The 230,686-nt window shown below is 62.2% G+C and carries 197 protein-coding genes and 9 pseudogenes (1 of these 206 cut by a window edge); 89 read left to right on the plus strand and 117 right to left on the minus strand.

Annotated features, from left to right (window positions below):
- Together OS035_RS10945 and OS035_RS10950 are read left to right on the plus strand one after the other, a co-directional pair.
- A partial coding sequence (locus OS035_RS10945; protein ID WP_331813673.1) for a hypothetical protein occupies positions 1-229 on the plus strand: 229 nt, incomplete at its 5' end.
- Positions 213-3,515 carry a cellobiose phosphorylase gene (locus OS035_RS10950; RefSeq protein WP_331813674.1) on the plus strand — a complete coding sequence of 1,101 codons (3,303 nt, stop codon included), beginning with the start codon at positions 213-215 and terminating at the stop codon, positions 3,513-3,515. The genes OS035_RS10945 and OS035_RS10950, both read left to right, overlap by 17 nt.
- 4 nt (positions 3,516-3,519) lie before the next feature.
- Here OS035_RS10950 and OS035_RS10955 read toward each other — a convergent pair whose 3' ends face one another.
- From OS035_RS10955 to OS035_RS10980, 6 genes are all read right to left on the minus strand, one after another.
- On the minus strand, positions 3,520-4,266 hold the full coding sequence (locus OS035_RS10955; RefSeq protein WP_131710792.1) for a FadR/GntR family transcriptional regulator: 747 nt from the start codon (positions 4,264-4,266) through the stop codon (positions 3,520-3,522).
- A 178-nt stretch (positions 4,267-4,444) separates the two neighbouring features.
- Positions 4,445-5,209 carry a 2-dehydro-3-deoxy-D-gluconate 5-dehydrogenase KduD gene (kduD, locus tag OS035_RS10960; protein ID WP_331813675.1) on the minus strand — a complete coding sequence of 255 codons (765 nt, stop codon included), beginning with the start codon at positions 5,207-5,209 and terminating at the stop codon, positions 4,445-4,447.
- Entirely contained in the window at positions 5,206-6,042 is an 837-nt protein-coding gene (kduI, locus tag OS035_RS10965) for a 5-dehydro-4-deoxy-D-glucuronate isomerase (protein WP_331813676.1), read from the minus strand. Before kduI ends, kduD begins: the two co-directional genes overlap by 4 nt.
- Before the next feature lie 123 nt (positions 6,043-6,165).
- Entirely contained in the window at positions 6,166-6,471 is a 306-nt protein-coding gene (locus OS035_RS10970) for a hypothetical protein (RefSeq protein WP_131710791.1), read from the minus strand.
- Positions 6,472-6,646: 175 nt separating this feature from the next.
- Positions 6,647-6,793 carry a DUF1127 domain-containing protein gene (locus OS035_RS10975; protein ID WP_011428254.1) on the minus strand — a complete coding sequence of 49 codons (147 nt, stop codon included), beginning with the start codon at positions 6,791-6,793 and terminating at the stop codon, positions 6,647-6,649.
- 189 nt (positions 6,794-6,982) lie between these two features.
- Complete coding sequence (locus OS035_RS10980; RefSeq protein WP_131710790.1) at positions 6,983-7,963, minus strand: 3'-5' exonuclease; 981 nt, start codon at positions 7,961-7,963, stop codon at positions 6,983-6,985.
- Positions 7,964-8,078: 115 nt separating this feature from the next.
- On the opposite strand from OS035_RS10980, the gene OS035_RS10985 reads away from it, so the two are divergent.
- Both OS035_RS10985 and OS035_RS10990 read left to right on the plus strand, forming a co-directional pair.
- A complete protein-coding gene (locus OS035_RS10985; protein ID WP_131710789.1) occupies positions 8,079-9,347 on the plus strand; it encodes a flavin monoamine oxidase family protein in 1,269 nt (422 codons plus the stop codon).
- Between the two features lie 227 nt (positions 9,348-9,574).
- Positions 9,575-10,606 (plus strand): aldo/keto reductase, encoded by a 1,032-nt coding sequence (locus OS035_RS10990; RefSeq protein ID WP_097629720.1) that lies wholly within the window; start codon positions 9,575-9,577, stop codon positions 10,604-10,606.
- Positions 10,607-10,704: 98 nt separating this feature from the next.
- Here OS035_RS10990 and OS035_RS10995 read toward each other — a convergent pair whose 3' ends face one another.
- Positions 10,705-12,489, minus strand: a complete 1,785-nt coding sequence (locus OS035_RS10995) for an APC family permease (protein ID WP_097629719.1) — start codon at positions 12,487-12,489, stop codon at positions 10,705-10,707.
- 252 nt (positions 12,490-12,741) lie between these two features.
- Between OS035_RS10995 and OS035_RS11000 the strand changes: the two genes are divergently transcribed.
- From OS035_RS11000 to OS035_RS11015, 4 genes are all read left to right on the plus strand, one after another.
- Positions 12,742-15,111, plus strand: coding sequence for a DUF1989 domain-containing protein (locus OS035_RS11000; protein ID WP_331813677.1), 2,370 nt, complete (start codon positions 12,742-12,744; stop codon positions 15,109-15,111).
- Positions 15,112-15,405: 294 nt separating this feature from the next.
- Positions 15,406-15,615, plus strand: a complete 210-nt coding sequence (locus OS035_RS11005; protein WP_003548109.1) for a cold-shock protein — start codon at positions 15,406-15,408, stop codon at positions 15,613-15,615.
- Positions 15,616-15,840: 225 nt separating this feature from the next.
- The gene (locus OS035_RS11010; RefSeq protein ID WP_097629716.1) at positions 15,841-16,065 is read left to right on the plus strand and encodes a hypothetical protein; all 225 of its coding nucleotides are present in this window, start codon (positions 15,841-15,843) and stop codon (positions 16,063-16,065) included.
- 144 nt (positions 16,066-16,209) lie between these two features.
- The gene (locus OS035_RS11015; RefSeq protein ID WP_097629715.1) at positions 16,210-16,590 is read left to right on the plus strand and encodes a DUF6481 family protein; all 381 of its coding nucleotides are present in this window, start codon (positions 16,210-16,212) and stop codon (positions 16,588-16,590) included.
- Positions 16,591-16,631: 41 nt separating this feature from the next.
- Here OS035_RS11015 and minE read toward each other — a convergent pair whose 3' ends face one another.
- The 12 genes and pseudogenes from minE to OS035_RS11075 all read right to left on the minus strand — a co-directional run bounded on the left by minE (position 16,632) and on the right by OS035_RS11075 (position 26,483).
- Positions 16,632-16,892: a cell division topological specificity factor MinE gene (gene minE / locus OS035_RS11020; protein WP_097629714.1), complete on the minus strand. Its 261-nt coding sequence runs from the start codon at positions 16,890-16,892 to the stop codon at positions 16,632-16,634.
- Positions 16,889-17,704 (minus strand): septum site-determining protein MinD, encoded by an 816-nt coding sequence (minD, locus tag OS035_RS11025; RefSeq protein ID WP_003594851.1) that lies wholly within the window; start codon positions 17,702-17,704, stop codon positions 16,889-16,891. Before minD ends, minE begins: the two co-directional genes overlap by 4 nt.
- A 77-nt stretch (positions 17,705-17,781) precedes the next feature.
- Positions 17,782-18,504, minus strand: a complete 723-nt coding sequence (minC, locus tag OS035_RS11030; protein WP_310805710.1) for a septum site-determining protein MinC — start codon at positions 18,502-18,504, stop codon at positions 17,782-17,784.
- A gap of 210 nt (positions 18,505-18,714) precedes the next feature.
- Entirely contained in the window at positions 18,715-19,317 is a 603-nt protein-coding gene (locus tag OS035_RS11035) for a methyl-accepting chemotaxis protein (protein ID WP_097629712.1), read from the minus strand.
- A 126-nt stretch (positions 19,318-19,443) separates the two neighbouring features.
- Complete coding sequence (locus tag OS035_RS11040; RefSeq protein ID WP_183778277.1) at positions 19,444-20,781, minus strand: NAD(P)-binding domain-containing protein; 1,338 nt, start codon at positions 20,779-20,781, stop codon at positions 19,444-19,446.
- 50 nt (positions 20,782-20,831) lie between these two features.
- On the minus strand, positions 20,832-21,872 hold the full coding sequence (locus tag OS035_RS11045) for a heme-dependent oxidative N-demethylase family protein (RefSeq protein WP_018448675.1): 1,041 nt from the start codon (positions 21,870-21,872) through the stop codon (positions 20,832-20,834).
- Positions 21,873-21,903: 31 nt separating this feature from the next.
- On the minus strand, positions 21,904-22,869 hold the full coding sequence (locus tag OS035_RS11050; RefSeq protein ID WP_183778279.1) for a PDR/VanB family oxidoreductase: 966 nt from the start codon (positions 22,867-22,869) through the stop codon (positions 21,904-21,906).
- Positions 22,866-23,471: a dimethylamine monooxygenase subunit DmmA family protein gene (locus tag OS035_RS11055; RefSeq protein WP_183778281.1), complete on the minus strand. Its 606-nt coding sequence runs from the start codon at positions 23,469-23,471 to the stop codon at positions 22,866-22,868. Before OS035_RS11055 ends, OS035_RS11050 begins: the two co-directional genes overlap by 4 nt.
- An 11-nt stretch (positions 23,472-23,482) precedes the next feature.
- Entirely contained in the window at positions 23,483-24,616 is a 1,134-nt protein-coding gene (locus tag OS035_RS11060; protein WP_097629708.1) for an aminomethyltransferase family protein, read from the minus strand.
- Between the two features lie 114 nt (positions 24,617-24,730).
- A pseudogene (gene purU, locus OS035_RS33560) lies at positions 24,731-24,817 on the minus strand (formyltetrahydrofolate deformylase); the annotation flags it as partial.
- A 55-nt stretch (positions 24,818-24,872) separates the two neighbouring features.
- Positions 24,873-25,796, minus strand: coding sequence for a helix-turn-helix domain-containing protein (locus tag OS035_RS11070; protein WP_246699254.1), 924 nt, complete (start codon positions 25,794-25,796; stop codon positions 24,873-24,875).
- Positions 25,797-25,895: 99 nt separating this feature from the next.
- Positions 25,896-26,483: a TetR/AcrR family transcriptional regulator gene (locus OS035_RS11075; RefSeq protein ID WP_097629706.1), complete on the minus strand. Its 588-nt coding sequence runs from the start codon at positions 26,481-26,483 to the stop codon at positions 25,896-25,898.
- A 98-nt stretch (positions 26,484-26,581) separates the two neighbouring features.
- On the opposite strand from OS035_RS11075, the gene OS035_RS11080 reads away from it, so the two are divergent.
- The 4 genes from OS035_RS11080 (at position 26,582) to OS035_RS11095 (ending at position 32,646) form a co-directional block, all read left to right on the plus strand.
- Positions 26,582-27,697, plus strand: a complete 1,116-nt coding sequence (locus OS035_RS11080) for an efflux RND transporter periplasmic adaptor subunit (protein WP_183778283.1) — start codon at positions 26,582-26,584, stop codon at positions 27,695-27,697.
- Positions 27,697-30,807, plus strand: a complete 3,111-nt coding sequence (locus OS035_RS11085) for an efflux RND transporter permease subunit (protein ID WP_183854416.1) — start codon at positions 27,697-27,699, stop codon at positions 30,805-30,807. The genes OS035_RS11080 and OS035_RS11085 overlap by 1 nt, the downstream gene beginning before the upstream one ends.
- 18 nt (positions 30,808-30,825) lie before the next feature.
- Positions 30,826-31,461, plus strand: a complete 636-nt coding sequence (locus OS035_RS11090) for a TetR/AcrR family transcriptional regulator (protein ID WP_183778287.1) — start codon at positions 30,826-30,828, stop codon at positions 31,459-31,461.
- 363 nt (positions 31,462-31,824) lie between these two features.
- Complete coding sequence (locus OS035_RS11095) at positions 31,825-32,646, plus strand: oxidoreductase (RefSeq protein WP_097629702.1); 822 nt, start codon at positions 31,825-31,827, stop codon at positions 32,644-32,646.
- 118 nt (positions 32,647-32,764) lie between these two features.
- Here OS035_RS11095 and purU (OS035_RS11100) read toward each other — a convergent pair whose 3' ends face one another.
- The 7 genes from purU (OS035_RS11100) to OS035_RS11130 form a co-directional block, all read right to left on the minus strand.
- Positions 32,765-33,649, minus strand: a complete 885-nt coding sequence (gene purU / locus OS035_RS11100; RefSeq protein ID WP_131710783.1) for a formyltetrahydrofolate deformylase — start codon at positions 33,647-33,649, stop codon at positions 32,765-32,767.
- Positions 33,650-33,745: 96 nt separating this feature from the next.
- Positions 33,746-35,053: a type III glutamate--ammonia ligase gene (gene glnT / locus OS035_RS11105; protein WP_183777795.1), complete on the minus strand. Its 1,308-nt coding sequence runs from the start codon at positions 35,051-35,053 to the stop codon at positions 33,746-33,748.
- An 80-nt stretch (positions 35,054-35,133) separates the two neighbouring features.
- Positions 35,134-36,462: an FMN-binding glutamate synthase family protein gene (locus tag OS035_RS11110; RefSeq protein WP_097625746.1), complete on the minus strand. Its 1,329-nt coding sequence runs from the start codon at positions 36,460-36,462 to the stop codon at positions 35,134-35,136.
- A 14-nt stretch (positions 36,463-36,476) separates the two neighbouring features.
- Entirely contained in the window at positions 36,477-37,163 is a 687-nt protein-coding gene (locus OS035_RS11115) for a GXGXG domain-containing protein (RefSeq protein WP_054184585.1), read from the minus strand.
- A 68-nt stretch (positions 37,164-37,231) separates the two neighbouring features.
- Positions 37,232-38,137 carry a class II glutamine amidotransferase gene (locus OS035_RS11120; RefSeq protein ID WP_331813678.1) on the minus strand — a complete coding sequence of 302 codons (906 nt, stop codon included), beginning with the start codon at positions 38,135-38,137 and terminating at the stop codon, positions 37,232-37,234.
- A gap of 89 nt (positions 38,138-38,226) precedes the next feature.
- Positions 38,227-38,952 (minus strand): helix-turn-helix domain-containing protein, encoded by a 726-nt coding sequence (locus tag OS035_RS11125; protein WP_245500015.1) that lies wholly within the window; start codon positions 38,950-38,952, stop codon positions 38,227-38,229.
- A gap of 29 nt (positions 38,953-38,981) precedes the next feature.
- Positions 38,982-39,941 carry a GlxA family transcriptional regulator gene (locus OS035_RS11130; protein ID WP_183777796.1) on the minus strand — a complete coding sequence of 320 codons (960 nt, stop codon included), beginning with the start codon at positions 39,939-39,941 and terminating at the stop codon, positions 38,982-38,984.
- 87 nt (positions 39,942-40,028) lie between these two features.
- Here OS035_RS11130 and OS035_RS11135 point away from each other — a divergent pair, with 87 nt between their 5' ends.
- The 5 genes from OS035_RS11135 (at position 40,029) to OS035_RS11155 (ending at position 46,659) form a co-directional block, all read left to right on the plus strand.
- Positions 40,029-41,279 carry a sarcosine oxidase subunit beta family protein gene (locus OS035_RS11135; protein ID WP_222148649.1) on the plus strand — a complete coding sequence of 417 codons (1,251 nt, stop codon included), beginning with the start codon at positions 40,029-40,031 and terminating at the stop codon, positions 41,277-41,279.
- Positions 41,280-41,291: 12 nt separating this feature from the next.
- The gene (locus tag OS035_RS11140) at positions 41,292-41,573 is read left to right on the plus strand and encodes a sarcosine oxidase subunit delta (RefSeq protein ID WP_131710777.1); all 282 of its coding nucleotides are present in this window, start codon (positions 41,292-41,294) and stop codon (positions 41,571-41,573) included.
- The gene (locus OS035_RS11145) at positions 41,570-44,527 is read left to right on the plus strand and encodes a sarcosine oxidase subunit alpha family protein (protein ID WP_183777798.1); all 2,958 of its coding nucleotides are present in this window, start codon (positions 41,570-41,572) and stop codon (positions 44,525-44,527) included. Before OS035_RS11140 ends, OS035_RS11145 begins: the two co-directional genes overlap by 4 nt.
- Positions 44,520-45,065: a sarcosine oxidase subunit gamma gene (locus tag OS035_RS11150; RefSeq protein ID WP_183777799.1), complete on the plus strand. Its 546-nt coding sequence runs from the start codon at positions 44,520-44,522 to the stop codon at positions 45,063-45,065. Before OS035_RS11145 ends, OS035_RS11150 begins: the two co-directional genes overlap by 8 nt.
- Before the next feature lie 463 nt (positions 45,066-45,528).
- Positions 45,529-46,659 (plus strand): RNA ligase, encoded by a 1,131-nt coding sequence (locus OS035_RS11155; RefSeq protein WP_331813679.1) that lies wholly within the window; start codon positions 45,529-45,531, stop codon positions 46,657-46,659.
- 294 nt (positions 46,660-46,953) lie between these two features.
- On the opposite strand, the pseudogene OS035_RS11160 reads toward OS035_RS11155, so the two are convergent.
- Positions 46,954-47,487: pseudogene (locus tag OS035_RS11160) on the minus strand (sigma 54-dependent transcriptional regulator); the annotation flags it as partial.
- Here OS035_RS11160 and OS035_RS11165 point away from each other — a divergent pair.
- Positions 47,478-47,651 (plus strand): annotated as a pseudogene (locus tag OS035_RS11165) (RtcB family protein); the annotation flags it as partial. The pseudogenes OS035_RS11160 and OS035_RS11165 sit on opposite strands and share 10 nt — an antisense overlap.
- Before the next feature lie 75 nt (positions 47,652-47,726).
- Here OS035_RS11165 and OS035_RS11170 read toward each other — a convergent pair.
- Positions 47,727-49,038: pseudogene (locus tag OS035_RS11170) on the minus strand (CpaF family protein).
- A gap of 472 nt (positions 49,039-49,510) precedes the next feature.
- Here OS035_RS11170 and OS035_RS11175 point away from each other — a divergent pair.
- The 11 genes from OS035_RS11175 to OS035_RS11225 are packed head-to-tail and all read left to right on the plus strand — an operon-like array spanning position 49,511 to position 59,816.
- Positions 49,511-49,714, plus strand: a complete 204-nt coding sequence (locus OS035_RS11175) for a hypothetical protein (protein WP_003563674.1) — start codon at positions 49,511-49,513, stop codon at positions 49,712-49,714.
- A 13-nt stretch (positions 49,715-49,727) separates the two neighbouring features.
- Positions 49,728-50,291 (plus strand): A24 family peptidase, encoded by a 564-nt coding sequence (locus tag OS035_RS11180; protein ID WP_097625736.1) that lies wholly within the window; start codon positions 49,728-49,730, stop codon positions 50,289-50,291.
- A gap of 5 nt (positions 50,292-50,296) precedes the next feature.
- On the plus strand, positions 50,297-51,094 hold the full coding sequence (locus tag OS035_RS11185; RefSeq protein WP_097625735.1) for a TadE/TadG family type IV pilus assembly protein: 798 nt from the start codon (positions 50,297-50,299) through the stop codon (positions 51,092-51,094).
- A complete protein-coding gene (locus tag OS035_RS11190) occupies positions 51,091-52,734 on the plus strand; it encodes a TadE/TadG family type IV pilus assembly protein (RefSeq protein WP_131710773.1) in 1,644 nt (547 codons plus the stop codon). Before OS035_RS11185 ends, OS035_RS11190 begins: the two co-directional genes overlap by 4 nt.
- The gene (locus tag OS035_RS11195) at positions 52,706-53,386 is read left to right on the plus strand and encodes a TadE/TadG family type IV pilus assembly protein (protein ID WP_331813680.1); all 681 of its coding nucleotides are present in this window, start codon (positions 52,706-52,708) and stop codon (positions 53,384-53,386) included. The genes OS035_RS11190 and OS035_RS11195 overlap by 29 nt, the downstream gene beginning before the upstream one ends.
- A 1-nt stretch (position 53,387) precedes the next feature.
- Entirely contained in the window at positions 53,388-54,305 is a 918-nt protein-coding gene (locus OS035_RS11200) for a hypothetical protein (RefSeq protein ID WP_183777802.1), read from the plus strand.
- Positions 54,302-55,243, plus strand: coding sequence for a Flp pilus assembly protein CpaB (locus OS035_RS11205; RefSeq protein WP_183777803.1), 942 nt, complete (start codon positions 54,302-54,304; stop codon positions 55,241-55,243). Before OS035_RS11200 ends, OS035_RS11205 begins: the two co-directional genes overlap by 4 nt.
- A gap of 20 nt (positions 55,244-55,263) precedes the next feature.
- Positions 55,264-57,162 carry an ATPase, T2SS/T4P/T4SS family gene (locus tag OS035_RS11210; protein ID WP_097625730.1) on the plus strand — a complete coding sequence of 633 codons (1,899 nt, stop codon included), beginning with the start codon at positions 55,264-55,266 and terminating at the stop codon, positions 57,160-57,162.
- 10 nt (positions 57,163-57,172) lie between these two features.
- On the plus strand, positions 57,173-58,036 hold the full coding sequence (locus OS035_RS11215) for a type II secretion system F family protein (protein ID WP_049735009.1): 864 nt from the start codon (positions 57,173-57,175) through the stop codon (positions 58,034-58,036).
- Positions 58,036-58,938 (plus strand): type II secretion system F family protein, encoded by a 903-nt coding sequence (locus tag OS035_RS11220; RefSeq protein WP_183777804.1) that lies wholly within the window; start codon positions 58,036-58,038, stop codon positions 58,936-58,938. Before OS035_RS11215 ends, OS035_RS11220 begins: the two co-directional genes overlap by 1 nt.
- Positions 58,939-58,940: 2 nt before the next feature.
- Positions 58,941-59,816 carry an FHA domain-containing protein gene (locus tag OS035_RS11225; protein WP_183777805.1) on the plus strand — a complete coding sequence of 292 codons (876 nt, stop codon included), beginning with the start codon at positions 58,941-58,943 and terminating at the stop codon, positions 59,814-59,816.
- Positions 59,817-59,999: 183 nt separating this feature from the next.
- On the opposite strand, the gene arsK is transcribed toward OS035_RS11225, so the two are convergent.
- Genes arsK through OS035_RS11260 form a run of 7 tightly spaced genes read right to left on the minus strand, consistent with a single transcriptional unit; the run spans position 60,000 to position 64,698 of the window.
- Positions 60,000-61,205, minus strand: coding sequence for an arsenite efflux MFS transporter ArsK (gene arsK / locus OS035_RS11230; RefSeq protein ID WP_183777806.1), 1,206 nt, complete (start codon positions 61,203-61,205; stop codon positions 60,000-60,002).
- Complete coding sequence (arsH, locus tag OS035_RS11235; protein WP_331813785.1) at positions 61,202-61,927, minus strand: arsenical resistance protein ArsH; 726 nt, start codon at positions 61,925-61,927, stop codon at positions 61,202-61,204. Before arsH ends, arsK begins: the two co-directional genes overlap by 4 nt.
- Entirely contained in the window at positions 61,902-62,324 is a 423-nt protein-coding gene (gene arsC, locus OS035_RS11240; RefSeq protein ID WP_097625723.1) for an arsenate reductase (glutaredoxin), read from the minus strand. Before arsC ends, arsH begins: the two co-directional genes overlap by 26 nt.
- A gap of 4 nt (positions 62,325-62,328) precedes the next feature.
- Positions 62,329-63,369 carry an ACR3 family arsenite efflux transporter gene (gene arsB, locus OS035_RS11245; RefSeq protein WP_131710762.1) on the minus strand — a complete coding sequence of 347 codons (1,041 nt, stop codon included), beginning with the start codon at positions 63,367-63,369 and terminating at the stop codon, positions 62,329-62,331.
- A gap of 5 nt (positions 63,370-63,374) precedes the next feature.
- Positions 63,375-63,818, minus strand: coding sequence for an arsenic resistance N-acetyltransferase ArsN2 (arsN2, locus tag OS035_RS11250; RefSeq protein ID WP_131710761.1), 444 nt, complete (start codon positions 63,816-63,818; stop codon positions 63,375-63,377).
- The gene (locus OS035_RS11255; RefSeq protein ID WP_183777808.1) at positions 63,815-64,345 is read right to left on the minus strand and encodes an arsenate reductase ArsC; all 531 of its coding nucleotides are present in this window, start codon (positions 64,343-64,345) and stop codon (positions 63,815-63,817) included. The genes arsN2 and OS035_RS11255 overlap by 4 nt, the downstream gene beginning before the upstream one ends.
- Entirely contained in the window at positions 64,342-64,698 is a 357-nt protein-coding gene (locus OS035_RS11260; protein ID WP_097625719.1) for an ArsR/SmtB family transcription factor, read from the minus strand. The genes OS035_RS11255 and OS035_RS11260 overlap by 4 nt, the downstream gene beginning before the upstream one ends.
- Positions 64,699-64,739: 41 nt before the next feature.
- On the opposite strand from OS035_RS11260, the gene OS035_RS11265 reads away from it, so the two are divergent.
- The 3 genes and pseudogenes from OS035_RS11265 to OS035_RS11275 all read left to right on the plus strand — a co-directional run bounded on the left by OS035_RS11265 (position 64,740) and on the right by OS035_RS11275 (position 67,688).
- The gene (locus tag OS035_RS11265) at positions 64,740-65,261 is read left to right on the plus strand and encodes a DUF6428 family protein (protein WP_331813681.1); all 522 of its coding nucleotides are present in this window, start codon (positions 64,740-64,742) and stop codon (positions 65,259-65,261) included.
- Positions 65,262-65,499: 238 nt separating this feature from the next.
- Positions 65,500-65,758: pseudogene (locus OS035_RS11270) on the plus strand (FHA domain-containing protein); the annotation flags it as partial.
- Between the two features lie 175 nt (positions 65,759-65,933).
- Complete coding sequence (locus tag OS035_RS11275) at positions 65,934-67,688, plus strand: adenylate/guanylate cyclase domain-containing protein (protein WP_331813682.1); 1,755 nt, start codon at positions 65,934-65,936, stop codon at positions 67,686-67,688.
- 212 nt (positions 67,689-67,900) lie between these two features.
- Here OS035_RS11275 and OS035_RS11280 read toward each other — a convergent pair.
- Positions 67,901-68,239 (minus strand): annotated as a pseudogene (locus tag OS035_RS11280) (IS110 family transposase); the annotation flags it as partial.
- Between the two features lie 270 nt (positions 68,240-68,509).
- On the opposite strand from OS035_RS11280, the gene OS035_RS11285 reads away from it, so the two are divergent.
- Positions 68,510-69,280 carry an SDR family NAD(P)-dependent oxidoreductase gene (locus OS035_RS11285; protein WP_183854768.1) on the plus strand — a complete coding sequence of 257 codons (771 nt, stop codon included), beginning with the start codon at positions 68,510-68,512 and terminating at the stop codon, positions 69,278-69,280.
- Positions 69,281-69,632: 352 nt separating this feature from the next.
- On the opposite strand, the gene OS035_RS11290 is transcribed toward OS035_RS11285, so the two are convergent.
- The 3 genes from OS035_RS11290 to OS035_RS11300 all read right to left on the minus strand — a co-directional run bounded on the left by OS035_RS11290 (position 69,633) and on the right by OS035_RS11300 (position 72,572).
- Positions 69,633-70,799 (minus strand): sulfite oxidase, encoded by a 1,167-nt coding sequence (locus OS035_RS11290; protein ID WP_064246706.1) that lies wholly within the window; start codon positions 70,797-70,799, stop codon positions 69,633-69,635.
- A 502-nt stretch (positions 70,800-71,301) separates the two neighbouring features.
- Positions 71,302-71,445, minus strand: a complete 144-nt coding sequence (locus OS035_RS11295; RefSeq protein ID WP_183777812.1) for a hypothetical protein — start codon at positions 71,443-71,445, stop codon at positions 71,302-71,304.
- Between the two features lie 242 nt (positions 71,446-71,687).
- Entirely contained in the window at positions 71,688-72,572 is an 885-nt protein-coding gene (locus tag OS035_RS11300) for a LysR family transcriptional regulator (RefSeq protein ID WP_310807778.1), read from the minus strand.
- A 125-nt stretch (positions 72,573-72,697) separates the two neighbouring features.
- On the opposite strand from OS035_RS11300, the gene OS035_RS11305 reads away from it, so the two are divergent.
- The gene (locus OS035_RS11305; RefSeq protein ID WP_003594927.1) at positions 72,698-72,883 is read left to right on the plus strand and encodes a 4-oxalocrotonate tautomerase; all 186 of its coding nucleotides are present in this window, start codon (positions 72,698-72,700) and stop codon (positions 72,881-72,883) included.
- Between the two features lie 218 nt (positions 72,884-73,101).
- Here OS035_RS11305 and OS035_RS11310 read toward each other — a convergent pair whose 3' ends face one another.
- Entirely contained in the window at positions 73,102-74,010 is a 909-nt protein-coding gene (locus tag OS035_RS11310; RefSeq protein WP_331813683.1) for a LysR family transcriptional regulator, read from the minus strand.
- A gap of 151 nt (positions 74,011-74,161) precedes the next feature.
- Here OS035_RS11310 and OS035_RS11315 point away from each other — a divergent pair, with 151 nt between their 5' ends.
- Both OS035_RS11315 and OS035_RS33565 read left to right on the plus strand, forming a co-directional pair.
- The gene (locus tag OS035_RS11315) at positions 74,162-75,841 is read left to right on the plus strand and encodes a GMC family oxidoreductase (RefSeq protein ID WP_331813684.1); all 1,680 of its coding nucleotides are present in this window, start codon (positions 74,162-74,164) and stop codon (positions 75,839-75,841) included.
- Positions 75,842-75,861: 20 nt separating this feature from the next.
- A pseudogene (locus OS035_RS33565) lies at positions 75,862-78,385 on the plus strand (CoA transferase).
- Positions 78,386-78,552: 167 nt separating this feature from the next.
- Here the strand turns inward: OS035_RS33565 and OS035_RS11330 are convergent.
- Positions 78,553-78,744, minus strand: coding sequence for a DUF6494 family protein (locus tag OS035_RS11330; protein ID WP_097625710.1), 192 nt, complete (start codon positions 78,742-78,744; stop codon positions 78,553-78,555).
- 331 nt (positions 78,745-79,075) lie between these two features.
- Here OS035_RS11330 and OS035_RS11335 point away from each other — a divergent pair, with 331 nt between their 5' ends.
- Positions 79,076-80,848 (plus strand): adenylate/guanylate cyclase domain-containing protein, encoded by a 1,773-nt coding sequence (locus OS035_RS11335; protein ID WP_183777818.1) that lies wholly within the window; start codon positions 79,076-79,078, stop codon positions 80,846-80,848.
- A gap of 76 nt (positions 80,849-80,924) precedes the next feature.
- Here OS035_RS11335 and OS035_RS11340 read toward each other — a convergent pair whose 3' ends face one another.
- On the minus strand, positions 80,925-82,628 hold the full coding sequence (locus OS035_RS11340) for an adenylate/guanylate cyclase domain-containing protein (protein ID WP_331813687.1): 1,704 nt from the start codon (positions 82,626-82,628) through the stop codon (positions 80,925-80,927).
- 489 nt (positions 82,629-83,117) lie between these two features.
- Between OS035_RS11340 and OS035_RS11345 the strand changes: the two genes are divergently transcribed.
- From OS035_RS11345 to OS035_RS11355, 3 genes are read left to right on the plus strand one after another with little or no spacing between them, the layout of a single operon-like run.
- Entirely contained in the window at positions 83,118-83,432 is a 315-nt protein-coding gene (locus tag OS035_RS11345) for an ArsR/SmtB family transcription factor (protein ID WP_012555415.1), read from the plus strand.
- Entirely contained in the window at positions 83,429-83,788 is a 360-nt protein-coding gene (locus OS035_RS11350; RefSeq protein WP_331813688.1) for an SRPBCC family protein, read from the plus strand. Before OS035_RS11345 ends, OS035_RS11350 begins: the two co-directional genes overlap by 4 nt.
- Before the next feature lie 43 nt (positions 83,789-83,831).
- Positions 83,832-84,443: an ATP-dependent Clp protease proteolytic subunit gene (locus OS035_RS11355; protein ID WP_088940766.1), complete on the plus strand. Its 612-nt coding sequence runs from the start codon at positions 83,832-83,834 to the stop codon at positions 84,441-84,443.
- Between the two features lie 150 nt (positions 84,444-84,593).
- Here OS035_RS11355 and OS035_RS11360 read toward each other — a convergent pair whose 3' ends face one another.
- The 7 genes from OS035_RS11360 to OS035_RS11390 form a co-directional block, all read right to left on the minus strand.
- Positions 84,594-84,905, minus strand: coding sequence for a DUF982 domain-containing protein (locus OS035_RS11360; protein WP_183778300.1), 312 nt, complete (start codon positions 84,903-84,905; stop codon positions 84,594-84,596).
- Positions 84,906-85,133: 228 nt separating this feature from the next.
- Positions 85,134-87,539 carry a protein kinase domain-containing protein gene (locus OS035_RS11365; protein ID WP_331813689.1) on the minus strand — a complete coding sequence of 802 codons (2,406 nt, stop codon included), beginning with the start codon at positions 87,537-87,539 and terminating at the stop codon, positions 85,134-85,136.
- A 44-nt stretch (positions 87,540-87,583) separates the two neighbouring features.
- A complete protein-coding gene (locus tag OS035_RS11370; RefSeq protein ID WP_331813690.1) occupies positions 87,584-88,765 on the minus strand; it encodes a serpin family protein in 1,182 nt (393 codons plus the stop codon).
- A gap of 14 nt (positions 88,766-88,779) precedes the next feature.
- A complete protein-coding gene (locus OS035_RS11375; RefSeq protein WP_183777823.1) occupies positions 88,780-91,308 on the minus strand; it encodes a trypsin-like serine protease in 2,529 nt (842 codons plus the stop codon).
- The gene (locus OS035_RS11380) at positions 91,305-92,921 is read right to left on the minus strand and encodes a caspase family protein (RefSeq protein WP_183777824.1); all 1,617 of its coding nucleotides are present in this window, start codon (positions 92,919-92,921) and stop codon (positions 91,305-91,307) included. Before OS035_RS11380 ends, OS035_RS11375 begins: the two co-directional genes overlap by 4 nt.
- Before the next feature lie 22 nt (positions 92,922-92,943).
- Entirely contained in the window at positions 92,944-94,875 is a 1,932-nt protein-coding gene (locus tag OS035_RS11385; RefSeq protein WP_183777825.1) for a DUF4384 domain-containing protein, read from the minus strand.
- A gap of 211 nt (positions 94,876-95,086) precedes the next feature.
- Positions 95,087-95,464 carry a hypothetical protein gene (locus OS035_RS11390; protein WP_097625702.1) on the minus strand — a complete coding sequence of 126 codons (378 nt, stop codon included), beginning with the start codon at positions 95,462-95,464 and terminating at the stop codon, positions 95,087-95,089.
- A gap of 497 nt (positions 95,465-95,961) precedes the next feature.
- Here OS035_RS11390 and OS035_RS11395 point away from each other — a divergent pair, with 497 nt between their 5' ends.
- The 3 genes from OS035_RS11395 to OS035_RS11405 are packed head-to-tail and all read left to right on the plus strand — an operon-like array spanning position 95,962 to position 99,743.
- Positions 95,962-97,887 carry a DUF3604 domain-containing protein gene (locus OS035_RS11395; protein ID WP_442967699.1) on the plus strand — a complete coding sequence of 642 codons (1,926 nt, stop codon included), beginning with the start codon at positions 95,962-95,964 and terminating at the stop codon, positions 97,885-97,887.
- 15 nt (positions 97,888-97,902) lie between these two features.
- Positions 97,903-98,751 carry a peptidyl-prolyl cis-trans isomerase gene (locus OS035_RS11400; protein WP_183777827.1) on the plus strand — a complete coding sequence of 283 codons (849 nt, stop codon included), beginning with the start codon at positions 97,903-97,905 and terminating at the stop codon, positions 98,749-98,751.
- Entirely contained in the window at positions 98,748-99,743 is a 996-nt protein-coding gene (locus OS035_RS11405) for a HupE/UreJ family protein (RefSeq protein ID WP_442967688.1), read from the plus strand. Before OS035_RS11400 ends, OS035_RS11405 begins: the two co-directional genes overlap by 4 nt.
- Before the next feature lie 106 nt (positions 99,744-99,849).
- Here the strand turns inward: OS035_RS11405 and OS035_RS11410 are convergent.
- Both OS035_RS11410 and OS035_RS11415 read right to left on the minus strand, forming a co-directional pair.
- Positions 99,850-100,355 (minus strand): annotated as a pseudogene (locus tag OS035_RS11410) (hypothetical protein); the annotation flags it as partial.
- 196 nt (positions 100,356-100,551) lie between these two features.
- A complete protein-coding gene (locus tag OS035_RS11415) occupies positions 100,552-101,142 on the minus strand; it encodes a hypothetical protein (protein ID WP_054183992.1) in 591 nt (196 codons plus the stop codon).
- Positions 101,143-101,322: 180 nt separating this feature from the next.
- Here OS035_RS11415 and OS035_RS11420 point away from each other — a divergent pair, with 180 nt between their 5' ends.
- Positions 101,323-102,927, plus strand: a complete 1,605-nt coding sequence (locus tag OS035_RS11420) for a hypothetical protein (protein WP_331813692.1) — start codon at positions 101,323-101,325, stop codon at positions 102,925-102,927.
- Between the two features lie 34 nt (positions 102,928-102,961).
- Here OS035_RS11420 and OS035_RS11425 read toward each other — a convergent pair whose 3' ends face one another.
- The 5 genes from OS035_RS11425 to OS035_RS11445 form a co-directional block, all read right to left on the minus strand.
- A complete protein-coding gene (locus tag OS035_RS11425; protein WP_331813693.1) occupies positions 102,962-104,224 on the minus strand; it encodes a methyltransferase family protein in 1,263 nt (420 codons plus the stop codon).
- A gap of 17 nt (positions 104,225-104,241) precedes the next feature.
- A complete protein-coding gene (locus OS035_RS11430; protein WP_331813694.1) occupies positions 104,242-104,886 on the minus strand; it encodes a tail fiber domain-containing protein in 645 nt (214 codons plus the stop codon).
- A gap of 23 nt (positions 104,887-104,909) precedes the next feature.
- The gene (locus OS035_RS11435; protein WP_331813695.1) at positions 104,910-107,492 is read right to left on the minus strand and encodes a caspase family protein; all 2,583 of its coding nucleotides are present in this window, start codon (positions 107,490-107,492) and stop codon (positions 104,910-104,912) included.
- Positions 107,493-107,737: 245 nt separating this feature from the next.
- On the minus strand, positions 107,738-109,015 hold the full coding sequence (locus tag OS035_RS11440) for an L-fuconate dehydratase (protein ID WP_183777831.1): 1,278 nt from the start codon (positions 109,013-109,015) through the stop codon (positions 107,738-107,740).
- 80 nt (positions 109,016-109,095) lie between these two features.
- Positions 109,096-109,830 (minus strand): SDR family oxidoreductase, encoded by a 735-nt coding sequence (locus tag OS035_RS11445; RefSeq protein WP_097625697.1) that lies wholly within the window; start codon positions 109,828-109,830, stop codon positions 109,096-109,098.
- 303 nt (positions 109,831-110,133) lie between these two features.
- On the opposite strand from OS035_RS11445, the gene OS035_RS11450 reads away from it, so the two are divergent.
- The 3 genes from OS035_RS11450 (at position 110,134) to OS035_RS11460 (ending at position 112,601) form a co-directional block, all read left to right on the plus strand.
- On the plus strand, positions 110,134-110,919 hold the full coding sequence (locus tag OS035_RS11450; RefSeq protein ID WP_097625696.1) for an IclR family transcriptional regulator: 786 nt from the start codon (positions 110,134-110,136) through the stop codon (positions 110,917-110,919).
- A gap of 238 nt (positions 110,920-111,157) precedes the next feature.
- Complete coding sequence (locus tag OS035_RS11455) at positions 111,158-111,994, plus strand: amidohydrolase family protein (protein WP_097625695.1); 837 nt, start codon at positions 111,158-111,160, stop codon at positions 111,992-111,994.
- 202 nt (positions 111,995-112,196) lie between these two features.
- Complete coding sequence (locus OS035_RS11460; protein ID WP_097625694.1) at positions 112,197-112,601, plus strand: helix-turn-helix domain-containing protein; 405 nt, start codon at positions 112,197-112,199, stop codon at positions 112,599-112,601.
- Positions 112,602-112,713: 112 nt separating this feature from the next.
- Here the strand turns inward: OS035_RS11460 and OS035_RS11465 are convergent, their stop codons facing one another.
- The 13 genes from OS035_RS11465 to OS035_RS11525 form a co-directional block, all read right to left on the minus strand.
- Positions 112,714-112,980 carry a hypothetical protein gene (locus OS035_RS11465; RefSeq protein WP_003594963.1) on the minus strand — a complete coding sequence of 89 codons (267 nt, stop codon included), beginning with the start codon at positions 112,978-112,980 and terminating at the stop codon, positions 112,714-112,716.
- A 65-nt stretch (positions 112,981-113,045) separates the two neighbouring features.
- Positions 113,046-113,789 carry a TfuA-like protein gene (locus OS035_RS11470; protein WP_131710748.1) on the minus strand — a complete coding sequence of 248 codons (744 nt, stop codon included), beginning with the start codon at positions 113,787-113,789 and terminating at the stop codon, positions 113,046-113,048.
- Positions 113,786-115,048: a YcaO-like family protein gene (locus tag OS035_RS11475; RefSeq protein WP_097625692.1), complete on the minus strand. Its 1,263-nt coding sequence runs from the start codon at positions 115,046-115,048 to the stop codon at positions 113,786-113,788. Before OS035_RS11475 ends, OS035_RS11470 begins: the two co-directional genes overlap by 4 nt.
- A 13-nt stretch (positions 115,049-115,061) precedes the next feature.
- On the minus strand, positions 115,062-115,205 hold the full coding sequence (locus tag OS035_RS11480) for a hypothetical protein (RefSeq protein WP_164918697.1): 144 nt from the start codon (positions 115,203-115,205) through the stop codon (positions 115,062-115,064).
- Between the two features lie 104 nt (positions 115,206-115,309).
- On the minus strand, positions 115,310-117,262 hold the full coding sequence (locus OS035_RS11485; RefSeq protein WP_331813696.1) for a BTAD domain-containing putative transcriptional regulator: 1,953 nt from the start codon (positions 117,260-117,262) through the stop codon (positions 115,310-115,312).
- 246 nt (positions 117,263-117,508) lie between these two features.
- Positions 117,509-118,405 carry a carboxylating nicotinate-nucleotide diphosphorylase gene (nadC, locus tag OS035_RS11490; protein ID WP_331813697.1) on the minus strand — a complete coding sequence of 299 codons (897 nt, stop codon included), beginning with the start codon at positions 118,403-118,405 and terminating at the stop codon, positions 117,509-117,511.
- Position 118,406: 1 nt separating this feature from the next.
- On the minus strand, positions 118,407-119,966 hold the full coding sequence (locus OS035_RS11495) for an L-aspartate oxidase (protein WP_331813698.1): 1,560 nt from the start codon (positions 119,964-119,966) through the stop codon (positions 118,407-118,409).
- Entirely contained in the window at positions 119,963-120,934 is a 972-nt protein-coding gene (gene nadA, locus OS035_RS11500; protein WP_331813699.1) for a quinolinate synthase NadA, read from the minus strand. Before nadA ends, OS035_RS11495 begins: the two co-directional genes overlap by 4 nt.
- Positions 120,935-121,003: 69 nt before the next feature.
- The gene (locus OS035_RS11505; RefSeq protein ID WP_210298596.1) at positions 121,004-121,933 is read right to left on the minus strand and encodes an NUDIX hydrolase; all 930 of its coding nucleotides are present in this window, start codon (positions 121,931-121,933) and stop codon (positions 121,004-121,006) included.
- A gap of 366 nt (positions 121,934-122,299) precedes the next feature.
- On the minus strand, positions 122,300-123,112 hold the full coding sequence (locus tag OS035_RS11510) for a 3-methyl-2-oxobutanoate hydroxymethyltransferase (RefSeq protein WP_331813700.1): 813 nt from the start codon (positions 123,110-123,112) through the stop codon (positions 122,300-122,302).
- A gap of 42 nt (positions 123,113-123,154) precedes the next feature.
- Positions 123,155-124,378 (minus strand): NAD(P)/FAD-dependent oxidoreductase, encoded by a 1,224-nt coding sequence (locus OS035_RS11515; RefSeq protein WP_331813701.1) that lies wholly within the window; start codon positions 124,376-124,378, stop codon positions 123,155-123,157.
- Between the two features lie 11 nt (positions 124,379-124,389).
- The gene (locus OS035_RS11520; RefSeq protein ID WP_183777839.1) at positions 124,390-124,704 is read right to left on the minus strand and encodes a MocE family 2Fe-2S type ferredoxin; all 315 of its coding nucleotides are present in this window, start codon (positions 124,702-124,704) and stop codon (positions 124,390-124,392) included.
- Positions 124,705-124,725: 21 nt separating this feature from the next.
- Positions 124,726-125,814 (minus strand): fatty acid desaturase family protein, encoded by a 1,089-nt coding sequence (locus OS035_RS11525; RefSeq protein ID WP_331813702.1) that lies wholly within the window; start codon positions 125,812-125,814, stop codon positions 124,726-124,728.
- 132 nt (positions 125,815-125,946) lie between these two features.
- On the opposite strand from OS035_RS11525, the gene OS035_RS11530 reads away from it, so the two are divergent.
- Both OS035_RS11530 and OS035_RS11535 read left to right on the plus strand, forming a co-directional pair.
- On the plus strand, positions 125,947-126,975 hold the full coding sequence (locus OS035_RS11530; RefSeq protein ID WP_183777841.1) for a LacI family DNA-binding transcriptional regulator: 1,029 nt from the start codon (positions 125,947-125,949) through the stop codon (positions 126,973-126,975).
- Positions 126,976-127,139: 164 nt separating this feature from the next.
- Entirely contained in the window at positions 127,140-127,952 is an 813-nt protein-coding gene (locus OS035_RS11535; protein ID WP_183854744.1) for a TIM barrel protein, read from the plus strand.
- 58 nt (positions 127,953-128,010) lie between these two features.
- Here OS035_RS11535 and cobM read toward each other — a convergent pair whose 3' ends face one another.
- Positions 128,011-128,769, minus strand: coding sequence for a precorrin-4 C(11)-methyltransferase (cobM, locus tag OS035_RS11540; RefSeq protein WP_183854742.1), 759 nt, complete (start codon positions 128,767-128,769; stop codon positions 128,011-128,013).
- A gap of 4 nt (positions 128,770-128,773) precedes the next feature.
- Entirely contained in the window at positions 128,774-130,006 is a 1,233-nt protein-coding gene (cbiE, locus tag OS035_RS11545; protein WP_331813703.1) for a precorrin-6y C5,15-methyltransferase (decarboxylating) subunit CbiE, read from the minus strand.
- On the opposite strand from cbiE, the gene OS035_RS11550 reads away from it, so the two are divergent.
- The gene (locus OS035_RS11550; protein ID WP_331813704.1) at positions 130,005-130,775 is read left to right on the plus strand and encodes a cobalt-precorrin-6A reductase; all 771 of its coding nucleotides are present in this window, start codon (positions 130,005-130,007) and stop codon (positions 130,773-130,775) included. The two genes, cbiE and OS035_RS11550, sit on opposite strands and share 2 nt — an antisense overlap.
- On the opposite strand, the gene OS035_RS11555 is transcribed toward OS035_RS11550, so the two are convergent.
- The 5 genes from OS035_RS11555 to cobF form a co-directional block, all read right to left on the minus strand.
- Positions 130,739-131,503, minus strand: coding sequence for a precorrin-3B C(17)-methyltransferase (locus OS035_RS11555; protein WP_331813705.1), 765 nt, complete (start codon positions 131,501-131,503; stop codon positions 130,739-130,741). The two genes, OS035_RS11550 and OS035_RS11555, sit on opposite strands and share 37 nt — an antisense overlap.
- Complete coding sequence (locus OS035_RS11560) at positions 131,500-132,231, minus strand: precorrin-2 C(20)-methyltransferase (RefSeq protein ID WP_097625678.1); 732 nt, start codon at positions 132,229-132,231, stop codon at positions 131,500-131,502. Before OS035_RS11560 ends, OS035_RS11555 begins: the two co-directional genes overlap by 4 nt.
- The gene (locus tag OS035_RS11565; protein ID WP_097625677.1) at positions 132,228-132,860 is read right to left on the minus strand and encodes a precorrin-8X methylmutase; all 633 of its coding nucleotides are present in this window, start codon (positions 132,858-132,860) and stop codon (positions 132,228-132,230) included. Before OS035_RS11565 ends, OS035_RS11560 begins: the two co-directional genes overlap by 4 nt.
- A gap of 2 nt (positions 132,861-132,862) precedes the next feature.
- Positions 132,863-134,245 (minus strand): precorrin-3B synthase, encoded by a 1,383-nt coding sequence (gene cobG, locus OS035_RS11570; RefSeq protein WP_331813706.1) that lies wholly within the window; start codon positions 134,243-134,245, stop codon positions 132,863-132,865.
- Positions 134,246-134,318: 73 nt separating this feature from the next.
- Positions 134,319-135,083: a precorrin-6A synthase (deacetylating) gene (cobF, locus tag OS035_RS11575; RefSeq protein ID WP_331813707.1), complete on the minus strand. Its 765-nt coding sequence runs from the start codon at positions 135,081-135,083 to the stop codon at positions 134,319-134,321.
- 201 nt (positions 135,084-135,284) lie between these two features.
- Here cobF and repA point away from each other — a divergent pair, with 201 nt between their 5' ends.
- The 4 genes from repA (at position 135,285) to OS035_RS11595 (ending at position 140,157) form a co-directional block, all read left to right on the plus strand.
- Positions 135,285-136,481, plus strand: coding sequence for a plasmid partitioning protein RepA (repA, locus tag OS035_RS11580; RefSeq protein ID WP_183777850.1), 1,197 nt, complete (start codon positions 135,285-135,287; stop codon positions 136,479-136,481).
- Positions 136,478-137,473, plus strand: a complete 996-nt coding sequence (repB, locus tag OS035_RS11585; RefSeq protein WP_183777851.1) for a plasmid partitioning protein RepB — start codon at positions 136,478-136,480, stop codon at positions 137,471-137,473. Before repA ends, repB begins: the two co-directional genes overlap by 4 nt.
- Before the next feature lie 154 nt (positions 137,474-137,627).
- On the plus strand, positions 137,628-138,842 hold the full coding sequence (repC, locus tag OS035_RS11590) for a plasmid replication protein RepC (RefSeq protein WP_331813708.1): 1,215 nt from the start codon (positions 137,628-137,630) through the stop codon (positions 138,840-138,842).
- Positions 138,843-139,023: 181 nt separating this feature from the next.
- A complete protein-coding gene (locus OS035_RS11595; RefSeq protein ID WP_331813709.1) occupies positions 139,024-140,157 on the plus strand; it encodes an RHE_PE00001 family protein in 1,134 nt (377 codons plus the stop codon).
- 141 nt (positions 140,158-140,298) lie between these two features.
- Here OS035_RS11595 and OS035_RS11600 read toward each other — a convergent pair whose 3' ends face one another.
- The 3 genes from OS035_RS11600 to OS035_RS11610 are packed head-to-tail and all read right to left on the minus strand — an operon-like array spanning position 140,299 to position 142,323.
- Entirely contained in the window at positions 140,299-141,009 is a 711-nt protein-coding gene (locus tag OS035_RS11600) for a Bax inhibitor-1/YccA family protein (RefSeq protein ID WP_331813710.1), read from the minus strand.
- Between the two features lie 20 nt (positions 141,010-141,029).
- Positions 141,030-141,797, minus strand: a complete 768-nt coding sequence (locus tag OS035_RS11605) for an anti-sigma factor family protein (protein WP_097625670.1) — start codon at positions 141,795-141,797, stop codon at positions 141,030-141,032.
- A complete protein-coding gene (locus OS035_RS11610; RefSeq protein ID WP_183777854.1) occupies positions 141,784-142,323 on the minus strand; it encodes a sigma-70 family RNA polymerase sigma factor in 540 nt (179 codons plus the stop codon). Before OS035_RS11610 ends, OS035_RS11605 begins: the two co-directional genes overlap by 14 nt.
- Positions 142,324-142,477: 154 nt before the next feature.
- On the opposite strand from OS035_RS11610, the gene OS035_RS11615 reads away from it, so the two are divergent.
- Positions 142,478-142,759, plus strand: coding sequence for a hypothetical protein (locus OS035_RS11615; RefSeq protein ID WP_183777855.1), 282 nt, complete (start codon positions 142,478-142,480; stop codon positions 142,757-142,759).
- A gap of 28 nt (positions 142,760-142,787) precedes the next feature.
- Here the strand turns inward: OS035_RS11615 and cueR are convergent, their stop codons facing one another.
- From cueR to OS035_RS11640, 5 genes are all read right to left on the minus strand, one after another.
- Positions 142,788-143,177, minus strand: coding sequence for a Cu(I)-responsive transcriptional regulator (cueR, locus tag OS035_RS11620; protein WP_097625667.1), 390 nt, complete (start codon positions 143,175-143,177; stop codon positions 142,788-142,790).
- Positions 143,178-143,186: 9 nt separating this feature from the next.
- Positions 143,187-145,712, minus strand: a complete 2,526-nt coding sequence (locus OS035_RS11625) for a heavy metal translocating P-type ATPase (RefSeq protein WP_331813711.1) — start codon at positions 145,710-145,712, stop codon at positions 143,187-143,189.
- A 119-nt stretch (positions 145,713-145,831) separates the two neighbouring features.
- Positions 145,832-148,441: a malto-oligosyltrehalose synthase gene (gene treY, locus OS035_RS11630; protein WP_331813712.1), complete on the minus strand. Its 2,610-nt coding sequence runs from the start codon at positions 148,439-148,441 to the stop codon at positions 145,832-145,834.
- A 163-nt stretch (positions 148,442-148,604) separates the two neighbouring features.
- Positions 148,605-150,686: a penicillin-binding protein 1C gene (pbpC, locus tag OS035_RS11635; protein WP_183777858.1), complete on the minus strand. Its 2,082-nt coding sequence runs from the start codon at positions 150,684-150,686 to the stop codon at positions 148,605-148,607.
- Positions 150,683-156,151 (minus strand): alpha-2-macroglobulin family protein, encoded by a 5,469-nt coding sequence (locus OS035_RS11640; RefSeq protein ID WP_331813713.1) that lies wholly within the window; start codon positions 156,149-156,151, stop codon positions 150,683-150,685. Before OS035_RS11640 ends, pbpC begins: the two co-directional genes overlap by 4 nt.
- Before the next feature lie 199 nt (positions 156,152-156,350).
- Here OS035_RS11640 and msrA point away from each other — a divergent pair, with 199 nt between their 5' ends.
- From msrA to OS035_RS11660, 4 genes are all read left to right on the plus strand, one after another.
- Positions 156,351-157,052 carry a peptide-methionine (S)-S-oxide reductase MsrA gene (gene msrA, locus OS035_RS11645; RefSeq protein WP_222148618.1) on the plus strand — a complete coding sequence of 234 codons (702 nt, stop codon included), beginning with the start codon at positions 156,351-156,353 and terminating at the stop codon, positions 157,050-157,052.
- A gap of 668 nt (positions 157,053-157,720) precedes the next feature.
- A complete protein-coding gene (locus OS035_RS11650; protein WP_097625660.1) occupies positions 157,721-158,167 on the plus strand; it encodes a hypothetical protein in 447 nt (148 codons plus the stop codon).
- The gene (locus OS035_RS11655) at positions 158,168-159,394 is read left to right on the plus strand and encodes an HlyD family secretion protein (RefSeq protein ID WP_183777861.1); all 1,227 of its coding nucleotides are present in this window, start codon (positions 158,168-158,170) and stop codon (positions 159,392-159,394) included.
- 660 nt (positions 159,395-160,054) lie between these two features.
- Positions 160,055-160,495, plus strand: coding sequence for a response regulator (locus OS035_RS11660; protein ID WP_183777862.1), 441 nt, complete (start codon positions 160,055-160,057; stop codon positions 160,493-160,495).
- A gap of 23 nt (positions 160,496-160,518) precedes the next feature.
- Here the strand turns inward: OS035_RS11660 and OS035_RS11665 are convergent, their stop codons facing one another.
- The gene (locus tag OS035_RS11665; protein ID WP_183777863.1) at positions 160,519-161,256 is read right to left on the minus strand and encodes a TetR/AcrR family transcriptional regulator; all 738 of its coding nucleotides are present in this window, start codon (positions 161,254-161,256) and stop codon (positions 160,519-160,521) included.
- 170 nt (positions 161,257-161,426) lie between these two features.
- On the opposite strand from OS035_RS11665, the gene OS035_RS11670 reads away from it, so the two are divergent.
- A complete protein-coding gene (locus OS035_RS11670) occupies positions 161,427-162,626 on the plus strand; it encodes a multidrug effflux MFS transporter (RefSeq protein ID WP_183777864.1) in 1,200 nt (399 codons plus the stop codon).
- A gap of 140 nt (positions 162,627-162,766) precedes the next feature.
- Positions 162,767-164,059, plus strand: a complete 1,293-nt coding sequence (locus tag OS035_RS11675; RefSeq protein ID WP_097625655.1) for an MFS transporter — start codon at positions 162,767-162,769, stop codon at positions 164,057-164,059.
- Positions 164,060-164,065: 6 nt separating this feature from the next.
- Here OS035_RS11675 and OS035_RS11680 read toward each other — a convergent pair whose 3' ends face one another.
- The 5 genes from OS035_RS11680 to OS035_RS11700 all read right to left on the minus strand — a co-directional run bounded on the left by OS035_RS11680 (position 164,066) and on the right by OS035_RS11700 (position 170,987).
- The gene (locus tag OS035_RS11680; protein ID WP_183777865.1) at positions 164,066-165,103 is read right to left on the minus strand and encodes a LacI family DNA-binding transcriptional regulator; all 1,038 of its coding nucleotides are present in this window, start codon (positions 165,101-165,103) and stop codon (positions 164,066-164,068) included.
- A gap of 202 nt (positions 165,104-165,305) precedes the next feature.
- Positions 165,306-166,346 carry a LacI family DNA-binding transcriptional regulator gene (locus tag OS035_RS11685; protein ID WP_183777866.1) on the minus strand — a complete coding sequence of 347 codons (1,041 nt, stop codon included), beginning with the start codon at positions 166,344-166,346 and terminating at the stop codon, positions 165,306-165,308.
- Positions 166,347-166,496: 150 nt separating this feature from the next.
- Positions 166,497-166,814: a hypothetical protein gene (locus OS035_RS11690; protein ID WP_097625652.1), complete on the minus strand. Its 318-nt coding sequence runs from the start codon at positions 166,812-166,814 to the stop codon at positions 166,497-166,499.
- 95 nt (positions 166,815-166,909) lie between these two features.
- Complete coding sequence (locus OS035_RS11695; RefSeq protein ID WP_331813714.1) at positions 166,910-168,808, minus strand: ABC transporter ATP-binding protein; 1,899 nt, start codon at positions 168,806-168,808, stop codon at positions 166,910-166,912.
- Between the two features lie 217 nt (positions 168,809-169,025).
- On the minus strand, positions 169,026-170,987 hold the full coding sequence (locus OS035_RS11700; RefSeq protein WP_183777868.1) for an ABC transporter ATP-binding protein: 1,962 nt from the start codon (positions 170,985-170,987) through the stop codon (positions 169,026-169,028).
- A gap of 122 nt (positions 170,988-171,109) precedes the next feature.
- Between OS035_RS11700 and OS035_RS11705 the strand changes: the two genes are divergently transcribed.
- The 3 genes from OS035_RS11705 (at position 171,110) to OS035_RS11715 (ending at position 175,429) form a co-directional block, all read left to right on the plus strand.
- A complete protein-coding gene (locus OS035_RS11705) occupies positions 171,110-171,727 on the plus strand; it encodes a flavodoxin family protein (protein ID WP_183777869.1) in 618 nt (205 codons plus the stop codon).
- 297 nt (positions 171,728-172,024) lie between these two features.
- Complete coding sequence (locus OS035_RS11710; RefSeq protein WP_183777870.1) at positions 172,025-173,431, plus strand: FAD/NAD(P)-binding protein; 1,407 nt, start codon at positions 172,025-172,027, stop codon at positions 173,429-173,431.
- A 69-nt stretch (positions 173,432-173,500) separates the two neighbouring features.
- Positions 173,501-175,429 (plus strand): hybrid sensor histidine kinase/response regulator, encoded by a 1,929-nt coding sequence (locus tag OS035_RS11715; protein WP_183777871.1) that lies wholly within the window; start codon positions 173,501-173,503, stop codon positions 175,427-175,429.
- Between the two features lie 72 nt (positions 175,430-175,501).
- On the opposite strand, the gene OS035_RS11720 is transcribed toward OS035_RS11715, so the two are convergent.
- The 6 genes from OS035_RS11720 to cyoA all read right to left on the minus strand — a co-directional run bounded on the left by OS035_RS11720 (position 175,502) and on the right by cyoA (position 181,849).
- On the minus strand, positions 175,502-176,671 hold the full coding sequence (locus OS035_RS11720; protein ID WP_183777872.1) for an acyltransferase family protein: 1,170 nt from the start codon (positions 176,669-176,671) through the stop codon (positions 175,502-175,504).
- Positions 176,672-176,780: 109 nt separating this feature from the next.
- Positions 176,781-177,539 (minus strand): SURF1 family protein, encoded by a 759-nt coding sequence (locus OS035_RS11725; protein ID WP_183777873.1) that lies wholly within the window; start codon positions 177,537-177,539, stop codon positions 176,781-176,783.
- A 46-nt stretch (positions 177,540-177,585) separates the two neighbouring features.
- Positions 177,586-177,987, minus strand: a complete 402-nt coding sequence (gene cyoD, locus OS035_RS11730; protein ID WP_183777874.1) for a cytochrome o ubiquinol oxidase subunit IV — start codon at positions 177,985-177,987, stop codon at positions 177,586-177,588.
- Positions 177,984-178,604, minus strand: a complete 621-nt coding sequence (gene cyoC / locus OS035_RS11735) for a cytochrome o ubiquinol oxidase subunit III (protein WP_097625753.1) — start codon at positions 178,602-178,604, stop codon at positions 177,984-177,986. The genes cyoD and cyoC overlap by 4 nt, the downstream gene beginning before the upstream one ends.
- A gap of 5 nt (positions 178,605-178,609) precedes the next feature.
- On the minus strand, positions 178,610-180,613 hold the full coding sequence (gene cyoB / locus OS035_RS11740) for a cytochrome o ubiquinol oxidase subunit I (protein ID WP_183777875.1): 2,004 nt from the start codon (positions 180,611-180,613) through the stop codon (positions 178,610-178,612).
- A 42-nt stretch (positions 180,614-180,655) separates the two neighbouring features.
- On the minus strand, positions 180,656-181,849 hold the full coding sequence (gene cyoA / locus OS035_RS11745) for a ubiquinol oxidase subunit II (RefSeq protein WP_183777876.1): 1,194 nt from the start codon (positions 181,847-181,849) through the stop codon (positions 180,656-180,658).
- Positions 181,850-182,227: 378 nt separating this feature from the next.
- On the opposite strand from cyoA, the gene OS035_RS11750 reads away from it, so the two are divergent.
- Both OS035_RS11750 and OS035_RS11755 read left to right on the plus strand, forming a co-directional pair.
- Positions 182,228-183,559, plus strand: a complete 1,332-nt coding sequence (locus OS035_RS11750) for an MFS transporter (protein WP_183777877.1) — start codon at positions 182,228-182,230, stop codon at positions 183,557-183,559.
- A 248-nt stretch (positions 183,560-183,807) separates the two neighbouring features.
- Positions 183,808-184,167, plus strand: a complete 360-nt coding sequence (locus OS035_RS11755) for a hypothetical protein (protein ID WP_331813715.1) — start codon at positions 183,808-183,810, stop codon at positions 184,165-184,167.
- 615 nt (positions 184,168-184,782) lie between these two features.
- Here OS035_RS11755 and OS035_RS11760 read toward each other — a convergent pair.
- The 13 genes from OS035_RS11760 to OS035_RS11820 form a co-directional block, all read right to left on the minus strand.
- Complete coding sequence (locus tag OS035_RS11760; protein ID WP_003563501.1) at positions 184,783-185,250, minus strand: cyclic nucleotide-binding domain-containing protein; 468 nt, start codon at positions 185,248-185,250, stop codon at positions 184,783-184,785.
- Positions 185,251-185,348: 98 nt separating this feature from the next.
- The gene (locus OS035_RS11765) at positions 185,349-188,063 is read right to left on the minus strand and encodes an ABC transporter ATP-binding protein (RefSeq protein ID WP_183777879.1); all 2,715 of its coding nucleotides are present in this window, start codon (positions 188,061-188,063) and stop codon (positions 185,349-185,351) included.
- A 378-nt stretch (positions 188,064-188,441) separates the two neighbouring features.
- Positions 188,442-188,894, minus strand: a complete 453-nt coding sequence (locus tag OS035_RS11770) for an EVE domain-containing protein (protein WP_222148612.1) — start codon at positions 188,892-188,894, stop codon at positions 188,442-188,444.
- Between the two features lie 3 nt (positions 188,895-188,897).
- Complete coding sequence (locus OS035_RS11775) at positions 188,898-189,272, minus strand: VOC family protein (RefSeq protein ID WP_183777881.1); 375 nt, start codon at positions 189,270-189,272, stop codon at positions 188,898-188,900.
- Between the two features lie 66 nt (positions 189,273-189,338).
- On the minus strand, positions 189,339-190,034 hold the full coding sequence (locus OS035_RS11780; protein WP_222148611.1) for a helix-turn-helix transcriptional regulator: 696 nt from the start codon (positions 190,032-190,034) through the stop codon (positions 189,339-189,341).
- Positions 190,035-190,145: 111 nt separating this feature from the next.
- A complete protein-coding gene (locus OS035_RS11785) occupies positions 190,146-191,294 on the minus strand; it encodes a glycosyltransferase family protein (RefSeq protein ID WP_097625637.1) in 1,149 nt (382 codons plus the stop codon).
- Positions 191,291-192,535 (minus strand): glycosyltransferase, encoded by a 1,245-nt coding sequence (locus tag OS035_RS11790; RefSeq protein ID WP_331813716.1) that lies wholly within the window; start codon positions 192,533-192,535, stop codon positions 191,291-191,293. The genes OS035_RS11785 and OS035_RS11790 overlap by 4 nt, the downstream gene beginning before the upstream one ends.
- Positions 192,536-192,544: 9 nt before the next feature.
- Positions 192,545-193,750 (minus strand): glycosyltransferase family protein, encoded by a 1,206-nt coding sequence (locus tag OS035_RS11795; protein ID WP_331813717.1) that lies wholly within the window; start codon positions 193,748-193,750, stop codon positions 192,545-192,547.
- A 97-nt stretch (positions 193,751-193,847) separates the two neighbouring features.
- A complete protein-coding gene (locus OS035_RS11800; protein WP_165503876.1) occupies positions 193,848-195,020 on the minus strand; it encodes an ABC transporter permease in 1,173 nt (390 codons plus the stop codon).
- A complete protein-coding gene (locus OS035_RS11805) occupies positions 195,020-196,018 on the minus strand; it encodes an ABC transporter permease (protein WP_088940698.1) in 999 nt (332 codons plus the stop codon). The genes OS035_RS11800 and OS035_RS11805 overlap by 1 nt, the downstream gene beginning before the upstream one ends.
- A gap of 3 nt (positions 196,019-196,021) precedes the next feature.
- Positions 196,022-197,929 carry an ABC transporter substrate-binding protein gene (locus OS035_RS11810; RefSeq protein ID WP_331813718.1) on the minus strand — a complete coding sequence of 636 codons (1,908 nt, stop codon included), beginning with the start codon at positions 197,927-197,929 and terminating at the stop codon, positions 196,022-196,024.
- On the minus strand, positions 197,923-199,818 hold the full coding sequence (locus OS035_RS11815) for an ABC transporter ATP-binding protein (RefSeq protein ID WP_183854701.1): 1,896 nt from the start codon (positions 199,816-199,818) through the stop codon (positions 197,923-197,925). The genes OS035_RS11810 and OS035_RS11815 overlap by 7 nt, the downstream gene beginning before the upstream one ends.
- A gap of 154 nt (positions 199,819-199,972) precedes the next feature.
- Positions 199,973-201,316, minus strand: coding sequence for an adenylate/guanylate cyclase domain-containing protein (locus tag OS035_RS11820; RefSeq protein WP_331813719.1), 1,344 nt, complete (start codon positions 201,314-201,316; stop codon positions 199,973-199,975).
- 579 nt (positions 201,317-201,895) lie between these two features.
- Between OS035_RS11820 and OS035_RS11825 the strand changes: the two genes are divergently transcribed.
- Positions 201,896-203,233, plus strand: coding sequence for a nucleotide sugar dehydrogenase (locus OS035_RS11825; protein WP_331813720.1), 1,338 nt, complete (start codon positions 201,896-201,898; stop codon positions 203,231-203,233).
- Here OS035_RS11825 and OS035_RS11830 read toward each other — a convergent pair.
- A complete protein-coding gene (locus OS035_RS11830) occupies positions 203,223-204,398 on the minus strand; it encodes a DUF3095 domain-containing protein (protein WP_331813721.1) in 1,176 nt (391 codons plus the stop codon). The two genes, OS035_RS11825 and OS035_RS11830, sit on opposite strands and share 11 nt — an antisense overlap.
- Before the next feature lie 124 nt (positions 204,399-204,522).
- Here OS035_RS11830 and OS035_RS11835 point away from each other — a divergent pair, with 124 nt between their 5' ends.
- From OS035_RS11835 to OS035_RS11885, 11 genes and pseudogenes are all read left to right on the plus strand, one after another.
- Positions 204,523-205,002: a class I SAM-dependent methyltransferase gene (locus OS035_RS11835; RefSeq protein ID WP_131710721.1), complete on the plus strand. Its 480-nt coding sequence runs from the start codon at positions 204,523-204,525 to the stop codon at positions 205,000-205,002.
- 288 nt (positions 205,003-205,290) lie between these two features.
- Complete coding sequence (locus OS035_RS11840; protein WP_131710720.1) at positions 205,291-205,737, plus strand: DUF805 domain-containing protein; 447 nt, start codon at positions 205,291-205,293, stop codon at positions 205,735-205,737.
- Positions 205,738-205,894: 157 nt separating this feature from the next.
- Positions 205,895-206,032, plus strand: a pseudogene (locus OS035_RS11845) (DUF805 domain-containing protein); the annotation flags it as partial.
- Positions 206,033-206,132: 100 nt separating this feature from the next.
- On the plus strand, positions 206,133-206,576 hold the full coding sequence (locus OS035_RS11850; RefSeq protein WP_183777893.1) for a DUF805 domain-containing protein: 444 nt from the start codon (positions 206,133-206,135) through the stop codon (positions 206,574-206,576).
- A gap of 3 nt (positions 206,577-206,579) precedes the next feature.
- Positions 206,580-207,335, plus strand: a complete 756-nt coding sequence (locus OS035_RS11855) for a hypothetical protein (RefSeq protein ID WP_183777894.1) — start codon at positions 206,580-206,582, stop codon at positions 207,333-207,335.
- Positions 207,328-208,593, plus strand: coding sequence for a hypothetical protein (locus OS035_RS11860; protein WP_183777895.1), 1,266 nt, complete (start codon positions 207,328-207,330; stop codon positions 208,591-208,593). Before OS035_RS11855 ends, OS035_RS11860 begins: the two co-directional genes overlap by 8 nt.
- Entirely contained in the window at positions 208,580-209,536 is a 957-nt protein-coding gene (locus OS035_RS11865) for an AAA family ATPase (RefSeq protein WP_183777896.1), read from the plus strand. Before OS035_RS11860 ends, OS035_RS11865 begins: the two co-directional genes overlap by 14 nt.
- Positions 209,537-210,856 carry a DUF58 domain-containing protein gene (locus tag OS035_RS11870; protein ID WP_183777897.1) on the plus strand — a complete coding sequence of 440 codons (1,320 nt, stop codon included), beginning with the start codon at positions 209,537-209,539 and terminating at the stop codon, positions 210,854-210,856.
- On the plus strand, positions 210,856-211,932 hold the full coding sequence (locus OS035_RS11875; RefSeq protein ID WP_331813722.1) for a stage II sporulation protein M: 1,077 nt from the start codon (positions 210,856-210,858) through the stop codon (positions 211,930-211,932). The genes OS035_RS11870 and OS035_RS11875 overlap by 1 nt, the downstream gene beginning before the upstream one ends.
- Positions 211,929-212,825 carry an RDD family protein gene (locus OS035_RS11880; RefSeq protein ID WP_331813723.1) on the plus strand — a complete coding sequence of 299 codons (897 nt, stop codon included), beginning with the start codon at positions 211,929-211,931 and terminating at the stop codon, positions 212,823-212,825. Before OS035_RS11875 ends, OS035_RS11880 begins: the two co-directional genes overlap by 4 nt.
- Before the next feature lie 213 nt (positions 212,826-213,038).
- Positions 213,039-213,359 carry a hypothetical protein gene (locus OS035_RS11885; RefSeq protein WP_131710714.1) on the plus strand — a complete coding sequence of 107 codons (321 nt, stop codon included), beginning with the start codon at positions 213,039-213,041 and terminating at the stop codon, positions 213,357-213,359.
- 112 nt (positions 213,360-213,471) lie between these two features.
- Here OS035_RS11885 and OS035_RS11890 read toward each other — a convergent pair whose 3' ends face one another.
- Positions 213,472-214,365: a LysR family transcriptional regulator gene (locus OS035_RS11890; protein ID WP_331813724.1), complete on the minus strand. Its 894-nt coding sequence runs from the start codon at positions 214,363-214,365 to the stop codon at positions 213,472-213,474.
- A gap of 69 nt (positions 214,366-214,434) precedes the next feature.
- On the opposite strand from OS035_RS11890, the gene OS035_RS11895 reads away from it, so the two are divergent.
- Entirely contained in the window at positions 214,435-215,406 is a 972-nt protein-coding gene (locus OS035_RS11895) for a quinone oxidoreductase family protein (RefSeq protein ID WP_222134868.1), read from the plus strand.
- 35 nt (positions 215,407-215,441) lie between these two features.
- On the opposite strand, the gene OS035_RS11900 is transcribed toward OS035_RS11895, so the two are convergent.
- The gene (locus tag OS035_RS11900; RefSeq protein WP_310805636.1) at positions 215,442-216,320 is read right to left on the minus strand and encodes an FkbM family methyltransferase; all 879 of its coding nucleotides are present in this window, start codon (positions 216,318-216,320) and stop codon (positions 215,442-215,444) included.
- Positions 216,320-218,038, minus strand: coding sequence for an adenylate/guanylate cyclase domain-containing protein (locus OS035_RS11905; RefSeq protein WP_331813725.1), 1,719 nt, complete (start codon positions 218,036-218,038; stop codon positions 216,320-216,322). Before OS035_RS11905 ends, OS035_RS11900 begins: the two co-directional genes overlap by 1 nt.
- A gap of 180 nt (positions 218,039-218,218) precedes the next feature.
- Between OS035_RS11905 and OS035_RS11910 the strand changes: the two genes are divergently transcribed.
- Positions 218,219-219,313, plus strand: a complete 1,095-nt coding sequence (locus tag OS035_RS11910; RefSeq protein WP_331813726.1) for a glycosyltransferase family 4 protein — start codon at positions 218,219-218,221, stop codon at positions 219,311-219,313.
- On the plus strand, positions 219,310-220,062 hold the full coding sequence (locus OS035_RS11915; RefSeq protein ID WP_183854684.1) for a polysaccharide deacetylase family protein: 753 nt from the start codon (positions 219,310-219,312) through the stop codon (positions 220,060-220,062). Before OS035_RS11910 ends, OS035_RS11915 begins: the two co-directional genes overlap by 4 nt.
- Positions 220,063-220,095: 33 nt before the next feature.
- Here OS035_RS11915 and OS035_RS11920 read toward each other — a convergent pair whose 3' ends face one another.
- The 3 genes from OS035_RS11920 to OS035_RS11930 all read right to left on the minus strand — a co-directional run bounded on the left by OS035_RS11920 (position 220,096) and on the right by OS035_RS11930 (position 222,307).
- Complete coding sequence (locus OS035_RS11920; protein WP_183854682.1) at positions 220,096-220,989, minus strand: alpha/beta fold hydrolase; 894 nt, start codon at positions 220,987-220,989, stop codon at positions 220,096-220,098.
- Positions 220,986-221,360 carry a GFA family protein gene (locus OS035_RS11925; protein WP_183777907.1) on the minus strand — a complete coding sequence of 125 codons (375 nt, stop codon included), beginning with the start codon at positions 221,358-221,360 and terminating at the stop codon, positions 220,986-220,988. Before OS035_RS11925 ends, OS035_RS11920 begins: the two co-directional genes overlap by 4 nt.
- 116 nt (positions 221,361-221,476) lie before the next feature.
- A complete protein-coding gene (locus OS035_RS11930; protein WP_183777908.1) occupies positions 221,477-222,307 on the minus strand; it encodes an MBL fold metallo-hydrolase in 831 nt (276 codons plus the stop codon).
- Positions 222,308-222,804: 497 nt separating this feature from the next.
- Here OS035_RS11930 and OS035_RS11935 point away from each other — a divergent pair, with 497 nt between their 5' ends.
- Positions 222,805-223,473 carry a GntR family transcriptional regulator gene (locus tag OS035_RS11935; RefSeq protein WP_054184068.1) on the plus strand — a complete coding sequence of 223 codons (669 nt, stop codon included), beginning with the start codon at positions 222,805-222,807 and terminating at the stop codon, positions 223,471-223,473.
- A gap of 38 nt (positions 223,474-223,511) precedes the next feature.
- A complete protein-coding gene (locus OS035_RS11940) occupies positions 223,512-224,186 on the plus strand; it encodes a GntR family transcriptional regulator (RefSeq protein ID WP_012555316.1) in 675 nt (224 codons plus the stop codon).
- Positions 224,187-224,211: 25 nt separating this feature from the next.
- Here OS035_RS11940 and OS035_RS11945 read toward each other — a convergent pair whose 3' ends face one another.
- Positions 224,212-226,107, minus strand: coding sequence for a bifunctional sugar phosphate isomerase/epimerase/4-hydroxyphenylpyruvate dioxygenase family protein (locus OS035_RS11945; RefSeq protein ID WP_331813727.1), 1,896 nt, complete (start codon positions 226,105-226,107; stop codon positions 224,212-224,214).
- Positions 226,108-226,327: 220 nt separating this feature from the next.
- Here OS035_RS11945 and OS035_RS11950 point away from each other — a divergent pair, with 220 nt between their 5' ends.
- The 6 genes from OS035_RS11950 to OS035_RS11975 all read left to right on the plus strand — a co-directional run.
- Positions 226,328-227,158, plus strand: coding sequence for a transporter substrate-binding domain-containing protein (locus tag OS035_RS11950; RefSeq protein ID WP_183777912.1), 831 nt, complete (start codon positions 226,328-226,330; stop codon positions 227,156-227,158).
- 307 nt (positions 227,159-227,465) lie between these two features.
- Positions 227,466-227,915 carry a type II 3-dehydroquinate dehydratase gene (locus tag OS035_RS11955; RefSeq protein WP_097625750.1) on the plus strand — a complete coding sequence of 150 codons (450 nt, stop codon included), beginning with the start codon at positions 227,466-227,468 and terminating at the stop codon, positions 227,913-227,915.
- Positions 227,912-228,580, plus strand: a complete 669-nt coding sequence (locus OS035_RS11960) for an amino acid ABC transporter permease (RefSeq protein WP_012555312.1) — start codon at positions 227,912-227,914, stop codon at positions 228,578-228,580. The genes OS035_RS11955 and OS035_RS11960 overlap by 4 nt, the downstream gene beginning before the upstream one ends.
- Positions 228,581-228,589: 9 nt before the next feature.
- On the plus strand, positions 228,590-229,231 hold the full coding sequence (locus OS035_RS11965; protein ID WP_097625615.1) for an amino acid ABC transporter permease: 642 nt from the start codon (positions 228,590-228,592) through the stop codon (positions 229,229-229,231).
- 56 nt (positions 229,232-229,287) lie between these two features.
- The gene (locus tag OS035_RS11970; protein WP_281424295.1) at positions 229,288-230,052 is read left to right on the plus strand and encodes an amino acid ABC transporter ATP-binding protein; all 765 of its coding nucleotides are present in this window, start codon (positions 229,288-229,290) and stop codon (positions 230,050-230,052) included.
- Positions 230,053-230,094: 42 nt separating this feature from the next.
- Positions 230,095-230,686, plus strand: the 5' portion of a protein-coding gene (locus OS035_RS11975) for a Gfo/Idh/MocA family protein (protein WP_331813728.1). Its footprint extends 476 nt past the window's final position; only the first 592 of its 1,068 coding nucleotides appear in the window; it begins with the start codon at positions 230,095-230,097; its stop codon lies off the right edge, out of view.

Here is a 230,686-nt window from a genome sequence, read left to right on the forward strand (position 1 = left end):
TCCCATCGGGGATCATAAGTGGAAAATTCCAGTTCCAAATGGCCTAAATTATTGGGGGCACGTCAACCGCCACCGAGATCGAACATCAATCCTCCTCGATCTGCTCGTTTGGTGCCGGTATACAGAGACAGTCGATCCGATCGCCGGTAAGATTTCTCTCAATCTTTTTGCGTCATCCTTCGATTCCTCTCTGATCAATCGACGAGATCTCAATGGCCCCGAACCTTGACCGCAACTTTCAAATGCCCCGACGCGACGATCTCGGCCTGTTTACGATCAGCAACGGCTCCGGCCTGTCGATATCGGCGCTGCCGAACGGCACGCTGTTTGCCATCGAATATGCCGACGACAAGGGCTCGGTGCAGATCAATCAGATCCAGGGTTCGCCGCTCATCGGCGGCATCGGCCGCCTTTATCTGCGCATCGGCGGCGCTCGGCCTGATGTCGTCGAGATTGTCGGCCCGCGTGCCAATGGCAGCTTCGGATACGATGCGACGAGCTTCTCTTGGAACGGCAGGACAGGCGATATCGGTTATGACGTCCGGCTCGAACTCCATCCCTCCGAAACGGCATGGTTCTGGCGCACCTCCCTCCGGCATCCGGAAAAGAAAACCCTGCCGGCGGATCTGGTGCTGATCCAGGATGTCGGCCTTGGTGATCGCGGCTTCCTGATGAACAGCGAAGCCTATGCCTCGCAATATGTCGATCATCATATCGCCGATCATCCGGCATTCGGGCCCGTGGTGATGAACCGGCAAAATCTCCAACAGGGTGGCGCCCGCAGTCCCTGGCTCGCCCAGGGCTGCCTCGACGGGACGGCGGCCTATGCCACGGATGCAATCCAGCTGGTGCAGGCGAAAGACCGCCTCGGCGATCGGCTGGTCGGCCCCTTCGGCGCCAGCCTGCCGAGCGAACGGCGGCAGCAGGAAACGGCCTGCCCGGCCATTCAATCGAAACCGCTCGCCATTTCCGCAAGCGGTGCTGGTGCGACGTTCTTTGCGGTGTTTGCCGCCGATCATCCCGAGGCGTCGAGCGATGCCGATCTTGCGCGGCTCGACGGGCTTGCAGCTGCGGAAAGAGTTGCCGCCGGTCTCGAAGAGGTGACGCCGGTCCGCAGCCTGTTGCAGGACGCGTCGCTGTTGGAGGTCGAAGCGCTCGACAAAAAGGCGATCGGCCGGCTCTATCCAGAGCGGAGCCTGGAAGAGCGCGCCGGCGGAAAGCTGCTGTCGTTCTTCACGCGGGACGGCGTCCTTAACCGCCACGTCGTGCTGCGCGAGAAAGAGCTTTTGGTGGCCCGCCGTCACGGCGCGATCGTCCGAAGCGGTGAGAATATGCTGCTCGACGATTCCACCCTTGCCGCCACCTGCTGGATGCAGGGCATTTTCGCCGCGCAGCTGACGATCGGCAATACCTCGTTCCACAAGCTCTTTTCTGTCTCCCGCGACCCCTATAACCTCACGCGCGCCAGCGGGCTGCGCATCATGGCGGATATCGGGGCGGGTTGGCAGTTGCTTGCGGTGCCGTCCGCATTCGAAATGGGGCTCAACGACTGCCGCTGGATCTACCAATGTTCGGAACGCACGATCACCGTTGCGGCGGTCGCCTCCGGCGAGGATGCGGCCATGCAATGGACCGTCTCCGTTGAGGGCAAGCCGTGCCGCTTCCTGGTGTTCGGTCATGTCGTCCTCGGCGAGCGCGAATATGACGCGGGCGGGCAGATCGCGGTCGATGCCGCACGCAAACGCATCGCCTTCCGGCCGGATCCGGCCTGGCTCTGGGGCGAGCGTTATCCCGATGCTGGCTATTGGCTGGTGAGTTCGACGCCAGATGCCATCGAGGAGATCGGCGGCGACGAACTGCTCTATACCGATGGCATTGCACGCCACGGCGCCTTCGTCGCTCTGCGCTCCCGGCCGACCCAGGCATTCTCGTTCGCGGTGGTCGGCTCGATGACGAATGCTGAACAAGCCGAGCGGCTGGCGCAGCGTTATGAGGCTGGCGTCACCGATGCAGCCATGCTCGCGCCGGCCTCGAAATTCTGGCGGAACGCCGTTCGTGGTTTGACGATCGATAGCCCTTCGCCGGACCTGGCCGCGCAGACGACGCTGCTGCCCTGGCTCGCGCATGACGCCATCGTGCATCTGAGCGTTCCGCACGGCCTCGAGCAATATACCGGTGCCGCCTGGGGCACACGCGACGCCTGTCAGGGGCCGATCGAATTCCTGCTCGCCTATGAGCATGACCGCGAAGCCAAGGAGGTGGTGAAAACGGTCTTCAGCGAGCAGTACCTTGAGAAGGGCGACTGGCCGCAATGGTTCATGCTGGAGCCCTATGCCAATATCCGGGCGGGCGACAGCCATGGCGACGTGATCGTCTGGCCGTTGAAGGCGCTCTGCGACTATATCGAAGCGACCGGCGATCTCGCCATTCTTGGCGAGAAGGTCTCCTGGCGCGACGAAAAGACCATGCAGAAGGCGCCGAAGGCCGACAGCATCGCGATCCATGTCGACAAGCTGCTCGATACCGTCCGCGGCCAGTTCATCCCGGGAACGCATCTGATCCGTTATGGCGAGGGGGACTGGAACGATTCCCTGCAGCCGGCCGATCCGCATCTGCGCGACTGGATGGTCAGCAGCTGGACCGTCGCCCTGCTTTACGAACAGATCGTCCGTTATTCCGCGATCCTGCGCCGACTCGGCCATGGGAAAAAGGCCAGAAATAACAAGGCAAAATCGCTGAGGAAAATCGCAACGGCGATGCGGCGGGATTTCAACCGCCATCTCGTGCGAGACGGTATCGTTGCCGGTTACGGCATTTTCGATCCCGCCCATGATGGGGTCGAATTGCTGCTGCACCCGAGCGACCGGCGCACCGGTCTCTCCTACTCGCTGATTGCGATGACGCAGGCGATGCTCGGCGGGCTGTTTTCGCCGGATCAGCGACACGATCATATGAAGCTGATCGAAGAGCATCTGCTCTTCCCAGACGGCGTGCGGCTGATGGAGAAGCCGGCGACCTATGCCGGCGGTCCTGAGACGCTGTTTCGCCGGGCGGAATCCTCGTCCTTCTTCGGCCGCGAGATCGGGCTGATGTATGTGCATGCGCATCTGCGCTATTGCGAGACGCTTGCTTTGGACGGCGAGGCGGATGAACTCTGGAAGGCGATTTCCGTCGTCAACCCTATCGCGGTCACCACGGCCCTGCCGCAGGCGTCGTTGCGCCAGCGCAATACCTATTTCAGCAGCAGCGACGCGGCCTTCCATGACCGCTATGAGGCGGCGGCGCAATGGGCGCGGGTCAAGGCCGGAAAGGTCGCGGTCGACGGCGGCTGGCGCATCTATTCGAGCGGCCCCGGGCTCTATGCCAGGAGCTTCGTCGAAAATATCCTCGGCTTCAAACGACGCTTCGGCCGGCGCAGACGCAAACCGTTGCTGCCCGAGGCTCACGCTTCCGTCGAGCTGCGGACGGATCACGCAGGCTGGCGGCGGCTGATGAAGGCGAATCCAAAGGTCTAATACTTCAAGAGGAAGTGCTGGCGTCGCGCAGTTCTTCGAAGCGGGCGGCGCTCTTCGACAGGTGAGTTCGAATAGCGCGGCGGGCGGCGGCTTCCTCGCCGTCGCGGATCGCCGCGAATATCGCATGGTGCTCCCGGCGCATGCGGGCCGCATGGCGCTTGCGCTCGGCCGCCGTCATCTTGTCCAAGCGCGCCCATTGCCGCGGCACCATGAGGTCGCCGAATGTATCGAAGAGGCGGCCGTAATAGGAGTTCTGCGTCGCGACCAGGATCGACCGGTGGAAGGCGTAATCCTCCTGCGCGCCGTATCCGCCCTCCTCCAGCGCCTTGTCGAGCGCATCGAGCCGAGCCTGCATACGGGCGAGATCTTCAGGCGTGCGCCGCAGCGCGGCAAGACCGGCGGCTTCGTATTCGACCCCCATGCGCAGCTCCAGCACGCGAAGGATCTCGTCGATCGACTGCAGGTCGTTGGGAATGATCGAGAAGGATCGCGGGTTGGGATCGTTCGAAACGAAAGCTCCAAGCCCCTGCCGCGTGGTGATCAGGCCCTTGGCGCGCAGCGTAGCGAGCGCCTCGCGGACGATCGTCCGGCTCACGCCGGTCGTCCTCATGATCGCCTGTTCGGTCGGCAGACGCTGGCCGGGCTTCAGATCGCCGGACTCGATCTGCGCCATCAACGTATCGGCAAGGCCGCTGCGCAGGTTCGACGGCTGGCGAATGGTGTTGAAGACCGCGTTGTCCCTGTCCGTCATTTGTGTCGAATCCTGCCCTCGATGCGGCTGCGCTGGCCTCATGTCCTTTTGCTAACGCATGCCGGCAGGAAAGGCAAAACGACCTCGATGACGGCAGCTCTATGCGACCGCGCCGCGCGTCTCTTCAGGCGCGCGGCGCTTAGTACTTTGAATTATGCAGTCATCGTTCTGGGACAGATCACCGCGCCAGCCAGCCGCCATCGACGGGCAGCACCGTTCCATGCACATAATCGGAGGCCGATGATGCCAGGAACACGGCAGCCCCTCCAAGTTCGGCAGGCGTTCCCCAGCGCCCGGCCGGAATGCGCGAAAGAATCGCGGCGTTGCGGTCGGCATCCTCGCGCAGCGCCGTCGTGTTGTTGGTGACGAAGTAACCGGGGGCGATGGCGTTGACGTTGACGCCCTTGCCGGCCCATTCGCAGGCAAGCAGCTTGGTCAGGCCGGCAAGGCCGCTTTTCGAGGCGGTATAGGACGGGATGCGGATGCCGCCCTGGAAGGAGAGCAGCGAGGCGATATTGATGATCTTGCCCCTGCCCTTCTCGACCATGTGGCGGCCGGCCGCCTGCGACAGGAAGAAGGCCGTCTTCAGGTTGACGTCGATTACCGCGTCCCAGTCTTCCTCGGTGAAGTCGAGCGCATCGGCGCGTCGGATGATGCCGGCATTGTTGACGAGGATGTCGAGGTCGCCGAAGGTCTGGATGGCCTCGGCGACGATACCCTTGACCGGTTCGATGGTGCCGAGATCGGCCTTGACGACATGAAAGCGGCTTCCCGCCTGCTTCACCAGCGCCTCGGTTTCCTCCATCGAGGATCGCCCGACCGCGACGATCGAGGCGCCGGCCTCGGCCAACGCTGCCGCGATGGCCTGGCCGATGCCGGTATTGGCGCCGGTGACGACGGCAGTCCTGCCTGTGAGGTCGAAGGGATTTGCCACGGCGCTCACCTCAGATCCGCAATAGCGATGTGATCCATGTCGGTGAAGCTCTTATTGTCGCCTGCCATTGCCCAGATGAAGCTGTAATTCTTGGTGCCGGCGCCGGAATGGATCGACCAGGGCGGCGAGATGACCGCCTGCTCGTTGGCGACCAGCATATGCCGGGTCTGCTGCGGCTCGCCCATGAAATGGAAAACGCGCTGCTCGGCTTCCAGATCGAAATAGAGATAGGCTTCCATGCGGCGGTCATGCGTATGGGCCGGCATGGTGTTCCAGACGCTTCCGGCTTCGATCATGGTGAAGCCGAGGGTGAGCTGGCAGGACTGGCAAACCTCGGGATGGATGAACTGGTAGATCGACCGCTTGTTGGCCGTCGCGGCGTCGCCGGGTGTCAGGTGGCGGGCCTTTTCGCGGGTGAGCAATACCGTCGGATGTGTCTGATGAGCCGGCGTCGAGACCAGATAGAAATTGGCCGGATTGGCGGCATCCACGCTCTCGAACCGCACGTCCTTGGCGCCCTTGCCGGCATAGAGGCAATCATATTTGGCAAGATCGTAGCTCGTGCCGTCGACGATGATGCGGCCGGCGCCGCCGATGTTCAGCGCGCCGAGTTCACGCTCGGCGAGAAAGGTTTCCTGGCCGATCGCCGTCGGCGCCGTCAGCGGCAATCCATCCGCCAGCGGTGTGGCGCCGCCGATGACCATGCGGTCGTAATGGGAATAAGTCAGCCGGATCTCGCCGCCCGCAAAGACGGTTTCCACCAGAAAGTGGCGCCGCAGCGTCTCGGTGTCGTAATTGCGCACGGCCTCGGGATGGGAGGCGTGCCTCACGTCGATCTGCATGTCAAAATTCCTTCAGTTTCGTTGTCGTCAAGCGTCGTGCTCCAGCGAAGCCGGATCCGTTCGGCGATCCGTTTCGCTCGGAAGTGAACCGAATGGTTACATAGTTGTACGACAAATTCGGAGTCAATATGTTTCTGCAGCACGCAGCCACAACCGGCGGCGATCTCGGAAATCACCAGCAAAATCAGGGATAAACAGGAAAGAGCCACCATCGCCCGATAACGGATGGCGAGCCGCGGTTTTCGGCGCTTTTGACCAAAAACGAAAAAGCCTGCCGCGGGAGGAGGTGCGGCAGGCTTTCGAAAAAAACCGAACGACAGCTGGGAGGAGGAGTGCTGCCGTTCCCGCAGACACCCTGGGAGGAGGATGGGGCGCCTGCATCTCGAAGGGATGCGGGAGGAGGTGCATCGCTTCGATAGAAATAATCATACTTATTTCTTGCTCAGTTGGTAGGCATTTCTTTGCAGGGCAGCTATGCGTTATGCGAAAAGCGGGCGGCTTGATCACGCGGTCCAGGCCCGACTGAAGCACAAAAGCAAAGCGCCCGCTTCTGAAGAAAGCAGGCGCCGGCCAAACTCTTAATAAATGCTCAGTCTACAGGCCGTTAGCGGGCGATGGCAGCGCGCGCGACGTTGCGGATGTCGCCGCGGCCGATGCCGAGGTCGTCCAGTTCGCGCGTGGACATACGGCCCAGTTCAGCGACCGTCTGACGGTACTTGCGCCAGTTATTGAAAGAGCGTGCTACGTTCATGATGATCCCCTTTCCGTGGGCTTTCGAAGCCTAGCTGCCAGTCCTTGGCGCTTCGTTCGCTTCGATGAGAGGTATATAGTACGAGCCCTTCGATAGTTGCAGCGCCAATGCATCACTGCACCTATGCGACATTTGCATGGGTCGGCATATTTGGGTGTATTTTCGATCAGGGTCCGAACCGCTTCGCGGTCAGAGTTTGAAGCGGTCGAAGGCCGTCAGCCGCACGACTGGCGGCTCCGCCTCTTTCCACCGGTAAATTTCCGAGCGCAGATAGGAAAGCTCGTCGTCGAGATCGTCTTCGCCGACTTCGATCCACCAGGACTTCAGCCGGCCGTCGCTGCCATCCGACCAGCGATAACCCCTCGCCTTCAGATGGTCCTTCATCTCGAACGGGCTGTGTTCGGCGAAGATGCGAATACGCGAGCGCTGGCTGGCGCGGTAAAGCTCGGCGAACGGGCTTTCACCGTCGCCCTGCTCCCGATCGAGGATTTCCAGCAGCGCGTGACAGTCGTCCACTGCGCGATGGCCGTCATGAAAATAACCGGCCTGGCCGACGAGATAGCCGAGCTTGGTGCCTTCGAAGCCGCGGGCGCTCCAGTCGATCTCCGACACCGAGCACGCCCAGGCCTTGCCGGCGAAAATCCTTGAGAAGGCCTCGCAGAACGGCCGGTCGAAACCGGCATTGTGGGCGATGATCAGATCGGCCGGCTCGATCAGGGCGCTCAACGGCCTTATATCGATGACCTGGCCTTCGACCATCGCATCGGTGATCCCCGTCAGCCGGGTAACCTCCGGCGGTATCGGCCGCGACGGCTGTTGCAGGCCGCCATAAATGCCGACGATATCGCCGATCGCGCCGTCATCGTCGAATGTGAAGGCGACGGCGCCGATTTCGATGATCTCGTCGTTGCGGTGGTTGAGACCTGTTGTTTCCGTATCGAGAATGACGCCAAGCCGCGAAAATTCCGGCCGTCTGACCGTTGCGATCGGCCGGGCTGTTAGTTTCCGCAGGACGCGGTAGTTGCCGCTTTCTTCAAGCGTACGCGCCATGTCCTCATCGGAACTGGCGGCCGGCTGCGACGTCGGCCGGCGCGAGGGAGCGCGCGCCCTGGCGACTGCCGGCGACGGCTTGGCAAACATGTCGAGTTGCGAATCTCTCTGCACGCTCATCGAACCTGTATGTCACGCAGACGCGGTTTAATCCATCGCGCGCGGCTCTATCCCCAGCCCTTGCCTTTCCTGGACATGCAAGCTTAGCTGAGCGCGAGCAGCCAAAGGAAAAGCCATGCCCGGTGACAATGGCACGAGTGTCGAACAGGACGTCGTCATCATCGGCGCCGGCGCCGGCGGCGTTGCCGCCGCCCGGCGTCTGCAGGCGATCCGTCCGGATCTGTCGATCCTGCTTCTGGAGGCCGGCGACCGTCTCGGCGGCAGGGCCTGGTCGGTCGGACTGCCGGGAGCATCCGACATCGCGCTCGATCTCGGCTGCGGCTGGCTGCACGGCGCGCGAACCAATGCCTGGACCGGTATTGCCGACGAGGTCGGATTGAGGGTCGACCGCACACCGGCGCCCTGGAACGGCGGCCGGCGGCTGCAGCGCGACGATGCGGTAACCCAGGCCGCGCAACAGGCGATCGGCGCCTATTTCGACCGGCTCGACAGTCATGAAGGCGATGACACAAATCTGGCCGCGATGCTCGAACCCGGCAATTCCTGGAACGGCCAGATCCGGGCGATCGGCACCTATATCACCGGCGCCGAGCTGGAACGCTCGTCGGTCGTCGACTACACGAGATACGACCCCGGCCCTGGCCCCGATTGGCGGGTGCGCGAGGGCTATGGAACATTGATCTCCCGTTACGGCAGGCCGGTGCCGGTAAGGCTTGGCGTCGAGGTCACGCGCATCGACCACCGCCATGCCCACCGTATCGACATGGAGACGAGCCAGGGTGGGCTCAGCGCCCGTGCGGTGCTGGTGACTGTTTCCACTAATGTCCTTGCCGCCGGCAAGATCGCCTTCGACCCTCCCTTGCCTGAGAAGATCGAGGCGGCGGCGCGCCTGCCGCTCGGGCTCGCCGACAAGCTCTTCCTCGGGCTTGCAACACCGGAGGCGCTGCCGGCCGATACCCATATGCTCGGCTCTATCAGCCGTGCTGCCACCGGCACCTATCAACTCCGGCCGCTCGGCGCTCCTGTCGTCGAGGCTTATTTTGCCGGCGACCTCGCCCATGATCTCGAGCGTGAGGGCAGCGAGGCCGCCTTTTCCTTCGCCGGGGATGAACTGGCGGCACAATTCGGCGCAGATATCCGCAAGCAATTGTCGGTGGCGGCGATCTCGGCCTGGGCCGCGGCACCCCATATCGGCGGCTCCTATTCCTATGCCGAGCCGGGCGCCTCCGATCTGCGCGGGGTCCTCGCAGCACCGCATGATGAACGGATCTTCTTTGCCGGCGAAGCCTGTTCGCGTTCGCGTTATTCGACGGCGCACGGCGCCTACGAGACCGGCGTTGCCGCAGCCGATTTGATCGCCGGTTCGTTTTCGACAAAAGCGTAAGCCGCAGTCCGCGACGGCCTGCGGGAATATCTTTTCCCACTTGTGGCACGGGCGGGATTGGTTATGCTGCCCTCGCCCCTGCGCCAGATTGAGCCCAGGGCGCCAGACGTCATCCGGCGGCACGCGGCCGCCTCAAGCTCGATATTGTCATTAGATTGCGGAAGCCCCGGCTTCTACCCAAGGCGATTTTGCGCGTCGGCTGCGGGCATCCGCATGAGGAGGAAGAAATGGATTATCGCAAGCTCGGTCCCAGCGGGACCGTCGTCACCGCCTATTGCCTGGGCACCATGACCTTCGGCGCGGAGGCCGACGAAGCGTCCTCGCACAAGCTGCTCGACGATTATTTCGCCTGGGGCGGCAATTTCATCGATACCGCCGATGTCTATAGTGCCGGCAAGTCGGAAGAGATCATCGGACGCTGGTTGAAGGCCCGACCGACCGAAGCCCGCCAGGCGCTCGTCGCCACTAAGGGCCGCTTTCCGATGGGCGACGGACCGAACGATATCGGCCTGTCTCGCCGGCATCTCGGCCAGGCGCTCGACGATTCTCTGCGCCGCCTCGGCCTCGAGCAGATCGATCTCTACCAGATGCATGCCTGGGACGCGCTGACGCCGATCGAGGAGACGCTGCGCTTCCTTGACGATGCGGTTTCCTCAGGCAAGATCGGCTATTACGGCTTTTCCAACTATGTCGGCTGGCATATCGCCAAGGCCTCGGAGATCGCCAAGGCGCGCGGTTATACGCGCCCGGTGACGCTGCAGCCGCAATATAACCTGCTGGTGCGCGACATCGAGCTTGAAATCGTCGCCGCCTGCCAGGACGCCGGCATGGGGCTGTTGCCCTGGTCGCCGCTTGGCGGCGGCTGGCTGACCGGCAAATACAAGCGCGACGAGATGCCGACCGGCGCCACCCGTCTCGGCGAAAATCCCAATCGTGGCGGCGAATCCTATGCGCCGCGCAATGCGATGGAACGAACCTGGGCGATCATCGCCGTTGTCGAGGAAATCGCTAAGGCGCACGGCGTCAGCATGGCGCAGGTGGCGCTCGCCTGGACGGCGGCACAGCCGGCAATCACCTCGGTGATCCTCGGCGCCCGCACGCCGGAGCAACTGGCCGACAATCTCGGCGCCATGAAGCTCAAGCTCTCCGATGATGACATGACGAGGCTCAACGAGGTCAGCGCCCCGCGGCCCTTCGACTATCCCTATGGCAAGGGCGGCATCAACCAGCGCCATCGCAAAATCGAAGGCGGCCGCTGAGCTTCGGTCCATAAGCAACAAGCTGTCTCAGATCTGCAGCCACCAACGCAAAAAGCCGCCATGTTTTTTCATGGCGGCTTTTCTGCTTGGGAGACGATTTAGGCCGGAAGCTGGAAGATCACGTTGGCGATCAGGACGATTGCCAGGCCGCCGGCGAGTGCCAGATAGGGCAGCATGCCGGCTTTCTTGACGCCGAGATCCTGGCCGACGAGGCCGAGATCCTCCATTGCGCCTGCCGGGAATTTGCCGCCGTCGCGCACATAGTGGCGATAGGCGAAGACCGGCAGGATCAAGGCGGCGAAGATGAAGCCGACCCAGAGTGCGTTGGAATAACCCCAGACCTTGGCGCCGGCGCCGAGGAACAGCGCGTTGACGAAGGCAAGCACGGTGTTGAGGCCGATCAGCCAGGTCGGCGCCTTCCATGGGCGTTCGATATGGCCGGAATCCATCCGGTGGATCCAGCCGGAATTGAGGTTCAGGAAGTTGAAGATGATGTAGCCGACATTCGAGACGGCGAGCACGAAGAAGTAACCGCCGGTATCCGAGGCGATGGCCAGCAGGAAGAGGTTGAAGGCGAAATCGGTCCACATCGCCCGTGTCGGCGCACCGTTTTCGTTGACGTGGTCGAGATATTTCGGCAGCCACCCGTCCTTCGAGCCCTGGTAGAGCGTGCGCGAGGAACCGGCCATCGCCGTCATGATGGCGAGGAAGAGCGCCATGATCATCAGCACGACGAGCAGCTGGGTGATCACCCGGCCGGCGCCGATCAGGCCGCCGAGCGCTTCGGCAACGCCGGTGCCGTCGACGATGCCGGGCGCGAGCATGCCCGCATGACCGAGAACGCCCTGGAAGGCGAAGGGCACGAGGAAGAAGAACAGGCAGCAGGCAAGGCCGGAATAGAAGATCGCCTTGAAAGTGTCGGTCTTCGGGTTTTTGAGTTCGCGGGTGTAGCAGACGGCGGTCTCGAAGCCGTAGGTCGACCAGGCGGCGATATAGAGGCCGCCGAGGAAGAGCGTCCAGCCGCCGTTGCTCCAGCTGCCGTCGGCGCCGGAATAGGCGGCCGTCGGCGGCACGAGGCCGGTGACGTTGGCGGCAAGGATATGGCCGCTGACGATCGGGTAGAGGCCGATGATGAGCAGCGGCACCAGCACGATGATCGCCAGCCACTTCTGCACGCTGGCGGTTTCGGAGATGCCACGATGCTGGATCGCGAAGATGATCAGCATCAGGATGCCGCCGATGAAGAAGGTGGCATTGACGTTGGCGGTGGCGAGGAAGGGAATGCTGAAGCTGACGAGCGACCAGCTGCGGATCCACGGCGTCAGCGCGGCGACGCCGTCGGTGCTCAGCAACGCCTTGACGGCGTCATCGGGCGTCGTGCCGGCATGGGCAGCAATATATTCGGCGACGCGGGGGCTATCGGCCGTGATGGACGCGGCATGCGCGGAGATCCAGTCGAGGACCATCTGCGAATCTGCCGCCGGAATTGGGAAGAATGCATTGAGAATATAACCGGCGGCGATGGCGCAGCCGAGCGACAGCACGGGCGACCAGGCAAACCAGTTGCACCAGACCGACAGCGGCGCGATGAACTTCGAATAACGCAGCCATGCGGTGGCGCCATAGACCGAGGCGCCGCCGGATTTGTTGGCGAACATGCCGGCGATTTCGGCGTAGGTGAAGGATTGCAGGAAACCCATCACCATCGAAATGATCCAGACGACGAAGGCGAGCTTGCCCGTCGTGCCTGCAATGCCGCCGATGGAGAAGAGAACGAGCGGTGGCACGCCCGCCGCCACCCAGAATGCGCCCTTCCAGTCGAGCGCGCGTACAAGCTTACCTTCGGTGCCGGATGGAATCCCGGCCTCCACAACGTCTGTCATCGGTGAAATTCCCCATTCGATTTGTTCCCGGACGTATCTTTGTACGTCTCCCTGAACGTGTCTCCCTGACAGTCTCAAGCCCGCCCGGATGATTTTGGCGATCCGTGTCCCGACGGATTCCCGAGTCTCGACCCTTTATGCATAGTGAAGATATTTTCTTTTTAGTCAACTCGACTTTACTTTCCCTCGCCATTTTGTAACCTGTATGGGTGGGCGCCGAGGGGCATCCCGATCCTCCCCAATGAGGGCAGAATGCGAGAACTTCATCCTGTTATGACGGGCCTGCGGCCCGCGGCTCCGAGCCTCGTGCGTTATCCCGGCATCCCTGCCCTGCCGGAGGGGACGGAACGCTACAGAGCAAAGGGCGGCGGATCGGTCGTCGTGCGTGTCGAGTCCGGAGATGGCGTCAGCGTTATCGACAGCGAGGGCGGACAGGTTTGCGAGATCTCCTTCCTCGATGAGAAAGGCCGTTTCCTGGCGGCAGGCCTCGGAACAACATTCAGCAATTCAGCCGACGGGTTAAAGGCCATTCTTCAAGAAGAGGATGAAAGTGCCGCCCGCACGCGCGCAGCGCTTGAGCGGCGCGGCGCCGATCTTGCGGCGGCTGGAGCGCTCAGCATTTTCGGGACGGGATCGAGCCCGGGCAACCGGGCTGAATTCACTGTTGCCATGAAGGGACTGCTGATCGTCGCAGCACCCGCCGGTGCGATGTCTCCGGAGGCGCAGGATACGGCGACGCCGATCGAGGTGAGGATCAAGCGCAGCCTGCTGATCCGCGATTATGCCTCCGCCCTGCCGGAACCGGCCGCCGACCCCATCGAGGATATCCGCATCCGGGCGGCGACCGCCGCAGCCTATTTCGTGCGTGCCGGCGAATTCATCCAGATCATTGATGTTTATGGACGCCAATGCACCGATTTCCAGGCTTTCGCCGCCCGCAAGGTCGACAAGGGCCTCGATCTCGCGCTGGATTCCACGGTGACCCGCACGCTGCTCAGCCGCAGCTATCCGATGCCCGGCCTGCCCTCCAAGGCCTTCGACCGCGACTTTGAGCCGCTGGTTGAGATCGTCCAGGATACGGTCGGGCGCCACGATGCCTTCGCGACCGCCTGCAATTCGCGCTATTACGATGACATGGGGTATCCCGGCCACGTCAACTGCACGGACAATTTCAACGCGGTGCTGGCGCCTTACGGCATTGCCGGCCGCAAGGGCTGGGAAGCGCTGAATTATTTCTACAACACCAATATCGACCACAACAACCAGCTCTACCTCGACGAGCCCTGGTCGCGCCCAGGCGATTACGTGCTGATGCGGGCGCTGACTGATCTCGTCTGCGTCTCTTCGTCCTGCCCCGACGATATCGACGCGGCGAACGGCTGGGACCCGACGGATATCCACGTCCGCACTTTTTCCGGAAAAGAGAAATTCTCACGAGCGGTGGCCTATCGCATGACCCCAGATGCCGACGCCGAATTGACGCGCGAAACCGCCTTCCATCCCCGTCTCTCCGCCTTGACGCGGGACTATGCTGAATATCGCGGCTACTGGCTGCCGAACCGCTTTTCCGCCGAAGGGCCGGTCGAGGAGTATTGGGCCTGCCGTGAGCGCGCCGCCGTCATCGACCTCTCGCCCTTGCGGAAGTTCGAGGTGACGGGGCCGGATGCAGAGGAGCTCTTGCAGTACTGCCTGACGCGCGACGTGCGCAAACTGTCGACCGGCCAGGTCGTCTATTCCGCCATGTGCTATGAAAACGGCGGCATGATCGATGACGGCACGCTTTTCCGGCTCGGCGATAAGAATTTCCGCTGGATCGGCGGCGATGATTTCAGCGGCGTATGGCTGCGTCAGCAGGCCGAGAAAAAGGGCTTCAAGGCCTGGGTCCGCTCGTCGACCGATCAGATGCACAATATTGCCCTGCAGGGCCCGAAGAGCCGCGATATCCTGGAGGACATGATCTGGACGGCGCCGCGCCAACCGACGATCGGCGAACTCGAATGGTTCCGCTTCACCGTCGGCCGCATCGGCGGTTTCGAGGGCGCCCCGGTCGTCGTCTCGCGCACGGGTTATACAGGCGAGCTCGGCTACGAAATCTTCTGTCATCCGAAGGATGCGCTGACGGTGTTCGACGCCGTCTGGGAAGCAGGGCAGCCGCACGGGTTGAAGCCGATGGGCTTGGAGGCGCTCGACATGGTCCGCATCGAGGCGGGCCTGATTTTTGCCCATCACGAATTCACCGACCAGACGGACCCGTTCGAGGCCGGCATCGGCTTCACCGTGCCGCTGAAATCCAAGCAGGATGATTTCATCGGCCGCGAAGCGCTGATCCGGCGCAAGGAGCATCCGCGCCATCTGCTCGTCGGCCTCGACATTAAGGCCAACGAGGCCGTCGGCCATGGCGATTGCATCCATATCGGTCGGGCCCAGATAGGCGTCGTCACCAGCGCCACCCGCTCGCCGATCCTAGGCAAGACGATCGCGCTCGCCCGCATCGACGTGATGCATGCAAACCCCGGCACCGAGGTCGAAATCGGCAAGCTCGACGGTCACCAGAAGCGCCTGCCGGCGACGATCGTGCCGTTGTCGCATTATGATCCGCAGAAGACGCGCCCGCGCTCGTAACGCATGCATTGGTGACGCCGATCCGTTCCGGGCCTTGCCGATGACGCGTCACGCACCGGCGACAATGTAAAGCGGCGGCGATGCAACCTTATAGAGAATATAGAGTTTCAAAAAACTGAAAGTTGACAAATTCGGGTTGAGTGATTATATCGGCATTGTCGATATTGCTTGTTTGACTTTTGTTATCGCACGCCGACAACGTGCCCTGGACGAACTTCCCTCTTCAAAATCGAGATTATCATCCGTCGTGCATTCCGCACGTGCGGCCTGTCAATTGCTATGAAAGGGTTTGTTATGACCACTGGCACAGTTAAATGGTTCAATTCCACCAAGGGCTTCGGCTTCATCCAGCCTGATGACGGCGGCGCTGACGCCTTCGTTCACATCTCTGCCGTCGAGCGCGCCGGCATGCGTGAAATCGTCGAAGGCCAGAAGATCGGCTACGAGCTTGAGCGCGATAACAAGTCGGGCAAAATGTCCGCTTGCAATCTTCAAGCTGCCTGAAATTGATATCGGCTTTCCTTTGACCACGGATGTACTGGCACTGTTGAAAGCGTGATACCGGCGAGGTCAGGCACATTGCCTGGCCTTTTTGCTGCGCTCGGGCGGGCCACTGCACCATTCCTTAAATCGGAATCGATCTAAGGAATTATGCAGCAAGTCAAAGTGTTCCAGCGTCCTTTGCACGTCTTGAGACGGGCGGCGCTGTCACGAAAATCCAGGACTGATATGACAGACACACACAGCAAATCGCGCCAGCGGGCGGAGATCGCCTTTGGAAACGTACAGTCGCAATTCCTGGCGCGCAGCCGCGCGGTCGAAGAGATCGATCAGACCGTGCGCGCCCGCGAGGAAAAGACCTTGAGATTGCGCGAAGCCCGTGAGGCCAAGGAATTGCAGGATCGCTTGATGGCGGCCGCCGGCACAGCGGTGAAGCGAAAAAAGAAAAAGTGATTCAAGATCTAGATGATTTCAAGCCGGATTGGCATAATAGCATTCGGATCCCAATCGAATACATAGAGCATAGGGTCATGCGAAAGCCGCACAGTTTTCGGCAATCATGCTCTAACGTCGCAGCCAAACAGTCAGGTAACAGAATTGAAAAACGCCAGAAACAATGAGCTTTCCGATCGTCGCAGCGCCGCTGCCGAAGCAAAGGCCGCTCTCCTCAATGCGTATCGTGACGCCAAGGATAAGGCTGAGCCGACTCGGCTGGCAAAGCAAGCGGAGCGTCAGGCCGTCGCTGCCGCCAGGGAAGAACGCCGCGCCGAGCGCGAACGGGTAAAGCGTGAGGAACTGGAGCAGGCGAAAGCCGCGGAAGCAGAACGCCAAGCCGCCGCGGAGGCTGCAGCACGCGCCGACGCCGACGCGCGCGAAGCAGCTGACAAGGACCGGATCGCTCGCGTCATTGCCGACGAAGCCGCCCGGAAGGCCGCACGCGACCTGCGTTACGCCAATCGGAAAGCCAGAAAGTCGTGACTGTCAGCGCTGCCTGTCGTCACAACAGGCAGCGCCCTCTTTCAAGCGGCCTGCACGGCTGCGTTCAGGGGGATTTCGACATCGATCTCGAGCGTCGAGACGAATTCGTTGCGATCGATCGTCACCTGCACCTTGTCATGATCGAGTTCGACATGCTTGGCGATCACCGCAAGGATTTCTTCGCGCAGCAGCGTGACCAGGTCCGACCCGGCCGAGGAACGTTCGTGGGCAAGAAGCACCTGCAGGCGTTCGCGAGCGGCCGGGGCGGTTCTCTGCTTGTTGAAAAGACGGAAAATACTCATGCCGCCCTCCGTCCGAAGATTTTGCCGAAAATGTTGCGCTTTTCCTCAGGGATCGCCATCGGCACCAACTCGCCGGCGAGCCGGCGGGCGGCATCGAAATAGGCCATCGCAGCCGGGCTGCGGCTTTCTGCCAGCGTGACCGGCGCACCGATATTGGAGGCGCGCAGGACGTCCATGCTTTCAGGCACGATGCCGAGCAGCGGGATGGACAGGATTTCCAGCACGTCATCCACCTTGAGCATGTCGCCGCGCTCGGCGCGGTTGGCGTCGTAACGGGTGAGAAGCAGGTGCTTTTCCATCCGCTCGCCGCGTTCGGCCTTGGCGGTCTTGGCATCGAGCAGGCCGATGATGCGATCGGAATCGCGCACCGACGAGACTTCGGGATTGGTGACGACCACGGCAACATCGGCATGGCGCATGGCAAGCGTTGCGCCGCGCTCGATCCCGGCCGGGCTGTCGCAGATGATCCAGTCGAAATAGCGCTTCAGGTCGTTGATGACCCGTTCCACGCCCTCGGCCGTGAGATTGTCCTTGTCGCGCGTCTGCGAGGCCGGCAGCAGGAACAGCGTCTCCAGCCGCTTGTCGCGGATCAGCGCCTGGGTGAGCTTGGCGTCGCCCTGGATGACATTGATCAGGTCGTAGACGACCCGGCGCTCGGCGCCCATGACCAGGTCGAGATTGCGCAAGCCGACGTCGAAATCGACGACGACGACTTTTTCATTGCGTTGCGCCAGCGCCGCTCCCAATGCGGCGGTCGAGGTCGTCTTTCCGACCCCGCCCTTCCCTGACGTGACGACGATCACTTTCCCCATGTCTCTCTCCTTTGCCGCAGTAATTCGAAGTGTCTCAGCATCCTTCACGCGTTTCTCAAAGCCGCGCGGCGCTGTCGTCAGGTCATTTTTTCCGCCATGATCGCATCTTCTTCGAGCCAGAGCTGAACAGCCTGTCCACGAAGATTGGCGGCCATGTCTTCCGCCATTTTGTAAACGCCGTCGATTGCGACCAGCTCGGCTTCCAGCTTGCGGCAAAAGATCCGCGCCGATGCGTTGCCGATGGACCCCGCCATGGCGCGGCCACGTAGCGCCCCATAGATATGGATCGACCCGCCGGCTATGACCTCGGCGCCGGAGGCGACCGATCCGATGACCGTGACGTCGCCTTCCGGGAAGATCACCGATTGCCCGGAGCGCACCGGCTCCCTGATGACGATCGATTGCGTCGTTGCCGGGCGGATCGCGGCGACTTCAGGTTTCACCGGCGAACCGGCAGGCTCATTGGCCTGAACCTCGATGTCTGAAGCGGAGCGGCCGCCTTTGAGCGCCGGCGGCATGCCCGCGCCGAGAATGGAAGGCCGTGCGCCCTCGATGCCCATGATGCTGACATTGCGCTTGGCCAGTTCGGCAATCAGCTCTTTCAGCTGCGGCCGGTCGATTTGCAGGTCCGTCAGATCGAGCACGACAGGCCGTCCGAGGAAGAAGCCGGCCGAACGCGCGGCCAGATCGTCGAGCCTCGCCAACCAATCATCGAAAGGAAGGTCCGGAGACAACATGACGGCCAGAAAGGAGCGGCCCTTGATGCGGATAGAGCGAGCGTCTGTTAGCACTTTGGTCATCTATGTGAAGAAATCGTTGACCATATCTACCGCTGCTATGGTTAACAAAAAGTTAACGCGGCCTTAATATTAGCGGCAATGACAAGCGTTTTTTCAACCGCGAAATTGAAGCAAGTCATTGAAAATACGTGGTCATATTTGATATGGCCGCACGGTTAACAACTGCGTTTTCGACCTGAGCCGTAAATATTTCCTTGCTAGCGGAAACGCTCAGCCTTCGGCCTTGCGTTGCGCCTCGGAAATGGCGCGCGCGGCCTCTTCGGAGGAGTTGGCAAGCATGCGCATCTCGGCGGCAAGCACGGCAAAGCCCGATCCGGCGGTGCCGGCGCGGGCTGCTTCGATGCCGGCATTGACGGCAAGCAGCTTCAGGTAGCGCAGCGATTGCAGGATCTCGTTGGTCTTCGAAGCGGTGACGCGCATGTCGGCGGTCCGCTCGTCGATTCGCTGATAGAGCGATTCGATGTTGATGATGCTGCCTTCGAGGTAGAGAAGCTCGCCCTTCGGGTCCCATATGCCGCCGCCGGTCTCCGTCACCCAGATCAGATGGCCCATCGCATGGCGGATGCGGTATTCCATCGTCCAGTCCGCGCGCTTCTCCAGCGCCCGGCCGACGATTTCGTCCATCAAGGGAACGTCTTCCTCGTACATGATCGAGGTGAAGGTCCGCGCACGGTTGCCGATGATGTCGTCGGCGGGGTAGCCGAAAATGCGCTCGATGCCGTTGGTCATCTCAAGCATCGTATAGTTTTCATCGGCACGGCAGCGATAGAGAAAACCGCTCATGCGTCCGAGGATGCTCGTTTGAAAATCCATGAGGGCCACGTTCGAAGAGAAGAGTTGCGGATGGATTTATGTCGGCTCGTTTAAAAAGGCGCCGGCCATACTATGCCGGACGAAAATGTACGAACACCTTCGTCCGGCCAAGCACTCGCCGTCCGATCAGTTGCGCAGATATTCCTCCTTGGAATCGTCTAGCGCCTCGACCCAGGGCGTGTGGTGCGTCGGCGACATGTTGCCGGTCATCAGCGATCGATAGGCGTGGTCGCGGAAGCCCATGATATTGTCCGCCTTGTGGTGTTCCCACTCCATGAAGGTCCGGTTGGTGCCTTCGATGTCGAAGGAGGGATAATCGGTCTCGGCAAGCAGTTCCTTCACATAGTCGCCCTGATACCAGATCATCTGCTCGGCATCCTCAAGCGTCTCTTCGCGGGCCCGCCACATGTCGAAATTGGCCTTCAGCTCCTCTTCCGGCGGCAGGGTGATGCGGCCCATCATCACGTCGCGTGCCCACCAGGCCTGTACGTCGAACATGTTGAAGGTATAGAATTGGTCCTGCATGCCGATATAGAAGAGCTGCGGGTTCTTATCGAAGATCACCCCCTTGTAGAGGCTGTCGGCCCAGAGGCGGTTGGCGGTCTTCAGCCGGAGATCGTCGGGCAGGAAGGGGAAATGGTGCTGGTAGCCGGTGCAGAGGATCAGCGCGTCGACCTCCTTGCTCGATCCGTCGAGGAAATACGCCGTGCGGTTTTCAAGCCGGGTCAGCAGCGGCCGTTCCTCGAAATTCTCAGGCCATTTGAAGCCCATCGGCTTCGAGCGGTAGCTCGTCGTCACCGACTTTGCGCCGTATTTCCAGCATTGCGAGCCGATGTCTTCGGCCGAATAGCTGCGGCCGACGATGAGGATATCCTTGCCCTTGAACTCCAGCGCGTCGCGGAAATCATGGGCATGCAGGACGCGGCCGTTGAAGGTCTTCACGCCCTCGAAATAGGGCACGTTCGGCGTCGAGAAGTGGCCTGATGCCACGACGACATAGTCGAATTCCTCGTCATACATCCGGTCCTCGACGCGGTTATGCGCCGTCACCGTGAATTTCTCCGTCTGATCGTCGAAGCGAACCATGCGCACCGGCGTGCTGAAGCGCACCCAATGGCGGACATTGGCCTTTTCGACGCGGCCCTTGATATAATCCCAGAGCACGGCGCGCGGCGGATAGGAAGCGATCGGCTTGCCGAAATGCTCCTCGAAGGAATAATCGGCGAATTCGAGGCATTCCTTCGGGCCGTTCGACCAGAGATAACGATACATGCTGCCATGCACCGGCTCGCCATATTCGTCGAGCCCGGTGCGCCAGGTATAGTTCCAGAGCCCGCCCCAGTCCGACTGCTTTTCGAAGCAGACGATCTCCGGGATCTCGGCGCCCTTCTGGGCAGCCGATTGAAAGGCGCGCAGCTGCGCCAGCCCGGAAGGACCGGCACCGATGACGGCTACTCTTGTCATGAAGCATTCCCCTCTTGATTATATCGTTTTATCTCGCACATCGCTGCGCCTCAGTCCGGATAGATGCCGGGGCTGGTCGGCGCCCCGTCGTCATATTTGGAAAGCCAGTCGATCGTCGTCTCGCGGAAGCGGGTGAGGCCCTTGTAGTCGATGAGCTCGGGCGGCAGCGTCTTCAGCACGCGCGGAAAGCGGCGCGCCCATTTCGGCACGGTGACGAGCTCTTCCATGTTCATCAGGTAGCAGCGGATGACGAAGAGGATGGCGTTCGAGCGCGGCAGGCGCCAGAGGCTTTGCAGCTCGACGCGAAGATGCACCTTCTCGCCGACATTCTCCGGCGTCACCGTCGTGCGGTCCGGACCCCATTTGTGATAATTCTCCGGGCTGGTGTCGAGCCGCGGATTGATCGTCATCGTCCAGTTGAAGCGTCGTGTCGGCTTGCCCTGCTGCAGGTTCAGCAGGAATTTCAGCGCACGGTCGAAGACGCCGATCTGGTGGGCGAGCGGCACCGGCCCGTGCCATTCCATGAAGTTCATGCCGATATCGAAATCGAGCGACCAGTCGGCCTGCGTCGTCACCATGCCGGCGTCCATCCAGAGATTGCTGTCGCGCTGGTCGACGATGCAGAAGTCGCCCTGGGCCTGGCGGGTGATATATTCGAAGGGCTCATAGGGCAGCGTCGAGGCATCGCCGAAGGTGAAGCTGTCGTCGATGCCGAGCGGGCGGTTGATCCAGCGCCACTGGTCGCCGTTGCGGATCAGCGTGAAATGATCGGGATACCCTGCCGCCTGCTCTTCCATCAGCAATTCGAGCGTGTCCCACTGCGCGCTCATCATATGAGGCAGCGCCTGGTAGCGCAGCGGATCTTCCTTCAGGACCAGGGCCCGGTCGTGCATCTCGGCGACATAATGCTCGTCGACGTCGATCAGGCTTTCGTAGACGGTTCCCGCCCGGCCGTGCACATGCGGCTCCATGTTGACCGAATACATGTATTCGTCGCGGTCGAAGGGAAACGGGAAACGCCGGATGTTTTCGGGGCTGTTCCGGTAGCTGAAATCGTTCCGGAAGGTTTCCTGCTTGAAGACGATTGCCATGTCCGGTCTCCTTGTTCCGCTTCCGATGCCGCTAAAGATCAAGATGCAGCGTGTTTCCCTCGAAGCGGGAAACGCAGATCATCACCTTGCGGCCGGATGCTTTTTCTTCGCTCGTCAAATAGACGTCATGGTGCAGCAGCTTGCCGTCGCAAGTGACGACCCCGGTCTCGCATTGACCGCAGGCGCCGCCGCGACAGAGGAAGGGCGCGTCGACGCCCGCCGCCTCGATCGCCTCCAGCATGCTTTCGTGATGGCCGACCTTCACGGTCTTGCCGGACCGCAGGAGCTCGATCGCGAAAGGCTTGCCGGGCAGTGACGACAGGAACCGTTCCGAATGCAGGTTCTGTTCCGGCCAGCCGGCGTTGAGGCCGGTTTTCAGCACGCCGTCGATCATGCCGGACGGGCCGCAGACATAAAGATGCGTGCCGAGCGGCTGGGTGCCCAGCAGGCGCGTCAGGGGGATGGCGTCGCCTTCGGCGTCGCAATAGATCTTGATCCGATGTCCGCCATAGCGCTCGACAAGTTGCTGCCAATAGGCGCCGCGGTCGCGCGTGCGGATGGCATAATGCAGCTCGAAATTGGCGCCCTCGCGGGAAAACTGCTCCATCATCGCGATGAAGGGGGTGATGCCGATGCCGCCGGCGATCAGAAGGTGCTTGCGCCCGCGCCAGTCAGGCTGGAACAGGTTGACGGGATAGCTGACCTTCAGCTCGTCGCCTTCGCTGAGCTTCTCATGCATGAAGGTGGAGCCGCCGCGCGAATCCTCGACATGCAGCACGCTGATCTCATAGGCTGCGCAATCATGCGGCGGCGACATCAGCGAATAGGCGTTGCGGCGCATATGGCCGCCATCGTTCATCAAAACGATGACGTGCGCGCCGCCGGAGAAATAAGGCATCAGCTTGCCGTCAAGGCGCTCGAAACGGAAGCGCTTGACGCGCTCGGCGATCGGCGTGATCCGCGTCACGCGGACAGGAATTTCAGTGCCACCGCTCAAAGGAACAACTCCTCCGGATCAGGCGCGCTGCCCGGTTCTTCCGCATCGATATTGACGCCCTGGAAGGCGGCGAGCCGACGCGAATAATGGTCGCGCACCAGAAGCGGCAGCCCGCAATGGCTGCAGGCAAAGGGGCTGGTGGTGACGTCGTCGGTAATGCCCTTGCAATGGACGCATTGCACACGCCGGGCCAGCGAACCGCGATGCTCGGTGATGACGGACGCATGGTCCATGCCGTAGTCGAGGCCGACAAGCATCGCCTGGCCGATGAAACCTTCCGTGCCCGAGATATAGAGCCGCGTGCCCATATGAGCGGTGGCGAGCGAACCCTTCAGCCGGAAGAGCAGTGTGGCGATCGTCGGCGCCGTGAAGAACATGTCGGCGCCGAGGCGGCGCAGCGCCTCGTCGAGGCCGGACCCTTGAGAGCCGCGGGCGACATAGAGGATTTCGCTGCGGGCAAGCGCCGTTTCGTCAAGCGCCGGCTGCTGATCGAGGAGAGCCTTGGCGCCCTCCCCTTCGAGCGCGAAAATGTGCCGCCGGGCGCGCGGCTGGATGGTCAGGCCCGAGTATACTGGTCGGCTCTTGATGCCTGCAACGAGCATTCGCGTGCTCCTTAACCTACGGCGGTCCTCTTCTTCTTCTCCGGATCGTCGAAGGGGAGCGTATGGGCGGTGGCGCCTGCCATCACGGTCTTGCCGCGGACTTCGAGTTTCGTCCCATGCACTGCCTTGTCAACGTCCAGACGAGCAATCGCCATGGATTTCTGCGTCAGCGACGAATAGCTCGGGCAGGTAATGACGCCGACCTTTTTGCCGTCGGCAAAGACTTCGTCGCCGAGATCGGCCGGTCCGTCGGCATCGATCAGCATGCCAAAGATCTTGAAGCGTTCCTTGCCCTTCAGGCGAGCATGTTCCTCGGCGCCACGGAAGCCCGTCTTGCCGGGGCTGACGGTAAAGTCGAGGCCGAGTTCCCAGAGGCTGTCGCCGGGCGGCTGATCGGCGAAGGGATACATCTGCGAATTGTCATAGGGATAGAAGAGCAGGTAGCTTTCCACCCGCAGCATGTCGAGAACGGAGAAGCAGCAGGGAATGATGCCCATCTCCTTGCCTTCTTCGACGATCCGGTCCCAGACCATGACCGCGTCCTGGCCGCGCACGAAGATCTCGTAGCCGCGCTCGCCGGTATAACCGGTGCGCGAGATCATCACCGGCGCGCCGAACAGCGTCGTCTGCATGTGGTGGAAATATTTGAGATCGCGGATGCCAGGCACATATTTGGCAAGATAGTCGACCGCGATCGGACCCTGCAGCGACAGATCGTGCAGGTCGTCGTCGAAGAGCACGGCGCAATTGCGGCCCGCTGCCTGCTTGACGACCTCTTCATGCCCGGAGCCGGAGCCATGCACCAGCATCCAGGAATTCGGGCCGGTGCGATAGACGATGCAGTCGTCGGTGAAGTGGCCGCGGTCGTTGAGCATGGTCGCATAGACCGAGCGGCCGGGATAAATCTTCGTCAGGTCGCGGGTGGTGATGGCGTCGAGCACGGCGATGGCGTGCGGGCCGACCAGATGCACCTTTTTCAGGCCCGAGACATCCATGATGCCGGCCTTGGTGCGGACGGCGACATGCTCTTCCGACATGTCCTTGTCGTAGGTCCAGGCGGTTCCCATACCGCTCCAGTCCTCGAGCTTCGATCCCAGAGCGCGGTGCCGATCCGCCAAGACGGAGAAACGCCATGATAATGCCATTACCGTTCCCTCTTATTTCCTCTACGGAATATTTATTTCTTGACTATATAAGTCTTTCGCGCCGTGGCAAGCCCGTCCGACATGCATTTCCCCAAAACTTCTGTAGCCGCCGGGATCGGCGGTGACGTAATGCGCGGTTGCCCCGATCAGCTTGACGCCGCGGCCGTAGGCCTGCTTGTAAGGGTTGGCGCTCGAAGCTGAGAGCATTCCCGGACTTCTACGCCACATGGAGAAACTCAGGTCAGCTGGCTTCAGATTAGGTTTTCCGCCTGCGGGTTTCCCGCGGACTTTCACCGTAGACCGACCCGTATAGTGCAGAAAAGCGGCCGGGGTGGACGAAACCCCATTTCAGGCAGATATCCCTGATGCTCTGCAGGTTCGACCGATCCAGAAGGTCTTTTCTGGCGGCGCGTAGTCTTAGGGTTCTCAGGTAGCTGCCCGGTGTCGCGCCTTTGAAAGTCCGGAAGCCGGTTTCCAAGGAGCGAACCGAGACGTTGGCGGATCGAGCGATCATCCCGATCGTGATCGGCGCAGCAATATTTGCGTGCATGAAATCGATTGCCCGGCGAACGTGCCGTGGAGCGGGTGTAAACGCAGCCTGTTCCAGTCGCTGAGCGTAGCGATGCGGCACCAGTCTGATCAGTAAATCAGCGAGAGCCTGGGTGAGGTTGGCCATGGCTATCGGCGAATGAAGCAAGATACCGTCGCCGAGCATGCCGGAGATTATCGTCTCGACAAGGTTCTTGACGAGATATCCTGAGGGGGTCGATCCCTCAACGAGGGGTGACAGGTCCAGCGATCCGACAAGGGGGGCTTCGAACAGCTGCCCGAACGTCTGGCAAATCTGACCCCAATCCAGGAAGAGTTTCTGCGACCGATGCAGCGTCCCCCGCACCAGGAAGCGATCCGCCTCGCGACTTTGGCCAAGCAGTATCTGGCCCGGTGACGCTGTTATCGTGGTTTGCCGTCGCGTCATGCCGGAGAGACCTTCGCGCGGCACGTGAATGGTAAGCCATTCCGGTGTCTCTGCGGTTGCCCAGAGGTTCCACTCCCCGTTGCATTCCAGATCGGCAACCGTCACCGCACCCTGAGATCGTGCATCGGCGGACCAACGAAAGCCACCAACCCGATGATCAGGCGATGCGTCGAAGTGGGCTGGTCCGAGGAAGGTCTCCTGCATTCCGTCGAAGTCGGCGCCGGACCATCGTGGAGTGCGTGCGGTGTTATGGATCATGAGAGTTTGGTGAACTCATAGGCGAGAGGCTTGAGAAGCGCGATCTCATTCTTCGTCTGCACCGCCCGCAATGCGCTTGACGGCACCGGTCGCGGTTTCGAGCACACGCTCCGACATCTCTTGATCGGTCATGATGCGGGAGATGGTCACAGCGCCCACCATCAAGGACAGGATGACCATCGCCTTGTCATAGGGTTTCGAGCCGGCCGACGCGGGGATTAATTCGTCGAGAATCTGAAGATGGGCTTCAATGCCGTTCTGGAATGGAAGGCGTACCTCTTCGCTCTGACGCGCCGCGTCGGAGCCCAGTGCTGCCAAAGGGCAACCATCCCCTTTCTCCTCCCGGTGGCCGGGGGAAAGATATAGGTCGACAACCGCTTCAAGCGGATCCGGACTTCCGGCGGCAACTCTCGACCATCTGCGGACCGCGCTTTCCATGGCTCGCCCCGATGCCAGCGCCACAAGATCGTCCTTCGATTCGAACTGCTTATAGAATCCGCCTTGCGTGAGGCCGGCTCCTTTCATCAGGTCCTTCAATCCGATGCCGTCGAAGCCATGCTCCCGAAAAAGCCGGCTTGCGACATTGATCACGGTTTCACGATTGGCCTCGGCCTGAGCGCGACTGACTCTCATAGCGATCTCCAATTAGATTTCATTTGACATCTATATGCCAATTAGAGTTAGATCGCAATCTAAATAAATAGCTGCGCCCGTCAATAAGGCTTACTGATATGAACCGCAAAATCCTCCTCGCCTCTTTCTGCCTTCTGGCGGCTGCAGGCGCCACGGCATTCGTCTTTGTCGGGGCCTCCTCAGAAAAAAGCCCGCAAGCCGCCGATCCACGAATGGCAGCGCCATTCGTCAAACTGGTCGAGGCAAAGAAGCCGGAGACAGCCGAGCGCAGCTTCACGGGCACGATCGCCGCGCGGGTGCAAAGTAACCTTGGTTTTCGTGTGCCCGGCAAGATTGTGCAGCGTTATGTGGACGTCGGGGTGCAGGTCAAGGCCGGGCAGCCGCTGATGCGCATCGACGAGACCGATCTGCGTCTCGCGCTGACTGCGAAACGAAACGCGGTCGCTGCCGCTGGGGCGGTGCTGACCCAGGCGCAGGCAGACGAGAGACGCTACGCCGCCTTGGTGAAAAACGGATTGGCGGCGACGCCGCAGCGCTACGAGCAGGCCAAGGCAGCGCTCGACACCGCCACCGCGCAGCTTGCCGCGGCGGAAGCGGACGCCAAGGTCGCGGAAAACGAAACGGTCTATTCCGTCCTGGTTGCCGATACCGATGGAACGGTCGTCGAAACGCTGGGCGAGCCGGGGCAGGTCGTGACGGCGGGGCAAACCGTGGTCCGGCTCGCACAGGCCGGCCCGCGTGAAGCGCTGGTATGGCTTCCGGAATTCCTCAGGCCGCAGCTCGGCGATATCGCCGATGCCAGTCTCTACGGAAACGAAAGCCGGCAGGACAAGGCGCAGCTTCGCCAGATCTCCGACGCTGCCGATCCGCAAACCCGCACCTACGAGGCGCGTTGGGTTCTGGATGGCGCTGCAGCGTCGGCGCCGCTGGGCGCGACGGTAACGATCAGGATCTCCAACGGCAGTGGCCAATCGCATGCCGCGGTGCCGGTCGGCGCCGTGTTGGACGATGGTAGCCGCACTGGCGTCTGGGTTTTCGATCAGACATCGTCGACCGTCCACTTCCGGCACGTGAAAATCGAACGGATGGGTGAGGAGGTCGCGGTGGTTTCCAGCGTCAAAGCAGGCGAGCCGGTCGTCGCTCTCGGCGCCCATCTGCTGCAGGACGGCGCCAGCGTGCGCACCAAGGTTGAACAGGCAGAGGCGGCAAACTGATGAACTCCAATCTTTCCGCGCTCGCCGTTCGCGAGCGGGCCGTCACCCTGTTCTTCATCGTTCTGCTGGCCGCCGCCGGCGCCTATGCATTTGTCAAGCTCGGGCGCGCCGAAGACCCCTCCTTCACCATCAAAACCCTGACCGTGACAGCGGTGTGGCCGGGCGCGACAGCGCGTGAAATGCAGGATCTGGTCGCCGAGCCGCTCGAGAAGCGTCTCCAGGAACTCACCTGGTACGATCGTGTCGAGACGACAACGCGGCCCGGCTACGCCTTTTTGACCGTCACTTTGAAGGACAGTACGCCGGCCACGGCCGTCGAGGAGGAATTCTATCAGGCCCGGAAGAAGCTCGGAGACGAGGCCGGCAACCTGCCCAGGGGCGTGCTCGGTCCCTTTGTCAACGACGAGTACTCCGATGTCAGCTTCGGGCTTTATGCCCTGAAGGCCAAGGGCATGCCGATGCGCGAGCTTGTGCGCCAGGCCGAGGTGATCCGCCAGGATCTTCTGCATGTTCCTGGAGTCAAGAAGATCAACATCCTCGGAGAGCGGCCCGAACAGATCTTTGTCGAATTCTCCTATGCCAAGCTCGCAACACTCGGCATTTCGGCCCAAGACATCGCGGCCGCCTTGCAGCGGCAAAACACCCTGACGCCGGCGGGGTCGATCGATACGCGTGGGCCCCAGGTGTTCATTCGCTTCGACGGCGCCTATGACAGCATCCAGGCGATATCAGACACGCCGATCGTTGCGGCCGGGCGGACGTTAAAGCTCTCGGATTTTGCCGACGTGCGGCGCGGGTATCAAGATCCGGCCACCTATCTCATTCGCCATGACGGCGAGCCGGCGATCATGCTGGCTGCTGTGATGCAGCAGGGCTGGAACGGTCTGGACCTCGGCAAGGCGCTGGAAGAAAGATCCGCCGCGATTGCAAAGACCTTGCCGCTCGGCATGACGCTCGCCAAGGTCAGCGACCAGGCCGTCAACATCGAGGAAGCCGTCGGCGAGTTCATGCTGAAATTCGCCATGGCGCTCGGCGTCGTGTTGTTCGTCAGCCTTGTCAGCCTCGGCTGGCGTGTCGGCATCGTCGTGGCTCTGGCCGTTCCTCTCACCCTTGCCGTCGTCTTCCTCATCATGCTGGAGACCGGCCGGTTCTTCGATCGCATCACCCTTGGTGCGCTCATCCTGGCGCTCGGCCTTCTGGTCGACGACGCCATCATCGCCATCGAAGTGATGGTGGTGAAGATGGAAGAGGGGATGGATCGCATCAAGGCGGCTGCCTATGCCTGGAGCCATACCGCGGCCCCGATGCTGTCGGGCACGCTCGTGACGATCATCGGGCTGATGCCGGTCGGCTTTGCCAGGTCGACCGCCGGCGAATATGCCGGCAACATCTTCTGGGTCGTCGGCTTTGCCCTGATCGTCTCCTGGATTGTCGCGGTGGTCTTCACGCCCTATCTCGGCGTCAAGATGCTGCCGGCGATCAAGCCGGTCGAAGGTGGCCATCACGCTATCTACAACACCCCGAATTACAGGCGCCTGCGGCGGCTGATCGAGTTGACCGTGCGCCACAAGTTCCTCACTTGTGCGGTGGTCGGCATCGCCATGGGGGCCTCCGTCGTTGGAATGGGATCGGTGAAAAAGCAGTTCTTCCCGACGTCGGACCGTCCCGAAGTCCTCGTCGAAGTCCGCATGCCCGAAGGCACCAGCATCGAGACGACGACGGCGACCGTTGCGAAGCTCGAAGGGTGGCTGCAGAAACAGCCGGAGGCAAAGACCGTGACCAGCTATGTCGGCCAGGGCGCTCCCCGCTTCTTCTTTGCCATGGCGCCGGAATTGCCGGATCCGTCTTTCGCCAAGATCGTCGTGCTGACCCCCGACGCCCACACACGCGAAGTCTTGAAGCTTCGGCTGCGCGCGGCCGTTTCCGACGGGCTCGCGCCTGAAGCCTATGTCCGCGTCACGCAGCTGGTCTTCGGTCCTTACACGCCGTTTCCGGTCGAATTCCGGATCGCCGGCCCGGATCCTGAGCAGCTGTACCAGATTTCCGACAAAGCCCTCGAGATCATGAAGAGCGTGCCGGATGTGCGCCAGGCAAACCGCGATTGGGGCAACCGCACGCCGGTGCTGCGCTTCGTTCCCGACCAGGATCGGTTGGGCCTAATCGGCCTGTCGCCGGCCGAGGCAGGTCAGCAACTGCAATTGCTGCTGAGCGGAATTCCGGTCACGGAGGTTCGCGAGAATATCCGCAACGTGCCTGTCGTTGCCCGCAGTGCCGGCGGCAACCGGCTTGACCCTTCACGATTGGCAGACTTCTCGCTGATGAGCCGGGATGGGCGGCAGATTCCGCTGGATCAGATCGGCCACTCGGAAATCCGCTTTGAAGAACCGATCCTGAAACGCCGCGATCGCACGCCGGTCATCACGATCCGCTCCGATATCAACGAGGCGTCACAACCGCCCGAAGTATCAGAGCAGATTCTCAAGGCGCTTCAGCCGCTGATCGCCTCGCTTCCCGTGGGATATCGGATCGAGATGGGCGGGAACATCGAGGAATCGCTCAAGGCCAATAACGCCCTGGTGAAAATCTTCCCGACGATGATTGCCGCCATGCTGATCGTTATCGTGCTGCAGGTTCGTAGCCTGTCGACGATGACCATGGTCATGCTGACGGGGCCACTCGGTCTTGCCGGCGCGGTCCCGGTCCTGCTGCTCTTCGACAAACCCTTCGGCTTCAATGCCATTCTCGGATTGATCGGGCTGGCCGGAATCCTGATGCGCAACACCCTGATCCTGACGGAACAGATCAAGGAGAATAAGGCCGCCGGTCTCGACGATTATCACGCCGTTATCGAGGCGACAGTGCAGCGGACGCGCCCGGTGATCCTGACCGCCCTTGCCGCCGTGCTTGCCTTCATTCCTCTGACGCACTCGGTGTTCTGGGGATCGATGGCATACACGCTGATCGGCGGAACGGCGGTCGGCACGGTGATGATCCTGCTCTTCCTTCCCGCTCTCTACGCCACCTGGTTCCGCATCAAGCCGACGAAAAACGAGAGCCATGAAAATTCATCGAAGGAGGTGGAGTTACCGACGGCAATTGCTGCCGAGTGATATTCTCCGGAGGCGGCGATGACTTTTGCGGATCCGATAGCAGGTGATCTCGAGCAGTCACGGACGCGGATTCTCGAGGTGGCGGAAAGATATTTTCGGCGGATCGGCTATCATAAGACGTCGGTCGCCGACATCGCCGCCGAACTCGGCATGAGCCGCGCCAATATCTATCGCTTCTTTCCCTCGAGGACAGCGATCAACAGTTCCGTCTGCGGACTTGTGGTCAAAGAGGTTGCTGAAATCGCTCTGGCGATTGCACGATCGGATGCGCCGGCGAGCAAAAGGCTGGCTGATCTTTTGGTCGCCATTCACCGGCACAGCACGAGAAGGCTTGCGGAGGACAGACCGATGCACGAGCTGCTCGTCGCCGCCATGGATGGAAGTTGGTCAACGATCAGCGCGCATAATGAGCAGATCCTAGCAATCCTCAAAGCCCTTGTCCGCGAGGGTCTGCAGACAGGAGAGTTCAATGTCGAAGACGTTGACGAAGCCGCGCGCGGCATCATCACCGCCTTCCTGCCGTTCTTCCATCCGCTTCTGGTTGAGCAGCGCGTCCAGGAGGGTGATGCCGCCGCAGTCAGCCTCCACGCCCAAATCCGCTTCATCATGAAAGCGCTCGGCACAGCGGACCTCGAGACGTCCCTGAAGGCGTGAAACCCTGCGTGACGGGCTTTGGGACGAAATGGTCGCGCGAAACCGAGCGGGGACCGCCGCTCCGAAATCCTGACCTCGTTGAGGCTCATGCTGCTCCGAGCCGTAATGTCGGCGGGCCGTCCGGCTCGGCGCCATGCCCTTGCGCGCTTGGAGGCGCGATCATCGGAAAAAATCTCCGTAAAGCAAAAAAACACTTGATTTTATATTTCGATTGACATCTAAAGCACGAATAGATGTCGATCGAAATCTTACGTGCTGAAATGCCAGGTTCTGAGGAACTGCCCCTTGGCGACAGGGGTGAAAGTTCCAACCTACTGTTGAAGTACGTCATTAACCAGTCGCGCCAAAAGCCAAGGAGCATGCATGTCCCAAAACAGAGTTGTCGTTATCACCGGAGCATCCTCCGGAATAGGTGAAGCGTCAGCCCGCCTTCTCGCACAACACGGCTTCCAGGTCTTTGGGGGCGTACGCAACCCTAACCGTGTCAACGCCATTCCCGGTGTGCGCTATGGGACTGTCGACGTGACCGATGACGTCTCGGTTTCAAATTTTGTTCAATGGGTTTTGTCCGAGGCAGGCAAGATTGACATCCTGGTCAACAATGCCGGCGTTTCGCTGGTCGGCCCTGTCGAGAACACGTCGCCTTCCGAAGCGCAAACGGTATTCGATGCCAATGTTTTCGGCCCTTTGCGCATGATCCGCGCTGCCTTGCCCTCCATGCGCGCCGCCCGCAGCGGGCTGATCATCAATATCAGCTCGGTCCTCGGATTCCTGCCGGCACCGTTCATGGGAATATATGCGAGCAGCAAGCATGCGCTCGAAGGATTGTCGGAGTCGCTGGATCATGAGATTCGTGAGTTCAACGTGCGCGTCGTGCTGGTTGAGCCGACCTTCACAAACACCAAACTCGATGTAAACGCGGCACAGACCGAGGCACCCTTGGGAGCCTACGCAGCGCAGGCGGACGCGACCATCAAGACGGTGCAGGCCCAGATCAAAACCGCGCCGTCGCCTGTAAAGGTTGCGGAGAAGATATTGGCGGCAATCAACGGACCATACAAAATGCGTCAACCGGCCGGCGGCCAGGCGACGCTTCTAAGCCGGTTGCGCAGGTTCATGCCGGCAAACGCGGTCGACAGCAGCCTGCGCAAGACGTTCGGCTTCGGAAAGCGTACTGCGTCCTAAGTCTTGCCCAAACTTGCGGATGTCGTCGGCCGGCCTCCTTTACCAAGCTCGAAAAGTTCAGCGCGCCCGAGCGACTGGCGGAATAGGCTTGCATAAATTTTCGGCTGGCCGGCGGCGCTCAACCCATGCGTTCGGAAGCGTAGCTGCCGGGGCTTGCCGGGAAGACCACGGTTCTATTGCCGTTGATAAAGGTGCGATGGTGGATATGGGCGTGGATGGCGCGGGCCAGCACCTGGCTTTCGACGTCGCGGCCGATCGAGACGTAGTCGTCGGGCGACTGCGCATGGGTAATGCGCGCCGTATCCTGCTCGATGATCGGGCCTTCGTCGAGGTCGGCGGTGACGTAATGGGCGGTGGCGCCGATCAGTTTGACGCCGCGGCCATAGGCCTGCTTGTAAGGGTTGGCGCCCTTGAAGCTCGGCAGGAAGGAATGGTGGATGTTGATGATCTTGCCCGACATCTTCTGGCACATCTCGTCCGACAGGATCTGCATGTAGCGGGCAAGCACGATCAGTTCGGTGCCGGTCTGCTCGGCCACCTCCATGATATGGGCTTCGGCCTGCACCTTGTTGGCCTTGGTGACCGGAATATGGTGGAAGGGGATGTCGTGGTTGACCACGACCTTCTGGTAGTCGAAATGGTTGGAGACGACGCCGACGATGTCGATCGGCAGCGCGCCGATCTTCCAGCGGTAGAGCAGGTCATTGAGACAATGGCCGAAGCGCGACACCATCAACAGCACCTTCATGCGGCTTTCGCTGTCGTGGAATTCGTATTCCATCGAAAAGGGCGCGGCGACGGCGGCAAAATCGGCGCCGATCTCTGAGCCGGAAAGACCTTCTTCGGAGATGAAGGAGACGCGCATGAAGAACTTGCCGGTATCGAGATCGTCGAACTGCGAGCTGTCGATGATGTTGCAGCCCTTCTCCGCCAGATAGCTCGAAATCGCCGCAACGATGCCGCGCGTCGATGTGCAGGATACGGTCAGTACGATGTTTTTCATGCTGTCTCTTCCTTCGAGATCAGGTGCCGAGGATGCGATCACGCCGAAGCTTGTCGCTCCGGCATGTCGGCGGTCTTAAAGACATCCGTCGGCCGCTCAGATGTCGAGCGTGCTGTCGCGTTCCCATTGGGTGAAATGCGAGCAGTAGGCATTCCATTCCCGATGCTTCAGCTTCAGATAGGCGGCGGAAAATTCCGCCCCCATCGCCTGCTTCAGGCCCTCGTCGTCATCATAGGCGCGTAGCGCATCGAGAAGGTTGAGCGGCAGGCGCGGCGCGTCCTTCACCAGATGGCCCTCGGCATACATGTCGATATCGTAGTGCCGGCCGGGGTCTGCCTGGCTGCGGATGCCGTCGAGGCCGGCGGCGATGATGATCGCCTGCAGCAGGTAGGGATTGACCGCCCCATCAGGCAGGCGCAGCTCGAAACGTCCCGGTCCCGGAACGCGCACCATGTGGGTGCGGTTGTTGCCCGTCCAGGTGACGGTGTTCGGCGACCAGGTAGCGCCCGATGTGGTGCGCGGCGCGTTGATGCGCTTGTAGGAATTGACCGTCGGATTGGTAACCGCGGCAAGTGCGGAGGCATGCTTCATGATGCCGCCGAGGAAGGTCTTGCCCTGAGCAGAGAGCCCGAAAGCCATCTCCTTGTCCGCGAAGGCGTTGACTTTGCCATCGAGGTCCCAGACCGAGATATGGGCGTGGCAGCCGTTTCCGGTCAGTCCCTTGAAGGGCTTCGGCATGAAGGTAGCGCGAAGCCCGTGCTTTTCGGCGACCGACTTGACCATGAACTTGAAGAAGGAGTGCTTGTCCGCCGTCTTCAGAACATCGTCATATTCCCAGTTCATCTCGAACTGGCCGTTCGCATCCTCGTGGTCGTTCTGATAGGGCTTCCAGCCGAGTTCGAGCATATAGTCGCAGATCTCGGCGATGACGTCGTAGCGGCGCATCACCGCCTGCTGATCGTAGCAGGGCTTTTCGGCGGTATCGTACTGATCCGAGATCACTGAGCCATCGGCGGAAATGAGAAAGAATTCCGGCTCGACGCCGGTTTTGACCCGCAGCCCTTCTTTCGCAGCCTCAGCGACCAGCCTCTTCAGCAGTACACGCGGCGCCTGTTCGACCGGCTGATCGTCCATGACGCAGTCGGCCGCGACCCATGCGACGTCCTTCTTCCATGGGAGCTGGATGACGGAGGAGGCATCGGGAACCGCGAACAGGTCGGGATGGGCGGGCGTCAGGTCGAGCCAGGTGGCAAAGCCCGCAAAGCCGGCGCCATCTTTCTGCATATCGGCAATGGCTTCGGCGGGGACCAGCTTGGCGCGTTGGCCGCCGAACAGGTCGGTATAGCTGATCATGAAATATTTGATGCCTTTGTCTCTGGCAAAAGCAGCAAGGTCCAGTGTCATTTTCGTTCCCCTTTGGATTTCTTGGAGACACCTTGGTTATGGATACGGAACGGCCGGGACGTTTGCCCGGCCGGTAGAAATCAAAAGCCCCCTTTGCCGGGGATCCAGTTGGTGCCGGCGAGCGGCACTTGCGCCATGGCGGATGCCTCGATCGTCAGTGCGACGAGGTCTTCCGGCTCGAGGTTGTGCAGATGGTTCTTGCCGCAGGCCCGCGCAATCGTCTGCGCCTCGAGCGTCATCACCTTGAGGTAGTTGGCAAGGCGGCGGCCGGCCGCAACCGGGTCGAGGCGCTTTGCGAGCTCCGGATCCTGGGTGGTGATCCCGGCCGGATCCTTGCCTTCATGCCAGTCGTCATAGGCGCCGGCTGTCGTGCCGAGTTTCTGATATTCCTCTTCCCAGTGCGGATCGTTGTCGCCGATGGCGACAAGTGCCGCCGTGCCGATCGCGACTGCATCGGCGCCGAGCGCCAGCGCCTTGGCGACGTCGGCGCCGGAACGGATGCCGCCCGAAACGATCAGCTGCACCTTCCGATGCATGCCGAGTTCCTGCAGCGCTTGGACGGCCGGGCGAATGCAGGCAAGTGTCGGCATGCCGACATTCTCGATGAAGACGTCCTGGGTGGCCGCGGTGCCGCCCTGCATGCCGTCGAGCACGACGACGTCGGCGCCCGCCTTCACGGCAAGGGCGGTGTCGTAATAGGGACGCGCGCCGCCGATCTTGACGTAGATCGGCTTTTCCCAATCGGTGATCTCGCGCAGCTCCATGATCTTGATTTCAAGATCGTCGGGGCCGGTCCAGTCGGGATGGCGGCAGGCCGAGCGCTGGTCGATACCCTTCGGCAGGTTGCGCATATTGGCGACGCGGTCGGAGATCTTCTGACCGAGCAGCATGCCGCCGCCGCCGGGCTTGGCGCCCTGGCCGACCACGACTTCGATCGCATCGGCGCGGCGCAAATCCTTCGGGTTCATGCCGTAGCGCGACGGCAGGTACTGATAGACCAGCGTCTGCGAATGGCCGCGTTCCTCATCGGTCATGCCGCCGTCGCCAGTCGTGGTCGAGGTGCCTGATATCGTCGCGCCGCGGCCGAGCGCTTCCTTGGCATTGCCGGAAAGCGCGCCGAAGCTCATGCCGGCAATGGTGATCGGCGTCTTGAGCGTGATCGGCTTCTTGGCGAAACGCGAGCCGAGCACCACCGTCGTGTCGCACTTCTCGCGATAACCTTCGAGCGGATAGCGCGAGATCGAGGCGCCGAGAAACAGCAGATCGTCGAAATGCGGAACCTTGCGCTTGGTGCCGGCGCCGCGGATGTCATAGATCCCGGTCGCGGCCGCCCGGCGGATTTCGGCGAGCGTATAATCGTCGAAGGTCGCGGACTTGCGGGGCGGGGTATAGGGGTTGTGATAGCTCATGGGGATCCCTCGCCTCAATACGCGTCGGCGTTGTCGATGTTGAAATTGTAGAGCTTGCGGGCCGAGCCGTAGCGCTTGAACTCTTCGGGCCTGACGTCGGTCACCCCTGCGCGCTCGAGCAGCTCGGCAAGCTTCTCCAGATGCTCCCGCCGCATCTCTTTCTCGATGCAATCGGAGCCGAGGCTCTTGACCTCGCCGCGGACGAAAAGCTTGGCTTCGTAGAGCGAATCCCCCAGCGCATCCCCGGCGTCGCCGAGCACGACGAGATGGCCGGACTGGCCCATGAAGGCCGACATGTGGCCGATGCTGCCGTGAACGACGATGTCGATGCCCTTCATCGAAATGCCGCAGCGCGAGGCCGCATTGCCCTTGATGACGAGCAGGCCGCCGCGGCCGGTGGCGCCGGCATACTGGCTGGCGTCGCCTTCGATGACGACGGTGCCGGACATCATGTTTTCGGCAACGCCCGGACCGGCCGAACCATGAACCGTCACCCTGCCGCCATCATTCATGCCGGCGCAGTAATAACCGACCGATCCTCTGACGGAGACCGTGACGGGGCTGTCGATGCCGACAGCGACGGCATGGCTGCCGCGCGGGTTGATGACTTCGAATTCGGTGTCGTTGGCGCCTTTCGAAAGGGCGTGCAGGGCGCTGTTCAACTCGCGAAGCGGGGTGTTGGAAAGGTCGAATATGGGCATTGAATCCTCGTTGGAATCCTCGTTTGTCTGGGAGACGGTTTCAGCCGTCTCCTGTTTTCAGGCGCCCCTCAGGCGGCCTTGTCGTGATCCCAGAAATAAACGGTCGCCGGCTCCGGCTCCCAGACACGGGCATTCTCGATGCCGGGAAGGTTGACCAGCGCGCGGTATTCCGAGCCGAAGGCGACATATTGGTCGGTCTCGGCCATGACGGCGGGCTTGCAGGCGATCGGGTCGCGCACCACGCCGAAGCCGGATTTGGTGCCGACGACGAAGGTGAAGAAGCCGTCGACATCGTCGAGCGCGCCAGTCAGCGCCTGGCCGAGATCCTTGCCCTTGGCCATTTCGGCCGTCAGATAGGCGGCGGCGACTTCGGAATCGTTCTGCGTCTCGAAGGTCATGCCTTCGCGGATGAGTTCGCGGCGCAGATTGTTGTGGTTGGAGAGCGAGCCGTTGTGCACGAGGCACTGGTCGGCGCCGGTCGAGAACGGATGGGCGCCGAGCGTGGTGACGGCGGATTCGGTCGCCATGCGGGTATGGCCGATGCCGTGGGTGCCGCCCATGGCGCGGACGTCGAACCGCTTCACGACGTCTTTCGGAAGGCCGATTTCCTTGTAGATCTCGACGCTTTCGCCCGACCCCATCAGACGGACCGCCGGACGGATCTCTTCGAGCGCCTTGCGCACGGTTCCAAGCTTGGAGGCATCAAGCTCGATGACCGCATGCGTGCTCTTGATCGATACCTCGGCTTTGATGCCGGCCTTCTCGAGGTCGGCGGCGAGGCCTTCGAAGTCCGCGCCCGGATTGGCGGACTGGATGGTGATCTTCGCCCTGCCCTCGGCAGCACCGCCATAGATCGCGATGCCGGCCGAATCCGGTCCGCGATCCGTCATGGTGATCAGCATATCCGAGAGCAGATTTCCCAGCTGAGATTCAAGGCTCTTGTCCTTGAGGAACAGTCCAACAATGCCGCACATAGCGCGTGCCTCCGTTCATGTTGAGAAAGGAGTAGCAGGTCTGTTTCAGAGCATCAACTGGGAAGAATAAATTTTTCTTTTAAGGCAAGTCAGCTTCTGGAGTTCTGTTGGGGATAACTGATGATCGAGAGGTACTTGCTCGGCAGCTTCACCAGCTGTTCCGGCCCATGCGGCGCATCGGCATCGAAGAACAGGCTGTCGCCCGGCTGCATCTGGAAAAGCTGGTCGCCGTGGCGGTAGATAACCTCGCCTTCGAGCATATAGAGAAACTCCATGCCTTCGTGCTGGAACGTCGGGAAGACGTCGGAATCGGCGGTCAGTGTGATGAGATAGGGCTCGACGATGACGCCACTGGTATTATTGTCGATATGGCCGAGCAGATTATATTGATGGCCGGCCCGCGTGCCGCGCCGTTCGAGCTCGATACCCTGCCCCGCCTTGACGAAGACGGCGTTGCGCGGCTCCTCATAGCGGCGGAAGAAAGCGGTCATCGGCACGCCGAGCGCCCGTGACAGCGATTGCAGTGTCGTCAGCGAGGGCGAGATGTTGCCGTTTTCGATCTTCGACAGCATGCCGAGCGAAATGCCGGTCGCGGCCGCGAGATCGGTGACGGTGATGCCGAGTTTTTTGCGGTAGGCGCGCACCTCATGGCCGATCGCCATTTCGAGGTTGTTTTCCTTCGGTTCCCGAACTGCGTGCGGATCCTGGGAAAAGGGCGTGCGTCCGCCATGCGCCTCGTCCGGTTGAGTTGCCGCTTCACGCTTGGTTTTCATGCTGCCGCCTTCGCTTTTGACCGAGGCCAACCCTATCGTCATAGTGAAATTTTCTCAACCGTGAAGAAAACCTATTCCCGCCGCGCCTCGCGCGGAGCGATGCCATAGGCGGCGCGGAACATCCGGGAAAAATGGCTGAGATTGGAAAAGCCGGTGGCGACCGCGATCTCCGAGACGGAAAGCGGGCTCTGTTTCAGCAGGCGATGGGCATGCTGCAGCCTGATCCGATGGTATTGATCGAGAAAGGTGGTGCCGAGATGGGCTGAGAAGAGCCGGTCGAGATGGCGGGTGGTGACGCCGGCGATGCGTGCCATGGCGGCGCGGCCGAGCGGCATCTCGATCGTCTCCTCCATGCGTTCGAGAACGCTGAGCAGCCCGGGATGATGGACGCCGTAGCGCTCGGCCAGCGAGGCGCGCTGGGGGGCGGCGGGCTCGTTGACCTCGGTGTGAAGATACCAGTCGCTGACGCGTCGGGCGAAGTCCGGTCCCATGCGCTCGGCGATCAGCACATGCATCATGTCGAGCGGTGCGATGCCGCCGCCGCAGGTGATGCGGTTGCCGTCGATCATGAAGCGCGCCTGGTGTGGCGTGAGGTCCGGGAAGGCCTCGAGAAGGGCGGCGGCATGTTCCCAATGGATGGTAAAATCGCGGCCGGCAAGCAGTCCGGCGGCCGCCATCAGATAGGGCCCTCCCGAAATGCCGCCGATCCTGACACCTTCGCGCGACAGCTGCCTCAGGCAGGCAAGCACGCCGGGATAACGCCAGTCGCGCGGCAAGCCGCCGGCGCAGACGAAGGCCGTGCCGAGGCCGGAACCCCTTGCCGGAAGCGGTTCGGCCGGCACGCTGACGCCCGAGGACGAGAGCACCGGCGCGCCGTCCGGCGAGAAGATCGACAGGCGATAGATCTCTCGTCCGGCCAAAAGGTTTGCCGCTCTGAGCGGCTCGGTCGCCGAGGCATAGGACATCAGCGCAAATCCCGGGATCAGGATGAAGCCGATCTCCTGGACATTTCTATTATCGGATGAGGACATGTCTCTTTTCTAACCATTCATGTCCTAATTGCGCAAGTCGCGCGTCGCCTTTCTGGCATCATGCGGTCGTTCCATTCGGATTGACCCATGCGCTACTCCGCTCTTTCGATTTTCCTCAACGGCCTTCGCGGCAACAAAAGCTGGGCGCCCGCCTGGCGCGACCCGGCGCCGAAGCCGCATTATGATATCGTCATTGTCGGCGGCGGCGGTCACGGCCTTGCCACCGCCTATTACCTCGCCAAGGAATTCGGCATCACCAATGTCGCCGTGCTCGAAAAGGGCTATCTCGGCTCCGGCAATATCGGCCGGAACACCACGATCATCCGCTCGAACTATTTGCTTCCCGGCAACAATCCCTTCTACGAGCTGTCGATGAAGCTTTGGGAAGGGCTGGAGCAGGACTTCAATTTCAACGCCATGGTCTCGCAGCGCGGCGTGCTCAACCTCTTCCATTCCGATGCGCAGCGCGATGCCTATACGCGCCGCGGCAACGCCATGCGGCTGCACGGTGTCGATGCCGAGCTTCTCGATAGGCAGGCGGTGCGCACAAAACTGCCCTTCCTCGATTTCGACAATGCGCGTTTCCCGGTGATGGGCGCCCTGTTCCAGCCGCGTGGCGGCACGGTGCGCCACGATGCGGTCGCCTGGGGTTATGCGCGCGGCGCCGACAGCCGCGGCGTCGACATCATCACCCAGTGCGAGGTCACCGGCATCCGCACCGAAAACGGTCAGGTCACCGGCGTCGAGACCAGCAGGGGCTTCATCGGCTGCGCCAAGCTGGCGCTGGCGGCGGCCGGCAATTCCACCGTCGTCGCCGATATGGCGGGCCTCCGTCTGCCGATCGAAAGCCATGTGCTGCAGGCCTTCGTCTCCGAAGGGTTGAAGCCGTTCATCGACAATGTCGTCACCTTCGGCGCCGGACATTTCTACGTCTCGCAGTCCGACAAGGGCGGCCTCGTCTTCGGCGGCGATATCGACGGCTATAATTCCTATGCCCAGCGCGGCAATCTGGCGACCGTCGAACATGTCGCCGAAGCCGGCGTGGCGATGATCCCTTCGCTGTCGCGGGTGCGTTATCTCCGTTCCTGGGGCGGGGTGATGGACATGAGCATGGACGGCTCGCCGATCATCGACCGCACCCATATCGACAATCTCTATCTCAACGCCGGCTGGTGCTACGGCGGCTTCAAGGCAACGCCCGCCTCCGGCTTCTGCTACGCCCATCTGATCGCCCGCAACACGCCGCATCAGACGGCCCGCGCCTTCCGGCTCGACCGTTTCGCCCGCGGCTATCCGATCGACGAAAAGGGCGTCGGCGCCCAGCCCAATCTGCACTGAGGACATTTGACAATGGCGAGCCTGATTTCCTGTCCCCATTGCGGCGCCCGGCCAAAGGAGGAATTCTCGATCCGCGGCGATGCCGGCCTCGTCAGGCCGGCGCCGGATGCCGGGGCGGAGGCCTGGTTCGACTATGTCTATCTGCGCGACAACCCGCGCGGCCGGCACAGCGAATATTGGCACCATTCCTCCGGATGCCGCCGCTGGCTGATCGTCGAACGCGATACCATTACCCATAAGGTCCATCACGTCAGGGATGCCGCACTTACCAAGCTCGGCGGAGAACCGGCATGACGAGCTTCCGTCTTTCCTCCGGCGGCCGGATCGACCGCGCCACGACACTCGGTTTCACCTTCGACGGCAAGGCGCTGGAAGGCCATCCGGGCGATACGCTCGCCTCGGCGTTGCTTGCCAACGGCATCCAGCTCGTCGGCCGCAGCTTCAAATATCACCGCCCGCGCGGCATCCTGACGGCGGGTGCGGCCGAACCGAACGCGCTGGTGACGACAGGCAGCGGCGGGCGCACCGAACCGAATACGCGCGCGACCATGATCGAGCTCTACGAGGGGCTGACGGCAAAGAGCCAGAACCGCTGGCCTTCGCTCGGCTTCGATATCGGCGCGGTCAACGGCCTGCTCTCGCCCTTCCTCAGCGCCGGTTTCTACTACAAGACCTTCATGTGGCCGGCAGCACTCTGGGAAAAGCTCTACGAGCCGGTGATCCGCAAGGCGGCCGGCCTCGGCAGAGCTTCCTATGAGGCCGATCCCGATATTTATGAGAAATGCTGGGCGCACTGCGATCTGCTGGTGATCGGCGCCGGCCCCGCCGGTCTTGCCGCAGCACTGACCGCCGGCCGCGCCGGAGCGCGCGTCATCCTTGCCGACGAAGGCGCCGAACTCGGCGGCAGCCTGCTTTCCGAGAGCGGCGCTGTCGAGAGCAAGCCGGCGGACACGCTTCCCGCTGAGCTGCTGGCCGAGCTCGAAGGGCTGGCGAATGTGCGCCGCCTGCCGCGCATGACCGTCTTCGGCTGGTACGACGACAATGTCTTCGGCGCCGTCGAACGTGTGCAGAAGCATGTGGCGCTGCCCGATCCGGACCGCCCGGTCGAACGCTTGTGGCGCATCGTCGCCCGTCAGGCAATCCTGGCGACGGGCGCCGAGGAGCGGCCGCTGGTCTTCGGCGGCAACGATATTCCGGGCGTGATGATGGCGGGCGCCATGCGCAGCTATCTCAACCGGCAGGCTGTTGCGCCGGGCAGAAGTACGGTGGTCTTTACCACCAATGATGCCGGTTACCGCACCGCCGCCGATCTTGAGGCCGCCGGCCTCGCCATCACGGCGATCGTCGACAGCCGCGCGGACGGGGGAAAGACCTGGCAGGGTCGCGCCGACGTGCTGAGGGGCGCCCGGATCGTTGATGCCCATGGCGGCCAGCGCCTCAACGGCGTCAGCGTCGAAACCGCAAGCGGCACCCGCCGCATCGAAGCCGATGCGCTGGCCATGTCGGGCGGCTGGAGTCCGGTCATCCACCTTGCCTGCCATCGCGGCGCAAAGCCGCAATGGTCGGACGAGGCCGCGGCGTTTCTGCCGCCGGCTGCGCAGGAAGGCCTTGCCGTTGCCGGCTCGGCTGCCGGTCTTGTCGAAACCGCTGCCTGCCTTGGCGATGGTGCGGCAAAGGCGGCTGCCGCCCTGAAGGCGATCGGCTTTGCGGCGGCGGAACCGGCCTTTGCCGCCGCCTCGGAAGCGGCGCGAGGCTCAAAGCCCCTCTGGTCCGTCAAGGGCTCGAAGGGCAAGGCCTTCATCGATTATCAGAATGACGTCCATCTCAAGGATCTCGGCCTCGCGGTGCGCGAAGGCTACGGCCATGTCGAGCTTGCCAAGCGCTATACGACATCAGGCATGGCGACCGATCAGGGCAAGCTTTCCAACGTCAACGCTATCGGCATTCTGGCCGAGGCGCGCGGCGTTTCGCCCGCCGAAGTGGGAACGACGACCTTCCGGCCTTTCTATACGCCGGTCTCCTTCGGCGCTCTGACCGGGGCATCGCGCGGCAAGGATTTCCAGCCGGCGCGCAAATCGCCGCTGCACGGCTGGGCTCAGAAGAACGGCGCGGTCTTCGTTGAAACCGGCCTCTGGTATCGTTCCTCCTGGTTCCCGCTCGCAGGCGAAACGACATGGCGCGAAAGCGTCGACCGTGAAGTGTTGAACATCCGCAAAAATGCCGGCCTCTGCGACGTCTCGACCCTCGGCAAGATCGAAATCTTCGGCAAGGATGCCGCGATCTTCCTCGATCGGGTCTATTGCAACGGCTTCGCCAAGCTTGCCGTCGGCAAGGCGCGTTACGGCATCATGCTGCGCGAGGACGGCTTCATCTATGACGACGGCACCACCAGCCGCTTCAGCGACGAGCATTTCTTCATGACGACGACGACGGCGCTTGCCGCCGGGGTGCTCACCCATCTCGAATTCTGCGCCCAGACGATCTGGCCGGAGCTCGACGTCTGCTTCGCCTCCTCCACCGATCAATGGGCGCAGATGGCCGTTGCCGGGCCGAAGTCCCGCGCCATCCTTTCCGAGATCGTCGACGAGGATATCTCCGATGCCGCCTTCCCCTTCATGAGCGCCCGCAAGGTGTCGCTATTCGCAGGCCGTCTCGAGGGCCGGCTGTTCCGGATTTCCTTCTCCGGCGAACTCGCCTACGAATTGGCCGTGCCGGCCGGCTACGGCGAGAGCGTTGCCGACGCCATCATGGCGGCCGGGGAAAAACATGGCATCTGCGCCTACGGCGCCGAAGCGCTCGGCGTCCTGCGCATCGAAAAGGGCCATGTCACCCATGCCGAGATCAACGGCACGGTCACCCCGGGCGATCTCGGTTTCGGCCGCATGGTGTCATCGACCAAGCCGGATTTCATCGGCAAGGCGATGCTTGCCCGTGACGGCCTGCAGGATCCCGAGCGCCCGCGCCTTGTCGGCGTCAAGCCGCTCAACCCGGCAAGTGGCTTCCGCACCGGCTCGCATATCCTTGCCGAAGGCGCTGCGGCGACGCTCGAAAACGACCAGGGTTACGTTACATCGAGCGCCTTCTCGCCGAGCCTCGGCCATACGATCGGCCTGGCGCTGGTCCGGCGCGGGCCGGAGCGCATCGGCGAAAAGGTGACGGTCTGGAACGGGCTGCGCAATGAATTCACCGATGCGGTGCTCTGCCATCCCGTCTTCATCGATCCCGAAAACGAGAAGCTCCATGCCTGATCTTCCCCAGCACAAACCGGTTCTTGCCGGAACGGTATATAGTGGCATTTCCGGAGCAGGCATCCGGCTGGAGGCCCTGCCGGAAGGCCATCTCCTGCACGTGCTCGGCACGATCGAGTCGGCGGCACTTGCCGCGGAATTGGCCAAAGCCGGCTTTACCAACAGTTCGATCCGCAAAGCCGGCTTCCGCCAATGGTTCGTCGCCGGCAACGAGCCGCTTTCCCCCGCCAGCCTTGCCGCCCTTGCGGCAGTACTCGCGGGAAAAGCCGTCGTCATGGACCAGAGCCACGGACGCGTGCGCATCGGCATATCAGGCCGCTCCTCGCGGCTGCTTCTCTCAAAAGGCACCGCCATCGATCTCGATCCCGCCGTTTTCCCGGAAGGCAGTTCGGCGATGACCATGATGGGTCACATCTCCGTACAGATCGTCCGCACCGGCGATGACAGCTTCGAACTCACCGTTCTGCGCAGCTTCGCCGAAAGCCTCTGGGACGAACTCAGGCATATGGCGGCGAGCGCTGAAAAGGAAGGCGCGTGAGGGCCGTGCCGGCACAAGATCGACGATTGAGGGGAATAGCTGGAAGGTTCAACTTTCCGGCGCGGTGGCACCCAGCCGTTGACCGTCGAGCCAACACGAGAATTCGCTACGGCGGAGAGGATGGCGGCGAAATTTTTAGGGACTGACGATGGAGCAGATGGCAAGCGGTGCCCCAATCACACCTCGTGGCAGCCTAGATAATGCCGCGAGATAAATTCTTTGAGCATGATTGATCGAACCGTTATCTCGAATCGGATTCACGCTTCAACGCGGGGATCGCGAACGCCAGTAGCGAAATCATTGGCAAAGGCTGTGTTGGGTCCGAACCCAATGGCGTTGCACCCATCAGAGCGGACAATCAAATCTATTAGTAAATCGCGTTTGACGGCGTGGAACGGCTGAACAATTGATAAATTCAGCCAAAAATAATTCGGAAGGCGATAAAAGAGGGTGCTGTGAAAAGATGAACGACCCGATACACCCTGCACGCCAAATCCCGTTTCCCGACCTTATCGCTGGCTTGAAGCGAGCCCAAGGGCTCGGCCATGTCCATCGCCGTCAGAACGCAACCGGTACTTTGCAGCTCTACATCTATACCCCCCGGTGCGTATATGAGGATGGTTGGGATCAGTTTTCGCTGATCGCTCGCGGTCTCATTGTGGACGAGGGCGCTGGTCGGGTCGTTGCCACGCCGTTTCCGAAGTTTTTCAATGTCGACGAGCGGCATGGCAAAGTACCCGATCTGCCGTTTGAGGCGTTCGAAAAGCTCGATGGTAGTCTGATAATCGTGTTCAATGATGCTGGCCGTTGGCACGCAGCCACCAAAGGCGCGTTCGCCTCCGAACAGGCCCTATGGGCTCAAGCACGCTTGGATGCCCACGATCTCTCAGGTCTGTCGCCGGATACGACATATCTGTTCGAGGCGGTATATCCGGAAAACAGAATGGTCGTGCGATATGCGGAGCCTGCCATGGTGATGTTGGCGGCCTACCACGCTTCAGGTCTTGAAGTAACCTACGACGAGGTTCGAACGACCAGCCAAGCGTTGGGATGGCGTGCGGCCGAACGCCATGAGTTCGGGAATATGGCGGACATGATGCTCCATACTGCAACGCTCCCACGCGACAACGAGGGATTTGTCGTTAGATTCACAAATGGCTTGCGCCTCAAACTCAAAGGCTCCGAGTACCGTCGTATCCATGCGTTGATCTCACGCTGCACGCCATTGGCAATCTGGGAAGCAATGGCCGCCGGGGACGACATGGCCGCGATTCGTCGTGATTTGCCGGAAGAGTTTTGGAGCGATTTTGACAACATCGTACTCCTCCTGACGAAGGAATACGCGGCGATGGAAAGGAAGGTCGCTGAACTGGCAGCATCTGTCGCCCATCTTTCCGATAAAGAGTTGGGATTGTCGCTCAATTCACTGCTTGCTGACGTGGGTCCTTACGTTTTTGGCTTGCGAAAAGCAGGTGCAATCGTAGGCAAGTCCCGAGACGCGTTGATGCGTTCCATCAGACCCACTGGCAACGTGTTGCCAGGTTACCAGCCGTCATATGCCATGGGGCGTGTGATTGATGAGGCAACATCGTAGATTTGCAGCGTACAGTAGCTCTGGCGTGAATGCAGGATTGGAGAAGGTCTCGGCTGAGAGGTTCCTTCGGCTGTGACATTGAAGCAATAATGCGTTAAATAGCGGCAACAAGTGGAACGTGTGCTTTGCTTCAGAAGGTTTTCGATAGGTGAACCTCACGCCCAGACTTTCTGGTCGTGAAAACCTCCAATGTACTCTCCATGGAGAAACTCCCGTTGCTCGTCCATGGAAAGCCGATCACAGATTAGCCCAGACAGGGCAACGTGGGAGTGAAACACCGGTTACCACAAGCCTTTATCCGGCTTTCCGAATGTCCTCGAATCTGAGACTGAAGCGCGCGAGATATTTACTCAGGCGGTCGGCGTCGTTGCTGCTCTTTTTCTCAAGTCGCGTGATCGCAAACAAGGCTCTGCCCGCAGCACTTGCCGTGGCATGTTGACGGCAGGTATGAAGAACAGCGGCAAGCTGGGCTGCGTCAAAGTGATCGAGGCGAGTAGCAGCTTCTGCACCCAGCACGTCTTCGATGATTAGGTCCATCTTGCCGTCGTCACTCGAACCGCGCCAAAACGCATTCAGCCGTCGGACTTCATCATCGACGACGTCAATCGTGATGCGTCCATGCGGCGCGAGGGTCGCCATGCGGGTCACCGAAGCCGACAGGTCGCGAAAGTTGGCACTCCAGACTGCTTGCGGGCCAGTTGCGAAACTAAGATAGCGTTCGCGTGCTTCCTTGTTGAACGTAACATTTTCGCCTTCTCGTTCCAGATAGCGCCTGAGCTCGAAGTCGAGATTGGGCTCTATGTCCTCCTTGCGCTCGCGCAGGGCCGGCCGATGTGTCGGAACTGCCGAGTGCCTACAAGAGCGCTGCGAACGTGCGGGCGCAGATCGAGCACTACGGTCTCGCCGAAGTGGTCGACGAGGTGATCCCCTACGGGAGCATCATGGCCGGCGACTGGCAGCAGAATGCGCCCTGGCGTAAAAAGCGCCGGTAAACAACCGGGGAAGGCAAACACGCTTGCCTTCCCTTCCCTCGAAGGCACCAGATTCCGAACGTCTGCCAATAGGCTTCAAGCCGTTTCCCGCGCGGCAGGCGTCATCCATTCGGCGCGCTCTGCACCTTGCAGCTCTTCCACCGCATCGGCGGCAAAGCTCGGCACGACACCGGTCCACAGCAGTGCGCCATCGGGATTGGAATGTCCGTCGCCCTCGAGCTTGTAGATGCTCTCGACGATATACTGGCCGTCCTCGTTGAGGCCCTTGATCTCGGAAATCTCGATCACCCGGCGTCGTCCGGTGCGCTTGAAACGGGCGATTTGCACGACGACGTCGACGGCAGAGGCGATCTGGGCGCGCAGCGGTCGGAGCGGCATGTCGATATCCGACATCAGCGCCAGCGTTTCCAGCCGGTGCAGGGCGTCGTAGGGCGTGTTGGCATGCACCGTCGACAGGCTGCCGCTATGGCCCGAGGTCATCGCCTGGATCATATCGAGCGCCTCGCCGCCGCGGCACTCGCCGACGATGATGCGGTCGGGCCGCATGCGCAGCGACGAGCGGAACAGGTCGCGGATGCTAGCGCCGCCGCGACCGAAACGGTCGGGCTTCGTGACTTCGAGATAGACCACGTGTTCCTTGCGGATCTGCAGTTCCGAGGTGTCCTCGATGACGATGATGCGCTCGTGATCGGCAAAGGCTTCCGACAGCGCGTTCAGCATCGTCGTCTTGCCGGTGCCGGTGCCGCCGGAGATGATGACGTTCTTCTGCAGCCCGACGGCCGCCTGCAGCAGCGTCAGCGACTGCTCGGTCAGACTGCCCTGGGTGACGAGATCGCGAATGCTGCGATGTTCCTTCAAAAAGCGGCGGATGGAGATGCAGAGCCCGGTGCGGGCAGCCGGCGGCTGGATCATCTGCACGCGCGAACCATCCGGCAGGCGCGCCTCGACGCTCGGCTCCTCCGGCGTCAGCCGTTTGCCGGAGAATTGCGCGATGCTGCGCGCGGCCGATTCCAGATCCTCGCGGCTGGCGAACCGCGTGTCGGCGCGTTCGAGCTTGCCGCGCCGTTCGACGAAGATATCGGATGTCCCGTTGATCAGGATTTCGGAAACGCTCGGATCGTCGAGCAGGAAGCGGATCGGACCCAAGAGCTTGTCCAGCGCCCGGGTCAGGACCTGGAAGGTCGCCTGTTCGGCGGCGTCGTCGGAAACGGCCTTCATCAGAGCGGCATCCCCACCAGAACCGTGCTCATGCCGAACAATGTCGCCATCATTTGAACTGCGGTTGGAAAGAACATCATCAATGGAATGAGGACCAATGCAAGTATCAGGATGCTGCTCATCGTTTCCATGGTTCGTTTCTCCGGAACGACTGAAGGGCGAGGCCCATAATGTCGGTGAAGCTTAATCCAGATCGCCAAGCAACGCCATGGTCGCGTCCCGCGCGAGCGGCCGATAGGACGTGCGCCGTGTCGTCTATTCTATCGCCTTGAAAGAATTGACCAATTATGGGGCAGTCGGAGACAGTTGGCAAAGCCGCCGCCAAGTTGCTTCTTCGGGGTAAAACTATAACGTCTTCAGTCGGTTAGTTTAAAATTACCGCCGTCAACTCCGTTTCATCAAGAGACGCCTCCAAGACAATTGGAACCCTTCGTTCCGTTTGCTTGACGGAGGGCTGGCCTTGGGCGCACTCTTGGGTCTTAATGGTGTTGCTCAACAAGCGTTGGCCGCCGGGGAAGAAAAGCTGAAGCAGAACATATCATTGGAACGAGCAACGTGCTGGTTCGGATCGATGCCGTATGCTTGGTAATCTTCTCTCAGGTCTTCGATCCGAAACAAACCTAGGAACGAGGAATACGCAGATGTTTGGAAAACTCAAGACTCTCGCAATTGCACTTCACCAGGACGAGCGCGGCGACATGGCCCAGATCGTCCTCGCCGTCGCCCTGATCGTCATTCCGCTGATGCTGCTTCTGCTCGCATTCGGCAAACAGATCGGCGAATGGTTCAACGAAAAGAACACGGCGCTCTCGGATGCCGAGAGAATTCCCGAGCCGGGTCAATAAGCGGGCCGGGATCATGGATACGACCTATGATCTGACCCTGATGCCTGCGGCGGCGGCTCTTGCCGTCGCCTGCGCCACGACCGCGGCGGTGCTCGATCACCGCCAGGGTCACATCCCGAACGCCGTGACCTATCCCTGCCTGCTTGCCGGCTTCATGCTGGCGGCAGCCGGCGGAGGTCTCGCAGGGATCGGCCTTGCCTTTGCCGGCCTCATTGCGGCCGGCATGATCTTCATCATCGCCTTCGCAGCCGGCAGCTGCGGCGGCGGCGATGTCAAGCTGATGGCGGCGCTCGGCGCCATTCTCGGCCTCTGGCCCGCCATCGATGTGACGCTCGCAGCGCTGATGGTCGGCGGCGTGATCGCCCTGTTCTCAATGGCGCGGCGTGTTCAGTGGAGCGTGCTGGCTAGGAACGTCGGACTGTTCGCTTTGCTTCTGCCTGCCGGTTTCCGCGATGCCGCTTCGGTGCTGAAGCCGCGCGAGACACATCATACCGTCCGCTTCGGCGTTGCCGCCGCTCTCGGACTTTTCTGGTGCCTGTTCATGCCCGATTTCACCCCTCTTTCACTCGTGAGGTAACGGCAATGCGCGCGGAACTCGAACGCCCCCTCTTCGACGGTGCCTTCTGGAGTTCGATCCTGCACTCGCGGACCTTCTGGATCCCTGAGGATCACGGCGCGCTCTTCGGCACCTTTGCGATCGCGATGATCCTGCTTGCCTCGATGCTGCTGCTGCCGCGGCTTTCCGCCCGCCGGCGCCGCATATCGGAGCTGCACGGCGATATCTCCGGCAGCACGACGATGATGGATTTCGTGCTCGTCACGCCGGTCTTCGTCTTCTTCATGTTCGTGGTCTTTCAGTTCGCGATCCTGGCGAAAAACCACCTCTTCACCCATTATGCCGCCTATGCGGCAGCCCGCAGCGCCCGCGTTTATTTCTGCCCGGCCCTGCCGATCACCATCCGGAGCTTCATTGACGTCAAGACCTGCGATGACGATGCCGCGCCAGGGAAAGCCGATCTTGCCGCCCGCCTGGCGCTGATCCCGGCTGCCCCCTACGACCAGCTGAAATGCGTCGGCGCCTGCCAGCCGCCGGAAGAGGCGCTGAAAAGCCTTGCCGATGCCTCCGGTCTTTCGAAGAACTGGCGGGCGATGCGCAACCAGGCCCGCTACATGTTCGACCCGCAAAACGTCACCGTGACGGTCGATCGCGCGCCGATGGCGCTCTATGCCGCCATCAACCGTTCGCCGCATGTGCCGGTGACTGCCAAGGTCGAAGCGCGCTTCCTGCTGCTCGAATATGCCGGCTGGGTCTTTGCCCGCGGCCAGAGGAAAGACGGCCGCTACTACACGATCTCGAAGGCGGAGGTGAACCTGCTATGACACCGACCCTCATCAAGCGCCTGCACCGCGACGAACGCGGCTTCCTGTCGCCGATCATTCTCTACATGACGATCGCGCTCGCGTTGATGATCGTCTGGATCCTGAACACGGGACAGATGATCTACGACAAGCAGCGCACCCAGGACACGGCCGACGCCGCCGCGCTCGTCCATGCCGATTGGGAAGCCCGCTATCTCAACATCATGGCGATGAACAACGTCGCCTCCTCGCAGGCCACCGTCGTCATGGCGACCTCGGTTGCCTTTCAGCTGACCACGGCGGAACTGGCCCTGCGCTCGACCGCCATTCTGGCGAAACTGGCCGAATACTCCTTCACCGAAGGCTTCGGCCCGGCGTCCCTTCTGCCGCCGATGCCGCCGATGCCCTATTGCCCTGGTTGGCAGAAGGTCCCGATCGTCGGCGGCATCATTTACGGCGCTTGCCTGGCGTTTCAGGGGTTCCGGGCGACGGAAGCCACCATCGCCATCGCATATACGGTGAAAGCACAGATCGATTATGATCCCTGGGGCCTGATCAACAAGTCCAGCGACATCATCGACGGCATGAACGACCTCAACGACTACCTCGTCGAGAGCTTTCCGCAGCGCGTCGGCAACGAAGCCCTGCATCTGGTGCGCCTGAACAAGTCGGATCATGTCGTCTTCCATCCGCCGTGCGAATCCTGCAACGACGCCGGAGAAGGTGCCGGCGGCAACCTTCCGGTCGATCGCGACGGCGTCAATCCTGCCGCGGCCTATGCTGAAATGTGCCTTGCGATGAGCAGGGGTACGGAGGGGCAGGACCCGTTCCTGATGCGCGGCGAATTCGCCAATCGCGGCTTCCCCAACGGCAAGGGTCCGCTGACCGCAGGCGGCGTCGACGGCAGCCATATCCGCGACTTTGTCAACCACGAAAGCGGCATCGACAGCACGCTGGTGAATTTCTACATCTTTTACGAAGCCTTCGGCCCGGCCTATCTGAGCAAGGTGCCGTTCAAGGCGATCGTCGAACAATATGCCGGCGATCTCAGCTGGCTGGAAGAAGCAGCGCTCGATGTCAGCTTCTGGCTGGCGGATAAGGTCTTCGGTGTCGGCTTCGGCGTCACCAACCCCTTCCAGCTGCCGATCGACGTGCCGCCGCGCTATTCGGACTCACAGACAAAAGACGAGAACGATTTCACCCGCAAGTTCGACATGATCTGGAACCAGGTCTGCGGGCCGGCCGGTGGGGCGATCTCTGTGGCGGGTGCCGCCCTGCCGGTCATCTCCTTCCCCAAGCCTTACTGGCTGAAGGGCCGCATCCCCTTCAACTTCACGCCCTTCGGCGGCGAGCAGCTCGACGACTACCAGACGCTGGCGATCGTTTCGCGTGCCCCGCGAGCCCGGCTGCAGATCCGCATCTTCAAGGACAAGACGCCGTCCGCCTATGCGCTCGCGCAGAGCTGGGTTCATAATTACACGGCCTTCGATCTCTATACGCAGGACTGGCTTGCATCGCTGGCGCCCGCCACGCTCGCCGACAATACCGGCGAGGTTTCGAACACCATCAAGCAGAGCCCGGCCGCCGATAGTTTCACCGGCCTGACCCGCGTCTTCGACCAGGGAGGAGCCAATGCCTGGGCTGCCGTCAACACACATTGAGACGACCGGCGGCGCTCCGGCCGGTGGCCTGATGATACGGCTGCACCGCGACAGCCGCGGCCTGGCCTCGATCGAATTCGTGCTCGCCGCACCGGTCATCCTGCTGATCGTGATCTTCATGATCCATGCCAACAGGATCTCGACCAAGAAGGTGGGCACCATGCTGGCCATGCGCAACGCCGCCTTCGCCGAGGCGAACGGGCTGGACTGCACGTCGGATTTCTCGAATGTCTTCCCGCTCCCGGCCTTGCCGGCGCTGCCCGGGCGCGACGCCATGAGCTGCTCGCGCACGCCCTCGCACGAAGGCGGCGGCGAGCCGCAGCGCACCTTCGTCTGGGACGACGTCCAGAACACGCTGAAGAGCGACGGCCGCGACTTCGGCGATATGGTCGGCGACCTCGCCAATGAAAAACCGCAGCTCGTCACTGCGACGGCCGACCGCGTCTACAAATTCAGGGATTCCGACGATCTCGACACGATCAGGAGCCTCCGCTGGAAGGACGCCTTCACGGTGGATGACGCAACGCTCTTTGCCTCGCACAACAACGACACCACGCGCCGCGGCTACGACCCGACGCTGCGCCGGGAAATCCGCGATGTGGCCGACGATTCCGGCGATCTGTTCGACGGCGTCTTTCCGGGAGCGAAATAAGATGAGACAGGGCGCGCGCATCCCCGTTCATCTGTTGGCCACCGCTTTCGGTATCGGGCTTGTCGCCATGGTCGCGGTCACGCCGGGCCGCGCCGAGGTCTACAAGGATTTCCGGGCGACGCTGAATTCGACGTTGGCGGGCATTCTCGGCGCGCCGGAGCGGGCGCCGCGCGATCTGGTCATCAACGGCCAACCGCTCGAATTCACGCCCTACCAGAGCGATCGCAGCATTTCCGAGATCACCGACGAATGGCTGCGGGTGCTGGCCGTCAATACCCGCCCTGCCCTGCCGAAAAGCAACGACAGGGAAGAGCTGACGGCCGTCATCGCCGCCAATATGCTCATCGTCCCGAAAACCAGCCGCATCCGCGACGATCTCGCCGTGGTGGTCCGCTTCTTCGATGGCGACGGTGAGGCAGCGCTCGATTATCTCCGACGGCAGGACCCGGCCAATCCTTCGGCAAGGGCGCCGATCCCCGGCGTGTCGATTATGATCCGCCGCCCCACCGGTGCGCCGGTGACCGAGGTGCTGATGACCCGCTTCGAGGACGTGGCGTCGTCGCTGCCGGCCTTTGCAGCACCCGCCGATGCCGGCAAGCTGCCGCCGTCGCTGCGTCCGCCGGCCGGCGTCGAGGTGCTGAGCGATATCGGCGACCGCGACAAGGGCCATACGTCGCGCACGGTCGTCTCGAAAGGCTCGCTGTCTGCGGTGCGCTGGTCGGATGCGCGCGCCGAGCTTCTCACCCGTGACGGCTTCACCATCGAGGCGCCGCCGGCTCAGCGCGGCGGGGTCACTGCCCTCTACGGCCGGCGCGGCAGCGTCGAGGCCAATGTTCTCTACACCAGCAGCAAGAGCGACGGCCGGACCGTCGAGGTCATTCAAATCAGGCAACCCTTCGTCGAAGGAACAACACCATGAACTGGAAGCTCATCGCGGCCGTCATCGTCGGGCTCATCACCGGCGTTCTGCTCTACTTCTGGACCGAGAGCGTCAAGAATGAGCAGGTTGCCTATGCCTTCATGCGGCTCCAGCCGGACCGGAAAGTGACGCGGGGTCAGGCGATCACGCCTGACATGCTCGCCGAACCGGTCATGCTGCCGGAAAGTTTCGGGGCGCTTGCCAAGCTTGCCGTTCCTGCTGCCAGCGCTTACCAGGAATGGCTGAAGGACAGGACGGCCGCCGCCGACATTCCGGCCGGCTCGGTGCTGCTTTTCCAGTACTTCGACGATAATGACGGCGGACGCCTGACGACGATGATTGCGCCCGGCAAACGGGCGCTCACCCTTCCCGTCAACGCGGCCGCGGCCGTCGGCCATTTCGTCGAGCCGGGCAGCTATGTCGATATTCTCGGCACGGTCGATGAGCCGGTCGAACCTGTCGCACCGGCCGCCGCGACCCAACCGGGAACCCCCCCCGGCCAGGCTCCGGCCGTTCCCGGACAGGCGCCTGTTGCAACCGGGCAGCCGCAGGCTCCGGCCCAGCCGCACTCGCCGGTCGAGCAGATGCTGAAGAATTACCTCACCCAATATCCGGGCGCCGACGAGAATGATGTCAACGCCTACCGCAAGCAGGCGCAGGATTATAAGCTCGGCATCAGTTCGCGCACCCGCGTCGTCACCCGCACCTTCCTGCAGAATGTCAAAGTGCTGGCCGTCGGCGCCGCGACGACGGCGGAAGGCGCGGTCACCAAGGCCAACAGCACCTATAACAACGTCACCGTCGAAGTGACGCCGGCGGAAGCGGAGATGCTGATTTTTGCCATGGGCCAGTCGAACGGCAGCCTGAACCTCGTGCTGCGCAATCCGGCCGACAATACCGTCGAGGAACTGCCGAGCATCAACTGGACGCGTATGTGAGCGTTGCGGGGGAATAAGCCATGCTGTTGAAGATTTCCTATGAGGACGGCAGCGGCCGGGAGGTGATCCCGCTCTCGGCAAACGAGACCTATTTCGTCGGCGAAAGCAGCACGCTGACGCTGCCGGCTGGCGCCGGGGTTGTGCGGCTGCGCGGCAGCCACGTCTCCTCGCCGCAATTCGTGCTGCGCAAATCCGGCCAGGGCTGGTCGGTGCAGCATCATGGCCGCAATCCGACGCGGGTCGACGATCAGCCGCTGCGGGCCGGCACGCCGGTTGCGGTCTCGGCCGGCATGTCGATCTGGGTGCCGAACGTCACGATCGAACTGGTCGAACCGGCCGCGGCGGCCGAGGCGGTGACGCAGTTTCCGGACCAGGAGCGGGTGCTGGCGCTGCAGATGGAGATACATGAGCGACTGCTAAAAGACACGCAATATGACCGTCTGGTCAAATCCTCCGATTTCGGCCGCGAGGACACGCGCAACCGCATCCGCGAACGGCTCGACATGTTCATCAAGGAGGCCCTCGACGCCGCCCCGCAGGATCTGGTCATCCTGGTCATCAAGAACGCTGTCTACCGCTGGCTGGCAAAACGCATTGCCCGCACCGGGCGGCGCGATGCCTCGTCGACGGCCGCCAGCCTGTCGCGCGAGGAGCAGGACAACCGCCGCCTGTTCGATGTCGGCAAGGCGCTGATTTCGGCACTGCAGCTGAAGCTGAACTTCGAATCCACCCGCGCCGACTTCGCCCAGCTCGACACGCGCTTCAGCGCCGCCTTCCAGTCCCGCCAGGCGCTGTTCAATGCCGGCGACCGCTACGAGATCGCCCATATGCACCTGCGCTCCAACATCGAGGAGTTGATGTATCGCTGGGGCACGATCTCGGAGCTGATGGATCTCGACGTCATCTCGGAAATCATGGTGACCCGCTACGACGAAATCTATGTCGAAAAATTCGGCCTGCTGGAACGCTATCCCTTCGCCTTCGCCAATGAGCGGCAGCTGATGAAGGTGATCGAGCGCATCGCCGTCGATTCCAACCGCTCGATCAATGAGAGCGAGGCGATGGCCGACTTCCGTATGCCCGACGGTTCGCGCGTCAACGCCGTCATTCCGCCGCTGGCGGTCAAGGGCGCTTGCCTGACCATCCGCAAATTTGGCGGCAAATCTCGGCTCGACATCTCCAAGCTGGTGACGGCAGGCGCGCTCAGCGAGCCGATGCGCGCCTTCCTCGAGGCGGCGGTGCGGGCCCGCAAGAACATCGTCGTTTCCGGCGGCACCGGTTCCGGCAAGACGACGCTCTTGAACAGCCTGTCGCAGTTCATCCCGATCGGCGAGCGCGTCGTTGCGGTCGAGGATACGTCGGAACTGCAGCTCGACGGCATCCATGTCGTCTATCTGCAATCGCGGCCGAAAACGGCGGAGTCCGAAACCAGCGTCACCATCCGCGATCTGGTGCGCAACGCGCTGCGCATGCGCCCCGACCGCATCATCGTCGGCGAGTGCCGCGGCGCCGAGGCGATCGACATGCTGCAGGCGATGAACACCGGCCATGCCGGCTCGATGACGACGGCGCATGCCAATACGCCGCAGGACATGATGACCCGCCTGGAGGTGATGGTGCTGCAGGGCCAGAGTTCACTGCCTGTGATGGCGATCCGCCAGCAGATCGTCGCCGCCGTCGAACTCGTCGTGCAGCTGAACCGCCTGGAAAGCGGGCGGCGCGCGGTGACCGAAATATCCGAGGTGATCGGCATCGATCCGGATACCGGCCTCGTCATCGTCGAGCCGATCTTCCATCTCGTCGGCCGCGCCGGCGGCCAGGCGGTGCATGCCTTCACCGGCTACCTGCCGAGCTTCGTCGCCGAACTCGTCGAGTTCGGCGAAGACGGTGAAATCGAAAAACTCGATATGTTCGTCTGAGAGAAAAGCCATGGATATCAGCATTCTGCAGATTTTTACGGTCGCCCTCGGGGCGGTGACGGCGGGGCTGCTCGTCTGGGGCGCGCCGGTGCGCTGGCCCGCACCGCTTTTGCGCGCCACCGAACGCGATATCGCGCTCGCCAGCGAGGCGGCGCAGGTCTTTGGCCGCGATGCCGTGCCGCCCTATACGATGATTCTGGCCTACGGCATCACGGCAATCGTCGTCTTCCTGTTGATCTCGCTGATCTTCGGGCCGATCTTCGGCATCGTCATCGCCATTCCCGTCGCCTTCTTCCTGCCGAAGGCGGTCATCCGCTATTTCCTGCAGCGGCGCTGGCTGCAGATCGAATCGCAGCTTCCCTATGCCGTCGACCAGATCGTCTCGGCGGTGCGCACCGGCAAGCCGCTCGCCGTCGCCGTCAATGCGGTGGCCGACACCGGCCAGATGCCGGCCTCGCGCGAGTTCGAGCGCATCGCCCGCGAACAGAAGCTCGGCATCGGCCTGGTCGAGGCGCTCGACCGCCACGGCCGCACCGTGCCGAGCCTGCACTTCAAGATGGTCGATGCGGCCCTCGGCCTCTTTGCCCGCCAGGGCGGCGATATTTCCGAGCCGCTGACCGAGATGTCGAAATCCTTCAAGGAGATCTGGAAGCTCGATCAGAAGATCACCACCTCGTCGTCGCAGGCGCGCATGAACTTCCGCGTCGTCAACGGCGGCGCGCTGTTCATGATCCTGATGATCTTCTTCGGCCAGCCGGAGCTGATCGACAAGGTGTTCGGAAACGCCATCGGCATCGTCATCGCCATCGTCGGCGCCATTCTCTATGCCACCGGTTTCTTCTGGATGCGCTCGATGATGAAGGTGTCGGTCTGATGTCGGCGATCCCTCTTGGCCCCCTTGCCATCGTCTTTGCCGGCATCACCGCCGCCCTCTTCGTCTGGTGGATCGGCGATCTGCTCGGTAGCATCCAGGTGGTGCGCCGCTCCCGCGGCGGCGACGGCCCGCCGCCCAATATCGTCGACAGCGTCGGCATGCGCACGCCGGTCGAATTCGTGCTGCTGCATTTCGAGCCGTGGCTGGCCGACTACGGCGCCCAGCTGGAGCAGAAGCTGATCTATGGCGGCCGGCCCTTCGGCGGCGTCACCGGGCGGGAATATATCGCGCTGCTCGTCGTCATGAGCCTCTTCGGCTTCATCCTGCTCGGGGTGCTGTTCGGCATTGCCAGCGGCAGCATCATCGGCGGGCTGGTCGGCGGGCTGATCCTCGGGCTGATCCCCGCCATCTATTTCTGGGTAGTCGCCGACGACAAGATGCAGGACCGCAAGGAGCGCATTTCGCGCGAATTTCCCTATTTCCTCGATCTCGTCGTCATGACCCAGCAGGCGCAGGCGACCCTGCCGGAAAGCCTGAGGCTTTATGCCGAGGCTGCACCCGGCACGGTGATGAGCGAAGAGATCGACCAGACGCTGAAGGACGTGGCGCTCGGCACCGGCATGGTCGAGGCGCTGCAGCGCCTGGAGCGAAGGATGACCGCCGAGGAGGTCGTCCGCGTCATCCGCGCGGTGATCCAGGGCGAGGTCGAGGGCAGCAACCGTGTCGAGCTGCTGCGCGAACACGCGCGCGACCTTCGTTTCCGCCGCTGGGAAAAAGCCGACAGGGCCAGTGAAAAGCTGAAAGCCAAGATCGTCATGCCGGCGATGATGATCGTCGTGTCGATCCTGCTTCTGGTGCTGGCGCCGGCAATTGTCGAGATGATGTCGAGTGGGATGTTTTGATCATGGCCTTTTCCTTCTTCCGCGGAAACAAACCAAGCCTGCTGCAGACCGGCCCCGGCGGCCAGAGCCGCAGCCATGCGCTCGACCGGCCCGAAATGTCGATCGGCCGGGCTTCGAACGCCGATATCGTCGTCGACGATCCCTTCTTGGCGCCTATCCATGCGCGCATCGAAAAGCAGACCGACGGCGGCTTCATCATCCGCCGCATGGGGCTGAACCCGATCATGCTGCGCGGCGAGGCGCTGCTGCAGACGGCCTCGCTGAAATCCGGCGACAGCTTTCGTCTCGGCAAGGATGTCGAATTCCAGTTTCTGGAGAAGGCGCCCGCCAAGGAGGCGCCGAAGAAGGAGGCGGCCAAGACTGGTGACGACAAGCCGAAGAAGCCGCTCTTCAAGCAGCCGGCCTTCCTCGCCGGCATGGGTCTCGCCTATCTCGCCATTGTCGGCGTCATCGGCTACGTCATCCTGTCGGACAGCGGCAGCACCGAGGGTGGGCCGACGGCCGAGCGCATCAACGCCGAAGCCGCCCGCATCCCGACCTGCATCAAGAATGCGCGGCGCATGCGCCAGGTCTCCGAAGCAAGCTTCAACGGCGCCGTCGGCGGCCGCGTCGGCCGCGATGGCGACGCCACCTATGCCGCGCTTTCGCTGGCAGCCGAGCCATCGGACGACGCGGCACTGGCAAAGGCTGCCGAACCGATCATCGAGGCGTACAAACGCACCGCACTTGCCGCGCTCGCCTCGGAAAGCCGCGGCAACAAGACGCTGGCGCTGAGCCTGTACCAGCAGACCTACGATCTGGTTCCCGACATCAACTGCCCGGCGGCGCGCTTTGCGCTGCAGCGGCGGGCGGCCGTGAAACCGCCGGCGCGGCGATGAGCACGGTCCTGCCGGCTGCACTAAAGCGCGTCACGATCTTTCAGATACGCTTCCTATCGCACACTTTTACGCGACATGCTTTAACATGCACGCCACAGCGGTGGAGCGCGCCGACCTCGGTGCCCATGCTCGACCAAGTCCGATTGATTTGCCGATGAGGTCGTCCGAGCGGGACTGGAGATTTCATCCTGCGCTGACGGCAGTGCGGCCTGTCCGCTGCATGACCAGGATCAATCCGAACATGACGATCGCCAGGCAGCTTAGCGTTGCACAGATAGCCAGCGATGCCGGAATGCCGATCTGAGCCATTGCCAGCGCCAGGACGAACGGCGCAATCGCGGACAGGATCAAGCGGGCCGCCATCATCTGACCCTGCCGCTTGCCATAGCCGTCACTGCCGAACAAATGCAACGGCAGCGTACCGGTGACGATGCTCAGCAAGCCGTTACCCATGCCAAAGATCATCGCGAATATCATGGCGCCCGGCACGGACGGTGCCAGAAGCAGCAGGATTAGCATGCCGCCGGGTATTAGAAGAGCCGCGAACAAGGCCAGATGCAGCGCCGCAAGATTCTTGCCGAAGATCATGTTGATGAGACGGCTGGCGACCTGGGAGGGCCCGAACAGCGTCCCGACCAAGGCAGCCGTGGTGCCGAGGCCGAGGCCAGACAGCAGTGGCACCATATGAACCAGCACCGCCGAGCTGGAAAGCGACATCAGCGAGAACCCCGCTACCATCAACAGGAACCCCAGGCGACGACGCTCTGATGGCAGGATACCCTCGACGCGCGGCGGGGCAATTTTTGCTGTTTTCCGTTGCACTGCTGCGCCGTGAGAAAGCCACGCATGGATCGGCAGGCAGATGAACAGGTTGAGGGCGGCAAATATCACATACACATTCTGCCAGGACATCTGCGCCTGCAGCACTGCCGTGATCGGCCAGAACATTGTCGAGGCGAACCCCGCAATCAGCGTGAGGTAGGCGATGCTGCGCGATGCCACTTCCGGCCGGAGCTGCACGAGAAACGCGAACGCCGCGCCGTACTGCACCAGATTGGCTGCGACCTCGATCGCGATCAGGGCGGCGACAAAGGACGTTCTCCCCGGCGCGTAGGCGCAGGCGAGCAAGGCTGCGGCGGCGACGGCCGAGCCTATGGTCATCACCCGCCCGGCACCAATGCGATCAAAAAGGCCGCCAAGCCACGGCGCCGTCAGCCCGCCGATCAGCAGCGCGACCGAGAGGGCGCCGAAGATCCATTCGGTCGACCACGCGAAATGGGTCGCCATATCAGGCGCCAGAATACTGAAGCTGTAGTAGAGCGTGCCGTAGCCGATATTTTGCGTGATGCCGAGGGCAACGATGGCAGTGACTGGGATCCGCCCGCTCATATGGATTTCAGTCTCGTGCGCTGCTCCAGCTTTTCCGCTTCTTCCTTGCGCTCGCTGTAGCGATCCGTGAGATAGGCAGAGGCGTCCCGGGTCAGCAGGGTGAATTTCACCAGCTCCTCGCAGACGTCCACGACGCGATCGTAATATGACGAGGGCTTCATGCGGCCGTCCGTATCGAATTCCTGAAAGGCTTTCGCCACCGAGGACTGATTGGGGATGGTAATCATGCGCATCCAACGGCCGAGGACACGAAGCTGGTTGATCGCGTTGAACGACTGCGAGCCGCCCGACACCTGCATCACCGCCAGCGTCTTGCCCTGGGTCGGCCGCACCGATCCGACCGAAAGCGGGATCCAGTCGATCTGTGCCTTCATGATGCCCGTCATGGCGCCGTGCCGTTCCGGACTGACCCAGACCTGGCCTTCCGACCAGGCAGAGAGATCACGCAATTCCTGTACTTTGGGATGGTTGACCGGTTCCGCGTCTGGAAGTGGCAGGCCAGCGGGATCGAAAATCTTCACTTCCCACCCGAAATGCTTCAGTAGCCGGGCGGCTTCATGAGCCAGCAGGCGGCTATATGATACAGCCCGCAGCGAGCCGTAGAGGATCAGAATGCGCGGCTTGTGGCTAGAAAACGCCGGACGCAATGCGTCGAGATTCGGCTGGCGCAGATGATCGAGGGATGCGCCAGGCAAGTCAGACAATGCGCCTGCCCTCGGCATCGAGAACTTGCTCGCCATCTTCCTTGGTGAACGCCCCCTTGTGGGTGGCCGGCAGAATGTCGAGCACCAGTTCGGAAGGACGCGACAGCCGCGTGCCGATGGGTGTGATCACGAAAGGCCGGTTGATCAGGATCGGGTTTTCAAGCATGGCATCAAGCAGCTGATCGTCGGTCAGCTTCGGATCATCGAGGCCAAGTTCCGCATAAGGCGTGCCCTTCTCGCGGATCGCCTCACGCACGGTAAGGCCGGCATCCGCAATCATTCTGACGAGCTGGTCGCGGCTGGGCGGTGCCTTCACATACTCGATGACTGTGGGCTGAATGCCGGCATTGCGGATCATCTCAAGCGTGTTGCGCGACGTGCCGCAGTCGGGGTTGTGATAAATTGTGACGTCCATGATGTTAGACCCTTTTGATGGTGGTGGCGCTGGTCTGGACGGCGCCGCCGCGCTCATACCAGCCCTTGCTGCGGTTGACGATCCAGACGACCGACAGCATCACCGGCACTTCGATGAGGACGCCGACAACGGTGGCAACCGCCGCCCCGGAGTTGAAGCCGAACAGGCTGATGGCCGCAGCCACCGCCAGTTCGAAAAAGTTGGAGGCGCCGATCAGCGCCGAAGGCCCGGCGACACAGTGCTCCTCCCCGCTCATGCGGTTGAGCAGGTAGGCGAGGCCCGAATTGAAGTAGACCTGGATCAGAATCGGCACGGCCAGCAGCGCAATGACCGCCGGCTGTGCGATGATCTGTTCGCCCTGGAAGCCGAACAGCAGAACCAGGGTTGCGAGAAGTGCCAAAAGGGACACCGGCTGCAGCTTGGCGCCGAGGCGGTCGGCGTCGGTCAGACGGCGCAGGATCTGCGCGACGATCACCGGCAGGACGATGTAGAGCAGGACCGACAGGATCAGCGTGTCCCACGGCACCGTAATGGCGGATAGACCGAGCAACAGGCCAACGATCGGTGCGAAGGCAACGACCATGATGGTGTCGTTCAGCGCCACCTGAGAGAGCGTGAAGTGCGGCTCGCCTTTGGTCAGGTTCGACCACACGAAGACCATCGCGGTGCACGGCGCGGCCGCAAGAATGATCAGCCCGGCAATGTAGCTATCGATCTGGTCAGCCGGCAGGTAAGGCCGAAACAGATAGCCGACGAACAGCCAGCCGAGCAGCGCCATCGAGAACGGCTTGACGGCCCAGTTGATGAAGAGCGTGACGCCGATCCCGCGCCAATGGCGCCCGACCTGGCTCAGTGACGCAAAGTCGACTTTCAGCAGCATTGGAATGATCATCAGCCAGATCAGCACTGCGACCGGCAGATTGACCTTGGCGACTTCGGCTGCGCCGATCGCCTGGAAGACGCTGGGCAGGACATGACCGAGAGCGACGCCGACGACAATGCACAGGAAGACCCAGATCGTGAGGTAACGTTCAAAACTAGACATGGATTTTATCCTTGGACTATCTTGGCCAGCAGCGCCGCCGAAGCCGGGCACAGGCTTGCAGCCTGGCGGGTTTGCAGGATCGCCGCAGGAGCCGTCGCACGATCCACCTTGGCGAAACCGAAGCGCTCGAAAAACGAGGTTGCCGAATCCGTCAGCAAATAGACCGTGTTGGCACCGCCACGCGCAGCCTGGGTAAGCAACTGCCGGGTGATGGCTTCGCCATAACCGTGCCCGCGCTGCTGTGGCAGGACCACCAGCGAACGCAGGAGCGCGCAGCTGCCGTAGTCTTCCAGGCCCCCATAGCCGACGGTCGCGTTCCGATCCGTGAACCGGAAGAAGCTGCGGCCGTCTTCGTCGAGGTCATCGATTGGAAGTTTGGCAGCCTGCAGGGCCGTCCGCAGATCCTCATCTGCGCCGCTCACCGGTCTTCGATCCAGCTCCCAGCTCATGCGACGTCGCCCCGGCTACTGGTCGTGCCCTCCATCGTGCCGATGGCGCGCAGCTGTGTTTCAAGCGCCAGCTTGTCAATTGATGCGAGCGGAAGGCTCACGAATGCGACAATGCGGTTCTTGAGGAAACGCGCGGCTTGTGAGAAGGCCTGGCCTTTCTCGATCAGCGTACCTTCGACGGCCGCCGGATCCTCGATACCCCAGTGCGCCGTCATCGGGTGGCCGATCCACACGGGGCATGCCTCGCCCGCGGCGTTGTCGCAGACGGTGAAGATGAAATCCATCTGCGGCGCGCCGGCTTCGGCAAACTCGTCCCAGCTCTTCGAACTGAACCCGGTGCTTTCGTAGCCAAGGGCGCGCAGCGTATCCAGCGCCAACGGGTGGACTTCACCTTTGGGCCGGCTTCCCGCCGAGTAGGCGTTGAAGCGACCCTTGCCTTCGCGGTTGAGGATGGATTCGGCCAGGATCGAGCGGGCGGAATTGCCCGTGCAGAGGAAAAGGACGTTATAAACGCGATCGGCGGTCATAGCAGGTTTTCTTTCGGAGCTGGGGCGCAGCAAGCGGCGACTTCGGCGACCGGCGCGCAGATCTCGGGATGGCCGCCGCAGCAGTCTTCCATCAAGAAGCGGATGAGCGCGCCGAGGCCTTCGTAGTTGGCGGTGTAGATGATCGAGCGGGATTCCCGCTGTTGGTTGATAAGTCCTGCTCGCTCCAGTTCCTTCAGATGGAACGAGACGTTGGAGGCGGAAACCTCCGCCTTCTCAGCGATAGCGCCGGCAGGCATCCCATTCGGCCCGGCGACGACAAGCATGCGGACGATGTGCAGCCGGGTTTCCTGCGACAGTGCCGCAAATGACATGAGGGCTTGACGTTCTTCCATATTTCTACAATCCTTGAAATATTGAAACAGGAGTAGCCGAAATGAATGCGATCGACAAGCCCCTTCTCGAGACCGACATCAGCCTGGGTCACCTGCTAGAGACGATCGACGGCGTCCGTGAACTGCCGCTGATCTTCTCCTATAACGGCCGACCGGTGAAATCCGGTTACCATGTCACTGAGGTCAAGGCCGGGCAGTTCGCCGCGCTTGACTGCGGTGCCAACCCCGAAGCCTGGTCGGAAATCTTCGTGCAGCTTTGGGATCTCGACGAGGAAAATCGTAGGCAGATGGCGGCCGGCAAGTTTGCGGCGATCATTCGCAAGGTGTCGGAGCACGTACTGCTCGATGGTTCTGCCAAGCTGACCTTCGAAGTCAGCGACGGCATCCGGCCGATGCAGCTTTATTGTGCCTCGATGCCGACCGTGCAGGGCGGTGCTCTGCATGTCGAGCTGACGCCGCGTCCGGCAAGCTGCAAACCCCGCGACCGATGGCTGAAAGAAGAAAACCGCAAGTCATCTGCCTGCTGTGGCCCGTCAACGGCACAAAGCGCCTGCTGCGGCTAAGCCGCCGTTGTCGGAAGATCCGGCGACTAAGCCGGCAAGTTCACGGGGAGAAAAGCAGTCGCTACGGAGGGCCGCTCGCCGGCACCGGGGCGCGGTGCGTTGCAGGGCTGTTGTATGGCTGGCCGAGAGGCCTCGTTTCCCCGCCACGCATTGCGGCAGTCGCACAGGTTTGGTTTGCCAGCGCTTAGGGCTTGGTGCATGCCGGGAAGCTGGCGAGTGGCATTGTCTCTATCAAGCGGTTGCGCTCGATGGCGATGCAGCCTATGCGGCGGCCGAGCCGTCGGACGACGCCGCGCTGGCAAAGGCCCTCGAATCGATCGTCGAGGCGTACAAACGCACCGCACTTGCAGCACTCGCCTCGGAAAACCGCGGCAACAAACGCTGGCGCAGACGCTTTACCAGCAGACCTATGATCTGGTTCTCGACATCAACTGCCCGGCGGCGCGCTTTGCGCTGCAGCGGCGGGCGGCTCTGTGAAGCCGCCTGCCAAGCGTTGACAGCCGGTCCCGTGTCGCTGCTAGGAACCTCGCGCGCCGCTGACCACTGTCGGCCTAAGCAGATGTTGCCACCAAATCCCAAGCGGTAGAGCTTGACCTCGGCGCAAGTGAAAAACGCGGCATGCTCGCACACCGTTTGGAGTCAGTGTATGATCTCCGCCGAAGGGAGATGGGGGTGCCAACGGGTCAGGCCAAACGCAGGCTTTGCGCTATTTTCGCCGCCGATGTGGCTGGCTATAGCCGCCTTGTGGGTATTGATGAGGAGGGCACCCTTTCCCGGCTGACCATGCATCGCCGCGACGTTCTTGATCCGGTTATCCTGAGGAATGGCGGCGGTATTGTCAAAACCACTGGTGATGGATTGCTCGCACAGTTCGCGAGCGTCATTGATGCAGTTCGATGCGCGGTCGAAGTGCAAACTCTTATGGCCAGTCGCAACGCCAGCGAGGCCGACGGTATGCGCATGGATTTCCGTATCGGCATCAATGTCGGAGATATCCTGGAGCAAGATGGTGACATTTTCGGTGACGGCGTCAACATCACCGCACGGCTCGAAGGCATAGCCGAACCCGGCGGTATCTGCGTTTCGGCCCGCGTGCGGGACGATGCGGCGGGGAAAGTTGACTATGCCTTCGACGATATGGGTGAGCAGGCACTGAAGAACATCGAGCATCCGGTCCGCGCTTTCAGGGTGCGGGTTGTGAACCCTCCCACAGTCGGCCCACCCGGGCAGGCCACGTCACTCGGCAAACCGTCGATTGCTGTTCTGCCATTCCAGAACATGAGCGGCGACCCGGAACAGGAGTATTTTGGTGATGGCATAACCGAAGACATCATCACCGCCTTGTCGAAGGCGCGAGGCGTCCTCGTCATCGCGCGCAATTCGACCTTCGCTTTCAAGGGCAAGGCAGTGAGCAGCCGTCAGGTCGCTCGTGAACTTGGCGTTCGCTACGTCCTGGGAGGCAGCGTTCGCAAGGCAGGGGATCGCCTACGGGTCACTGGTCACCTTGCTGACGCGACCAGCGACAACCACATTTGGGCGGAGCACTACGATCGGCCTATCTCCGACATCTTTGCGCTGCAGGACGAGATCACCGCCAATGTTGCCGCAGCGATTGAGCCACAGCTCTACGCCGCCGAGAACCTTCGCCTGCAGAGCAAGCCGCCGGAGAGCCTCGACGCCTGGGGCTGTGTCGTGCGAGCAATGCCCTATATCTGGACATGGGTTTCGCAAAAAGACGACACGGGGATAGTGCTGCTGAAGCGGGCTATCGAACTGGACGCCGGTTATGCGCGGGCGCGTAGTCTGCTCGCTTGGATTTTCGCCACGCGGGTTGCACTCGGCAATATGGATTTCGAGCGCGGCGTATCTGACGGATTGATTCTTGCCCAACGGGCGATCGACCTCGATCCAGACGATCCCTGGGGACATCTGGCCGCCGCCTATATCTTTACCTTTACGCGGCGCTTCGGCCCAGCAGTTGAAGAACTCAATGAATCTTTGCAACGCAACCCGTGCTTCGCACTGGCGCGAGTCATTTTGGCCGTCACCTACGCTTATGCAGGGCTTGCGGAAGAGGGTTATCGCCAGCTGGAAATCGCGAGTCGACTGAGCCCCCGCGACTTCGCGCAGCCCGCGAATTTATCGATCGAAGGCCTATGCCATCTGATTGCGGGCCGCTACGCCGACGCGGTTACTGCCGAGCGGCGTGCTGTTCAACTACGGCCCGACTTCGGTACTGCCTGGCGGACGCTGACGGCAGCCGCGGGCCTCACTGGTGATTTGGAAGTTGCACGACAGGGTCTCGCCGAGTGCAAGCGCCTGCAGCCAAACCTCAGCATCGCCTGGGTCGAGAAATACCACCCGCTAATCCGAGCGGAGGACCGCGCCAGATACATCGAGGGTTTGCGACTGGCGGGCCTGGAGTAAGTCAGGCTCGGCAATTATTGGGGCGCGGCATCCTCCAACGTCCCTCATGCTTGAGATGCGCAGCCCGAAAGGGCGAAGCCTCGAAGCAAGCAGCAACGCTGCTTCTTGCGTGTATCAACGCCTGACCCGCCCTCCATTCGAGGCCCTGCGGGACACCTCAGGATGGGGCTCTCTTGGAGTGGCGCGCGGCCGTCGTCGATATGGGGGATCTGTGCCGGCCGCATCGCTCTGGCGAAGTGGAGAATGACGCGGGCATCGACCTGATCGGTCTTGGCCAGACGGCCGCTGGCCCTGGCGAAATCGCGGATCTGGCGGGGATTGACGACGGCGACAGGAATATCGGCGGCCATCAGCGCCCTGACGGTCGCCATCTCGTAACCGCCGGTGGCTTCGACGACGACAAGCTCTGCGCCGGCTATCGCCGTCGCGAGCGCGGCCCGGCCTGCTGCATCGTTGTCGAAGCGGACAACGGTGCGTTTGCCTTCGACAGCAACGTCGAGATGCGCCTTCGAAACATCGATACCGACCATGAAAGTTTTGGGGGCATGCATGGGGTGCTCCTCCTTGCAACGCGGGCTCAAGGCCCAACCAACCGTTCGAGCGAAGACATGGCGACGGAGATGCTCGCTGAGGCGCGAGTTCAAAACCCTAGGATGACACGCATCCCCGCCGCACAGCCGCATTATACAGCAACGGCAACGTACAAGGATGAGGCTCTCGTGGAGGCCGGCGCTGCGTTTCCCACCCCCGTAATTTGTGGAACATCTGGCATCCGCCCGGCGACCCTGTCATAAATTGATGTCATCGAGGGAGGCACGATCATGCAGAAGAATGCGCCGGACTTCAGCCTTGAGGGCAAGGTGACTTTGGTGACGGGAGCGAGCCGTGGGATCGGTCGAGCTTGCGCGCTTGCCTGTGCCGCAGCGGGCTCCGATATTGTTCTGGGGGTCCGCGATGTCGCGGCGTCGGCGGGACTGGTTGCCGAACTCGAGGGGCTGGGACGAAAAATTCTCGCTGTTGAACTGGATATTCCCAACAAGGCCCATATCGCCCAAGCCGTCGATGCAGCGCTTGGTACATTCGGCCGGATCGACGTCCTCATCAACAATGTCGGTGTGGCTCCCGGCAATCTTGCGGAACTCGTTGAGGAGAAGGACCTTGACGAGATCCTCGATGTCAACATCAAGGGCACCTTTCTGATGACGCAGGCAGTGGGGCGTCAGATGATCAAGCGCAATGGCGGCCGGATCATCAACATCAGCTCACAGGCCGGCACCGTGGCGCTGCGCGGCGAGGCCATCTATTGCATGAGCAAGGCGGCAATCAATCACCTGACGCGCTGCCTTGCCGCCGAATGGGCAGCCTATAATGTCACCGTGAACACCGTATCGCCGACCTTCATCCACACCGATGGTACAGCACCTTTTCTCTCCGATGCCGACAATCGCAAAGCGACGCTCGATCACATTCCACTCGGCCGGATCGGTGAAACCGATGATGTGGTGGGTGCCGTCGTCTTCCTGGCATCGCCGGCTGCGAGCCTGATTACCGGCGCCAACCTGCTGGTGGACGGTGGATGGTCCGTCGCCTGAGGCCGAGGCTGCTGTGGTGCAAGTCTTATCCGGGCGATAACGACAATTTCCCAGATTGGGATCACCTTCCATCACCGGCAAATGCGATGGCTATCCGCGATTTCTATCGGTATGACCTGGAGAACAATGGGTGTGCCCGCTTCGGGCACTTTCCGCCGAGACAATTCGTCGCTTTCGGCCCAAGGAAGCCATCCAAGGTTGGATCACTTAAAGACTGCTTCGCGCCTAAAAGCGGAAGTTCGTCCCGCGCACGCGAAATACGCTTGCTCGACAGCAATGACGAAATGACCCCCTGTTCGGCATGAGGTCAAATCGGTCCTCCTTGAGGTGTATGGCCGGCTCGTAGACCTTCTCAAGCAATGCCGATGCGGCGCGTGACTTGGCCGTTGCTTTCCCAGTAAGTATGTTTCTTGGTAATCCAGGGATCATCCATGGCAGGCTGGATTTGTCCCGCCATGTCAGTGGCGCGCGAGGTGACCGTGTGCTCGCCCTTTGATGGGTCTTTCCAGTCGAGATACCACACCTTCCAAGCGAATTCAGCTTCTTCACCATGGTCGATCGTCGCTTCAAGCCATGGGCCATCATCAACCTTCACTTCGACCTTGGCGATTGGAGCGCCCCACGCTGCACCGCTGATCCTGTATCCGGCATCGCTACGCGTCACTCTGGCAGGCGCGGACTTCAGCAATGCACGGCCGACCGAGGTCTCGGCCCACACGGTCTCACCATTGTGCTCTTCTTCGCGGATGGTGACATAGTCTCGTCCCATCAACAGACTCATGAAGCGCGTGTTGCGTATCTCGATGCGCTTGAGCCACTTGACGTTGGCTATGCCATACCAGCCCGGTGCGATGAGCCGCACCGGGGAACCGTTGGGTGGCGGCAGGGCGACCCCATTCATCTCGTAGCAGAGGATGTTATTGGGGCTCATCGCATCGGCGAGCGACATGCTGCGGGCGAAATTCTGATGCATCTTGACGTCGCGATTATCGTCCTTGAGAGCGATGTCGCCGACATCAGTGCCCCAAAAAACAACTTCGATGCCGTTTTCCTTCACGCCTGCCTCTTCAAGTATGGCGGCGAGCGGTGTGCCAGCCCAGCGGGCATTGCCAATGCCGCCGGTAAAAAATGGAAAACCGTGATTGCCCGAACATTCCACCGTGAAAACCACCTCCTGGCGCGGCCGTGCCTTGAGGTCGGCAAGCGACAGGCTTAGAGGCTTCTTCACTAACCCATCGATTTCCAGTTTCCAGGCATTCGCATCAATGGTTGGCCGATCAAAATGGGCGATGCTGAAGAACTTCTCATTTGGTGTCACCCATGAATCCATATCCTCCCAGACAAGCTGGCTCTGGATGACCGCCGGAACGGGATTGGGCTGCGGCTGGTCTAGCCACGGGATCACGGTCTCACCCGCCCGGCTTGGAAAGGCTTGGGCAAACTGTGAAGTGAAGACCGCCAGTGCGGCGACGGCTGCGCTGCCTTGAACGATGAATTCGCGGCGTGCAAGATCATACATGATGGTTTCTCCTCCAGTGTGAAAGGCTGATTTCTCCTCCAGGCATAAAAGTCACAGCGGCCGGAATCGCACAAAGGAGAGGCCGGCCGAGGCGGGCAGTCTTGAGAGCGCTCGGAACGAGGCGAGTTAGAAGCACGCCATGTCTTAAGGCGGCGCCTCCCGCTCTCAGTCGCTGGCTCCATCAGGTCCCAGCCAGCGACCTGCAAACGTACGCCTTATGTGCGTTCGTGGCGAGGGCAAACATCAGGATTCGCTAATGAACGCCCGATAGCTACAGTCAAAGATAGACGTATCCGCCGATAGCGGTCTTGCCGTTCGGTGAGAGAACGCTCGTTTGTTGCTAAACTTCCCGACCGGGAAGACGACCGACGGTATGAGCACCAGCTATTCTGGAGAGCCGCCTGGTTACATCACCGATCTCGCCACCACTCGCCCCTGCGCCGCAGCACACTGCAAGACGCCCTCCCGCGCGCAGCGGGTTCATTCTTCGGCCACAAATCGGTCACCCCTCGAGCGAGAGCCACATCCGCTTCTGGCGCGTAAAGCGGAAATTGCCCGCAGCCGCCTGTGGCGTGTAGTGGCCATAGCCCCGCAATGCCACTTGATCCCGAATCTCGAAATGATGCCGCCCCGGTGTATGCGGCATTCCGCTTTCCCGTTCCGCTCTCAACCCTTCGGATCGTTCACGCAATTCGGCGGTAATCCGGAAGATGCCGCCGCCGGACGTGCTCCAGCGAATAACTTCCTGCCGGCACTGTCTCGAAGGCAAATGTCCACGAAGCCGTGCGCCGACAGCGCCTCGAGATCAGCAAAGATCGACTTGCAGGCTGAGAGCGCGAGCTTATAGGCCTCCGCACTGTAACGGCCGTCGGCCTCGACCGAGCTTCACTAGCCAAACCGTTCCACCAGGAAATCGATCACCGTCCGCAGCATCGCTGTCGGCCGGCGGTTCGGCGCGTAGACGAGGGACATCGGCACTGGCTTGTAGGACCATTCCGGCAGCACCTGCTCAAGCCGGCCTTCAGCGATATCGGCGGCGAGCAGCAGTTCCGGCTGGAGCACAATTCCCGCACCGCTGAGTGCGGCCATGCGAAGGGCTGCCCCCTGGTTGGTGGAGAATTTTCCGGAAATCAACACATCGCGCATTTCGCCCCCCGGCCCGACCAGGTGCCAGCGATCCTGCATGCGCCAATAGGAGTGGCCGAGGCAGAGATGGTTCGTCAGAGCCTCCGGCGAGGTCGGCCGGCCATGGCGGGCGAGATAATCCGGTGAGGCAGCGAGAATCCGCCGGTAGGGCGTCAGCGGGCGGGCGACCAGGCTGTCGTCGGAGAGCGGGCCGATGTGGATGCCGAGCTCGAACCCCTCGCCGACGAGGTCATGGACATTGTTGTCGAGCGACAGCTCGATGCTGACGTCGGGATAGGCGTTCTGGTAATCGACCAGCGCCGGCACCAGGATCTGCGTCCCGAAGCTGACCGGCGCAACCACGCGAAGCCGTCCACGCGGCGCCGATTGCAGTTCGCTCGCCGAAGCCTCGGCCAGCGCCACTTCGGAAAGCGCCCGTTTGCAGCGCTCGTAATAGAGCTGGCCGACCTCTGTGAGCTGATGGCGTCGCGTGGTGCGATGGATCAGCTTCGACCCCAGCCGGGTCTCGATGGTCTTAATGTGCTTGGCGACCATGGCAGGCGACACTTGCGCGATCTCCGCGGCCGCCGCGAAACTGCCGTTGTCGATGACCCGGACAAACATCGCCATGCCGGCCAGCTTGTCCATGATTGCCTACCTGTAGGTTTCGAATGACGATACCTGCAGCCTATTTATCAACCAAGGAATTTACAACATGGTCGTCATGCCCGCACCAAAACGACGGACATCACCAACCTGACCAAGGAGAAACCATGCCTATTCTTCACCTGCAGATGCATCCCGGCCGTACCGACGATCAGAAACGCGCCTTCGCCCGCGAAGCGACCAAGGCCGCCGTCGAAACGCTGGCATGCCCGCCGGAATCGGTGGAAATCCTGATAACGGAGATCGCCAAGGATTCCTGGGCGGTCGGCGGCAAGCTGAAATCCGAGGCCTGATTGACGACCCGCAGCATCGAAGGCTCGAGCTGCGGGACGCCACCATGCTATTGGACAGGGAGCCGGCACGCGGCTTCCGTGTTGACCGCGTCGGGCGACCGGTTGACCTACTGGCTGCTGCGAATCCACCGCCCGCAAGCTGGGGGCACCTGGCTTCGCCCGGACTTAGGCTTTCGGCGCATCAGAATGGCGGAGTTATCCCCTAAGCGGACATTTAGCTACTGTCGCTTGAAGTGATATGTCAAGCCCGCTGTCAGTGCCGCCAGCAGCCTGGCACCAATGCGCGAGTTGAAGAAGGCGGCCGGTCCTACGAGGTAATAGCCCCTGTCAGAGACGAGAGGTTCGTCGTCCAGTGTGACTAACAGTCCATTGGCGAGCAACTCATCGATGACACCCTTCCATCCGAGCGCTATGCCGTGGCCCATGAGCGTCTCGTGGATTGCGATGCCGTGATTTGTCACCTCAATTCCACCGTCGATGATGGCGGAGCCCGGAGCACGCGCCTCGCGCCAGTCTTGCCAGCTGAACCACCTTTGATCGCGGTCCTCCAAGTGAATAAGCGGACCATTCTCAAGTAGCGCTGATCGTGGCTGGTCCAGCAGTCGACAGGCGAGTGACGGCGCGGCGACTGGCACTACCACTTCCGGCATGAGCAGGTGACTTGTCTGGCCCGCCCAGTGTCCATCACCAAAGAGAATGGCACAATCGACATCATTGAGGGGAATGTCGCTGTCGCGTTCCGCCGTCGTCACCCTGACAGCAAGGTCGGGTTCGCTCTGCTTCAACTTCGAGAGCCTGGGCATCAGCCAGAACATTGCGATACCGGGATAGGTCGAGAGAGTAAGGCCGGGTTTGCGGGCTTTCTGCCGCAAGGCACCCGTAGCACGAGAGATATCCTCTAGTGCAACGGATATTCGGTTGTAATACGCCATACCCTCAGGCGTCGGGGTCGCAACCGTGGCATTGCGGTCGAACAGCCTTAGACCGATATCTTTCTCCAATGTCTGAATCTGATGGCTGACTGCCGGTTGGCCAACATTCATTTCGCTGGCAGCCTTCGTGAAGCTGCGCAGGCGCACGCAGCTTTCGAACACTCGGAGCGCTTTTAGAGGCGGGAGGTCTCGCATTGTTTATGCTCCAATCCGGGGACCGGCTACTTTAACAAACTCATCGAAAAAAGTAATGACCCCATGAAACTTTCCGGCCTTTTCGGAGGTGGCCGTTTCGTGCGATCCAGAGCGCATGGAGAGACGCGTTTGCGACGGCAGGATGGGAAGAATGGACGACCGGACTTTCGATTACATCGTCATTGGCGGCGGCACTGCCGGATGCCTGCTCGCCAACCGCTTGAGCCGCGATCCGTCGCGCCGCGTCCTCCTTCTGGAAGCAGGCAAGAAGGACAACTATCCCTGGATACACATCCCCGTCGGCTATCTTTATTGCATCGGCAATCCGCGCACCGACTGGCTCTACAAAACGGCTCCCGATCCGGGTCTAAACGGCCGTTCACTGCGCTATCCCAGAGGCAAGACGCTTGGTGGAAGCTCATCGATCAATGGAATGATCTATATGCGGGGACAGGCACGGGACTACGATGCCTGGGCTGCAGAAACTGGAGACGCCAGCTGGTCATGGGATCAGGTTCTGCCCTATTTCAAGGCCCATGAAGACCATTACCGCATGGATGGCGGCGCGGACCCCGAAACGGGCGGCAACAGCCGATTTTCCGACACGCATGGTCACGGTGGTGAATGGCGGATCGAAATGCAGCGCCTTCGCTGGGATGTGCTGGAGGCCTTTGCCGATGCTGCAGGTGAAGCAGGGTTTCCAAGAACCGACGATTTCAACAGCGGCGACAACGAGGGTGTCGGATATTTCGAAGTCAATCAGCGATCCGGCTGGCGCTGGAATGCCTCCAAGGCTTTCCTCCGCCCCGTACGCAAACGGGCCAATCTGACGATCCTGACCGAGGCGCATGTCGAACGCCTTGTGATCGATGCCAAGGCAGCCGGAAGGAAGGTCTGCAAAGGTGTGACGGTTCGTCATCGCGGGCAAAAGGTCGAGTATGCGTCCCGCCGTGACGTCATCCTCTCGGCGGGAGCCGTCGGCTCTCCACAAATCCTGCAACTGTCCGGCATCGGGCCGGGTGCGCTGCTGCGCAAGCACGGCATCGATGTCGCTATCGAGTTGCCGGGAGTTGGAGAGAACCTTCAGGATCACCTTCAGATTCGCGCCGTCTACAAGCTCACCGGCGCACGGACGCTGAACACGCTGGCAAATTCCATAGTGGGCAAGGCGATGATCGGGCTCGAATGTGCACTGAAGAGAACGGGACCGATGAGCATGTCGCCGTCGCAGCTGGGTGCCTTTACCCGGTCCGATCCGTCTCAAGCGCATGCTAATGTGGAATACCATGTGCAGCCATTGAGCCTCGATGCCTTTGGAGAACCGTTGCATGGATTTCCGGCTCTGACCGCCAGTGTCTGCAATCTCAATCCCACGAGCCGCGGCAGCGTTCGGATCACCTCAGCACGGATGGAAGACGCTCCGGAGATCGCGCCCAATTATCTGGCGACGGCAGAGGACCGGAAGGTGGCCGTGGACAGCCTGAGACAGGTTCGCGTCATCGCCAGCATGCCAGCACTACAAAAATATAGGCCGCAGGAATGGAAGCCCGGACCGCAATTCCAGGATTATGACGAACTGGTCAAGCTCGCGGGTGACATTGCCAACACGATCTTCCACCCTGTGGGTACGGCGAAAATGGGCTCGGACAGCGATCCGATGGCCGTCGTGGACAACCGTCTGAAGGTACGCGGTATCGACGGACTACGCGTGGTCGATGCCAGCGTCATGCCCACCATCATCAGTGGCAACACCAATTCGCCGACACTGATGATCGCCGAGAAGGCGGCATCCATGATCCTGGAGGACGCCCGCAAAGTGGTGGCGTCCTGAAACTCGGCCCTGTTTGCCTAATGAAGCGAGACAAAACCATGAACCGTCAAGCGCTGCCCTTCCACGGCATCAAGGTCGTCGATTTCGGCCAGTATATTGCAGGTCCCGCCGTTGCCATGATTTTTGGTGATTTCGGCGCGACGGTCGTTCACGTCGATCCACTGTCCGGTCCGCTGTGGGACAATCCGGCGAACGCGACATTGAACCGAAACAAGCTTCTCGTGAAGCTCGACCTCAAGTCCGATGAGGGCCGTCAGCAGGCGCTGGCGCTGGTGGCTGAGGCCGATGTGGTCATCGAAAATTTCAGGCCCGGCGTGATGAAGCGGCTCGGAATCGACTTCACCGCCTTGCGTGCGGCGAGACCCAATCTGATCACCGTGTCGATCCCAGGGTTCGCATCCGACGACGAGCTGCGGCGCGACTGGCGTGCGTTCGAGGCGGTCATTGCAGCCTCATCCGGCGTCTTTACCGACATGGGGCTGAACCGCGTACTTATGGGCGTGAACCCGTCGTTCTCTCCCCTCCCGCTCTCATCGGCCTACGGAACGATGATCGCTGTTTCGGCAGTCGCCATGGCGCTGCAGGCCCGACAGGGTACCGGCAGAGGCGACCATATTGAAGTCCCGCTGGCGAGCGCCTTGATGGAGGGGCTAACCTACAACTCCATCAAGATCGAGGACTATCCACTCCGCTACCAAACGCAGCGCGAGCAGGAGATCGAACGCCGCCGGGCTGCTGGGCTGGCGATGGATGTGTCGTATGACGATCTCCAGGCCTTTCTCGATCCGTTTTACCGGAGCTACCCATGCAAGGACGGTCGAAGCTTCTACGTCGTCTGCCCGAGCCACAAGCAGCATGCCAAACGCTGTCTCAAAACCCTCGGCATCTATGACGAACTAATCGCCGAAGGTCTACGGGAGGAACCGAACACCTATCTGCCAGTTGACGAATGGACTTCAGACGTGTCGCTGGGCGTGTATCCCCTACCGAAATACTGGGCCGACAAGATCACGGCTAGAATGAAGGGCGTCTTCGTGACGCGGACGGCGGCGGAATGGGAAAAAATATTTGGCGAGGGCCAGTTTCCGGGCGCACCGCATCGATGGCTTAAAGAGTGGATCGGCGATGAGCATGCCAAAGCGGCCGGACTGATGATCGAAGTCGACGACCCGGTCTATGGCCGCATGACGCAGCCGGGGCCGATGGCGTGGCTTGAGGAAAGCGGTGAAGCGATGCTGACACCGTCCCCGCGCCGGGATGTTGCGTTTCCTGCGGCGCTGGCGGGCATTGAGGGACATCGAGCCGACCCATCCGGACCCAATGCCAGTACCTGCTGATAAAGCGGGCTGGCTGGAAGGTGTCAGGGTACTCGACCTTTGCAACGTGATTGCAGGGCCGCACTCGGTCTCCTATCTCTCGCGTTTTGGTGCCGACGTCATCAAGATCGATCCCGCTACGCCGTTCTTCGATTGCTGGAACACGGTGATCTTCGGCATGACCCACATGCGGGGAAAGCAATCGGTTCTTCTGGATATAGGCTCAGCCGACGGCCGCAAGGTATTCGAAGCGCTTGTCCGGTCCGTGGACATCATCGTGTGGAACGCGACAGACCGGCAGGTAAAGTCCATGGGACTGGACGCCGAAGGCCTCCGCAGTCTCAACCCCGATGCCATTTTTTGCCAGCTTGATTGCTTTGGCGGCGTGCGTCGCGGGCCGCGCACCGATTACCTCGGCTATGACGATCTCGTGCAGGCGGCAACGGGCATCATGTTGCGTTTCGGCGGCTCGATGCAGACGCCGGAAGAACATGCCCATGTCGGCACAATCGACGTGATGTGTGGTTTCGGTGCGGCGCTCGCGGTTGCTGCGGCCCTCTACCAGAAGCGCAAGTCCGGGAAGGCTGGACGAGCGCGGACGTCGCTCTCCGCACTCAGCGCTCTCGCCCAGATGCCGTTTTGTTACGATTATGCCGGACGAGCGGAGTTCAACGAACCGTCCGGACCTGCAGCACGCGGCTATGATGCCTTGCATCAGCTCTACCAGGCAAAGGATGCCTGGATCGTGATTGCCGCCTCACGGAAAGACCTGACCCGTTTTAAGCATGTGGCCGGGCTCGAAATGCTACCTGGCCTGCCGAGCGGCGAATGGGAACGAACGCTTGAGACCGTCATTCCGACCGTTTCTGCGGCCATATGGATCGAGCGCTTCCATGCCGCAGATATCGGCGCGTCGATCTGTAATAACATTGAGACAATTCGCGCCTCGTCGACCCGGTCAGCTGACGGTCAGCCGGGAATTGATCGCGGCACTTACTCCTTCTCGACCTACAAAGACCATCCAAGCGGTCATGTGGTCACGTATCTCGATCCCTATGGTGTCAGACCGGCGGATGCAAAAGTCTTTGCGTTGCCGCCAGCAGAAAAGTACGGAGGGTCGACGCGACAGATATTGTTGGCACTGGGCTATAGCGAATCAGACATTGGCCAGTTGTTCGCAAGCGGGGACGTCAGCGAGAGCTGGAGCCGGGAATATCTTCCGAGCTGAACGGAGCATCAGTAATGCTCACCACTTGTTTGTATGACCAGTTCTGGCCGCTTGTGGCGCGAAGGGGAAAACCGCAGTCGGTCCAGAGCGGCCATGCTTCGATTGCGCGCGGGCGTGGACCATGAACTTGGGGCAGCCGGACGGTTCGCACGATCGCTTCGCCCGGCCTACGGAAGTTCAATTTCGCCGTCCACCACGTGGTTGAGGCCGGTGCCTTCCGCCGTTAGCGTCATGCGGACCTTCAACGTCTTGCCATCGAACTGCCCCTTGCGCACCGTCTCCTCGATCTTGCGCTGCGAGGTGACGCCGACTTCCTTCAGGAACTTGCGGATCGACATGTTGAAGGCGTCTTCGCTCATGGCGGAACTCCTCTGTGTGCGGAAGGGATGTTAATGGAAGGTAAATCGTCAAGGAAGCAGCAATGACGCCACATGCCCCAGAATCTGACGTAAAAAATTTCGGCTACCTAGATGGGCGTTAGGGGCCGCTTCGGGTCGAGGCGCGACATTTGCGACATCAGTGGCAAGGCGACAGCGACAGTTGACCGCTCCCGGCCCGAAAGCAGACATCGTCGACGAACACGCTGTAGGTCGGAAATGCACCAGAGAACTTGATCTCAGCCGAGATCGCTCTGGGCAGAAGTTCCCCTGTCTCTGTCTTCCTGCTATCGTGGAGATGGGAGACGGCTCTATGAGCGAGAATCGCAAGCTGGCCGCAATTCTGGCCGCGGACGTAGTCGGATACAGCCGGCTCGCCAGCGAGGACGAAGATCGCACCCTGGCAAGGTTGCGGGCACTGCGCAGCGACCTGATCGATCCAACCATCGCAGTGCACAACGGCCGTGTCATCAAGCGCACTGGTGACGGAGCGCTGGTCGAATTCCGCAGCGTTGTCGATGCCGTGCGCTGCGCCATCGAGGTGCAGAACGGCATGGTCGAGCGCAACGCCGGCGTTCAGCAGGATCGGCGCATCGAGTTCCGGATCGGCATCCATCTGGGGGACGTCGTAGAGGAATTCGATGGCGACCTGATGGGCGACGGCGTCAACATCGCCTCGCGTCTCGAGGGTATCGCGGCCCCCGGCGCTATTTGCCTGTCCGAGGACGCCTATCGCCAAGTCAGGGCGAGACTCGATCTCTCCGTCAGCGATCTCGGCAACACGCAACTCAAGAACATTGCCGAGCCGATCCGGATCTATTCGCTCCAGGTCGGCACCGCCGCGGAGGTAAAGCCAGGAGTGCCCGCCGCCGCCGTTGCTCGTGCGCCGGCCGCATTGCCGTTGGACCTCTCGATTGCCGTGCTGCCATTCGTCAACATGAGCGGCGATGCCGAGCAGGAGTACTTCGCTGACGGCATCTCGGAAGACATCATCACAGCTCTATCGAAGCTGTCGCAGCTGTTTGTCATCGCTCGCAACTCGTCGTTTACCTTCAAGGGCCGGAATGTGAACGTGCAGGAAGTGGGCGACAGTCTCAAAGTGCGCTACGTGCTGGAAGGAAGCGTTCGCAAATCCGGCAACAAGGTGAGGATCACCGCGCAGCTGATTGATGCCACCACCGGCGGGCATCAGTGGGCGGAGCGTTTCGATCGCGACCTGACCGATATCTTCGCAGTGCAGGATGACGTCACGCAGCAGATCGTCGGCGCTCTGGAACTCAAGCTGACGGCCGGGGACCACCTGCGGCTCGCGACCGAGCAGACGCAAAATCTGGAAGCCTATGACTGCTTCCTGCGGGGCCGTGAACACATGTGGCAGCTGACGAGAGAGCAGAACATTCAGGGCCGGCAATTGCTGCAGCGCGCCGTCGATCTGGACCCGAAATTCGCCCCGGCGCACGCGTTCCTCGCCGTCACGCACGGGCTGGCCTACGTTAACCAGTGGAGCCGATCGCCGTCGAAATCGCTGGAACAGGCGACCGAGGCTGCGACGCTGGCGGTGGCGCTCGACGATCGGTATCCGTACGCACATTGGGCGCTGGCCGTCGTCAACTTGTACCTGCGACGACTTGACGTGGCCATCCGCGAGGCTGAACGCGCGATTGCGCTTGCTCCCAATCTTGTCGAGGGCCACGAGAGCCTCGGAAACGCGCTGCACTATGCGGGCAGATCCGACGAGGCCCTCGTCTGCTTCGAGCGGGCGATCGCCCTGAATCCATATTATCCAGACATTTTTCTGCACTTCCATGCGCAGGCGATGTTCCAGTTGGGCAGGTACGAGGAGGCTGTTGTCTTCCTGAAGCGACGACTAGTCCGCAATCCAGCCACCGACATCTCACGTGTGTTGCTGGCGGCGAGCTATGGTCACTTGGGCTGCTTGGCGGAGGCTCGCGGGCAGTGGGAGGAAGTGTTCCGGATCAATCCCGATTATTCCCTGGAGCACAGGCGCAAAGTGCTGCCCTACAAGAACCCCGCCGATTTCGAGCGCATTGTGGATGGACTGCGCAAAGCTGGCCTCACCGAGTGATTGCATTCCATCGCAGGCAGTCGTCCCACAGCTTCCGTAGGCTCCACAAAATCCGAGGCCTGAGAGACGTCCCGCATCACTCAGGCAGGCCGGCCTTTCGGAAGCCGTCGACAAAGTGGTCTCGTACAGATGCATCGCGCAGCGGCTGGGAGCTGAGCCAATGGCCGATCGTGAAATGAGGGTGGGCGATCAGGAACAATTCTGCTTCTCGCCGCGCCTCCTCACCGTGGCCCAACTGCGCAAGCGCAGCAGCCAGGAATTTGCGTGAGTTGGTACGATACGTGTCTTTCTTGCGGAGCGTAGCGGTTGCCGCCTCATAGTCACGCGCGGCATATTGCGCCTGCCCAAGATGGCAAAGATACCAGCAGGGTGGGTAGGGATTGAGCCGCAGAGCTTTTTCGATCTGCGCCAGTCCGTCGGCAACCCTGCCGTCCAGCACTGAGATATCAGACATGGCGGCCCAGGTGTCGGCGTGGTTGGGGTCCAGCTCCAGGGCCTTTGCGAAGGCGGCCTCCGATTCCACCCATCGCCGCTCATAGGCCAGAATGGTCCCCAGAACGTAACGGCAGCCGGCATCGTTTGGATCCAGCTCGACCGCCTTCTGCGCCGATGTCGTCGCCATCTCACGGTTAGGATCTTCGGGCTCGCCGAAATGAGTCCAGGCAAGCCAACGGTTATAGGCGAGCAGACCGAGCGCCTCGGCATAGGATGGCTCGAGCTTAACCGCGCGCTGGAGCAGCATATAGGCCTCACGCTCGGTTTGCGGCGACTCTTCCGTCAGGAGGCGGGCGCGCACACACAGGTCGTAGGCCTCAAAGTTCTTCGGCCGATTGCGCGGCGTCGGGATGGTCAGCCGGCCGACGAGGGCTTCGACAATCTTGGCGTTGACTTCATCCTGCAATTCGAAAACATCTTCCACCGTCCTGTCGAACCTCTCGGCCCACAAGTGCCCGCCGTCAGCTGTGTCGACCAGTTGGGCGTTGATGCGGACACGGCCCATTGCGCGTCTGGCGCTCCCCTCCAGGACGTAGCGGACGCCGAGTTCCTGGGCGACCAGCTTTACGTTGACCGGCTTGCCCTTGTAGCCGTAGACGGAATTGCGCGCGATGACGAACAGGCCGGCCGTACGGGAAAGGTCGGTGATCAGGTCTTCAGTCAAGCCGTCGACGAAAGGCGCGTCGGCTTCATTCCCACTCATGTTCGTGAACGGCAATACAGCGATCGACGGACAGTCGGGCAGCGGCAATATGCTTTCCAGCGCATCCGGCCAATGCCACACGTGGACGGGGCGAGTCAGGTTCTTCAGGTAGCGTTCGCCTGCGTCGAAGAACCGGTCGCCGATCTTGCCGACGATCTCGTCGTGAACGCCGGCTGAAATGCAGATACCTCCCGGCGCGGCCTGCGTCTCCAAGCGCGCCGCGACATTGACCCCGTCGCCGAGGACGTCTGAACCATCGTCAATGACATCTCCCAGATTGACACCTACACGTAAAAGTAGTCGTCGATCTCCGGAAGCCCCGACAGTCGTGATGGCCCGCTGCATTTCCAGCGCTGCTTCGACCGCGTCCACCGCGCTGCCGAATTCGATCAGGAAGCCGTCGCCCATGACCTTGAAGATGCGACCGTTGTGGCGCGTCACAGCCGGCTCGATAACGCCAGAACGGAGTTCCCTGAGGTTCGCCAGCGTTGCGACTTCATCAGCCTCCATCAGGCGTGAATATCCCACCACATCGGCAACAACGATGGCAGCGAGACGACGCTGAAGAAATTGATCTGTCATGTGAGGACAAACCCAACGACCAAATTAGCAAGTTATTGTTCAACTGCGGGTGAGTCAACAAGCCGCAAGAGGTAATGTCCAAGCGGTCTCCACCTCCATTGACTCGGTAGCCTTCTTTGTGACTGGCGGCGTCGAGGTGGACGACACGGAAATCTGTACCACGGAAAGCAGACGGTTCTTGAATGTCTGTTGATGGGGTCGAGCGGGGCTTCGGCGGAAGTGCCCAGTTCTGTTCGCGAAATGGCACCGGGGGAGACCCGAACTGCACTGCGCTAAGCCTGCATTTCTGGCTAGCTCTCCAGACGCGGCCAGTCTCCTTCTGCCCCAACTCGGACATACGTCGCTTATGAACTGACGTCCGCTGTGGGCGCAAACGTGATGTCCAAGGCGGGTTTGCCCCTCGACTGACGAGCTATCTTCGCAGCGACACCAGAAAGCCGCCACAAAAAGAAGCTTGCAAATCAGATAAGTGTATGCTTATGTGTCGGCATGATCGAGAATGACTTTTTCCGGGCTTTGGCAGACCCGACCCGCCGCGCGATCTTTGAGAAGCTGGCGGCAGGGAGCATGAACGCCAGCGCCTTGCGCAACGGCATGGAGATCAGCCAGCCGGCAATGTCGCAACACCTTGCGGTTCTGCGGAGTGCAAAGCTCGTGAGGGAACAACGGCAGGGGCGTTTCGTGAACTACGAAGTCGATCCGGAGGGGCTGGCTCTGATCGCTCAATGGCTGGCGAAGTATCGCGCCTATTGGCCCGACCGCATCGCAGCTCTTAAGGTCTTGCTGAAGGACATGGATCAATGAACGAACAAAAGATCGAGGAGCAGGATAGCGGCGTCGAGCTGGAATTTGACTTGGGCGATCCGCCGCACAAGGTCTGGCGCGCGCTCAGTATTCCCGAATTTCGGGAAAGGTGGTTGCCAAAGGAGGCATTGGCCGATTCCGATGCGATCGCCGTCACCCCCGGCCAAGAAGTCCGCTACAAGCTGCGCGACGACAGCCCACCATTCATTGAAAGCACCGTGACGTTCACGATCACCCCGAATGCCACGGGCGGAACCTGCCTTCGGATCGTCCACGTACTGACGGATGCAAGACTCGATGGAATGACAAGAGCGCCGGCGAACAGCAACAGTCCGCCCCTCATGCTCGCCGCCTGACGCGGCGAGCCTCACCCTAAAAATCTGGAAGTGGAGGTCGCCGATGCGCGAAGCGATGCAGCTCGTCCCTATGGTCGTAGAACAGTCCAGCCGGGGAGAACGATCATTCGATATTTATTCCCGGCTTCTGCGCGAGCGGATTGTCTTCCTCAATGGCGAGGTGAACGACACCGTTTCGGCCCTCGTCTGCGCACAGCTCCTGTTTCTGGAAGCAGAAAACCCCAAAAAGCCGATCTACCTCTATATCAATTCGCCGGGCGGCGTCGTGACCAGCGGCCTCGCCATGTACGACACCATGCGCTACATCCGCGCGCCGGTTCACACGCTCTGCATGGGCACGGCTCGCTCCATGGGATCGTTTCTCCTGATGGCGGGCGAGCCGGGCGAGCGGGCCGCCCTGCCAAATGCAAGCATCCTGATCCACCAGCCATCAGGCGGCTTTCAGGGGCAGGCGACCGATATGCAAATTCACGCCGAGGAAATCCTAAAAACAAAGCAGCGTATGACGCGGCTTTACGCCGAACATTGCGGGCGCTCCTATGAGGATTTTGAACGCGCCATGGACCGCGACCGCTTCATGACGTCGCAAGAAGCATTGGAATGGGGCTTGATCGACAAGATCATGCAGATCCGCGAAGCCCCGGCCGATCAGTAAGGGATATGGCCTTGGTGTCGCTAAAATCGCTGGAGATCATGAAAGTCGTGCCGTGTGGCCCCCTCATCCGCCCTACGGGCACGGCGACAACGGTGATGAATCCATCCTTGGATGTCGGCTGCTGGCGCAAACGTGAGGTCTCAATCGGGGCTATCTTTGCGCCTTCGACGGCAGGTCCGGTCGTCGCGCTGCCACGCCCTGCGGGACCAGACAGAGAGCGGCGATACCGGCCTCTTCGGCCGCGCGCAGAAGCGCTTCGCGGAATTGTTCCGGGGCAATTTTGCCGCTGATGGCGTCGACGCAGGCTTTCACCGCAGCCACATATTCTTCGCCGTCATCGAAAGGCCAGTCGTTCATCAGGAGACGCGCCGCGTCTCCAAGCGTCCATACGATCTTGCGAGATGCCCGACCTCGCAAAGCAAAACCGACCGGCGTGAATGTTGCTGATGTGTTCCAGCACATTATCCTCGACCCCTCAAGGCGGGAATACTGCAATCCCCACTTTTTATATACGCGCATTTTATGAAAGTTGGAATTGAAATTTCGTGAAGCGTACCGCTTGAGCGCGAGGCTGCCGAATGAGGAAAAAGGGCGCCCTGCAACCTCATTTTCAAACGCTGCGTCGACACGTGTTGCACCGATTGAGGCATGCGGGATTTCTTCCCTTTCGATCTCCACCCGTCGGTTCAGTCACCGCAATTCGGCGGTGACCCGGAAGATGCCGCCGGCCGATGCGTCGGAGCAGACGACAAAGGTCGACCCTTCCTGCGCCATGAAGGCGACGTTGCCGCCGGCTTCGCAGGGGGTGGCGCTCCATTGCAGGAGGATGTCGCCATTGTCGGGCAGTTTTTCCGTTTCCATCTTTGTCGCACTGGCCATCCATTCGGTTGCCGACGGCAGGTGAACGGGGGCGTTCAGCTGTTTCGACAGCCAGGCGGTATAGTTCTGCGCCACGGCAAGCGGCACGTCGTCAGCCGGCTGCTCGGGGTTGTCGGCATAGGCCTGTGCCGAGGCGGGATCGGAGTTGGCGGTGTAATAGGCCGCCATCTCGGCGCGGGTGACGGCCTTTGCCTGCATGCAGAAGGATTTTTCGACCTTCACGGCGCCATTGGCGACGCCGAGCATGCCGCCGAGCTCCTTCATCGAGGCGGTCATCAGCCGGACATTCTCCAGCGAATAACTTCCCGCCGGCACTTGCTCGAAGGCAAGGGTCGGCGAAACCGGGCAGAAGCCGCGCGCCGACAGCGCCTCGAGATCGGCAAGGATCGGTTTGTACGCGACGACGGCGAGCTTATAGGCCTCGGCGCTATAGCGGCCATCGGCCTCGCCGATTTTCGGCGCGAGTGCGGCAAGCGTTGGATCGGCCGCGCCGGCGCGGGTGGCGATCGAGGCGTTGAGATCGGCGACCTTCAGCTTCAGCGCCGTCGCCTCGTCCTTTGCCGCCATGACGTCGGCGATGAGGGCGTCGAAAAGTTTGGCGGCGTCGCCATAGCCCGAGGTCGCCGCCGGCATCTGCCATTGCTCGGCCTTGGCCTTGGCATCGGTCATCAGGCCGCTCGCCTTGGCGACGTCGGGGCTATCGCCGGCGCCGATGCGATTGACGGTTTCGCGCTTTGCCGCCGCGTTCTTTTCGGCCGCTGCCAGCGCGGTCAGCGCCTTGGCGAGATCGTCGAAAGCCGCTTTCGAGGCGTCGTAATTGTCGATGGCGCCGTGCATCTGCTTGGCGGCGGCGCTGTCGGCGGCAGCCTTCAGCTTGGCGTCGGCCTCGGCGAAGCTCGGCGCCTTGTCGCCGCCGGCAGCCGAGGCTGACGCTTTCGCCTTCTCGGCATTCTCCTTCGAAATGGCGATCAGCGCATTGCCGAGATTGATGGCGGCAGACTGATAGCCCGGAAGGGCCTTTTCATAGTCTTCGTCCTTGAGCAGCGCATCGGCGGAGGTCAGCGCCGCCGCACCGGTGTCGTAGGAAAGCTTGGCCTGGTCGCTGGCCGGGCGTTCCGGCGCCTTGGCGGCGATCGCCTTCTGTTTGCGGCTTTCGGCTTCCTTCTTCCAGGTGCCGACATCAGCGACGAGTTTCGGATCCGGGCGGAGCAGTTTCGGGATCGTGACGACGCCGACACCGATGCAGATCAACAGCAGCGCTGCGATCATCGAAATTTTGACAGGCGTCCATTTTTTCGGCTTCGGCACCTCCGGCTGCTGCGGCATGCCGCCGCGCGGATCCCAGGACATCGGCTGAATGCCTGTCGTCACCCTCGTGTATTCGCCGAGCGCATCGGCGCCGGTGCGCGGGCGCTGGGCCGGGTCGCGGCTCAGCATCCTTTCGATGAGGCTTGCAAGACCCTCGGGAAAGCCGGGGATCAGCACGTCGAGCCGGGGAAAGATGTTGGAGGGATCGAGATGGATGTTCTTCCAGCTCTGCTCGCGCTGGTGCTCGTCTTCCCAGACCATGACGCTGTCGAAGACGCTGTTATAGGTCTGGCGCGGCAGGAAGAGCTTGTAGGCGATCATGCCCATTGCATAGATGTCGAGGGCCGCGGAGGCCGAGAAGGTGCCGCTGGCATAGATCTCCGGCGCGCCGAACTCCGGCACATAGGGCGGGATGATGTGCTCGCCGATCTTCGAGATCAGGTGCAGATTGCCGATCCGGACCGACAGGCCGGAATAGTCCTCGGAAACATAGATGCACTGGTCCGTCAGGGCATTATGAGCGTAACCGGCGCCGTGCAGCGTCGCCAGGCCCTCGAGGATGTGGCGGCCGATTTCGGCGGCGCGCTCATAGGCCACCATTTCGGTTTCGTCGAGATACTGGTGCAGCGTCTTCGACGGCCGCTTCTCGACGATATAGAAATTGTCATCTTCCGGCGACGGCGGGATCAGATCCTCGATTTCGACGAAGCGCCGTGCGGTCAGGGATTTCGCCTCGTTGATGGAGGTCCAGACCCGCTCGAAACGCGCCTTGTCCAATTTCAGCGCCACATCGGGGGCGACGATGAAGACCGCATGGTCCATCCGCTTGTCCTGGGCGGGATAGACGATGAACTCGTTCTCATAGACCGGCTCGCCGATCGTGTAGCGGGCGATCAGATCACTTCTCATGCACATGTCCCCCTGCAATCATTGGCATTCCATGAAACCGCATTCTATTCGCCTGCCAGAAGCGGATCGCCGATCAGACCTGCGGCGAGCACCAGGCCGGTTCTTGTATCCCTGAGCGCGAAGGCAAAACGGGCATCGGCGACGACGCGAACGAGTTTCGGATCGATGCTGCGTTCGGTGATTGCTGCCGTGGCTGCCGCCGCCTCCGTGCCGTTTTCGTCGAGCTTGATCATCGTCTTCTGAAGAACGCGCGACAAGCGAATGTTTTCCTTGGTGAAACCCGGGAAAGCCGCATCCTTGGCCTTCCCGGCCGCCAGGCCCATCTGATTGATCACCGGCATCAAATCACGCCCGTCGCTCAGGGAAAAGCGGGGAAGGAAGATTTCACCCTTGGCAGGTTCGAATTTTTCCCCCTGCAGCCAGGAGGTCAAGGCCTTCAGGTCGGCGCCGCCGACCCCCTTGCCGGAGCGCGCCGCCACCACGACCATGCTGTAGCTTTCGCCCGCATAGGCAAGATCGACGGCGGCGAATTTCTCGTCGAAGCGGAATTTCTGCCCATCGCCTGTAAGATGCATCATCGGCACCGAAATCGTCGAACCGTCCGGCCGCTGAAAGGGGCTTGCCGGGCTTTCTTTCTCGAAGGAGGTCTTCCAGCGCGCCTTGAAGGAGAGTGCGCCCAGGCTGACGAAGCCGCCGCCGGGCGGCGCGTCGAGGATGGCGGGAATGGCGCCCCGCGTCGTCTCCTTGACCCAGCCATTGATATGCTCGACCGAGGCCGGTCCGTCGAGATCTTCGATCGAGGGTTTGATCCGGTGGGTGGCGAGCATGGAAAGCGCGTCGGGGGCGAGCGCCAGCTTGTCGTCGAAGACGATGGCAACCGCCGTCGCCAGAGGCGCATCCGCGGCTGCCGGCTTCTCCGGGCTCATGGCGGCAAGCACCGTTTCCGGCCCCTTCACCTCGCTGCCGAAGCCGAGGCCCTTGGCGATTGCGGCCTTGCCTTCGGCGGAGGCGCCGAGGCTGGCAAGGCCGAGGGCTGCGGCAAGGCTTGCCGGCGACACCATGATATTGGCGGCCCCCTCCCTTGCCAGCGTGCGGTCGATCAGTTCGGCGGCAAGCCCCGCCTGCGCGGCGAGCATCGCCTTGCCGTCGCCGGAGTCGTCGGCATGGGCTGGGGCAAGCGTCAGCAGCGAAGCGGCAAGACCCGCCAGCAGAGTGGATTTCGGCATGGGTTCCCTCCTCTTCAGCGGATGCGGTAGAATTTGGAATCGAACGACCACTTGCCCTGGGCGCCGCTCTCGTCGTCGCCGACGATCCTCAATGTTCGGGCGAGATCGTAGACATAGTTGAAGGCGGCGCGCTGGCCGACGAGCGGCGTCGGCACATCCGGCAGGTCGAGCACTTCGATCGGCTTGTCGCTGAGAATGGCGACGACCATGCCGACGCCGGCCGGCCCCTCCACCACATATTCGAAGCCGGTATAGGGATTGCGCGCATCCGGCACGACGACCGGACGGGCCGGATCGAGCCGGTTGTCGCCGCTCTTGGCGGTCGGTTTCAGCCCCATCGAGCGCTTGTTCGGGTAAAGCTGGGTCAGCTTGCCGGAGGCGTCGATATCGACGAGGATCAGGTAACCGGACTTCTTCGTGGAGACGCGCATCGCCACCTTGTCGCCGATGCCGACCGAGGTGCCGGGCAGCACGTCGACGGCGACGCCCGCCTCATTGTCCGTCTTCAGCGTATTCTCGACGGCGGCGACCGGGGTTTTCGCCTCCTCGCCGGTGATGACATCGCGGCCGAGCGCATCCGGCTGGCCATAAAATTGCGGCACCGGCGTGAAGCGGCAATCCTGCGCATGCGTCCGGCAATATTCGTCGGATTTGCGCCTTACATAATCGAGCAGGGCGGCGTTGCTGACATTCGGCTTGTCGGCGGCCCGCGCCACGCCATCCTGCACACCTTCGATGAAGCGGCGGGTGAAGACGCCGACGGGCGGCCTGGCCTCGCGGTCGACGAGCGCCCATTGGCCTGAGTTGACCGCCGACCAGACCATGGCGTTTTCGCCGCCGAAGGAGAATTTCGCCTCCTTGCCGGATTTGTTCGGCGGTTCGAGCTCAGCCAGCGCCGGGCCGAGGCAGCGCACGGAGCCGGAGGGGGCGGCCACCGCGCTGCGGCTGCCGGGCCCGACATGGCAGGCGTCGATCAACAGCGTGACGCGGCGGTCCTTGAGGCTGTTCAGCCGTGCGGCGATTTCCGTTTCGCGGATCTGGTTGGTGACGGTCACCTTGCCGGCCTCGCGCACCAGCTTGGCGTCGGCTGCGACAAGCGTCGGGCTGGTTGTTTCCTCGGCGCCCATTTCCTCCGAGCCCTGGCCGCTGAAATAGAGGAAGACCCGGCTTCCAGGCGTCGACTGGCGCACCAGCCAGTCGTCGATTTCGGCAAGGATCGCCTCGCGGGTGGCCTTGCGATTGGTCAGCGTGTGAATCTGTTCCGGGCGGTAGGCGAGCGTCTTCACCAGGAAGAGCTGCATCGCCTTGACGTCGCTGGCGGAGCCGGTGAGTTTTGCCTCGCGCATCTCGTAATCGTCGATGCCGATCAGCAGCACGCGGTCGCCGGGGGAGCCTTGGATGCCGGGTGCCTGGAGAGCGGGTGCCTCGGCAACAGGTGGCTGGACAGCGGGTTCTTCGGTGGCAGGCTTGGTGGTCGGCGCGGTATTGTCGGCGGGCGTTTCGCTCGTGGCGGCAGGAGCGGTATCGCCGGCGGGCGGGGTGGTGATGGCGAGGTTCGCCAGTTTCTGGCCGGATTGTCTGAGCTTGCTCCCGGGACCGGTGGTGGTCGAGGCGACCTGATCGGCGGCCGGCGTTTCGACATTCGGCACGTCGCCATCGGTCTTAGCGGCGATCCAGTCGCGGAAGGCGGCGACGCGGGTATAGACGCCGTAGTGCTCGGCCTCGGCGCAGCCGGCACCCCAGCTGACGATGCCGAGCTGGATCCAGCTCTTGTCCGGGCGCTGGGCCACCAACGGCCCGCCGCTGTCGCCCTGGCAGGCATCCTTGCCGCCTTCGGCATAACCGGCGCAGACATTGCGTTCGTCGATCGGGTTCATCCGCATCGAGCTGTCGCGATAGGCGGCACGGCAATCCTCGCGCGGGACGATCGGCAGCTCGACTTCCTGCAACTCGGTCGGCAGGTATTTGTCGTCCCAGCCGTGATCGGCCTTGGTGTAGCCCCAGCCGGTGACGACAGCCTTATGGCCGGCCGCCTCCACCTCGTCATCGGAGGCCGAGGCGAGGACCGCCGGCCTGGAGACGGCGGGTTCGGCAAGTTTGATCAGGGCGATATCGTTGGCAAAGACCTTGCGATCGAAATCCTCGTGAATGACGACGTCTTCGACGGCAAGGCCGGGTTTATCCGGCCCGTCGACCGAGATGACCTTGTCGATCTTCGACTTGCCCTCGACGATCAGCAGATCGCGGGCGAAGAGATCCTGCTTGCCGGAGCGGCCGCTGGTGACGCAGTGGGCGGCGGTCAGGATCCAGCGCGGCGCAATCAGCGAGCCGCCGCAGTGGCCGCCGAAGCGGCCGCGCTGTTCGGGATCGGGCGCCAGAATTTTTACCTGCCAGGGCCATTGGCCCTTCTTTGCCGCCTGGCCGCCGATGACGCGGCCGCCATCCTCGCCGGCAAAATCGGTATCCTGCTGCGCAAGGACCGGTGAGGCCAGCAGAAGCATGACGGCCGCAACGTTGAGGATGCTGCTGATCGACGCGCTCATAGCTTGGCTCCGGCGGAGGTATAGAGGACGGAAAATCCGACGCGGGCGCCCTCGGGCAGGACATCGCCGAGCCGCCTGGCGATATTGCCGGCGGTGCGGCGCCTGTCGTTCTGCTTCAGGAATTCGACGAGTTCGGGCATCGGGGTTTCGGAGGTGACGGCGACGAGCAGATCGGTGCCGAAGGGGGCGACGACCGACAGATCGAGGTCGAAATTCGCAGGCATCTCAGCCTCGGCATCTTTCTCGCCGGGATAGAGGAACTGCACGGTTCCATCGCCGGTGACGTCGAAGAGCATCAGCTTGCGGCCGGCTAGATCGGAGACCGTGACGCCGACGCGCTCGCCCTCGCGGTGGACGGTGTCGGACGGCGTGACGCGCACGGTCTGCGGATTGACCTCCGACAGCCGCTTCAGCGTGTCGAGCGCGGCCATCCGGTCGACGACGAAAGGCATGTCGCCGGCGCCGATGCCGGAGGCGACGACATCGCCGCCGGCAATCGCCTCGTGCTTTTCGGGATCGAAGACCAGTTCGGCATGGACGCCATCCGTCAGCTTGAACGGCGTGACGGCCGGCTCGATGCCCTGCAGCACCGCTTCGGCCCCAAGGGCGGCAATGCTGATCGGCGCGGGCTCGACGGGCGGCGGAGCGTTCGATTTTTCCGCCGCCGCCTGCGCCCCTGCCCCCTGGTAATCATAGACGACGGCGCGGTCGAGATCGGTTCCGGGCGGGCTTTGGGTGAAGATATTCTGCCGCTGGTCGGTGAACTGATAGACCGCCTGGCGCACATATTCGAAGAGTTCGCGGCGGCTGACGGCGCCGTCGCCGTTGCGGTCGGCCGCCCCTTCGAAGGCGCGGGCGGTGGCATAACTCAGCGCGCCGCGTTTCTGCGGGATGCCGGGAATGGAGATTTCGGGCGATTTGGTGTTGTCGTCAACGGCGGCGAGGAAGGTCAGCCGCTTGAAATCGAAGCCGGTGGAGAGCGCGTCCGCCGTCGTCGAGATCGGCGCGAGGTCGTCCTCCTCGATCGTATAGGACGGCGCCTGGCGCCAAGTGATCTCGGCGCCGCGCGGATCGACATCGCGGGTCATGCCGCCGGCATGGCAGGTATCGGCGATGAAGACGACATCGGCGCCCTTGGCCTCCAGTTTGTGGATCAGCACCTTGAACTCGTCGCCGAAGATGCGCTCGCGCGATCCGGGCAGGCGGGTATCGAAGCCGGCGAGCACATAGACCTCGTCGCGGCCGCTCGGTTTCGAGCCCTTGACGCGCTCCGGCTCGCTCGAGCCGTGACCGGCGATGCCGAGAACGACAAGATCGCCGGTCCCTGCCCGTTCCGTCACGGCTTCGATCGCATGGAAGATGCCTTCGCGGTCGGCCTCGCCGTTTTTCAACAGCGTCATGTCCTCGACGCCGACCGAACGCAGGGAAAGGGAAAGGTCCTCGGCATCGGCGACTGCGCCGTGCAGCGGCGGAACGTTGCGGTAAAGGTCTATGCCGATCAGCACTGCCCGGACGGCGCCGCGCTCCGGCGCCTCGATGGTTTTTGCCAGGGTCTCTGTCGCCGCCAGACTGAGGAGGGCGAATGCGGCGGCCATGGAAACGGATGCGGACATGGCCAAACTCCCCTCGCCCCGGCTATTCGCGGCGCCATTCGACGCGGCGGTTCAGCGCGTCGACATCGTCTTCGGTGAGGTTTGCCGTTGCCGTCACATCCACCGGCTCGGAGGCGCCCCGGCCTTCGGCGTCGATCGAGGCATCGATGCCGTGGCTCTTCAGGAAATCGGCCACCGCCTGGGCGCGGCGTTCGGAGAGCTTCTGATTATAGTCGTCGCCGCCGCGCCGGTCGGTGTGGCCGATCAGGATGATGCGGCCGGGCTTCTGCTCCTTCAGCGCCTCCAGCAATTCCTCGGCGGCCTCGGTGCCGATCGAGGTGAAGCTCGACTTGTCGAAGTCGAAGGTGATCGGCACGGGAATGGACACCGGCACGATGCCGCGGACATTTTCGGAATAGATGCCGCCGAGCACGCCGCTGCGGTGATCCTTCTCGGCCGGCACGAAGCTGCCTTCAGGGTTGTCGCTCGTCGGGTTGGCGGCCAGGATGCGGGCCTGGGCGGCACGCTGGATGAGGTCGGAGATAGTGTCGGCCGGCGGCGCCTTGGGGGTGCGGGTCTCGTTCTTGATGATCTCGATTGCCTGCTGGTAATCGGCGGCGGCATCGGCAAAGCGGCGGGCGGAGAAATAGATCTCGCCGAGCGTGGCGGAGGCCTGCCAGAGCACCTGCGGACTGTCGGCGGCGACCAGCAGCGGCTCGTAATCGGCGACCGGCTGGTTGGCGGCCATCATCTCCTGGGCGGCGGCGAGCCTGAGGGCTGCAACGCGGCGCTGGGCATTGACCTGGAACTGGCCGCATTCGGCGCTGACGGCGATCGCATCGGCCTCGGAGGCGGCGGCATTGATATCCTTGGCGGCGACGGCGGTGTTCAGCTTGTCGAGAAGGGCGGTGCAGGCAGGTGTATCGGCATTCGCCACTTCGATATCCTCGCCGGCCTGGCTGGGTTCGGCCGAGCGGCCGAGGTTGAGCTGCGGCATCTTGATGCTGAAGCCGCCGGGAAGTTTGAATTGCGGCATCTTCAGCTGCGGCATCGGCAGCTTCGGCATTTTCGTCTGGGACGTCTGGGCTGGCTGCTTATACTGCGTTGGCCGGGTGGACGAGGTGGTGTCGGCGGGGCCGATCAACTGCAGCTCGTCGGCGGCAAGCTCCTGGCTGGGCGCCAGATTGGTGACGATCTTGTATTTCTTCGGCGGCTGTTGTGCGGCCTGCTCCACAGGCTTCGGCGCGACCGGCTTTGGCGCTGCCTTCGGTTTGTCGACCGTTTCCGGCTTCTTGGCGGCTTCCTGTTTGATCACCGGTTTCGGCTTCGGAGCGGCTGCCGGTTTCGGCGGCTTGGCTGCCTGTTCGACCGGTTTTGCTGCGGGGGCGGCTGCGACGGGCGGGGCGGCCACGGGCGGCAGCGCCGCCGGACTGTCGACCGTCGTCAGCATCAGCGTCTTGCTGCTGATCTTGGTGCCGAGGCTGCGGGCCTCTTCCAGGCTGCGGGACACGGCATCCATGCCGCCGTCGACCGAGCGGAACATGCCGCTGCCGCTGCCGCCGAGATCGGCGAAGATGGTCAGCGGCTTGGAGGAATAGAAGACCTTGATCTGCTCCTGACCCACGGGGCCGGAGACCTGCAGCCGGGCGCCGCTGGCCGGATCCGGCACCTGCACGCGCTTGCCGGGGCCGACGAGGGCATCGGTCTGATATTTGTTCGGGAAAAGCTTGATGACGGAACCGTTCGGCGAGACGTTCAGTACCGTGACATAGCTGTTCTCAGTCGACTGGATGAACAGGCCGACGACTTCGCCGATGGCGTATTTGGCCTCGGCGCGATCGAAGGTGATGCTGACAGGGCCGGTCTGTGCCGGCGCCTCGGTCAGTGTGCGTTCGTTCTGCGCCTCGACGGCGGGAACCACCGCAAAGAACGAGAGGAAGGTGGCTGCGGCTAGGATGGCTTTGCGGTGCGACATGGGAAAACCTCCTCTTCGAACAATCTCACACTGTGTTGAAGATGAGAATAGCACCGACCGGCGAAATTGGGATGGCTTTGCCTGTCTTGCTTGAGGGAGGGTTACAAATTATTTGGAGCCGCGAAGAAACCGTCCCGGAAAAGACGTGCGCAAGACTCTGGATCGGCAATATCAGCCGCCGGATCTCGTCTTTTCGACTTTGGGCCTGCGTTTAGTTCTTGGGTTTCTGCCCGGCTGATTTCAAAATCGAGATCAGGTCGCTCATCCCTTCGGGCGAGGAATTATAGAGCCAGAGAATATCCGGATTATCGACCGTGAATTCCTTCCCGGGGCCCGAGCCCATGTCGCGGCCGGGCGAGGTCGCGTCCGGGAGTTTGCCTTGACCGGGTGTCAGCCCCTTGGCGCTTTCGTGTTCTGCGATGATCGCAGTGGCTGCGGCAAAGGCCTTTTCGTCATGCTGGCGCAGCGCCGCAAGCGCGGGGTTGCGCGCCGCCAGCGCATCCTCGGCCGGGCCGGCATGGCCAAGCTGAGGCATCTGCAGCGCCAGCAGCAGGCCGATCGACAGGGGTATGAGCCGGGATTTCGTCATCGTCGTCACATCCGTCTTATGGGCGCTACCGCGCGCGACATGCTTGCGGACAATAGGCAGAGGCCGGAAAGATGGCAACGGCGCTCAGTGCCAATCGGTTGGGAGGGGTGAAATAGGCTTGGGAGCGTCCGCGGGACAGATCGCACATTCTGCTGGCGCCGGCTGTGGCCGGCGTCATCGCAGACAAGCACATCGGATCGGAACGATGTTCGCAGGGATAGCATTCTCCCGCGGATTAGTCGGTGTCATCAGGTAAAATTTTCTAATCAAAATTGTCGTCTAGCTTATCCCCCGGCTTCTTAACAATATAGCTGGAAGGAAGCAGGTGAGGCCGGCAACCAAAGGGCACGGTTGGCGCCGTTGCGACGGCAACAGGCCCGAGTTCCAGGCTTTGATTTGTATCAAGGACACGAGAGGGCTCGCCAGTCCATGTAATCGTAGAAATGTTTGGCTTTTACATAATTCCGGGGGAGGAAAATATGATGAAGTCCCGTTTCATGGCTATTGCAGCGGCTTCGCTTGCGGCGTCGTTCATTGCTCCGGCAGGCTATTCGGCAGAGGGCGGCGATATCGGCACGCTGACGCCTGAGAAGGCCGACAAGGCGTTCGCCGGCAAGCCGGTCTACTCGCCCTATGCCGGGCGCAACTTCCCCACTCGGCCGCTGTTTGGCGATACGCACCTGCACACGGGTGCTTCGTTCGACGCCGGCGCATTCGGCGCACGGTTGACGCCGCGCGACGCCTACCGCTTCGCACGCGGAGAGGAGGTCATGGCCTCGAGCGGTCAGCCGGCAAAGCTGTCGCGTCCGCTCGATTTCCTGGTGGTCGCCGACCACTCGGACAATATGGGGATGTTCACGGACCTCTTCGCCGGCAAGGCGGAGGTGATCGCCGATCCGCAGGCCAAGACCTGGTACGAGGAAATCAAGAACGGGCAAGGCGGCAAGGCTGCGCTGGAGATCATCTTCGCCTTCGGCAAGGGCACGTTGCCGCAGTCGATGATCTACGGGCCGGAAACGCGTCCCTACAAGAACGCCTGGCAGGACACGATCAAGGCGGCGGAAGAATATAATGATCCGGGCCGTTTTACGGCCTTCATCGGCTATGAGTGGACATCGAACACGGCAGGCAACAACCTGCACCGCAATGTCATTTTCCGCGACAATGCCGACAAGGCCGAGCAGGTGCTGCCCTACACGACGCTGAAGCCGCTCGGCAGCGACAATCCCCGCGACCTGTGGAAGTGGATGCAGGCCTATGAGGACAAGACCGGCGGCAACGTGCTGGCCATCGCACATAATGGCAACCTGTCCAACGGCCGCATGTTTCCGTTGATCGAATCCTTCACCAACAAGCCGGTGGACAAGGACTATGTGGAGGAGCGCGCAAGGTGGGAACGGCTCTACGAGACGACCCAGACGAAGGGGACGGGGGAAGCCCATCCGGCGCTGTCTCCGAATGACGAGTTCGCCGATTTCGAAATCTGGGATTTCGGCAATCTTGACGCGAGTGTGAAAAAGACGCCTGACATGCTTGAGTTCGAATATACCCGCTCGGCCCTTCGCAACGGCCTGAAGCTGGAAGCCCAGCTCGGCACCAACCCCTACAAGTTCGGCCTCGTCGGCAGTTCGGATGCCCATACCGGCCTCGCGGCCATGGAAGAGGAAAACTTCTTCGGCAAGACGACGCCGCAGGAGCCAAGCCCCGAGCGCCTGACCGCGACCTTCGTCAAGGACGACAAGACCGGGATCACGGTGATGGACTGGGAGGTCGGCGCGTCAGGTTACGCCGCCGTCTGGGCGACGGAGAATACGCGTGAATCCATTTGGGACGCGATGCAGCGCAAGGAGACCTATGGCACAACGGGATCGCGCATGATGGTGCGCTTCTTCGGCGGCTGGGATTTCGCGCCGGCCGACGCCGAGACCCGCAATCCCGGCGCGATCGGCTACGACAAGGGCGTGCCGATGGGCGGCGACCTGACCAAGGCGCCTGACGGCAAGGTGCCGACATTCCTCGTCGCGGCGCTGAAGGATCCGATCGGGGCCAATCTCGATCGCTATCAGATCGTCAAGGGGTGGTTGGACGACAAAGGCGACACCCATGAACAGATTTACGATGTCGCCTGGGCCGGCGACCGCAAGCCCGGCGCCGATGGAAAACTGCCGTCGGTCGGCAGCACGGTCGACATCGGGAACGCCACCTGGACCAATACGATCGGCGCTCCTGAACTGATCGCCGTCTGGACGGACCCGGACTTCGATCCGACGCTGAAGGCCTTCTATTACGGGCGCGTTATCGAGATCCCGACGCCGCGATGGACTGCTTATGACGCCAAGCGGTTTGGCAACAAGCCGCTGGAGGGCACATCGATGACCGTGACCGAACGCGCCTATACCTCGCCGATCTGGTATACGCCCTGACACGACGAGAAACCGGTGCTGAAGCGCGTTCTCAAAGAACCCCTCGTGCATTTTCTGGCGCTCGCGCTCGCGATCTTCGCCGGCTACGCGCTGGTCGGCGCCGGCGAAAGGCAGGAACGCATCGCCGTTACCGCGCCGAAGATCGAGCAGATGGCGACCTTATTCACCAAGACCTGGCAGCGTCCGCCGAGCGCGGCGGAGCTCAAGGGGCTGATCGACGATTATGTGAAGGAGGAAGTCCTCGTCCGTCAGGCGCTCGCCCTCGGGCTCGACAGGGACGATGCGGTGGTCAGGCGGCGCCTTCGCCAGAAGATGGAGTTCCTGAACACGGCGGACGCCGAGGCGCTGGAGCCGACCGACGCGGAACTCGAAGCCTATCTCACCAGCAACGCCGACGCGTTCAGGATCAAGGGCATGCTGGCCTTCGAGCAGGTGTTCCTGAGCCCGCAGCGGCACGGCGGCCGGGCCAAAGAGGAGGCCGGCTCCATCCTCCAGATTCTGCTGTCCGATCCGGAGGCGAACCGCTCGCTGCTCGGCGACGCCACGCTGCTGCCGCCCGAGGCTGCGCTCTCCGACAGCGCTTCGATCACGCAGACCTTTGGGGCCGATTTCGCCAAGGCGCTCGACCAGGCACCCGTCGATCAATGGATCGGGCCGGTCGCGTCCGGTTTCGGACTGCACCTCGTGCGGGTGACGGAGCGTGTGCCTGACCGTACGCCCTCGCTCGGCGAAGTGCGTAACGCCGTCGCGCGGGAGTGGACGAACGCCAGGCGCAGCGAACTCGAAGACCAGCAATTTGCGAAGCTTCTCAAGGGTTATACGGTGACGATCGAGAGCCTCGTCGGCAAGGAGACCGGCCGGTGAAGCCGATCGGCAGAATATTCGCATTCCTGCTTGCTGTGCTGCTTGCTGCGGCAGCCCGGGCGCACGAGGTCCGCCCGGCCTATCTCGACATGCGCGAAACCGCCACCGACACGTTCGCCGTCGTCTGGAAGGTGCCGGCGCAAGGCGAGATGCGCCTCGGGCTTCATGCGCGGCTGCCGGCCGCCTGCGCGGAGAATTCCGAGCCGGTTCGGTCGATCGAGCAGGGCGCCTATTTCGAGCGCTGGAACGTCGTGTGCGCGGGTGGCCTGAAAGGCGGCGAGATCAGCATCGACGGCCTCAAGTCGACGCTGACCGAAGCGCTGGTGCGCATTGAATATGCCAGTGGAGATACCGAGCTTGCGCGCCTCCTGCCCGATCGGCCGCGCTTCGTGGCGGCCGGCACGCAGACGAGCATCGAAGTGGCGCGAACCTACTTCCTGTTCGGCGTCGACCACATTCTCTCCGGCCTCGATCACCTGCTCTTCGTGCTTGCGCTCATCCTGCTCATCCGAAACCGCTGGATGCTGCTCAAGACCATCACGGCGTTTACGATCGCCCACAGCATCACACTGGCTGGAGCGTCGCTTGGATATTTCAGCCTGCCCCAAAGGCCGGTGGAAGCCACGATCGCGCTCAGCATTGCGTTTGTGGCGCGCGAACTGGTCAAGACGGAACCGGGCGAGAGGCGGCTGTCCGAGAGCTATCCCTGGCTCGTGGCCTTCGCGTTCGGACTGCTGCACGGCTTCGGCTTCGCCGGTGCATTGAAGGAAACCGGCCTGCCGCAATCGGACGTGCCGCTGAGCCTCTTGACGTTCAACCTGGGCGTTGAGGCGGGGCAGCTCATCTTCGTTGCGGCGATCCTGGTCCTGTTCAGGATCGGAGCCGCTCTGGTCGCCTTGCCGCTGGCGCCGACCCGCCGGCTCGGCGCCTACGCGATCGGCACGGCGTCAATGTTGTGGCTCGTTCCCAGGATCGCCGGTCTCTGGATATGAGAGATGGCGCGGCGCAAGGATCGGCCGGAAACCTGCCGCGCTTTAGCTCTTTGTTTTGATGCATGTCGTTATCCCGGAACCGCTGCACACTTCCGGGCGACATGCATTAGGAGTGGATCACCAGGCCCAACATCGGGCCCTGCTGGACGACGTCGAAGACAAAGTCGTCGTTGCTGTAATCCACTCCGAGCGCGCGGTACCCGGCAACGGCCGAGACGTTGTCGGCGAACCGGTAGCCGATCGCAGCGGCAAAGTCCCAATCGAGGTCAGCGCCGCCGGCGCCGACGAGTCCCCAGCCGGTCAGGTAGACCTCCGGGGTAATGGCGTAAGTGCCTTTGAAGCCGACCAAGCCGTCCACCCAGGTTGCGTTATCCGTTCTGGAGCGCCCGTCCAGAATGCCGCCGTGGAAGGAAAGCTCGCTTTCCACGGACCAGACACGCAGGCCGCCGACGACATCCAGCCGCGCGGAACGGTCTTCGAAAACCGCATAACGGCGCCGAGGAAGCCTGCGAAGGTCTCACTCGATAGCTCGACACCGGTTGCCAGAAACCCTCTCGGGGTGCCGGCTTGACCCGAGATCTTCGTGTACATCACATCGTCAACTATGCTGTAGTTGGCCAAACAATTTTCGAGACGCCGTATCATAGCGTGCTGTCGGGCTACAGGTTTCCTGGTTTTTCCTGGTTTTTCCTGGTTTTGCACTATCTTCGACAATCGAAGGGGCGCGTTAATTGACCGAGGCGCCGGTCGATCCTGCGGGCTCCTTTTGCGCCAACCGAATGCTTCAATCCGTTGCTTTGGCGCCGGGTCAGAGGATCTTCAATTGCTGCAGGCTGAGGCGCAGATCCCGCAGCATTTCGCCGAAGATCTCCTCGATCGTTCCCGTCGACCAGACGACCATGGTGCCATAGGGCGAGCGCTTGCGCTGCATGAAGCCGGCGGTCTCGAAATCGATCAGCGTCTTGCGGCAGGTCTCGCTCGACATCACCGCCACCAGGAACCGGGCGAGATTGGACTGGTCGATGGCGCCTGATTTCTCCGCCCAGTTCTGGATCAGCCGCGGCTTGGTGTCGGCGGTGAACATCGAGGCGAGCGCGCGATCCTGCGACAGCCCCAGGCGCTGCAGCTTGGCCGGATCGCGGGTCAGCGAAACCACGTAATCATTGTGCAGATCGGCGAAGCGCTCGATATCCTCGGCCGTGTTGATGCCGAAGACCTTCATCGAGTAGAGAAATTCGGCCATCAGATAGGTCGGCTCGGAGCGCAGTTGGGCCAGATGCTTGTCATCGGTGCTTTGCGAGGCGGCGCAGACGCGATCGGAGAAGCCTATCCTTGCGGCGCGCACCTGCTCCAGCAGGCTGATATCGAGCGCCAGTTCGTCACCGTTCCATTCCAGCATAAGCATTTCCCGCCAGCAAATCTTCGAGACGATGTTCTTGTACTATCGCCGGCGCCAATCTCCAAATCGTTTGGAAAGCAACGGCTTGCTGACAAGGCGCATCCATCTTACCATTTCGAAGACTTGACGGTCAGAGAAGGCCGAGCCGGCCTGACATCGTCCTGTTCGGGGGTCGAGGACATGCGTAGTTTTGGGTCGCATATTCTGATTGCCGCGGCACTTGCGGTCGCCTCGCCGGTTTTTGCCGAAGACACGACGATTATAGAGCTTCGCAGCGGCGATGGCGGCCGCTCGGTTGGCATTATTTCCGCCAGTGAGGAAGTCGAGGCATCGGGACCTGCGGCGATCACCGTCGGCGACGACGGCACCATCTATATTCTCGACCAGAACAATGGCCGCGTGCTCGCCATCGACGCCGAGCGCTCGCAGGCCGAGCCCGAAATTCTGCCGCTGCCGGAAAATGCCAGCCCGGAAGATCTGGCCGTCGTCCACAACGAACTCTACCTCTGGTCGGACGGTGTCGTGCCCCTCGAACGCTCCACCGAGGCCGATGGAAGGTCGCAGACGCTGCGCGCCGTCGATGGCGGCGATGCCGACGATTACACCCGCTCGGTCTTTGCCTCGATGGGCTCGGTGCCGCCGGGGCCGCTGAACAGCATCGTCGATGAGATCGGGCGCAGCACCAGCCGGCCGGCGCCCCGCCCGCCGGTCATTCAATATGTGCCGAGCCGTGGGCTCGGCGATATTGTCGCCGAAGTCTCGGCTGCAAACGACAAGGCGGAGATCCTGCTGCGGCGCAGCAGCTCGGAGGAGAATTTCCTGTCGCTGCCGCTGACTGCCGAGGGCCGCATCGGCACCGTCGAACTTCTCGACATTGACACGACGGGCAGGCCCTATGCGCTGGTCGAACTCGTTCCTGCCGATCAGCCAGAGCGCACCGGCATGCTGGTGGTGCGCTTTACGCCCAACGGGGCGATCGACCGGGTCTACGACCTGCCGATCGACCCCGGCACGGTCTTTTCCCGGCGTTTCGTGGCGATCGGTCCGCGCGGCGACGTGCTCTATCTCAAATCGCAGGAAAGCCGGGCGCAGGTGCTGCGGCTCGACGGCCGCGACCCTGGCCGAAAGCTTGCCGTCGCGCGGCCGGCAAAACCGCTCAATGCCGGCAAGCCGGGCAAGGCGCCGAAACTGGCGATCGTGCCGAAGTCGCGCAGCGACGTCATCGAGCGGGCGATCGGCTTCGAGACACTGAACTGGCTGGTGACGTCATCAGCCTACGGCAAGGACCCAGGGCCCGGCTGCATCAACATGAACCGGCTGCGCCGGCCGATCTACCTGATCGGCAAGCGCGGCCAAACGGTGAAGGGCGTTCCCTATTGCTGGGGCTGCAAGACCCGGCTCGAGGATTTCATGGACGGCGTCGAAAAGGGCCAGACCGCCGGCAATGTCTGCACCAAGAGTGCGCCGCAAACCAATATTCTCGGCGTCGACTGTTCCGGTTTCGTCAGCGACGCCTGGGGCCTGAAGATGCATGTCTCGACGCGCGCCATCCCGGGCATCACCAAACGCGTCTCCGACCCCTGGTCGATGCGGCCGGGCGACGCGCTGAACAAGCCCGGCTCGCATGTGCTGTTGTTCATGCGCTTCACCGACGACCGCAAGGTCGAGGTGATGGAGGCCTCGCCCAACGCCTGCAAGGGCCGCGTCTGCCGCAACACCTATTCGCTCGGCAGCCTCTTGATGCGCGGCTACCAGCCGGTGCGCTTCAAGGGGCTGGACGGGTGAACGGCGGGAGTGTCGCGGGCGTGCCTTGCGCTTTTCAGACGCGCGGCACGGTCGGCGCCAGCCGCCGCTTCGCCATCGCCAGAAGTCCATGCGCGGCGACAGTCTCCGCATATTGCCGATAGACGGGATCTCGGCTCAGCATGCGCTCTTCGGCGCGGGCGCGCAGCAGATAGATCAGACTGACGATCGCCAGCATGCCAGCTCGTGCCAATCCTTCGGCAAGACCGCTGGCGACGAAGCTCGGGGCTGCAAACAGCCACCAGGAGATGTTCTTCGAGAGGTAGGCCGGATGTTTGACGAAGCGGTAGGGGCCTGACGTGATGATGCCGCGATGGGTCAGGTTGGAAAAGCGCGGCCCGAAGGCAATGGTCGCCCAGACGTAGATTATCGCGCAGGACAGCGTCGCAACGCTCCAGACGAAGTAGACCACCGATCCCTCCTGGATAACGCTCTCCCAACCCGGCCCGGCGCCATAGGGCACGAAGGCGCTGGAAATCGCCGGGAAGAACGGCTCGTAGCAGATGAGGCAGACGAGCCAGCCGAGCGCCGTCGTCTCCGTCGCCCTGACATGCCATCCGAACAGTTTGAAGGTGGCGATATAGCCGCCGGCCGCCAGGATGACGTCGAGAAGGAAGACAAGCCGCAGCAAGCCTTCGAACCAGGCCGCTGAAAATGGAGGAAACAGCCAGGCCGGCCTTTCGGCAAGATCGGAAAGCGCCGCTATGCCGCTTGAAAACATCAGCACGAGGAAGAAGCATTTAATCGTCAGCAGGCGCAATGCGAATAGCACGTCTTCTTCGCGAAAATCCTGCATCAGCACCGCACGTCCGACCTGATTGAGATAATCGTCGGGCTCCTCGGCGACGAGATCGGTGACCGCGACGTAGAGAATGGTGGCGCCGGCAAGGACGATGGAAATGGGGATGGTCGTGTGGCCAGACCCGATGAACCATTGGACCGCCGACGACTGCGTGAAAAACGGAAAGACCGAGCAGGCGATGACGACCGCACCCAAAAGCGCGGCGAGGCCGACAAGCTTGGTCCCGATGCGCCGCCAGGAAGCGGCGGGAGCCTCATGCCGCCTCTCTCGCGAGGCCCAAGCTCGATAAGCGGCGGGTGTGCCGCAGACAACGATCCACGCCAGGAGAAGACAGAGGACCGCAAGCGCCATCGCCTTGCCGGGCTCGAGTTGCAGATAGGTTGCGAGCGCGATGCCGACGAGAACGCCGGCAAGCGTCACTGTCTGCGTAACCAAGGGGCTCCCGGCAAGGGTATCCCTGTCCTGAGATATCGGCACGCGCTCGGCTTTCGCGTTCACATTGCCGGCTGTACGGAGACCGGAGAGCGTTTGCGCGCCGCCTTCACTGCCTGCGCCAACGCTGCCTCAGCTGCCAACCGTGAGAGATCGTCCGACACCGAGATCATCGCAATGTCGAGCTTGTCGTAGTCGACCATGTAGTAGCCCAGTCCGGTAGCGATGACCGCATCGGGTCTGATCGCCAGCAGATCCTGCGCCATCGTGCCGATGAACATCGGCCCGCCCCAGATGTACCGGAACGCATAGATTGGTATGCCGTGAGCAGAGGTGCCCAGCCGACGAATATCGGTCTTCAGGCGACGATCGGACCACGAGGTACCTGAAGAACTCGATGAACTGCTCGAGCTGGAAGAGCTGCTTGAACTGCTGGAGGAGCCGGAAGAACCGCCCATGCCGCCGCCAGAGCTGGAGTTCCCACTGGAGCTGTTCTCAGAGCGTGCGAAAGCTGGTTGATTGGTACTTACGGGCACTCTCTTGACAGTGGGCGTGGTTTTCCTGGTCGGCGTGGCGCTTCTGGCAGGTTCTTCACTGGCGAACAATGTCTTGGCGCCTGGGTCGAAGACGCAACTTTGCATGATTGCGCCCGAGCCGACGAGAAATGTCGAGCACAAGAGAACACGGATAATGAGCTTGCTGTTCATGGAAGGCGCCCCCAGACCGCCATTTAGAAGAGATCGTACCTCGGATTTCGCTTTACCCAGGTCGCCTTGGCGAGCTGAACGAGCCTGTCATCCAGCGACTTGGTTTTCGGAAGTGCCTTTTTCTCTTGGGCGGTCAGCTCGGCCGCAAAGGCCTCCTCCGCTTTTTTCTTTGCAGTATTGGGCAAGGTCTTGAGTGCCGCCTTTGCCTGGTTCTTCGGATCGCCGCTGCCCGGCATGTTGATGGCGGTCGCCAGCGCGAAATACCGGGCCGCCGTTATCAGGCTGTCAGCATCCGCAGCGTCTTCCTTCGCCAATATCCCGCGGTCGAGCGCGCCCCAATAGTCGCCGCGTTCGGCACCCATCTCCAGCCACTTCACCGCTTCCGCCTTGTTGGCGGCAACGCCGATGCCGTCGCGGTACATGCGCCCGAGATTCGTCGGGGCATAGGGTTGACCGCCCTCTGACGCCCGCGTGAAAAGTTCAAGCGCTTTCGGGAGATCCTCCGGCGCGCCTTTTCCGAAACGGTAGACCAGCGCAAGATTGTTCAGCGAATAGATGTCGTTGCGCTGGACGCCGGCCTCGTAGAAGCGAATGCCGCGGTCCGGATCGGCCGGAACGTTGACCCCGTTCAAGAAGATATAGCCGAGTTCGTTCATCGCATAGGTATGGCCAAGATCAGCGGCTTGCAGCATCAAGCGCAATCCCACTTGCTGGTCGGCCTTGGCGCCGCGGCCGTAATAGAGGGACTTGCCGTAGCTGAGCAGAGCGAAGGGATCGCCCCTGGCGGCACCAGCCTTGGCGATCTCGCTGGCCTTGGCTGCATCGCGCGGAACGGAGGCGCCGAATTCATAGAGGCTCGACAGTTCGTAGATCGCCCGAACATGCCCGGCATCCATCGCCTTCTTGATCGTGGCGAACGCCGTCTTGGTATCACGGTTGGCGAGCTGGGCGCGGCCGAGCTGGTAGACGAAGCGGGCAACCTCGGGATAGGCCTTCACCGCTTCCGTGCAGGCAGGCAGGGCCACATTCGGGTCGATCTCGTTCGGCAGCTTGCCTGCGGTCACGCCCTGCAGGTCGAGGGGTGCGGCGGCTGATGTGTCGCAGGCGTCGAGCACCGGCTTGAAGGTGACGGTCGCTGCCGGCAGGTTGTCATTGGCCGCCTGCAGCGTTAGGGCGAAAGGCTGGTTCTCCGTGCCGATCTGCGGCTCGTAGGAAAGGCCCGGAATGTCGGCTGCCTCTAGCACATGGCCGAGCCCGATCACCCGGTCTCCGGCCCGCAGCGTGCCCTTGTCGGGCAAGGCTGCGACCTTGAAGGTCATTTCGGCGGCCGATGCCGGAACGACCGGCAGGCTTGTCTTGACAGGGCCGACGCCGATCGGCGTGTCGACGTCGCGCGGCAGCGTTTTCAGATAGGCATCGGCGTCGGCAAGCCGCACCTGCTTTTGCTGCTCGAGCTGGGCGAGCTTGGCCCCGGCATCCGCCGAGACGGTGATCGCGACGACGCCCTGCGTCGCCTGACCATAGGGATCGCTGACGGTGTAACCGATCAGGCCGACGGTTCCGGCGCTAACGCCTGAGGAATCATAGGTGAGTGCCGTGAGCGCCGCGGCCGGCATCTTGGCGCCCTGCTCGACCGGCTTGCCGTCGAAGCTGAGCTTGCCGGTCTGCGGAAGCTGGTTGAGGGTGACGAGCAGCGCCGAGCCGGTCTCGTCATGCGGCGGAGCGATCGGCAGCTTGGTGGCGGCAGCCCCTTCCGGCACGCTCACCTGCTGCATCGGCTCGACGCTCGGCGGCGGCGGCGCCGGAATGAAATAGAAGCTGTCCATCAGCGAGGAGTTTTCCCAGGGGACCTGCTTGCCGCCGGTCATGGCGATCACGTCGCGGCGCACATCGGTCAGCACCTGGCGGATTTCCTTGTTGGGTTCGCTGGCGCGTTTGATGAAGGATTCGGAATAGGGGCTGAGCGCTCCGGTGCCGTCGAGCGCCACCTGGCCCGGTTCGGTGGAGAAGGCGATCAGGCTGCCGAGATCGCTGTCGATGCGCGCAAGACCGCGGGTGGCGCCGACCGGCTCCAGTTTTTCCGCCATCCAGAATTTCTGGGCGTTGAAGGGGTTGTTGCGGCAGGCATCGAGGAAGATCAGCTGCACCCGCGAATTCTGCTTGAGGTGGTTGAGGATGAGGTCGAGCGGCATGGTCTGCGTCTCGACGTCATAGGGTGTCTCGAGCGTCGCATCGACCGGCACGAGGAAATTCTGCCCGCCGACCTGGATGCCGTGGCCGGAATAATAGATCAGGCCGGCCTCGGCATTGCTGGTCGAACGCAGGAAGCGGCGCACCGTATCCTCGAGCCCGATGCGGTCGACATTGACGCCGATCGTTACGTCGAAACCGGCCGAGCGCAGCGTGGTCGCGACCTCTTCGACATCATTGGCGGGATTGGGAAGCGAGGGCAGCGTCTTATAGACCGAGTTGCCGATGACCAGCGCGACGCGGCGGCCGTTTTCACCTTCCGTGATGGCGGCACGTGCCGTGCCGATCGACAGCAGCATTGCCGCAGCAATCAGCAGATAGGCGCACAGTCTCTTGACGTAGTGAAACTTGGGCATGGCTCGATCGCAAACATTCTATTGTTTAAGTTCAATAAAATTTGCTGGCCTGCTGGTGCTGGGCCCCCTCCGCATTCACCCTTTGAAAATATTCCTCACTGCTAAAAAAAGCAAGCTTCGCCCGCCTCCAAGTGAATTGGAGCAGTCCCGTCAGATTGGAAGCCCATCGGCGTCAGGAAAGACTGTCGAAAACAGGAAATTATCCTGCGGCCGACCGCGGATACGTCGGAGCTGGCGAAGTTTTCTTAGCTTGGAAACGTATAGTTGCTGATCGAGGCCGGTTTCATCTCGATCGAGAAGCCCGGCTGAGTGGGCGGCATATAGGCGGCGTTCTCGATCCGGCAGGGGTCGAGGAAGTGTTCGTGCAGGTGATCGACATATTCGATGACGCGGCCTTCCTTAGTTCCGGAGACGGCGATGTAGTCGATCATCGACAAATGCTGGACATATTCGCAAAGCCCGACGCCGCCGGCATGCGGCCAGACCGGCAGGCCGAACTTGGCGGCGATCAGCAGCACGGAGAGAACTTCGTTCAGCCCGCCCATCCGGCAGGAATCGATCTGGACGATGTCGATCGCGCCCTCGGCGATGAACTGCTTGAACATGATGCGGTTCTGGCACATCTCGCCGGTCGCGACCTTCACCGGTGCGATCGCCTGGCGGATCTTGCGGTGGCCGGCGACATCGTCGGGGCTGGTCGGTTCCTCGATGAAGAAGGGCTTGGCCGGGGCAAGCGCCTTGACCCAGTCGATCGCCTGGCCAACATCCCAGACCTGGTTGGCGTCGATCATCAGGTAACGATCGGGACCGATCACCTCGCGGGCGATCCGGAGGCGGCGGATATCGTCGTCCAGGTCGCGGCCGACCTTCATCTTGATATGGTTGAAGCCGGCATCGATCGCCTCCCGGCAAAGGCGGCGCAGCTTCTCGTCTTCATAGCCGAGCCAGCCGGCCGAGGTGGTGTAGCAGGCATAACCCTCCTTTTCGAGGATGGCGATGCGTTCGGCCTTGCCGGTTTCGGCGCGCTTCAGGATCTCGACCGCCTCCTCGCGCGTCAGCACGTCGGTGAGATAGCGGTAGTCGACGATATCGGCGATCGCCTCCGGCGACATCTCGGCGACAAGGCGCCAGACCGGTTTTCCCGCCTGTTTGGCAAGCAGGTCCCAGACGGCGTTGACGACGGCGCCGGTCGCCAGATGAATGGCACCCTTTTCTGGGCCGATCCAGCGCAACTGGCTGTCGCTGGTCAGATGCCGCCAGAACTTGCCGGGATGGGCGAGCACCTCGGCAAGCTCGGCGCCGACGACGAGATGGCGCATCGCTTCGATCGCCATGCAGCAGATGTCGTTGCCGCGGCCGATGGTGAAGGTCAGGCCGTGGCCGGCAAGATCGGGCGTATCCGTGTCGAGAATGACATAGGCAGCCGAATAATCCGGATCGGGGTTCATCGCATCCGACCCATCCAGGCTTTGCGACGTGGGGAAGCGGAGATCGAAGACACGAAGGTCGGTGATGCGGGTCATGGTGTATTCTCCGTTAACGGGGTCGGCTGCCGGCGGGGCCGGATTGGCCGGCTGCGTGCCGGCCACATCGCTGAATGGGCTCAGATCGTCCAGCCGCCGTCGATGGCGATCGCCTGGCCCGAGGTGTAGGTGGCGCCGGCAAGATAGACCGCGAGATCGGCGATCTCCTCGGGCGAGCCGAGCCGGCCCATCGGCTGGCGGGCGATGAAGGCGGCGCGGGCGGCGTCATAATCGCCCTGCGCGCGCATGCGGTCCTGCAGCGACGGGCTCTCCACCGTGCCGGGGCAGATGGCGTTGCAGCGGATGCCTTCGGCGACATAATCGGCGGCGACGGATTTGGTCAGCCCGATGACGGCGGCCTTGGTGACGCCGTAGGCGAAACGGTTCGGCACGCCCTTGATGCTGGAGGCGACCGAGGCCATGTTGATGATCGACCCGTCCTTGCGCTCCAGCATGCCGGGCAGCACGGCGCGGATCGTGCGAATCATCGCCTTGACGTTGAGGTCGAGGGCAAATTCGAAATCGGCATCCTTCATCTCCAGGATCGAGCCGGCATGAACGAAGCCGGCGCAGTTGAACAGCACGTCGACAGCGCCGATCTCGGCGACCAGAGCCTTGACCGCATCCTCTTCAAGCACGTTCAGCTGATGGGTGGAAACGCCGGTTTCCGCAGCTAAGGTCGCCAACGCCTCGGTATTGATGTCGGTCGCGTGGACCTTGGCGCCGGCCGCGGCAAAGGCTGTCGCCGTTGCACGGCCAATGCCCTGGCCGGCGGCGGTGATGAGAACGGTCTTGCCGGAAAGTCTGTTTGTCATGTCACGGGGCCTTTTCTGGAATTGTCTGCGCGGAACGATGGAATGCGTTTTGTCTGACGAAGGCGGGCTCACCCTTTCCCATTTTGCGCGCTGTGACCGCTCTGCGGCAAGAGAGTGCTGGCCGCCTGCCGCCTGGTTTCGTTTCGGAAGCGCGCGAGATCTCACCGGATGTCAAGCTGCGTCTTCAGCTATGATTTGTCTGTTTATAGACAAACAGACGATTAGCCAAGGGTCAAGCGCAAACTTTTCCTTTTCCGGCTGCTCTTCTGCGTATATGCAGAATGATATTCACAGGAGGAAGGAATGGAGACCGAGGAGTCAGACCGCTATCGCGCTCCGGCGCTCGACAAGGGCCTCGATATCCTGGAATTGCTCGCCGGCGTCGACAGCGGCCTCACCCAGGCCGATATCGCCAAGCGGCTCGATCGCAGCCCCAACGAATTCTACCGCATGCTCGACCGCCTGGTGCGCCGCGGTTACGTCACCCGGCTGGACGGCGACCGCTATTCGCTGACGCTGAAGCTGTTCGGCCTGGCGCAATTGCATACGCCGGTCCGCCGGCTTGCATCCTATGCGACGCCGCTGATGCGCGATCTCGCCCAGCGCACGCGCCAGGCCAATCACCTCGCCGTCTTCGACCGCGGCGCGGCTGTCGTTATTGCCCAGCAGGAGGCGCCGGACTATTGGGGCTTCTCGATCCGCATCGGCGCCCATATCAGCCTGTTCGACACCGGATCGGGGCATGTGCTGCTCGCCTTCCGCAGCGCGGAGGAGCGGGAGATGATGATCTCGGAACATGTACGCAGCCGCGCGGAGATCGAACTCGGGCCCGATTTTTACGATCGTCTCGACCAGATCCGCGAGCGCGGCTACGAGATGATGGCAAGCGCCCAGACATCAGGCGTCTACAATCTTTCCGCGCCCGTTCTCGGGCCGGACGGGCGCTGTATCGCCGCCCTCACCTGCCCCTTCATCGCGCTTGTCAATGCACCCACCGCGCCGGATATCAGCCAGGCGACCATGCTGGTGCAAAAGGCGGCCAACCAGCTGTCGCTGCTGGCCGGTGCCGACGTCGCCAATTCTGGCTGACGGGTTACTGCGAGAGCGGCCCCTCATTCCGCCTGCCGCCACCTTCTCCCCGTAAACGGAGCGAAGGGGAATAGCCGCAACCCCTCCGTTCGACACGAATGTCTCGCATGGCACGTCCCCTCGCCCCGTTTACGGGGAGAGGGTTAGAGTGAGGGGCAGCTATGGGCCGGCAATTTTTATTTGAACAATCCATTCACCAGGGATAGCTTGCGCACAGCCTGTCCTGGAGGAGAAAAGCGTGCTCATCGACACCCATCTGCACATTATCGATCGCTCAGCGCTACCCTATCCCTGGCTTTCCCAGGTGGCCGATCTCGATCACGATTTTCTCTATGAGACCTACGCGGCCGAGGCGCGGCGCTGCGGCATCACTACGGTGCTGCATATGGAGGTCGACGTCGATCCCGCCGCCATGCAGGCCGAGACCGACCATATCGCCGGCATCGCCAAAAAGACAGGCAGCCTGATTGCCGGCGCCATCGTCTCCTGTCGGCCGGAGGAAGAAGGCTTTGCCGCCTATCTCGAGCGGCAGAAGGCCGATCCCTTCGTCAAGGGATTCCGCCGCGTGCTGCATGTCGTGCCCGACGACGTGTCGGAAGGTGCTTTGTTTCGCGAAAACATCCGCCGCATCGGCGGCAGCGGCCTGACCTTCGACCTTTGCACATTGCCGCACCAGGCGGGCCGCGTCACAGCCCTCGTCGATCTGGCGCCGGATGTGCAGTTCGTGCTCGACCATTGCGGCGTGCCCGATATCCGCTCCGATGCCTACGAGCCGTGGAAGGCCGGCATCTCGGAGATCGCCCGGCGACCGAATGTCGTCTGCAAAGTCTCCGGCGTCGTTGCCTATGCCGACGCCGAGACATGGACGGCGCAGACGCTCCGGCCCTATATCGAGCATGTCATAGCAAGCTTCGGCTGGGATCGCGTCGTCTGGGGCAGCGATTGGCCGGTGTGCACGCTCGGCGGCGGCCTTTCCACCTGGGTTGCCGCGACCCATGCCGTGCTGTCCGGCAGCAGCGAGGCGGAGCGCTCCGGGCTGCTTTTCGCCAATGCCCAGCGCCTCTGGTCGCTTTGACGTCACAAAATCACATGATGTGCTGTGGCTTGCAAAAGTGCTACTCTGGCATGTCTTTTGCTTCTGTAAGGATGAGGCGACGCAGTGTATCGGTTTGGGACGACTTACCGCCGGGCAATTGCTAGCTTTAGCCATCTCAGGTAAAAGTTGTCAGACACGGATTTGGCGAATAACTTCAGTCCGTGTCCTCAGGAGGGAAAAAATGAAAGAAGAACCGCATTCCGTCGACGTTCACGTCGGAAAGACTATCCGTATTCAGCGTCTATTGAGGAAAGTATCTCAGACGGAACTGGGCGACCGCGTCGGCGTGACGTTCCAGCAGATCCAGAAATACGAAAAGGGTTCCAACCGCGTTTCCGCCAGCATGCTGGTTGAAATCGCCGGCGCGCTAAAGGTCGACGTCAGGACATTTTTCGACGATCTGTCGGCCCCCGATACGGCCAACGACAACCCGGCTCCTAGCGAGGAATTCATTATCTCGCGCGAAGGCGTGCTTCTCAATGCGGCGTTCTTTTCGATCAAGAACGAAGCTCTTCGCAAGAAGATCCTGAAGCTCGTCCAGGCGATCGCCCACACCGAACAGGTGGAAGGCGAAGCAGCCGAATAAACCAGGTCTCCTTCACGCGAATCCACTGGGCCGCATGAGGATAAATAGCGATCGGGATCAATTCGACCGGGATCGATGGTGATCGACCGGGATTGATATCCATTGATCCGGATTAATGGCGATCGATCAGGATCAGATTCTCGCTGGCGTCCTTCATTGCGATCTTGGCTTTGCTGCCGAGCAGTTTCTCGAGATTGACGTCTAGTTCCCTGTCGGGATCTATGCCGTCCCAATCGATCACGACCTGCAGCAGCGCCATGTTCGTCAGGTGCATCAGATTACGCAGCTGAAGCTTTTCAGCCTCCTCCTTGGCTGCCGACAGCAGCCGGAAGATCCTTGCGTATTCGCTGCCTGTACCTTCGTTGCGTTGTTCAAACATCGTTCCCGCCCCTTTGGCCGTGAAACCGTACGATTCCATTACCAATGCATCTTCCGCGGTGACCGTTATTCGAGCGTTACAGCAACTGCATTGCGCGTGACTTCGGCGTGCAGCAGCTCCCAGTGCGAGGTCGCGGCAAAGCGCCAGTCACGGTTGACGGGCAGGAATTCGTCCCGGCGCAGCCAATCCAGCACCAGTCGGGCGTCGTTGCGCTTGCGTTCGACACGATGCTGGCGGACCGCGGCGAGGATCTGGTCGCGGCGCGGCTTGCGGAAATGGCACTCGTCGACGACCTTGGCATAGGTGCGCTCGGAAAAATGCAGGAAACGGCCGGCAAGCAGCAGTTTCTTGCGCTCGCTGGACGAGATCTCACCACTGGTGAGAAGCGCCTCGATCGTCGGCTCGAAATCGACCCAAGGCACGGAGAGCGGCAGCCAGCCGAGCGCCTGCGGCGCATGCACCAGCGCGACGGCCTCATCGTCGAGCAGCCGCCCGGCCTCGTAATCTTCGAAGATCGAGCCGAGCCCGACCATGCCGAAAGGCGCGCATTCGGCCGCCCGCAGCGCGCCCATGCTGGCGCCGCCGGCAACGGCGACATCGTGCTCGAGCGCGAACAGAATTTCCTTGTGCCAGACCGAAGGCAGATCGCCGAAATATCCGTCGACGAGACCGATGGCGGTGGCGCCGTCGTGAACGGCCTTGAGGATGTCGCCGCAGGCAGCCGGCGGCCGGAAATCGATGCGAGGGGATGTGGCTCTTGCCGCGGCGAGATCGCTGCCAAGGCTCGGACCGACGAACAGCACCTTCATGACTGGGCTCCCCTCATGGTGTTGACCGCCCGCATGCCGAGCTGGATGTACTGGCCGGAGATATCGACCTCCAGGCCCGGCACGATGACCCTGACGACGGAGACCGGCAGAGCCCGGTGCGCAAACGGCACGACGATGATCTGCTCGATGCCGGTCGCCGCCAGCCGGCCGGCGATATGGCCGATGGTTTCCTGGATCGTTGCCGGGCGGCTCTGACGCGGCTGGAAGGCGCGCATGCGGCCGCCGCCCTCGCAAAGTTCGACCACCTGCTGCATCGCCGCGCTCTGGTCGAGCCGCTGATAGACGCGCGGCGAAAAATCGTCGCGGCTGCCGGCAATTGCGGTCAGCCGGCTCTGCGCCGCTTCGGTGATGGCGCGCAGCGCGGCGCGAACGGGATCAGGATGGCAGCCGCAGCCGCCGCAAACATGGGCCCAGCGCGCATCGACGCGGTCGGAAAGATTGCCGGGCATGATGACGGCGAGAAAGGCGGGAACGCCAATATCGGTGGTCATGTCGAGGAGCAGCAGCCGCATGCCGGCGCGTGCGATCCGGTCGGTCATGACATCGATGACTGCGTCGCCGAAGGAGGCAGGATCGATGCGGCTCTCCTTCAGCCGCTCGGGCGATTTCAGCTGGGTCAGGGCCCAGGCGTCGCGCTCCACCAGTTCGCAGAGCCCGTGCAGGACGGCTTCGGATGGCGTGTTGCCGGAGGCCAGCCCATCGCTCGACTGCTCGAAACCCGGTGGCCTTTCTCCGCGATGGTCGAGGCCGACGAGCCACCAGGGCACGAAGACGCTGCTGCCGGAAAGGATATCGAGCCCGGAGCACCAGGGAATGGGTCCGCTGCCGATCTCGTCGGGCGCGCAGCGGGCGACATTGTCGAGATCGATCATGGCGGCATTTTCCGCCCGCATGCCGGCGACAGTCGCCTCCGTCAGGTCGGCGGGCGGGATTTCGGCGATCCGCGTCTCGATCGCTTCCATGGCGGCCGAGGTCATGGCGGCATCATTGTCGATGCCTTTGCCCTGGAAAACCGAGAGCGTATGGCTGTTCGGCCGCGTCGCGAAGGCGACGGGGATGTTCAAAACGTCGAGCGCGGTCAGCAGGCCGACGCGCGTGATGCCGAATTCGCGCAGATGCGGCCTGATAGCTGCAAGTGTCTGAGCCGGCGTGACGGCGCGGTCATGATAATCGCTGACGCCGGCCGATGATCGTTTGAGGTCACCGGCAAGCGTTTCGAGATCGGTGAAAACAGACATCCGTTTCTGTTCCTTAGCGGAACCTCAGCGCATGCGTCAGGCTCTCGAGCGCATTGGCGGAAACGCTGAGTTCATCTTGTTTCATCGCTGCTCTGGCAGCTGCAGAGAAGCGCAGGGACTGGGTCTGAACTGCGGTGGTTTCAGCATTCGTCTTCATGTTCCATCTCCGATTGGTTGGGCAGCGCTTGCTGCCGTTAACCATCGGAGGGAAACATTGCCTGCGTCATTTAAGCGTTACAGGCTTCGTTAAAAGGCGATGCATCAGGGAAGACCGGCGAGTTGCAGGCCTTTTATCAGCGGTTCGGTGAAGGCGGGATCGCGATCGGGGACAAAATGACGGATATCCTCGCTGCGGAAATCGGGGAAGTTTTCGAGCACCGTCCTGGCATAGCTCTGGGCCTTGCCTGTCTCGCCCGCCATCGCATGCGAGGCGGCGAGCAGACGCGCCGTCGCCTGTTTGGTCTTTACCGGTTCCAGCGCGTCGATCGCCTTTTCATACTCTCCACGCATGAAATGGATGCCGCCGAGGTTCCAGTAATAATAATCCGGCGGCAGCGGGTTGAGCTTGAAGGCCGCCCGGTTGAGCTCCAGCGCCCGATCGAAATCGCCGTCATGAGAAAGTGCGTCGGAGAAATCGGCGAGGATGTCCGCATCATTGGGATTGAGATCCTGCGCCTGCTGGAAATATTCCAGGCTTTCGTCGAAGCGGCGGCGATAAAGCGCGACAAAACCGAGTTCGCGATAAGCCCGGCCGCTGTTCGGATCGGACTGTTGCGCCTGCCGGGCAGCACCATTCGCCTCGTCGAGCAGTTCCTTGTCGCGCATGCCGCGGATCAGCCATTCCATGCCGAGCGCCCGCGACACGCCCGCATGCGCGGCCGAGAAATGCTCGTAGCGATTGAGCGAAGATTTAAACCATTTGCGCGCCTGGCGCAGGTGCTGCAGGTCGGTTTGGGCAATCAGCCGCTTGCCTTCGAGATAAAGGCGATAGGCGGAGGCCGGCGCATCGCCGATCGGCATTGCCAGTTCGTGGCGCTCGATCGTGTCGGCGAGCGAGGAGACGATCCGCCGCGTCAGATGCGCGAAGGATTCGCTGATCTTCTGCATCACCAGCGGCAGTTCCAGCGCCCAGATCACCTCCGACGTCGTCGTCCGCGTCAGCCGGCAGGTGGCAAAAACATCCTCGTCGCGGCCCTGGATGGTGACATAGACCGCATAGTCGAAACTGAGGTCGAGCGGGCCGGGCACGGCGCGCGCCGGATCGATCGAGCGGCTGAGGATTTCGAGGCTCGTATGCGCGGCGATCACCTTGAAGCCGCGCTGCTGGCTGAGGCCGATGGTGACGTCTTCGAGAAGCGCCCTGCCGACGCGCTCCATCAACGGATCGGTGAAGATGCTTTCCGGCGGCAGGATGATGATGCGCGGCTGGCCGAGCAGATTGGCGAACATGCCTGATGCAGACGGGCGCTCCGGCACGGCTGCCTGTGCGGCCGGGATCAGGCCGAGTTCGCGGGCAAGCGCCGTGGTGCTTTCCTCCGGCTCGGTATCGAAGTCGTCCTTCAGCTGGCTCTTGCACTTCAGATAGGCCTGACGGGCCGCGGCCGCATCGTTCATCCTGACATAGGTGCGCATCAGGGTGCGATAGGCCGTCTCGCTGGCAGGATCGAGTTCCAGCAGGCGCCGGGCAAACGCCACCTGCTCGTCATCCGATCCGTCTTCCGATGTTTCGATCAGCCGAGTGAGATGGGCCGAGCGCAATTCGTCGATGCGCTGGCGCTCAAAGGTCAGCCAGTCCTCGGCGCCTTGCGTCGGCGATTTGGCGCCTTCCAGCAGTTCGCCGTTCAGCATATCGCTGTCTTCGGAGGCGAGCGGCCCTTTCTGTTTCAGGATATGAACGTCGACCTCCCAGCCATCCGCGAGCCCGATATGGGTTCGGGTCGCGGCAAGCAGCGGCGGAAGATCGGCGGGAATGCTCTGCTCGATACGCGACAGCAACTGGCGCAGGCTGCCGGCGCGCTTTTCCGGCAGTTCCGATTGCCAGAGCTGCCGCCTGACGGTTTCGCGGTCGAGTTCGAGATTGGCTTCGGCGGTCAGCATGGCGAGGAGAAAATAAGACTTCTCCGGCAAGGGGAGTTCCCTCCCCGCTGCCAGTAGCCTCGGTCTTCCGAGCAGGCACAGCCTGTTCTTCGACATCTGTCCGGATGTCCGTTGCATCCCGGTCTCACCCCTGAAAGCCAAGGCGCGCAAACGCAGCCGCCACTTAAATCATGTTAGAGCTAGAAGGGCGCCGCGCATAGCGGTTTTGCTATAAAAAGAAGAAATTTCAGCGAATATTTGCATTTTCGCCTGCCGCTCGCCAAGAAGATGCTTCGCCAACACTTGCCGATAGCATGCTGTGGGCCTTCTGTAGCGGGAGTTGTTTGAACAATCGCCAGTTTCAAGACCCAGCCGTCAAGCCGATTACAGCACGTGTGCAACCCGTTTCGGGCTCGTTTCCGTCGCGGCGGCCTCGATGAAGTCGAGGCCGATATCCAGTACCGGCGCGCTGTGCGTCAGCCAGCCGACGGAGATGAGATCGACGCCGGAGGCGGCGATTGTTCCCGCCGTTGCCGGGGTGACCCGGCCCGAAGCCTCGGTGATCGCCCGGCCGGCGACGATGGCGACGGCTTGGCGCAACTGATCCGGCGTCATGTTGTCGAGCAGAACAGCGTCGACGCCGGTCTCCATCGCTTCGTGCAGCTGATCAAGCGTATCGACTTCGACCTCGATCTTCACCAGATGGCCGGCGCCGGCCCGCGCCCGGCGGATCGCCTCGGCAACGCCGCCTGAAATGGCGACGTGATTGTCCTTGATCAGTACCGCGTCATAAAGCGCGAAGCGGTGGTTCATGCCGCCGCCCGCCCGCACCGCATATTTTTCCAGCGCCCGGAGCCCCGGCGTCGTCTTGCGCGTGCAGGCGACGGAGGCTTTGGTGCCGCGGATGGCGGCGGCAATCTCGGCCGTCACGGTGGCGATGCCGGAGAGGTGGCCGAGGAAATTCAGCGCGGTGCGCTCGGCCGTCAGTAGGCCGCGTGAGGGACCTTCGATGGTGGCGATCACGTCGCCGGGCTTGACCGCATCGCCGTCCTGGAGATGCCGGCGCATGGTGATCTCCGGATCGACGAGGGTGAAGGCGAGTTCGGCCGCATCGAGGCCGGCGATCACGCCCGGCTGGCGGGCGGCCATGACGACCGTCGAGCGATGGTCGTTTGGGATGACCGATGCCGAGGTGATATCGCCGGCAAGACCGAGATCCTCGAGCAGGGCTGCGCGGACCAGCGGTTCGACGATCAGGCGCGGAAGCGGAACGAGGCTCATCTCAGGCACTCCTTGCAAGAGTATAGAGCGGGGCAAGGGCATAGGGCGATGTGGCACGGGCGATTTCTAGCGCTTGGGAAAGGCGCATCTGGCGCCGGTCGGCAGCGCCGAGCTTCAGCGGAAAATCGGTACGGGCATGGGCGCCGCGCGATTCCGTCCGCAGGCTGGCAAAGACGGCGATCAGCAGCCCGACGATGGCAGGATCGGCGGCGGGGCCGTCGCCTTCGGCAAGCGGCAGCAGCGCGGCGATCGCGTCCTCAACGGCGCCGGCATTGCGCAGCACGCCGAGATGGCGTGAGACGATCGGCCGGACGAGCGATGCATCGGCTGGCACCGGCAGTCTCTCGCCGAAGAGGGTGCCGGGACGGCTCGCCGGCATGGAAGCGAGGTCGCGCGCCGCCCGCATGCCCATCACCGCCGCCTCCAGCAGCGAATTGCTGGCGAGCCGGTTGGCGCCGTGCAGGCCGGTCGAGCCCGCTTCGCCCACGACCCAGAGTCCTGGAACCGAGCTGCGGCCGTTGGCATCCGTCGCAACGCCGCCCATGTGATAGTGAACGGCCGGGCGCACTGGAATGAGGTGCTTCGCCGGATTGATGCCGGCCTCGCCGCAAAGGGCGGCGATGACGGGAAAGCGGGTGGCAAAGCGGCTGCCGAGCGCATCGCGGGCATCAAGGAAGACCCTGCCGCCGCGGGCGATTTCGGCGCTGATGGCGCGCGCCACCACGTCGCGCGGCGCAAGCTCGGCGCCCGGGGTGCGGGCCATGAAGCGTTCTCCGCGTTCGTTGACGAGCAGAGCCCCCTCACCGCGCACTGCCTCGCTGACGAGCGCCAAAGGCCTGCGACGGGAATCGAGCGCCGTCGGATGGAACTGGACGAATTCCATGTCGGCGAGATCGGCACCCGCCCTTGCGGCGAGCGCAATCCCTTGGCCGAAATTGCCCATCGGATTGGTGGTCGCATCGTAAAGCCCGCCGATCCCGCCGGTGGCAAGCACCACTTTCGACGTCGGCAGGATGGCGGCGCCGTTGGCGGTCGCGCAGTGCAGGCCGGCGACACGCTCGCCATCCATCATGATCCGCCGCGCCTCAAAACCTTCGAGCACGGATATGGAAGGTGTCTGCTTCACCGCCCGCACCAGCGCGGCGACGATCGCCGCCCCCGAACCATCGCCTTCGGCGTGGACGATGCGGCGGCGGCTATGGGCAGCCTCCAGCCCGAAAGAGAGTTCGCCGGCGGCATTTCGGTCGAATCGGACGCCGGCCTGCTCCAGCGCTGAGATTGCCGCCGGCGCTTCGGTGATGATGCCGGCCGCGACTGCGGGATCGCAGAGGCCGTCGCCGGCGACAAGCGTATCGGCAAGATGCAGCGCCGCGCTGTCGTCGGCGCCCATGCCGGCAGCGATGCCGCCCTGCGCCCAAGCGCTCGACGTCTCGGTGCCGAGGACGGCGCGCGTGACGATGACGGAAGGTTCCGGCGCCAGTGTCAGGGCGGTCATCAGCCCGGTAAGGCCGCTGCCGACGATCACCGTGCGGCCAGTGAGATTGTGGAGAATCTCGGTCATATCGCCAGCATCCTTTCGACGGCGCGGCGCGCCGCCACGGCAATCGCCGGATCGACGGTCACCTCGTGGCGGTTCTCCTCAAGCGCTGAACGGATATTGCCCAGGGTGATCCGCTTCATATGCGGGCAGAGATTGCAGGGGCGAATGAATTCGACCTCGGGATGATGCACGGCGACATTGTCGCTCATCGAGCATTCGGTGAGCAGCACGACGCGCGCCGGCTTCTGCCGCCCGACATAATCCGACATGACAGCGGTGGAGCCGGAAAAATCGGCCTCGGCCACCACCTCGGGCGGGCATTCGGGATGGGCGAGCACTGTCACGCCGGGATGGTTTTCGCGCAGCTGGCGGACATCGTCGGCGGTGAAGAGTTCATGCACTTCGCAATGCCCGTGCCAGGCGATGATCTCGACATCGGTCTCGCGGGCGACGTTGCGCGCCAGATATTCGTCCGGGATCATCAGCACCTTCGGCACGCCGAGCGATTCCACCACCTGTTTGGCATTGCCCGAGGTGCAGCAGATGTCGGAGGCGGCCTTCACCGCCGCCGAAGTGTTGACATAGGTGATGATGGGCACGCCGGGATGGGCCTGGCGCAAGAGCGCGATATCTTCAGGCGTGATCGAATCCGCCAGCGAGCAGCCGGCGCCAAGATCGGGGATCAGCACGGTTTTCTCGGGATTCAGCAGCTTGGCGGTCTCGGCCATGAAGTGCACGCCGGCCAGCACGATCACATCGGCATCGACCTCGATCGCCTTGCGGGCAAGCGCCAGGCTGTCGCCGACGATATCGGCGACGCCGTGGAAGATCTCCGGCGTCTGGTAATTATGCGCGAGAATGACGGCGTTGCGGCGGCGCTTGAGCTCGAGGATGGCGTCGACATCGTTCTCGAACGACATCCATTCGGCTTTGGGAATGACGCGGCTGACGCGCTCGTAGAGCGAGGATGCGGAAACAGAATGATTCATGACCGGCTCCTTATTATGCTCTATTTGAGCATATCATGGGCAAATAGATATTCTCACGGTGAGCATATGTCAATTGCGGGAGAGCGGTAATTTTGTTCCGGCGAGCGCCCGTTCCTCGAGCACCGTGTGGCGGAAGCGGAACAGCTTGGCCGGCCGGCCGCCGGTTTCGCTTTCCGTGCCGCCGGTTTCCTCGACGAGTTCCTGCTGTTCGATCAAGCGGCGAAAATTCTGCTTGTGCAGCGTCAGCCCCGCCAGGGCCTCGATGGTGCGCTGCAGCCGCAGAAGCGTAAAACTCTCCGGCATCAGTTCGAAGACCACCGGACGGTATTTGATCTTGGCGCGCAGTCTTGCGATCCCGGTCGCCAGAATCCGGCGGTGATCGGCAAACATCGCCCGGCCGAGATTGGCTTCGCTTGTGCATCCGGCTTCGGCAACGAGCCCCGCTTCATAAAGCAGTTCGTAGCGCTGCAGCGCCAGATCCTCGTTCCAGCCGCCGCCGTCGAGGCCGAAGGTGAAATCCGCCCGGCGATGTCGGTGGCCGCGCCTGAAAGAATCGGCATCGGCCCAGTGGCTCAGCCGCGTCATTATCTCATCCAGCACGGCCGGCCGGCCCTTCCGGTGGTCTTCCCAGGGAAAATATTCGTACCAGCCATGCCATCCCGGCCGGCCGGCGCCCGACTGCTCGTTGACGAGGCCGAGATAGCTGATTGAGATCGTCCGCCCGCCCGGGATGTCGTTGTTCCGGTCGCGGTCGGCGAAGGTATAGAGCTGCTCGAGATAGCCGACCGGGTGTTCGGTCTGCTCCTGCACCCATTCGCGCAGGCCCGATTGCAGGGTGCGGTGGCCCATTTCGAACGGACCTGACGGCAGCGCATTGCCGGAACGGATCGTCATCACACGCGGCTCGTCCCCCGTCACCGCGACGAGCACCGCAATCAATTCCGCATGCGCAAAGCCGATCGTCACAGGGGACCGAATACTCCGTTCCGAATGGATCATTCCTGACACAGGCTGGGATGGAAGCCAATGGAGCGCCAACGAGTTCGGGGTGTTGCCCACATCATCCAGTGGATGCTGGGGTGTTTATGTTTTTGTCTCTGGCGAAAGATGCCTTTCGCTTGCCGCTCAAGGCGTTCGTCGCTGGCGCTCCTCACCCCCTCATCTGCGCTGACGAGCATCTTCTCCCCGCTGGGGAGAAGGGGAGTAAGCCGTACGGTGCCATTCCTACAGCAAAGGTCTCAAGAGGAGTGAGGCGCCGCCACACCCCCTTCTCCCCAGGGGGAGAAGATGCCGGCAGGCAGATGAGGGGGTGAGCGAAGCGAATGCGCTGAGCGTAAGCGAGGGCAAAGAATAGGTGGGACTACTTCAACGATCCCCCGTCTCGCCGGCCAGTCCATCCAGGAAAATCTTCAATTCCGCTTCGTCGATACCGACGAGATGGCGCTTTTCCGGATAGGCGCCGGTCCGGACATCCTCGGCGAATTCGGTGAAGGCGGCGATGCGCTCTCGCTGCAGCCGGTCGTGTTCGGCGGCGAAGTTGCGATAGACCTTGGCATGGCGGGGATAGTGGTCGCGATTGGCACCGAGCACGTCGTCGGCGAAGAGATATTGGGCGTCGCAGCCGCTGCCTGCTCCCATGGAGATCATCAGCATCGAGGTGTTGCTGCTGATGGCGGCAGCGACATCCCCAGGCACCACTTCGATTTCGGCGGCGAAGGCGCCGGCCTCTTCGAGCGCCTTGGTCTGCCGCCAGATCTCGGCGGCACTTGCCGCCGTCTTGCCGACGGCGCGGAAGCCGCCGGTCCAGGTCGCCTTCGACGGGATCAGCCCGAGATGGCCGCAGACGGGAATGCCCTCGTCGCGCATGCGCCGGATCGTCTGCAGGCTTGCGGCGCAATAGACCGCATCGCCGCCGGCCTTCAGCGCCGCGAAGGCGGCACGCAGATAATCTTCAGCCGAGACAAGATCGCCATATTCGAGCCCCGGAATGGCAAAAGGCGTCGGGGCGATTTCGCGAAAGACCGGGCCGAGCAGCGAGGGCGGCACCGAGACGATGTCGATCCCGGCTTTTTCAGCCGCTTCCGCCTCCTCCAGCGAGGTGACGCGCAGCATGGTGAGCTGGCGCTTGCCCTTTTCCGCCAGCAGATCGGCGACGGTCGCGCGCTTGTGTTTTTTCATCGTCAATTCCTGTGAGTACATCGGGTGAATATATCGGGCGGCTCAGGCGGCCAGCAGGGATTTCAGTTTGACGTCATTGGCTGCGAGCGCCGCCGGGTCCGGATGGGCGCGGGCTGCGATCAGCATTTCGGCGAGGCGGATGTCGCGCGCCACGGCATTACCCGGGCCGATGCCGCTTGCGGCGATCAATCGGCCGTCGGCATCGAGGTGGAACAGAATGAAGGCGCCGGCCCCGAGATCGCGGCGCTGATGCGTGGCGGCGCCTTCGGCAAGGCCGGCAATTTGCAGCGTCATGTCGTATTGATCCGACCAGAACCACGGCACGGAGGAAACGGCTTCATCGAGGCCGAGCATGTTGGCCGCGGCCAATGTGCCCTGTTCCTGGGCGTTGCGCCAGGATTCGAGCCGCACCCGTCGGTCGCCATAGATCGACAGCGGAAAGGAGCAGCAGTCGCCGGCGGCAAAAACATCCGGCGCCGAGGTCTGGAGATAGCGGTCGACGGCGATGCCGTTTTCGATCGTCAGCCCCGCTTTTTCGGCGATCTCGACATTCGGCCGGGCGCCGATGCCGACAAGGGCGAGATCGGCTTCGATCGCCTCGCCGGCCGACAACCGGATCAAGGCCTTTCCGCCTTCCTCGCTCAGGCTCTCGATCGAGACGCCGCAGCGGATATCGACGCCCTCGGCGCGGTGGCGCTCGGTCAGGAGGTGAGCGATTTCCTCAGGCACGCCGCGCTTCAGTACGCGTTCCAGCCCCTCGATGACGGTGACCTCGGCGCCGAGCAGGCGCGCCGTCGCCGCAAGTTCCAGGCCGATGAAGCCGCCGCCGATGATGGCGATATGCTTGCCGGGCTTCATCACGTCGCGCAGTGCGGCTGCATCGTGATGCGTCCGCAGCGAGCGAATATGGGCGCTACCTTCAGGCGCGCCGGGGAACGAACGCGCCGCTGCGCCCGTCGCCAGCAGAAGCTTGTCATAGGAAAGCGTCGTCCTGTCGGAAAGCGTGACGGTCCTGGATGCCGTGTCGAAATCCCTGGCTTCAAGGCCGGTCAGCAATCGGATGCCGCTGTCGGCGTATTTTTCCGACGCAGCGATGAATTTCGGATCGCCTGCATCGGCACCCGCCTTCGACAGCGGCGGCCGTTCATAGGGATGAAGGGGCTCGGCGCCGACAAGCGTTATTTCGCCGTCAAAACCCTTTTCCCGCAGGGCGAAAGCGGCGCGCGCACCGCATTCGCCGGCACCCAAGATAACGAAATGGGCCACATCAGCCTCCGTCAGAGCGAGATGAAGACGGCGCCGCCTTCGATCTTTACCGGATAGGTCTTGAGATTGACGCAGACCGGCGCGCCTTTGGCTTCGCCCGTCTTATAGTTGAAGCGGCCGTTGTGCTTCGGGCATTCGATGATCTCATCCATGACAAGCCCGTCGGCAAGGTGGATATGTTCGTGCGTGCAGAGCCCGTCGGTCGCGAAGAATTCGTCGTCGGGGCTGCGGTAGATCGCGAAGGTGCGCCCGCCATGATCGAAGCGGATGACATCCTCTTCGTCGATCTCATCCTTGCCGCAGACTTCGATCCAATTTCCGCTCATCTTATCCTCCCGTAATTGTGATTATTGCGCGGCCGGAGCCAGCTCGTTGTGGAACTCTTCGCGATAGGGCCGCGCGGTGGCCGGCAATTCGCGCTTCAGGAAATAATCCTCGTTGCGCAGCTGGCGCAGGAAGGCCGGGATCATCTCGCGATAACCCGACCAGATCGACGGGTTCGGCGCCGGCAGGTCGTGCTTGATCATCGCGTGCAGCCTGGGCAGCGCATGGTAAGGCACCATCGGGAACATGTGATGTTCGACGTGGTAATTCATGTTCCAGTAGATGAAGCGGCTGACCGGGTTCATATACACCGTGCGGCTGTTCAGCCTGTGGTCGATGACGTTGTCGGCGAGGCCGCCATGCTGCAAAAGCCCGGTCAGTACATGGTGCCAGGCGCCGTAGAGGCGCGGCAGGCCGATCAGCATCAGCGGCAGGATCGAACCCATGGCGAGTGCTGCAGCGATCGTGGCGACATAGATCGCAAGCCAGATGCGGGCGATCCGGATCGCTTTCGGCTGCTCCATCTCCGGAATGAAGGACTTTTCCGCCGCGCTCACGACACCGAAGGCGTTGCGCAACATGTCGACGACAGCATGCCAGACATCGAGGATGCCGAAGAAATTGAGGACCAGCCGGACGAGATCGGGCGGGCGCATGACGGCGATCTCGGGATCGCGGCCGACGATAACGGTATCGGTGTGGTGGCGTGTGTGACTCCAGCGCCAGGTCACCGGATTGCGCATGATCATGAAGCAGGCGATCTGGTAGACGGCATCGTTCATCCAGCGCGTCTTGAAGGCGGTGCCGTGGCCGCATTCGTGCCAGCGGCTGTCGGAGGCCGAGCCGTAGAGCACGCCATAGGCAAGGAAGAAGGGCAACGCGACCCACGAACCCCAGAAATAGACGCCGAGCCCGGCCAGGGGCACCATGCTGCCGAGCCAGATGACGGTGTCACGGATCGCCGGGGCGTCCGAGCGCTGCATCAGCGCCTTCATCTCCTTGCGCGGAATATCCGTGTGGTACCATTGCGCTGCCGCCAGCCCCGTCTCGACAGCGGTGCGGCCGCTTTCGCCGAGCAGGTCGTAGTCCCGTTTCTTTGCCTGGATCGTCATCATCCGCCTCCGGTTATGCAATGCTTGGGAGGATAGGTTGACTTTGTAAGGCGCTCAATGCAGGCTTGATATAATCTATCAAAAGCCATCATAAATGGCTTGCATTCATGATCGAATCTATCAGGAACGCCGATGCGCCGACCCACCATCTCCGATCTCGCCCGCGCCTCGGGCGTCAGTGTTGCCACCGTCGACCGGGTGCTCAACGGTCGCCACCGCGTGCGCGAGGAAACGGCGCGGCGGGTTTATGACGCGGCCCAGTCGATCGGCTACCATGCCGTCGGCCTCATCCGGCAACGCGTCTTCGAGGATCTGCCGCAATACCGGCTGGCGTTCCTGCTGCAAAAGCCGATGCAGCCCTTCTATCAGGCTTTCGCTCGCGAGATCGAAGTGGCGGCCCGCGCCGTGACCACCGCCCGTGTCCAGATCCAGATCGACTATCCCTCCGCTTCGACACCGGCGGCGATCGTCGAGAAGCTCAGGGCTCTCGGCGCCCGCAATCAGGCCATCGCTCTGGTTGCTCCAGACTATCCTGCGGTGACGGCGGCGATTGAGGAACTGAGGGAAAGAGACATTCCCGTCTTTTCGCTGCTTTCCGACTTCGCCTCAGGGGTGCGCAATGCCTATATTGGCGTCAACAACCGCAAGGTCGGCCGCACCGCCGCCTGGGTGATTGCCAAGACTGCCCGTGTGCCGGGTAAGGTCGCCTGTTTCGTCGGCAGCCACCGTTTTCACGGACATGAGCTGCGCGAGATCGGCTTTCGTTCCTATTTTCGTGAAAACGCGCCGGAATTCGACGTCATCGATACATTGATCAACCTGGATACTCCCGAGATCACCCATGAGGCGACGCTGACGCTGCTGCAGAAGCATCCCGATCTCGTCGGCATTTACGTTTGCGGCGGCGGTATGGAGGGCGCGATCTCGGCGATCCGTGAGGAAAGTCTCGGTGGCAAGATCGCCCTCGTGGTCAACGAGTTGACGCCCGACAGCAAAGCCGGGCTTGCCGACGATATCGTCGCCATGGCGATCGGCACCCCCCTGCCCGCACTCTGCAAAGAGCTGATGGGGCTGATGATGAGTGCGATCGAAAACAGCGAAACGGCCGTTCCCGGCCAGTTCTTCCTGCCCTTCGATATCCATATCTCGGAGAACATCTAGAAATGACGGAAATCTATCATTGTGGTTGAAATTCTTGCAGCAATGAGAGCGGGGCGGCGGCGATGGCCGATGGATTGCCACGGAAATTCCGATAGAGATTCGCAGCCCCATTCACGAGAAACTGCTCCGCTTGATGTCGCGGAGACGAGGAGGATATATCCGTTATGACTTCCATCCGCTTTGCGCTCAACCATATGGCCGCGCCGTCGCTCGCTATCGATGATTTCTTCGCGCTGACAAAGTCGCTCGGCATCGACGCGGTCGAGATCCGCAACGACCTTTCCGGCAATGCCATTCTCGACGGCACCAAACCGGAGGCGATCAAGCAGGCTGCCGACCGCCACGGACTGACGATCATCTCGATCAACGCGCTGCAGCGCTTCAACGAGTGGAATACCGCAAGGGCTGCTGAAGCGCAGGAACTGATCGATTATGCCAGCGCCTGCGGCGCCAAGGCGCTCGTCCTCGTTCCGAAGAACGACGGCACCGGCTGCGCCGACGGCGAACGCCAGGCCAATCTGCGCGAGTCCCTGACGGCGCTAAAGCCGATGCTCGATAAGGCCGGCATTATCGGCCTCGTCGAGCCGCTCGGTTTCGAGATCTGCTCACTGCGCTCGAAGACCGAGGCGGCCGAGGCAATCAAGGAACTCGGCGCGCAATCGACCTTCAAGCTCGTCCACGACACCTTCCACCATCACCTCGCCGGCGAAGCCGCGACCTTCCCTGAACTGGCCGGTCTCGTGCACATTTCCGGCGTCAGCGACCCCGCTGTATCCGTTGCCGATATGCGCGATTCCCACCGCGTGCTCGTCGATGGCGACGACCGGCTCGACAATGCCGGGCAGATCAAGGCGCTGCTGCAGGCGGGCTACAAGGGTCCGTTCTCCTTCGAGCCCTTCGCGGCCAAAGTGCATGCGGTCAAGGACCCGGCCGCAGCACTTCGCGCCAGCATGGATTATCTCACCGCGCGGGTTTGAAGCCTCAGCGAAATGTAGCGTGACGAGCGGCCGCCGGCGAGCGGCCGATCGTATCGATCTATTCGCGGCCTCTGAACCGACGCTGATAGGCGGGGTCGTAGAGTGAACTCTCGCGAAAATCCTCTGCGGCAAGCGATGGGCCGACGAAGATGATCGCCGTGCGTTCGATCGGTTCGGCCGCAACCTTTGCCTCGATATCGGACAGCGTGCCGCGCAGGACGCGCTCGTCCGGCCAGGAGGCCTTGACGACGATGGCGACCGGGCAGTCGGCGCCGTAGAGCGGGGTCAATTCCTCCACCACCTGCTTCAGCGCATGGATCGCCAGATGGATCGCCAGCGTGGCGCCCGTCGCGCCGAATTTCGCAAGTGTTTCGTCGTTCGGCATCGGCGACGCGCGGCCGGAAACGCGGGTGAGCACCAGGCTCTGGGCCACGGCCGGGATCGTCAGCTCGCGCCCGAGCGCCGAGGCAGCGGCGGCAAAGGCCGGAACACCGGGTGTCATCGTATAGGCGATGCCGTGTTTCTCAAGCCGGCGCACCTGCTCGGCGACCGCGCTCCAGACCGAGAGATCGCCGGAATGCAGCCGGGCGACATCCTGGCCGGCGGCCGCGGCGCTGAGATATTCCGCCTCGATCTCGTCGAGCGACATCGGTGCGGTATCGACGATAAGCGCATCCGACGGGCAATATTGCAGCAGTTCCAGCGAGACGATCGAACCGGCATAGAGACAGACCGGGCACCGGGCGATGAGATCGCGGCCACGCACCGTGATGAGATCCGCAGCCCCCGGCCCCGCGCCGATGAAATGCACCGTCATTGCGTCATCCTTTCGTCCAACACCACTGCGTCACCGGCATGGCCGGCCGCCAGCCGCTCATGCCGCCGACAGGCCCCGCACGCGCTATTTCGATGCGCGTCAGCGAGCCGCCGCGTTTTGCGTGTTCTGAGAGCAGCACGGCCTCCATTTCCAGCGTCACGGCATTGGCGACGAGCCGCCCTCCCCGCTTCAGCGCGGCGATCGCGGTATCGATGACGTCGGGCGCGCTGCCGCCGCCGCCGAGGAAGATCGCGTCCGGTTCCGGCAGGCCGATCAGCGCGCGGGGTGCTTCGCCTTCGATGACGGCAAGATGCGGCACGCCGAAGGCGGATGCGTTGCGGGCAACGCGCGCGGCCCGCTCCGGCGCCTGCTCGATGGCGATCGTCTTCAGGGAGGGATCGGCCAGCATCCATTCGATACCGATCGATCCGGAGCCGGCGCCGATATCCCAGAGCACCTGACCGTGATGCGGCGCCAGCGCCGACAGGGTCACCGCCCGGATTTCGCGTTTGGTGATCTGTCCGTCATGCTCGAACAGCGCGTCCTCGATCCCGGCGGCGAAAGGCAGAATGCGCGCCCCCTCCCCTGCCGCGATTTGCAGGGCGCAGACGTTGAGAGAATCGATATCCGTGAGATCGAAATCCGCGGCCAAGGCATTTCTTTGCCGTTCGCGTGCGCCGCCCAGCGCCTCGAGCACGGTAAGCTGCGACTGACCGAAACCGGTGGCGGCAAGCAGCGCAGCCAGCTCGGCAGGCCCCTTCTCGTCTGAGGTCAGCGCGAGGATGCGCCGGCCGGCGTGCAGATGCGGCCGGATCAGGTCGATCGGCCTGCCATGCAGCGAAATTGTCGCGATGTCCTGCAGCGGCCAGCCGAGCCGCGAGGCGGCAAGGCTGAAGGCAGAGGGCGCCGGGATGGTACGCATCTCTTCCGACGCCACGTGGCGGGAAAGCGTTGCGCCGACGCCGTAGAGGAAAGGGTCGCCGGAGGCGAGCACGACGACGGGCGTGCCGCGCCTCTGGAGGATGGCATCGACCGAGCGCTCGAACGGGCTCTGCCAGGAAAGTCTTTCGCCTGATATCAGCGACGCCGCAAGCGCATGATGGCGCGCGCCGCCGAAGACGGCAGGTGCAGTGGCAATCAGCCTCTTCGCCTCTTCACCGAGCCCTTCTGGACCATCTTCGCCGATGCCGATAATAGTCAGCCAGCGCGGGCCCGCAGCAGGAGAGATATCAGACATGGGAAGACCTCGCATTCTGATCCTCGGCGGCACCGGCGAGGCGCGGCTGCTCGCCAAAGCGCTCGCGATGCGGGGAAATGGCGATGTTCTTCTGTCGCTGGCTGGTCGCACCGAAAAACCGGCCGCGCAGCCGGTTCCGGTTCGCATCGGCGGTTTTGGTGGCGCTGCGGCGTTGGCCGATTTTCTGACGGCCGGCGGATATGATCTGCTGATCGACGCCACCCATCCCTTCGCCGAGCGCATTTCCGCCAATGCCGCCTTTGCCGCCGAGACGACCGGTATCGCCGCGATCGCGCTGCGCCGTCCCGAATGGCAGCGCCTGCCGGGCGACCGCTGGCAGGAGGTGCGGAGCATTCCGGCTGCCATCGAGGCGCTCGGTCCCGCCCCTCGCCGGATCTTGCTGGCGACGGGCCGGCAGGGCGCCCATCATGCGGAGGCGGCGCCGCAGCATTTCTATCTCATCCGCAGCGTCGATCCTGTCGAGCCGCCGCCGGCGCTTGCCAATGTCGACTATGTGATTGATCGTGGCCCCTTCACGCTGGAAGGCGAATATGCCTTGCTGAAGCGCCACCGGATCGACGCCATCATTGCCAAGAACAGCGGTGGCGCCGCCACCTATGCGAAGATCGAGGCAGCCCGTCTGCTCGGCATCGAGGTGATGATGGTCGCGCGCGCGCCGGCGTCCGCAGTCAAAACGGTCGAAACTGTCGAGGCGACGCTGGCGGCGATCGATCACCTCTTCCCCCCTGCCATGAAGCGCGGGGTATAGACGAGGTCCGGCCGGCCGGGCCGCGTGACGATCCGGGTCTCGGCCGAGCCGATGATGATGCAGGTCGCCATATCGGCTATCGAGGCATCCGCCTGCGACAGCGGCTGCACTGCGATGCGTTCGTCCGGCCGTCCGGCCGCCCGGCCGAAAATGACCGGCGTCGTTGCCGGTAGATGGTCGCGCAACAGCTTGAAGGCTTCCCCGAGTTGCCAAGGCCGCGCCCGGCTGATCGGGTTATAAAGAGCAATGACGAAACCCGCCCTGGCAGCCAGTTCGAGGCGGTTTTCTATTGTATTCCAAGGCTTTAGATTGTCAGAAAGCGAGATGGCGCAGAAATCGTGGCCAAGCGGCGCCCCGGCTCTTGCCGCCACCGCCAGCATAGCGGTGATGCCGGGCAGGATGGTGAGATCGACGGCTCGCCAGGCTGCCGGCCCGTTCTCGATCGCCTCGCAGACGGCGGCAGCCATGGCGAAAACACCGGGGTCGCCGCCGGAGACGACGCAGACCTTGGCGCCATCGGCGGCCATCGAAAGGGCTGCCCCTGCCCTGTCCAGTTCTTCGCGATTGTCCGAGGCATGCCGCAGCTGATCGTCGCGGAGCTGCAGCCTGTCGAGATAGGGTCCGTATCCGAAGAAATCGCTCGCGGCCTCGACTGCCGCCAGCGCTTCCGGCGTCATTTGCTCGGGATTGCCGGGACCGGTGCCGATGACGAAAAGCGCTCCGCTCATCGGCTGCTCTCCCATCCCGGCACCAGCACCAGCGAAAAATACGGCGCCTCGCCGTCAGATCTGTCGGCAAGCTTTTCCAGCGCCGCATTCGCCATGGTGCCGCGTTCGACATAGACGGCTTCCGCCAGCCGACCGGCGGCTTCCAAGGCCCGGCGGATTTTCGGCAGGTTGCGGCCGACCTTCATGATGACGGCGGCCTGGGTATCGGCCAGGCGGCGCGTCAGCTCGGTCTCGGCCATCGTACCGGGCAGTACGGAAAGCACATCATCGCCCTGGACGATCGGCATGCCGGCCAAGGACCAGCAGCCCGACATAGCGCTGATGCCGGGGATCACTTCGGTCGGATAGCGCTGGGAGAGCCTGACATGCAGGTGCATATAGGAACCGTAGAACAGCGGATCGCCTTCGCTGAGTACGGCGACGGTCAGCCCGGCATCGAGATGGCCAGCGACGCTTTCGGCAGAGCGATCATAGAACTGGGTGATCAGGCTCTGGTAGCGTTCGTCGTTCTTGTCGATCTCTGTGGTGACGGGATAATAGAGCGGCAGCAGCGTCACGCCGGATTTCAAGAGCGGCTCGACAATCGCCTTGCCGTTGCCGCCCCTCCCCTGCTTGGCGAAATAGGCAATGACGTCGGCGCCTTCGATGGCGCGCACGGCTTTGAGGGTCAGAAGCTCCGGGTCGCCGGGACCGGTGCCGACGCCGATAAGACGGCCGCTTGTCGTCATAGGCCCGGCCTCGCCAGCGCGTTCAGCGCCGCAGCCGTCATGGCGCTGCCGCCGAGCCGGCCGCGGACGATGGCAAAGGGCACACCGTAGGAATTCTCCGCCAGCGCATCCTTCGATTCCGCCGCGCCGACAAAGCCCACCGGCATGCCGAGGATGGCTGCGGGTTTAGCGGCGCCGTCGCGCAGCAGTTCGAGCAGATGGAAGAGCGCGGTCGGCGCATTGCCGATCGCAACGACGCTGCCGCCGAGCCGGTCGAGCCAGAGATGCATGGCGGCGGCCGATCGCGTGTTGCCGGTCTTAAGCGCCAGTTCCGGTGTGGCGGGGTCGCGCAGCGTGCAGATCACCTCGTTCAGCGCCGGCAGCCGCGCCCGGGTCACGCCCTGAGAGACCATTTCCGCGTCGCAGAAGATCGGCGCCCCGCCCTTCAGGGCTTCGCGCGCGGCGCCGACGAAATCGGCGGAAAACAGGAAATGCTCGGCCGCCTCGACCAGCCCGCAGGCATGGATCATGCGCACGGCGATGTCGGCCTCATCTTGGGTGAAGCGCGAAAGATCGGCCTCGGCGCGGATGATCGCAAAGGAACGCTCGTAGATCGCGTCGCCGCTGCGGATATAATCGTAGTCTGGCATTCTTATTCCTGTCGCAGCGCCTTCGAAACGCCGATTGCGCCAAGCCGTGTAAGGCAGGCGGCGGCCGATTCGCCAGCGCCTCTGTTGTCTTCGATGGACCGGGCGAGCCTCTCTATAGCGAAATCGATCCGACCGCCAGCGATCCGTTCATCCGGCCGATCCGCGGCAAGCCCGTTGAGGATCAGCTCGTAACCTTCAGCCGTGCCCGTCAGCGTCAGCGCCGGCCGGGCATGCGCGCAGCCCTTGGCGCAGCCGGAGAGATGCAGCGTCAGCGAACCGTCGAAGAGGGCAGGTGCTGCGGCAAGGATGCGGCGCGCCAGCGTTCGCGTCCCGTAGAAGGCGGAGCCGCAGGCGCCGGCGCCGGCACAGGCGGCGATATGCTCGCTGTTGTCGCCGGGCTGCGCGCCGAAGCCATGCCTGGCGGCAGCGATCTGCATAGCCGGCACTCTATCTTCCGCCAGGCCGATAAGAAAGAAACCGCGCTCGGGCGCCAGCCGGACGGCGGTTGCACCGTCGGTCGTGGCGAGATCAAGCAGGGCGGTCAGATCTGACGAGCGCATCTGCCCGAATTCCGGCCGGACGCCGAGCACGGTTTTGCCGGCCGCCAGTCTGTGCAGGCCGGTAAGCGGCATCTTGGCTGCGCGAGATGGGAGGGAGCGAGTGGCGCTTAGAGCGGGAAAATGTGCTTGCAGAAGCGCCGGATCGATATCCCGTGCCCGGCTGCCCTGCCCGAGAGCTGCCAACAGGCTGAGGACTTCGCCGACGGCTGAGATTGCCGCCTCGGCGGGACCGACCGCGACCGTCGTTGCCGTCGCACCATCGCCGTTGATGGCGACAAGCCAACCTGTGTCCGGTTGCGCGACGACGCGGATATCGGCGGAAAGTGCCGATAGGCCGAAGGCACCGCCGCCGTCGATGACGATCGACAGTTTCGGCGCAAGCCGCGGCGAGGCGAGCAGCGCCTGAAGCGTGCTGCGCAGGGACAGTTCCATTGCGGCGGGATCGCTCAGTTCTTCCGGGTCGAGGCCGTGCAACGGCGAGATTTCGATCGTCGGGCCGTCCGGCACGGTAATGCCCGCGGCTTCGATATCGGCGGCGAGCTGTCCGACGGTCTCGGCCCGCAGCCCGCGGATCTGCAGATTGCCGCGTGCGGTGATCTCGAGAATGCCGTTTCCGTGTGCCGCGGCTGCGCGCGCCAGTGCTCTAAACTGCGGCAGCGTCAGCGCACCTCCGGCCGGCCGAAGCCGCACCAGCAGGCCGTCTCCGGTCGACATCGGTGCGGCCAGGGCGGGGCAGGCGCCGCGCGCGCGCATCTTCGCCGCAGTGCGGACTTGCAGCTCCGTCTCGGCTCTCCTGTCGACCGCCGTTATGGCCTTAGTGCTCATTCCCAATCCTCTGGGCACTTCTTACATGATCGCAGCCGGCGCGGCAAAACATGATGGAAATGGGCGACCCCGGTTATTCCTCGAAATCCCGCCCCTTGCGCAAAAGATAGATGTCCATGATCCAGCCATGTCGCTGCCTGGCTTCGGCCCTCAGCGCCACGATGTCGGCCGCGATATCGCCGAGCCGTCCGGATCTGACGATCTCGTCCTCGGTGCCGAGATAGGCGCCCCAGAAGATCTCGGCATCGGGATCGTCGATCTTCGCAAAGGCCTGTTCACCGTCGAGCATGACAATCGTCGTGGGCGCCTGGAGCCCCGCCAGCGCCAGTTTGCGCCCCGTGGTGATCTCGATCGGCTTTCCCACCAAGTTGACCGGGATCCTGTGACTGGCGGCCAGAGCCTGGATGCTGGTGATGCCGGGAATGACACTGTAGTCGAAATCCACACCGGCATCCTGCCGGACGCGTTCGATGATGCGGATGGTGCTGTCGTAGAGGCTCGGATCGCCCCAGACGAGAAAGGCGCCGCGGCCGTCATCGGGGAGGTCGGCGATCAGTTCTTTATAGATGAGGGCGATCTCGGCATGCCAGGTATCGACGCTTTGGGGGTAGCTTCTGTCGGCGGTCTGCCTTTGCGGCACCGCGAATTCTGAAATCCGGATCCCCGGCCGGGTGACATATCGTTCGCAGATGTCTCGCCGGACCTCGGCAAGCTCTTCCTTGGCCGCGCCCTTCAGCGGCACGAATATCACGTCCGCGGCGTTCATCGCGTTGATCGCCTGTATGGTAACGTGCTCGGGATTGCCCGTGCCGATGCCGATGATATGGATGTGTTTCAAGCCGATACTCCCATGAGTCTCGGCGGTCTTGCCGAAAAAGCCGCTCCGCCGCAAGGGCGATGGCGAAGAGTTGGCCGCGGCCAACCGGGCCGGAATGGGCTCCTGGCCCCCGTTGTTGCCGGAAATCCCGAATCGTGTCACTTTCGATACGCTTTTTGACGCTATGTTGACAGAAAAGCGCATCGAAAAGGATTGGGTGTTTTGGACAACATTAGCGTATCGACGACAGATGTGCGGATCGAGCGGCATGCGAACCAGCTTTCGCGGCAATTGAAGCTTCTCCGCGACAAGCTGTTTCCGCCGCTCTCGCAAAAGACGCTGCGGACATTTTCTTCAGGCGAGGCCGCCCAGATGATCGGCGTGTCCGACGGCTATCTTCGCCAGCTTTCCCTCGATGGCAAGGGGCCCCAGCCGGAGCTTTCTCAGAATGGCCGGCGCTCCTATACGCTCGGCCAGATCAATGAGTTGCGCCACTATATGGCGAAGCTGAAGCCGAAGGACGCGCTATCCTATCTTCCCTGGCGGCGCCCCGGCGAGAAGCTGCAGACGGTTGCCGTCACCAATTTCAAAGGCGGCTCGGCCAAGACGACGACGACGCTTTATCTGGCGCAGTATTTGGCGCTGGCGGGTTATCGGGTGCTCGCCATCGATCTCGATCCGCAGGCCTCGCTTTCGTCCATGCTGGGCGTCCAGCCCGAATTCGATCTTTCCGATGGCGATACGCTTTATGGCGCCATCCGCTACGATGCCGGCCGCAAACCGCTGAAAGACATCGTCCGCAAGACCTATTTCGACGGGCTCGATCTGGTGCCGGGCAATCTCGAACTGATGGAGTTCGAGCATGAAACGCCGCGGGCGCTCAATGATCGGCAGAAACCGGCCGAGCTGTTCTTCCGCCGCGTCGGTGTCGCCATTGCCGAGGTCGAGGCCGAGTACGACGTGGTGGTGATCGACTGCCCGCCGCAGCTCGGTTACCTGACCCTTGGCGCCGTCTGCGCGGCGACATCGCTGCTCATCACCATCCATCCGCAGATGGTCGACGTCGCCTCGATGTCGCAATTCCTGCTGATGACCTCGGATCTGCTTTCCGTCGTCCGCAAGGCCGGCGGCGATCTGCAGCACGACTTCATCAAATATGTCGTCACCCGTCACGAACCCTTCGATGCGCCGCAGTCGCAGATCGTTGCGCTGCTGCGCAGCCTGTTCGGCGACGACGTCTTGACGGCGACCATTCTCAAGTCGACGGCGATCGCCGATGCCGGTCTGACCAAGCAGACGCTGTTCGAAATCGAGAAGGGGCAGGTGCGCCGCTCGACTTACGACCGAGCGCTGGAATCGGTCAACGCCGCCAACGGCGAGGTTCTCGCCGGCATTCACAAAGCCTGGGGCCGGACATGAGCAGACGCGATCGCCTGAAAGGTCTTTTCGACGACACGGCGCAGGAGTTGGCCGCGGCCAACTACGAAGAACCGTCTTCGCGCGGTTCGGCTGGGCCTGTCCGGACGATGGCGTTGACCCTCGGGCGCATGGAGGAAGAGAGCAGGGCGATGCACGAAGCCCTGCTTTCCGGCGAACGCATCGTCGAACTCGATCCCGATCTGATCGATTCCTCCTTCGTCCGCGACCGCCTCGCCGACCAGCCGCTCGATATCGACGACGAGCTGGTGCAGTCGATCGCCGAAAACGGCCAGGAAGTGCCGGTTCTCGTTCGTCGCCATCCCGATGATGAGAGCCGCTACCAGATCGCCTACGGCCATCGCCGCCTGCAGGCCGTCAAGCTGCTCGGCCGCAAGGTGCAGGCGATCGTCCGCAGCCTTGACGATACCGATGTCGTCATCGCCCAGGGCATCGAAAATTCGGCGCGCCGCAACCTTTCCTATATTGAGCGCGCGGTCTTTGCCCTCAATCTCGAACTTAAGGGCTTTGAGCGTCCGGTCATCATGAAGGCGCTGTCGACCGACAAGACGGAGCTGTCGAAGCTGCTCTCCGTCGCCAGGGCCATCCCGGCCGAGATCGTCAGGTCGGTGGGTGCCGCGCCCGCCATCGGGCGCCGCAGATGGATGGCGCTTGCTCAGGACTGGAACGGGATGACGGCGGCGCGGCTTGCCAAGCTCATCGGCTCGGAAAAGTTCATGGGCGAGGAAAGCGACCGCCGCTTTGAACTTCTGGTGGCCGAGCTCGCCAGGAAAGAGGCGAAGCCGGAAGCCACGGAATATGACTGGAAGCCGAAGAGCGGCGGCAAGATTGCCGGCCGAATCAAGAGCGCCGGCAATTCCTTCACGATCGCGTTGAAGACCGGCGATGCGCCGGATTTCGGCGCTTACATTTCACGCCGTCTCGATGAGCTTTACGAAGCCTATCGGGCCGGCAGGTTGCAAGCAGGAGAATAGGCCGCAAAAGAAAAAAGCCTCCGAACGTTGCCGTCGCGGAAGCCTTTCTCATATCTGGACAATCTGAGAATCGCACTTCCTCGAATCACTGTCAAGCATCTTCGGCATCCTTTTGGGTGGTAGATTTCTTTTGCCTTGAAAAAAGGTGAGAGACATGGAGCCTCAATACGTATCGACGCCCTTTGGGCGCCGATCGATGACGCTTGGCATGCTGGCAAGCCAGGAAAGCGCCAGCAAGGTCGAACCGGACGCATCGGTCGATAAGTGGAAGATTTTTCGCGCGCTCTGCGAAGCAAAGGACATGGTCGGCGTATCCGATCGTGCGCTCGCCGTTCTCAACGCGCTGTTGACCTTCTATCCAAAGAACGAGATTGCCGAGGCCAACGGCTTCGTGGTCTTTCCCTCGAACGAGCAGCTATCGCTGCGCACGCATGGCATGGCCGGAACGACGCTGCGGCGGAACCTGGCGATGCTGGTGGAAGCCGGGCTGATCATCCGGCGTGACAGCCCGAACGGGAAGCGGTTCGCTCGCCGTAACGGCGAGGGCGGGCTTGGCGAGGCCTTCGGCTTCAGCCTGGCGCCGCTGCTGGCGCGTGCCGGCGAGATCGAGGCACAGGCGGCTCAGGTGCTCGCCGACAAGCTCGAATGGAAGCGTCTGCGGGAGCGGCTGACGCTCTGCCGACGCGATATCAGCAAACTCATCGAGATCGCCCTGGAAGAGGAAATCGCCGGCGAATGGATCGAGATGCAGAGGCATTTCACGCTGCTTTCGGCAAGCCTGCCGCGCCGCCCGTCGGCCGTCGAGATGGAAAGCCTGCTGACCGATCTCGAAGCCTTCCGCGAATTGATCGTCAAGACGCTGGAACTGAAGACGAAAACAGAAAAATCAGACGCCAATGACAGCCAAAACGGTCGGCACATACATAATTCAAACCCACACCCCTTATCTGAACTTGAACCAAGCTTCGAACCGAAGCAGGGGGCAAAGCCGGAGGAAGAACCGCGGCCGTGGCGGGAGCCGCCAAAATCCTTCCCACTTGCGATGGTGCTGCAGGCCTGCCCGGAGATCGTCGCTTATGGGCCGGGCGGCGGGATCGGCAGCTGGCGGGATCTGATGGCGGCGGCCGTCATCGTCCGTTCCATGCTGGGCGTCAGCCCGAGCGCCTATCAACTGGCCTGCGATGTCATGGGGCCGGAAAACGCCGCGACGGTGATCGCCTGCATCCTGGAAAGGGGCGGCCATATCAACTCGGCCGGCGGCTATCTGCGTGATCTGACACGGCGGGCCGAGCGCGGCGAGTTCTCGCTTGGGCCGATGCTGATGGCGCTGATGCGGGCAAATGGTCCGGCAGCGAGGAAAACCGGATGAACGGCGATGAAATAGGTTCGCGCCAGTTGCGACAGCTAGAAGATATGCGGCGCGTCGCTCAGCCGTCTCGACCGCTTCCTTCCCTGACCATTCTGTTTGAAATGCGCCGTTAACCATGTCATAGATGGCGGAAGGAAACGTTTGCTTTGCTTCCATTTGTAAAAAACCGTAAAGCTTAACAATGCGCTACGAAATCGACAGTGCGATGCTTCAAACCCTGCTTCCGTCCTTTGCCGCAGCAGAGGATGCGCTGGCGCGGCTGGACGAACGGCTGGTGCGTTCACCGGTCGGCGAGGGGTTTGCCGAACGCAGTCATTTCTTCGATGCCGCCGGCGCGCTGTGGGTGGCCGGCGAACTCGTGCATGTCGAAGATCTGGTTTTGCACGATGCGCATATGGACAGCCGGGCGCCCAGCCACGAGCTGACGATCGCCCATTCCGTGCTGCGGGCCCGCCGGCGCATCTGGACCGGGGAGCCTGCCTGGGCGCTCGGAGCCTCGGGGCTTGCGACGCTGACGGCGACGCTCGGGGAAGGGGAGGGGACGGTGCCTGAAGTAAAGAGCCCCGCAGTCCCGGTCGAGACCGACGAAGAGGGCGGGGATGAGGACGGGCCGCTGGCTGCCGAGATGGCCGAGATCGATGCGCTGCTTGCCCGCTCGCAGAAGCTGCTTGACATCCATACAGGCAAGGCGCCGGCAAGCGAGACGGTCGCCGCTGCCCCGTCACGGCGCAATGACGATCCTCTCGGCTTGCTGGGTGACGACGAATGGGACGAGGAACAGCGGCTTGCCGAGTGGCGCAGCCTATTGCCATTGGCTGACAGCTTGCCGCCGGTTCTCGGCGCCATCATCCTTTTCGAAGCCTGGGAACGGATCGAGCCATTGCGGCGTCAGCATTGGCTCGGCGGTCTTCTGGTCGCAGGCCATCTGCGCGCCCGCGGCAAGGTCGCCTCGCATCTCTTTTCTTTTTACGGCGGGCTGAAGCTGGTGCGCCATGAACGTCGCCGGGCGCGCGATCGGGCGACGCGGCTGCAGGCCTTCCTGGAGGCGATGCATCTGGGGGCTGCGGCCGGGCTGAAGGAACTCGACCGGTTGTCGCTCGCCCGCACCCAGATGGAGCTGCGCTTCCGCGGCCGCCGCTCGAATAGCAGCCTGCCCGATCTTGCCGATTTCATCCTGTCGCGGCCGATGGTCTCGGCGGCAATGATTGCCCGGCATCTGCGCATTACGCCGCGGGGCGCGCTGAACCTCGTCAACGAGATCGGCATTCGTGAAATCACCGGCCGCGGCCGCTACCGCGCCTGGGGCATCATCTGAAACGAAAGCGGCCGGGTCGACGACCCGGCCACACTGGCTCTATGTTATCCATGTATTTAAAGTGAGCACCCGATCCGCCATCCTGTCACAGAGTGCAGACCAGGCGCTCTTGCGCTTCCATTGCCCCCAGAAGCGCAGTCCCTATTCCCGCTCGCCCGTGAAGTTGAGCAGAAGCTGGAAGATGTTGACGAAGTTCAGGTAGAGCGAGAGCGCACCGAAAACGGCGAGCTTCTGGTTCGATTCCTGATCGTAGTTTTCCGAATACTGTTCCTTGATGTTCTGTGTGTCGTAGGCGGTAAGGCCGACGAAGACGACGATACCGATCACCGAGACGGCGAACTGCAGCGCGGACGAACCCAGAAAGATGTTGACGATGCTGGCGATGACAACGCCGATGAGACCCATCATCAGGAACGAGCCCATGCGCGACAGGTCACGCTTCGTCACATAGCCGTATAGGCTCGTCGCGCCGAACATCGTGGCGGTGATGAAGAAAGTCCGCGCAATGCTCATCCCGGTGAAGACCAGGAAGACGGAGGCGAGCGACAGACCCATCACGGCGCAGAAGGCCCAGAAGGTGATCTGCGCGGTGCTGGCCGACATCGTCTGGATGCGAAACGAGAAGAAGAAGACGAAGGCGAGCGGCGCCAGCATCACCACCCACTTGAGCGGCGAGCCGAAGATCGGCACGTAGAGAGCTGGCGTCGAGCCAACGACGAAGGCGACGAGGCCAGTGATGACGAGACCGAGAGCCATGTAATTATAGACGCGCAGCATATGCTGGCGCAGGCCTTCGTCGAAGGCGGCCTGGGTGGCGGCCACGGCGCCGTAGCGGGAATTGATCGGGTTCATGCTGATCTCCTCGGTTTGAACTAATAGAGCGAACGGGCGAGCCGTTCGGCCGCCTGATCGAGATTGAGGCCGCTTTCGTCGGCGATCAGCGCATAGGCGACCTCGCCGATCTGCCAATAGGCGGCTTCTGCTTTCTCAAGTGCGAGATGGCTGACCGGCTTGACCTCGAATGCCCCCGGGCGAACGGCGAAAAGCGACAGCCGTTTTCCATCCGACTGCTCGATCGCCATCTCGACACTGGGGCCGAATTCGGATGGGAAGATCTGCACGTCGGCAACCTTCCAATCCGCAGGCAGTTCCGGCATCACGATGGCGGTAGCGGCGCGAATATCGTCAGCGCTGTAGGTGGTCGGCGTCTGCGGGGGCATCGATTGCCGCAGGGCCGCGGTCTGATAGGCACGGACGGCATCCTCGACATAGGCGGGTGCCGGCACCGATGCCGATACCTCGGTTGCCGAGAAAGCGCCGAAGGAATTATGTGCCACCCAGCCGGCGGTCACCAGAATGCCGACAGCGGCAATGCGCTGCATGGAATGGAAGATGCGGCCATAGGAAAGGCCACGTTCCAGCCGGCGGGCCGCATCGCGGGTCTCCGGGCGGCCAAAGGCGCTTTCGCCGGCGAGCGCCAAGCGCAGCTCGCCCTTGACGCTGAGGTCGGCCATGACCTTGGCGGCAATCGCCGGATGGTCTGAGAGATAGGATTCCACCTGGATGCGGCGGGCGACATCGAGTTCGCCATCCACATAGGCGTCGAGATCGGCATCGAGGATCGGATCAATTGCTTTCATTGCCGTCTCCTCCGATCAGTCTCAGATGCGACTTGCGCGGCGTGTTCTCCTCGAATTCGCGCAATTGCGCGCGGGCGCGGGAGATGCGCGACATCAGCGTCCCTATCGGAATGCCGAGCGCATTGGCGGCTTCCTGGTAGGAAAGGTCTTCGATTGCAACAAGATGCAGCGCCTCGCGCTGTTCCTCCGGCAGGCCGAAAAAGGCGTCGCGCACCTGCTGCAGGCGCACGGCATGTTCCTGGCCGGCCGGCAGCGACTGCTCGGCCTCGACAGCCGCCTCGTCATGGCGGCGGGTCAGCGATCGGTTCTGGCGCAGGCGGTCGATATGAGCGTTGTGCAGGATAGAGAGCAGCCAGGTGCGCAGATTGCCGCCGCTGCGGAAGCTCTTTTTCTTCTCGAGCGCACGCACCAGCGCATCATGCACCAGATCCTCCGCCTCGTCCGAATTGCGCACCAGCGAGCGAGCATAGCGCCTGAGCGCTGCAAGCTGTCCGATGACGTCGAAGGGGCGTTCTTTGCGTTCCATGATTGAGTATACGCAAGCGCGGCCGATTTTATTCCCGGCGCGGCTAAAAAAATCATGCGGGCCGAAGATGCCGTTGCCGCACCTCAAATCCGCGATTGTTTATGACAATTATATGACAGATCATGACGCCGCTGATTTGAGGGGAAAATAAAGAATGAAAGATAAGAAGCGGGTCTACGAAGCTCTCGTAGACGGCGCCATGGAAGGGCTGACGGATCAGGCGCTCTATGATTTCGTCAAAGCGCGTTGTCCAAACGCCACCAGCAAGAAGATCGTCCGGGCCTCGCTTCTCGCCTTGATCGATCCCCATCTGAGAGACCGCAATATTCTCGACGTGATCTACGCGCTTGCGATCAAACATCGGCTGGATGACGGCGAGGGAGAGGGAGCTCCATCGGCGCTGGCAGCCAATCAGAACATGCCGCAGCTTTCCTGAACAGCGCCATCTGCGTTTCCCAACATGGTCAGCCGCCGTCCGAAAGTCCTTCGAGGATCGGACAGTCCGGCCTGTCATTGCCGTGGCACGCATGCACAAGATGCTCCAGCGTGCGGCGCAGTTGCGAGAGTTCGCGGATTTTGCGGTCGATCTCGGCAAGCTTGGTCTCGGCGATATCCTTGACGTCGGCGCTTGCCCGGCTTTTGTCCTCATAGAGCGCCAGCAACTGCCGGCATTCCTCGACGGAAAAGCCGAGACCGCGCGAGCGCTGCAGGAAGCGCAGCTTGTGAATGTCGGTCGCGGCATAGTCGCGGTAGCCGTTTCCGCCCCTTTCGGGGCGGATCAGGCCGATATCCTCGTAATAGCGGATGGTCTTTGAAGGCAGGCCGGACTGCTCGGATGCTTCGCCGATATTCATCGCCATCTCCTATAATTTTGCAAAGCGCAGTCTCAGCGCATTTGAAATCACCGAGACCGATGAGAGGCTCATCGCCGCTGCCGCGATCATCGGCGATAGCAGCAGCCCGAAGATCGGATAGAGCACACCGGCTGCGACCGGCACCCCGAGCGCGTTGTAGCCGAAGGCGAAGCCGAGATTCTGGCGGATGTTGCGCATCGTCGCCTCGGCCAGCCGCCGCGCCCTGACGATGCCGGTGAGATCGCCCTTCACCAGGGTAATGCCGGCGCTTTCCATCGCCACGTCGGCGCCGGTGCCCATGGCGATGCCGACATCGGCAGCAGCGAGCGCCGGCGCGTCGTTGACGCCGTCTCCGGCCATGGCGATGACGGCGCCCTTGGAGCGCAGTTCGTCGATCAGCGCGCTCTTGCCCTCCGGCAGCATGTCGGCGCGGACCTCGTCGATCCCCAGGCTTTTTGCCACCGCCCGCGCCGTGCGCTCATTGTCGCCCGTTGCCATGATGATCTTCAGACCGCTGTCGTGCAGCGCCTTGATAGCGGCTTGAGTGGTCGGCTTGATCCGGTCGGCAACGGCGACGAGACCGGCAAGCGCGCTGTCGACCACCACGAACATCACCGTCTTGCCATCGCCGCGCAGGGCTTCGGTCTTCTCGGCAAGCGCCGAAGCATCGATGCCGAGATCGGCGAGCATCGCCGCATTGCCGAGCGCCACCATCGTGTCACCGGCAAGACCCTGAACGCCCTTGCCGGTCTTTGCCTCGAAGCCGGTGACCTCGACGAAGGCGACGCCGCGCTCCTCGGCGCCGGAAACGATCGCTTCGGCCAGCGGATGTTCGGAGCCGCGCTCCAGGCTGGCGGCCAGCGACAGCAGCCGGTTTTCGTCGGTTCCACCGAAGGCGACGATGTCGGTAAGCTTCGGCTTTCCCTCGGTCAGCGTGCCTGTTTTGTCAACGATCAGCGTATCGACCTTGGAGAAACGCTCCAGTGCTTCGGCGTCCTTGATCAGCACGCCTTCTCCAGCGCCGCGCCCCGTCGCGATCATGATCGACATCGGTGTGGCAAGACCGAGTGCGCAGGGGCAGGCGATGATCAGAACGGCGACGGCGGCCAGCAGCGCATTGGCAAGGCTCGGCTCAGGTCCGACCGCTGCCCAGACGATGAAGGCAAGGATGGCCGCGGCGACGACCGCCGGCACGAAGAAGGCCGACACCCGGTCGACCGCCCCCTGGATCGGCGCCCGCGAGCGCTGCGCCTTGGCGACCATGTCGACGATGCGCGACAGCACCGTGTCGGCGCCGACCTTCTCGGCCGACATGACGAGCGCGCCGTTCTTGTTGATCGTGCCGCCGGTCAGTCCGTCGCCTTTCGACTTCTCCACGGGCAGAGGCTCGCCTGTAATCATCGATTCGTCGACGGTCGACTGGCCCTCGAGGACGGAGCCATCCACCGGCACACGCTCGCCCGGGCGCACGCGCAGCCGGTCGCCGGTCTCAATCTCGTCCACCGGCACGTCACTCTCGCTGCCATCGGCACCAATGCGGCGTGCCGTCTTCGGCGCGAGATCGAGCAGCGCGCGGATCGCCGAACCGGTGCGCTCGCGTGCCTTCAATTCCAGCACCTGGCCGACGAATACGAGAGCGACGATGACGGCGGCCGCCTCGAAATAGATCGGCACGGCGGCGCCATGGCCGCGAAAGCTCATCGGGAAGATCCCTGGCGCGAGCGTGGCGACGAGGCTGTAGACATAGGCGGTGCCGACGCCGAGACCGATCAGCGTCCACATATTCGGGCTGCGGTTGACGACGGACGCCCATGCACGCCGGAAGAAGGGCAGGGCCGCCCACAGCACCACAGGCGTTGCCAGCAACAGCTCGATGTAACTCGCCTGCGGTTCGCCGATCGCTTCGCGGAGCGGCAGGCCGAGCATCGGTCCCATGCCGAGGGCGAGCAGCGGCAGAGCCAGGATGGCGCTGACCCAAAGCCGTCTGGTGAAGTCGACAAGTTCCGGGTTTGGGCCTTCGCCGGCTGGCGGAATGCCCATCGGCTCCAGCGCCATGCCGCATTTCGGGCAGTCGCCAGGCCGGTCGCTGACGACCTCCGGGTGCATCGGGCAGGTATAGAGCGTGTCCTTCGGCGCCGGCTTTGCCGCCGGGCGGTTGCCGTCGCGATAGGCGGAGGGATCGGCTTCGAATTTTGTCCGGCAAGCGGCCGAGCAGAAGTAGAATTTCTCGCCCTCGACTTTCAGAAAATGTTTCGCCGTCGAGCGATCGACGGTCATGCCGCAGACGGGATCCTTTGCCGTCAGGTAATCCTGCGGCGCGGCCGCAAATTTCGTCCGGCAGCCCTCGGAGCAGAAATGATAGAGACGGCCGGCGTGATCGAGCGATGACTTGCCGACCTCCGGATCAACGGTCATGCCGCAGACCGGATCGCGGGTCATGACGCCGGCAGTCTTTTCCGGGCCATGGCTGCAACAGCTGTGATTGTCATCAAGGATGTGACCGTGATGGTGATCGTGGTCGTGTTTGATATTCATGACTATCTCCTATGCCCTGGGGCAGTTGGAGATGCTTATCCACCTTCCAGCAACTGGAAGGTCAAGCGCTAATTTTGACAAGGCCCATTTTTTGAAGCCGGCGCTCTGTCGCCCGATCCTCAGATCGGGCTGATCAATCCGACCGGCTGGCTGCCGAGCAGGGCGGCGACCGCAATGCTGCCGCCGGGTTCGATCGTCTTGCCGGTCACCAGATCCGCCTTCAGCCCATGGAGAGGGGAGGGGACGGCGATCGCCGTATCCTCCCAGAATTCCGGGCCGGCAAAGAGCACGCCGGGGTCGAGCCAGCCGAACATCAGCCGGGGTGCGGCGACGATCGCGAAATTGTCCTTGTGCACCCGGGCAAACGCCAGCAGGTGCTCGCGCCGGCTGCCCGTCACTTTCAGCGGCAGATAGTCACCCCTGGCAAAGAGTGCCGGGTGCCGCTGGCGCAGCTGCAGGCCGATCGCGATGATGCGCTGCTTCAACGCGGCCGCCTGAAGCTTGGCGATCGGCCCAGCTTCAGTGAGCCAGGCGGTGAGCCGTTCATGATCGGCCGGCCGGCGGTTGTCGGGATCGACGAGGCTGAAATCGAAACCCTCGGAGCCCTGGTAGATGTCGGGAATGCCGGGCGCCGTCAGCTTGAGGAGCGTTTGCGACAGGCTGTTAAGGTAACCGGCGGCGATGAAGGGCTGCAGCACCCTTTCGAAATCCTCGAGGAAGGCGTCGTTCTCGGGTGAAATCAGCGCCGCCGCATAGGCCTTCACCGCGTCTTCGTAAGCGGCATCCTGTTCGATCCAGCCGGTGTGGAGTTTCGCCTCGCGCACCGCCTTGACCGCGTAATCGGTAAAGCGCTCGGCAAGCTCGGCCGTCTGAGCTCGGCCGAAATCCTCCGGCCAGATGCCGGCCAACGCCTGATAGAGCATCCATTCGACATTCGGCTCCGGTGCTGCTCCATCCGGCAGCTCCGTCAGCCATGGCCGGTTCATCTCACGCCAGCGCGCCACCGCCTGCGCGAAAACATCGGCGCCCTCGCTCAGCGCATAAAGCCTGGCGCGCGCATCCTCGCCGCGTTTGGTGTCATGAGTGGCGCTTGCCGACAGCCCGTGCGGCTGCAGCCGTGCCCGGTCGGCCATGCGGCGATGAAAACCCTCCGGGCCATCCGGCGCCTTGCCGGGTTCACCGCCGACTTCGTTTGCGGCAAGCAACCGGTTATAGCGATAGAACAGCGTATCCTCAGTCGCTTTCGCCATCACCGGCCCGCTCAATTGCTGAAAGCGGATGCGGAACTCATGGGCCGCATCACCGTCGACCTTGCCTTCGAGAAGCCGCAGCACATGATCAAGGGCCCGCCGATCATCGAGCCGGGCCATGGCTTGCGATGCGGTTGCGGCAAGGACGGCTGAATCCTGCCAGGCGAGCGGACCGCCGTCGCCATAGGTGCGGTAGACCGGGAAGGCGATCAGCAGCTCGGTCAGCGCCGTGGCGATCTCGTCTCTGTTTATCTCGGGAAAGATCCCCACCGCGATCGCTGCCAGCCTGCTGGTCTCGCCGGCGAAGTTGCGCTCGACCATCAGCCGCTTGGCAAGTCGCCGGCCTTCCTCGAGATCGCCGGTCTCGCCGGCGAGGCTGCGATAGGCATCATCCAATCTGCGCAGGCCGCTGCCGTCGACGAAGAGTTCGCTGAGTGCCGCGATGAATTCATATCCCGTGGTGCCCGAGACCGGCCAGCTCTCCGGCAGCGCTTCGCCGCCCCCGAGGATCTTTTCCACGACGATATAGGTGTCCGGCCCAACCGCGTCTCTGAGCCGGTCGAGATAGGCCTTGGGTTCGGCGAGCCCGTCGACATGGTCGATGCGCAGGCCCTGCACCTTGCCATGGTGCACCAGCTCGATCGTCAGCCGGTGCATGTCCTCGAACACGGAGGGATTTTCGACCCGGGTTCCCACAAGCCCGGTGACCTCGAAAAAACGGCGATAACTCAAATGCCGCGCCGCTTCCTTCCAATGGGTGAGCCGCCAGTACTGTGCCTCATGCAGGCCTTTGACGAAGTCGCGATCGGCGGAGATGTCCTCGAGCTTCTGCCTGAGCACCGCCCGGTCGCCGCCTTCGAAGAGGATGTCGCGCATGGTGCGGGCAAAGTCCTCGCCGGAGGTTATGGCCGCAGCCTCCGCCATTCTCGTTGCCACCGGATCGTCGAGCCGGTTTGCGATCGCGCCGTAACTGCTGGGGTTGAGCGGCAGCAGCGTTTCGAAATAGGCGAAGGCGAAATTGCCGCGCGTTTCGTCGAGCACGATCCGCAGCTCGCCGGCGGCAAGTGCCGCCTCGAAATCCTGGCCGAGCTGCGGCAGGGTCAGCGGCTCGCTCCAATCGATGTCGAAGTGGCCGGCATAGGCGCTCTGCGGGCCGAATGCCAGCACGTCGCGCCACCAGCCGTTTTCCGGCGAGGCGGCCATGTGGTTCGGAACAATATCGAGGATGAGGCCCATGCCCGCCGCGGCAAGGCTTTCCGTCAGCCGTTCGAACCCCGCCCGGCCGCCGAGCGCCGGATCGATGTCGTTGGCATCGGTGACGTCATAGCCGTGGGTCGAGCCGTTAACGGCGGTGAAGATCGGTGAGGCATAGAGGTGGCTGATGCCGAGGGTCTTGAGGTAGGGAATGAGGCCGCAGGCACGATCGAAGGTCATGCCGTTGCGGAATTGTATCCGGTAGGTCGCGGTCGGAAGTGTCATGAGGCCGTCTGGACGTTGGAGGGAGACCCTTTCCAACGGTTGTACCGGGGGTTTGGTTCCCTTACAGCGCCGCGCGTCTTTTGAGACGCGCAAAGGACGCTGTAACATTTTTGAATCTACGCATCGTGCTTTCCGAAAAGCGATTCCGATTTTCGGGCCGATGCTAGTCGATGAAAACGCCCACGCTTGCGGCGCGTCCGGCCGAGTCGATAACGGTCAGTTTCGAGTAGCCGCCGCCATCCGGAAGCCACTGCTGCGTGCGCCGGCGCGAGAGATCGGGCAGCGGCTTGCCGTTGGCAAGCCAACGGAAGGGGGCGCGGCCGCCCTGCAGCTTCAGCATCAGCGGCGACAGGTCGCCTGCGCCTGCGCCGAGATCGATATGAGCACCCTCGGGCGGATAGACGATCTGAGGCGCGGCTTCGCGGCCGGAGGCGACAAGCAGGCCGCTGGCATTCAGCGCAAACCGCCGCTGGCTGATCGGCAGCTCGGACTGGGCGATGCGCACGGCGCCGGCGGGCGGTCGGGGCAGCGGCGTTGTCGCGATGCCGGACTTGGCGAAACCTTCGAACAGGATGGGTGCGGCGGTGCCATAGCCGGTCAAACCAGGCACGGCGCTGTTGTCGGGCCGTCCGACCCAGACGCCGAGGACATAACGTCCGTCATAGCCGACCGACCAGGCGTCGCGATAGCCGTAGCTCGTGCCGGTCTTGTAGGCGATGCCGCGCTGCGGCGCGCCGGTGGGGGGGATGACGCCGGAAAGAATATCGGCGATATTCCAGACCGCCACCGGCTCCAAAAGCGGTTCGCCGTCGAGCTTATCAGGCGTTCCGGTGATGCCGTCGCCGAGCCTTGCCGGCTGGCCGCGATTGGCGAGCGCCGTATAGAGCTGCACCAGATCCTTCAGCGTGAGCCCAACGCCACCAAGACCGATCGCCAGCCCCGGCGTCTCGTTCGGCGGCAAAGCCGGCCGCACCTCGGCGCGGCGGAAGCGCACCAGCAGCCGCGACGGTCCGACGGCGTCGAGCAGTTTGACGGCCGGCACATTCAAGGAGAGCTGCAAGGCCTCGCGGACGGTGACGTCGCCTTGATAGCTCATGTCGAAATTGCGCGGCCGGTAACCGAAGAAATCGGCCGGCCGGTCCTCGATGATCGTCTCCTGAGAGACGAGACCCTGCTCGAAGGCGAGCCCGTAGATGAAGGGCTTCAGCGTCGAGCCGGGCGAGCGGTTGACGCGCGTCATGTCGATCCAACCGGAGCGGCTGGCGTCGAAATAATCGGCGGAGCCGACCTCGCCGACGATCGCGCCGGTCTGGGCATCCGCCATCACCATGGCGAGCGAAAGCTTCGGCCCGAGTTTCATCGCCGCTGCCCGGGCGACCGCCTCCAGCCCCTGCTGCACCTGCTTCTTCAAGGTCGTCTGATGCTTGAGGACCGAAGGCTCCTTGCGCAGAGCCGCTTCGCCGACATGGGCGGCCAGTGCCGGCAACTGCATGCGCCGCGACGGGATGGCGACAACCTCGGCCCGCGCCGCTTCGCCGTCGCCGACGGCCTCAGCCACGGCGACGCGCTCAAGCACGCGCTTGCGCGCCTCATGCGCCGCCTGGAGATTGCGGTCCGGCCGGCGCCGTTCGGGCAATTGCGGCAAGGCGACGAGCAGGGCGGCCTCGGCGACGGTCAGACGCCGCGGCTCCTTGCCGAAATAGGCAAGGCTTGCGGCGCGCACGCCTTCGAGATTGCCGCCATAGGGCGCATGGGTGAGATAGAGGTCGAGGATCTGCTCCTTCGACAGCCGCCGCTCGATCTGCACGGCGCGTGCGAGCTGCAGCAGTTTTGCCGAAAGCGAACGTCCCGCCCGCGGCTCAATGAGCCGCGCCACCTGCATCGACAGTGTCGAAGCGCCGGAAACGATGCGGCCGTTGCGGATGAATTGCAGGCTCGCGCGCCCAAGCGCCCAGGCGTCGACGCCGCCGTGATCGTAAAAACGCTGGTCTTCATAGGCGATCAGCATGCGCAGGAATTGCGGATCGACGTCGGCGACTCCAGTCTTCAGCCGCCAGCGGCCTTCCGAGGTCGCGAAGGCGCGCAGCAATTGGCCGTCGGCATCCAGCACCTCGGCGGAGACCAGGTTCGCCTTATCGAGCGGCGGCGGAAAGGCCGTGTCGGCGGCGTCGAGCGCGAAGAGGGCCGCGCCGGCAAGAAGGATGCCGGCGGCGGACCCGATCGCGATCTTGCGCCACAGCCTCATTGTTGTGCTGCCACGACCTCCATCTTGCCGGTCGCGGTACGGGCCGAAAGCTCCGGCCGGTACATGTCCTCGACGCTGGCGGCCGGATGGTCGTAGGTGCCGGGGGTGACGGCGCGCACGACATAGGCGACGTTGAATTCGCGCTCGTCGCCCTGGGCGCGGTTGAAGGCAGCGACGAAGCGGTCGTAACGGAATTCGGTATGGGCGGCCGCTATCTCGCCGATCCAATCGAAATTCGTCATCTGGGCGCTATCGACCAGGTTCGGATTGTCGATCTCGAAACCGGCCGGCAGAAGGTCGGTGACGACGATGCGCGACGGCCAGTCGTTGGTCTCGCGCACATGGATGACGACGACGTAGCGTTCGTTCTGCCTGGCTTCGCTGACATTCGCCTCTTCGCCGTCGAGCGTGTAATAGCTGCGCTCGATAATGAAGCCGTCGCCGCCGGCCGGCAGAGGCACGGTCGGGGCGGCTACGGTGGTGACGACAGCCGAGACCGCGTCGCTCGTCTGGTTGGTCAGCGTCAGCGGATGGTCGGCGAGTGCATCGCCGCTCATGCGGGCCATATAGGCGCCGGTATGGGCGGCGCCGTTGACGTCGACCTTCAACCCGTCATCGCCGCCCTGAATGGCGCGTGCGGCAAGCAGCATCCAGGTCTCTTCCTGGGTGCTCTTGTATTTGCTGCGACTCCATTCCTTGGCGACGGCCTTGGCAAGATCCGGGATGACGGGCGGCACCGGCCGGCTTTCCGCAGCGAGCGCCAGGATCGCCGCGCCATCGCGCAGGATGGTGCCGTAGTCGGTGCGCGACAGGTTCACTCGCGACACCATCGATTGCTGCGACATCTGCAGCGCGTCGACGAAGATGTTCTTCGAACGCTGGGCGTCGCCGTAGAGCGCCAGTGCGGCGGCGATATGCGCCTTGGCAAGCGGCGTCGGGAAATCGTTGATCATCGTATCGGCGTAGTAACGCAGATCGCTGATCGCCGCCTTCTTGTTGCGGGCAAGCACATAGATGGCATAGGCGATCTGGTCGCCCTGGCCCTTGATGTCGGTGGTGTAGGAGAGGGTGTTCTGCAGGTTTTCGAGCGCCTGCACGAAGGCCTTCTCCGGCACGTCATATTTCATTTCGCGGGCCCGCGTCAGGAAATCGGTGACGTAGGAATCGAGCCAGACGTCGCCCGAATCCGGTCCCCAGAGGCCGAAGCTGCCGGCCGAAGCCTGGTAGGAGAGGACGCGGTAGATCGCGTCCTGCACGCGCTTGTGCACATCGTCGTCATTTTCAATGCCGGCCTGCTTGGCCACTTCGGCGAGATAGAGCAGCGGCAGCGCCCGGCTGGTGGTCTGCTCGGCGCAGCCGAGGGGATAGCGATCGAGCGTCATCAGCAGGGCGGGAATGTCGAAGGCGGCCGAACGGGTGACGTTGACGCTGATCGAGGCGCCGGGCAGCACGCTGTCGGCAAGCAGGTTCTTGTCGACGGTGAGCTTGGCGCCGGGTTTCAGCGCCAGTACCCTGCGTTCGGTGATCGGCAGGGATGACGGACGCACCGGCACGTCGACGGTCTGGTCGAGCGAGAGGCCGGAGGCGTCGGAGAGGTTGATCGAGACGCTGCCGGCGCCCGGCTGTTTGCCGATGAGCGGCAGCGTCAGCTCGGATTTCGCCCCGGCTTCGAGACGGATCGTCTGGGCGGCGGAGGCTTGGTCGATGCCGATCGCGTCATTGCCGGTCAGCTGCAGCTTGTAGTCGCCGGCCGGTGCATCGGTGTTGGCGATGTCGAGGCGCAGATTGGCCTTGTCGCCGGGGGCGAGGAATTTCGGCAGGCTCGCGGTGACGACGATGGGATCGCGGATGATAACGTCCTTGACGCCGTGGCCGACACCGGTCTTCGACCATGCCACAGCCATCACACGCGCCGTGCCGTTGAATTGCGGAATGTCGAAGGAGACATTGGCCTTGCCTTCGGCGTCGAGCTTCACCGGTCCGGAGAAGAAGGCGACGAGTTTCTGCGTCGGCGGGCTCGCCTGCAGCGCAATGGCGCCGCCGTCGCCGCCGGTTCTAAGCTTGCCGGTCGCACCCAGCGAGCCGTCGATCAGCCGGCCATAGAGGTCGCGGATTTCCAGGCCGAGTTGACGCTGGCCGAAATACCAATCCTCCGGGTTCGGCGGTTCATAGCGCGTCAAGTTGAGAATGCCGACATCGACGGCGGCAACCGTGACATAGGCATCTTCATTGGCGCCGGCGCCCGCCACCTGCAGGCCGATGTTGAGCGGTCCGCGCGGCAGCATTTTTTCCGGCGTGTCGAGCTTGACCTGCAGCGCCCGCTGCTCGGGATCGACCTTCAGCCATTTGATGCCGATCGAACGCATCGGCATGTGGCTGTCCTGGGCGTCGCCGGGGCGGAAGAGCGTCGCGGTCACATAGCCGCCGGCCCCCCAATCCGCGGTGACGGGGATGTCGACCTCGCCGCCGGTCTCGCCCATCGTCGCATTTTGCACCGCGACCAGTTTTTCGGTTCCGGCCATGACCATCAGCTCACCGCCATAGCGCGAGGTGACTTTCAGCTTGGCGGTGTCGCCGATCTTGTAGCTGTCCTTGTCGAGGGCGATTTCCAGCCCGTCCGGTGTTTCGGTCGAGGTCGACGCCACGAACCAGCCGGCGTCGAATTCGACGCTGGAGGTCGGGCCGTCGGCATCCGGGCTTTCCACTTCGAGGCGATAGCGGCCCCATTTCACCGGCACGGAGATCTTGCCGCCGTCCGTCGTCGCGTCGACGCCGCCATTGGCGATCTGCTCGGCGGTATAGACCGGCTCGTATTTCCATGCCGTCCCCTCGCGATACCATTGGTACTCGCGGTTGAGGCTGTAGAATTTCCAGCGCAGGCCTTTGGCCTCCTGCTTCTGTCCATCGGCATTGACGCCGATCACCGTGAAGTTGGCGATCGAATTCTCGGGCAGATCGCTGGAAAATTCCGGCTTGATGCCGATCGAAGCGCGCTCATTCTTCACCGGAAGGGTCAGCGAACGCTCGATGGCGCGGCCGCCAGCCTCCTGCATGCTGATATAGACGGTGGCGTTGAGCAGCTGCGTCGTTGCCGGCAGGTCGCCGACGGTCAGATCGGTCGAGGCTTCGCCGTTCTCGTCGAGTTCCGGCAGGCCGTCGATCGGCAGGCGCGAATCCTCGCTCGCCTCCTCGTCGGCAAGCCCGAAGAGGAAGCCCTTGTAGGCGGCGCTCTCGCGGGTCGGCTTGACGACGACATTGCCTTCAAGCGTCAGGCCGGCGGCCGGGGCGCCATAGAGATATTTGCCGGAAATATTGATCGTCGCCGGCGTATCCGGGCCGATTTCCTTGGCCTCGGTCTTGATTTCCATGTCGGTGCGATCCGGCACGAAATCGTCGACCAGGAAACTCTTGCTGGCGATCGCGCTGCCCTTGGGATCGGTATAGATGTTCATCGTCCAGGTGCCGCGCATGGCATTTTCCTGGGTCAGGAAATCGATGCTGTAACCACCGAGATTGCTGGTCTGGCTGACGATCCGCCGGTCTTCGACCCCGTCGGGTCGGCTGAAGATGAAGGTGAGCGGCAGGTTCTCGATGGCGTTGCCGTCGGTGTCGCGGGCAAGCGCCTGCGCATGCACCGTCTCGCCGGCGCGGTAGATGCCGCGTTCAGTGAAGGTCAGGACGTCGATCGCGCCGGGTGCGGCGCGGCCGGTGACGCCGCGGTCGGAGAGGTCGAAGCCGGCCCGCGTCATGTCGAGGAAGACGTAGTCCGAGGTGCCGTTCTTGGCGGTTATGACGGCGGGCGTCAGCGCCGCCGTGCCGCGGATCAGGCCGGCGGTGAAGGTGGCGCGGCCGTTTTCGTCTGTGGTCGCGGTGCCGAGCACTTCGTTGTTCTTGGCGAGCAGCTGCAGCTCGACGCCCGATATCGGCTTTGCCGATGCGAGCGAACGGGTAAAGACATTGAGCCCGTCGGTACCGGCATAGGTGGTGATGCCGATATCGGAAACAAGGAACCACTGCGTCGCCTGTGAATCCCACTCCTGCGTCGGTCCGTTCGGGCCGGTTGCCGTCATGACGTAGATACCGGGCTTGCGCTCGGGCAGCGCCTCGTCGACCGGGAAGCTGGTGACGATATCCTTGTTGAGCTCGTTGGCGATGTCGATCGAACCCTGCCAGACGAGTTCGCCGTTCTGATCCTGGATGTTCTGGGCGCTGTAGCCGTCGAGTTGGCTCAGGAACTGCGAATTGGTCAGCAGCGGTGCGATGGCGCGATCGCCGATGCGGTAGAGCTTGAGGTTGGCCGAGGCCAGGTTGACCGAGACGATCGGAATGCCGCGGCGTGCCGTCGAGGGCAGCACGAAGCTGTCGCCGGTGAAGCGCACCATCTGGCTGCGGTCCTTGATATAGACGTCGATGCTGACCGGTGCTTCGAGCGCCTCATCGACGGATGACGGCAAGCCGGTGCGGAAGGCGATCTTGTAGGTCTCGCCATGGGTCAGCCCCTCGACGCAAATCTGCTTGTCCTTGGTTTCGAGCGCCTTGGGGGCGGCGCCGTTCAGCGTCACGAAGGGCGTGTAGTCGGTGGTCTTGACGAGTGCCTCGGAGAAGGTGACGCAGGCCCGCGGCGTGGCGCTGTCGGCATCGACCGTGTGTTCGGTGATGCGGAATCCTTGCGTCGATTTCAGCTGCAGATAGGCCGCCTGCACATCGTCGGAGGCAACCAGCGCCAGGCTCGCCTTGTAGGCGTCGAGCGCCGGGCGGTAATTGGCGTTTCGGTCCAGGGCGTCGGCGAGGACGGCGAGCGCTTCGGCGCGCTTGGGTTTGGTGCGCGTCAGCTCGTAGCCGTTCAGCGCGTCGAGCACGGCCTGGCCGCTCGTACCGCTCTCGGCGGTGCCGAGCGAAGCTGCGGCGCGGGCGGTTTCGAGCCAAAGATCGGCGTCGTCAGGAGTGATCGACAGCGCGCCATGGAAGGACTTGAGCGCGTCGGCCAGATTGTTGGCGGTGAGGTCGAGACGGGCATTGGCGGTCAGGCTGTCAGCGCCTTGGCCCTGCTGGTCGTCGGTCAGCTCGAGATTGTCCTTGAAGTCGTGGGCCTGCTGGATCAGGTCGTTGGTCAGGAAGGTCAGGCGCGGCGCGGCGCCGAGGTCCGGCTCCTTCTGGGCGGCGGTTTCGACGATCTTGCCGGCGATGGCGCCGGGGAAGGCGTTCATCGTCTTGAAATCGGATTTCAGGAAACACCATTTCACCTTGGGATTGTAGGTGAAGGCCTTGCAGCTCTTATCGCCGATGCAGGAGGTCTTGCACTGATCGAGCGAGACGTTCTGCTCGGTGCGAAGATCGAAGCCGAAGAAATCGGCGTCCTTGATCGTCTGGATGTCGCGCTTGATGTCCGCAGCGGCTGCGGGAAAACTGACGGCGATCATGGAAAATGCGATTGTCGCGAAAGCGAAGAACGAGCGCACGGACATAAGGTTCCCCCCGGAAATGCAGGCTCTAACCGGCGGCACTCTCCTCACTCCTCACGGGATTGTCAACTCAGGTTGTAGGCTGTTTCAACTTCACACAGACGCTTTCGTCTGGCTGTCACATCGGCGTGAGTGATCGCCTTGTGATTTGCGGCCTCTCAAGGAATAGGCAAGGATTTGGACCATCGCAGGGAGTAGCACCATGTCCATGTCTTATCGCCGCCGGAGCCTTGCCGCGCTCCTGGCCGCCACGATTTTCTCAATCGCTGCGGGTGTTGCAAGCGCGGCCGAAGACGCTGTCGTCATCCCGCCGCCCGATGTCGACGAGGCAGCCGGACCGGGCACCGAGACCGCCATTTTCGCCGGTGGCTGTTTCTGGGGTGTCCAGGGCGTTTTCCAGCACGTCAAAGGTGTCAAGAGCGCCGTCTCCGGTTATGCCGGCGGCAAGGCCGGAACGGCACGGTATGAAACCGTCAGCACCGGCTCGACAGGTCACGCCGAATCTGTCGAGGTAACGTTCGATCCGAGCAAGGTCAGCTACGGCAAGCTGCTGCAGATCTTCTTCTCGGTGGCGCACAACCCGACGCAGCTGAATTTCCAGGGGCCGGATCAGGGAACGCAGTACCGCTCTGCGCTGTTCGTCGCCGGTCCCGAGCAGCGCAAGGTCGCCGAGCGCTATATCGGTCAGCTCGATAAGGCCCATGTCTTCGCCCAGCCGATCGTCACCAAAGTATCCGACGCCACCGGCTTTTATCCGGCCGAAGCCTATCATCAGGATTTCCTGACGCTCAATCCGACATATCCCTATATCGTCTACAATGACCTCCCGAAAATCGAGAACTTGAAGTCGCTGTTTCCGGCCGACTACCGCAGCCAACCGGTGCTCGTGAAGGCCAAGGGCTGATTGACACGACCGCTTATAGCCCAGCGTTGGCCGGAGCGGCGGTCGCAAATCTCCAACTGCGCATTGGCGGCCCAGCGATTCAGAGTGAATCGCCGCCGTCCCGTGCGGCAATGGATGCGAACGGTGCGGTTGATGAAAGGCAAACGTTATTGGTCGCAAAGTGGGGACGACGGTTCTTTATGCCGTCGGCGCCAGAGCGGCCGTAACGGCGCTGAACCCTACAGTTTGATCATGATCGGCGGGTTGCTAATTCCCTATCCGTGAAGGGCATTGAGCAGGAAATCAGGTCACATTCCAACGAACTCCCGGTTGTCGGTGCCTCGTCGGCGCTCCCAATCCCCCTGGGGACAGTCATCGTGAACCCGTATAATACAGTAACATACTCCACAACCCCGCCAACCTCTCCCTACATCAGAGAAGCAAACGTGGCTGTGTCGTGGCCTTGGGAGTGAAACGTGGACGAAGACGTGGCCGCTGCTACGCGGCAGTTTCCGGCACATGGACTTTTCGGAAGCAAAACCCGAGTTCGCCAGGTGGGAGGCCTCGATAGATCCGACGCGTGGTGAGCGCCGTAGGATGTACGAAGAGTTGGTCGCGGCACTGGCAAAAGAAATCGAAGACGCTCTCGACGACGGCGCATTTCACTCTTTTTCTCTTAGGTGGTAGCAATGGAGCAATCAGTTCATCCAGCGGCAATCGAGCACCTGCCGATTTTCATCACTCCGCCCGGACAGACGGACTACCTTTTCGTTGTCGTCGTTGTCTTTCTGCTGGTGGCCGTGCTCGCAGTTGGAAATCTGTACTTCCAATTGCACGCCCTTCCCGAACGCAGAGCCCACCGTACGAACAAGGTGCAGATGGAGATCGTGGCCGTCCTGGCGCTCATCTCACTGTTCACCCACAACCATCTTTTCTGGATTGCCGGGCTGCTTTTGGCCTTCATTCAGATTCCAGACTTCTCCACGCCGCTTTACTCAATCGCCCAGTCCCTCGGCAAACTCTCCGGCCGCCAGGCTGAAACGACAGGCGATCCTGCTCTGATAGTGGAAGATACTGGGGAAGCAGAGCCAATACCGTCACCGTCCAAGACCAGCGTACACGGAGAGGATATCTGAATGTTTGAGTTGCTTCTCTGCTCCATACTGACGATCCTCCCCGACTATCTGTTCCGGCGCTACGGTCAGGGAAAGCGGATCGGCCGCGACATCACGCTTTATACGGTGTGGTACGAACTCCGGTGGGGTATCACCGCCTGCCTTCTTCTGACCGTTTCGCTGATCACGATGATTTTCTACTTCCATCCGTCAGCCCGGACTGCCACCGCGATATTCCGAACCGTCACGATCATGCCGGAGGCAACCGGACGTGTAGAGGAAGTTTTCATCGGGCTGAACCAGAAGGTCGAGGCCGGATCGCCACTGTTCAGGCTCGATAATTCCGAACAGCAGGCAGCGCTGGAGACGGCCCGTCGGCGCGTCGCAGAAGTCGAGGCTGGAATAAAGGTGACCCAGACCGAGCTTATAGGGGTCGATGGCCAGATCAAAGAGGCGCAAGGTGCCTACCAGACGGCGGTCGACGAATACGAGATGAAGGCGCAGCTCCTGACGAACAACGCTGTCGCCAGGCGCGAGGTCGAACGCCTGGCAACGACGATCGACGGCCGCAAGGGAGCGCTGGATGCGACGGTCGCGAAAAAGCTGACCCTGGAGACACAGATCGCCGTGCAGTTGCCGGCTCAAAGAGCAAGCGCCGAAGCGGCCCTGGCGCAGGCGCAGGTCGAACTCGACAAGACCATCGTAAGGGCCGGCGTCGCGGGTACTGTGCAACAGTTTACGCTGCGTCGCGGGGACGTCGTCAATGCAATGTTGCGTCCTGCCGGGATCCTTGTGCCAGAAGGCGCTGGACAAAGCACGCTGATCGCCGGCTTCGGCCAGATCGAAGCGCAGGTTATGAAAAAGGGGATGATCGCCGAAGCAACCTGCATCGGAAAGCCGTTTACGATCATTCCGATGGTCGTGACCGACGTGCAGGAAGTTATCGCGGCCGGACAATTGCGCGCGACGGATCAACTCATCGACGTTCAGCAGACGGCGCAGCCTGGCACCCTGACGGTCTTTCTGCAGCCACTTTATCCGGGAGGGCTCGATGGCGTGCCGCCTGGAAGCAGTTGCATCGCCAACGCCTATACCAACAATCACGACGCGCTCGCCGATCCAAACATTGGTACGGTTAGGTGGTTTGCCCTGCATATGGTCGACGCCGTTGGACTTGTACATGCGATGATTCTGCGAATTCAAGCGCTGCTCCTGCCGGTTCAGACGCTCGTTCTGTCGGGTCATTGAACGCAGACCAATACGGGGATCGTTTCATCGACGACTTCAAGAAGAGACTTGGTGTGGGCGACTCGTCGGGCAGACGGATCACCGTCGTCCGTTCGGTTGTCAATCCAAAAACGTCGGCGGCGTCCTGCGCAAAGCCAACAAGAGGAACGAACGAAAGGATGGCCACAAGAAGGAAAACCGGAACGGGAAGTGCATGTGCGGACTGGCGTTGAGGGAGGCGGACCGACATGCGCCGAAAAACTTGCTCGGCGGCCATGCAATTACGTGTATTAGAACACCACAGCGCGCATTCTTCGAAACAACATGACCCCTTCTCCGCAGGAGACTGGAGGTTCGAAATACGCCCCGAGGGCTTAAGACTACCAAAGAATTGGTATCCACCCGGCAATGCGCTTCAGATTCTGACCCCACATGGGAGAAATAATTATATCGTCCTTGTCACGCTCCCATCGAGCCGGCTGGCGTGAGATTGAGCACGATTCAGTTTTTCCCCAGCCAATTTAAGAATTTATCAACGTTAACAATACTTTAATTCCAACGAATCACGTTCCGCCGCGGAACATATTGTGGAATTGCCCGTTACCACCGTGAGTTTCGCGCGGGATAGGCTCCCGCAGCGGATCCCTCTTTAGAAGTATGGGCGTAACAAGGGGACGTATCATGGCCACCAATGTCGTGCGGCACTGGCAACGAGATGATCTCATGAAGCAGAGAGTATTGATCGTCGAAGATGAATTCCTGATCGCCCTGGATCTCGGGGCGACCGTCGAAGGCATGGGGATGCAGGTGGCGGGACTTGCGAGCGATCGCGAGCAGGCGCTGCGGCTGGCGCCGCTTGCCGATATCGCCTTCGTCGACGTCAATCTCGCCGACGGCCCGACCGGGCCGGAGATCGGCCGGCGGCTGGCGCAAGAGCACGGCATTGCAGTGGTCTTCATGACCGGCAATCCGGAAGTTATCGCCGATGGCGTCAAAGGCGCGGTCGGCGTTGTGCAGAAGCCGGTCATGCCTTCTGTCGTTCAGCAGCTGGTGAATTATCTTGCCGCACGCCGCGTCGGCATGTTCGCGGTCGTGCCCTCGCAAATGACGGTCTTTGCCTGATCAGGAGGCTGACCGAGACCCGGTCAGCCGGCTATGGCTGCAAGCTCCGGCGGCCGGCCGGCAACATCCGCGGGCCTGCCATAGGCCTTGAGAAACGTACGGACGGCATTGCGTGCCGCCCCTTCCAGTTCTTCATCGCTGGGTGTTTCGCCGAAAAGCGTCATCATCTGCAGGTCGGCATTGCCGAGCGCCACGAACTGCCGGGCGGCGACGTCGAAATCGTCGATGACGAGCGCGCCCTTATGAGCGAGCCGTGCGAGAAGCGCGGAGAGGGCAGTGGTCAGCTTGCCTGGGCCCTGCTGGCGCCAGCTTTCGAACAGGTGCGGATAGCGCTCACCTTCCGTCTGCACCAGCTTGCGCAGGAATTTTCCGTCGTGATTGCAGATGCAGTTCTTGTTGAGGCGTACGGCAAAGGCGGTGAGCCCGTCCTCCAGATTGTCGGCCTTTTCAGGGAAGCTCGACAGCACGGAGAATAGCATGGCGTTGGCGCGGGTCATGACGTCCTCGACGACGGCGACGAACAGCGTCTCTTTTTCACGGTAGTGATTGTAGATCGTCTGGCGGGAGACGCAGGCGACGGCGGCGATCTCGTCAATGCTGGCGCCGGCAAAACCCTGGCGGCAGAAGACGTCGGCGGCGGCATCGAGGATCGACATGCGCTTGGCGCATTGCCCGCGCTGCGTATGCCCACCCATCCGGATTGCCGGTGTCATGCGATCTTTCATGACAAAGAAGATAAGGCGTCTTGACGTTTTAGACAATGGCGTCTAATTTTACATCCGTGTCCAAATTTATTGACGCGTCTGTTTCAACAGAAGATATGAGCTACCGCCTCCGTCTTCGCGAGAACGATCATCATTGAACCCCTTAAGAGCACTGCGGCGGAGCGACGGTCCGGCGCCTTCGCCGCGCTTTACGAAAGATCACCCTTATGACGGCTTCCTTCTTTCGCATGGCCCTCATTCTCGGCCTTCTCTCGGCCATCGGGCCTTTCGCCATCGACATGTATCTTCCCGCGCTGCCCTCCATCGGCCAGGACCTGCATGCCGATAACAACGTCACCCAGCTGACACTTCTCGCTTTCTTCATCTCCTTTGCGCTTGCTCAGCTCGTCTACGGGCCGCTGTCGGATATGTGGGGCCGCAAGCTGCCGCTCTATCTCGGCATCGGCGTCTTCGCCGTGGCCTCGATCGGCTGCGCGCTCTCGACCGACATCGAAACGCTGATCGCCTTCCGCTTCATCCAGGGCATCGGCGGCGCTGCCGGCATGGTCATTCCCCGCGCCATCGTCCGCGACATGCATACCGGCGTGCAGGCCGCGCGGCTGATGTCGCTGCTGATGCTGGTCTTTTCGATTTCGCCGATCCTGGCGCCGCTGACCGGCAGTGCCGTCATCGAATTCTACGGCTGGCGCGGCGTGTTCTGGGCGGTGACGATTGCCGCCTTCATCGGCCTTGTCTTGCTCGCCACCCAGCTTGAGGAAACCCGGCCGGCCAAGGAGCGCAGCGGCAGCGGCCTCAAGAGCGCCATGACGGCCTACCGGCTGCTGCTTTCCGATCGCAATTTTCTGACGCTGACCTTCATCGGTGGCCTCGGCATTTCGAGCTTCCTCGTCTATCTCGCCAACTCGCCCTTCGTGCTGATCCAGCACTACGGGCTGACGCCGACGCAATACAGCTTCGCCTTCTCGATCAACGCCGTCTCCTTCTTTGCGGTGTCGCAGGCGACCGGCTGGCTCGGCGAGCGTTTCGGCCTGGTGCGCGTCATGCGGATCGCGGTCAGCGCCTTCGCGCTTGCCATGGTCGTCATGGCCGTGGTGATGGCGGCGGGCTTCAACCAGCTGCCGGTCATGGCGAGCTTCCTGTTCATCGGCTACGGCTTTCTCGGCCTCGTCATTCCGACGAGCGCCGTGCTCGCCCTCGAGGATCACGGGGCCATCGCCGGCACTGCCTCGTCGCTGATGGGCACGCTGCATTTCGTCATCTCCGCCGTTGCCATGGTGATATCGAGCCTGTTCTTCGACGGCACCGCCGTTCCGATGGCCGCCGGCATCGCCGTCTGCGCCTTCGCAGCCTTCGTGCTGACCCAGGCAACGATCGGCCGCCGTGCCGCGGTTGCCGCCGCCGAATGATCAGGACAGGCCGCATCCGGGTTTCGGGTGCGGCCACCAATCAGGGTTGCGGCATCGGAGAAAATACCTCGCGCAATTGAATATTGACGGGCGGCGCTATCTACGTTCCGACGTAGCAATGTCATTCCGGAGAATACGCAATGGTCGATGAGAAGCGGCTGATCTCGAAAATCACCTGGAAGCTGATGCCGTTTCTCGGCATCCTTTATCTCATCGCCTATATCGACCGGCAGAATGTCAGCTTCGCCAAGCTGCAGATGGTCGATGCGCTGGGCATGAGCGAATATGCCTACGGCCTCGGCGCTTCGCTGTTCTTCATCGGTTATTTTCTTTTCGAGGTGCCGAGCAACCTCTTCCTCGACCGGCTCGGCGCTCGCGTCTGGTTCGCCCGCATCCTGGTCTCCTGGGGCATCGTCACCGTGGCGCTCGCCTTCACGCAGAACGCGACGATGTTTTATATCCTGCGCTTCCTGCTCGGCGTGTGCGAAGCCGGCTTCTTTCCGGGCGTGCTCTATCTGCTGACGCTGTGGTTTCCTTCGGTGTATCGCGGCAGGATGGTCGGGTTGTTCATGATCTTCAGCGCCATCGCCAATGCCGTCGGCGCACCGCTCGGCGGCGTGCTGCTCGATCTCGACGGTCTCTACGGCTTTGCCGGCTGGGAGTGGGTGTTCCTGGCGACCGGTATTCCCGCTATCATCGCCGGCATCGTCACCTTCTTCTATCTTCCCGGCCGGCCGGAAAATGCGAGCTTCCTGACCGGTGAGGAAAAGGACTGGCTCGAACGCCGGCTCGCCGCGGAAAATGCCGGCATGGGCGAACATGCCGGAAACGGCTTCAAGGCGCTGATCGACCCGCGCGTCCTGCTGATGGCGCTTTGCTATATCGCCTTTCCGCTGTCGGCCTACGGGTTGAGCTATTGGCTGCCGACCATCGTCAAGGCCTTTGGTGTCAGCAACACGGTCAACGGTTTCCTCAACATCATTCCCTGGCTGCTGGTGGCGGTGGCGCTCTATGCCGTGCCGGCCATGGCCGACAAGGCGCAATCGAAGACGCCCTATATCGTCATTCCCGCCTTCATCGGCGCCGCCTGCCTGCTGCTCTCGGCGCTGATCCCGAACCACGCCCTGCAGTTCGCCTTCCTCTGCGTGGCCGCCGCCGGGATCTTCGCGCCGCAGCCGGTGTTCTGGAGCCTGCCCTCGCGCTTCCTGAAAGGTGCGGGGGCCGCCGCTGGCCTTGCCGCCATCAATTCGGTCGGCAATCTCGGCGGTTTCGTCGCCCAGAACGTCGTGCCCTGGATCAAGGATCAGAGCGGCAGCACGATCGCGCCGATGTTCTTCCTGGCCGCCTGCCTTGCCGCCGGCGCCCTCCTGGTCTTCTTCGTCACGCGTCAGCTGTCCAGCCGGGAGCCTCCGGCGGCGCCGAGCCGGGTCTGAGGGGCGTCAGCGCGAAAGCGTGAAAGCATCGCTTTCCCCGGGAACGAGTTCCAGCGGCCAGATCCGGTTGCGGGCGCCCTGCGGATAGTGCTCGGCATAGGCCGGCATGCTGGCGAGCAGCGTTTCGCCGAGCTGGGCGCCGAGATCGCGCAGCGACATGCGGAAGGAGGTCAGCGACGGCTGCAGGAAATGCGTGCGCGGCTCCTCGCGGAAACCGACGACGGCAAGGTCGCGGCCGGGCACGATGCCGGCCTCGGCAAGCCGGCGGTAAAGCCCGATCGCCATCAGCTCGTGGATCAGAATGATCGCCGTCGGCCGATCTTCGATCATCAGCAGTTCGTGGCCTGCCTGATAGCCGCCCTGTTCGCTCGACTTCACGCGGATGACGAGGGCGGGGTCGAAGGCGATACCGTAGCGTTTCAGCGCCTGACGATAACTGTCGAGGAAGATGTAGCCGAGGTTGATGTCGGAGGAGGGGGCTGCCACCGCGATCCGTCGATGGCCTTTTGCGACTAGCCGGTCGACGCCGCGGGCCGCCACACCCTCGAAATCGAGATCCATCCAGGTATAGCTGCCGCCGGACGCGCTGCGGCCGAGCGCCACGAAGGGAATGCGGGCCTTTTCCAGGAGCTCGATGCGCCGGTCGGTGCGCCGCGTCGCCGAGATGATCATTGCGTCGACGAGCCGGCGCGCCACCATGCGCTTCAGATATTCGTGCGGATCCTCGTCATCGGGGCAGGGCAGCATGACCAGATCGAGCTTGTGGCGGGAAAAGACGCTCTGCAGCCCGTCGGTGACGCCGAGGAAGAAGTCGTCACTGTTTTCGACCGTCTCGCGGCTGACTTCGAGCATCAGCCCGATGACGTTGGTCATGCCCTGGCGAAGGCTGCGGCCCGATTGGTTGGCGACATAACCGAGTTCTTCGGCAGCAGCGAGCACGCGCCGGCGCGTTTCGTCATTGACGTCGGGCTTGCCGTTCAGCGCACGCGACACGGTACCGATCGAAATATCGAGATGCTCGGCGAGCTGGCGGATTCCCTTCATCTCTGGCGATCTTCCTCCCATGCAGCGCCTAGAACGGGATGATTTTAGGCCCGGTTGGCCTAAAATCTGAATCCTGTTCTACATTTAAAGAATTAGAGCATGATGTCGCCCGAAAACCGCTCACACTTTTCGGCATCATGCTCTAGCGTCATGACCCTTCTTGCCACAGGATGACCTCGGCGAAAAGCCATGAGGGAAGAGCTTACGGTTGGAAGCTTCGGCGGATGACCAGTTCGGGAATGACGCACTCGTAAGCCGGCGGCGAGTCCGGATTTTCCAGCCGCCGCTCCATCAGCGCGACGGCGCGTTGCGCCATGATCAGCGGGTCCTGGCGGAAGGTGGTCAGCTGATAGCTCAGCCAGGCGGATTCTGGTACGTCGTCGAAACCGATGACGGCGACTTCCTCGGGAATGCGCAATCCTGCTTCCAGGCGCACCACATCCATCAACCCGAAGGCGATCTGGTCGTTGGCGCAGAAGACGGCGTCGGGCTTGATTGTCTGCGAAAACAACGCCCGCCCGGCGGTGACGCCGCCGTCATAATCAGAATCGCCGCCGCGGGCGACGGTGACGGATGCGCCAAGCGTCTCTGCCGTCGCCAGGAAGGCGTTTTCACGCTCGACGATGGCAGGCGTTCCGGAGTTGGAGCCAATGACCGCCAGCCGCCTCCGGCCACTGTCGTAAAAGGCGGTCGCAGCCTTCCGTGAGGCTTCGGTGTTGCCGGCGCGTACATGGTCGGCGTCGGGCTCCGACCGGCCGATGACGACGAGCGGCTGGCCGTTTCGCTGGGCGAGTTCGAGGAAACTTGCCGGCGGCGAGCCGGAGAGGATGATCATCGCCTCGGCGCGGTGACCGATCAGCATCTTCTGGGCGGCAAGCAGCTCCTCTTCCGTCTGGCCGGTGTTGACGAGGATCGGAATGCTGCCGCGGCGGATCAGCGATTTAGCAAGGGCTGCGGCCAGATGCGCGCGAAAACCGACTTCCGGCCGCGTCGCGACGATGCCGACCAGGCGGCTCTGATTGGCAAGTACGCCGCGCGCCAGATCATTGACGTGATAGCCGAGCTCTTCCGCCGCCCGCAGCACCTTTTCCCGCGTTGCCGGCGCAACGCTTGCGCCCGGCGTGAAGGTACGCGACACGGCGGAGCGCGAAACGCCCGCCCGTTGCGCTACCTGCTCGGCGCTGACAAAACGCATGCGCTCTTTTTTTGGCACTTTGCCGTCGTTCGCGGGACCATCATTCATTGGCTCTCAGCTATTGCTCGTCTCTGACAGTTGCATGACAGGCGGTGCGGCGGGCGGAATTTTTGCAGAGAAAAGCCGAGGCTGTGGAAGGCAGCCCCGGCTGAGGGTCGAGCGGTGATGACGAGTTCAACACCGCTTCAGACTTCAGATCTACTCACAGACCCGCACGGTTTCGGCGTGGTAGCCGCCATCATAGCGGTTGCGAACATCGCGGTCTTCATACCAGCACCTCGGCTGGGGCTCGACATAGCGGGGGCTCTCTACGTAACGTGGGCCTTCATCGACGTAGCGAGGGCCACCATTCGCGATTGCGCCGCCGATCAGGCCGCCGACCACTCCTGCGGCGACGCCGCCGGCGATGATGCGGCCGGTATTATCGTGATGGTGGTGGTCACGCGCGGCAGCGGGCTGAATAGCCGATCCAACAAGGGCCGTCGCGATCAACAGGCTGCTAATAATTCTCTTCATAACGCTCTCCTCAGTGGGCACTCGCCCCGGATAAAAGGAAAATGCGGCAGCAAGGCGTTTGTTCGTTCAAACTTTGCGACAGTCGGTAACGCACGTCAGGTTGCCGATTGCGTCGCCGTCGTCTCCTCCAAGACATCTTCGGGAATATCGTCGAAAGAGGCGTAATTGAGGTTGTAGAGCCTGGAGTATAGCTTGTTGTTTTTCATCAGCTGGCGATGGTCGCCGCTCTCGATGATTTCGCCGTTCTGCAGCACGATGATGCGGTCGGCCTCGCGGATCGTCGCCAGGCGATGGGCGATGACGAGGCCGGTGCGGTTTTCGAGCAGCTTCACCAGCGCCTTCTGGATCAGCATCTCGGTATAGCTGTCGATATTGGCCGTTGCCTCGTCGAGCACCAGGATCTTGGCATCCGCCACCAGCGCGCGGGCAAAACTCAAAAGCTGGCGCTGGCCGAGCGAAAGATTGCCGCCGCGTTCGCCGAGAACGCTGTCGTAACCATCGGGCAGGCGCATGATGAATTCATGGGCGCCGACCGCCTTGGCCGCCTCAATCACCTGTTCGCGCGTCGCCTCAAGCTTGTGGTAGCGGATGTTTTCGAAGACGGTGCCGGTGAACAGAAAGGGTTCCTGCAGCACCATGGCGATCTGCGCTCCGAGCGAATCCTGCGTCAGATCACGCACATCGTGGCCGCCGACCAGCACCTGGCCCTGCTGCACGTCGTAGAAGCGGTGGATCAGCGACATGCAGCTCGATTTGCCGGAGCCCGTCGGCCCGACCAGCGCCACCGTCTCGCCGGGATTGACCTTGAAGCTCACATGTTTCAGCACCGGATGTTTCGGATTGTAGCCGAAGACGACATCGTTGAATTCCACCGAGCCGTCCATGTCACGCGACAGGGTCTTGGCGCCGGGCGCGTCCTTTATATCGACGGGCACGTCGAGCACCTCGGTCAGCCGCTGGCCGGAGGCCATGGCGCGCTGCATCACCGAATATTGCAGGGTCAGCGAACGGATCGGGTCGAAGAAGCGCTGGATATAGAACAGGAAGGCGACAAGCACGCCGACATCGAGCGCTTGGTTGAGAACGCGGGCGCCGCCGACGACGATGACGAGCGCCATCGCCACGCCGGTCAGGCTGTCGACGATCGGCACCATCACCTGGGCATAACGCGCCGCCGTCAGATGCGTCCTGAGGTTCGCATGCGCCTTGTCGTCGTAAAGCGTGAAGTTGACGCCCTGCCGGTCCATGCTCTGGACGGCGCGCACTCCGTGGATGGCTTCGGCAAGCGCGCCATTGGCCACCGAATTGGTCTCGTGCGCGGCCATAAAGGACTTGCGGGCGAGCGGCAGCCAGAACAGCCGGACGATGAACAGCACCGGCAGCACCGAGAGCGTCAGCAGCCCCAGCTTGAAATCGAGATAGAGCATGACGAAGACGATGCCGAAGAGCAGCACTATGTCGCCGACCGAGAGAACCGAGGTTTCGAGGAATTCCTGCATCGAATTGACGTCGCCCTGCAGGCGCGACATCAGCCGGCCCACCTCGGTCTTGTCCATGAAGGAGAGCGAGACGCGCTGGAGATGCGAAAACATCGCCCTGCGTATATCGAAGAGCACGTCTTCCGCGACGCCGCCGACCAGCGTCTCCTGCGCGTAGCTTGCCGCATAATTGATTGATATGGCGACGGCGAAGGCGGCGATCGACCAGATCAGCGCCGAAGGGCTGCCGCCCGGCGACATGCCGTGATCGATGGCGTAACGGATGATCAGCGGGATCAGCAACTGCATCATCGTGAAGGTCAGGACGGCGACGACCGACCAGGCGACCTGGCGGCGATAGGGGTGAACAAAAGCCCAGATGCGCCTGACGATATTGCCGTCGAAGGCCTTGCCGAACATCTCCTCCTCGACGCGATGCGAACCGACGACTGCCCGCGGCGGGCGACGTCCATCCTCGCGAACGTCGGGACGCTCGGTTTCCAGTTCCTCGGCCATCTCATTCCTCCTGCGGCCATGACGTCGGTGGCCTGCATCTCATTGCTTTTCCTCTTCTCCCCAGCGGGGAGAAGGTGCCCGGAGGGCGGATGAGGGGGCCGCACGGCGCGCCCTTATTTGCCCTTCGCTTCCGCTCGGCGCACTCGTCGCTATCGCTCCTCGCCCCTCATCGCCTCGCTTTGCTCGGCACTTTTCCCCGATGGGGAGAAGAGGGGAGTCATGCGCTCAACACCTCATCGCCCGGCCGCACCTGCAGGTCGTAGAGCGCCTTGTAGCGTCCGCCAAGCGCCAGCAGCGCCGCATGCGTTCCGCGTTCGACGATCCGGCCGTCTTCGACGAACAGGATCTGATCGGCATGCATCAGCGAGCTCAGGCGATGGGCGACGATGATCGTCACCCGGTCGGCGGCATAGCGGCGCATGGCGCTGCGGATGCGCTGTTCGGTGGCCGCGTCGATCGCCGCCGTCGAATCGTCGAACACCATTACCGCCGGCTTCAGCATCAGCGCGCGGGCGATCGAAAGACGCTGCCTCTGGCCGCCGGACAGCGAAACGCCGCGCTCGCCGACGACGGTGTCGTAGCCGATGGGCAGGCCGAGCACGTAATTGTGCAACTGGGCGCTTTCGCTGGCGCGTTCGATGCGGCCTTCCTTCGCCCAGGGGTCGCCATAGGCGATATTGTTTTCGATCGTCGTGGTGAAGAGGAAGGAATCCTGCTGGACGACGGCAACCGCCCGGCGCAGCGATTGCAGCTTCGCCTTGCGGATATCCTGGCCGTCAATGATGATCTTGCCGCCGCTAACGTCGTAGAAGCGCGGGATCAGATGGGCGATGGTCGACTTGCCGCTGCCCGGAGGCCCGACGATGCCGATCGTCTGGCCGCGCCTGGCTTCGAAGGAGACATCGTGGAGCACGGTGCGCTTTTCCGAACCGGGATAGGCGAAGCTGACATTCTCGAAGCGCAGCACGCCGTCGGTCACCGCCAAATCCCTGGCATCCGGCGCATCCTTGATCGCGATGTCGAGGTCGAGCAGGTTGAAGAGGCGTGTGCCGCAGGTGGAAGCGCGGGCGAAAGCATTGACCATCAGGCCGAGCTGACGCACCGGCATCTGCAAAATGGTCATGAAGGTCAGAAAGGAGGCAAGCGTGCCGACGGTGATCTCGCCCGACATCACCTTGCCGCCGCCGACGAAGAGCACCAGGCCCATCGCCGCGAAAAAGGAAAAGGTCATGGCGCTGGTATTGGTTACACGGATGCCGACGCGCTGATGGGCGAGCGCCAGCGCGTTTTTCGACGCCGCCTCGAATTTCGACATTTCGTGGTCCTGCGCGGCAAAGGCTCGCACGACGCGGATGCCGCCGAGGTTTTCTTCCATGATGCGGGTCAGCACCGACAACCGCTCCTGCAGGTCGAGCCAGGTGGCGCGCAGCCTGAGCTGCGTCACCGAGGAGCGCCAGCCGACAAAGGGCACGAAGGAGAGCGCCAGCAGGCCGAGCACGATATCGGTCGACAGCAGCATATAGGCGCCGATGCCGATCAGGATCGACAGCAGGATCATCCGGACGAGCGCCGTGGAAAAATACATGCGCACACCTTCGAGATCGAGCAGGCCGATGGTGATCAGGTCGCCGGAATGCACGGTGTCGTGGAAGCTGAAGGATAGCCGCTGGATCTTTTCGTAACAGGCCAGCCGCAATTCGTAGCCGATGTGATGGCCGACGGCCTCGCTGTAATAGTTCTGGATCATGGTGAAGAGGCCGCGCAGCACGCTGGCGCCGAGCAGGAGCAGCGCCGTGGTCAAAAGCGCGTCCTGCGCCACCTGGCCGGCCGCGCCGCCGCTCATCGCCATCTGCGTGTGGTCGACCGCCTGGCCGAGAAGGCGGGGGATCATCAGCTGGAAGGTGGAGGCAACAAGCGTGGCGCCGATCGCAAAGCCCGATTGCCAGGGGTGACGGAAGGCCATCATGGTGATGCGCACCAATGTGAAGAGGCCTCGGCCCCAGCCTGCCGCAGTTGCAAGCGCCATCGAAGCCGAAGGCTTCGTCGCGCGTATTAACGCATCGCTGCTCACGGTATTTTTTCCAATAGATGTGTGATCGGACGCTGGCCCGAAAAGACGGCAAATCCATGAAAGGATTGATAGCACCTTCACTTTTGCCGATTCCATTTGGGGGTTCAAGTAAAGAATTCACCAACTGGTTATTTTTACGTGAGGTCCCCTCGCATCCCGAAGGGAACAATCGGCGCGCGGGTGGGTTGCGGCAGACAACCCCGTCAGGCAATCATTTCCGGAGAGAGATCATGCCGCTGAAAGCCCTCGCTCTCAATGCAACTTTGAAATCCAGCGATGCCAAGGAGCCGTCTTCGACCGACCGGATGATCGGCCTCATCGACAAGGCGCTGTGGGCCTATGACGTCAAGACGGAGGTGCTGCGGCTTGCCGATTTCAACGTCAAGCCTGGCGTCACATCGGATGAGGGCAAAGGCGATGACTGGCCTGATATTCGCGCCAGGGTGCTCGCCGCCGATATCCTGATCATGGCGACGCCGATCTGGCTCGGCCAGCCTTCCAGCATCTGCAAACGGGCGCTGGAACGCATGGACGCCTTCCTCGACGAGACCGACGATCAGGGCCGCATGGCCTCTTACGGCAGGGTCGCGGCCGTCGCCGTCGTCGGCAACGAGGACGGCGCCCATCATGTGTCGGCCGAGATCTACCAGGCGCTGAACGACGTCGGCTTCACCATACCGGCCAATGCCGTCGCCTACTGGGTCGGCGAAGCGATGGGCTCCACCAATTTCGTCGATCTCGACAAGGTCCCGAAAGTAGTGACCAAAGCCGTCGATATGCTGGCCCGCAATACGGCACATCTGGCGGGCCTTCTAAAGGCTAAGCAATATCCGGGCGAGGGCGGCTGAAGCCGAAAAAACGCCTCGATGCTTCTAAATCCCGTTATCTTTCAATGGCTTGAATCGCCACGGCAAGAAAGCTCTTGCCATGCGCGAGATTTAGCGCTTTGATACACGACTAGTTTAATAGACTATAGACCGAGCGTGATTGCTCCGCTCGGGCACTGTCGAGGCCTCCGGCTCGGACCTCGATGCTGCGGCAGATGTTCTTAAACGGCCGCATGAACCTCATCAACGCATGATCCGCTTTTATGCGTTGAAACCTCGATCGACACACGGTGCGGATGAAGCCGCAAAGGAGTTGCGATGACGGTTCAGGGACTTTTTTCCGCCAGAGCCAATGCGGCGGCACAGATATCGGCCGTGCCGCGTATCGCGATCGTCGGCCGCGGCTTTTCCGGCATGATGGCGGCCATCGCCTTGATGAAAACGCTGCGCGCGCCTTTCCATTTGCAGCTGTTCGATCCGAATTCGTCGGTCAGCGGCGGGCAGGCGCTGGCGTCAGCGCGGGCCTCGACAATCCTCAACACCCGCGTGCGCGATCTCTCGGTGTCAGTCGGCGACAATGACGATTTCAACGACTGGCTCTGCAGCAATGCCGCCTTCCGCGCCGCGGTGCCGGCCGCCATCCCCGGTTTCCGGCAGATCTTCGTGCCGAAGGAAATCTTCAGCGATTACGTCTATCAGCGTTTCTCGGAAGCGCTTGCCGCGCGCAGGGACATTACCGTCCAAGTCTGCAACGATCCGGTCGTGGCAATCCGCAGGAGCCATGGCAACCGCTTCCTGCTCGAGAGCGCCAATCCTGCCAATCCGCTATTCGATACGGTGATCCTTGCAACCGGCTACGGACTGAACGATCCCGATGCCGGGGAGCGGCAGGCTTCGCCGGTCAGGGCCCAGCGCCTCGTGGCACGGCCACATGCAGTGCTGCTCGGCAGCGGCATCCGCGTCGTCGACCAGCTGCTGCAGCTGCGCGATTCCGGTTATGCCGGCCAGGTGACGATCATTTCCCGGCGCGGCTTCCTGCCTCAGAGCCATACGCCGAATTCAGCCGATCCGGTGTTTCCGGCCGAAGCGCTGCCCGAGAGCCTTCCCGACATCGTCCGCTTCATCCGCCAGGCCTGCCGCGAGGCTGAAGAAGAGGGTCGTAGCTGGCAATCTGTGATGAACGGCCTAAGGAAACATGCCCGCTCGCTTTGGCGATCGTTGCCGGCCCGCGACAAGCACCAGTTCAACCGGCATTTGCGGGCAATCTACGACAGCCATCGCAACCGCCTGCCGGAGGCGATGCACTTGCGCCTGAAACGCGAGCTTGCCGAAGGCCGCACGGTGCTGCGCCGCGGGCGGGCCGGCCGCCGAGGCCTGAGCGGCCTATTTTTCACGCCGGCCGGTTCCTCCGCCGAGGAGATCATCCATGCCGAGCGCATCATTGATTGCCGCTGTCAGGCGCCGGATCTTTCGGCGCCGCTGATCCAGAGTCTGTTTTCCGCCGGCCTTGCCATGCCGGACGAGCTCTCGCTCGGGCTGGCGGTGAACGCGCGCGGCGAGCCTTTTTTCGAGGACGGCTCGGCAATCGCCGGGCTTTTTGCCATCGGCCCGCTCGGCCTTGGCAGCTTGCCCGATATCGATCTCGTGCCGGAAATCGTCTCGCAGGCCTATGCCGCTGCCGAGCGGGTCGGTGAACGGTTCTATCCACAGGTCAAGGCGGTCTGAAAATTGAAGCCGCTTCGGAACCATCCGGCCGCCGCCGCGTTATACAGCGCTGGTGATCAAGAGGGGCTGATGGAAGCGCTGAATCGACAAGACCCGTCTCTTAACGACGAGGGACGCTTTCGCCTTTTGGTCGATGCCATCACCGACTACGCCATCTACATGCTCAGCCCCGAAGGCATCATCACCAGCTGGAATACCGGGGCTCAGCGTTTTAAAGGTTACAAGCCTTCCGAAATTCTCGGCGAGCATTTTTCCCGTTTCTATTCGGAAGAGGACCGCGCCGCGGGCATTCCGGAGCGCGCGCTCACCACCGCGAGGGAGCAAGGGCGGTTCGAAGGGGAGGGCTGGCGCCAGCGCAAGGACGGCAGCCGCTTCTGGGCCCATGTGATCGTCGATCCGATCCGCCGTCCCTCCGGCGAACTTATCGGTTTTGCCAAGATCACGCGTGATTTGACGGAACGCCGGGCCGCTGAAAACGCAATCCGCCAGAGCGAGGAACAGTTCCGCCGGCTGGTCCAGGGCGTCTCCGACTATGCGATTTATATGCTCGATCCCGACGGCAATGTCAGCAGCTGGAATTTCGGCGCCGAGCGGATCAAGGGTTACCGGCCTGATGAAATCATCGGCCGGCATTTCTCGACCTTCTATACCCCAGAGGACCGCGCCGCCGGCGTGCCGCAGACCGCGCTGGGCATCGCCCGCGCCGAAGGGCGGTTCGAGAGGGAAGGCTGGCGCGTGCGCAAGGATGGCACTCGTTTCTGGGCGAGTATCGTCATCGACGCCATCCGCGACGATGACGGCCAGGTTCTTGGTTTCGCAAAGATCACCCGCGATATCACCGAGAAGATGGAGACTCAACGGGCGCTGGAGCAGGCACGCGAAGAGCTGTTCCAGTCGCAGAAGATGGAGGCGATCGGCCAATTGACCGGCGGTATCGCCCATGATTTCAACAATCTGCTGATGGCCGTGCTCGGCAGTCTGGAAATCCTGAAGAAACGCATGCCGCAGGATCTGTCGCTGACATCGCTTGTCGACAATGCCATGCAGGGTGCCCAGCGCGGCGCGGCGTTGACGCAACGCATGCTGGCGTTTTCCCGCCGGCAGGAACTGCATATGGAGCCGATCGACGTCTCCGGCCTGGTGCGCGGCATGATGGATATGCTGAGCCGTTCGCTCGGCCCCCTCACCAGGATCGAGACCTCCTTCCCTATCCGGCTGCCGACGATCCTTACCGATCCGAACCAGCTGGAGATGGCAATCCTCAATCTCGTCGTCAACGCCCGCGACGCCATGCCGTCCGGCGGGCGGATATTGCTTCGCGCGGCCGAGGAATCAGTGCCGCCGGGCAAGGGGCCGCTGCCGTCCGGCCGCTATGTCCGCATCGCGGTGATCGATGATGGCGAGGGCATGGATGCAAAGACGATGGAGCAGGCAATTACGCCGTTCTTCACCACGAAGGGTGTTGGCAAGGGCACCGGTCTCGGCCTTTCCATGGTGCAGGGTCTTGCCTCCCAGTCCGGAGGCCGCCTGATGCTGAAGAGCCGCCTCGGCGAAGGCACGACAGCTGAATTGTGGTTCCCGGTCGTCACGCTCGAGCAAGCGGCCGAGGTCACCGCCGACCCGGCGCAACGTGCGGAAAATACGCCACGCGGGCTGCGCATCGTCGCCGTCGATGACGATGGTCTGGTCCTGATGAATACGACGCTGATGCTGGAGGATCTCGGTCACACCGTGTTCGAGGCGATGGCAGGTCCCGAGGCGCTTGAAATCATGCGCAAGCAGCCGGTCGATCTGGTGATTTGCGACCACGCCATGCCGCGTATGACGGGTGCGGAGCTTGCCGAGGTGATACGCGAGGAATGGCCGGAGATGCCGATCATTCTCGCAACGGGTTACGCCGAGCTCCCGGAAGGCACGCGCATTGCAAATCTGCCCCGCCTCGGCAAGCCCTTCTCGCAGGCGCAGCTCGCCGACGCGATCAGCCGGGTCGCTTCTTAGCAGTTCCAGAAAAGTGTGAAGCGGTTTTCCGTCCGGGAGTTGCGAAAAGCGAAAAAAGCTAGAGCGGCTGTGCTATGCGCGACGCTTCTGGTCGCCTCTATCCCCGTCGTGGTCGGCTCCCTCCTGGAGTTCAACCGCTGTGTCTGCCGGCGCGCTGCTCAGCAGGCGCTTCTCGGTCTCTTGCAGGTCGAGGATCGCCTGTTCGATCCGCTCAGCCGGAATGTCGCGTCCGGTGACGCGCCACCGATGATGCTGCCATAGGCCGACGAGCAGGCGTCGGCCTGGGACTTCTATCGTCTCGTGCAGGAACCATGCTCCTCCCACGGCGATGACAAGCGCGACCGCGATCAGCGACGCTTCCGGCATCAGAGATTCAAAACTCCGATGCACGAGGAACATTATCGGCACGTGGAAAAGATAGAGTGAGAAGCTGATCGTGCCTAGAAACCGCATAGGTGCAGCTGCCAGGACATGGACTGCGATGGGAGGTTGTCGAGCAACGAGCGCGACAATGACGGCTGCGGCGAAGGCGCTTTGCAGGCTCCAGAATTCGGGGGAAAAACCAAGTACGAGATGCCTGTACGTGAAGAACGCCGCCAGAAGAAAGAGCGTGAAAATTCCGGTGAGGGCGGATGGCGTCCAATTATCCCCGTAGGAATGCATCTTCCCGGTAAGGGCGCCGAAAAGAAAATAGGGGAGCTTGGAAAGGAGCATGATTCCCGGCCCCGGCAAGTCGAGCAGACCATCGACGACGACGACCACCGTGAAGCCGACGATCATCCCGCGGTAGCGCTGCGGGCGGGCCAAGCAAAGCCACAGGATCGGGAAGAGCAGATAGAATTGAATTTCGGGTGGAATTGACCAGAAAACGCCACTCGAGCCCAGAAGAAGGACATGGCGGATAAAGTCGATGCCGCCGGTGATCGGTTGGACGAAGTCTAGATTCTGCATGCCGGACAGTATCGCCACAAGCAGAACGGCAGCCAGATAAACCGGATAGATGCGGGCAAAGCGGCTGACCAGAAAATCCAGGACGTTTTCCTTGGTCACCGGGCGCGAACCGTAGAGATGGGCCATCAGAAAGCCGCTGAGGGCAAAAAACAGGCCGACCGCTTCGCTGCCCATGGTGGTCAAATGCGCGGATGCAGTTGGAAAGATAAGTCCGACATGCGCCAGAACGACCAGCAGCGCGGCGATACCGCGCAGGCCATCGAGACTGGGAATGTAATCCGGCCGGTTCATGGGCAGCTTCTAAATATTCTGTTCCGGTAAGCAGTATCGGACATCGCTTTACACGGTGTTAATCCGGTTGCGCGCAAGCGCCCGGCGCAACCGCGTGCCGGAGCTCTGACTATTGGCGGCGGCCTCTTCCGATCTCGCCGCGAAGGATAAATACCAGCAAGGCGACCGCCATCGTCGCCAGCCCGTACCAGGTGATCGCATAGACGAGATGGTTGTTGGGGAAATGGATGACGGTCAGGCCGCCGACGGGCAGACCGCCCGGATTGGAGGTTGCATCGGCATCGATGAAATAGGGCGCGACCGCGCCGACGCCGCGCTTTTCAGCGATCGCCGCGACATCGCGCGAATACCAGCGGTCGGCCGCGGCATCGTTGGATTGCAACAGCGATCCCTTCGGTTCGGTCATCCTGATCAGACCGGTAATCTCGATCGGGCCTGACAATTCGCCCGCGCGGCGCGTGGCCGGATCGCGTCTGTCCATCGGTACGAAGCCGCGATTGACGAGAATGGCAGTGCCGTCGGAAAGGGTCAGCGGCGTCATCACCCAATAACCCGGGCCGAGCGCGGTCGACGCATAGACCAGCGTCTCCTTATCGTTTGCCAATGTCCCGGTCGCACTCACCCGCCGATACTCGTCCTCGGCGGCATTGACCTTATCCCAATCGGCCTGCCCCGGCGCCGGAACCGGTGCCGCATGCACACGCTGATCGACGCGGGCGATAAGGTCGCGCTTCCAAGAGAGGCGTTGCACCTGCCAGGTGCCGAGCGCTGCGAGGGCTGCGGCAAGCAGCACCAGGCAGACGCAGAAGATTGCCCGTTTTGCCTGGGAAGGCCGTCTTTCAGGTTGGTCCGAAGGAGCCACGCTCATGGGCTGAACCGATGCCGGCGGCGCTGCCGCCGGCGCTCCGTGAACATCACGGCATGTTCTTCATCATCTCGGGGCTCATCGGCATCATATTTGTGTTGAGATGATGCATGACCCAGAGGGAACCGGAGAGCGCGATGGCGACGATGATGATGGTGAAGATCAGCGCCATCATTGTCCAGCCGCCCTCGCTGCGCGGGTTCATGTGCAGGAAGAAGACCATATGGACGACGATCTGGATGGCGCCGATGGCCATGACGAGCACCGCCGTCACCAGCGGGCTGGCGAACACGCCTGCCATGACGAGCCAGAAAGGAATGGCGGTCAGGACGACGGAGAGGGCGAAGCCCGCCATATAGCTGCGGAAGGTGCCGTGGCCGGCCTGATGGCCGTGGCTGTGGCCGTGGTGGGCCTCGTGGGCATCCTCATGTGCGGGTGCTTGCGAACTCATCCGAGAACTCCCAGGAGATAGACGAAGGAAAAGACGCCGATCCAGACGACGTCGAGGAAGTGCCAGAACATCGAAAGGCACATCAGCCGACGGCGGTTGGCTTCGACCAGCCCGTGCATCGACACCTGCACCATCAGCGTGATCAGCCAGATGATCCCGAAGGTAACGTGCAGCCCATGCGTGCCGACCAGGGTGAAGAAGGAGGAGAGGAAGGCGCTGCGCGTCGGCCCGGCGCCTTCGTGGATCAGGTGGATGAACTCATAAAGCTCAAGCCCGATGAAGGCCGCGCCGAACAGACCGGTGACAGCAAGCCAGAACAGCGTTTCCGCCTTGGCGTTGCGCTCCATCTGCAGCATGGCGAAGCCGTAGGTGATCGAGGAGAGCAGCAGCATCGAGGTGTTCAGGGCGACGATCGGCAGATCGAAGAGATCGGCCGGCGACGGGCCGGCGGCATAATTGCGACCGAGCACGCCGTGGGTGGCAAACAGCACCGCAAAAATCAGGCAGTCGCTCATCAGGTAGAGCCAGAAGCCGAGATTGGTGCTGTTCTCCGGATGATGATCTTCCGTCAGGTAGAATTCAGGCTTTTCTGATGTGTCGATGGTCTGATCGCTCATGGTCATTACACCTGCTCGGCAAGCAGGGCGGTGCGCTTGCCTTCCGTTTCGGTCACCTCTTCGGCGGGGATGTGGAAGTCGCGTCGGTAGTTGAAGGTATGGCCGATCGCCACGACCAGCAGACCGATGAAGGAGACGACGACCAGCCACCACATATACCAGATCAGGCCGAAGGCCAGCGCGACGCTGATGCCCGAGAGGATGGCGCCGGTGCCGGTATTCTTCGGCATATGGATCGGCCGGAAGCCTTCCAGCGGACGCGCATAACCACGGTTCTTCATGTCGTACCAGCTGTCATGGTCATGGACGACGGGCGTGAAGGCGAAGTTGTAATCCGGCGGCGGCGAGGCGGTCGACCATTCCAGCGTGCGGCCGTCCCAGGGATCGCCCGTATCGTCACGCAGTTCATCGCGCTTCATGAAGCTGACGACGATCTGGATCAGGAAGGCGGCGATCCCCAACGCGATCAGACCGACGCCGAAGGCGGCGATGATGAACCAGATCTGCAGCGACGGATCCTCGAACTGGCTCATGCGGCGGGTGACGCCCATCAGGCCAAGCACATAGAGCGGCATGAAGGCGAACCAGAAGCCGATCTGCCAGAACCAGAAGCTCAGCTTGCCCCAGAAGGGGTCGAGCTTGAAGCCGAAGGCCTTCGGGAACCAGTAGTTCACGCCGGCGAACATGCCGAACAGAACGCCGCCGATGATGACGTTGTGGAAATGGGCGATGAGGAACAGCGAATTGTGCAGCACGAAGTCGGCCGGCGGCACGGCAAGCATTACGCCGGTCATGCCGCCGATGACGAAGGTCACCATGAAGCCGACCGTCCACAGCATCGGCACCTCGTAGCGGATGCGGCCGCGATACATGGTGAACAGCCAGTTGAAGATCTTCGCGCCCGTCGGGATCGAGATGATCATCGTGGTGATGCCGAAGAAGGAGTTGACGGAAGCACCCGATCCCATCGTGAAGAAGTGGTGCAACCAGACGATGTAGGACAGGATCATGATCACGCAGGTGGCGTAGACCATCGAGGCGTAGCCGAAGAGGCGTTTGCCGGAGAAGGTGGCGACGACTTCGGAGAATATGCCGAAGGCCGGCAGCACCAGGATGTAGACCTCCGGATGGCCCCAGATCCAGATGAGGTTGATGTACATCATCGGGTTGCCGCCGAGATCATTGGTGAAGAAGTTCGTGCCGGCATAGCGGTCGAGCGACAACAGGGCAAGCGTTGCAGTCAGGATCGGGAAGGAGGCGACGATCAGCACGTTGGTGCAAAGCGCCGTCCAGGTGAAAACAGGCATCTTCATGAAGGTCATGCCCGGCGCGCGCATCTTGACGATGGTGGCGATCAGGTTGATGCCCGACAGCGTCGTGCCGACACCGGCCACCTGCAGGCCCCAGATATAATAATCGACGCCGACACCCGGACTGTAGGCGGCGCCCGATAGCGGCGGATAGGCGAGCCAGCCGGTCTGGGCGAATTCGCCGATGAACAGCGACAGCATGATGATGATCGCGCCGGCGGTGGTCATCCAGAAGGAGAAATTGTTGAGGAACGGGAACGAGACGTCGCGCGCGCCGATCTGCAGCGGCACAACGAAGTTCATCAGGCCGGTGACGAAGGGCATCGCCACGAAGAAGATCATGATGACGCCGTGGGCGGTGAACACCTGGTCGTAATGGTGCGGCGGCAGGTAGCCTCCGGAGCCGTTGAAGGCGATCGCCTGCTGGATGCGCATCAGGATGGCGTCGGAGAAGCCGCGCAACAGCATGATGACGGCGAGGATCACATACATGATGCCGATCTTCTTGTGATCGACGCTGCAGATCCAGTCGTTCCAGAGCGGGCCCCAGAACTTGAAATAGGTGATGGCGCCGAGCACGGCGAGACCGCCGATGACAACGCCGATGAAGGTCACGACCAGGATCGGCTCGTGATAGGGGATGGCATCGAGGGTCAACCGGCCGAAGACGAACTTCAGGAGGTCAGGATTGGAAAACATGGAACAACCCGTTCATTATGTCTTGCGACGCAAAGCGCCAGGTTAATTGTTGTTGTTGAGCTGCGCCGGCGCCGGATCGGCGCCGTTGTTCATGCCGGGCATGGAATGGCCGTCATGCCGCATGCCCGCACCGGGCGTGCTGTCCATGCCCTGCATGCCGGGCATGTCGTGCTGCATGCTGTTGCCATCGCTTGTGTTGGCCGGTTCGCTGCGCGCCGGAGCACCCGTCGCCGGCACGGTGGCGGCAGGCGCCACGATGCCTTCGTCGGCATGGCGATTGTCATATTGCAGCTTGTCGTGATTCTCGGCACTTTCCTTGCCGCCGCCGCCCGTCATGTCGATGTGCATCATCTCGTTCATGCACATCTTGCCCGGCGTGGCGCACATGTTGAGGATGGCCTCGTAGAGATCGGCATCGGCGCCGGCATAATAGCGCACCGGCTCCTTCTCGCTCGGCTTTTCGAGCTTCAGATAGGCGTCGCGGTTAAGCATGGTGCCCTGCTGCTTGACCTTGGCCACCCAGGCGTCGAAGCCTTCGCGGGTGAGGCCGTGGAACTTGAAGCGCATATGCGAGAAACCCGAGCCGCTGTAATTGGCGGAGAAGCCCTCATACTCGCCCTCTTTGTTGATGACCGCGTGCAGCTTGGTCTCCATGCCCGGCATGGCGTAGATCTGGCCGGCAAGGGCGGGGATATAGAAGGAGTTCATCACCGAGGAGGCGGTAATCTTGAAATTGATCGGCATATCCACGGGCGCGGCGAGCTCGTTGACGGTGGCGATGCCGAGTTCGGGATAGAAGAACAGCCACTTCCAGTCGAGCGCCACGACCTCGACGGTCAGCGGCTTGGTATCGGCCGGGATGGCGCGCACCGCATCGAGGCGGTCGAGCGGGCGGTAGGGATCGAGCTTATGGGTGGAAATCCAGGTGACGGCGCCGAGCGCGATGATGATCGCCAGGGGCGCAGCCCAGATGACGATTTCGAGGCGGGTCGAATGGTGCCATTCCGGCGCATAGGTTGCGGCCGTGTTGGAGTGGCGGTAGCGCCAGGCGAAGAGCAGCGTCAGGAAGATCACCGGGATGATGATCAGAAGCATCAGCACCGTCGAGATGACGATGAGATCACGCTGTTGCACGGCGATGTCGCCGGACGGCGCCATGACCACCATGTTGCATCCTGCCAGGAAAAGCAGCGGCAAGACGGATAGAAGGCGGGAAAACTTCATGAGTTTTGGCACGTCTCTAAGCTCTTGTTGTTTCGTTTGTTCCGCGACTAAAGCACTGAACCAGATCGCGACATGAGGTGTTTGGTCGCAGTGCAGCAAGCATGCCGCACTGCGGCGTAAATGCCGTTGTCCTATAGCGTTGAAATCCTGAGGAAATCCAGAAGGATTCTTTCGCCAGCGCATGTTTCAACTCAATATATCCGCAAGAACCGGCCAGGCCAGCATTTGCAGGGGAAATCACCGTCCGGATCACGCAAATTTTTCCCATCCACGCTTCATTTGCGCCGCGATGATCAACTATTTCAGTCTTGCGGACTTGATAAGCCTGCGGGTTTGATCAAGATCACGCTTGGGGCGCCTTGCCGGAAGCGCCTTAACGAGGAGGCGTTTATGGCAACAACATCGCATTACGGACCGTCGTCATCGTCGCTGGAACGCGACGCGCGGCGTATTCACGACGACAAACCGGTTTCGCCAGGCAGCATCGCCATCGGCGTGGTCATCGGCCGCATGTCGGAATTCTTCGATTTCTTCGTCTACGGCCTCGCCTCCGTCCTGGTCTTTCCACAGCTCGTCTTCCCATTTGCGCCCGACCGGCTGACGGGCACGCTCTATTCCTTCGCCATCTTCTCGCTCGCCTTCCTCGCTCGTCCCGTCGGCTCCGTCGTCTTCATGACGATTGACCGGATGTACGGGCGCGGCACCAAACTGACCATCGCGCTCTTCCTGCTCGGCGGCTCGACGGCCTCGATCGCCTTCCTGCCGGGTTACGAGGAGATCGGCGTCTGGTCGATCGCGCTCTTGGCGCTCTTCCGTCTCGGCCAGGGTTTTGCGCTCGGCGGCGCCTGGGACGGTCTTGCCTCGCTGCTGGCGCTCAATGCGCCGGCCAATCACCGCGGCTGGTATGCGATGATCCCGCAGCTCGGCGCGCCGATCGGCTTTGCGCTGGCAAGCACGCTGTTCGGTTATTTCGTCGCCAATCTTTCCAGCGAGGATTTCCTCTCCTGGGGCTGGCGTTATCCGTTCTTCGTCGCCTTCGCGATCAACGTCGTGGCGCTGTTTGCGCGTCTGCGCCTGGTCATGACCAAGGAATTCGGCACGCTGCTCGAACAGCACGAGCTCGAAGCCGCACCGATCCTCGACGTTCTGCGCGTTCACGGCCGCGACATCCTGATCGGCGCCTTCGTGCCGCTCGCCAGTTTCGCCATGTTCCACCTCGTCACCATTTTCCCGCTCGGCTGGATGAGCCTTTACGGCAACCAGCCGATCGGCGCCTTCATGGTGGTGCAGGTGGTCGGCGCCATGGTCGGCATCGTCGCCATCGTCGCGTCGGGCCTGATCGCCGACCGCATCGGCCGGCGCGCCCAGCTTGCCATCTGCGCGGTCATCATCGCCGTCTTCAGCTTCGTCGGGCCGATCCTGATTGCGTCGGGCAACAGCGGCCATGACGCCTTCGTCATCATCGGCTTCGGCGTGCTCGGCCTGTCCTTCGGCCAGGCGACCGGCTCGATCTCCTCGCGCTTCGGCCGCGGCTATCGCTACACCGGCGCTGCCTTCACCTCGGACCTCGCCTGGCTGATCGGCGCCGGCTTCGCGCCGCTGGTAGCGCTCAGCCTCTCCAGCCGCTTCGGCCTGACCTTCGTCGGCTACTACCTGCTCTCCGGCGCCATTTGCACGCTGGCCGCACTCGCCTTCAGCAGGGCACTGGAACAGCGCGAATAGTGTAAACTGCAGCAGCACGCCGGAAAGTCCGGCGTGCTGCCTCATTCTCTATGGTATCGAAGAGCGGCGCCGCCAAATTGATGAAGCACTTGTTGGTCGTGAGCGATATCCACGGCTTTCCCGAAACTTTCGCCGAACTCTTGGATGTTGGGTGCCCTGAGCACCGCTGACTACAGCTGGCCGACCTGAGCGGTCGCGCCGGTCTGCGCGGAGACGAGCTTCACCACCATCTTTTCAACGAAGACGGCATGCGGCATGCGGTTCGGGCACTTCGCGAGATGGACGGACGCACGTGCTTGGGGATCGGTTTTAGCGCCGGTGGAACTGCTTTGTGGAATGCGGTCAAAGAGGGGCTGGAGCTTCAGGCCCTGATCTGCGTGTCATCAACCAGATTGCGCTTCGAAACGTCTCCATTGCATATACCCACAATGGTAGCCTGGGGAGAACTCGATCCATATCGGCCGCCTGAAAGCTGGAACAACATTGTTCCCAAGCGTTGGAAATCCTATGCCGGCAAGCAGCACGATTTTTACCGTACCGACGCGCTGACAGCTGGATCTCCGTTACGGGCAGAGATTGCCGCTTTCATCGAAGGCCTCTTCGCATAGCGCATATCTGCGTCACTTCGGCTGACCTTAGTAGGCTACTCCGCCGGGTCGCCAGCCCCTCATCGGCCTGCCGGCACCTTTGTAGCTTCCCTTTACCCGCTATTGGCGTAGTACTGCCTATTGCAGTGGCGGATGGAAGACCGTTGCACCCTTTGGGACACCAAGCCCGTGGGAAAGCCCAGGTCTCCGTCCGCCGTTCCATTGAACCCGAACAGTCGCCGGGGCCGCTTGCGAAAGCAAAGCCCGCTTAGGCAAGGGTGGGATGAGATGGAAATGAATGAGAGCGTGATTTCAATCCGGCGCAGGTGCGCGCCTTTGCCAACGCGCTCGGCCGCGGGGCGGATCCTCGTCGCGAATCGGGCAACATGGCCTGTGCCTGTTGCGCAGGTTGCAGATCTTGGGGCAAGCCTGAGCATGACGGGAGGGTAGGGGAGCTGATCCGAAGGCGGTCTGGATTCCGCACGAAGTTGTTGAAGAAGATGGCGCGCGAACTGGTCATTTCAAGCACATCGTTTTTCGTGGTCTATCGTGTCCGCCAAAAACTCAAACATGTGGAAATATTGTGCCGTGGTCCACGGCACGCAAAAATGGCCACCGAAATCTTGATCTGCAATCTTATTGCGCCATTTGCGGCTGCTTCGCAGCTCGGGCCGCCGTCAGTTCCGCGGTGGTGTGGTTCAGGCGGTCGGCGAGCACGCGCATGATTTCAACGGCCATTTCGGGGAAGTCGCTGAGCAGCTTCAGGAAGTGTTCCTTGCTGATGCGCAGCACCTCGAGCGGCGAGGTGGCGCGCACCGTTGCCGTGCGCGAGACATCGCAGAGGATGGCGATTTCGCCGACGATGGAATTGAGTTCGACATCGGCGACCTTGATCTCGCCGGCCGGCGAGGAGACGATGATATCGGCGGTACCGGAGAGGATGACATAGGCGGCGTCGCCCACATCGCCCTGATGGAAGAGGTTCTGTCCGGCCTTGTAGGTCATGCGGTCGGAGGTGAAGGCCAAAAGCTTGAGCTTGGCTGGCGCGATCCTTGAAAAGATTGGCACGCGCCTCAGCATTTCCACTTCGTCTCTCAACAGCATGAGCGTTTCAATCCCCTGACGCAGGGTTCTTGGAACCTGGCGCCTTCAATTCCTGGCGTCCCCCCGGGAACGCCTACCATCGCCGCCCCTATAGAATATTACGATAACAGTTCCTTGAACATCCCGTTTTTCTCGGAAAGTTCGGGATAGTTTCCGGCTTCGGCCAAGCCGCCGCGGTCGAAGAGCAGGATCCGGTCGAACATCTCGGCAAGGCGCGCATTGGAGAGCACCCAGATGATCGACGGCCGCTTGCCTTCCTCGTGCAGGTCCTGGACGATGTTGCGGGTAATCTGGTCCTGAACGCGCTGGTCGAGCGCCGACAGCGGCCGGTTGAAGATGAAATAGTCCGAGCGTTTCAGCAGCGCACGGGCCAGGTTGAGCTTCTGCCGCTGCACCATGGTCAGCCGCTTGCCGCCGGAGCCGACGTCGAATTCCAGCCCGATCGACAGGACATCGTCATAAAGATCGAGCGCGTCGAAGAGTTCGCCCATGATGGCGCGGATGCGATCGGAGGCGTCGGCCTGCTGGTAGGCGATGCGGCCGAAGAGCACATTGTCCATCAGGCTTGCCGACGGGGTGAAACGCTCGGCGTCGTAGCGCTCGATCAGCTCGCCGAGATCGGCCGGGATATGCTCGTGGAACTGCTTGCGGGCGCTGACGATCTTGTCCATCAGCTCGTCGGTCAGCAGACCGAAGCGGTGACGGGGTTCGATATAGGCAAAGCTCAGCCGGATGATGGCCGAGCGTTCCTCGGGTGTGGCGTCCTCGAAGCGGCGGCTTTGCAGCTTCTGCAGCAGCGCCTGGTAGGTCGGAATGTCGTCCGCCGTCATGAACGTCAGTTGCTGGAAGAACGGATGGTCCGGCGGCAGGTCGTGGAAGAGTTCGACGGCGTTCTCTGCAATCTCCAGGCCCATGGCGTAGAGATCGGTGCTCAAGCCCGTCTCGCGGAACAGCTGCTGGAAATAGGGATGGGCGGCAAGCCGGCGATTGGTCATCAGCGGCCGCTTCATGGTGCCGAAGAGCAGGTTTTCGCCGACCGTTGCCTGGGCGTTATAGGCGTCGAAGTCGAATGGCACGACGATGCCGTCGAGCCCTTCGTCGCGCAGCCGGTCTCTCAGCGAAGCGCGCAGGGCGACGACATGGTCGCTGACTGCAACATGCACGTGGGTATTGACGGTCGAGCGCAGCGCCAGGTCGAGGATGTCCTGCGAGATCAGCACGGCGTCGAGCACCGGCCGGATGGCTTTCAGCAAATCCTCCGGCCCGCTGGCGCCGGCCGCCTGGTAATCCACCCAATCGCTGTTGAGATCGAGCGTCGGATTGCCGGCCTTCACTGCCTCGACGGAATGCCATTTATATTCGAGCGCTTCCTTCTCGTCGTAGACGGGATCGGTCATCGGCGCGTGTTTGAGGCCGTAAAGCAGATTGCTGGCGAGCGTGCCGTGGAAGAAGAAGGTATCGGCCGAGGCATAGGAGATCCGCCGGCCGGTGATTGATTCCGGCAGATCCAGCAGGTCGCGGCCGTCGATAGTGATGCGGCCGGAATCGGGCCAGACCATGCGGCCGAGCGCTTCGGCGAAGGCTTCCGCGCCGCTGCCGTTCGGGCCGACGATCGCTACCGTCTCGTTCGGCTTGATCTCGACGGAGACGTGGTCGACGAGGCGGGCGCCGCTGTCGTCGGAGAGTGAGAGATTGGTGACGACGAGCGCACTCGTTAGCGCGCCGACGGGGGCGGTGGCCAGCTCCTGGATGCGGCTGTCGATCAGCGGCTCGACGTTGAACTGCTCGTAGACCTGCTGGTACTTCACCTGCACGTCCTGGCGCATCTGGTCCCAGTCGATCAGCTCCTTCAATGGCCCGGGCAGGTCCTTGTAGGCTGATATGACGGCGACGAGCTGGCCGATGTCGAGCCGGCCCTGCAGCGCCAGATAACCGCCGATCGCGTAGAACAGGAAGGGTGTCACCTGGGCAAGGAAGTTGTTGATGAACTTCACCAGGAACTTCCACTGGTAAAGGTCGTAACGGATCGAAAAGATCCGGCCGAGCCGCGAGGCAATGTCGGCGCGCTCGAGGTTGGAGGTGTCGTTGCCGTGGATCGTGCCGATGCCGTCGACGATTTCGCCGACACGGCCGGAAAGCTCACGCGCCGTCAGCTGCCGCTGGCGGCCAAGGTCCAGCAGGCGCTTGCGCATGCGGGGAATGACGACGGCCTGCACGCCGACGATGCCGGCGGCGATCATGCCGAGCCAGAAATTCTGGACGATGATGAAGGCGAGGGCGGTGATCGCCTGGCCGCCGAGAAGGGCAGGCGAGACGAAGGCATCACCGGTGAAGCCGCCCATCGGCTCCACCTCGTCCTTGATCATCGTGGCGATCTCGGCCGATTTCACCCGCTTGAAGTGGATAGGCGGAAAACGTAAGACCCGGTCGATCAGTTCGAAGCGGATACGGCGCAGCATGCGCTCGCCGAGCCGGCCCTTATAGGTGTTGATATAGAACTTGAAGAGGCCGTTCAGCACCACCAGCGCAAGGAACACCAGGCTGAGGGCCATCAGCATCTGGAAACGGTTGAGCTGCAAGCCTTGAAAAAATTCGACATGGCCGATCAGCGGAATGTCGTAGGCGATGTGCATGAAGGTCTGCCTTGCGCCTGGACCTTCGAAACCGTCGCCCTGGATCGGTCCGTTAACGATCTGCTTCGGCAGGTCGAAAGACAGGAAATAGGGCACCATCGAGGCGGCGACGACAGCCAGAATCCACAGCTGCTGCAGCCGCGTGTTCTTCCAGATGTAGCGGGCGAGGCTTTTTTCCATGGCTAACCGTCAGCGTGCTGGGAAATTCCGGGGGCCGGGATGGGGAGCAATTCTGAGAACAGGACCATGCAGCCGGACCGCCGATATCGCAATGAAAACAAGGCGAAGAGACCGGCTGCAGAAAGGCCGATTCTCGCCGGAACTTTGCTTATATCACAGGAATTTTGGATTGCAGCGCCGTGCGTCTGAAAAGACGCGAAAAGGACACCGTAGCACTTGGAATTGCTGAATAATTTTATCCTTGAATCGATTCCGATTAACGGAAATGCGGGGCAGCAGGCGGCTCGGCGATCATCCCGAGATCGGCGCTGCGAGCAAAAGAAACCCCCGGAAAAAATCCGGGGGCTCGTCAATTGCAGATCTCAAGAGAGGTCGCGCTCAAGCCGCGACTGCTCGCAGCATGGCGTTTGCAGTGGAGCAGCTCATCGCTTCCGCGATCATGTCGGCATCCTCATCACTGATGCCGAACAAACCGAAGCGAAGCTGATAGCCCCAATTGGGGCCGACCCGTGTGAAGGCCAGCCGGTCAAGCAGGGGCTGGATCGGGGTTTCCTCTGCCGGCTGCCAATCGACATCGCGACGCCAGGGCCTGAAACCGCTTTCCATCTCCACCTGGTATGGCGCGCCGTCACGAGCCGCGCCGATCGCGGTGAAAGCCTGCAGGCGGTCCTTGCCGCCAAAGACGACGGTGGGCGAGTAGTAGATCACGCGATCCCCAGGCGTGATGCGCCTGAGGGGTGATGCCTTGCCGTGACAGACCTGCATGAAGCCGGCTTGACGGCCGATGCGGACATGCTCTGCGGAAGCGACGGCGATCCAGGCTCTGGCCATGGCTCAACCCTCCTCGGTCACGGTGTAGACGCGCAGGCGATGCCCATCGGGATCGGCGGCGACAAAGCTTCGGCCGAAATCGAGATCGGTCGGCGCCATGACGATATCAGCGCCCTTGGCCCGCCAATCGGCGTGGGTCGCATCGACGATGTCTGATGTCGCGACCTTAAAACCTATGTCGCAGCCGCCGCCCGCTGCTGCCGGCGCGGGCTCCACGCCCGCTTTGCCCCAGAGACCGAGCCCCAGGCCGGAGGGCAAGATGAACATGGCGAAGGTCGCGCTCGCCTCCACGGGCTCCTTCCCGAGCAGGCTGGTGTAGAAGCGGGCGCTTGTCGGGGCATCGGTCACGTAGAGAAGAATGCTGTTGCTGGCGGTCATAAGGCGCTCCTGTTGTTCGTTGGACAGTAGAAGCTTATGACCAGACACTGCCAATTTCTGGCAGTATCATGCGTCACGATGCGATATTCCCTGGATCTCCCGCCATTGTTTCAGCAGCGCCTGCCTGCGCTTGGGATACCGTGCGTCGAGCACCTGCGCATGAACAATTCGATCCGTGCGAAACGAGCGGAAATCCTGGCGGAGTTCGCACCAGCCGAGAAGGAGGCGCACCTGGTCGAAAAAAGCCAGCGCGAACGGCCACACCACACGCTCCGATGCCACGCCGGCCCCGTCGCTATAGGAGATCAAAAGCTTGCGTTCGGTGCGGATCGCCTTGCGCAGAAGCGCCGGATCGACCTGGTCGACAGGGAGTTTGACCCCAGGCCCCACCAGGAGGGCGGATGCATCCAGTGCGTCGCGCAGTTCGGGCGGCAGCACGGCGGCAATCCGCGCCAGCGCATTTCGCGCCGCATCGCGCAAATGATCGTCCCCTCTATCCGCCACCCATCGGGAGCCAAGGACGAGCGCTTCGATCTCCTCCGGCGGAAACATCAGCGGCGGCAGGAGAAATCCGGGTTTCAAAATATAACCGACACCCGGTTCGCCCTCGATCGCTGCGCCTTGGGCCTGAAGGCTGGCGATATCCCGATAGAGTGTGCGGATACTGACGCCGATCTCGTCAGCCAGCACCTCGCCACTGACCGGCCGGCGGTGGCGGCGCAATACCTGGAGAAGGTCGAGAAGGCGTTCGGAACGGGACATGCGGTAAGCTTATACAGGCTTGCTGCTGCCAGATTCTGGCAGGATCAGATTTGCCCGGATTTGCCGAAACCGTGCGCCCACTTCTTTAGCCGCCTGCGCTCATTGAGATACTCAAGACTTCGAATTGCCGACCAGCATGGAGCGGATGATGCCGGCGGTCTTCTCAGCGCCGTCGAGATCGAGCGAGACTGCTCCGCGGCGCGGCGCGGCGAGCGCTTTTTCGACCGCCTCCTTCACATGGCCGGGCGTCAGTCCCGTTTCCGGCAGTATGTCGGCGAGATCAAGCGCCTGCAGCCGCTCGGCGCGCACCGTCTGTTCGGTTTCGCCGCCGGTGACGAAGGGGATGAGGATTGCCCGGCATTCGGTACGCAGGAGATCGCCGACCGTGTTGTAGCCTGCCTGCGAGATCGAGACCTTGGCGCCGCGCAACAGCGAGGGAAAATCCTTGCGGAAGCGGACCAACGTCACGTTTGGTGCTGCATCCTCAGACAATGCCGCGAAATCGGCTTCCGGCAGATTCGGGCCTGCTATCAGCAGCCAGCGAAGATTGCCGGGCAGGAGGGCGGCCGCGTCTTTTGCCGCGCCGATCAGCGCGGCGCCGACCGCGCCGCCGCCTGCCGATGCGATAATGTCGAAGGTTTCAGTCGGTTCCGGCGCCGGCGGCGCTGCAACGAGGCCGGTATAACGCAACCTGTCGGCGATCTCTGCCGTCAGCGGAAAAGTATCCTCAAGCCTGGTGAAATCGGGATCGCCATGGACGAGCACCGCATCGAAATGATCCTTGACCAATGCTGCCGTCTCCGCGTCGCGGCCGGCCTTGCGGTTTTCTTGCAGGATGTCGCGCACCGAGCTTAAGAGTTTCGGCCGCGGTTCGGTTTTGTCGATCGCCGCCAGCAGCGGCAGCAGTTCGAAGCGCATCTGCCGCCGGCCGAAGGGGAAGGCTTCGATGATCACGACATCGGGCCTGGCGGCATGGAAGGCCTCAAGCAGCAGATCGCGGCGGGCATTGAGGAAATCCTCACCGGCGGGGCGGCCATCGGCGTCGGCGAGGCCGGAAAAGCCGGCATTGCTGGCGACGACCGGCGGCAGGGCCACGGTCTTGACGCCGTCGCCGGGAAAACCCGGCACCGGCAGGCCGCCGGTGACCACCGTGACGTCGAAACCGTCCTTGACGAGCGCATTGGCGATGCGGCTGGCGCGGGCGATGTGGCCGATGCCGAGCAGGTGCTGGACGTAGAAAAAGATGCGCGGTGCCGTCATGACTTCTGCCATTCGGCCTCGAACAGGCCGGTGAGCTGCCGAATGCTGGAGTGATAGTCGAAATCGTCGCGCACCCGTCTTTCAGCGGCGTCGCCGAGGCGCTTGCGGAGCGCCGGGTTGCGGATCGCCGTCTCCAGCGCTTTGGCAAGCCTACCTGGATCCTCCGGCGGCACGACCAGGCCGTTTTCGCCGTCGTCCAAAAGCTCCGGCACGCCGGATACCGCCGTCGAGAGGCAGACGAGCCGCTGGCTCGAAGCCTCCACAAGCACGTTCGGCAGGCCGTCGCGGTCGCCATTGGCGGCGATCCGGCAGGCGAGCGCGAAGAGGTCGGCGCGGCGGTAGTGATCGAGCACGTCTTCCTGCGCCATGGCGCCCTTCCAGACGATGCGGTTGGAGAGTCCGAGCTCGCTGGCGAGCGCCTTCAGTTTGGCAAGCTCCTCGCCGCCGCCGATATGGTCCATGCGCCAATGAAGGTCATGGGGTAGCAGGGCGAGCGCGCGCAGCAGCACGTCATAGCCCTTCTTCTCGACGGCCCGGCCGACGCTGAGGATGAAGGCGGGATCGTCGGGGTCGCTGCCGGTTCTCTGCGAACGCTCGCCGGCAAAATGGCCGAAACGGGCAAGATCGAGACCGTGGTAACTCAGGTGCACGGCATCCTTGCGGGATGTCAGGGCGCGCATGTGCTCATAACCTGTCCTGGTGCAGGTGACGGCCCAGCGGGCGCTGCCGAGTTTTTCCTGCAGCTCCCAGTCGGGCGACGTCCAGATATCCTTGGCATGGGCCGAACAAGTCCAGGGTGTGCCAGTGAGGATGCTTGCATATTCCGTCACCGAAGCCGGCGTGTGGATGAAATGGGCATGCAGCCATTCGCCCCTATCCGGCCATTCGCGTCCCAGCACCAGCGCCTGGCCGAGACGGCGGAAGCGGTTGCGGGAGATGTCGCGCTTGAGGTCGGCGAGGAAACGTTTGATCAGGACCTTGAAGCCGGGTTTTGAGAAGCCGGCAACCAGGCCTTTCAGCACGCGGATCGGCTCCTCATGCAGATATTCCGGCAGGTAGACGACCCGCGCCCTGATCTCGTCATGCACGGGATGGCGCTTCTTGTCGGTCGGCCGGCGCATCGAAATCAGCGTCAGGTCGAAGCCGGCCTTTTCCAAGCCGAGCAGCTCCTGGGCGATGAAGGTTTCCGAAAGGCGGGGATAGCCTTTCAGCACGACGAGGATCTTGCGGCGTGGCGGCAAGGCTGTGCCCTATTCCGCGACGAGGGAAAGGTGGCTGGCGCGGCCGTCGATCCATCGCCCGACCGTCTGCGAGATGTGGTCCAGCCCTTCAAGATGCATGTTGCTGCCGCTCTTCGACGGCGGCAGGCGGGAAGGCAGACGTTTCAGAGCCTCGGACACGATGGTGGGATCGGCCGATTGTTCCGGCAGCAGCATATCGACAAGGCCGAGCGCGCTTGCCCGCTGGGCACGAAGCAGCTGTTCCTCGCGCGGCTTGACGCGCGGCACGATGAGGGCCGGTTTGTCGAAGGAAAGGATCTCGCAATAGGTGTTGTAGCCGCCCATGGCGACGACGCCGGTGGCGCCGTCGATCAGCTCTTCCATGTGGTTGTCGAACTCGATCACCTCGATATAGGGGATGGCTTCGCCCTTCTGCACCAGCTTGGCCCGCTCGGCGGCCGGCATATAGGGCCCGAGCACGACAAGCGCTTTCTGCGTCAGCGTCGGATCGGCCTCGTAGGCGTTCATCACGTCGTGCACGAGATCGGAGCCGTCGCCGCCGCCGCCTGTGGTGACCAGGAGGTAATTATCCTTGCGGGCGTTGATCGAGCTCTTGCCCTTGGAGACGCTGCGCTGCAGAAAGCCGACGAAATCCATCTTTCGGCGCAGGCTGGCCGGCACGTCGAGACCCATAAGCGGATCGTAGAAATCAGGCGGACCATAGACCCAGACGCTGTCGTAATATTGGTCGATCTTCTGCATGATGCCGTTCCTCTTCCACTCGGCGTCGAGCAGATGCGGCGCGTCCATGATTTCGCGCAGGCCGAGCACCAGCACGGTGCCGCGGGCCTTGAGATAGGCGAGCGTATCCTCGACCTCGCCCTTCAATCCCATCGGCTCCTTGTCGACGATGAAGATGTCGGGCTGGAAGGTCTCGGCGGTGTGGCGGATGCTCGATTCGCGCATCTTCAGCGTTTCGTGCAGGTCGATATGGCTGGCAAGCGAGGTATATTCGCCGTTGCGCAGCTTGATGACGCTCGGGATCTTCACGAAGTCGACGCGGGCGCGGTAGTCGAAGGCGCCGGCGATCGTCGCGCCCGAAATGATCAGGATGTTGAGGCCGCGATAATCCTCGACCAGCGCATGGGCAATGGCGCGACAGCGCCTGAGATGGCCGAGGCCGAAGGTGTCGTGACTGTACATGAGGATGCGCGCATCTTCGAGACGTCTGGCCATGGGTGTTCCCTCCGGGGTGAACAGCATGCGTTAGTACCCCCACCGTCCGGAGGCCACGTGGCGGGGGCGGTGCCATAAGGCGCCGCCGGGTTTTCTGCTATTTGTAGGGATCTGCCGCATCACGCAAGCCGTCTCCCAGAAAGTTGAACGCCAAAATGACAAGAACAACAGGAATGATCGGATAGAGCAGCCAAGGATAAAAGGCGATGACGCTGACGCTTTTTGCCTCGGTCAGCAGAATGCCCCAGCTGGTGATCGGCGGGCGAAGGCCGAGGCCAAGGAAGGAGAGCGCGGTCTCGCCGAGGATCATGCCGGGGATCGAAATCGTCGCCGAGGCAATGAGATGCGACATGAAGCCCGGCACCAGATGCCGGCCGATGATGCGCGGCGTACTGGCGCCCATCAGCTGTGCCGCCTGGACGTAATCCTCCTCGCGCAGTGCCAGAAGCTTGGAGCGCACGGCTCGCGCCAGTCCGGTCCAGTCGATGATGCCGAGGATGACGGTAATGCCGAAATAGATGACGATCGGGCTCCAGGTCACCGGCATGATGGCGGCCAGCGCCATCCATAGCGGCAGGCTCGGCAGCGATTGCAGCACTTCGATCAGGCGCTGGACGACGAGATCGAAAATGCCGCCGCGATAACCGGCAAGGCCGCCGATGACGATGCCGAGCAGGAAGCTGATCGAAATGCCGATCAGGCCGATCGTCAGCGATATCCGCGCGCCGTAAAGAATGCGCGAGAGAACGTCGCGGCCGAGCCGGTCGGTGCCGAGCAGGAACATCTGCCCGCCGATCGCCGGGCAGACCAGATGATAGTTCGAGGCCGCAAAACCCCAGAATTTATAGGCATCGCCGCGGCAGAAAAAACGGATCGGCTGCACGTCGTTCGGCCGGTCGGTATAGACGCGGTGCAGCGTGTCGAGATCCAGCGTCATGCTGCGGCCATAGACGAAGGGGCCGACGAAATTGCCCTTGTCGAAGAAATGGACGCGCTGCGGTGGCGCATGGATGAAATCGACATTGCGCGTATGCAGGCCGTAGGGCGCCAGGAACTCGACGATCAGAATCATCGCGTAGACGGCGGCGAGAAAGATGCCGGAGATCAAGGCCAGCCTGTGCTGCTTGAACTTCCACCACATCAGCTGTTTCTGCGAAGCGAGATGGATGCGCGATTGCGCCGCCGTCATCGTTTCTGTCGCCAGCGGATCGAAGGGCGCGGTCGAGACGTAATGGGGAAGCGGCGCGCCGGGCGCGGGAAGGGGCGACATTATTTGGTGCTCCTGCCTTGCAGACGGATGCGGGGATCGAGGAAGCCGAGGGCGATGTCGGAGATCAGAACGCCGATGACGTTGAGGAAGGCGAGGAACATCAGGAAGGAGCCGGCGAGATACATGTCCTGGCTTTGCAGCGCCTTGATCAGCATCGGTCCCGTCGTCTCCAGCGACAGCACGATCGCGACGATCTCGGCGCCTGAAATGATCGACGGCAGGATCGAGCCGATATCGGCGACGAAGAAGTTGAGCGCCATGCGCAGCGGATATTTCAACAGCGCCCGCATCGGATGCAGGCCCTTGGCGCGCGCCGTCGTCACATATTGCTTCTGCATCTCGTCGAGCAGGTTGGCGCGCAGCCGCCGGATCATGCCGGCAGTCCCCGCCGTGCCGACGATGATGACGGGAATCCACAGGTGGGAGAGGATCGATCGCGCCTTCTCCCAGCTCATCGGCGCCGAGATATATTGCTGGTCCATCAGATGGCCGATCGAGATGCCGAACCAGATATTGGCGAAATACATCAGGATCAGCGCCAGCATGAAATTCGGAACGGCGATGCCGAGCAGGCCGAGGAAGGTCAGCCCGTAATCGCTCCAGCTATACTGGTGCGTGGCCGAATAGATGCCGATCGGAAAGGCGATCAGCCAGGTGAGCAGGATGGTCGTGAAGGAGACGAGGATCGTCAGCCACAGGCGCTCGCCGACCACGTCGGAAACCGGCATCTGGTATTCGAAGGAATAGCCGAAATCACCGTGCAGCATGCCGCCGACCCAGTAGAAATAGCGCACGATCTCCGGCTTGTCGAAGCCGTATTGCTGGCGCATCTCCTCGATTTCCTGGAGGTTGGCAGTCTCGCCGGAGGCGCGCAGCTCGGCGATCTGGCTCTCGAAGAAGTCGCCCGGCGGCAGCTCGATGATGGTGAAAACCAGCGCCGAAATGACGAAGAGCGTCGGCACCATGGCGGCGATGCGCCAGAGAATGTATCTGAGCACGCCTCAGGCCTCCTTGTACCAGAATGTATCCGGCATGTAGATGCCGAGATAGGAGGTGGGATCGAAGCCGTAGAGGGCTTTCTCCGGCAGGTTCTGCAGCTTGGCGGCGCAAAGGACCGGCTGCAGCGTGCTGTTGATCAGCCCGATCGAGAACACCTGCTGCGTATAGAGCGACAGCATCTTGTGCCAGATCACCTGGCGCTCCTCGAATTTCGCCGTCGAGCCCCACTGGCCGAGCAGGTCGACCAGTTCGGCCGCCTCCGGCAGGTCGGGGGCGGCGCCCTCCTGGCCGGCGGAGAGGTAATGCATGCCCCAGAGCGGCCATTGCAGCTGATCGTCCAGCGTCGGCGCCAGCCCCGAGGGCGACATGTCGGCGGTGGGAACACCATTGTCGAGGCCGTACCAGATCGACATCATGATCGAACCGCTCATGGCGCGGTTGCGGAAGACGTCGCGCTGCGACGTGCGTGTATAAAGCGCAAGGCCGATATTAGCCCAGTGATCGTGCACCAGCTCCAGCACGTCGGTATCGAGATTGCTCTCGCCGGCGGTCTCGACGGTGATCTCGGCGCGCCGCCCGTCCGGCAGCAGCCTTATGCCGTCATCGCCGCGCTTGGTCAGGCCGATCTCGTCGAGCAGCCGGTTGGCCTCGTCGGCATCGAACTTCACGAAGGCATCGGCATATTCCTGCTTGAACAGCGGGCTGTCGGGCAGGACGGTATCGGCGCTCGGCGTGCCCAAGCCGTAGAAGGCGACCATGTTGATCTCGTGCCGGTCGATCGCCAGCGACAAGGCGCGGCGCAGGCGCACGTCGCGGAAAAGGCCGCGCCATACCTCGTCGGCGCAGTTGAGGTTCGGCAGCAGCGTGATGCGCGAGCCGCGCGCCACCTTCCAGAGATTGACCTTCACCGGGAAGCGCTTCTCAGCTTCTTTCAGAAAGGTGTAGTCGTTGAAGTCGATGCCGGTCGCCTGCAGGTCGGCCTCGCCGGCACCCGCCTTGGCGGCGATGATCGACGAGGAGGAGACGTTGAGGATGAACCGGTCGAGATAGGGAAGCTGCCTGCCGGTCTCGTCGACGCGGTGGAAGAACGGGTTGCGCTCGAAGACGAACTGCTCGGCCGGCAGTGCCGTCGTGTTGCGCCAGGGATCGAGCGTCGGCAGGTTGGGATTCTCAGGCCGGTAGGAGCGGGCCATCTTGATGTGCAGGTCCTGCCATTTCTTGACGCGGTTGGTCTGCATCATCTGTTCCATCTTCGCCTGGTCGGGCTGGAACTTCTTATGGAATTGCTTGAGATAATGCGCCGGCCCGACGATGACGAGCGGGATCGGTCCTGCCAGCGTGGGCAGGAACATCGGGTTGGGTTTTTCCCAAGTGTAGCGCACCGTCAGCGGATCGAGCACCTCGAAACGCGGCAGGCTGCCGTGCGGGCGAAGCTCCAGCGCGCCGCCGCCCGGTGTCAGCTTGTCGTTCAGGATGACGTCTTCCCACCAGTAGCGGAAGTCGTCAGCCGTGAACGGCTCCCCATCGGACCATTTATGGCTTTCGCGCAGCCTGAAGGTGAAGACCGTGTCGTCTTCCGAGCTGAAATCAGCGAGGATATCCGGCTGGAACTGCAGGTGCTTGTTGTAGCCGATCAGCCGGGCATAGCCGTAGATCGTCATGAAGCGGATGTCGCGCTGGCTGCCGATGATGGTGCGCACCGTGCCGCCGTAGCTGCCGGGGGCAAGCCCCATCTCCTTCAGGTTGACGATGCGCGGGCGGGCGGGAATGCGCCCGGCCATCGGGGGCAGGCTGCCCGATGCCAGCCGCTCCTTGAGAAACTCAGGCTCGCCGGTCGGCTCCGCCCGAAGCGCTGCAGGGGCGATTGCAGCGCCGACAAGGCCGCCCAGAAAGGTGCGACGCGTCACCATCCTCGCAACTCCTTGGCATCGGCGCCTTTGCGGGCGCGCACCAGATGGCCGTCGCCGAGATCGGCATAGGCAAGCTCGGCGGCGTCGTCATGCTCGGCGGTGAAGGTCACACCCCAATTTTGCTTGTCTGCCGCGCCGTTTTCCCGGAGCGCCTTGAAATCGAGCGGCCGATCGAGATCGGGGAAGGGGACGGCGGCGAGCAGCGATTTCGTATAGGGGTGCACCGGATCGCGCAGGATGATCTCACGCGGCGCGATCTCGACGATACGGCCCTTGCACATCACGGCGATGCGGTCGGCCATGTAGTCGACGACGGCGAGATTGTGCGAGATGAACAGATATGTCAGCCCCAGTTCCTTCTGCAGGTCCTTCAACAGGTTGAGGATCTGCGCCTGGACGGAGACGTCGAGGGCCGAGACCGGCTCGTCGAGGATGATGAGCTTCGGGCCGAGGGCAAGCGCGCGGGCAATGCCGATGCGCTGACGCTGGCCGCCGGAAAAACTGTGCGGGTAACGGCTGAGGTAACGCTTGTCGAGGCCGATCGCCGCCATCAGCCCTTCGACCTTGCGCTTGTGCTCGTCACTGTCGCCGCGGTCGTGAATCTCCAGCGGTTCGCTGAGGATGTTGCGCACCGTCATGCGCGGCGAGAGCGAGGAGACCGGATCCTGGAACACCATCTGGATCTTGGTGCGCATGTCCTGCAATGCCTCGCCGCGTACCGAAAGCACGTCGATCACGTCCTTGCCGTCGTTGAACACCACCGAGCCGCTGTCGGGTGTGATGGCGCGCATCAGGATCTTGCTGAGCGTCGTCTTGCCGCAACCGGATTCGCCGACAAGGCCAAGGCATTCGCCGCGCCGGATGTCGAAGCTGACGTCGTCGACGGCGTGCACAACGGCGGCTTCGTGCTTGCCGAGAAAACTGCGCTTGCGCGTCTTATAAGTTTTCGAGAGGTTGGCGACCGAAAGCAGCGTGCCCGGCGCCTCCGCCTGCAACGGCTTCTTCTTGCCGACGAGGGTCTCGAGATTGACCGGCACGTCGCGCAGCGCCTTCAGCCGCTCGCCGGGCTTCATGTCGAAATGCGGAACGGCGGCCATCAGCGCCTTCAGATAGGCATGCTGCGGATTGCGGAAGATCGCTTCGACCGGCCCGGCTTCCATGATCTCGCCGTGATAGATGACGACCACCTCGTCTGCCATGTTGGCGACGATGCCGAGATCGTGGGTGATAAGCAGCATCGCCATGCCGAGCTTGGCCTGCAGTTCGCGCAGCAATTCGAGGATCTGCGCCTGGATCGTCACGTCGAGCGCCGTCGTCGGCTCGTCGGCAATCAACAGCGCCGGCTTGCAGATCAACGCCATGGCGATCATCGCGCGCTGGCGCATGCCGCCGGACAGTTCGAACGGATACATGTCGTAGGTGCGATGCGGATTGGTGAAGCCGACGAGGCCAAGCATTTCCTCGGTCTTCTCACGCGCTTCCTGCTTGTCGATCTCGGTATGGATCAAAAGCACTTCGCTGATCTGGTTTCCGACCGTATGCAGCGGCGAAAGCGAGGTCATCGGCTCCTGGAAGATCGTCGCCATGCGCCGGCCGCGCAGGTCGCGCATTTCCTCACTGTCGCGCGAGAGCGACAGGATATCGGTCGTGCTGCCGTCGAGCGGATCGGTGAAAAGAATGCTGCCGGAGGCCTTGGCCGGGTTGGGCAGGATGCCCATCACAGACTGGCTGATCACCGACTTGCCGGAGCCGGATTCGCCGACGAGAGCGGTAACCTTGCCCGGGAGGATGCGAAGATTGGCTTCCTTTACGACACGCAGCCGGTCGCCGAAAACCGAGAAGGAGACGTCGAGATTTTCAATACGCAACAAATCGGCTGCAGACGCCATACCAATGAAATTCCCCAGTCTTCTATGTTCCCGTTAAGGCACACTATCGTACCGCAAACGGGGTGTCTAGTTGATGACAATCAAGGGAAAACCACCACATCGCGCCGAAGTTCCCCAGGCGAGAAGCGCAGATTCATAGCAGGCGTTCGAGGCTTTACTGGATGAACTTCTCCGTGGTTGTGCGCTCGACGTGTTTCTTCGCGTCGCGGTGCAGGAGAATAACTTGCTCGGCTTCGGACAGCCCGTTCTGCACCGCCTCGCGGAAGCCATCGTCGACGTTGATCTCGGGGGCCGGCGCCCGTGGCTGCAGCACCGTCACCTTCTGGCGGATGCCGCGCAGCTTCTCTTCGCCGAGCGTCGTCCATTCGCCGCCGCAATAACCGGCAAAAGCCTGGCTCGCGACGACCTCACGGCCATATTTCTTGGTCAGGATCTGCAGCCGCTGCACCTCATTGACGGCCGAGCCGAAGGCGGAGAAGGTCAGCCGGTCTTTCAGGCCGACATTGCCGAACATGACGTTGCCAACATGCAGGCCGATGCCGTAGCCGACCTTGCTGAGGCCCTTCGCCTCGCGGTCCTTGTTGAGCTCGGCGACCCGCGCCTGCGCCTGATGGACGGCGGAAAGCGCTGCCTCGCAGGCGATTTTCGACGGGTCCTTGTGGCGCCCGCAGGGATAGACGGCGAGGAAGCCGTCGCCGAGGAAGCTTAAGATCTCGCCGCCGTTGCGGTTGAAGGGCGCGGCGATCGCGTCGAAGAACTGGTTCAGCGTGTCGATATAGGCCTGGCGGCCTTCCTTTTCGGCATACATGGTGGATTCGCGCATGTCGCCCATGACGAGCGCGGCACGGATCGTCTCGCCGTCGCCGCGGCGGATCTGGCCGTTCAGCACCCGCTTGCCGGCATCGCCGCCGAGATAGGTGGTCAGCATGTTGTTGGCGAGCTTGCCGAGCACGGCCATCTTGGCGGCAACCGCCAGATGGTTCTGCATCCGGAGAAGCGCGTCGATCATGTCGTCGGAAAAGCCGTTATGATGGTCGGTCGACCAGGAGCCCATCATGCCCTGCACCGAGCCGTCGCCGAAGGGCTGCACGAAGGCGAGGTAATCGGTGATTGCGTCCTTGCGCAGGTCCTCGAAGATCGGAAATTCGGCCGGCCCTTCCTGCATCAGCCGGCGGCGGATGTGCTGCAGGTTGTTGTCGAGCAGGTAATAATAGGGGCTCTGCAGAAAACGGTCCGGCTTCTGCCCGGCCGGCATGCGGAAGCCCTCGATGGTGACGCCGCTGGCGCGCCGCCAGGTAAAGCTCAGCGCGTCATAAAGCGGATGCAGCATCGAAAAGGTCAGATGCACGCGCGCGATCGGCAGGCCGGCCGCCGCGATCCTTTCGCAGAAACCGCTCACGATGTTTTCAAGCTCGTCTCCGGCCAGCGAAGAGTTCGTCAGCCATTCAGCGACCCGGTCCAACAGGATGGAGGACACGCTGGATTCGATCGTGCTCATTCTCGGTATGATCCTCATAAGGCACGCCATCCCCAAGAGCCAAAAATCCCTCGGCCGGCACATTTTTATGCGCAGGTCACAAGGAATCAGGATGTACGAGCGGTATTATTTGTCAACGATCTGCCGAAAGCCCGACAGCGGCACCCCTCTGCGTCCCCTATCGGAGACCGGACGGGCAGTCCTTTCACGGCAGTTTATTGTTGAAAGTCAAAATAGGGATGCTGCAAATGCGAAACAATGGGAGCGGAATTTTTTTGTGCGCTCAAGTTGCAACAAAGGATTGTGCCGGGGCATTTTGGCCACACCCGGGTAAGGATCTTTGAGCAGCCCAGGACCCTCCCCACAAGGGAGGGGCTTAGCTTGCCGCGTCGTCCTACTCAAAATTATCGCCGAGAACGCTGGGGCTGAAAGAGGGCAGGCCGGTGCCGCAGGTTGGCCCTCCCCCTTGTGGGGAGGGTTGGGGAAGGGTCTTGGTCGCCAACCGACGCTATTGCCGCCGGGGAGAAGAGCCCCCGGGTTTAATTCACCGCGATCATGCATTAGATCAGCTTCCTCTTCCCCGTTCCGAAAGATCCCGCCTTGGCCATCTCCACCTTCGACACGCTTTTGCAGAAGATCGAAACCCGCAACGCCCGTGCCGGCGTCATCGGGCTCGGTTATGTCGGCCTGCCGCTGGCAATCGCGGTGGCGCGCAGCGGCTTTGCGGTCACCGGCTTCGACATCGATCCCTCCAAGATGGTGGCGCTCGATGCCCGCCGCTCTTACATCGATGCCGTCACCAATGAGGCGCTGTCGACCGAGATCGAGGCCGGGCGCTTCCAGGCGACCACCGATTTTGCCGGTCTTGCCGAGTGCGACGTCATCATCATCTGCGTGCCGACGCCGCTGACCAAACATCGCGATCCCGATCTCTCCTTCGTCGAGGCGACGTCGCGCTCGATCGCGCAACATCTGCGGCCCGGCCAGCTCGTCGTGCTGGAATCGACCACTTATCCCGGCACCACCGACGATATCGTCAAGGTCATCCTCGAAGGCACGGGACTGAAATCCGGCGCGGATTTCTTCGTCGGCTTCTCGCCGGAGCGGGAGGATCCCGGCAATCAGCATTATCACACCGCCACCATCCCGAAGGTCGTCGCCGGCGACGGGCCCGAGGCGCTGTCGTTGATGAAGGCCTTTTACGGCGCGGCGGTCTCGACCGTCGTTCCGGTCTCCTCGAATGCGACGGCCGAGGCGGTGAAGCTCACCGAAAACATCTTCCGCTCGGTCAACATCGCCCTCGTCAACGAGTTGAAGACCGTCTATGCGGCGATGGGCATCGACGTCTGGGAGGTGATCGACGCGGCCAAGACCAAGCCCTTCGGCTACATGCCCTTCTATCCCGGCCCCGGCCTTGGCGGCCACTGCATCCCGATCGACCCCTTCTACCTCACCTGGAAATCGCGCGAATACGAGCTGCCCACCCGCTTCATCGAGCTCGCCGGCGAGATCAATTCGGCGATGCCGCGTTACGTCGTCGGCAAGCTTGCCGAAGCCCTCGATATCCGCGCCGGCAAGGCGCTGAGCCGCAGCAAGGTGCTGGTGATCGGGCTCGCCTACAAGAAGAACGTCGCCGACATAAGAGAGAGCCCGTCGCTGCGGCTGATCGAGATCATCGAGGAACGCGGCGGGCGGGCCGATTATCACGACCCCTTCGTCGCCGAGATCCCGCCGACACGTGAATACCAGGCGCTGAAGGGCCGCCGATCGGTGGCGCTGACGCCTGATACTATCGCCGGCTACGATGCGGTGCTGGTCGCCACCGACCATGACAGCGTCGACTATGCGACGCTGGCAAAAAGCGCTGCGCTGATCATCGACACCCGCAACGTTTTCAACCGGCTCGGCCTTTCGGCCGATCACGTCATCAAGGCGTGACGGCAACGCCGGAAAGCGATTTTCCGGTCATCCGGCTGGCAGCCACCGCATAACCGCCTGACGCGCCGTCGATGAAATGCATATGGTCGCGCGAAATCGGCGTCGGCACGAAGCAGGTCATCAGCGCCGAGGCCTGCCGATGCAGGCCGTAGCGGGCAATACCCTTGGCGCGTGCCGCTTCCAGCAGCGTCTCGATCCGTTTCAGATGTTCGGCGTCGACGTCGACCGTCATTTTCAGCCCGTCGTCGAACTTGCGGAAATCGGAATTGCCGGCGACGTCGCGCTTATAGCGGCGTGCGTCGAAGCGGCCGAGCGGAATGCCGAGCCGATAGCAGACCACGGTGATGGCGAGCTGCAGGAAGATGATCAGCTTCTGGCGCAAGCGCCGGCCGGCGGGGGCTGTGGCCTTGGCCTCGCGATTGATGCCGTGCAGCGAGAAGGCAAGCTCCGGGCCATCGGCCGGCACCGGATGGCTGCCGCGGTTCTGTTCGCCGGTGATCGCGACGATGCCGTTGACGAGGTCGCGGAATTCTTCGCCCGGCCGGCCTTCGCCTGGAACCGCGATGATCGAGACGATCTCGCCGTTCTGCGCATCAATCGGGCTCCAGCGGCAGGAAAGGCCGGTCAGATCCGGGCGTGTTCCGGCCGCCGCGCGCCCGACCGCGTAATGGCCGAGCTTCATCTGTCTCTCCGCCCAACTGGTGCCGCCGCCCCAAAACATCGCATAGGTGACATGCGGGCTTGCCGAGTAGCGCGCAACGCGCACGTCAAGGCCCTCGGCGCGGGTGTCGGCGACCGGAACGATGGCGACGCGCAGCATCAGGCCGAGATCCTCCTCGACCCAGATCTGCACGGCGGCAAGGGCATCGCGTGCCGCCTGCTCGAGCGAGCCCGGAAGCGCGATCAGCGCGCCGTCGCCGCCGAAGACGAAGGGATAATCGCCCTTGCCGACGGCATTCAACACAGCCGAAATGACGCTGGCGCCGGCCATGTTGACGTCCTTGTAGCGGCCGCTGGCGATTGCCTGCGTCGAGCCGACGATATCGGCAAGCGCCAGCACCCACCCATCCGGCAGCGGCCGGTAGTTTGCGGCAACGGTCACGCCCTCGAAGGCGCTGAACAACGGCACGGCGGCAAAGAATTCTTCGTCGGTCACGGTTTTCATGTCATCCAGCTTAGCACAGACCCATGTTGCCACTGCAACGCCATTTCCCATTTACGGCAATCGACTTGGCAAGGTTTCATGTGTTAGCACGCGCTCACGATATTTCATGACGGATATGGATTAGATGAGCCGCCTCGACAGCTTCATTCGCCGGTTGACGGCCCAACGCGACATTTTGAACGCGATCATCGATCTGGTCGGCGAAATCGAAGGCCCGGTGCTGGAATTCGGTCTCGGCAACGGCCGCACCTATGACCATCTGCGCGAAAATTTCCCCGGCCGCCGCATCGTCGCCTTTGACTGGGAGGTCCGCTCCTATTCGGCCTCGACACCGGCGGCGGAAGATATGGTGACCGGCAATATCCGCGAGTCCGGCCAGGCCTTCCTCGGCATCGGCGCGGCACTCGCCCACGCCGATATCGGCACCGGCCATGACGAGATCGATGCGGTGACGCTGACCTGGCTGCCGCAGCTGATGGCCGGCGTGCTCACCCCCAACGGCATCGCCGTGAGCGGCCTGCCGCTGGAGCATGCCGAGCTGGTGGCGCTGCCGTTGCCGGAGGGGATCAAGGAAGGGCGGTATTTTTTGTATCGGAGGACATGAGCCGCAGCAGAAGGCGGTTGTGGCGACTGCCGTTCGACAGAAGCGAGGCGTTGCCACGATCCCCTTCTCCCCCGGGTAGGGCGTAAAGCACCACATCGTATGATCGCCCTGGCAGGTCGCGAACCAACCCATCTCGTGGTCCTCGAAGTCAAAAATCTCACTGCTCACGCTTTTCAATGCAGACACGACGCAACTGCCTCATTGCAATTTATGCGTTTGAATTGTAGCTGGTTTCTTCGAGTCGATAGGTGAGATCGCCAAAAACTCTCAGCGAGATAGGGCATTAAAGTGGGGTTTACAGAAGCTGCCGGCACGGTTCTGGTGCAGAAATATGCTACTTTCTTCGGAAGAGCTTCCCGCGCGGAATATTGGTGGTATGTCTTATTTTATGTTCTAGTACTGCTTGCGATGGGCATCTTGTGCAATGTAGTCGCCGGCTTTTCCGATTTCCGGGACGGAGTTCCCCCACCACTCGCCCTCCTCTTCTTCCTCGGCGGATTGATTTGGCTCGCGATGTTTTTGCCAGCGATAGCAGTTCAAGTACGCCGCTTCCATGATCGCAACATTTCCGGTTGGTGGTATCTCGCGCTGTGCATTGCTAATTTTGTTCCCTACATCGGTCTGATTGCAGTTATTGCGATCCTGGTGATCAACGTGCTTCCGGGCACCGAAGGTCCGAACAAGTTCGGGCCCGATCCGTTGCGTCCTGAAGCGCGCGCAGAGGTCTTTGCCTGAGAGCTGGGATCCTCAACTTTGTGCTAGCGCCTGTTTGAAACAACTGACTTATTGCAATTTATGCGTTTTAATTGTAGCTGGTTTTCATCCGATATTTCGGCCATTCCAAGGCGATGGTCAGTGATCGCCGCGCCAGTAAGCAGAAATGAGCATTTCAATGGCGTTTACTGAAGCCGTTCGGACGGTTTTCAAGGAGAAATATGCGACCTTCTCCGGCAGGGCTTCACGCTCGGAGTATTGGTGGTCTTATCTTCTCTATGTGCTGGGGCTGATTGCATTTGTGATTGCAATTAGTGGAACCCTCGTCGCCGCTCTTAGTGACATTGCATCTTTGTCGCTAATGATTGCCGTCCCAGTCACCTCGCTTGCAGCAAGCGGAAATGGGGGCATTTCAAATGGGGTTTACTGAAGCTGTTCGGACTGTTCTGAAGCAGAAATATGCAACCTTTTCCGGGAGGGCCTCTCGCTCGGAATATTGGTGGTTCATGCTATTCTGCGTACTGGCGCTGGTCCCGCTTGCAATTCTAGCCTTTGTGCTCGCCTACGCCACCAGTGGCGGCGGAGTCCCGTCACCGGTTAGCTATACCGTGGTCATCTGGATATTGTTCGCGCTCGCAATCCTTTTGCCAGGGATATCCCTGCAGGTTCGCCGTTTCCATGACCGCAATATTTCCGGTTGGTGGTATCTCGCGCTGTTTGTCTGCGGTTATAGTCCTTATGTCGGTATCGTCACGGGCCTCGTGATCTTTGTCATTTCCGTGCTTCCGGGCACCGAAGGTCCGAACAAGTTCGGTCCGGATCCGTTGCGTCCCGAAGCGCGAGCAGAGGTATTTGCCTAGAGCATGAGCAGTCGTAACGCCGGCCTGCTGGTGGCCTTGTTCCTGGCCGCCTCGGCTCCCTTTCCTCCTGCGCAAGCGCAGGACAGCACCAGTCAGCAGGCCGAGGGCGGTGATCTTCAAAGGAGCACCGCTGGGTCCGAATATACTTCGCAGTGCCAGCAGAACGGCTTGCGCTGTACGCTCATCTATGGCGACGCCTCTGCGAAAGATGCACCGGCATCGAATACGACGACATCGTCACCGCAACGCAAGCCGTTGTTTATCCCGCGCGAGCCGGTCGTCAGCGGGCCACTGGCGGTTGCCGTGGTGCTCGTCGGTCTCATCGTGGTTATCGGACTGTTGATACGCTTCGGCAATGGCGGTGTCTTGCTCTCATCGGCTCCCCGCGACATGAAGCGGCAAGGCGAGGCGCCGGAAAGCTGGCGCACGTCAGTTGCGGAGGCTGAGGGAAAGCCGAGCGATTTCCTGCAGCGCATTGCGGCCATGGCGGATCGAAGGGAGGCGCTTGTCCTCTTGCTCAGGCATTGCCTGCTGCACGCGGCGGATATTACCGGAACACGGCTTTTCCGCGCCGATACGGAACGGGCGGTTTTCGCCCGGCTGCCGAAGAATATGCCCGACCGCGAGCGGCTTGCAAATTTCCTGACTGCGGTGGAACTTGTGCATTACGGTGGCCGCAGCGTTGCGGAAAACCATTTCGGCGTCCTTCTCACGACGGCGCGCGACCTGCTTGCAACGGGCAGATTGGCCCATGCGTAAGTCGGCCCCCGTTTTAATCCTGCTTCTGGTGCTTGCGCTGGCAGCGCTGGCACTTTTTTGGCTGCCGCGGGGCAACGATTTCGACCGCTCGCCGCTCGGCAACAAGGGATTGGAATTGTGGCTGCAGGCCAAGGGAATCCCTGTCATCCGATCCGACCCGCATGTCGCCCGAGCGAGTTCGGAAATCTCGCTGCGCATCGTTCCCCTGTCGATACGCCAAGGCGAGGCTGTTGCCCCTCGGCCAGACGAGGATGATGGCCCGGCAAACCCGGCTGAGGAGGCAAGCCGATACGCCCTGCCGACGCTGATCATTTTGCCGAAATGGCGCGGCAGCGTGTCAACGGATGGTATTGCCAGCAAATCGGGACTGGTTGACCTGATCGATATCAGCGGCGAACTCGACAAGATCGGGTACTCGGATTTCGGCTTCGCCCGCAGCAAGACGGATTTTGAAGAGGCGCAAACCCAGCTGAACCCGGGCCAGCCAATCAAGATCGACCTCTATCAAGCACAGACCTTCGAGCGGTCGAGCCTCCCGAGCGGCTGCAAAGAGATTGGCGGCACGCCGTTGGGTGCACTGCTCCTGCGCTGCGCGCAGGAGCCCAATGTCTATCTGCTTTCGGATCCCGACCTGTTGAACAATCATGGATTGGCTTTGGCTGACAACGCCGTCTTTGCCGTGTCGCTGATCCAGCATCTGCGCGGCGCCGGCGAGACGCGGCCGGTCTACCTGGATACGGCCGGCCAGCCTCTGGACAGCGAAAAACCGGTGGACGAGGGCAAGTCTTATGAGCGGTCGGCCTCCGATCTCCAGCGGTTTTTCGCCTACCCGCTCTCCGTCATCTGGGGGACGCTGCTTGTCGTCGCGGCGATCTGCTTCTGGCGGGGCGCCTATCGCTTCGGGCCGCCTTTGCGGGAGGCATCCGCAAACATCGAGCTGTCGAAGACCGCCGCGATCGATGCTACGGCGCGGCTCTTGCGCCTGTCGGGCAATGACGGGCGGATGGCCGGCCAGTTCGTGCTGCATCTGCTTGCCGACAAGGCGCAGCTGCTCTTCGGCTCCGGAGCCGGCAATCAGGCCGGCATAGCGCGGCTGTTTCAACGCCTGGCGCGACAGGACAAGGCAGCCGCGCAGGCCCTGCACGCCGTAGCCGAGGCGCTGATCGAACGCGGACATGTGATGACGCGGGCGGACCTGCACCGCAATCTCGATACATTCAGAAAATCGCTGGGGAGCTTTGACCTTGGATCTAGGTGAATTTCGCAATCTTATCGCCATCGTTCGCGGCGAAATCGGCAAAGTGGTGCAGGGTCAGGATGCGATCATCGATCTCGTCCTCATCTCGATCTTTGCCGGTGGTCACTGCCTCGTCGAAGGCCCGCCCGGCACGGCCAAAACCCTGCTAGCCCGCTCGGTTTCCGCCGCCATGGCGCTGGATTATCGCCGCATCCAGTTCACGCCCGATTTGATGCCCGGCGATGTGCTCGGCGTCAATTTGTTCAACTTCCAGACCAATCAGTTCCATCTGACCAAGGGGCCGGTCTTTACCGATATCCTTCTGGCCGATGAGATCAACCGCGCCCCGCCGAAGACGCAATCGGCACTTCTCCAGGCGATGAACGAGCGGGTGGTGACGCTTGACGGGACCGATTACTCCCTGGGACCGGATTTCTTCGTGCTTGCGACGCAGAACCCGATCGAACAGCAGGGCACCTATCCTCTGCCCGAAGCTCAGCTCGACCGCTTCCTGTTCAAGCTCGTCGTCGATTTTCCCGACCGCGATACAGAAATTGCCATCCTCTCCAAACACGCCAGGCAGGCGCTGCAATCGGATATGCGCAATGCCGGCATCCGCCCGCTCGTCACCAGCGCCGCGCTTGCCGAGGGACGCGCGCTGATCGATGCGATCCATCTGGATAGCACGATCCTGACCTATGTCGTCGACCTGGTGCGCGCCACCCGCTCCGATGCCGATATTCTCTACGGCGCATCGACGCGCGCCGCCGACGCTCTTGCCTCTGCCGTGCGCGTGCGTGCGGCCTTCGAGGGCCGGGATTACGGTTTGCCGGATGATGTTCAGGCCTTGCTGGTGCCGGCGCTTCGCCATCGCATCATTCTCTCGCCTTCGGCCGAAATCGACGGCCGCACACCGGACGAGGTGCTCCGCAACATCATGAACCGCGTGGACGCGCCCCGTTAAATGCGGCCATCCCGGTATCTGATCGCGCTTGTTCTGATTTTGGCGGCGGTGACGGTTTTCGTCAGCGTGTGGTGGCACGATATGGGCTACCTCCTCATCGGCCTGTGGGTCGCGGTCGCGGCATTGACGGCAGGCGATCTGGTGATGTCGGCCCTGTCTGGCCGGATGACGGTGGAATTCGATCTGCCGCCGCAAGGCTTTGTGGGCCACACCGCCGCGTTTACACTCGCCATCCGGCCGCAGAAGGGTGCGGTGCCTCGGAGTATAGAGAGCCGCCTCGATTGCGCGCCCGAGCTTGCCATCGGCGAAAGCAGATTGGCGAGTGGCACATTGGGCGCGGGAGAAGAACAGACCAGTGCCGCCTTCGATCTTCATCTGACGCGGCGGGGACGATACGCGGTCCATGAGCTGTGGCTGAAATGGCCGTCGCGGCTGAAGCTGCTCGATATGGTCGCGCGCATGCCGGTGGGAAAAGAGATCGCCGTGCTGCCCGACATATCGCCGGTGCTGTCGGGAGCGGTCAAGACCCAGATCCTGCCGCTGGAAGCCGGCCAGAAGGATCTACGGCTGCGCGGCGAAGGATCGGAATTCCATCAGCTGCGTGAATTTGCCAGCGGCATGGATCCGCGCAGCATCGATTGGAAACGGTCCGCCCGGATGCGCAATCTGGTCGTGCGCGAGATGCGGGCCGAACGAAACCACCAGATCATCCTGTGCGTCGATTCCGGGCGGCTCATGGCCGAACAGCTCGGCGGCTTCACCAAGCTCGATCGCGCCATCAACGCGGCGCTGGCCATGTGCTGGGCCGCGGGACTTGCCGGCGATCTCGTCGGTTTCTACAGTTTCGACAGCCGCCCGCGCCTGTTCGTGCCGGCTCTGCCCGGAAGAGCGGCCTTTCCGCGGCTGCAGACGATGTGCGCAGAGCTTCGTTACGAGACCCAGGAGAGCAACCATACGCTGGGACTGACGCATCTGTCCGGGCGCCTGAAGCGACGGTCGCTGATCGTGATATTTTCCGATTTCGTCGACAGCATCACCGCGGAACTGATGATCGAGAACATCCAGGTGCTCGCCCGGCATCATTTCATCGTCTACATCGCCTTGCGCGATCCGACGCTGGCGAAGCTGACGGAACCCGACGAAGTGACAATGGACGCCGTCGCCCGCTCCGTGGCCGCGCGCCAGATCCTGCAGGAGAGGCGCACCGTGATGGAAAAGCTGGCGCGTCTCGGCGTACTCTGCCTCGACAGCACGCCGGAGGCACTGACTTCGGATCTCATTGCGCGTTACATCGAAATCAAATCCCGTGAGATGATATGATGGATATCGGTATTGGCGACAGGGGAGATACGGGCGGGGTGGTCAACGTCGGCGCCATCCAGGCCGATATGCTTCGCTCGGCGCGCTTCCGGGTGGAGCGTGAAGCGCACTGGCGTCAGCTTGATGACCTCGTGACACGGGCCGAAAAGGGTGGCGCGGCAGCGCTTGGTTATGACGAGGTCCGCAATCTCGCCGGCGGCTACAGGCAGGCGATGAATTCGCTGAGCGTGGCGCGCGACATTTCCCTCGACCGCGCGATGATCGCCTATCTCGAAAGCCTCTGCGCCCGGGCCTATCTGGTCGTCTACGCGCCGCAGGAAAGCCTCGGCGGCCTGCTCACCCGCCTGCTGGTGCAGGGCATCCCGCAGGCAGTGCGCCGATCGGCGCTGCCTCTGTTCATCGGTTTCCTCGCGCTCGTTCTGGGCGCGCTTGCCGGCTACAAGCTCTGCAACAGCGACCCGAGCTGGTTCTATGCCTTTGTGCCGCCGGACCTCGCTGACCAGCGCACCCCGGACGCATCGGCAGAATACCTCCGCTCGACGATCTATGGCAATGAGGGGCATAACAGCGACAGGCTGGCCGCCTTTTCCGCCTTTCTCTTTTCCCACAACACGACCATCGCCGTGCTGATTTTCACGCTCGGCATTTTCGTGTCGCTGCCGAGCTTCATCCTGACCTTTTACAACGGCCTGATCCTGGGCGCCTTCTATGCGATGTTTGCCCGCAAGGGCTTGGGTTACGAGGTGTTCGGCTGGCTTTCGATCCACGGCGTGACCGAGCTTGCGGCCATCGCCATTGCCTGCGCCGGCGGCGCAAGGCTCGGGCTTGCCGTTCTTCTGCCGGGTGAACGAACGCGCAGGGAGGCGTTGCGCCACCAGGGACACGATGCCGTCAAGCTCGCGATCCTGGCGGCGCTGATGCTGATCGTGGCCGCCTTGATCGAAGGCTTCCTGCGCCAGCTGGTACAGGATCCGATCTGGGGCCTTACCATCGGCTGGGGCATGGGTCTCTTTTGGGTGTGCTGGCTGCTGTTTAGCGGCCGGGATAAAACCGTTTCGCGTGAGCCTGCGCGATGAACCAGGCAGTTCAGCACGGCAAACGCGTCGAACAGTTCATCCCGCCGGAGGGTGTCCCGATCGCTTTCGCGATCGGCTCCATCGGCAGCCGCCTCGGTGCGCAAATCCTCGACATCATCTTCACCGGTATCCTCATCTTCATCTGCGCCTTCGTGATCGGCTTTACGGGAATCCTGCCTTCGAACGTCGAGGCGATGCTGATCGTCCTGCTGGGTTTCTTGGTGCGCACCCCCTATTACATTCTCTCGGAATTGATCTGGAACGGACGCACGCTCGGAAAAAAGATAACCGGCATCCGCGTCATCAACGCTAGCGGACGGCGGCTGACGCCACACCAGGTGACCGCGCGCAACCTGATGAAAGAGGTCGAGATCTTCGGCCCGATGAGCCTTCTGGCGTCGATAGAATATCAGTCAGCGTGGGAAAACGGTTTGACGAGCATCTGGCTTCTGGTGGTCGTGATCGTTCCGCTCGCCAACCGGCGCCGGCAACGGCTTGGCGATATCATCGCCGGCACGCTGGTGATCGACAATCCCCGCTCCGTGCTTTTGCCCGATCTCGCCCTGTCCGCGCCTGCCGCCGCCGCGCAGTCGGAATTCGAATTCCTGCCCGAGCATCTCGATGTCTACGGCAAATATGAGCTGCAGACACTGGAGGACGTGCTTCGCGACACCACAAAGTACGCCCAGAGCGAAGAAATCGTCCAGATCGTGCGCACCATTATCCGAAGGATCCGATATCCTGACACCGTCAAGCCCGGCCAGGAACTTCTCTTCCTCAATGAATTCTACCGCGCCCAGCGCGAGCATCTGGAGAGCTTGAAGCTATTCGGAACGCTGCGGGAGAATAAGTATTACGAGCATACGCGGACGGAGGCGAAGAAACTTGTTTAAGGGCCTGAATGCGCTGGCAGGCCGGAATATCGAGTATCGTCTCCTCCTAACCGGCCGGGCGCATGTCGCGCCCGATTGAACACCAGTATTCTGCGGCTGTCATAACCTGTCGATCGAACACTGAAAGAATTGTGGTTGCGAGTTGCAGCCAATTGACATTGGAAATCTGCGCAGTTGTTCTGCGCTCAGAGATTGTAATTCAGGGGTAGTATAATGAAGCTGCATATTCTAGGCGCTATCGCGCTTGTTCTTGCTACGGCGGGTCATGCTCAAGCTGACAGAGCCGCAGCGGCATTCTATTTTCACAGTTTTACGAAATCGGGATGCGGCTTCAACATGACGGCAGAATCGGCAGAAAAAGCTGCAGCCGCTCTTGGAATGAATGATTTTCACGACCCATTGTTTCCGGCGGTGGCAGCAGTGTGTGCTGAAGTGAAAAAAGGAAATAAAAGCAAGGTCATCGAGATCCAGGTTCGCGACAGTCACAATGCGCTGCGCAAAGTCAGCCTTGAGAAAGCCAAGTGGTGGCAATGACGGAGCGGCGCGGCTTGGCGGAGATCCGGTTCGGCTGCCTTGACGGTACCGTTCCTGCCAACGCCGCGAAGTGCAAAAGGTCGATCTCCCGCTCCTGGTCGATATCGTTGATTTACTCGGACAAATAGGGCGGGCCGGCATCAGGCTTCTTTTTGAACGCCCTCTTGAGCGCATCCAGGACGACACGAATAGACGGAACGTCCTTGATCTCCGAGTGCACGACCAGCCACAGCTCCCTTACGAGAGCATGTTCGCCCTCGATGCGCTGGAGATCTGCGGGGACTGCGAAATCGGGCAGCATGACGACACCCCCGTCAAGCCTTGCGGCCGCGACCTGAAACTCCAGAACGGATGATCGCAACGCAATTTGGCGACCGGCGGCCACTTCCTTGAGACGCAGCTGCTGCGGCGAGGAATTCATCGGTTCATCGTAGCCGATAAACGTCCATTCGGACGGCGCAACGGTTTCGAGGTAACGCTTCGAAGCGAAGAGGTCGAACGTGAGCTCCTGGAGCTTGGTGATCGAATAGTCGCCATCTTCCGGTCTAGACAGTCGTATCGCGATGTCTGTCTCGCGCCTGTTCAACGACGTAAACCGCTTCTCGCCAACAAGCGTAATCTGCACACCCGGATGATCGCGCCGGATGGCCACGATCGGTTTTGCCAGAAGCGCGCTCGACAGAGCGGGAGGGGCGCTGATCCTCACATGGCCGCGCACTTCCGTCGCGCTGCTGCGCCCAATCTGCTCGACCGCGGCTGTCTGCAACGCGATGACAGCGGCATGCCTGGCAACCTTCTCGCCTTCCGGAGTGAGAACGACGCGACGCCCGCGGCGGTCGATGAGCTTGCGTTCCAGCGTTGCTTCAAGCGATGAGACGCGCCGGCTTATGGTTGCGTGTTCGACGCCGAGCTGCTTCGCCGCGCCGAGAAACGTTCCTGACTGCGCCAGCGCCAGAAAATGCCGCAAATCGTCCCAATCGAGGTGTGTGAATTTGTTCCCATTCATTGTGCAGCAATAGGGAATTTTCACCCGCTTGGCCAGCCGCTAGCCTGTGCGCATCATGGAGATCCAACGATGACAGATCAGATCGTAATGTTGAACGCCCCAGGCGACGTCACTCGGTTTCAGGTACAGGATCACCGCTCCGCTGCTCCCGGCCGGGGCGAGATAAAAATTCGTCATGAAGCGATCGGGACCAACTTCCTGGACATCTATCATCGGAAGGGCATCTATTCGATGCCCTCTTATCCGGCCGTGATCGGTGCTGAGGCTGCGGGTGTCGTGGCAGCGGTCGGCCCAGACGTGACCGACTTGAAAGAGGGCGACCGGGTGGCGTATGCCGGGCCGCCGGTCGGAGCCTATTGCACGACAAGGACCATTGCCGCTGAAAGAGTGATCAGGCTTCCCGACTCGGTTTCGGCGAAAACGGCTGCGAGTTCGCTGCTCAAAGGCATGACGGCCTACATGCTGCTGAAGAAGACGTGCGATGTTCGGGATGGAAGTCATATTCTGATCCACGCGGCCGCAGGTGGGCTCGGGAGCATCCTCGTTCGTTGGGCCAAGTCGCTCAATGCCACGGTGATTGGCACCGTCAGCACGCCCGAAAAGGCGGTGCTCGCCAAGTCCTTCGGCGCGGATCATCTCATCGTCGGGCGAGGGGCCGATATCGTCGCGGAAGTCCAGCGGCTTACGAATGGCAATGGCGTTGACGTCGCCATTGACGGAATTGGCGGCGATATGCTGGTCAACAGTCTTCGTTCGGTCCGAGCCTTCGGGATGGCTGTGACCATCGGGCAAGCCGCCGGTCCGGTTGCTCCGGTTCCGGTCGAGGAGCTTCGGCCGGGCAAGTCGCTCTCTCACCCTAGCATCATGGCTTGGTGCGCCGATGTCGAAAGATACCGCGAGGCGGCGCAGGCGGCAGTTCAGGCCATGGAAGCAGGGATCGTCTGCCAGATCGCGGCCGAGTTCAGCTTGGCAGATGTTGCAAGAGCGCATATGGAAATGGAGTCGGGGCGGGCCGCAGGCAGCATTTTGCTAATACCTTAGAGCATGGCGCGCAGAGGATGGCTCCGAAGCCGTCTCTACGGCAGAAACAGCACGTTATACTGATCGAATTCCCCCGGCAGATCCCGCACCTTCATCTCCTCCTCGCGGTCCTCGAAGAGGACGAGGCAGTCCTCGTAGTAGCCGGCGAGCATGGAGATGAAGGCTCTTGTTCCTTCGGCTCCGTAGAAGAGCGGGGTGAATTCCATATGGAGCGGCACGCGGCGGCTAAGTAGGGGCTGCATAGAGAGGCAGGCGATCGGCTCGTAGCCTTCGATATCCATCCAGACGAGGCCGATTGCTCCAGGGTCGATCGACAGGCCGGCGAGGATTTCGGACACTGGCTTCACCGGCACGCTAATCTTCCTGTCGGTCGGGCTCTGGCGGATGGCGCTGCTCTTGCCGTGATTGTTGCGGTTGAGGAAGAAGTCGATCTCGCCTTCGCTCTCGCCGGCGGCGCAATTGACGAGATGGACCTTTTCCGTCAGCCGGTTCTGGCGGATGTTGAGTTCAAGCAGCGGGAAATTGCGCGGGTCGGGCTCGATGCTGACGATCCGGGCGTAGGTACCGCTCAAGGCGAAATAGACGGTCTGGGTGCCGATATTGCCGCCGATCTCGAGCAGCGTCGCATCCTTTCTGAGGAGACCGCGCTCGCGCAGGATGACGATCAGCCGGTCGACCGCGTCGCGCTCGAAATGACCCTTCCGAAAGACCTTGCGGCCGATATAATCCGAAGGCGAAAAGGTCATCAGATGATCGCCGGCGTCGACCGTCATCGAGACGACGCGCGGGCCGATATTTTCTATCAGCAGGCGGCGGCCGAAGCGAGTGCCGAAGAAGCGCGAGGCCGCGGCATTGCGCGCCTTGCGCAGCCGGCGGCTCCAATATTTGGCGGTGAGCCAGGGCTTGCCGGGCATCAGTCTTTTCCTTCGAGCGGTTCTGCCGCTTTCTCTGTCGGAATGACATAGACTTTCAAGGGCAGGGCGCGGCCGCGCACGCTGATTTCACGGCTTTCGATGCCCGAAAGATCGGCGCCGGAGAGGCTCGCCACCGGTTCGGAGATGACGATCGCCGCTTCGAATTCCTTGGCCGCACTTTCCAGCCGGCTCGCGACGTTCACGGTATCGCCGATCGCAGTCATGCTGCGCACCCGGCCATAGCCCATCGTGCCGACGACGGCCGGGCCGGTGTGGATGCCGATCGCGATGCGCAGCGGCAGCGCCAGTTCCTCGGCCAGTTCGGCGGCGAGCTTCTCGATCTCGGCGACGATCGCGGCAGCCGCCTTGAGCGCCTGGCGGCAGGCTTCCTCAGGCGCGGTGTTGAGGCCGAATAGCGCCATGGCGCCGTCGCCGATGAACTTGTCGAGCCGCCCGCCCGCCTGCTCCACCGCCTTGCCGATGATGGCGAAATAGCGGTTCAACAGGAAGACGACGTCGAAGGGCAGGCGCGTTTCCGTCAGCGTGGTGAAATGGCGGATGTCAACGAAGAGCACGGCGATCTCACGTTCGCGCCCCGGGCTGGTCTCCTGGCTGTTGGCGGGAAGGGCGGCTTCGAGCGCCGGCACGAGCAGCGGCGCGACCGCGACATCGCGGTTCGGGCGAAGCTGGCAGGCAAGCCGCACGTCCGGGCCGGCATTGATGCGCCTCAGCGTCGTCTTTTCCATCTTGTCGGGGACCGGCAGGTGCTCGTAGTCGCCGAGGATCTGCACCCGGCAGGTGGAACACTGGCCCTTGCCGCCGCAGACGGAATAATGCGGCAGGCCGCCGAGCCGGCTTGCCTCCAGCACCGAGAACCCGCGCGGCACACGGATCACCTCGCCGCCCGGATAATGCACGGCCACCTGGTCGAGGGCCTCCTTCAGCCTGCGCCGGGCGCGGGCTGCGACGACGATCAGCAGCGCGGCTGAGAAAGCGCCGTAAAGCCCGGCGCGGATCGTCGAGACCTGGCCGAGAACCTCCGGGTTCGAGGCGTAACGGGTGTTGACCGTCGCCTTATAGGGGCTGTTGGCGACCGCCTGCTGATAGGAGGGGTCGGCCAGCGTCCGACCCATTTCAACGAAACCGAGCAGCGAGAGCACCGGCACGAGGATTGCCAGCGCCAGCAGCAGCGGCGCCAGGCCGGGGTACCAGGGGCGGTAGCGCAGCCAGAAATGCAGGCCGATGCAGCCATGGATCCAGACGGCGAGGAGACCGAACGCCTGCCGGAGGCCGTTTGCCGGCGCCCGGATCCACAGCGAGCCGACGACCGTCTCGTAATCATCAATATAACCGTAGAGCTCGTGGGCGACGCGCGTGCCGATGACATGATCGATGAGAAGCAGCGGGATCAGCAGACCGAGCACGATCTGCGCCATCTCGCCCTTTGGCATGACGAGGCTGCGGCGCATATAGATGGCGCGCAGCACCAGCGCTATATGGATCAGAACCGACGAATAGAAGATGGTCGTCCCGACAGGATTGCGCCAGATCGCCATGAACAGGCGGGCAGCCTTATCGGCGGCGGAGACGGAAATCAGGCCGATCGCATGGTTCGACAGGTGCAGCAGGACGAAGATGAAAATGACCAGGCCGGAACCGAGCCTCGCCCTTCTGATCATACGCTCCGAAAAAATCCCTGTGGCCGAGACCGTCGTCATTCATTCCCGTTCTTGTCGATGCAACCGCAGGCTCATAGAGATTGAGAAAGAGGCGGAATTGTTTCCATCGCGATCACATTCCATATGCTTATGCGCAAGTTTTAGGGAAATGGACAATAGCGGAGTTTCGCCACCGGGCATGACGGCCGGAAACACTGTGTCTTCATATGAGGGTTGTGCATGCGGGTGGCTTTTTACGCGCCGATGAAATCGCCGAACCATCCGGTGCCGTCGGGCGACCGGCTGATGGCGCGGCTGCTGATCCGGGCGCTTGAAATGGCCGGGCACGAGGTCGAGGTCGTCTCCGAATTCCGCACCCATGCCGCGACACCGGAAGCGGCAGCCGACCTCGAACCGGCGATCGGTGCCGAACTGCAGCGGCTGCGGCAAAAATGGACATCCACGCCGCGACCCGAACTCTGGTGCTGCTATCACCCCTATTACAAATCGCCCGACCCGTTCGGGCCGGTGATCTCCGCCGAATTCGCCATCCCCTATGTCACCGCCGAGGCGTCCTATGCGGCGAAACGCGATAGCACCGGCTGGGCAGGCGTGCAGAAACGCGTGGGCGAGGCGATCCTGCAGGCGGCCGTCAGTATCAGCTTCACCGAACGCGACCAGGCGGGCCTTTCGGCCGCCTTTCCGCAGGCGCGGCTTGCCGGCCTGAAACCCTTCATCGACACGGCGCTGTTCGAGAGGGTGCCGCCGGCCCCCGATCCGCTGCGGCTGATGACGGTGGCGATGATGCGGGCCGGCGACAAGATGGCAAGTTATGCCATGCTGGCAAAAGCGTTGCGGCTGATCGAAGACCGGCCCTGGACGCTTGCCGTCATCGGCGATGGCCCGATGCGGCACGAGGTGCAGGGGCTGTTTTCCGCCTTTCCCGCCGGCCGCATCGAATGGCTGGGCGAGCGGGATGCTGCCGAAATCGCCGGTCTGCTCGGGCGCGGCGGCATCTATCTCTGGCCGGGCTGCGGCGAGGCTTACGGCCTTGCCTATCTGGAAGCCCAGGCCGCCGGCCTGCCCGTCGTCGCGCAGGAGACGGCGGGGGTGCCCGCCGTGGTCGAAGCGGGGGTGACCGGCCTGCTGACTCGGGATGGTGATGTCGCCGCCTATGCCGCGGCCGTGGCTGCCCTGCTGGATGATGGGGAGAGGCGCGACGCCATGGGCCAGGCGGCGCGCCGCTTCGTGCTCGGCGAGCGCTCGCTGGCGATGGCGGCCGAGCGGCTGGACGGAATTTTGCGAGCCAATGCGGCAACAGGAGTAAGGCGATGACCGACATGACGAGCTGGGAGCCGCTGCGCCGTGAGCTCGACCGCTGGCAGGCCGCCGGCCGTGTGGCCCGCTTGTGGCTGCGCGACGACGATGCGATCGAGCCGACGCCTGATCTGGAGAGGCTGCTGGCGTTAACCGGCGAAAGCAAGGTGCCCCTGACGCTGGCCGTCATTCCTGGCCTGACGGGCGAGGCATTGGCGGCGCGGCTGGCGGCAGAGGCCGGCGTGACGGTTGCCGTGCATGGCTGGTCGCATAGCAACCATGCGGGTCCGGAGCGGAAGAAGCAGGAGCTTGGCAGTGACCGGCCGGCGGAGATCGTGCTCGGCGAGCTGGGTGACGGGTTCCGGCTGCTGCAGCGGCTCCATCCGGCCCGTTTCCTGCCGGTGCTGGTGCCGCCGTGGAACCGGATCGACGCCACCCTCATCCCGGCGCTGCCGGATCTCGGCTTCGCAGCGCTTTCGGTCTATGGGCGGGCAAGGCAGGGCGGGCCGATACCGCTTCTCAACACCCATGTCGACATCATCGACTGGCACGGCACCCGCGGCGGACGGAGCGAGGCGGAGCTGGTGGCCGAGTTGGTGGCGGAATTGCGCGACCGGTTTGCCGGCAGCGACGAACCGATCGGCGTGCTCACCCACCATCTGGTGCACGACGCCGCCGCCTGGGATTTCCTGTCGGCCTTGTTTGCCGCAACGGGACGGCATCCCGCCGTCCACTGGTCGGCGGCATCGGCACTTCTCAAGCCGTGAGGCTTGCCGGTCGATGGCCGATCAGTTGGCCGATCAACTGGGATGAACGCGCCCGAGGAAATCTCGCATCAGTGCGGTGACCTCATCGAGATGCGTCTCGAGCAGCCAGTGGCCGCCGCCGAGCAGATGCAGTTCCGCATCCGGCAGATCGTGGAGATAGGCGCGCGCCGATTGTTCCGGCATGTAGTGGTCGTTGGGACCCCAGACGATCAAGGCCGGAGGCCGGTTTTCCCTGAGGTATGCCCGATGCTGCGGAAACCACGCCCGGTTCTCTTTCAGCCCGGCGATCAGGTCGATGGCGATTTCCTTGCGCCGCGGCGTCATCAGCGACCAGTGCAGCGTCCAGAGATCCGGCGGGATGGCGGCGGCCAGAGGCGGCGGCAGGTCGTTGAGGAATTCCTCCTTGAAGGTCTCCTTGCTGATCGCCTCGGCCAGCATCTTCCTCATCTCCGATCGCGGCAGCGACCACGTCGCCTCGATATCCGCATATTTCGGCCCGAGCGCATCCTCGTAGGGAATATCGCCGTTCTGGATGATCAGCGCCACGATGCGCCTGGGATCTTTGATGGCCAGTCGCGCACCGATGGGCGAGCCGAAATCGTGGAGGTAAAGGGCGAAGCGGTCGATCTCCAGCACGTCGACGAAAGCCTCCAGCCAGGCGGCGTAGCCATCGAAGCTGTAGTCGAAATCGTCGGGCGTGCCGCTATAGCCGGCACCGGGGAAGTCCGGCGCAATCAACCGCCAGCGGTCAGCCAGGCGCGGCATGAGATTGCGGAATTCATAGGAGGAGCAGGGATATCCATGCGGCAGCAGCAAGACAGGCGCATCGCGTCTTCCGGCTTCGCGATAAAACGTCTCGACGCCGGCAACGGTGATCCGGCGATGCCGGACGAGGGTCGCTGTCGGAGCGTCTCCGGCGGCGCTCACTTTCGGTCTTCCTCAAACTGTTCGGCGCCCTCGACCGGCCGCAGCCACGCTTCCCGGCGCTTGATCCAGAGTTCGTAGCGCGGCACGAGCGGCGTCGGCGCATCGGAGAGAATGCCAAGCTTGATTTCCGCCTCTTCGTCATCGACGGAAAACAGTCGCGAACCGCAGCCGGTGCAGAAATGCCGGCCTTGGAACGCGCCGGTTTCCCCCGCATGTTCGAATTGGCCGGCGGGCCAGATCCCATAGAAGGTGAAGGCCGAACCACTTTCCTTCCGGCAGTCCATGCAATGGCAGATCCCAACGCGGCTGGGTTCGCCGGCAACAGAGATGCGCACCTGCCCGCATAGGCATTGTCCGGAAAGTACGGTCATGGCTGACACCCGTTTCGAGGATCTTGCGATGCCGAGAAAACGGTCCGGCTCGGGATCGGTTCCGTAGCAAGCTCAAGCGCGACCGACTGCGGCCGGCGAAAGCGGCCTGCAGCCTGTCAGATCACCACGGTCTGATTGTCGCGGGCGGCAAAGGATTCTGGGAAGGCGGCCTGCGCCTGGGCTTCCATCTGCGCCAGCTGTTCGTCGGTGCGCGAGGGGGCGTGGTGGAAGAGGGCGAAGCGTTTGGCGCCGGCGATCTTTGCCAGCTCGGTGCCGTGCTGCCAGGTCGAATGGCCGAAGCCCTTGAAACGCTGCATCTCGTCTTCATTGTAGGTGCAGTCGTAGACGACGAGATCGGCGTCCTTCATCATCTCCAGCGAGACCGGGTCGTGGCTGCCGGGAATATGCTCGATATCGTAGATCAGAGCGACCGACCGGCCCTGCCATTCGATGCGATAGCCGATGGCGCCGCCCGGATGGTTGAGCATGAAGGTCTTGATCTCGATGCCTTCGTGAGGCGTCAGCGCCTGGCCGGGATGGAAGTCGCGGAAGTTCATCGTCGCCTGACAGATATCGGTCTTCACAGGAAACCAGGGCGGGCTGATGAACTGCTCGACCATCTCACGCGTGCTCATCTTGCCGTCGAGATGGCCGGACCAGATGTTGACGTTGATCGAGGGGTAATAGATCGCCTTGAAAAAAGGCAGGCCGATGATGTGGTCGTAGTGGCAGTGGCTGAAGAACAGGTCGACATCGCTGACGCCGTCGGCGAGCAACGACAGCCCCGCCTCGCGCAGGCCGGAGCCGGCGTCGAAGATCATCCTGTGTTCTCCGCAGCGAATTTCGATGCAGGAAGTGTTACCGCCGTAGCGGTCGAATTCGGGGCCCGAAACGGGAATACTGCCGCGGACGCCCCAAAATTTTACCTGAAACAGTTCTGTCGTCATCGTTCTTCAAACCGGCCTTCCCGCACCGCCATCGTAAACATAGTTTATCCCGATGCGAAGCAGCAGAATTCCACGGGTTTGCCTGTGTCCCCTTTCATTCTCCTAACCGCTAGCGGAAGAAGAAGTAGATTTTCCTAAGCAATCGGCTTTCGCCTCGGAAAGCAACCCAGTATGGTTGGTTTTCGGTAAACGTGCTGTTGGGGCGGGGACATTTTCCCGTAAATCATGCCTATTAGATGGTTGCGCGCGATCGAAAAAACAATTGCCGCCCATCCGACCCTGATTCCGCTGTCACCCGCTTGCGCTAAAACTCTCTAGGCGGCCGAAAGGCAAGGCATGCACGGCTGCGGCGGGGCCGGATTTACATCCAGGGTCAATCTCGGCAGAAAATAGCATCCTCTGAGAAAATTGTGCACGCCGCGGCACGAATGTTTCCTTGATCGCTATCGCCGAAAAGCGATATATCTGATGATACGAAAAATATAAGAGATTCGGCAATGCTGCAGCCTGTCGTAAACGAGACCATCGCCGAGAGCAGTTACCGGCGCATTCGGGCTGACATTATTTTCGGGCGGCTGGCGCCCGCCCAAAAGCTCAAGCTGGAAAGCCTGAAGGAGTCCTACGAGACCAGCATCAGTACGCTGCGGGAGGTGCTGAACCGGCTCTCCTCCGAAGGGCTTGTCGTTGCCGAAGGACAGAAGGGGTTCGAAGTCTCCCCGGTGTCGGTTTCCGACCTCAAGGAGACGGCGGCGATGAGACTGCTCCTCGAGAGCCATGCCTTGGAGCAGTCCCTTGCGCGTGGCGACGTGGAATGGGAGGCGCCGCTGGTTGCGGCCCACTACAAACTGGCGCGGATGGAGCAGGTCATGTCATCCGGCGATACCAGCAGGGCCGAGGACTGGAAGCGTTACGACTGGGAGTTCCACCAGGCGCTGATTTCGGCCTGCGGATCGAAACTGCTGATGCAGACCCATTCGGTCATCTTCGACAAATATCTGAGATATCAGATGGTCGCCCTGTCCTACCGGGGCGATGTCGCCGCCGAAGAACATCAACAGCTTTTGGATGCGGCCTTGCGGCGGGATGCGGAGACCGCCAAGCGGGTGCTTGCCTTCCACATTCAAGGCGGGGTCGAGCATGCTTTGGCGCGGGGGACGTTGAAATGACGACGGATGCTCGCCGGGCCATCACATCAGGAAGAGCCATGCTCAAACAGATCCACGACCCGGCTGAAACGGTAAGCGATGTCGTTTTCCGGCAGATCCGCGAGGATATAATCTCGGGGGTATTGCCGCCGGGGGCGAAGATCAAGCTGGAGCAGGCAAAGGAGCGCTACTCCATCGGCATTTCGTCGCTGCGCGAAATTCTGAGCCGCCTGACCACGGAGAACCTTGTTCTGGCCGAAGGGCAGCGTGGTTTCGAAGTCAGCCCGGCTTCGCGCCGCGAGCTGCTGGAGCTTGCCGATCTGAGGATCGTTCTTGAAACGCATGCGATCGGCCTTGCATTCGCTGCGGGAAATCTCGAATGGGAAGGGCGCATCGTCGCGGCCCATCACCGCCTGGCTGCCGCGGAGCGCAAGCTGCTGGCGGGCGACACCTCGCGCACGGTCGACTGGGTTCGATATGATTGGGAGTTCCATCAGGCAATTGTCTCGGCCTGCAATTCAGAGACGTTGATGGCGACCCTGTCGTCGGTCTTCGACCGCTTTCTCCGTTATCATATGCTGGCCGAAAGCTTTCGCGGAAAACCTGTCGTCGACGACCACCGGCTGTTGTTCGAACTTTCCATTCAGCGTGACGTCGCCGGTGCGACCGAGGTGGTCAAACGGCACGTCCATAGCGGCGTCGAACATGTGCTGAAGAGCGGCCGCATTCTCTAGAGCGCATCGCTTTGAAGCCAGGAAATTAATCGACGTCTTTCGGAATTCCCTCCGGGCGCATCTGTCTTTTCAGCGCGGCGATCCGGAAAATTGCGTTCGGCGCGCCATAGCCGCGATAACCACGGCGCTCGACGATCTCGAAAAAGAAACCCTCTCCATAGGTGCCGCTGTAGAGCTGGAAATACTCGCCGTGCTCGTCCCGGTCATAGAGGATGTTCTCCGCTTTCAGCCGCTCGGTCATGACGGGATCGAGCCCGAAGCGGGCTTCGACGTCTTCGTAATAGTTCGGCGAAATATGCAGGGAACTGAAACCGCAGCTGCGAAGTTTTTCGGCGGTTGCAAGGATGTCGTCGGTCGAAAATGCCAGGTGTTGGATGCCGGAGCCGAACTTCTCGGCAATGAAATGTCCGGCCAGGGTGCGGCGGTTTTCGGCTCCGTTCATGGTGATGCGCAGCCCGCCCGACTGGTTCTCGACGACCTGGCTGCGCACCACCCCGGCTGGATCGATGATGTCGACCATCGGGGTCTTATGGGTCTCGAAGATCGACGTATAGAATAAAAGCCAGGTGAGCATTTCATCATAGCCGACCGTCTGGGCGACGTGGTCGACGCGGAGAAGGCCGGCAGACGCCGTGTCGGTGTCGTCGGTGACCGGGCGAAAGTCGATTTCGGAAAAGCGGCCGAGAGCGCTCTTGTCGTCGATCAGATAGACGATGCCGCCGCCGACGCCCCGAATGGCGGGCAGCTCGAGTTCACCCTCCGCCACCGGCTGGGCAAAGGGCTCGGCATCGAGAGCAAGCGCACGCGCAAAAGCCATTGCGGCATCGTCGACGACCAGCGCCATGGCATAGGCAAACGTTCCATGTACGGCATAGGCCGCATTGGCAAATCCCGCTTGATCGACATTGACGAGGATGCGGATCTCGCCCTGCTCGAACAGCGAGACTTTCTTGGTGCGGTGGACGGCGGTCTGTTTGAAGCCGAGGGTGCGCAGCAAGGCCACCAGTTCGACTTCATCCTGTTCGTCCGTGGCAAACTCCACGAAGCCGACGCCCTTGACGGCCGCCCGTTCCGGCATCGCCGCCCCGGTCATGCTGCCAGAGCCGAGATGGTGGCGCACCTGATCGCCGAGATAGATCAGCGAGCGGTGGCCATCGGCGGCGATCGGCCGCGACAGGCCGCCTCGAAACTGGTCGTTGAAAATCTCCAGGGAGAAATAGCCATCATAACCTGTGGCGGCGACAGCTTCGGTAAAGGCCGTGACGGGAAGGTCTCCTTCGCCAGGCATATTGCGGAAGTGGCGGCTCCAGTAGAGTAGGTCCATGTCGATCAGCGGCGCATCGGCAAGCTGGACGATAAAGATCTTCTCTTTCGGAATCGAGCGGATCGAGTTGACGTCGATCTTGCGTGACAAGGTGTGGAAACTGTCCAGGATGAGGCCGACATTCGGATGATCGGCGCGCCGCACGATCTCCCAGGCGTCGCGGTGGTCGCTGATATGGCGACCCCAGGCGAGCGCCTCGTAGCCCACCCTCAGACCACGCCGGGCGGCTCGTTCGCCGAGCTCCCGGAAATCCTCGGCCGCCCGGTCGATGCCGCCGATGGCGGCCGGCGAGACGTTCGAGCAGACCAGCACCAGATCCGTTCCAAGCTGCTGCATCACGTCGAACTTCCGTTCGGCACGGTCGAAAGTGCGGCTTCTAAGCGGCTCCGGCATGCCCTCGAAGTCGCGAAACGGCTGGAACAGCGTAATCTCCAGCCCATGGTCGCGCACCAGTTTACCAACATCGGCCGGGCTTCCGTCGAAGGCCAGGAAATCGTTCTCGAAGATTTCGACGCCGTCGAAGCCCGCCCGGGCGATCGCCTCGAGCTTCTCCGGCAGTTCGCCGCTGATCGTCACAGTCGCAATCGAGGTCTTCATGTCAAAGCCCTTTCGGCATCCACCGCCAGCTGCGAAAAATCGCTCTCACCTATTATCGCTAATCTCTTGAGTAATTCAAATAGATTGATGCATTATAAAATCTCATATGATTTTCAAAAACTCTGTTGATTTACACGTTCGTCTCTGGCAATCATTCTTCCCACAGTCAAAAGGTGAGGTGGCTGTCCGGTCGAACGACCGCCAAAGAGGAGGAAACATAATGTTCAAATCTATGCTGACGCGTCGAAACGCGATACTCGGAGCCGCGGCCCTGGTGGCTGCCGTCACCTTGGCGCAACCGGCCGCCGCCATCACGCCCGACGAAATCAAGGCCCGCGGTAAGATCATTGTCGGAATTCAAGGCGACAACCCGCCCTGGGGCTTTGTGACCAGCGGCGGTAAGCAGGACGGCCTCGACGCCGACATCGCCACGCTGTTCGCCAAGGAACTGGGCGTTTCCGTCGAGTTCGTGCCGCTCGAAGTCAACAACCGCATTCCGGCGCTGACGGCGGGGCGTGTCGACGTTCTGTTCGCGACCATGGCAATGCTGCCGGATCGCGCAAAGGCCGTGCAGTTCAGCAAGCCCTATGTGGCCAATGCCATCGTCCTGATCGGTCCCAAATCGGCGGAGATCAAGACGAATGCCGACATGGCCAAGTTCAGCGTCGGCGTCGCCAAGGGTGCAGCGCAGGATACGCAGGTGACGAAGAACGCGCCTGAGGGCACGACGATCCGGCGCTATGACGGAGACGCTGCGAGCGTTCAGGCCCTGGTTTCCGGCCAGGTCGATACGCTGGGCGGCAACATCTTCTACATGGACCGGGTGAACAAGGCGCGCCCGGGCGAATTCGAAAACAAGCTTGAATTCCAGAAGCTCTACAACGGCGCCTGCACGCGTCTCGGCGAGAAGGAAATCAATGCGGCGCTGAACAGCTTCATCGACAAGATCAAGACAAACGGCGATCTCAAGGCCGTCTACGACAAGTGGATGAAGGTGCCGGTCCCGGAATTCCCGGAAAAGCTGGAAGGCATTCCGTTCGCGGCGAACTGAGCGAGCGTCGGTTTGCGTCGGTGGCTGCCGATTGCCCCTCACCCTAACCCTCTCCCCGTAAACGGGGCGAGGGGACTTGCCTCACGAAACGCTGGTGAGGGATTGAGAGGATGCGGCATATCCCCTTCGCCCCGTTTACGGGGGTCCGAAGGACGGGTCGAGACCCGCGGCTCGACCCCGGTCGGTGGCGGCAGCCGGATGAGGGGCACGCGGCCGTCTCCAGACGAATCTTATCCATGATGGCTGGCAGCCATGCCCGTCAACACAACCGCCATGCTTGTGGCCCGGCCCGTTTGAGGTGCGCGACATGACCAGAACCATTTTTGTGCTCAACGGACCGAATCTCAACCTGCTGGGGGAGCGCGAGCCCGCGATCTATGGCTCGACGACGCTGGCCGATATCAGGGACAGGTGCCTGGCAAAGGCTGAGAGCCTCGGCTTTGCCGTCGACTTCCGCCAGACCAATTTCGAGGGCGAGCTTGTGGAAAGCGTGCATCAGGCCCGCAAAGAAGCCTGCGGCATCATCATCAATCCGGCCGGCTATACCTTCACCTCGATCGCCCTTCTCGATGCGCTGAAGATGTTCGATCCGCCGAAGATCGAGCTGCACATCTCGAATGTTCATGCGCGCGAAAGCATCTACCACAATTCGCTGATCTCGCGCGTCGCCACCGCCATCATGATCGGCTTCGGCGCCCGCGGTTATGAGCTTGCCATCGAAGCAATGGCCGACATGGCGGGAGCAGCGAAAGCATGAATTACAAGCTGGATTTCACCCCTGTCATCGATGGGCTGCCGAGCCTTCTGCTCGGCTGTCTCGGGACCTTCCTGCTTGCCATTTGCGGAATGCTGCTGGCGATCGTCATCGGGATCGGCGGGGTTGCCCTGCGCGATTCCGCGCTCAAACCCTTGCGGTGGCTGGTCATCGCCTTCGTCGAACTGATCCGCAACACGCCGTTCCTGGTGCAGATCTTCTTCATCTATTTCGCGCTTCCGCTCACCGGCATCCGGCTGGATCCGACGCCGACGGCGATCATCGCGCTCGGCATCAACGGCGGCGCCTACGCGATCGAGATCATTCGCGGCGGCGTCCAATCGATCCCGAAGGGGCAGATGGAAGCCGGCCTGGCGCTTGGCCTGCACAAGGCGCAGGTCTTCCGGCTGATCATCCTCAAGCCGGCATTGCGGGCGATCTATCCGTCGCTGACCAGCCAGTTCGTGCTGTTGACGCTGACCACCAGCATCGCCTCGGCGATCTCGGCCTATGAGCTGACCTCCGTTTCCCAGCGCATCGAATCGGAGAGCTTCCGGAGCTTCGAGGTCTACTTCACGGTCACGCTTTTCTATTTCGTGATTTCCTGGGTGATGATGCGCCTATTTGCGGCGTTTTCCGCCCGCTACTTCAAATATCCCGTCAAGTAGGAGGATTCCATGGGTCACGACGAGTTCGTCTTCCTCCTGATCGGTCTGAAATGGACCGTGCTTCTGTCCGCCGTCGGCTTTGTCTGCGGCTGCATTGCCGGGCTCGGCGTCGCTCTCGCCCGCGTCTCGGGCAACCCGCTCTTGGAACGCCTGACCGCCGGCTATATCGCCGTCTTCCAGGGAACACCGCTTCTGATGCAGCTTTTCGTGGTCTATTACGGCCTGGCCCTGCTCGGGCTGATGCTCGATGCCTGGGTGGCCGTCGCGATCGGCCTGACGCTGCATGCCAGCGCCTATCTCGGCGAGATCTGGCGCGGATCGATCGAAGCGGTTCCGCGCGGCCAGACGGAAGCGGCAAAGGCGCTCAGCCTCAGATACGTCTCCCGCATGAGGGATGTCATCCTGCCGCAGGCGCTGCGCATCTCGCTGCCTGCGACGATAGGCTTCCTGGTGCAGCTGATCAAAGGCACTTCGCTTGCCTCGATCGTCGGCTTCACCGAGCTGACGCGGGCCGGCAACATCATCTCCAACCAGATTTTCCAACCGCTGACGGTCTTCGGCGTCGTCGGCATCCTGTACTTCCTGATGTGCTGCCCGCTGACGATCCTTGGCGCGCGCCTCGAGCGAAAGTTTGCCGCTTCCGCGCGCTGATCCTCATCCCCTTGTTCTTCGATGCGGCCTTGCCCGCCAATTGTGGAGTTCTACCGATGACCAGCCCCATTCCCGCCCAGGCCGCGGAAACCATGATCACCATGGCGCAGGTGGAAAAGTGGTACGGCTCGTTTCAAGCCCTTCACGACATCAACATGACGGTGCGCAGCGGCGAGAGGATCGTCCTGTGCGGGCCTTCCGGCAGCGGAAAATCGACGCTCATCCGCTGTATCAACCATCTCGAGACCTACCAGAAGGGCGAGATCCGGGTTGGCGGCATCGTTCTCAGCGACCAGGCCAAGACCATCGACGCCATCCGCCGGGAGGTCGGCATGGTCTTCCAGCAGTTCAATCTGTTTCCGCATCTGACCGTGCTGCAGAACTGCATGCTGGCGCCGATGAAGGCGATCGGCGTCGGCAGGGCGGAGGCCGAGGACCGGGCGCGCGGGCTGCTTGAGCGGGTCAAGATCCTGGAACAGGCCGACAAATATCCGGTCCAGCTCTCGGGAGGCCAGCAGCAGCGCGTCGCCATCGCGCGCGCGCTCTGCATGCGGCCGAAAGTGATGCTGTTCGATGAGCCGACCTCGGCGCTCGACCCGGAGATGGTCAAGGAGGTGCTGGATACGATGATCGCGCTGGCCGACGAGGGCATGACGATGATCTGCGTCACCCACGAGATGGGCTTTGCCCGCCAGGTCGCCGATCGGGTGATCTTTATGGCGAGCGGCGCGATCGTCGAGGAAGCCCCGCCCACCGAATTCTTCACAAACCCACGGCACGAGCGAACCAGAAAGTTTCTCGGAGAAATCCTGCGGAAATAAGCCGTTTCAAGGCCGACACCTCGTCAAATTCTGGAGCCGATGATGAAGCCATTGAAGATTGCAGTCATGGGAGCCGGCCTGATCGGCAGACGCCATGCCGAGCGCGTGATCTCCGAGCCCGGAACGCTTCTCTCCGCCTTGATCGATCCGTCCCCAGTCGGTCGCGATTTCGCCGGCAATGCCGGCATCCAATGGTACCCGTCGTTCCAGGACATCGGCCCCGAGGACAGGCCCGACGGCGTCATCGTGGCAACGCCGAACCAGCTTCACGTCGAGAATGCGATGGAGATTATCGCCGCCGGCATTCCCGTCCTCATCGAAAAACCGATCGCCGACGACGTCGACGCTGCCGCAGCGCTCGTGATCGCCGGCGAAAGCGCAGGGATACCGCTCCTCGTCGGTCATCATCGTCGCCACAACCCGATGATCCAGGTGGCCAAACAGATCGTCGACAGCGGCAGGCTTGGGCGGATCGTCACGGTGCACGGCACCTTCTGGGTCGCCAAGCCGGACGACTATTTCGACATCCCCTGGCGGCGGGAAGCCGGCGCCGGCCCGATCTTCGTCAACCTGATCCATGATGTCGACCTGTTCCGATTTCTGTTCGGTGAGGTCGAGGCCGTGCATGCGATGG

This window comes from Rhizobium sp. 268 (assembly GCF_036571585.1).
GTDB classification, from domain to species: Bacteria; Pseudomonadota; Alphaproteobacteria; order Rhizobiales; family Rhizobiaceae; genus Rhizobium; species Rhizobium redzepovicii.

Excerpts from the sequence above, each read along its gene's own strand:
- OS035_RS10950 (WP_331813674.1), top strand. The coding sequence starts at position 213 with ATGGCCCCGAACCTTGACCGCAACTTTCAAATGCCCCGACGCGACGAT.
- OS035_RS10955 (WP_131710792.1), bottom strand. The coding sequence starts at position 4,266 with ATGACGGACAGGGACAACGCGGTCTTCAACACCATTCGCCAGCCGTCG.
- kduI (WP_331813676.1), bottom strand. The coding sequence starts at position 6,042 with ATGCAGATCGACGTGAGGCACGCCTCCCATCCCGAGGCCGTGCGCAAT.
- OS035_RS10970 (WP_131710791.1), bottom strand. The coding sequence starts at position 6,471 with ATGATTATTTCTATCGAAGCGATGCACCTCCTCCCGCATCCCTTCGAG.
- OS035_RS10975 (WP_011428254.1), bottom strand. The coding sequence starts at position 6,793 with ATGAACGTAGCACGCTCTTTCAATAACTGGCGCAAGTACCGTCAGACG.
- OS035_RS10980 (WP_131710790.1), bottom strand. The coding sequence starts at position 7,963 with ATGAGCGTGCAGAGAGATTCGCAACTCGACATGTTTGCCAAGCCGTCG.
- OS035_RS10985 (WP_131710789.1), top strand. The coding sequence starts at position 8,079 with ATGCCCGGTGACAATGGCACGAGTGTCGAACAGGACGTCGTCATCATC.
- OS035_RS10990 (WP_097629720.1), top strand. The coding sequence starts at position 9,575 with ATGGATTATCGCAAGCTCGGTCCCAGCGGGACCGTCGTCACCGCCTAT.
- OS035_RS10995 (WP_097629719.1), bottom strand. The coding sequence starts at position 12,489 with ATGACAGACGTTGTGGAGGCCGGGATTCCATCCGGCACCGAAGGTAAG.
- OS035_RS11000 (WP_331813677.1), top strand. The coding sequence starts at position 12,742 with ATGCGAGAACTTCATCCTGTTATGACGGGCCTGCGGCCCGCGGCTCCG.
- OS035_RS11005 (WP_003548109.1), top strand. The coding sequence starts at position 15,406 with ATGACCACTGGCACAGTTAAATGGTTCAATTCCACCAAGGGCTTCGGC.
- OS035_RS11010 (WP_097629716.1), top strand. The coding sequence starts at position 15,841 with ATGACAGACACACACAGCAAATCGCGCCAGCGGGCGGAGATCGCCTTT.
- minE (WP_097629714.1), bottom strand. The coding sequence starts at position 16,892 with ATGAGTATTTTCCGTCTTTTCAACAAGCAGAGAACCGCCCCGGCCGCT.
- minD (WP_003594851.1), bottom strand. The coding sequence starts at position 17,704 with ATGGGGAAAGTGATCGTCGTCACGTCAGGGAAGGGCGGGGTCGGAAAG.
- minC (WP_310805710.1), bottom strand. The coding sequence starts at position 18,504 with ATGACCAAAGTGCTAACAGACGCTCGCTCTATCCGCATCAAGGGCCGC.
- OS035_RS11035 (WP_097629712.1), bottom strand. The coding sequence starts at position 19,317 with ATGGATTTTCAAACGAGCATCCTCGGACGCATGAGCGGTTTTCTCTAT.
- OS035_RS11040 (WP_183778277.1), bottom strand. The coding sequence starts at position 20,781 with ATGACAAGAGTAGCCGTCATCGGTGCCGGTCCTTCCGGGCTGGCGCAG.
- OS035_RS11045 (WP_018448675.1), bottom strand. The coding sequence starts at position 21,872 with ATGGCAATCGTCTTCAAGCAGGAAACCTTCCGGAACGATTTCAGCTAC.
- OS035_RS11055 (WP_183778281.1), bottom strand. The coding sequence starts at position 23,471 with ATGCTCGTTGCAGGCATCAAGAGCCGACCAGTATACTCGGGCCTGACC.
- OS035_RS11060 (WP_097629708.1), bottom strand. The coding sequence starts at position 24,616 with ATGGCATTATCATGGCGTTTCTCCGTCTTGGCGGATCGGCACCGCGCT.
- OS035_RS11070 (WP_246699254.1), bottom strand. The coding sequence starts at position 25,796 with ATGCAGGAGACCTTCCTCGGACCAGCCCACTTCGACGCATCGCCTGAT.
- OS035_RS11075 (WP_097629706.1), bottom strand. The coding sequence starts at position 26,483 with ATGAGAGTCAGTCGCGCTCAGGCCGAGGCCAATCGTGAAACCGTGATC.
- OS035_RS11080 (WP_183778283.1), top strand. The coding sequence starts at position 26,582 with ATGAACCGCAAAATCCTCCTCGCCTCTTTCTGCCTTCTGGCGGCTGCA.
- OS035_RS11085 (WP_183854416.1), top strand. The coding sequence starts at position 27,697 with ATGAACTCCAATCTTTCCGCGCTCGCCGTTCGCGAGCGGGCCGTCACC.
- OS035_RS11090 (WP_183778287.1), top strand. The coding sequence starts at position 30,826 with ATGACTTTTGCGGATCCGATAGCAGGTGATCTCGAGCAGTCACGGACG.
- OS035_RS11095 (WP_097629702.1), top strand. The coding sequence starts at position 31,825 with ATGTCCCAAAACAGAGTTGTCGTTATCACCGGAGCATCCTCCGGAATA.
- purU (WP_131710783.1), bottom strand. The coding sequence starts at position 33,649 with ATGAAAAACATCGTACTGACCGTATCCTGCACATCGACGCGCGGCATC.
- glnT (WP_183777795.1), bottom strand. The coding sequence starts at position 35,053 with ATGACACTGGACCTTGCTGCTTTTGCCAGAGACAAAGGCATCAAATAT.
- OS035_RS11110 (WP_097625746.1), bottom strand. The coding sequence starts at position 36,462 with ATGAGCTATCACAACCCCTATACCCCGCCCCGCAAGTCCGCGACCTTC.
- OS035_RS11115 (WP_054184585.1), bottom strand. The coding sequence starts at position 37,163 with ATGCCCATATTCGACCTTTCCAACACCCCGCTTCGCGAGTTGAACAGC.
- OS035_RS11120 (WP_331813678.1), bottom strand. The coding sequence starts at position 38,137 with ATGTGCGGCATTGTTGGACTGTTCCTCAAGGACAAGAGCCTTGAATCT.
- OS035_RS11125 (WP_245500015.1), bottom strand. The coding sequence starts at position 38,952 with ATGACGATAGGGTTGGCCTCGGTCAAAAGCGAAGGCGGCAGCATGAAA.
- OS035_RS11130 (WP_183777796.1), bottom strand. The coding sequence starts at position 39,941 with ATGTCCTCATCCGATAATAGAAATGTCCAGGAGATCGGCTTCATCCTG.
- OS035_RS11135 (WP_222148649.1), top strand. The coding sequence starts at position 40,029 with ATGCGCTACTCCGCTCTTTCGATTTTCCTCAACGGCCTTCGCGGCAAC.
- OS035_RS11140 (WP_131710777.1), top strand. The coding sequence starts at position 41,292 with ATGGCGAGCCTGATTTCCTGTCCCCATTGCGGCGCCCGGCCAAAGGAG.
- OS035_RS11145 (WP_183777798.1), top strand. The coding sequence starts at position 41,570 with ATGACGAGCTTCCGTCTTTCCTCCGGCGGCCGGATCGACCGCGCCACG.
- OS035_RS11150 (WP_183777799.1), top strand. The coding sequence starts at position 44,520 with ATGCCTGATCTTCCCCAGCACAAACCGGTTCTTGCCGGAACGGTATAT.
- OS035_RS11155 (WP_331813679.1), top strand. The coding sequence starts at position 45,529 with ATGAACGACCCGATACACCCTGCACGCCAAATCCCGTTTCCCGACCTT.
- OS035_RS11175 (WP_003563674.1), top strand. The coding sequence starts at position 49,511 with ATGTTTGGAAAACTCAAGACTCTCGCAATTGCACTTCACCAGGACGAG.
- OS035_RS11180 (WP_097625736.1), top strand. The coding sequence starts at position 49,728 with ATGGATACGACCTATGATCTGACCCTGATGCCTGCGGCGGCGGCTCTT.
- OS035_RS11185 (WP_097625735.1), top strand. The coding sequence starts at position 50,297 with ATGCGCGCGGAACTCGAACGCCCCCTCTTCGACGGTGCCTTCTGGAGT.
- OS035_RS11190 (WP_131710773.1), top strand. The coding sequence starts at position 51,091 with ATGACACCGACCCTCATCAAGCGCCTGCACCGCGACGAACGCGGCTTC.
- OS035_RS11195 (WP_331813680.1), top strand. The coding sequence starts at position 52,706 with ATGCCTGGGCTGCCGTCAACACACATTGAGACGACCGGCGGCGCTCCG.
- OS035_RS11200 (WP_183777802.1), top strand. The coding sequence starts at position 53,388 with ATGAGACAGGGCGCGCGCATCCCCGTTCATCTGTTGGCCACCGCTTTC.
- OS035_RS11205 (WP_183777803.1), top strand. The coding sequence starts at position 54,302 with ATGAACTGGAAGCTCATCGCGGCCGTCATCGTCGGGCTCATCACCGGC.
- OS035_RS11210 (WP_097625730.1), top strand. The coding sequence starts at position 55,264 with ATGCTGTTGAAGATTTCCTATGAGGACGGCAGCGGCCGGGAGGTGATC.
- OS035_RS11215 (WP_049735009.1), top strand. The coding sequence starts at position 57,173 with ATGGATATCAGCATTCTGCAGATTTTTACGGTCGCCCTCGGGGCGGTG.
- OS035_RS11220 (WP_183777804.1), top strand. The coding sequence starts at position 58,036 with ATGTCGGCGATCCCTCTTGGCCCCCTTGCCATCGTCTTTGCCGGCATC.
- OS035_RS11225 (WP_183777805.1), top strand. The coding sequence starts at position 58,941 with ATGGCCTTTTCCTTCTTCCGCGGAAACAAACCAAGCCTGCTGCAGACC.
- arsK (WP_183777806.1), bottom strand. The coding sequence starts at position 61,205 with ATGAGCGGGCGGATCCCAGTCACTGCCATCGTTGCCCTCGGCATCACG.
- arsH (WP_331813785.1), bottom strand. The coding sequence starts at position 61,927 with ATGCCGAGGGCAGGCGCATTGTCTGACTTGCCTGGCGCATCCCTCGAT.
- arsC (WP_097625723.1), bottom strand. The coding sequence starts at position 62,324 with ATGGACGTCACAATTTATCACAACCCCGACTGCGGCACGTCGCGCAAC.
- arsB (WP_131710762.1), bottom strand. The coding sequence starts at position 63,369 with ATGTCTAGTTTTGAACGTTACCTCACGATCTGGGTCTTCCTGTGCATT.
- arsN2 (WP_131710761.1), bottom strand. The coding sequence starts at position 63,818 with ATGAGCTGGGAGCTGGATCGAAGACCGGTGAGCGGCGCAGATGAGGAT.
- OS035_RS11255 (WP_183777808.1), bottom strand. The coding sequence starts at position 64,345 with ATGACCGCCGATCGCGTTTATAACGTCCTTTTCCTCTGCACGGGCAAT.
- OS035_RS11260 (WP_097625719.1), bottom strand. The coding sequence starts at position 64,698 with ATGGAAGAACGTCAAGCCCTCATGTCATTTGCGGCACTGTCGCAGGAA.
- OS035_RS11265 (WP_331813681.1), top strand. The coding sequence starts at position 64,740 with ATGAATGCGATCGACAAGCCCCTTCTCGAGACCGACATCAGCCTGGGT.
- OS035_RS11285 (WP_183854768.1), top strand. The coding sequence starts at position 68,510 with ATGCAGAAGAATGCGCCGGACTTCAGCCTTGAGGGCAAGGTGACTTTG.
- OS035_RS11290 (WP_064246706.1), bottom strand. The coding sequence starts at position 70,799 with ATGTATGATCTTGCACGCCGCGAATTCATCGTTCAAGGCAGCGCAGCC.
- OS035_RS11295 (WP_183777812.1), bottom strand. The coding sequence starts at position 71,445 with ATGCCGCATACACCGGGGCGGCATCATTTCGAGATTCGGGATCAAGTG.
- OS035_RS11300 (WP_310807778.1), bottom strand. The coding sequence starts at position 72,572 with ATGGACAAGCTGGCCGGCATGGCGATGTTTGTCCGGGTCATCGACAAC.
- OS035_RS11305 (WP_003594927.1), top strand. The coding sequence starts at position 72,698 with ATGCCTATTCTTCACCTGCAGATGCATCCCGGCCGTACCGACGATCAG.
- OS035_RS11310 (WP_331813683.1), bottom strand. The coding sequence starts at position 74,010 with ATGCGAGACCTCCCGCCTCTAAAAGCGCTCCGAGTGTTCGAAAGCTGC.
- OS035_RS11315 (WP_331813684.1), top strand. The coding sequence starts at position 74,162 with ATGGACGACCGGACTTTCGATTACATCGTCATTGGCGGCGGCACTGCC.
- OS035_RS11330 (WP_097625710.1), bottom strand. The coding sequence starts at position 78,744 with ATGAGCGAAGACGCCTTCAACATGTCGATCCGCAAGTTCCTGAAGGAA.
- OS035_RS11335 (WP_183777818.1), top strand. The coding sequence starts at position 79,076 with ATGAGCGAGAATCGCAAGCTGGCCGCAATTCTGGCCGCGGACGTAGTC.
- OS035_RS11340 (WP_331813687.1), bottom strand. The coding sequence starts at position 82,628 with ATGACAGATCAATTTCTTCAGCGTCGTCTCGCTGCCATCGTTGTTGCC.
- OS035_RS11345 (WP_012555415.1), top strand. The coding sequence starts at position 83,118 with ATGATCGAGAATGACTTTTTCCGGGCTTTGGCAGACCCGACCCGCCGC.
- OS035_RS11350 (WP_331813688.1), top strand. The coding sequence starts at position 83,429 with ATGAACGAACAAAAGATCGAGGAGCAGGATAGCGGCGTCGAGCTGGAA.
- OS035_RS11355 (WP_088940766.1), top strand. The coding sequence starts at position 83,832 with ATGCGCGAAGCGATGCAGCTCGTCCCTATGGTCGTAGAACAGTCCAGC.
- OS035_RS11360 (WP_183778300.1), bottom strand. The coding sequence starts at position 84,905 with ATGTGCTGGAACACATCAGCAACATTCACGCCGGTCGGTTTTGCTTTG.
- OS035_RS11365 (WP_331813689.1), bottom strand. The coding sequence starts at position 87,539 with ATGAGAAGTGATCTGATCGCCCGCTACACGATCGGCGAGCCGGTCTAT.
- OS035_RS11370 (WP_331813690.1), bottom strand. The coding sequence starts at position 88,765 with ATGCCGAAATCCACTCTGCTGGCGGGTCTTGCCGCTTCGCTGCTGACG.
- OS035_RS11375 (WP_183777823.1), bottom strand. The coding sequence starts at position 91,308 with ATGAGCGCGTCGATCAGCAGCATCCTCAACGTTGCGGCCGTCATGCTT.
- OS035_RS11380 (WP_183777824.1), bottom strand. The coding sequence starts at position 92,921 with ATGTCCGCATCCGTTTCCATGGCCGCCGCATTCGCCCTCCTCAGTCTG.
- OS035_RS11385 (WP_183777825.1), bottom strand. The coding sequence starts at position 94,875 with ATGTCGCACCGCAAAGCCATCCTAGCCGCAGCCACCTTCCTCTCGTTC.
- OS035_RS11390 (WP_097625702.1), bottom strand. The coding sequence starts at position 95,464 with ATGACGAAATCCCGGCTCATACCCCTGTCGATCGGCCTGCTGCTGGCG.
- OS035_RS11395 (WP_442967699.1), top strand. The coding sequence starts at position 95,962 with ATGGCTATTGCAGCGGCTTCGCTTGCGGCGTCGTTCATTGCTCCGGCA.
- OS035_RS11415 (WP_054183992.1), bottom strand. The coding sequence starts at position 101,142 with ATGCTGGAATGGAACGGTGACGAACTGGCGCTCGATATCAGCCTGCTG.
- OS035_RS11420 (WP_331813692.1), top strand. The coding sequence starts at position 101,323 with ATGCGTAGTTTTGGGTCGCATATTCTGATTGCCGCGGCACTTGCGGTC.
- OS035_RS11430 (WP_331813694.1), bottom strand. The coding sequence starts at position 104,886 with ATGAACAGCAAGCTCATTATCCGTGTTCTCTTGTGCTCGACATTTCTC.
- OS035_RS11435 (WP_331813695.1), bottom strand. The coding sequence starts at position 107,492 with ATGCCCAAGTTTCACTACGTCAAGAGACTGTGCGCCTATCTGCTGATT.
- OS035_RS11440 (WP_183777831.1), bottom strand. The coding sequence starts at position 109,015 with ATGACCCGCATCACCGACCTTCGTGTCTTCGATCTCCGCTTCCCCACG.
- OS035_RS11445 (WP_097625697.1), bottom strand. The coding sequence starts at position 109,830 with ATGACAAACAGACTTTCCGGCAAGACCGTTCTCATCACCGCCGCCGGC.
- OS035_RS11450 (WP_097625696.1), top strand. The coding sequence starts at position 110,134 with ATGGAGACCGAGGAGTCAGACCGCTATCGCGCTCCGGCGCTCGACAAG.
- OS035_RS11460 (WP_097625694.1), top strand. The coding sequence starts at position 112,197 with ATGAAAGAAGAACCGCATTCCGTCGACGTTCACGTCGGAAAGACTATC.
- OS035_RS11465 (WP_003594963.1), bottom strand. The coding sequence starts at position 112,980 with ATGTTTGAACAACGCAACGAAGGTACAGGCAGCGAATACGCAAGGATC.
- OS035_RS11470 (WP_131710748.1), bottom strand. The coding sequence starts at position 113,789 with ATGAAGGTGCTGTTCGTCGGTCCGAGCCTTGGCAGCGATCTCGCCGCG.
- OS035_RS11475 (WP_097625692.1), bottom strand. The coding sequence starts at position 115,048 with ATGTCTGTTTTCACCGATCTCGAAACGCTTGCCGGTGACCTCAAACGA.
- OS035_RS11480 (WP_164918697.1), bottom strand. The coding sequence starts at position 115,205 with ATGAAGACGAATGCTGAAACCACCGCAGTTCAGACCCAGTCCCTGCGC.
- OS035_RS11485 (WP_331813696.1), bottom strand. The coding sequence starts at position 117,262 with ATGCAACGGACATCCGGACAGATGTCGAAGAACAGGCTGTGCCTGCTC.
- nadC (WP_331813697.1), bottom strand. The coding sequence starts at position 118,405 with ATGAGCCTCGTTCCGCTTCCGCGCCTGATCGTCGAACCGCTGGTCCGC.
- OS035_RS11495 (WP_331813698.1), bottom strand. The coding sequence starts at position 119,966 with ATGACCGAGATTCTCCACAATCTCACTGGCCGCACGGTGATCGTCGGC.
- nadA (WP_331813699.1), bottom strand. The coding sequence starts at position 120,934 with ATGAATCATTCTGTTTCCGCATCCTCGCTCTACGAGCGCGTCAGCCGC.
- OS035_RS11505 (WP_210298596.1), bottom strand. The coding sequence starts at position 121,933 with ATGATCCATTCGGAACGGAGTATTCGGTCCCCTGTGACGATCGGCTTT.
- OS035_RS11510 (WP_331813700.1), bottom strand. The coding sequence starts at position 123,112 with ATGAAAAAACACAAGCGCGCGACCGTCGCCGATCTGCTGGCGGAAAAG.
- OS035_RS11520 (WP_183777839.1), bottom strand. The coding sequence starts at position 124,704 with ATGAGCGGAAATTGGATCGAAGTCTGCGGCAAGGATGAGATCGACGAA.
- OS035_RS11525 (WP_331813702.1), bottom strand. The coding sequence starts at position 125,814 with ATGACGATCCAGGCAAAGAAACGGGACTACGACCTGCTCGGCGAAAGC.
- OS035_RS11530 (WP_183777841.1), top strand. The coding sequence starts at position 125,947 with ATGCGCCGACCCACCATCTCCGATCTCGCCCGCGCCTCGGGCGTCAGT.
- OS035_RS11535 (WP_183854744.1), top strand. The coding sequence starts at position 127,140 with ATGACTTCCATCCGCTTTGCGCTCAACCATATGGCCGCGCCGTCGCTC.
- cobM (WP_183854742.1), bottom strand. The coding sequence starts at position 128,769 with ATGACGGTGCATTTCATCGGCGCGGGGCCGGGGGCTGCGGATCTCATC.
- OS035_RS11550 (WP_331813704.1), top strand. The coding sequence starts at position 130,005 with ATGGGAAGACCTCGCATTCTGATCCTCGGCGGCACCGGCGAGGCGCGG.
- cbiE (WP_331813703.1), bottom strand. The coding sequence starts at position 130,006 with ATGTCTGATATCTCTCCTGCTGCGGGCCCGCGCTGGCTGACTATTATC.
- OS035_RS11555 (WP_331813705.1), bottom strand. The coding sequence starts at position 131,503 with ATGAGCGGAGCGCTTTTCGTCATCGGCACCGGTCCCGGCAATCCCGAG.
- OS035_RS11560 (WP_097625678.1), bottom strand. The coding sequence starts at position 132,231 with ATGACGACAAGCGGCCGTCTTATCGGCGTCGGCACCGGTCCCGGCGAC.
- OS035_RS11565 (WP_097625677.1), bottom strand. The coding sequence starts at position 132,860 with ATGCCAGACTACGATTATATCCGCAGCGGCGACGCGATCTACGAGCGT.
- cobG (WP_331813706.1), bottom strand. The coding sequence starts at position 134,245 with ATGAGCACTAAGGCCATAACGGCGGTCGACAGGAGAGCCGAGACGGAG.
- repB (WP_183777851.1), top strand. The coding sequence starts at position 136,478 with ATGAGCAGACGCGATCGCCTGAAAGGTCTTTTCGACGACACGGCGCAG.
- repC (WP_331813708.1), top strand. The coding sequence starts at position 137,628 with ATGGAGCCTCAATACGTATCGACGCCCTTTGGGCGCCGATCGATGACG.
- OS035_RS11595 (WP_331813709.1), top strand. The coding sequence starts at position 139,024 with ATGCGCTACGAAATCGACAGTGCGATGCTTCAAACCCTGCTTCCGTCC.
- OS035_RS11600 (WP_331813710.1), bottom strand. The coding sequence starts at position 141,009 with ATGAACCCGATCAATTCCCGCTACGGCGCCGTGGCCGCCACCCAGGCC.
- OS035_RS11605 (WP_097625670.1), bottom strand. The coding sequence starts at position 141,797 with ATGAAAGCAATTGATCCGATCCTCGATGCCGATCTCGACGCCTATGTG.
- OS035_RS11610 (WP_183777854.1), bottom strand. The coding sequence starts at position 142,323 with ATGGAACGCAAAGAACGCCCCTTCGACGTCATCGGACAGCTTGCAGCG.
- OS035_RS11615 (WP_183777855.1), top strand. The coding sequence starts at position 142,478 with ATGAAAGATAAGAAGCGGGTCTACGAAGCTCTCGTAGACGGCGCCATG.
- cueR (WP_097625667.1), bottom strand. The coding sequence starts at position 143,177 with ATGAATATCGGCGAAGCATCCGAGCAGTCCGGCCTGCCTTCAAAGACC.
- OS035_RS11625 (WP_331813711.1), bottom strand. The coding sequence starts at position 145,712 with ATGAATATCAAACACGACCACGATCACCATCACGGTCACATCCTTGAT.
- treY (WP_331813712.1), bottom strand. The coding sequence starts at position 148,441 with ATGACACTTCCGACCGCGACCTACCGGATACAATTCCGCAACGGCATG.
- pbpC (WP_183777858.1), bottom strand. The coding sequence starts at position 150,686 with ATGAGGCTGTGGCGCAAGATCGCGATCGGGTCCGCCGCCGGCATCCTT.
- OS035_RS11640 (WP_331813713.1), bottom strand. The coding sequence starts at position 156,151 with ATGTCCGTGCGCTCGTTCTTCGCTTTCGCGACAATCGCATTTTCCATG.
- msrA (WP_222148618.1), top strand. The coding sequence starts at position 156,351 with ATGTCCATGTCTTATCGCCGCCGGAGCCTTGCCGCGCTCCTGGCCGCC.
- OS035_RS11650 (WP_097625660.1), top strand. The coding sequence starts at position 157,721 with ATGGAGCAATCAGTTCATCCAGCGGCAATCGAGCACCTGCCGATTTTC.
- OS035_RS11655 (WP_183777861.1), top strand. The coding sequence starts at position 158,168 with ATGTTTGAGTTGCTTCTCTGCTCCATACTGACGATCCTCCCCGACTAT.
- OS035_RS11660 (WP_183777862.1), top strand. The coding sequence starts at position 160,055 with ATGGCCACCAATGTCGTGCGGCACTGGCAACGAGATGATCTCATGAAG.
- OS035_RS11670 (WP_183777864.1), top strand. The coding sequence starts at position 161,427 with ATGACGGCTTCCTTCTTTCGCATGGCCCTCATTCTCGGCCTTCTCTCG.
- OS035_RS11675 (WP_097625655.1), top strand. The coding sequence starts at position 162,767 with ATGGTCGATGAGAAGCGGCTGATCTCGAAAATCACCTGGAAGCTGATG.
- OS035_RS11680 (WP_183777865.1), bottom strand. The coding sequence starts at position 165,103 with ATGAAGGGAATCCGCCAGCTCGCCGAGCATCTCGATATTTCGATCGGT.
- OS035_RS11685 (WP_183777866.1), bottom strand. The coding sequence starts at position 166,346 with ATGAATGATGGTCCCGCGAACGACGGCAAAGTGCCAAAAAAAGAGCGC.
- OS035_RS11690 (WP_097625652.1), bottom strand. The coding sequence starts at position 166,814 with ATGAAGAGAATTATTAGCAGCCTGTTGATCGCGACGGCCCTTGTTGGA.
- OS035_RS11695 (WP_331813714.1), bottom strand. The coding sequence starts at position 168,808 with ATGGCCGAGGAACTGGAAACCGAGCGTCCCGACGTTCGCGAGGATGGA.
- OS035_RS11705 (WP_183777869.1), top strand. The coding sequence starts at position 171,110 with ATGCCGCTGAAAGCCCTCGCTCTCAATGCAACTTTGAAATCCAGCGAT.
- OS035_RS11710 (WP_183777870.1), top strand. The coding sequence starts at position 172,025 with ATGACGGTTCAGGGACTTTTTTCCGCCAGAGCCAATGCGGCGGCACAG.
- OS035_RS11715 (WP_183777871.1), top strand. The coding sequence starts at position 173,501 with ATGGAAGCGCTGAATCGACAAGACCCGTCTCTTAACGACGAGGGACGC.
- OS035_RS11720 (WP_183777872.1), bottom strand. The coding sequence starts at position 176,671 with ATGAACCGGCCGGATTACATTCCCAGTCTCGATGGCCTGCGCGGTATC.
- OS035_RS11725 (WP_183777873.1), bottom strand. The coding sequence starts at position 177,539 with ATGAGCGTGGCTCCTTCGGACCAACCTGAAAGACGGCCTTCCCAGGCA.
- cyoD (WP_183777874.1), bottom strand. The coding sequence starts at position 177,987 with ATGAGTTCGCAAGCACCCGCACATGAGGATGCCCACGAGGCCCACCAC.
- cyoC (WP_097625753.1), bottom strand. The coding sequence starts at position 178,604 with ATGAGCGATCAGACCATCGACACATCAGAAAAGCCTGAATTCTACCTG.
- cyoB (WP_183777875.1), bottom strand. The coding sequence starts at position 180,613 with ATGTTTTCCAATCCTGACCTCCTGAAGTTCGTCTTCGGCCGGTTGACC.
- OS035_RS11750 (WP_183777877.1), top strand. The coding sequence starts at position 182,228 with ATGGCAACAACATCGCATTACGGACCGTCGTCATCGTCGCTGGAACGC.
- OS035_RS11755 (WP_331813715.1), top strand. The coding sequence starts at position 183,808 with ATGCGGCATGCGGTTCGGGCACTTCGCGAGATGGACGGACGCACGTGC.
- OS035_RS11760 (WP_003563501.1), bottom strand. The coding sequence starts at position 185,250 with ATGCTGTTGAGAGACGAAGTGGAAATGCTGAGGCGCGTGCCAATCTTT.
- OS035_RS11765 (WP_183777879.1), bottom strand. The coding sequence starts at position 188,063 with ATGGAAAAAAGCCTCGCCCGCTACATCTGGAAGAACACGCGGCTGCAG.
- OS035_RS11770 (WP_222148612.1), bottom strand. The coding sequence starts at position 188,894 with ATGGCCAGAGCCTGGATCGCCGTCGCTTCCGCAGAGCATGTCCGCATC.
- OS035_RS11775 (WP_183777881.1), bottom strand. The coding sequence starts at position 189,272 with ATGACCGCCAGCAACAGCATTCTTCTCTACGTGACCGATGCCCCGACA.
- OS035_RS11780 (WP_222148611.1), bottom strand. The coding sequence starts at position 190,034 with ATGTCCCGTTCCGAACGCCTTCTCGACCTTCTCCAGGTATTGCGCCGC.
- OS035_RS11785 (WP_097625637.1), bottom strand. The coding sequence starts at position 191,294 with ATGACGGCACCGCGCATCTTTTTCTACGTCCAGCACCTGCTCGGCATC.
- OS035_RS11795 (WP_331813717.1), bottom strand. The coding sequence starts at position 193,750 with ATGGCCAGACGTCTCGAAGATGCGCGCATCCTCATGTACAGTCACGAC.
- OS035_RS11800 (WP_165503876.1), bottom strand. The coding sequence starts at position 195,020 with ATGTCGCCCCTTCCCGCGCCCGGCGCGCCGCTTCCCCATTACGTCTCG.
- OS035_RS11810 (WP_331813718.1), bottom strand. The coding sequence starts at position 197,929 with ATGGTGACGCGTCGCACCTTTCTGGGCGGCCTTGTCGGCGCTGCAATC.
- OS035_RS11815 (WP_183854701.1), bottom strand. The coding sequence starts at position 199,818 with ATGGCGTCTGCAGCCGATTTGTTGCGTATTGAAAATCTCGACGTCTCC.
- OS035_RS11820 (WP_331813719.1), bottom strand. The coding sequence starts at position 201,316 with ATGAGCACGATCGAATCCAGCGTGTCCTCCATCCTGTTGGACCGGGTC.
- OS035_RS11830 (WP_331813721.1), bottom strand. The coding sequence starts at position 204,398 with ATGAAAACCGTGACCGACGAAGAATTCTTTGCCGCCGTGCCGTTGTTC.
- OS035_RS11835 (WP_131710721.1), top strand. The coding sequence starts at position 204,523 with ATGAGCCGCCTCGACAGCTTCATTCGCCGGTTGACGGCCCAACGCGAC.
- OS035_RS11850 (WP_183777893.1), top strand. The coding sequence starts at position 206,133 with ATGGGGTTTACTGAAGCTGTTCGGACTGTTCTGAAGCAGAAATATGCA.
- OS035_RS11855 (WP_183777894.1), top strand. The coding sequence starts at position 206,580 with ATGAGCAGTCGTAACGCCGGCCTGCTGGTGGCCTTGTTCCTGGCCGCC.
- OS035_RS11860 (WP_183777895.1), top strand. The coding sequence starts at position 207,328 with ATGCGTAAGTCGGCCCCCGTTTTAATCCTGCTTCTGGTGCTTGCGCTG.
- OS035_RS11870 (WP_183777897.1), top strand. The coding sequence starts at position 209,537 with ATGCGGCCATCCCGGTATCTGATCGCGCTTGTTCTGATTTTGGCGGCG.
- OS035_RS11875 (WP_331813722.1), top strand. The coding sequence starts at position 210,856 with ATGGATATCGGTATTGGCGACAGGGGAGATACGGGCGGGGTGGTCAAC.
- OS035_RS11880 (WP_331813723.1), top strand. The coding sequence starts at position 211,929 with ATGAACCAGGCAGTTCAGCACGGCAAACGCGTCGAACAGTTCATCCCG.
- OS035_RS11885 (WP_131710714.1), top strand. The coding sequence starts at position 213,039 with ATGAAGCTGCATATTCTAGGCGCTATCGCGCTTGTTCTTGCTACGGCG.
- OS035_RS11890 (WP_331813724.1), bottom strand. The coding sequence starts at position 214,365 with ATGAATGGGAACAAATTCACACACCTCGATTGGGACGATTTGCGGCAT.
- OS035_RS11895 (WP_222134868.1), top strand. The coding sequence starts at position 214,435 with ATGACAGATCAGATCGTAATGTTGAACGCCCCAGGCGACGTCACTCGG.
- OS035_RS11900 (WP_310805636.1), bottom strand. The coding sequence starts at position 216,320 with ATGCCCGGCAAGCCCTGGCTCACCGCCAAATATTGGAGCCGCCGGCTG.
- OS035_RS11905 (WP_331813725.1), bottom strand. The coding sequence starts at position 218,038 with ATGACGACGGTCTCGGCCACAGGGATTTTTTCGGAGCGTATGATCAGA.
- OS035_RS11910 (WP_331813726.1), top strand. The coding sequence starts at position 218,219 with ATGCGGGTGGCTTTTTACGCGCCGATGAAATCGCCGAACCATCCGGTG.
- OS035_RS11915 (WP_183854684.1), top strand. The coding sequence starts at position 219,310 with ATGACCGACATGACGAGCTGGGAGCCGCTGCGCCGTGAGCTCGACCGC.
- OS035_RS11925 (WP_183777907.1), bottom strand. The coding sequence starts at position 221,360 with ATGACCGTACTTTCCGGACAATGCCTATGCGGGCAGGTGCGCATCTCT.
- OS035_RS11930 (WP_183777908.1), bottom strand. The coding sequence starts at position 222,307 with ATGACGACAGAACTGTTTCAGGTAAAATTTTGGGGCGTCCGCGGCAGT.
- OS035_RS11935 (WP_054184068.1), top strand. The coding sequence starts at position 222,805 with ATGCTGCAGCCTGTCGTAAACGAGACCATCGCCGAGAGCAGTTACCGG.
- OS035_RS11940 (WP_012555316.1), top strand. The coding sequence starts at position 223,512 with ATGCTCAAACAGATCCACGACCCGGCTGAAACGGTAAGCGATGTCGTT.
- OS035_RS11945 (WP_331813727.1), bottom strand. The coding sequence starts at position 226,107 with ATGAAGACCTCGATTGCGACTGTGACGATCAGCGGCGAACTGCCGGAG.
- OS035_RS11950 (WP_183777912.1), top strand. The coding sequence starts at position 226,328 with ATGTTCAAATCTATGCTGACGCGTCGAAACGCGATACTCGGAGCCGCG.
- OS035_RS11955 (WP_097625750.1), top strand. The coding sequence starts at position 227,466 with ATGACCAGAACCATTTTTGTGCTCAACGGACCGAATCTCAACCTGCTG.
- OS035_RS11960 (WP_012555312.1), top strand. The coding sequence starts at position 227,912 with ATGAATTACAAGCTGGATTTCACCCCTGTCATCGATGGGCTGCCGAGC.
- OS035_RS11965 (WP_097625615.1), top strand. The coding sequence starts at position 228,590 with ATGGGTCACGACGAGTTCGTCTTCCTCCTGATCGGTCTGAAATGGACC.
- OS035_RS11970 (WP_281424295.1), top strand. The coding sequence starts at position 229,288 with ATGACCAGCCCCATTCCCGCCCAGGCCGCGGAAACCATGATCACCATG.